Source organism: Halovenus halobia, assembly GCF_051414135.1.
In the GTDB taxonomy this organism is placed as follows: domain Archaea; phylum Halobacteriota; class Halobacteria; order Halobacteriales; family Haloarculaceae; genus Halovenus; species Halovenus halobia.
This window is the reverse complement of sequence record NZ_JBLKOA010000001.1, coordinates 386766-606764: the sequence shown is the minus strand read 5'-3', so window position 1 is coordinate 606764 and position 219999 is coordinate 386766. Positions and strand designations below refer to the sequence as shown.

The following is a 219999-nucleotide window of genomic DNA, read 5'->3' as shown; positions in this document are numbered from 1 at the left end:
CCAAGATGTGCCACAGGCCGTCAAATCGCTCACAGAGGGGAGCCGCGGCGTCGAGGTGTCTGTCGAGGCACTCGGCATCGCGGAGACGATACAGAACTCGGTCAACTGTCTCGCCCCTGGCGGACAGCACCTGCAGGCTGGTCTGACCACGTCTGAGGAGAAAGGTCAAGTGTCGCTCCCTGTCGACAACATCGTGCAGGACGAACGCGAGTTCCATGGTACCTACGGCATGCCACCACACGAGTACGAACAGATCTTCGATATGATGCGGACCGGAAAGATAGAGCCCGGAAAAATCGTCTCCGAAACCTGCGGACTCGGTGAGGTGCCCGACGTGATGGAGCGACTCGGTGACTTCGACACGCTGGGTATTCCAGTCTGCACTGAGTTTTAAGACGAGGAAGCACAACTGTCACGCACAGGCAACGAACCACACTGGCTGCAACTGATCAACATGTCATACAAACTTCCGAGCGAGGCTGACGAATGGGTGCAAGAGTATATGAAAAAACTGAACGAGTCCGACCAGTACACCCACGCTGGTGAAGGATGGGGTGTCGGGTTCAACGGCGACTTCCTGTTCGAGATTGAACCGGACGGGACCTACGACGGCGAGCCGGTTTACATGTATCTCGAACTGAAAGACGGCGGCTGTCTCGACGCCTTCGTGACGACGGACCCTGAAAGCGAAGATTACGGATTCGCGTTCCGGGGTGGCTACGAGAAGTGGAAACAGCTCACCAACGGTGAGATCGACCCTGTCGAAGGGATGATGGACGGGACGTTCGACCTCGACGGCGACATGCAAAAGGTGATGCAGTACAGTCAGGCAGCGATTGTGATGACTGAGACTGCGGGCCAGGTCGACACCGAGTTCGAGTACTGAGTCCACAGCGTTATTTTCTTCCCGGCCGGACGGTGGGACAATGAGAGCAGTCGAGTTGCAGCTGTTACCCGAGGGTGGCTCATTCCCCGGCATCGACACGACATTTTCCAGCCTTGGAGCTGTCTCTCGGGACGCCGTGATGAATCTCGGCTGGCACAGCGATGGCTCGTATACGCTGCTCTATCGACTCACGGCCCAATCACTGGACCCGTTGCGCGAAGCGATCGAATCCAACGAGGATGTCCAACAGTACGAACTGATCGTCGAAGACGAGACGAACGTCTACGCCTTTCTGCACGTCTCGGAGCACGAGGTACTGAGTGAACTACTCACGATTACCGAGGAACACGCGCTGTTGCTCGAACCGCCCTTTCGGTTCACCGAACGTGGCGTCCGCGTGACGGTTGCGGGCGAGCAAGCGTCGTTGCAGAGAGCCTTCGACGACGTGACCGACCGGATTGCAGTCGATGTCGAGTGGATGGGCGGCTACTCGCCCGACCGAGCAGATACGATCGGACGGCTCACTGAGCGCCAGCGCGAAGCGCTATCGACCGCGCACGAACTCGGCTATTACGAGACACCCCGGGAGGTCTCTTTCGAGGAAGTAGCAACCGAACTCGATTGTGCGTCGAGTACAGCGAACGAACTGCTCCGTCGAGCCGAGTCGAAAATCATCGACGCTGTGCTCGCCGAGTAACAGTCGTCGTAAATTCAGGACCCGACTGTTGTGAGTGGCGTAAACCAAACGGTCGGAAGTGATTACCAGAGTTGTTGATTCACTCACTGTAGCCGGTAGAATTTTACTCCGACCGCCAGAAGAAGTGTGTATGACAGACAGCGAACGGACAGGGGCGGAGTTGTTCGTCGAGACACTCGAACAGTATGGTGTCGAGCATATCTTTGGGAATCCGGGGACGACGGAACTACCGATAGTTCACGCCACCGAAGATACTGACCTCGAGTATATTCTCGGACTTCACGAGGACATCGTGACAGGGATGGCCGGGGGCTACGCCAGCACGCGGCGATATCACGCACACAACGCGGGGGGCGGGATGGGCAACAGCGACACGCTGCCACTGGGTGTTGCGAACCTCCATCTCTCCGCTGGGCTGGCACACGGCCTCGGCAATATCTACGCCGCAGCGGTTGCTGGCGCACCAGTACTGGTCACGGCTGGCATCCACAGCACAGATTTCCGCCACGAGGAACCCATCCTCTCTGGTGACCTCGTCGAGATGACAGACCAGTTCACGAAGTGGTCCGACGAGGTTCGCTCGGTCGAGGCGATGCCAACGATGCTCCGCCGAGCGGTCCGGACAGCGTTGACCCCGCCGACGGGACCGGTCTTTCTCGCACTTCCGCTCGACCAGATGCTCGCAGAAACAGACGCTGAACCGGAACGACTCGGAACAATTCCAGACGGCGGCCGCGGCGACCCAGAGCAGGTGGCACACGCGGCAGACCTGCTCTCTGAGGGCGAGGACATCGCGATGGTGCTCGGCGACGGCGTGGCCCGCTCCGGCCGCGACGCAGTCAATGACGCCATCGCGCTGGCGGAAGCGGTCGGCGCGCGTGTTCACGGCGAGATTCTGGCCTGTGAGGTCAACTTCCCGACCGACCACGACCAGTGGGTTTCCTACATCCCGCCCGAAGAAGGGCTGGCGCGAACGCTGATGAGTGCTGACGTGCTCCTGCAAGTCGGCTGTTCGACAAATACGACGCTCACCCGCCACGAGGGTGAGCTGATACCCTCGGAGACGACCTGTATCGACATCAGCGACGACGCGTGGCAAGTCGGGAAAAACCAGCCCGCCGACGCCGCCGTCATCGGCGACCCGGGCCGGGTGATGAGCGAACTGGCGGACATTCTCGCGAGAGATTTGCCTGACGAGACCAGAGCAAATCGCCTCGAATCCGTTGCTGCGCGCCGTGAGTTCGTCGGCGCGAAGATGGAGGCGATGGGTGAGGGCGACGCGACTGACGACCCCCGGCCCTCGAAGGCTGACCTGGTCGACGCAATGGAAGACGTTGCCGGTGATTCCTACATCGTCGACGAGGGCGTCACGGCAAAGTACGCGATGCTCACCCGCTGGAGCCTCGAACCGGACCAGTACATCTCGAACAAGGGGGGCGGACTGGGCTACGGCCTGCCCGCGTCTATCGGCGCGGCGATTGCTGAAGAGACACAGGACGAGCCCCGCGATGTGATTGGCTTCATCGGCGACGGTTCGTATCTCTACTATCCACAGTCGATTTACTCGGCGGTGCGCCACGACGTCGACCTGTCGGTTGTTATCCCCGACAACCGCAACTACCGGATTCTCAAGGACAACACGCTGGCCATCATGGGCGGCGAGGAAGACGACTACGAGTTCGTCGGGATGGACTTCGACCCACCTGTGGACATCGTGAAAAACGCCGAGAGCCACGGCGCAACGGGCCATCTCGTCGAGTCACCTGAAGAGATTGCCTCGACAATCGCCGAGGCAGTCGACAGCGACGGGACGGACGTGGTCGACGTGCTCGTTCACGACTGATTGGTCTGGGCGTTTGTTATTCGAGTCCGAAAGAAAAGCGAGTCTTCGAGAAGGCGAACAGCCGAATTAGCCGAACATCTTCCGCATCATCGGGTGCATCTCCATCAACTGCTCTTCTGCAATCTCCTCGTAGAGCTTGTAGGTGATGGAGACTGTCAGCAGCAGTCCCGTTCCGGTCACGCCACCAATCGTCCCGAGCATGTTCGCCATGACAGCGAGCAGGCCGACCAGTGCGCCGCCGATGATAGTCACCTGCGGGATGTACTGGTCGAGCACTCGCTCGATACTCCGGGTGTTCTGGCGGAAGCCAGGAATCTGCATCCCGGAGCCGTGAATCTGTTTGGCCGTCGCTTCCGGCCCCATATCGGTCGTCTTCACCCAGAAGATGGCGAAGACAGCACCGCCGACAATCATGATCGTCAGGTCGATGCTCACGCGTAGCAGAATCTCCCAGACTGCGTTCTGGCCACCGAAGCCAGCGAACCACATCCAGTCCTGGGGCGTCTGGATCGGCGACAGGAAGTAGAACAGCCCTGAGGTGGGCTGGCCAGCCCCGTCGTAGACGCCCAGCCAGGCGGGCATTCCGGCCCACTGGCCGTTCAGAATTCGGCCGAGGAACTGCACGTTCATCTGGAGTGCGCGAACGAGAATCATCGGCAGAACACTCGCGTAGATGAGTTTGACAGGGTAGCGACCCCGTGCGCCCTTGACGCGGGTGTTCGACAGTGGAATCTCGACACGGACGCTCTCGGCGTAGACGACGATTGCGAAGATTGCTACCGTCGTGAACACCGCAAGCAGCCCAACCTGCACTTCACCACCGGGACCGAGCAGGACATCCTGCAGGCCCGAGGGCGTGAGCAGGCTGCCAGAGAGTTCGCGTTCGCCGCGTGCGACGTTGATCCACGTCGCGATGATACCGTTTTCGCCGCCGAGTGTTCGCGAGCCAATCAGGCCGCCGACCATCCGCTGGCTGACGCCAGCGATAATGAACAGCCCAATCCCGGAGCCCACGCCCCATTTGCTCACGATCTCGTCCATGAACAGGATGAGAATCCCGCCGATAAACACCTGGACGAACATCAGCGCCTGCAGTGTTCCGTCGCCGACGCCGAGTGACGCCGCAACGTCTCCGGATGGTTGCAGGAACCCAGCATAGACCATTGGCAGTGCTGTCATCGCCGTCATGATGACGACAAGCAGTTTCTGCAGTCCTTGGTAGAGCACCTGGTCACGTGGGTTATTCTGCGTATCGAGTCCGAGCAGGTCGGCACCGCCGAGCAGTTGCAGGACAATGCTCGCCGTGACAATCGGGCCAATCCCGACGTGCATCAGCGACCCCTGCGAGCCGGCCAAAATTGACCGGAATCGACCGAACGCATCGGTCGATGTCCCGAGTCCGAACAACGACACGTTCGTCAGGAAAAAGTACAACACGAGAACCCCTGCGGTCCAGCCCAGTTTCCGGCGGAACGGCACGTGTCCCTCCGGACGGGCGACTGCAGGCATCCGCGTGAGTACCGGTTCGGCGGTGTCCTTCCAGCTCATATTATTCCTCGTCTGTGGATTCGTCGTCTTCGACCGGGTTTAGTGCTTCGGTCTCGCCACCTGCTGCCTCGATTTTCTCGACGGCACCCGCCGAGAAGTCGTCGGCTGTAACGGTGAGTTCGTTGCGGACCTGGCCTGCACCGAGCACCTTCACTCGGTCAGCGTCCTCTGCGTCGTCGACGATATCGCGGGCGTCGATTTCGTAGCCGCCGTCGGTCTCGTCGGCGAGTCCGTCAGCAGCCAGCAGTGGTGCGTCCTCGTCGAGTTCGCGCACGTCGATGGTGACGACCGTATCCTGTGCTTTCTCCGGCCGGGTAAAGCCCGAGCCTTCCTCGCCAAGTGGCGGGTAGTGGTGATACTCGTGTTTGTCACGTCCTGCCGCGCCGCGGCCACCACGGTGACCAGCACCGCGTCGGTTCTTCTGTGAACCGCCGCCGTGGGTCCGGGAGCCGCGCTGTCGTTTCTTTTTGTTCGTCATTATCGCATCGCCTCCAGTAGGTCGTCGAGGTGGTCTGTCTCGTGGACACCGATCTGTCCGCCGGTACTAATCGGGTTTTTCACACCATCGTGGCCACCACGAGGTGGGTGGAGCCGAAGCGTCGGGGACAGTCCAGCGTCCTGCAGTGTTGTTTCTTCCTCGACCAGTGCGGCGGCGAGGTCGGAGATATCGTCGAACTCCGTGTGCTCGCTCACCCACTCGTCGTCGATGTCAGCGTCGCCGCTTTCGGGTTCGCCGCGACGTTCGATGAGGAGTTCGACCGTCTCCTGGCTCGGTTGGCCGTGGGCGACGTAGTCGTTGACCTTCGCGATCATGCCTTCGTAGGCTGGTTCTTCGGGCACCAGTGTCGCGTGGTTGACCCGACCCAGGTTCAGCATGTCGAGCGTGTCGCGGGTGTCTTGGTTGACGTTCACTTCGCCACGGAGCTGGACGAGTGCTTTCATTCCTCGACCACCTCACGCTGCTGTTCGCGAACGCGCTGAGGCACGCGTGCCTCTGCGGCGTTTTCGAGCGCGTTGAACGTTGCCTTGGCCAGGTTCACCGTCGTCCGGGTGTTGCCGTGGCTTTTGGTCCAGGCGTCCTCGACGCCGGCCAGTTCGAGCACGTGGCCCGGCGTCTCTGCGGCCGCGAGGCCGAGTCCTTTCGGTGCTGGCTGAATCTCGACTTCGACGCTGCCGGCTTTGCCGGTCGATTTCCGAATCAGCGAGTGGTCGCCGCCGGGTTCGTCCTCCCAAGACCCGCTTCCAAGCGGAATCTTCACGAGGTTCAGCTTGCCGATGTCGATGGCTTTCTGGATTGCGCCGCCAACCTGGTCGTCACGACCCTCGGCGTAGCCGATGAGGCCGTCACGGTTGCCAACGACGACAACACAGCGGAATTTGACTCGTCGTCCCGAGTCAGTCATCCGCTGAACCATGTTGATGTCCAGTACTTCGTCTTCCAGGTCTGGAACGAGCTGGTCGACGAGCTCTGCTTCTTTCAGTGGCAGGCCCGAGTTCAGCGCCTCCTCCATCGTCTCGATTTCGCCTTCTGCCACCTTCTTGCCAAGTCGGGTCTGTGGGACCCAGCCGTCTTCAGCACTCATAGTTCAATATCCTCTTCGAGCAGTGTGTCGCGCAGTTCGTCGAAATGCTCCGGCAGCTCCGTCGCGTCGAACTCGCCGCTGTAGAGGCCGTCCTGCTGGTCGGCATACTCGGCGATGTGTTCGCCCCGGGTGCGCGGCCATTCGGCCAGCACGCTATCGTTGTGCGGGATTTCGAGTCCTGCGTCAATTGCGCCTTCCTGCACCGCGAAGACTTTGCTCCCCGGCGTCGGGGAGTTCAGGCCGATGTCGAGTACTGCTTCCTCGACACCAGCCTCGATCGCTCGCAGGCCTGCAAGCAGTCCGGTGAGGTAGGCCGCGGGCATGTTGCCCGTCGGGGCTTCCCAGCCGTACTCCGCAAGGTCCTGTGAGTGTGCGGCCGCAAGTGTGTTATCTCCCTGTGGTCCTGTCGTAACCAGCTGCGCCCTGACGTGTTTATTGCTCTTTCGAGCGACCAGTCGTGGCTTGCCGGATTTCAGCAGGCGCAACCGCTGATGGTAATCTGTTCGTGCCTCGCGGCGACGCCGCATCGGCACGGTGTATCGTGGTCCTGTTGCCATTAGATTTCACCTCTGAGTTCGTTTTCGAGATACCGCTGCATGTCCGCGACGCTGTCGAACTCGCCGCCACCGGCCTTGTTGTAGAGGTCTCGGTATGTCGAGCGGTCGATGTCGCCCTCGTCGCGGAGTTCGCGCAGGTGCTTTCGCATTGCGCGAATCTTCGATGTCCAGTCTTCTTTTTCGTTCTGTCGGGCACCCGCCGTCCCCTTCCGGGAACCGGGGCCGGTCTGGTGACCGTACGAGCGTTTCTGCTGGCGCTCGCGGGCCTGTCCACGAGAGTTGCCTGTCGGCTCTTCGGCGCGGATGGCTCCCTCGTCGACCAGTTCACGGATGTCTTCGCGGGTAATCGCTTCCGCGATGTCACCCTGCCGGTCCGGGTCGAGCCAGACTTTGTTCTTTCCAACATCGAGAACGTCCGATGCAAGTCGCTTCTGTGCGCTCAAGTCCGTCATTCTACTTCAACCTCCACGTACGTTGGGTTGAGGACGCGAATGCCCTCGTCTTCTGCAACCTCTTCGATTCGCTCGCGTTTCCGTCCACCAACTTTCGAGGCGATTCGGACTGCTTCGGTGTCACCGTCGACACCCTCCAGGTCGTCCACGTTGTGCACGCGAACTTCCTCGAAACCGGATGGATGGAGACCACGGACGGCTTTCGGCGTCCGGAAGCCAGCCTGCACGGTATCGCCTTTTCCTTTGATACCGCGGCGCTGTTTCGACAGCGTGCCTTTTGGCGAGCGCCAGGAGGTCGGCACCCGCTTTTTCTTGTGGTGGTCCTGTCGGTCGAACTGCGGTGTGCCAACACGGCGCCGTTGGCTGAGCAGTTCTTTCTCTCGGTCGTCCAACTCCGGCGTCTTGTCGGCAAGTCCCCGGGGCTGGAGTTCGGTCTCGACATCTTCGTCTTCGTCGGTTTCCTCGTCTTCGACTTCTGCGTCGACTTCGTCGCTCACGTCGAGGTCGCCAACGTCGGCTTTGATTCGGGCGGCAAGTGCCATTCCGACACCGTTGGTTTCTGCGAGCTCGTCCTGGCTCGCGCCGCGAATCTTGTCGACAGTGTCGAAACCGGCGTCTTCGAGTGCGTCGGCCTTCGAGGCACCGACGCCGCTGATGTCGGTGAGCTCTTCGATTTCGTCTTCGGTGTCGGCCTCGTCGTCGGACTCGGCTTCCGCCTCGTCGTCTTCAGGTTCGAGTTCGTCGATTTCGGCCTCGACGCCAACACTGACTTCGACCTCGTCGGTTTCTGCTTTCAGCCGGGCTGCAAGTGCCGTCGAGATTCCCTCGACGTCCTGCAGTTGGTCCTGGCTGGCCGCGGCGATGTGTTCGGGCGACTCGTAGCCCGACTCACGAAGCGCCCCGGCTTTCTCTTCGTCGATACCGCCGAGTTCAGTAAGTTCGTCTGCCATCAGGCGTCACCTCGGTTTGGTTTCTGTGTGATGTAGACGCCGTCTTGGAAGACGCGAACGTCCTTGTCCGTCACACGCGTTAGCTGCTCGATATCAGCTGCTGTCTGTCCGACTGCCTCGATATCCGGTCCGTTCAGCGTGACGAATTCGCCGTCGATTTCGACGTCGGTGTCACCGTGAATCGGAGCGGTTCGAGGCGCTTTCTCGCCGAGGAAGTTATCGATGACAACTTCGCCGTCTTGGACGGCGACGTCCATCGGGAAGTGAGAGTAGAAGACTTCCATCTCGTACTCCCAGCCCTCGGTCACGCCGTGGAACATATTCTGGACGTGACTCTCGAAGGTGCCCAGCGTCGACATCGTCTTGGCGTCATCTTCGTCGCTCGCGATGACCACTGCGCCGTCTTCGATACTGACGGTAATGTCTGGGTACCAGAGGCGTCGCGTGACGCTTCCGTTCTGGCCTTCGACAGTCAACTCGAGATGGTCCATCTCGGCGTCGACTTCGTCTGGAATCTGTAGTGTGGTTTCTGGCATTGTTCAGTATACGTATGCGATGACCTGTCCACCAATTCCCTGCTCTCGGGCCTCGTAGTGGCTCATGATGCCGTGTGAGGTGGTGACGATGAGTGTCCCGTAGTCACGGGCCGGGAGGAATCGCTTCTCCCATTTCTCGAACTCCTCGGCACCAGCCGAGTAGCGTGGTTTGATGGGGCCACATTCGTTGATTGCGCCTTTCAGTTCGACCTCGAATTTACCGGCTCGTCCATCGTCGATGCGCTGGAAGCCGTCGATATAACCACGGTCGTACAGCACTTCGAGCACGCTGCCGATTTCGTTCGAGGCGGGTGATACGTCCTGTGTGAGATGGCCAACGCTCCCGCCGTTATCGATTGCGGACAGCGCGTTGGCCAGTGGGTCGTTTCCTGTCATGAGTACTTCTTGAACCCCATAGACCGGGAGACTTCGCGGAAACACTGTCGACAGAGCCAGATGTCGTACTTGCCGACGAGGCCCTGTTTGCGGCCACAGCGCTGGCACTCCCGCAGCTGCTCAGTGCGTTTCGCGGCTTGCTCGCCGGTAGACTCTGCTTCCTGTTCGCTCTCGCTCATTGCTGGTCCTCCATCATTCGTTGACCTCCGCGTCGAATGTCGTCTCGACGTATGTGACGGCGTCGTCGATGCTGAGTCGGTGCGCCGACGGAATCGACCGCGAGCCTTTGTCGCGTTTCGCAACGCGGTAGCCCGGTCGGACGAGGTTGACCGTCACGTCCAGTCCGTAAATTCCGATTGTCGGGTCGTACTCCTGGCTCGGGAAGTCGGTGTGTTCCTCGATACCGTAGCTGAAGTTACCCGTATCGTCGAACTGAGCGCGGTCAATCTCGACCAGATCGAGCGATTTCTCGAGGAACTCCTCGGCACCGTCGTCACGCAGCGTGACCTTCGCGCCGATTGGGTCGCCCTCGCGGATGTTGAACTCCGGTTTGGTGGCCTTGGCGGTCGTTCGGACCGACTGCTGTCTGGTGATCTCTTCGAGGATCTCCTCAGCCTGTGCGAGTGGCTCACCACCCTGGCCGACGCCCATGTGAACGACGACTTTCTCGACACGCGGTTCGCGCATCGAGTGGAATTCGCTTTCAGTTTCGGAACTCATGCGTCATCACCCTGCTCGCGGTTGTCACCGCTCGCTTCCGAGTCGGAATCCGACTCGCTCACGAAGTTCTCGTCGATGACGACGATGTATTCCTCGACAGTCTCGAAGCGACCGTCGGCCGAGACTGGCGCGTCCTCTTGCTCGACGAGGACGTTGTTCTGTGAGCTTCCCGGCGTAACCTGAATCTCGTCAACTTCGCCAATCTGACCGGCGTGTGCCCCGTCGACAGCCGTCACGAGCGCCCCCTCTTCGTACTCGAAGTGGGCCACGATTTCATCGTCGTCGTTGGCGATGACAATCGAGTCTTTGACGTCGTAGTCGCTGCCTTCTTCGACCAGCAGCGTGTGGCCATCGTGCAGGGTCAGTTGAACGTCGCCGCCGGGTACGTTCGACTTCTGGGCGATTTTGCCGAGTTTGCTCTGTGCCGATTCCTCGTCGATAGGGGTCAGCGAGAGTCGTCCGCCTTCGTCGGGGAACACGCGGTAGTACTCCTCGCGTTCGTCGAAGGCGACGATGTCGAACATCCCGACTGGACGCTCCTCGTCGCTGATTTCTTTCCCGTTAATCTCGACGTTGCCTTCGTTCAGTGCGTACCGTGCTTCTTTGCGACTGTCGGCGTAGCCGAGTACGTCCCGCAAGATGATGAGCAGGGGAACCCCCGACTCACCGTGTGGCCCGGCGTCGGCCTTGACCGTGAAGGTCTCTTCCTTTCGCTCGACGGGCCAGCTATTTGGGACGGACAGTCGTTTCTGGTGTTTCGTCATTCGTTATCCTCCGTAGCTTCGAGACGCTCTTCGCGCAGGTCGTCAGAGAGGTCGAGGTCTGTCACGCGTAGATTGCTCGCGTCGAGCGGTCGCGGGACTTCCTCGCCGTCTGCGGTCTCGATGGTCACGTCTTCGACGTGGACCGCTGCGTCTTTGAGGTCGACGTTGACGACTTCGCCGTCTTCGCCAGCGTCGTCGCCGCGAAGCACCTCGACGGTGTCGCCGGTGTTGACCCGCACCGAGCGGGTGTCGTACTCCTCACGTAGGTCGTCGGACAGCGTCGCCATGACCTGGTCGTGACGCTCGTGCAGCGAAGCGCGTCGTGTTGCCGTTCGCTGTTTGTGTGGTTGTTCGCTCATATCTATACGATCATTGTCGCCGTCGAGGCAATCGACCCGAATCGCTCTGCGACTTCCCGGGCGATTGGCCCCTTGATTTCGGTTCCGCGTGGCTCTTCGTTGTCGTCGATGATGACGGCGGCATTGTCCTCGAACTGCACGCGTGTGCCGTCCGGCCGGCGGATCGATTTCCGCTGGCGGATGACAACTGCTTCGAGCACCTGCCGTCGCATCTCCGGGGTCCCTTTCGTGACCGAGACGGTGATCTTGTCACCGATGCCGGCCTTGGGATGTCGATTCAGCGTCCCCGAGTAGCCGTGGGTGCTGATAACTTTGAGTTCGCGTGCGCCTGTGTTGTCGGCGCAGTTGATCAGCGAGCCCTTTTCGAGACCCTGCGTAACGTCTGCTTTCAGGGCCTCCATCAGGCGTCACCCTCAGTTACTTCAACAACGACGTGTGATTTCGTCTTCGAGAGCGGGCGGGTTTCTGCAATTCTGACGGTCTCGCCTTCGGAAACAGGTCGCAGGACCTCCGGCACGTGGGCCGGGATCCGCGAACGCCGTTTCATGAGGCGGTCGTACTTGGGAACCTGCACGTCGTATTCCCGTTCGACGACGACCGTCTTCTCCATGTCCGTCGAGACGACTTCCCCTTTGAGGACTTGGCCTCGTACTGGAAGGTCGCCGAAGAACGGACATGTCTCGTATTCGTACTCCTCTGTGTTCTCCGGTTCTGGTGGTGTGTCTACGTCTAATCCTATCGCCATTTCGAGTCACCTCGATGTTCTGTGCGTCGTGGTGGTCGTGCGACAAGCCGACTGCCAGCCGTCGTGACCACATCGCCCGAAGGCAGTGTCCACGAGAAGTCCGCGCCCGCCTTCGGCACCTGCCGAACGCGGTCGCCGGATTCGATACCGAGCATCTGCGTCGTCTCGGTGACGCACTCGCCGCGAATCCCAACGAGGTCCGGATTCGACGCTGACCGGACCTCCACCGGGAGGCCAACGAGTTCGTGTCGTGGGAGTGTCTTCGGGTTGACTGGCATTATTCTGTGTCAGGCTGGTCGTCGTCTTCAAAATCGCCTTCCTCGGTCTGAATCGTCTTGATTCGGGCGATCGTTCGTCGCAGTTCCTTGATCCGACCGGGGTTTTCCGGCTGTGCGCCGGCCGCTTTCGCCGACACGGCGTTCAGAAGCTCTGTCTCCAGGTCTTCGAGTTCGCCCTGTCGTTCGGTCGGGGTCATGTCACGGATTTCTTCTGTGTACAGGACGCTCATTCGTCATCATCCTCCATTTCATCCATGAGCTCTTCTGCCTCTGCTTCGGTGTCTTCGTCGAGTTCCTCCTCGACGTCAGCTTCGAGGTCTTCGAGTTCCTCTTCGACATCTGCCTCGTCCGGCAGGTCTGGGTCCTCGAACTCCTCGGCAGCTTCTTCGACAACTTCCTCGTCAACCTCGGACTCGACGTCTTCCGACGCCGCGTCCGCGTCCTGCTCGTCGTCGTCGCTTTCTTCCTCGTCAGGTTCGCCGGCGAGGAGGTCTTCGACACCCTCGCCCTCGTCGACGATGTAATCCTCGACTTGCTGGTCCTCGTAGACCTCGAAGTCGTCGGGCAGTTCCGCGCCCGGTGGGATGATTTTGACCTGCACGCCGATGGTGCCGAGCTGGACAACGGCCGTTCCGATGCCGTGGTCGACAATCTCTTCGGCAGGTTCGCCGTTGTGTTTGATGTAGCCACGGTTGAACTTCTCAACGCGTGAGCGTGCACCAGTGACCTTTCCTGACAGGACGATTTCGGCACCGAGTGCGCCGGCTTCCATAATCCGGTCGATGGTCGTGTGACCGGCTTTGCGGAAGTACCAGCCGCGTTCGAGTGCGTTCGCAAGTCGGTCTGCGACAATTCGCGCGTTCAGGTCAGGTTCTTCGACTTCCTGAACGTCGACCTGCGGGTCTTCCAGCCCGAAGTCTTCTTCGAGCGTGGTGGTGATCTTGCGGATGTTCTTCCCGCCTTTGCCGATGACCATTCCTGGCTTCTCGGCTTTGAGCACGATCTGTGTGCCCATCGGCGTCTTCGCAATCTCCATCCCGCCGTAGCCGGCGCGACCGAGTTCGTCCTGGAAGAACTCGTCGATCTGGGTGCGCTGAAGTCCGTTCTCGATGAACTGGAGTTCGTCAGCCATTATTCGTCACCCTCCGTCTGTTCGAGGATCAGTTCGACGTCCACTTCCGGCGTGTTCCACGGACTCGCTCGCCCCATCGCTCGGGGTTTGCGACCCTGTGCCTCGCCGACCTTGTGGGCGGCAACGTGCTTGATTTCCATCTCTTCGCCCTCGAATCCCTGATGCTCGGCGTTACCGATTGCGTTGTTCAGGAGATCGCGGAAGGCACCGCTTGCCTTCTCGGGGAAGCGACCGGCGTCCCACCCGTCGATATCCTTGCGGTGGCCAACGCCCGAGTTGTGCTGTCGGAACGGCACCGACTGGGTGCCCTCGATGACAGCGTCGAGATACTCGACGGCGTCGCTTGCGGTCATCCCCTTGATCTCACGGGCGATGGCTTTGCTGTGCTTGTGGCTTATGTGCCGCTCCCGAAGCATCGCTTTCGCGGTTGTGTCCGGGTCGGCCTCGACTGAGTAGCTGATTCCCATGATTTATTTGAGGGGTACGAACTTCGAGGAGCGTGTCGCTCCGATGCCGGCCTGTCCGTGTTCGACCGACGTTCGGGTAAGCTGGAACTCACCCAGGTAGTGACCGAGCATCTCTGGCTCGACGTTCACTCGCTCGAAGGCCTGGCCGTTGTGGACGGCGAAGGTCAGCCCAATCATCTCCGGGACAATCGGCATGTCACGGAGGTGTGTGCGGATTGGGTTGTTGGCGGTTTCCTCCTCGCCAGCCTCGCGGGCCTCCTCGAGCAGTTGTTCTTTCTCGTAGGACAGACCACGGACAATACTTCGCCGCACGCGTGCGGGCAGCAGTTCCGCGACTTCCTCGATGCTCATCTCCTGCAGCTCCTCGACCGTGTGACCACGGTAGGTAAACTCGCCTTCGTGGCCGATTTGGTAATCTGAGCTCATTCGCTGTCACCTCTGGTGAGACTAATGAGGTCGTCGCGCGCTGTGCGTGCGACGGGACTCATCGTTCTCCACCTCGTCCGGTGCGTTTCGAGGCAATGTCCCCGACCTTTCGGCCTGGCGGGGCGTCACGCGAGATACTTTTCGGCTGTCCGGGGTGCTGGCGGCCACCGCCACCGAATGGGTGGTCGACGGCGTTCATCGCAACGCCACGCACTCGGGGCCAGACGGTCCCTCGCGATTTGACCTTGTGGTACTTCTTCCCGGCCTTGAGGACTGGTTTCTCCGTTCGACCGCCACCTGCGACAACCCCGATGGTTGCTCGGCACTGCGGGTCGAGTCGTTTGACTTCGTCGCTTGGCAACTGGACGACCGACACATTGCGGTCGTGGGTCATGAGTGTCGCGTTGACACCCGACGCGCGGGCGAATTTCCCGCCGTCGCCAGGGTTGGCCTCGACGTTACAGACCGGGACGCCCTCTGGAATCTCTGCCAGTGGGAGCGTGTTTCCGGGCTCGATAGCCGCCGAGACGCCAATCTGAATCTCGTCGCCAACTGCCACGCCTTCGGGAGCGAGGACGAGTCGACGGTCACCGTCGTCGAACTGCACGTCAGCGATGGGTGCACTGCGCGCGGGGTCGTGCTCGATGTCGAGCACTTCACCGGTGACGATGTCGGTGTCTTCGAGCTTTCGGTGGTCCATACTCGCTTTGTAACGGTGTGACGGGGCTCGGAACGTCGAGCCACCTCGGCCACGCCGTTGTCCACGAATTCGCTGTCCCATGGATTAGAACACCCCAATTCGGCTTGCGACTTCCTGGGCGTCGTGGTCATCGGAGAGCGTTACTTCGGCCTTCTTCTCACCTTTCGGCGTGATCATCGTGTTGATGTTGGTGATGGTCAGGTCGAACTGCTGTTCGACCTCCGCCTGAATCTCGTCTTTGGCCGCGTCTGTCTGGCAGATGAAGACCATCTTGTTGTCGAAGTCCATCTTGTCGACGGTCTTCTCAGTGACGTGGGGGTGTTTGATGGCGTCCATCATCTGTCAGCCACCTCCTCGACGGCACTTTCGGTCCACACGGTCAGTCGACCGGGGTGGGTACCGGGTGCCAGGTCCTCTGCGTTCAGTTCGGCGGCCGTGGTGACGTCTGCGCCAGCGAGATTTCGCGCTGCTCGCGATGGTTCCTCGCTGGTGACGAATAGGACGGATTTCGGTCGCGTGTACTTCCGGCCACGCGCCGAACCCTGTCCGGCCTTGATCTTCGTCTTGTCTGCACGCTCGATGTCGGCTTCGAGGCCGAGTGCGTCGAGCATTTCAGCCGCTTCTTTCGTCTTGTGGACGTCCTCGAAGTCGTCGGAGACGACCACTGGAAGTTCGACATCGTCGTCGAACTCGTGGCCTCGGTCTGCGACAACTTCGGCGTCGGTGGTTGCGGCGATGGCCGAGCGGACGGCCTTCTGTCGAGCCTTGTTGTTCATCGACAGCGACCGGTCCTTCTCGGGTTTCGGAGGGTGAGCTGGGCGGCCGCCCACAGTCTGTGGGACGCGCCGGCCTTTGCCACCCTCTCGTGGCACGTGGGCCTGTCCGCGGCCACTACCGAACGATTCCGCAGGCGTTCGCATCCCTGCGTACTCGTCGGCACCGTAGTCCTGTTTGCGATTCGCCTGTGCAGCGTGTACGGCCTTCTTGATAAGGTCAGGCCGGTACTCGCTTTCGAACACGTCAGGGAGATCAATCTCCCCGTCTGTGTCCCCGTCGGTTGTGCGTACTGGTACCTGCATAGTTTATCCCTGGTTCGATGCTGTCGACACGTACCGAACCTCTGGGTCGAGGCGCGGTTGGTCGTTCGGACGCACTGCGGGGCGCAGGCGGACCAGTCGTTTGTCCGGTCCGGGCACCGAGCCTTTCACAAGCGCGTACTCGTTGTCAACCTCGCCGTAGTCGATGAATCCGCCCTCGACGGTCGGGTCATCGTCTTCGCCAAGGTCGATGAGACGCTTGTTCAGTTCGGTGCGCTGGTGGTAACCCGTCTGTCCCTGCTGTGGGACCGTCGAGCGAACACGGCTTGGGTTCCACGGACCGAGGTTTCCGATCCGTCGTCGCCAGCCCTGCCGGGCGTGTTTGCCCTTTCGCTTCTGGACGCCCCAGCGTTTGACGGGACCCTGCGTCCCCTGCCCTTTCGTGATGGCAGCCACGTCGGAGTACTCTCCGGCGCGGAACACATCGTTGACGGAGTACTCGCCGTTGCCGAGTGCGTCGAGTCCGAACTCGACGCGGTCTTCGAGCGAGCCACCGCCGATGCGGTTCTCCATCACGTCAGGTTTCTTCTTGGGCACGCCGTCGACGTCGCCCGGGACGGTGTGCGTAATTGCACGTACGTCGCCGAGTCGTCCGTCTTCGAGTGCCTCGTGAATCTGTTCCTCCGAAGCGGCGCCGTTCTCAGGCACGTCGAGTGCCCGTTCGAGGTCCGAGTGAACGTCGTCGGTCCAGACCTCTGTCAGCGGTCGCTTCCCGTATGGTGTGTCTTCGTAGGCTCGGAGAGCAACAACGCGCATCGGTGGCGTCTCGACGACGGTCACCGGTACTGTCTCCTCCATCCCCTGTCGCGCAGAGTCAGGTTCGTCGTTAATCATCACGACGTGGGTCATGCCAGCTTTGTAGCCGGCGAACCCTTGGAGCGCAGGCTGGCCGTCGTCATCTGGCCAGCTATTGAAGCGAGGCGTCTCACTGGACGCTCGCTTACGCGGGCTGAAGCCCATCGAGCCTTTTCGTGGTCGTTCTGGTTGTGGCATGGTGTTAGTCCATGAGGTTCAGGCAGGCAAGTGTCCCAATCACCGCTTCTTCGGTGCGGACGACCTGACTGCCCTGGTTCGGAACCGTATTCAGCCAGAGGTCGAACCCTCCAGTCTCTTCGAAGCCCTCTTCGCGAATCTCTTCCGGCGAATTCCCGATGATTGCGGGTAGCCCCCGCTCGGGTGCGCCAAAGGCGACTGTGTACGAGTGCCCGTCCGCGTCGGCGGACTGGGCGGCGAGTTCGTCAATGCGGTCTGTCCCCAGTACCTCACCGTGCCGTGAAGCGGCGATGGTGAGTCCTGCGTCCGACCGCGACACTGCCGAATCGAGGTCCGGGGCGTCGACTGTGTAGCCAGATGGCCTGCCGACTATTTTTGCCCGGACCGGCTCTCGCGAAGAGACGTCGATGGTGACGCGCTCTCCCTCGGCCAGTTCCAGTCCGTCTGGAACGGCGAGCGAGATTGGGTGTTGCAGTCCGCAATTGACCCGGACGCGCCCATCGGATGCGGCCTTCGTCACGATTCCCTGTCTTAACGACCCCGAATCGTCGGATCCGGAGCCGGTCTGTGAGAGCGAGCGGAGCGGCGGCAAGACGCCCGCGTACGCTAGTTCGTCCCGCGTATCCCAGACCTCCTTTCGGAGTTCGGGGGGTGTTGCGGCGTACCGGAGTACGGTTTCGACGAACCCGTCGTCGTATTTCCGTTCGCCGTCGGGGTCCGGGTAGACCGACAATCGGTCGACCCTGAAGACGGTGGCCGCGCGGGCCACGTAGCCTATCTTGCGAGTTGCCTCGCGTTGGTCTTCGGCTTCCCGGGCGAGCGACGACGGCACGAGTACGCTGACGGTCATGCCGTAACGCTTCCACGTCGCGCCACTAGACTGTAGCGATCACTCTCGTACGCGAACTTAAAAAGACCCCGCTTCGTTTGCGGGCTGCGAGGCGTTCACACACGCTTTTCAGGGGGTCTGTCGCCAATTTTTCTCGGCTTACCCGTGGGAACGAGTACCGCAGCGTTTCCGGACGAGAATCGGTGAAAATAATTAATTGCCAGCGTATCGGAGTAACCAATATAGACGATGTTCTGGTTGCAGTGTTCAAAGCCGGGGAGGTGTCCCTTGATTTCGTCGGGGAGGCCTATCAGAAACTCCAATCTCGCGACGATGAGGCCGAGAACGAAGACAGGGAATCCAACTCTGTACAGTAATCACTCGTAGCCAATCTCGGCGTCCAGTTCGATGTTACTGCGGACGAATGTCGCCGTTGCCCGTGCGAGTTGGTTTCCGTCGTCGTCTTCGAGCACTGCCTCGGCGATATACTGGCCGGGATTGTCGTGGAGCACCTCGCCGCGGGCGAGCATCTGGCCTTCGGAGACCGGCCGAGTAAGGTAGAGGTTCATCTGCGTCGTGAGCAGAAAGACATCTTCGACGAGTGAATTCGCCGCGAAAAAAGCAGCGTCGTCGAGCGCCTTGAAGTAAGCCGTGCCATGCACCGCGTTGCCGGGGTGGTACAGTTTCTCCGAGACCGGTAATTCGAGCGTCGCCGCACCCTCCGAGATGTTCAGTTCGGGGTCGAAGAACTCGTTGATAGGCGCGTGGTCGTGGTACATCCGTTCCAGTTTGCGGTGGTGGTCTGTCATCGCTGGCCGTTCGACGGGGCCGGTAGTAAACACTGGGGGTACGGTGGGTGGAGACGTCGGTGCTGACACCAGCGGTGAGACGAAACTGAACGGGGTCGACCTCTCGACTGAATCTCAACTGCGTCTCTCGGATGAGTTCGACCCGTGTCCAGGCAGTATCGACGCCGGACCACGAGATATCGAGGGTGTGGTGTGAAGTCAGTTATCAGGAAAGACATCTACCCATCAGTCAGCCGGCTGTGGACGCTCTGAGGGGGACAAGTCGGGCAAATTCGGGACAGAGAGGTCTACCCGACGGAGGAGTTGTGCGTTGATGGCGACGATAACGGTACTCAGCGACATCAACAGCGCACCGACAGCAGGCGACAGCAGGACGCCGATTGGGGCGAGGACACCGGCAGCGAGCGGGAGGGCAAAGACGTTGTACCCGGCCGCCCAGACGATGTTCTCCTGCATCTTCCGGTAGCTGGCTTTGCTGAGTTTCACCAACCGAACCACATCCAGCGGGTTGTTCTGAACGAGGATGACATCCGCCGACTGGACAGCGACGTCAGTTCCACTACCGATTGCGATGCCCACATCCGCACGAGTGAGTGCGGGAGCGTCGTTGACGCCATCACCGACCATCGCAACGAGTTTGCCCTCGTCTTGCAGTTCCTGAACTTTCGTATCCTTGTCTTCGGGCAGTACTTCGGCGAAGACGGTCCCGATGCCAAGTTCCTCGGCGACAGCGTTGGCCACGCCCTCCGAATCGCCAGTCAGCATCGCCACCTCGATGTCGAGATTGTGAAGCGCCTCGACGACGCGATAGCTCTCGTCTCTGATGACATCAGCCATGGCAAAGGCCGCGACGAGTTCACCGTCTCGAACGAGGTAGACGACGGTCTGTGCGTTCTCGCCGGCCTCCTCGGCGAAGTTGGTGAGGGTCTTGGGAACCTCGCTATCCAGGTGGGTCAGCAGGTTCGGCCCGCCGACGTAGATTTCCTGACCGCCGACTGTCGCTCTGACGCCACGGCCTTTCATCGCCTCGAAGCCACTTGCGTCGGGAACGGTCACGCTGCGTTCACTGGCTGACTCGCGGATGGCACGAGCAATCATATGTTCGGAGTCGCTCTCGACAGCGGCAGCGAGTGCAAGCGCGTCATCCTCACCAACGCCGTCAACGGTCTCCATGCCCACGACGCCGTGTTCGCCCTCGGTGAGCGTCCCGGTCTTGTCGAAGATAATGGTGTCGAGATTGCGGGCCTGCTCCATAGCGATGCGGTCCCGGACGAGCATCCCGTTGCGCGCGGCCAGTGACGTGTTGATGGCCACGACGAGCGGGATGGCGAGTCCGAGCGCGTGTGGGCAGGCGATGACTAGTACCGTCACAACGCGTTCGATCACTGTCGCGTTGAACGACACCGCAACTGTCCACGCGATGGCGGTCACGACGGCCGCCCCGACGGCGACGTAGAACAACCACCCCGCCGCCCGGTCTGCGAGAACCTGCGTCTTGGACGTGCTCGACTGGGCCTCCTCGACCAGCCGCATAATCCCCGCCAGCGTCGTCTCGTCACCAGTCGCGCCGATGCGCACGCGGAGGCTGCCGTCGCCGTTGACAGTCCCGCCAATAACCTCGTCACCGGGTGCTTTCGAGACAGGTTTTGACTCGCCGGTGATCATTGCCTCGTTCACGTCCGAGTCGCCCTCTGCAACGACTCCATCCGCGGGAACACTCGCTCCCGGTCGTACAAGGACGAGGTCACCCTCTGTGAGGTCACTGACTGGGACTTCCTCGGTGTCACCGGACTGCGTCCGGTTGCCCGCGGGACTCTGTCCCGCGCTGCCGTCGTCGGTGATGCGCTCGGCGGTGTCGGGCATCAGTTTTGCCAGTTCGTCGAGTGCGCCCGAGGCGCGTCGAACCGAGCGCATCTCTATCCAGTGGCCCAGCAACATGATGTCAACGAGCGTCACCAGTTCCCAGAAAAAGGCCGAGGAGGCAGGAAAGAGGACACTCGCCAAACTGTAGACGAACGCGACGCTGATGGCCATCGAAATGAGCGTCATCATCCCCGGTGCCCGGTCTTTCAACTCCGGAACGGCCATCTGGAGGAACGGAACGCCACCGTAAGCGAAGACGACGACAGCGAAGACTGGGTTTATCCACTCGCTGCCGGGGAACGCAGGCACCGAAAAGCCCAGCCACGACTGGAGTGTTTCGCTGTAGAGGAGGACCGGGATCGAGAGCAGCGTCGAGACGAAAAAGCGACGGCGGAACAGCTGTTCGTGACCGACGTGCATACCGCCATGGTCGTCGTGGCCGCCGGTGTCACCCTGGGTGTCGTCGTGGCCGCTGTCGTGACCACTGTGTTCTCCGTTGTGAGCGTGGTCGTCGTCCACGAGTTACTCACCATCTTGCAGTTTACGGCGGCGTGCGTCGAACTCCTCCTCGTCGATTTCACCCTCGGCATAGCGACGCCGCAGGGCGGTCAGTGCGTCGTCGGTTGTCCCACCACTGGCATCGCGGCGGGTGAGAAACAGGTACCCGAGACCGAGCGGAATCCCAACTAGGACAACCATCCAGAGCGCCATCCACAGGAACCCGCCGGTCCCACCGTGGGATTCCATCCAGCCGTCATGATGATGAAGGCCGTCATCACCTGAGTGGGCGACAGCAGGGCTGCTGAAAGCAACCATGAGGACGACTACCAATGCTATCGTCACGAGGAGCCGTTTCCCACACTGCTGGCTGCGTGAGTGGTCCATACTAGTATATACATCACCCCCATTCACGTCGATTCCGGTTACAAATACGAAGTATGTGGCAGATTTAATTTTGTTTTCGAGACTGAGGGAGCCCATAGAGTTGCCAATCGAACTCGGCGGTGTCACCAACTTCGCCTATCGGTTAGCAACTGGAGAAACCGCCGTCGACGACCAGCGCCTCGCCGGTAATCCAGTCAGCCTCGTCCGAGGCCAGGAAGAGCATCGCATTGGCGATATCTTCGGGCTTACCCAGTCGTTTGAGGGGATACTCTTCGGACATCTCGTTTTTCGTGTACTCCCACTCTTCCTCGCTGAGACTGCGCCGGGGCATCGAGGTGTCGGTAATCCCCGGACAGACGGCGTTGACTCGGACGCCGTGTGGCCCAACCTCCGCGGCGACTGCTCGCGAGAAGTTGACGACTGCACCCTTCGTCAGCGAGTATGCCGAAAGCATCGGCGCGCCGATGACGCCAGCGAGCGAGGCAGTGTTGACGATGGCTCCGCTTCCCTGCTCTTTGAAGTGTGGCATCGCGGAGACCGTGCCGTTCCAGACACCCTTGATGTTCACGTCGATGAGCTGGTCGCGGTGGTCGTCGTCCATATCTTCGACGTGAATCCGCTCGTGGCTGATGCCTGCGTTGTTGAGCAGGATGTCGAGGCCATACTCCTCGACTGTGGCGTCGATGGACGATTTGAACGCGTCGCGGTCCCGCACGTCGAGTTCGTGGGCAACGCCCTCGCCGCCCAGTTCTTCGACCTGTTCGATTGTCTCCTCTGCACCGTCGAGGTCAACGTCGGCCGTCACGATGGTCGCCCCCTCTTTGGCGAACCGTGTCGCTGCTGCTCGTCCCAGTCCAGAGCCGCCGCCGGTGATGAACGCTGTCTTGTCTTCTAGTCGCATGAAACAGCCACCGCCCGGCAGTGATATAAAGTATCGGGACAACCGCCGGAGATGAACGAACCTTTTTGCGCACCACTCTAGGCAGTCATATGAGCGCTCGGTCGGCTCCGTGGCGAGTGTACGGCCTGCTCGTCGCGGGCACGCTGGTCTACACGTCGCTGATGTTTAGCTGGTTTTCGCTGCCAGCGTACCTGCCGACCATCATCGCCGACGTTGGACTCTCCGGGACACAGGCCGGGCTTCTCGCCGGCGCGGTGCCGCTCACCTACATCCCGCTTGCGCTGTTTTCCGGACTGGCAGTCGACCGAATCGGGCCCGGTCGGAGTCTGTTCGTCGCGCTGGTCTGTATTGGAGTGGCGCAACTCGCTCGCAGCGTTGCCCCCGGATTTCTCGGCTTACTCGCGACGACACTCACCCTGGGTGTCGGTGCGACACTGGTCACGTTCGGTCTCCCAAAACTCGTCTCTGTACTCTTTCCGCCCGAGTCCACGGGCCTCCCGTCGTCTGTCTATCTGGTCGGCGCGTCGGCCGGCACCGCCGCCGCGTTCAGTCTCGGCCGCCCACTCATCGGGCCAGCACTCGGCGGCTGGCGAAACCTCTTTTTCTGGACTGGCGTGGTGATTCTGTGCTACGCCGTCGTCTGGCTGCTGGTCGTGGTATTCTCTCGGCTTGGCAGCCAGGAGAGCACAGCGGGCGAGGAGATGCCGATGGTTGACGACCTCAAGACGGTCCTGGTTCATCCACAACTTCGGCTTGTGGTTGTCCTCGGCATCACCTACTTGCTTATCATTCACGGGTTGCAGGGCTGGCTACCGACGATTCTCGAATCCCGTGGACTCTCCGCTGGCAGGGCCGGGCAGACGACGACGTTACTCGTCGGTGCGAACGTGGTTGGCGTGCTGACGATTCCAGGGCTCGCTGACCGATTCGACGCGCGGCGAGGGGCAATTGTCGCCGCCAGCGCCGTCGCAGGGTTTGGGGTCGTCGGAATCATCGGCGGCGGCGCAACTGCGCTCGCCGTGGCAGGTATTGTCGGCGCAGGCCTCGGCGTCGGCGGCCTCTCACCGATGGTCCGAGCAATACCGCCCGCGCTGGAGGGAATTGGGCCGCGGCTGACCGGCACAGCAGTGGGACTCGTCTTCGCTGTCGGAGAGATAGGCGGCTTTGCCGGGCCGTTCTTGATTGGATTCCTCCGCGACAGTACGGGTTCGTTCGTGCCCGGACTGGCCGTGTTAGCTATCAGTGGACTCGCTGCGGTGCTTGCGGGTGCTCGGTTAGAGCGCGTCAGCTGACCGGGGGACACAACGCTCATTTCCCGCCGGTCCGTGGCACAGACATGAGCGGCGACGGCCGCGGTAAGCATGCTCGCAGACGAGCGAGTGCCGACTACCTCGTCGTCGCGGCGGCTGTTGTCGGTGGTTTGGTGCTGCTCGGTAGCCTCCTCGTCGCTGGCGGTGCAGACCCGCTCACGTTGGCTGCTGGCGACGGACAGGAAGCTGCGAATGACCGCGACCCGCTGAACACGACAGCAGTCGAGCGGGCTATCGCCGCGGCAGTCAACGACGAACGGACAGCCCGCGGCCGCAGCTCGGTCGAATACGAGCCCGGATTAGCGACGGTTGCTCGAAACCACAGCGTCGATATGATTGCTCGGGATTACTACGCTCACGTTTCGCCAGATGGGGACGCGGCATTCGAACGCGTCCAGTCGAGTTCTGTCTCGTGCTCGTCGGTCGGCGAGAACATCGCAGCGACGTGGTGGCAGACGACCTTCGAGACTACCGACGGCGAGCGTGAGCGACACACAACGAGGGAGGAGTTAGTCGACGAACTCCTCGAACAGTGGCTCAATTCCCCAGACCACCGCGAGAATATGCTCAGCACTCAGTGGGAACGAACCGGCGTCGGTGTCGCGGTGACGCAGGACGGCGAAGTGCTGGTGACGCAGAATTTCTGTGACTGACGGGGTTGGTCGAACCGTTCGTGTTGCTTCGGAACGCGTTACGGCTCATCGACGGACTCGGCGACTGGAGTGTCGCCGTCGTCGTCATTGTTGTCACTGGGAGCGGGAAGCGACTTGGTGATTTCGCCGGAGTGACGCTGGTCGTCCGGGCCGGTGAGGCTGGCCGCTGACGCAAGCCGTTTCTATCCTCGGCGGCTAAAGAGAGTAGTGACAGACGAGACGACTCAGGATGATGGTGAGTCGGTGCCCGAACCCGACCAGCACGCGGAGGGTGACGACCCAGACCTGTTCTACGACGCCCTCGAAGCGGTCGGACGACCGGTCCTGACCGCGACGCGGTACGCACAGTTGCGCGAGTGCACACACGACGAAGCCGTCGCAGAGTTAGACGAACTCACCGACTCCGGAACGGCAGAGCGACTCGACGTGACGAGCGACCCGGTTATCTGGTATCCCGTCGACTGGGCGCGGATGACCGACCGCGAGCGAGTGATTCTCTTTCCCGAGCGCCGCGAAATCGTCGTCGACCAGCCCGAGCAGTTCACCCGCGCACAGCTTTCGCAGTTCGCCCATCTCATCGACACGACCGGGGCTGGTGCGTACAAGTACGAACTTCGCCAGGAGGACATCTGGCAAGCACCCTACGAAACGCTGGACGACCTGCTCGGAACGGTTCGGTCGGTGTTGCCCGAACGCTCCGAAAGCCTGGAGTCGTGGATTCGCTCGCAGTACGAGCGAGCCAACAAGTTCGTGCTCGAGACGCACGAGGATGGGTATACCGTATTGACGGCGGAAACAACAGACCTGATGGGCAACGTTGCCCGCCAGAAACTCGACGACGGCCAACTTCGGGCTGCAATCTCCGACACGGAAAGCTGGGTCGCCGAGGAGTCGATTGCGGCGGTCAAGCGCATTCTCTACGAGGCAGGCTACCCAGTGCGAGACGAGCGCGACTTGGAGAGCGGCGACCGACTGCCAGTCGACCTCGAACTCGAACTGCGCTCGTATCAGAAGCAGTGGGTCTCGAACTTCCTCGAAACCTCTTCTGGTGTCCTCGTTGGCCCGCCAGGCAGCGGGAAGACTGTCGCGGCAATGGGTATTCTCAGCGAAATCGAGGGCGAGACGCTCATCCTCGTGCCGGGTCGTGAACTCGCCAGCCAGTGGCGCGACGAACTGCTGGCACATACGACGCTGACACCCGAGCAGGTCGGCGAGTACCACGGCGGACGGAAAGACATCCGACCGGTCACCATCGCGACCTACCGAACTGCCGGAATGGACCGACACAGACAGCTTTTCGACAGCCGCGAATGGGGGCTGATTATCTACGACGAGGTCCATCACATCTCTGCGCCGGTGTATCGACGGAGCGCAGACCTGCAGACGCGCCACCGCCTCGGACTCTCTTCGTCGCCAGTGCGGGAGGACGACAACGAGAGCGATATCTTCACGCTGATCGGTCCACCCATCGGCACTGACTGGGATGGACTGTTCGAGGCAGGCTACGTCGCCGAACCAGAAGTGCAAATCAGGTTCGTGCCGTGGGGTGACACCGACGCTCGCAACCAGTACGTGAGTGCCCAGGGCCACGAACGCCGACAGGTGGCCGCGACCAACCCGGCCAAATTGGCGGAAATCGAGGTCCTGCTGAGCCGCCATCCTGACGAGCAAGCGTTGATTTTCGTCGAATATCTCGACCAGGGACAGGCGTACTCGGACGCACTCGGCGCACCCTTTATCAGCGGCGAAATGCCCCACGCACGCCGCGAGCAGTATTTCGAGCAGTTCCGCAACGGGACGCTGTCGACGCTGATTGTCTCCCGCGTCGGCGACGAGGGAATTGACCTTCCGAGTGCTGCCCTCGCTATCGTCGCGTCCGGGCTGGGTGGGTCACGCCGGCAGGGAACCCAGCGTGCCGGTCGGACGATGCGACCGACGGGACGAGCCCGGATGTACGTCCTCGCGACGCAGGGCTCTCAGGAGGAGGACTTTGCCCGCCGGCGGATGCGCCACCTCGCCGAGAAAGGAATTCGAGTGACCGAAGAAACTGTCGAGATGGAACTCGAAGACGAGGATGAGGAGTCTGGCGAGGCTGCCGAATCTGAGGAGCGTTAGTCGCGAATCGCGAGCGACAGGGCGACAATCCCGACGCCGAGACAGGCCAGTGCGAGCGTTGTCGTTGGCGAGGGGGTGGTAGACGTTGGAGCGAGTTTGAACAGTCCAAAGGCGGCAACTGCGGCAAGGAAGCCGACAAACACCGTCGCGCTCGCGTGGAGTAATTCCAGACTTCGTGTTTCGCCGGTACCCACTTCCCGACCGAGTTTCGTGCCGAAGGTGCCGATATCCCAAACGACGAGGCTGGCAACCAGTGCGCCGAGTACGAGCCACGTCGGTGCCCCGCCGATAACGGCACCCACCGCAGCCAGGAAGAGCCCACCGCTGGCAAGCGAGAAGCCCGCCCCCTCGTCGGTAAGATACCCGAAAGACACCGCAAACCAGAACGTTGCGCCGATGAGGCCTGCCAGCGCGACAAAGACCCCCGCGAGCAACACGATGACTGCCGTCTCGCCGTACACCGAGATGACTGGCAGGACACGGCGTTGCACTTCGGCACCCAGCGACGTTGGCAGTCGGCCGGTGGCCTGTCGGAACACCAGATTGAACGCTCGTGTCGCGCTCAGTGCCGCCGTCACCGTCAGTAACCCGCCGGCGACAAATGGGCCAAACCACCGCTGGCGGTCCGACTCGCTCTGGAGAAACTGCGCCAACACTGAGTCGATTGCCACCCAGCCAAGTGTCACCGCGGTCAGGCCGAACAACAACACCCGCAGGAAGCCAGCGGTTGTGAGCGCCTGTATTGCGCCCACCAATCCTGGACCGAGTGACGCTTCGAGTTGTGCCGGTGAGACGACCGTTTCGAGGATGATTGCCGGAACGAACAACAGCGCTGTTGCGCTGACAACCACCTGGAGGAGTCGCTGGAGGCGCGAGGCAGACTCCGGCGTCAACCTGCGGCCACCGCCGGCAAGGAGGTCAGCCACGGGAATCTGCCGGAGAAAGAGCACCACAGACGCTCCGGCAACAGTCAGCACGAACAGGAACGAGCCAAGATGCAAGCGCGCAGGGGTTGGAGCGACGACGACCCGAACTGCCTGGTCGAGCAGTTGGCCGAACAAACTCTGGGTTGCGCCCGGTCGGCCGGCGAGGGCAACTCGCGCGAAGAGGCCAAGTCCGAGAAGAACTGGCGCGCTTGCAGTGACGAAGGCCGTCTTGGTGTACGTCTTGAGCGAGGATTCCGAAAGCGTGTTTCGCCGACCAAGCACCAGCCCGAACAGCGTAATCGTACAGCCGATGAGAATACTCAGGCCGCCGAGGATGCGGAGAATCGCGACGGAAATCATCGGCGAGGTTGGGACGGGGAACTGACTGCCGACGAGGACGATAGTGGTACCGAGGATGCCGCCGATGAAGCCGATACCGACGGGAATAGTCAGCACGCCGAGCAGAAAGCCACGCTGGGTGCTGGCTCCGCTGCGGGCTGCGAGTTCGAAACAGGCCGACAACGAGAGGATGCCGGTAACCCCAAGCGCGGCCGGTGTCCAGAGGTCGGTGGTTTGGCCAAAGAGCGCTCCAGCGGCCACCAGGCCAATCGCCGTGGCGAGGACAGTACTCGTCCGTGGCGGCGTTCGCTCGGCGTTCTGGTGTTGGTTGGCCGTGGTCATAGCTGGGAAAGTGTTCGTTCGAGCGCATATTCGACCGGATAGTTCGACGGCCAGTCTGTCACGTCGACGCCCAACCGCGCGAGAGCACGGAGTCGGAGGCGTCGTGAGAGACCATCGATTCGCTGCCCGGTCGAGGTACCGCCGGTGACATCAGGACTGACGACCAGCGTTTGATGGCCGTGTGCGCTGAGACTCTCAGCCAGCGTGACCGGCCAGTCGTCCAACAGCGGCGAGCAGACGATAACCTCTGCCTCGCCCGGAATCCGTGACCGAAGCCGTTCGACTCGCTCATCCTGCGTCGGGCCGCCATCCGCACTGACTCCCGTCCGCCCGCCGGTGTCCAGCGACGACACGGCACTCGACACAGGTGCATCGTTCGCTGGTGAGGTCGTGTCGGTAGCCACCTTGGTCGCCTGTTCGAACAGCGCTATCGACGCGCCGGAGGGCGCATCTGGACTGACCCACGGCAATCCATCCGGCCCAAGGAGTGGTTGGGCGTCGTCACTGTCGAGACCGACAGCGGTGAGCGTTCGCACGACGCCTGCAGCACCGAGTGCGTCGTACAGGCGTTCAGCAACGTAGACAGAGAGTGAACCAGCCGTCGGGTAGCCCTGATTGCGTCTGACACGGGTACAGGGTCGACAATCGACGACGAGCACCGTCCGGGCGGCCCGCTCCCGGCGGTACTGCACGGTGACGAATTCGCCGGTCTTTGCGACCTGGTGCCAGTTGATGCGGTTCATCGGGTCGCCAGGGTTGTACTGTCTGGTCGCGTAGAACTCCAGACCGCTGCCGGCAGTATCTGTCCCAACGCTGCCGGCATGCTGGAGTGTCGAGGCTGTCGCCGGTGGGTCGGCGATTGGCGCGCCACAGGTTATCGAACTGTCGCCCTCGACGGCAACCGCGCGGGTCTGGATATCAGTCCCAGCCAGCGAGCGGAGTCGACAGGTTGGCTGGTCAAACTCGAAGCGGCCCCGTTCGAGTACGATGGTATACTCGATTGAGACCGTTTCGCCGGGTGTCAGCGGCCCGCTCGACCGTGGCGACCCAGCCACGACAGTACAGGCGTCGGGGACACCGTCGGCGACGCGGAGGTCCGGAATAACCGACTCGCCCGTGTTCTCGACTTCGAGAGTGACCGTCAACTCGGAACCGGGTGTTGCGCCGCCGGTACCGAACGTTCTGGTTGCGGACAGAGACACGTCCGTCGGGACCATCGAAATGGTCCCATAGAGCGCAAACACGAGGCCGACAACAGCCCCCGAAACGAGAACGAGATTCGCTAGCAAGAGCCCGGTGCCGAGTGCAATGAGGGCGGCGACAAGCCCGGCGTCCCAGCGGTCGAGTCGGCTCATGCTGCCTCCAGCCGCTCGATTGCGGCAAGGCTTCGCTCGATTCGCCGTCGGCGCTCGCGGTTGGGCAACACGAATAGTCGGACCTGTGCACCAAACGAGACCGTTTGCTGTTCAGAGAGGACAGCCGCCGCAAGTGGGTCTGCACACCACTCGCCGCGCTCGATTGCGGCCCGCGCCTCCCGGGGCGGGCAGTCCATCCTGTCAGCATACACTGTTGCCGCCGTCTGGCCAAGGCGCGATTTGACCTGGAGCAACGACTCGCCGCCGTCGGTGACTGCAGACTGGACTAACTCGTCGAATTCGCCGCCGGCAATCTCGGTGGCACTCGCCTCCGGTGTGGTTGCTGGCGAGTTGAATGGGCTAGTATCGTCAGTGTCTGTCGGCGAGCGCAATCCAACCGCGAGATAGCCGATAAGTCCGAGCCCAGTCACCAGCAAGACGTTTGTCGTTCCGAGCGTATCGAGTGCTTCAATCACCCCCGCAATTGGGCCAACAGTAGCGAGGCCGGGTGCGAGAAGCAGCGCAATGCCAAGCGTCACCGCGGCGATACCAATCATTCCAAAAATGAAGCGTCTTCGTCGTGTCATTGGCCCTTTCGTTCGATTTCCTCGATGGCCTCTTGCACTCGCTGTAGTCGGTCTGACGGCGACCGAGAGCCGTACTCGACCTCTCGGAATGTATCACGGAGTTCGGTGACGGGCTGTTCGGGAAGGTTATCCTCCTCGATAGCGTGCGCTGCCAGTTCTCCCGGCGTTTGCGTCTCTGCTGATGACGCGCTCACGTCGTCGAGAAACCGGTTCCACGCCTCTCGCACTGTGACCTCTGCCTCTGGGTCACGGCGGTGGTTCGACTCTGAAGAGCCAATAGTCAGGACACGACCGATCCATCTCGTGAACCGTCGCCATATGCCGCTTGGCGTCGTTCGGCCGGTGAACAACCCTGCAAGCTGTCCACCGACGATACCGACGTAGCGGTCACCGTTAGTTACCGCTGCCACGAAGCCACGGCGAACGGTGCGGCCCAGCGCTCTCGCAGCGGCTCGAACTCGCTGCGCCGCCTCGCCCAGACTCACCCCACGACGGGCGAGCAATCCAGCCGTGGCCCCGAACACCGCCACCAGACCAACTCCGACCGCAGCAGGGACGTACAGCAGTCCTGTGAGCGTGGTTTGTTTGCGCTGGCCGCCAGCCTCGATTGCGATTGTCGCACTCGGCCGCACGGGCAGGTTCACCTGTGCCGTGCCGTTCGGACCGGTGACGGCTACCTCCTCGCCACCGAGGAGGACTGGCACGCCCGTCACCGGGTCACCGTCGAGACGGGCCGTAACTGTCGCGGTACCGGCGGCGCTGGCCCCCAGTAGACCGGTGTCGACAGCCATCGTCAACTCGGGAATCTGGATCGTTCGTTCACCACTGAGGGAGTCACGCTCGGCGCTGACGGTTATCTCACCTGGGCTGTCCGGCAACCCGATAGTTATCTGTCCGTTCTCGTCCGTGGTTCCGACCACCTCATCGTCGACGGAGACGGTTGCACCGTCGAGGACAACATCGCCGATGCGAACCGTGAGCAAGAGGTCACTGCCCGGTGCGGGTTCGCCGCTTACAACGATCGACGCCGTCCGCTCGATTGGATGGGAGTCCTCCGGCTCATCGGTCTGTGTTGCGGCGAGCGTCGCCTCGGCGGAGCCACTCCCGAGGCTCCGTCCAACCCCAGCGCCAGCCGTGGCGGGGCTTGAGCGACCTGCGGAAAGTATCCCGTCGGTGCCGTCCAGGTCTGGCGTGGAGACAGCCCCGCTGTCGGAGCCAAACAGCGCCTCCGCGATATCTTGCGGTGTCGTCCCGTCACCCTCCCTGATCGAGACGTTCAGTGTCTGCGCGTCCGGAACTATCCCGATAACTGTGCCGTCTCCTCTGGTAATCCCGACCGACTCACCGTTGAACAGCACCTCAACACCGGGAACATTTCGTCCGTCGTAGGTCACGGTGAGTTCGACAGCTGTTCCGGGGACCGCGGTTCGGTTAAGCGAGGTCTGCAACCCGTCGTCGGAATCGACGGTGTCGGTGGTTCCGCCGGGCTCGAACTGCTCGCCAGGGCTGCCGATTTCGCTCAGGTCGAACTCCTGGTTGAGCTCCTCGAGCGCCTGTTGCTGAGCCTCAAGACGCTCGCTCCCCGGCGTCGGGTCGAACCGAACCCAGCCAACGTCCTCGAAGTAGACTTCGACCCAGGCGTGGGCGTTCATTCCTCGAACTTCGTAGGTGTTGTCGCCCACTTTCTGGCCCGAGGAGTAGCCGACGACGTATCGCGTCGGAATATCCTGGGAGCGTAGCATCACAGCCATCGACGTTGCGAAGTACTCGCAGTAGCCGGCGTCCATCTCGAAAAGGAATGTATCTGCGATAGATTCACTGCGCTCGCCGACGTCGAGGCTGTACTCTTTTGTCGAGCGGAGATACTCCTGGACGGCGACTGCCTTCTCGTAGGGGTCTGTAGCGTCTGCCTCGTTGAATACCTCAGCTGTCCGCGAGGCAATGCGGTCGGGTGTGTCTTCCGGAAGTTGGGTGTATCGCTGTTCGACCGCTGATGGATAGGATTCGTCGGTCGACCGGAGCAAACCGACATCGTCGCGCGGCGCGTAGCTCACACCCTCGATTGTCGCCCCGGGGCTGAGTGTGGAGCCAGGCTGAATCGCGCCGTTGGCTGTCACTGCTGGATTTTCGAGTCCACGTATGAGCGCCGGTCGGTACGCCGTCGGTGCTGCCGACGCTCCCTTCTTTAGCGTAACCTCCCAGTCGATGCGTTGCCCGTCTGGGCCAGTGCGTTCGATTGCCCCGTCGACGGGCTGTGTCTCTGTCGAGCGTTCCCACCCAGAGCCGGTGTAGGTCCCGTAAGCGGCCGTCCGCCAGTACGTCCGCTGAGTGCTCGTGACGGTGAAGTGGATTTCGGTGTTCGTCGAGGCAAAGGTATCGCTGTTGAGGCCGATTTCACCGCCGACACCAGTGCCGGAACCGGGGTTCAGCGCGCCAAGTTGGCCACTTCCGGAGCCCCCAGATCCGGAACTGATGTCAGCGCTTTCTCCGGGCAACAGTCGTTCGAGAGGGCTACCGGCCAGTCCATCGACGGCAAAGGCTGGCATCACCAGCGTGAGGGTCACCGCGGCAACCAGCACACCCACTACGAGCCCGATGCGAGCCCAGTCTCGGCCGGCCGCATCTGTTGAGTCGTCCATAGGGCGGCGAATTGCCTGTCAGTTCGACTGCGACGAAGTTAGATGTATCGTTCGGTACAATGGTCTTTAGACGCTTGGCCATCTACGGCAGCTATGGAGGCACACCTCCGGGCCGGCATCGCGGTGTTCAACGCCGGCGGCTACCACACTGCCCACGACTGCTGGGAGGACTACTGGCTCGACCTGGAGAGCGGCAGTGACGACGAGCGCTTCCTCCACGGGTTAATCCAGTACACTGCGGCCGTCCATCACGCACGGAACCGGAACTGGGGCGGCGCGACTGGCCTCGCCGAAAGCGCAGGCGAGTACCTCGCTGTACTTCCGGACGAGTACCGCGGTATCGATATTGCTGCCGTCCGGGCGTATCTTGACACGCTCCTTAGCGACCCCGAAGTAATCGAGCGCCGTCGGCCACTGCAACTCACCCACCACGGGACCGTCGTTGGACCTGCCGCCCTCGATTTCGAGGCCACGGCTGTCGCCGCCGAAGCATTGGCAGAAGCGCGAGGTGAAGCGGAACTCTTGGAACAGGCAATCAAGTTCGCGCGGGCAGATGTCGACGGTACTGCCGAACCTGACCGCGGTGAGACGGACAGCAGAATCCTCCCGCTTGTCTTCGATTACGTGCGCGAACCAGCACAACAGGACATCGTCACACAGCGACTCGAACAGCACTGTGACCGACGGCAGGCCAAGGTTGACGATGTGTCTGGTCTGTTCGAGCCCTCGGAGTGAGTCAGTCGTCGCTGCTGTCAGCACCCGACAGCGTCTCGACGCGGTTGGATAGTTCGGTGACGACTTCTCGCTGCGTCTCCGTCTCCGTGGCAATATCTTCGACGGCCTCGGCCACGTCGACGGCGCGGTCACGGATGTCGTCGATTTCGGTCGCGACCTGTCCCATCGTCTCGGTCTGGTTCTCGTTGGCCGCCGAGACTTGGTTGATTCCGTCCGCGACGGTTTCGACCTGCGTCGAGAACTGTTCGAGGGCGTCGATAACTTCTTCGAGGCTCTTTGCCACCGTCTCCATCTGCTCGTCGGTCGACTCCGCAGCGGTTACCGTCGCTTCTGTCTGTGACTGAATCTCGGCAATACGGTCGGCAATTGCCTCGGTGTGGTCCTGTGTCTCCGTCGCCAGCGTCTTTACCTCGTCAGCGACGACAGCGAAGCCAGCGCCGCCGTCGCCGCCAGCACGGGCGGCCTCGATGTTCGCGTTCAGTGCGAGCATACTCGTCTGGTCGGCCACGTCGTCGATGACTTCCACGACGGTCTCGATATCGTCTGCGGAGTTCGCCAGTTCCTCGACAGTCTCGACCAGTTCAGCGCTCGTTTCGCGTACGTCGCTGGCGACCACTCGCGCGTCTTCACCGGCAGACAGTCCCTCTTCGACCGCTGTCAGCGCGGATTCCGCTGCCTCGGCAACGTCTCCGGCAGTCGAGGCCACGTCGTCGACGGCGGTCGAAATCTCGTTCATCTCCGCGGCCGCAGTATCGAGGGAGTTCGCCTGTTGTCCCGCACGTTCGTCGATACGGTCGGCCAGTGCGGCCGTCGTCTCCACTGACTTGGCCAGTTGTGTGGCTGTCTCCTCGACTTCCTCGGTGATGGCCTGGAAGCTCTCGGCCATCTCGTTAATTGCCGTCGTCAGCGCCAGTAACTCCTCGTCGACGACGTCGTGGTCGTCCGTGAACTCGGCTCTCGCGGCGAGGTCACCCTGGCCAATCCGGTCCAGCGTCTCGGTCACCTCGGTGATGAGATTCGCCATCGAGCGCTCGCGCAACACCTCCTCGCTCCGGTCCCAGACCAGTTCGAGCACGCCCGTCAGGTCGCCGCCGTCGAACAGCGGCATCGCCAGAAACTCGATGTGTGTCTCCGTCCCGCTCTGGTCTTTCGTGACGCTACGGTCGCGGTAGACGACGTTTGTCGTGTGGTCGTACTCGCTGTCGACGCGCTCGATATCCCAGTGTTCGTCGCCATCGTGGGGATTCTCGACCACCTTGTCGGCCAGACTGTAGTGGCGGCTGTCGTCGGTGTACGTCGCCGCGGCGATGGTCTCACGGTTGTCCTTGCCGACGAACTCCCGGTGGCCGTCGCCGAGGCTCAGCAGACTCCGAAGCCCGTCGTTGTATGTCACGACGGTCCCGTCACCGTCGAGCAGGAACGCTGGAAACGGAAGCGCCTCCAGCAGTCGTGTTGCCCCTCCTGTGCTGGTTTCCTCGGAATAAACAGTTGCGCCGGCCTGTGCGTCGGTCATAATCTGCTCAAATCCTGTCCGGAGCCGCTGTTTTGCGTCTCGGGCCTCGGGGCCAGACAGGTTCCCGAAAGCGTCGTCGAGCAACTCGTCGAACGCCGCCGTGTAGCTCCCGAGAAACTCGGTCACGGGAACCCCGGCAGTTTGCTGGTCGGCCGCAACCGCTCGGACGCGCTCGGTTCGTTGTGCACTCCCCTCGAAGACCGTCGAAAGCAACTCACACTGGCGTTCGCTGGCTTCTGGTGACCAGTCGTCGGCAATTGTTTCTGCCATCGCGTCCGCGCTCTGTTCCGAACTCGTCGCCCTGCTGGACTCCTCCCTCGTTCCGTTTCCTGTCGCCCCAAGAAGCGTCTGTAACGACTCTTTCATCGTCGTCCACCCCATGTCGCCGCGCGGCCCCAATCTTGACAATCCATGACTTCACATGGGTACTGACGGCATCGACCTACTACAATAGCGTGGTTAACGACGATAACCCCACACTCGATGTCGGCCCGGCAACGACACGCCTTTGCCCGGGATGCTCCAAACCCGTAGTATGGAACCAAAGCGGGAGCTCACCAGCGTCGACCTGGCCGCCCTGACAGGGGAGTTATCGGCCTACGAGGGGGCCAAGCTCGACAAGGCATATCTCTACGAGAACGGGCTGGTGCGGCTGAAGATGCGACATTTCGACCACGGACGCACAGAGTTACTCATCGACACCGGCGAGACGAAACATCTCCGCGTCGCCCCACCAGAACACGTCCCGCCAGCCCCGGAGCGCCCGCCGAATTTCGCGATGATGCTCCGGAACCGTCTCGAAGGCGCAGAACTCGCAAGTGTCGAACAGTTCGAGTTCGACCGTATTGTCGAGATTACCTTCGAGCGAGGCGATGGCTCGACGACACTGGTCGCCGAACTGTTCGGTGACGGTAACCTCGCGGTGCTCGACGAAACCGGTGAGGTCGTCGACTGTCTCAATACCATCCGGCTGAAGTCTCGCACCGTTGTCCCCGGCGGAACCTACGAGTTCCCGGACGCGCGGTTCAACCCCCTCCGTGTGGATTACGATACGTTCGAGGCGCGACTTGACCAGTCCGACACCGACGTTGTTCGGACACTGGCGACACAGTTGAACTTTGGTGGTATCTGGGGCGAAGAGCTCTGTACTCGCGCCGGTGTCGAGAAGACACTGGCTATCGGGGACGCCGAAGCGCGCCAGTACGAAGCGCTGTACGAGGAAGTTCGCAAACTCCGCGAACGAATCGACACCGCAGATTTCGACCCACGAGTCTACCGTGAGCGAACCGATGACGAGGACAAGTCGGGCCAGCGGATGGACGTGACTGCGGTCCCGATGGAGGAGTACGGCAACCTCGAACCCGAGCGCTTCGAGCAGTTCACCGACGCGCTGGACGATTACTTCACACACTTCGACGAGGATGAAGACGAAGAAGTTGCGACCGAGAACCACAACCGGCCGGATTTCGAGGCCGAGATCGAGAAACAACAGCGAATCATCGAACAGCAGCAGGGCGCAATCGAAGACTTCCAGCGCCAGGCCGATAGAGAGCGTGAGAAGGCTGAACTGCTGTACGCGAACTACGACCTCGCCAACGAAATCCTCTCAACGGTCCGGAACGCACGCGACGAAGGCACACCGTGGGCGGACATCGAGGAGCGCTTCGAGCAAGGCATAGAGCAGGGTATCGCCGCGGCGGAGGCTGTCAGGTCAGTCGACGGCAGCGAGGGAACGGTGACGATTACGATTGACGACGAGGACGTGACGCTTCGTGTCAGCGATGGCGTCGAGAAGAACGCAGACCGACTCTACACGGAGGCCAAGCGAATCGAAGGAAAAAAAGAGGGTGCACAGCAGGCCATCGAGAACACCCGCGAAGAACTCGAAGCGGTCAAAGAGCGCCGCGACCAGTGGGAGGCCGAAGACCAGAGCGAAGCAGACGAGGGCGAGGAAGAAGACGAGGACGAGGATATCGATTGGCTCTCGCGCTCGTCGGTGCCTGTACGCAAATCCGAAAACTGGTACGAGGACTTCCGGTGGTTCCACACGAGCGATGGCTTTCTCGTCATTGGCGGCCGGAATGCAGACGAAAACGAGGCAATCGTCAAGAAGTACCTCTCTCGCGGAGACCTGTTTTTCCACACGCAGGCCCACGGCGGTCCCGCAACAGTGTTGAAAGCGACCGGCCCGAGCGAGGCCTACGACGATTCCCTCGAGATTCCCGACCGCTCGAAGGAGCAAGCCGCCCAGTTCGCAGTCTCGTATTCATCTATCTGGAAGGACGGGCGCTTCTCGTCTGACGCGTACATGGTCGACCACGACCAGGTGTCGAAGACGCCCGAAAGCGGTGAATTCTTGGAGAAAGGAGGGTTCGCAATCCGTGGCGACCGCACCTACTTCGAGGATACGCCGGTGGGCGTCGCGGTTGGGATCACCTGCGAACCCGAGACGCGGGTCATCGGCGGCCCGCCGGAACCGATCCGTGAGCGCGCAGAGACGGTTATCGAGGTCGAACCGGGCAAATACGCCCAGAACGACATCGCAAAACGTCTCTACCGGGAGTTCCGAGAGCGGTTCGCAGACGATTCGTTCGTCCGGAAGGTTGCCAGCCCAGACCTCATTCAGGAGTTTCTGCCGCCGGGCGGTAGCGTGATGCGAGAGTAGCGGACATCGTTTTTGTGACCGGTTCCGACTCAGAACTCGAACTGTGACCGTTCGCCACCAGACATCCCTATCTTCATAGGACCCGAGAGAGTATGAGCCGCTATGTTCGAGAAGTCGACCTGGATTCGACTCCCGCGGAGCGTGGTGGTGGGCCACGGCGTCCTCGGCCAGACCGCAGATGTGGTCGCAGATACCCATCTGCCCGGCCAACCACTCATCGTGACCAGCCCAACTCCCCGGGAAGTCGCAGGTGAGCAGGTGATCGACGCGCTGTCGAGTGTCGGTCCAGAGCCCGAGATAATCATCGTCGAGGAGGCGAGTTTCGACGCCATCGAAGAAGTACTCGCGCGCGCTGAGGCAGTCGACCCCGGCTATCTGGTTGGACTCGGTGGCGGGAAAGCAATCGACATCGCAAAAATGGCCGCCGCAGACCGTGACCTCGGGTTCATCTCGATTCCGACAGCAGCGAGCCACGACGGTATCGTCTCTGGTCGCGGGTCGGTCCCCGACGGCGACACGAGACATAGCGTCGCCGCCGAACCACCGCTTGCAGTCATCGCTGACACCGAAATCATCGCTGACGCACCGTGGCGACTCACGACCGCAGGCTGTGCGGATATCATCTCGAATTACACTGCAGTCCGGGACTGGCAACTTGCACACCGCCTCAAGAATGTCGAGTACTCCGAATACGCGGGCGCACTCTCACAGATGACCGCCGAGATGCTCGTCGAGCAGTCAGACTCGATCAAGCGAGGACTCGAAGAATCTGCCTGGATTGTCGTCAAGGCACTGGTCTCTTCGGGTGTTGCAATGAGTATCGCAGGCTCGTCTCGCCCCGCCAGCGGGGCAGAACATCTGTTTAGCCACCAACTGGACCGACTGGCTCCGGGGACGGCGCTACACGGCCATCAGGTCGGCATCGGGTCGATCATCACCGCATACCTGCAGGGTGGTAACCGCGAAGAGTGGCACAACGTCCGCGACGCGCTGGATAGTATCGGCGCCCCGACGACAGCCACAGAAATTGGTATCGACGATGACACAGTGATCGAAGCGTTGACCACTGCCCACACGATTCGCGACCGCTACACCATTCTTGGCGATGGAATCAGTGAAGACGCAGCCCGTGAGGCCGCGAGCGTTACGGGCGTCATCTAGGTCAGGCGTACGCCGGGTGGTCCTCGGCGTCGAAAGACTTCCAGACAGCAGGGTCGTCAGGCGCCCCGTCTGTGTACTGCGCTTCAAACACGACAGCGAGTGTGTACACCGTCTCTCGGTCCGTATCGGTTGCGTCCTGTAAACCGAGTATCGTCACTGCGTCAACCCCATCAATTTGACAGGTGACACCCGCTTCAGTTTCGACTGTCTGGCGTGCCACCCGTTCGAGTTCCGCGTCGATAGTCGTCTCTGCAGAGGGCAGTACCGTCGGTCCCTCGCGCTCGACGTGCAACACCTCAGACTGTTCGTTGTGAACTTTCGCGTACAGGTCGATCTGCTGGCACCCATCCTCACCGCGCCGATTTTCGTACTGTGCCGTCGGAACCGTCACGGTGCGCTGGCTGACCGAAAACGAGCCATACGACTCCTCCAGCGCAGAGAGCTGCGACTCTACCGCGCCGCTTGTCTGCTCCACCACTCCCATACTTCACACTGAACACCCCACGCACCTAAACCCGGCTGGACGTTATCAGTCTCAAAAACATCACTTATAAACAACTGAGGGCCCCACTCGGGTCTCGACTTGCGTGTATAGTACGTTTTTTAGCACTGGGTAACCCACCGATGAGCAATGAGTGAATACGACTACGACGATCTCGGGTTAGTTGCGGGACTGGAGATCCACCAGCAACTCAATACCGAGACGAAGTTGTTCTGTAACTGTCCGACGCGCCTGCGCGAACCGGAGGCCGCGACCCGGACGTTCACGCGGTATCTCCATCCAACAAAAAGTGAACTCGGCGAACTGGACCAGGCCGCCGTCGAGGAGAGCCGCGTCGACCGAGAGTTCGAGTATCTCGCCTTCGACAGCACCTGTCTGGTCGAGGAAGACGACGAACCGCCGCGACGAGTCGACACCGAGGCGGTCACGACGACGCTCGAAATCGCCCAACTGCTCGATATGGAGCCAGTCGACCAGGCCCACGTGATGCGGAAAATTGTCGTCGACGGCTCGAACACGACGGGGTTCCAGCGAACGATGCTCACCGCAACCGACGGTGTGATCGAAACCGACGAAGGGACTGTTGGTATCGAGGACCTGATGCTCGAAGAGGAGAGCGCCCAGCGTGTGGAGGAAACAGACGCTGGCGTGCGCTACAGCCTCGACCGTCTGGGGATTCCGCTGGTCGAGATTGGAACGAGACCAGACATCTCCTCACCGGAGCAGGCCCGCGACGCCGCCGAACGGATCGGGATGCTTCTGCGCTCGACGGGGAAAGTCAAACGCGGACTCGGGACGATTCGACAGGACGTCAACGTCTCGATTGCGGAGGGTGCCCGCGTCGAAATCAAGGGCGTCCAGAGCCTCGACGACATTGACGACATCGTTCGCAACGAAGTCCGCCGGCAGGTCGAACTGCTCGATATTGCCGACGAACTCGCAGATAGAGACGGCAGTGTCGGTCAGGTACAGGATGTCTCGGATGTCTTCGCTGAGACCGACAGCGGCGTCATCGGCGGCGCGCTGTCCGGTGGCGGAAAGGCCTACGCTGTCTTGCTGACCGGCTTCGACGGACTCGTCGGCCGAGAGATTCTGCCAGACCGCCGCCTCGGGACAGAGTTCGCCGACCACGCCAAGCGCCACGGCGCGGGCGGTATCTTCCACACTGACGAACTACCTGCCTACGGCGTGACCGAAGCCGAAGTCGAAGAACTACGGGATGCGGTCGGTGCTGGCCCAGAGGACGCCGTTGCGCTGGTCGCCGACGACCCAGAGACAGCAGAACTCGCAATCGACGCCGTCGCGGACCGGGCCGAGCAGGCACTGGAGGGCGTTCCCGAGCAGACACGGGACGCGAACGAGGACGGGACGACGCGGTACCTTCGACCGCTGCCCGGCGCGGCGCGGATGTACCCCGAAACCGACGTACCACCGGTTGACCTCGACCCGACCGAAGTCGACACGCCGGAGCTGCTGACCGAGAAAGTGAACCGGTACGAATCAGAGATGGGTCTCGACCCCGCCCTCGCGGAGCAAGTGGCCTACGGCCGCCGAATGAAACTGTTCGAGCGCGCCGTCGAGATGGGCGTCGACCCGACCCAGGCCGCGGGCACTCTCGAATCGACGGTCACGGAACTCCGTCGTGACGATGTTCCCGTCGAGAATCTCACCGACGGCCACTTCGAGGAGCTGTTTACGCTGCTGGCTAAGGACGAACTTGCAAAAGAAGGTGTTCCGGAGCTTCTGACCGCGATGGCAGAGAACCCCGACTTGACGGCGTCCGAAGCCGCCGAGCAACTGGACCTCGGCAGTGCCGGCGAAGACGAGGTTCGAGAGGCTGTCGTCGAGGTGGTGTCGCGCCACGAAGACCAGATTGCCGATGAAGGAATGGGTGCGTTCTCCGCGCTGATGGGTGAGTGCATGGGCGCGCTCCGTGGGAAGGCAGACGGCGACGTGGTGAGCGACGTGCTCCGTGAAGAGATTCAGAAACGAGCCTGACCGGACTCACTCGTCATTCGCCAGCGTGAAGACGGGAACCGGAACGGAGCGAACTGTCTTCTCAGCGACACTGCCCAGCAGGATTCGCTCTGCGCCGCGCCGCCCGGCCGTCCCCATCACCACGGCGTCGATGTCGTTGGCGTCGACGGTGTCGAGTATCTCTTCCAGTGGCGTCCCGTGCTCGACGTGTTCGACTGCCGTAACTCCCTGGTCTGCTGCCTCGGAGACGACCCCTTCGACGGCTTCGGTCGCCGCCTGCTCCTGTCTAGCCAGCCCCGAGCGAACGTCCACGCCGAACGAGCCTTCGTCGACGACAGACAGCACGTGGACGGTCGCGTCAAGCGCCGCCGCCAGCGAGCAGCCGTACTCGCCGGCACGGACGGCACTTGGACTCCCATCCGTCGGAATGAGGATGTTCTCGTACGGAAACTGGAACTGTTCGTCGGGCTCCATTCGCGCCGTGAGCACCGGCAGCGAGGACAGGCGCACAACTTTTTCAGTGACACTGCCGAGCAGGTACCGCGACACCCCCTGACGACCGTGTGTCGGCATCGCAATCAGGTCGTAGTCGTACTCGTCACCGTACTCGACAATCGTCGGTGCTGGGTTACCCTGCACGACGTCAGAGTCGTACTCTACGCCGAGTGTGTCCAGTGTCTCTTCGGCCTCTTCGACGATACCCTCGCCTTTCTGGACGAGAGCGTCGACGACGTCCGTTTCGACGACTGTGACGCTGTCGCGGGTCGTATCGGCCACGAAGAGGAGGTGGATAGTGGCGTCGGCCCGGTGAGCGATTTCGGCCACATGATGCAGTGTCTCCGCTGCCCCGTCACTCCCGTCGAATGGGAGCAAGATGTCATCGTACACGTCTGTGGCTACGAGCACCACTATAAAAATGGTTTGGCACCCGTCCGCCGACGACCTAGCCGAACAGCCGCTGGCGCAGCGACCGCCGGTACGGTTTTTCCGCGAGCAACACCGAACAGTCGACAGTGTTGACCACGTCAAGATGCAGCGAGTTCGAGGCGAGTCGGGAGAGCAGTCCTCGTTCAGTCGCGCCCAGCAGCACCAGCGACCGCTGCTCGGCTTCGCGCTCGATTGCCCCCTCCACGTCCCCGGAGTCGTCGACGATGAGTCTCGCGTCGTCGAGGCCACGGTCGGCGGCCCACGAGGAAAGGAACCGTTCGCCGGCCTCGCGTTCCTCGGGGCTGTCGACGACGTGCAACAGCGAGACATCGACGCCAACTTCCGTCTGGAGCGCCCGAACGACTTCGGCACTCAGGTCCGAGTCCGGACCGCCGGCGGTGGCGAGCAGTACCTCGTCCAGTTCCAGCCCGCGGTCTTTGAGCACCAGAAATTCACAGGGAAGCGTGCCGGTGAGTTCGTCGATTTTGCTGGCAGACTTGATGGTTCCCCACGGCTTGTTGTCGTCCCACGCCATCACGACCTGGTCCGGCTGCTCGTCGGCCACCTGGTGGAAGATTTCTCTGAAGGCGTTGTAGGAGACAACTGTCGAACTCTCGACGGCGAGGTCGAAATCCTCCGCGCGGTCACGGAAATCACTGAGTTTCCGCTCGGATTCGCGGACAATCTGCGCCCGCTGTCCGGAGCCAGCACGCATCGTCATCCGGTTTGGTACCTCTACGATGTGGACCAGATGGACCGAGACGTTCTGGTGCTGGCTGGCGACAGTGTAGGCAAATTCGACGAGTCCCGACTCAGTTCGGGGATTCGAGATGGGGACCATGATTTGGTGGCCCTCACCCGGGCCGTCTGAGCCACCGTGGGTGTCCAGAAGCGGGACGTACTGGCGGCCGACCAGACTCCCCAGGGCCCACTCTTCGGGTGAGAGTCGGCTGAAGCTTCTGTCGTCGTCCATCGGACCGAGTCGTCCCTCGCTGGTCTGGTAGTAGTTGACGACCGTAACGAGGACGACGCCGCCGACCGTGTTACCGAGAAAGACCGGTATCACGAACTGGAGCATCCCCGTCGCGGCCCCGACCTGACCAAGCGAGAGCAGAAAGACCATCTCGGTGAACGAGACGACGACGTGATAGAGATTTCCGAGCGGGATACAGAGGAAGGCCAGATAGACGACGACGAGCCGAGAAATCGTATCACGGGAGGCGTACTCGACCCAGACGACGCCGGCGACAATCAGCCCCGCGAATGCGCCCTTGAAAAAGAGGTTCCAGACCGGTTCCTCGATCCCCTTTTGCCCGAGATATTTGACCATCCCGAAGGCCTCCGGCGTGAGCACGCCGGTTTGAGCGAGCACGAGTGCGCCAATAGCGCCGCCGGTGAAGTTACCGAGCGCGACGATTCCCCAGTTGCGAAAGAGTGCAGGGAAGGACGCAAGGCGTTCGAGCGTCAACGCGACCGGCGGCAGTGTGTTCTCCGTGTACAGTTGGTAGCCGCCGATGATGATGTAGATGAATCCAATGGGATACAGCATCGACGCGACCACACGGTTGGCGTCGGCGAACTCGTTGGTCGGTGACGTGGTTGCGAGCAGTGAGGCGTAGACGAGGACGGTAATCGTGATGGCGAACCCACCGGCGACGGCACTGAAAAACAGTTCGCGCCGGCCTTCGGTGATCTCCTCCTCTGCGGCGGCGATAATCCGCTGGAAGATTTCGTCCGAAGAGAACCGGTCCCGGACGACCGACCCCTCAGAGGGCGGCCCACCGCGCTGATCGGAACTCTGCTCGGGTTCGTCGTCACTGTGCGACATTCGACTGTGGCTTCCATAGCGGCGCTGGTAATAGTTTGGATTACGGGTCGAGGTTCGAGACTGTGCCGACACCTTTCGATTGGCCCTCTCGGAAGACGAACCGCTGGCCCTCTTCGATGAGGTACGGGCGGAACTTGAACCGGACCGTTGCAGTCCCGCTGTCGCCGGGGAGGAGTTGGCCATCGTCGGGATAGATTGCCGCCGCCTCGCTGACGGTTTCGAGATGGATGACCGGTTCGTACCCCTCGCCGATGGTCGTCGGATGGTTGAGCACCATCACCTCGGCCTCGAACTCCCTGACCGGGTCGGGGTTCGCGTCCCGCGGCAGAAGTGCCATTCCGCGCTCGATTTCTGCCTCGTCGACACCCTTGAGCGCGATGCCGACGATTCGCCCCGCGGTTGCTTCCTCGACGCGGTGGTAGTGCATCTCGATACTGCGGACTTCTACGTCGCGGAAGGTGCCGTCGGGCATCGGACCGAGCAGGAGTTCGTCGCCGGCCTCGACGCTGCCGGTTCTGATCGTCCCCGACGCGACTGCACCGACACCGGTGACATTGTACGTCCGGTCGACGTACATCTGAAACTCGTCGGCCTCGGTCGTGTCGCCGGTTTTGGGCAACTGCTCGAACAGCGTATCCAGGTCGTCGAGTCCCTCCTGCGTAACCGCACTCGTCGTAAGGACCGGGACGACAGTCTCACTGATCTCGTCGATAGCTGCCTCAACGCCGTGGCGCTGTACTCGCAGCGGCGAGCGGTCTGCGTCTCTGAGGAGTCGCTCAATTTCTCGTTCGACCTCGGTGAGACGCTCGTCATCGACCAAGTCAGCTTTTGTAATTGCGACGATGGTCGGTAACTCCGTAGCGAGCAAGATTCCCAGATGTTCTCGAGTGGTTTTCGTGGGGCCGTCGTCGGCAGCCACGGTCAGGAGTCCGTAATCGAGTTTCTGGCCCACCAGCCCACGAATGGTGGTTCGGAGCCACGGCTCGTGACCCACAGTGTCGACGAAGGAAACCAGACGGTCGGCCTCCTCGACGATACGAGCGCGGTCGCCCTTGCGGTGTGGGTTGTCCATTCGGACAGGACCGTCGGCGTCGAAGCCGTAGACACCGTAGGACAGGTCTGCCGAGAGACCGCGTTCGATTTCGTGAGGGCGGACATCCAGAAAGCCCCGAGTGCCACCCTGGCCATCGTCGGCCTCGCCGGTGACGAGAGAGCCGACGAGTGTCGATTTCCCGTGGTCGACGTGGCCGGCAGTCCCGATAACGATGTGTTCGTCGTCTTCCATCACCGGCCCTTCTTCGACGGTAGCGAGTCCAACCAGTCGTGTCTGTTCGTCGTTCGTCTCGCGCCAGTCGACGCCCCAAGTTTCCACGTCGGCGATGTGAGCGTCTGCCTTCTCGGCGAGCAAAGACAGCACATCCATCGACTCGGAGAACGTCTCCTGACCGATTCCCGAGATCGTCCCGTCGTCACTGACCCCGATTACGTAGGTTGCGGTCCCATCGCCCGAGAGTACCCGGTGTCGCAACTGGGCGACGAGACTATCTAAGCGGTCATCTGAGAGATGAAGGTCCTTCGTGAGCCGTTCTTTGAACTCCACGCTCCCGCCCTCGCGTTCACCGCGCTCGATGACGCGTTCGAGGGCGGCGGGTTGCGGGCCCATGGCGTGGGGTTACATGCCATTGTAAATAAGCCTTCCCCGGCGTTGCACCCCTTACACCGGCTAAACCAACCGACCTGCAGGCTCAGAAACGTGACTCAAGGATTCAAGTTCACGTCGACTAACTGTCAAAGTAGATGCGCATCTTCTCTTCACGGAGCGCGCGCTGGCGGGCAGTTGCAGGTGTGGCGCTGTTGCTCGTCGCTGTCGTGACACTGTCGTATCTCGTCCGGCAGTATGTGCCGTTCATCTTCGACGCCGAGCAGTTGCGAGACTGGCTCGACCAGTTCGGCGTCTTTGCGCCGCTGGCACTGATCCTCATCCAGGCGACACAAGTCATCGTCGCACCGATTCCTGGGCAGGTAATCGCACTCGTCTCCGGCTACGCATTTGGCCCAGTGGCGGGCACAGTGTACAGTCTTACGGGCGTACTACTGGGTAGTGCCGTCGCCTTTACCCTCGCCAAGCGGTTCGGGCGGCCGTTTGTCGAACGCTTGTTGCACGAGGACGTGGTGACACAGTTCGACGGGTTTGTCGACCGGGTCGGAATTCCGGGGCTGTTTCTGTTCGTTATCATTCCCGGACTACCCGACGACGCCATCTGTTTTCTCAGTGGTCTCACCAAGTGGCGGCTCAGAACATTTCTGGTTGTCATCATCGTTGGGCGGCTCCCAGCGTACGTACTCACAGTGTATGCTGGTGGCGAACTGGCCGCGGGAGACGTCAAACCAGCACTGGTGCTGTTGGGTGTACTCGCGGCTGTCTCTGTACTCGGCTATCACCAGCGCGAGCGAGTTCGCTCACTTATTGGGTCTCTCGGCTGGTAGGCGGCGCTACGTCTAAGGGGTGCAGACTATTCGAAGGGCGACCATCTGGAACACGTAGCAAACAGGTTTATGTTATCCACCGACTAAGCACAGTCAATGCGGTTTCTCTCGGACAGTAGGGCTCAATCTGTGCAGGTTGGAGCCGTGATACTGTTCGGGGTTCTTATCGTTCTGTTGTCGACGTGGCAGGCGTTCGTGATTCCGGACCAGAACGAGGGCATCGAATTCAACCACAACGGCGAGGTCCAACAGCAGATGACCGAACTGCGCAGCACGGTGCTCTCGATGCCCGGCGCAGACACGACACGCTCTGTGACGGTCACCCTCGGCCTACGGTATCCCTCCCGGACGGTGTTCATGAACCCACCGCCTGTCAGCGGGACATTGCAGACGCTGGATACGACAGACCCAGCGTACAATATTACGATTGCAAACGCCCAGCCGGGGAACGACGACCTGGCGCAGTTGTGGGCACAGCAAGGCTCACAGTACAACACTGGCGCGATCGAGTACAGCCCCTCGTACAACCAGTACCAGAGCGCGCCTCGAACAATCTACGCCCACTCGGTGCTGTACAACAAGTTCGACCGGGAAGACCAGCAGTTGCCGATCACAGGGCAGTCGCTTGTTCGCGATGATACGATTTCGATCGTGACGCTCAACGGAACGCTGACTGAAACCCGAGTCGATAGTACGTCCGTCGATTTCGAGCCAGTGAGTACACGAACTCGGGAAGTCGAAATTGCGCCAGATGGTGGCCCGATAACACTGGAGCTTCCGACACGGCTCAGCGAGAGTCGGTGGGAGACGCTGCTGGCCACCGAGCAAAACATCGAGAATGTGTCTGTAGACCAGTCAGCGATTCCAGACGAGGAACTCGGGCTACTGCGCGTCGAGCTTGCGGATGGAGCCAACGCCCCAGATTCGTACACGCTCCAACTCTCGAAGGTGGGGATTGGAACGAGCGTTACACAGGAGCAGAAGGCGTACGTGACTGACGTGGCCGGAAACGGCTCGGTGATTCAAACCAGTGAGACACAGGCGGTGACTATCGAGGTGCGAAACCGGTACAACAAACCCATTACTGGAGCAGATATTCAGGCCTCTGCTGAGGGCGGCGTCTTCGGAAACGAGAATCCAACAACGAGCGCGTCAACAGACAGTGACGGTCAGGCAACCCTCCAGTACACGGGAACGGTGACCGGCGACAACAGCATTAACGTAACTATCGAGTCATTCCAGCCCACTGCTGGGAACTCTTTTGACGCCACAACGCCGACAAACCTGACGACGACGGTTACTGTCAACCGCCAGCCGACAAGTGGTGGCGGCGGCGGTGGGAGCGGTGCGTACAACGTGACGTGGGTGAACCCAGAGACCGGCAACTCCGAGGTAACCTGTTCGCCATCTTCACCTGACCCTCCGGAGACCTGTACTATCGATGCCCAGGCTAGCTCGTACAGTCTGGACCTCACGATGGAGACTGACCCAGTCGCCGATGGCGCAGATGTGACATACAGCGTGAGCAACCAGACCGTTGGCACGGTAAGTCCACAATCCGGAACAACCGATTCGGCAGGCACAGATACCACGACACTCACAGTGACGGAGAATGGGACGGTGAATACGTACGTCAACAGTGGGTCGTCTGGAGACAGAATTGAGTTCACTGTTGAGAATATTATCGTTGACGAAACGACCGCTGACTTCACATTCTCGCCGACAAACCCAGGAGTCGGAGAATCTGTCGAGTTCAATGCCAGTACATCCTCGACCACAAACGGAAGTATTACTTCCTACGATTGGGACTTCGGAGATGGCACGACCGGAACAGGAGAGGTTGTTAATCATAACTACTCCAGCGCCGGCACTTACACAGTGACCTTGACGGTGACAGATAGTAACGGAACCACGGACAGTGTGTCGAAAGATGTGACTGTTAGAGCGCCGGCACTGTTCACGGCCGTTGGCCCGAACCCAGACGATAACAGCAACGATGATACGGAATTCGTCCGTGTGCAGTTCCCCGCCAATGAAGATACGAGCAGTTGGACAATCGAGACAGCCGACGGAGACACGGTGGCGGTCGGGAGTGATTTCGATGGTGAACAGTACTTCGCATACAACAAGGCGAAGTTCGTCGACCGGTGGGGAATCAGCGCCAGTCAGGTCACAGACATCACTACTCGAATTCTCGCAAACAGCGGTGACAACCTGCTCCTGAAGGACGGCTCTGGAACAGTCCGAGATGAGTTTGGATACAACGGTGAAACCACGTCGAACGGATGGGACCTCTCGTTGAATGAAGGAGACGTGGCTGTGCGGGAAACGGGCGGCAGTGGCAGTTACATCGACACAGACGCTGCCAGTGACTGGCGGATAGAGAGCGAAGACACGTTCTTCAGCGGTGAGGATACGCCCGCACTGACTGCAGTCACCGTCGAAAATGCACCATTGAATCAGAGTGACACCGGGGTCACTCACTCGGTGACGCTGCAGTTCAACCAGACAATGGATACCTCCGTCCAGCCAACAGTGGGACTCAGCGATCTTGGAAGTAGTGGAACGTACAACTCATCGCTTGCGAGCAATGGTGCCTGGGTTGACGACACGACTTGGCAGAGTGAGTTTACCTTAGCCGATGACGATGAGGATGTAACCTCGACAATTGACGTCGCCGACGCAAAGAACCAGTTCGGCGAGACGATGAACCGCGACACGTCGAACACGTTCGTCGTGGATACCCGAGAGCCGAACGACCCCGGCGAGGTCCGCATCAACACTGATCCGATCAACATCAACAACCAGGACTCCGTGTCGGTTGATGTGGATGTCGATAACCCTGACGACGATGGGGGCACAGTGTTCGTCCGAATCGCAGACAATGACGGCAATACCGTGACTGCGAGCGGCCCACTCCAGTCCGGGAGCGGGACTGTGACGACGACGATTACCGGCATCGACGTCACGCCGCTGAACGACGATAACAGCATAACTGCCAGGGCCCGGGTCGTCGACGACCTCGCCAACGAGAATCCGAGTGGGTTCACTGCCCAGAGCAACGGCGTCCTCAAGGACACGCAGCGACCGACGATTGAACGATTCAACTTCACAAATAACACTCCATCAACAGACGAACTAACTGTGGAGATAGACAGCAGCGAAAAGTTAGACACGATCTCAGTCGAGATTGAAGATAGCAGCGGGACAGTGGTGGCCACGCTGACAGAGGCTGATATCACTAATACCGATTCGACGAACAATGTCTACACACTGAAATACAACGCACCTGCCGAGGACACGTACACGGCCATCTTGAGGCAGGCTGAAGACCAAGCAGGCAATGATGGAGCAGGCAGTGAGACTGATACAGCAACATACGACACAACGTCGCCGACGTTCCAGAGTGCGTCGGCCGAGGGCCAAGACACCAATAATGACGACAAGAATATAGAACGAGTCGTGTTCACTTTCGATACCACGGACAATATAGAGGTTCAGAGGGTGACTGTGAGAGCATTTGACGGTGGGACTACGCTTGGGACAAACTCAACTACTTCACAGACAGACACGCTTACGATAGACAACTTCGGTAGTGCGAAGACCAACGGAAACGGTAATTTCGTCGACGTCGAACTTCAGGTGACCGATACTAGTGGCAACAGTCGAACATGCGAAGGAACAATTAACAGTGAAGGTGAAATCATCAGAAAGAGTCAGAACGACTTCACCTGTAGCAGCCCGTGACCATACACGAGACTCTCTCGATTGACCAAAATCAGACTTAGTTCGACAATCAACGAACTCAGCGTCGACAGACACTTATAGCTATTCGCCGACACTCCATCTATGACAGAAGTCGGAATCGACGGGATCGAAATCTGGGCAGGAAAACTCGAACTGGACCTCGCAGAAGTGTTCGCGCCGGCACAGGGCGATGACCCCGGCAAGTACACCAAGGGACTCGGCCTCTACTCGTCGTCACTGCCGGATGTCTACGAAGACATCGTGACGATGGCGGCGAACGCCTCGAAGCGGTTGCTCGAACGAAAAGGGCTGGAACCAGACGACATCGGCCGTATCGACGTGGCGACGGAGAGTTCCTTCGACAAGTCCAAGCCGATTTCGACGTACGTCGCAGGCTGTCTCGAACAGATTTACGAGGGGGACTTCCACCACGCGAACAAGGGCGAACGGAAATTTGCCTGCGTCTCGGGAACACAGGCGCTCGACGACGCCTACAACTGGATTCGGGCAGGTCGGAACCGCGGCCGGAAGGCGCTCGTTATCGCCACCGACACCGCGCTGTACGCACGGGACGACCCTGGCGAGGCGACACAGGGTGCCGGTGCAGTTGCGATGCTCATCGACGAAAATCCAGACGTGACGGCGCTTGGCGACGCGCAAGGGTTTGGCAGCGCAGACGAGACAGACTTCCTCAAGCCAAACCAGCAGTTCCCGAGCGTCGACGGCAAACGCTCGATGCAGGTCTATCTCGCACGCATGCGCGAAGCGATGATGGACTTCGAGCGCGCCGGCGGCGACACCCATCCCGACAACTTCGCGCTGATTCCGTTCCACACGCCGTTCCCGGGGATGGTCCGGAAGGCCGCGGTGCTTGGCTATCGCCACTGTATCCGCGGCACAGAAATCGAAGACGAACTCGCCGACCAAATCGGTCGCCAGCCGCGTCCGGAAGCCTTCGACGGCGAGGACGAATACCTCGAAGCAGTCAAGGAGTACACCGAAGCACTCGGAGAAACCCAGGAGTACAGCGACTGGTACGACCTGACGGTCAAGCCGACGCTCGCAATCTCAGAACAGGTCGGCAACTGGTACACCGGTTCGGTCCACATCGCCCGCGCGGCGGGACTGGCCGAGGCACTGAAAGAGGGCCGAGAAATCGAAGGTCGCCAGCTGCTGGTGGCGTCCTACGGCAGCGGCGCACAGGCAGAGATTCACGCTGAGACTGTCCAGCCGAACTGGAAAGACGAAGTTAGCCAACTCGACATCGACGAGCAGATCGAGAACCGCGAGGTGATCACCTTCGAGGAGTACGAAGCGATTCACGACGTGCACAACCACGACGCCGAAACCGATATGGAGCCGCTGACCACTCCAGACAACGAGTTCGTCTTCGACGGCTGGGGCCGGATGGGTGAGCGGAAGTACACCTACGTCGAATAGAGAGTTTGCGGGAGCTGAGTGACGGCGGTTCAGTTCACGCGAGAATGGCTCAGACAGACGAACTGTCGAGACAAGCAGCAGTCAGTGACGATGAGCCTCCCGTAAGTCAGTATTCCTCGATATCGATGACCTTCCGTGTCTCTTCGTGTGTAAGGTCGTCGTCCGCCGAAACAACTGGCGCACCCACCTCTCGTCCGACTGCAGCAATCAGCGCGTCCATCCCTGTAAGGAACGGCCCCGGAGGACCAATCTCGTCCGCGATTTCCCCGGCAACGGCTGCCGTCTGTTCGTCCGTTTCGTAGACCTCCCCCCACGCGAGGTCGGCTTTGGCTTCGGCAACATCGCCATCCGGGAGGTTTTCTTCACCAACGAGTACTTCGGCGTACGCTGGCACTGGGAGGACAAACTGCTCGGTATCGTTCGCGAGCAGATACTCCGCAGTCGCGTCCACACCATTCAAGTAGTCGATGAGAAACGTCGCGTCAAGGACCTTCATTCGTCTTCTTCCAACCGACGCATTCGCTCTTTTGACTCCGCTTTTTGTCCTTCGTGGCGCTCTCGAACACGATTTGCGTGCTCGTTCGACCACCGACCGAATCCAGCGAGAAGGTCGCGATTACTCTCCTCGTCCAGAATGCGTTCGAGAACGTCGTTGTAACTTTCCCCCTCTCGCCGCCGCCTGTCGAGCAGCTGTTTCACTCTGTCGCTGACTCGGATCTGGTCATCGGCCGCCGCCATTGCTATGTTGACATTCGCGTTGACACGGCTTAGTCCTTGGGCAGTACGCTACTGTCTGAGCCCAAAGCGCCACTATGGCAACTCGCGGTGGCGTTCGAGCATCGGTTCTAACTCCATTTTCGTCGTCGCGAGGGCGAATCCATCTGCACGGGCCAATTCTGGCGCGTGTTCCCAGACCGAGTTAGTCTCGAGGCCGTGCAAGACGACTGCGTGTGGCGTCGGCTTGACGACGCGAAGTGCGACCAGTGGGGATTCACCGCGGGTGACGTTCGTGAACACGAGGACGCGGTTCGTACTCTCGCCGTAGAGGTCGTAAAATTCGTCACTGGAGAGTCGCTTGATTGCTTCGATACTATCGATAATCGTATGTCCAGCGATGGTGTCGCGGGTCCCGCTGACCAGTTCTGTCGCGTCAACCGCGTCGTAATATCTGGATAGCGGGATTCGCGCGGGGTATTCCCGGAGGTCGAGCACTACTGAACTATCGAATCCAGCGGAGAGCACACGGGCGTACTGGCGTATGTGGTGGCCGCCGTTGCGGTCGTCGATGTCGAGTAGCGAGTCGACAGAGCGCCGCACAATCCCAATCCCAGGGTTATCACGCCGGCCGCTTTCGTAATCAGAGACGACAGAGGGCGAGACACCGAGTTCGCTGGCGAGATCAGTCTGGGCAATCTCGAAATCAGTGCGCCATTTGCGCAGCGTCGCACCGGGGTCGTCGCTCAGTGCAATCTCACCGGCCATCTTCTCGGCGAGTCGGTTTCGCTCCTCCCGAGCCATGTGTAGTCACCGGCTGGGGAACGAATAAGCGTACCGGGCTACAGGAATGTCGACGGCTCCGGGAGCTGTTCAGCGACCGCCGCTCCGTCGGTTGGGTCAGATAGCGTCGGGACAGTCCACACCGGGCAGCCACACATCCGTTCGATTTCACCGGGATTCGTGCGTTCGGCGACTGTGGCCCCGTCGTACTGGTTGAGGACGACACCAGCGACCGGAACGTCACGCCCTCGGAGGGCGTCGACGCTCAGCGTCGTGTGGTTTAACGTCCCCAGTCCAGAGCGAGCAACGACAATCGCCGGAATCGAAAGGTCAGAAACGAGGTCGATAATCTCTTGCGGTGGGTCGTTCGACAGCGGGACGCGGAGGCCGCCAGCGCCCTCGACGATGCCCACCTCCGAGTTAGCCACTGCCTCACGGGTGTCCGCGAGCAGTGAGTCGTACTCGATTGGGTCATCGCTCCGGCGGGCCGCGACGGCAGGGGCAAGCGGTTCTGCGCGCGTTCGGAGCCGGACTGCTGCCGACTCGTCGCCACAGACCTCGGCAACAAATTCAGCGTCGTCATCTTCAGGGAATCCAGTCTGGGCTGGCTTGATTGCACGAGCGGCCTGCCCTGCCGCGCGGAAGGCAGAGACCAGTCCCGCGGTGATGACAGTCTTGCCAATTCCGGTGTCCGTGCCGACGACAGCGAGACTCACAGCAACCCGACCTCCTCGCCAGCGGCCTCGAAGGCAGCGAGACAGGTGTCGATGTGGCGGTCGGTGTGTGTTGCCTGTGGCGCAACCCTGATTCTGCTCGTCCCCGCCGGCACTGTCGGCGGCCTGATCGCTGGCGCAACAATGCCAGCCTCCTCCAGACGCTCGTCGAGTGCAACGGCATCCTCGCGCGAGCCCACGAGCACGGGCAGGATGTGGGTTTCCCCCATCACGTCGTAGCCCATCGACTCCAGACCCTCTCTGAGTCGGTCGACGTTGTGCCAGAGTGCGTCACGTTGCTCCGGAGCAAGTTCGAGGGCCTGCTCGGCCGCGGCGGCCGCAGGCGGTGCCAGTCCCGTCGAGAAGATAAACGACCGGGCGGCGTTCAGAATCCACTCGATAAGTGGCTCCGAGCCAGCGATGAACCCGCCCTGTGCACCAAGTGCCTTCGAGAGCGTCCCGAGTTGAATCTGGACCCGGTCCTCCAGCCCGCGCTCGCCGACAACACCGCCGTCGTAGACGCCCGTCGCGTGCGCTTCGTCGGCCATCACCCACGCACCGTAGGATTCGGCGACCGAGCACAACTCAGCGAGTGGGGCGATGTCGCCGTCCATCGAGAAGACTGAGTCGGTGACGACCAGCCAAGATTGTTCGGCGCGGGTCTCTCCGGCCCGCTCGGCCATCGCTGCGGCGAGGGCGTCGGGGTCGCAGTGGTCGTACACTACAACGTCAGCCTCAGAGAGACGCGCGCCGTCGATAATACTCGCGTGATTCAGTTCGTCGGAGAAGATAACATCCGGAGAGAGGGCTGTGAGTGTGCCGACGTTGGCGGCATAGCCAGACGAAAACGCCAATGCTCGCTCTGTCCCCTTCGAGGCTGCCAGCGAGCGTTCGAGTGAGCGATGAGCAGGTGTGTCGCCGACGACCAGCCGAGAGGCTCCCGCGCCGGTCCCGACAGTGCGGGCAGTCTCCGCTGCGGCGGTTGCAACGCGTTCGTCTCCCGCCAGTCCGAGGTAGTTGTTCGCCGCGAAGATGGTCTGCTCGTCGCGGAAGGTTGGCTCGTTCCCACCGGGGTCCTCGGCAACAGCGCTGTTGGCGCTCACGGACTCGACTGGCGAGAGGTCACGCCGGAGTCCGTTAGCTTCTCGTTCGCGCAGTTTGGCTTCTATCTCGAAACCGAAATCGACCGTTTTGGACATCTCAGAAGCCGGGCATCAGGTCGGCCGGGCCGAAGACGCCGTACTCGCCGGCCCGGTTGCGCCGGACGCCAGCCTTCAGATAGCCCAGTGCTGGCCCGTTGACGTTCGCTTCCATACTGGTCGCGTCGTCGAGTTCGAAGGTGTTGGTCCCGACTTCGCCGTCGAAGGTCCGCCCCGTCACGCGGACGGTGGTCGTCGTCGGCTTCTCGTCTGAGCGAACGTCGAGGATGCCACCGACAGTCACGTCCTCGGCGTCACAGATGCCGGCGCGCTCCAGGAGTACATCGTCGGCGTGTTCCATGTCGTTGAACTCGATAACACCATCGTGTTCGTCGACAATCTCCTCAATCTCCTCGTCGGTGAGCGCGCGTGCGCTTTCGATATCGTAGCCATCGAGGTGGGCGATGTCCTCCCGAACTGTCCCGCGATTATCCTCGTAGCCGGATTTGAGGCCGACGCCCCACCAGATTTCGACCTCCTCGATTTCGACGAAAGACTGGGCGGCGAGTGCAGCCGCACCTGTGAGAAAGCCGGGTGTTGCGCCCGCGCCGCAGACGAATGTGATACCGCTGTCTTCGAGCATCTCGGCGCGGTCGTCGAGCATCCCAATCACTCGCGAGCGCTTGAGCACGTCTACGAGGACGCCCTCGTACTCTGCCTCGGCAAAGCGTTCGGCAATTCGTGGGATAAAGTCGTGTTCGAGATTCGGCAGCGCGATCAGTACGGCGTCGATGGTATCCGACTCGGCGATGATGTCGTCAATCGGTGTCTCGGTCGGCGAGGCCTGTGCCGAGGCCACGACACCCTGGTCCTGACCAGTCTGTTTGACTGCCGCGCCGCCGTCAGAAGCGATGTTACCCTCCGTTGCGGCGAGCAGTTCGTCCGCGTCGAGCCCGTCGTGGTCGATTGCGACGCCGTCGCGGTCACAGGCCGCCACTGGCGTGAGGTGCGCTTTCGAGTTCGAGTATTCGATTGCGCGTCGGCCGATACCTCCGGTCCCAAGTACTGCGAAATGTACGTCGTCCATTGTCAGTCGTCGATGTTGGTTGCGTTGCTCGTTGCTGTCCCCGCCGCACTGCTTGGGTCTGGCTCACGGTGTCGCTCCTTCACTGCCTCCGGGTCGAAGGCGTTCGACGAGCGGTTCGGTTCCAAGCCCGCTCGCTCGATAATCTCGATGTCGTCGCCGGGGTCCTGTCCCTCCGTCGTCAGGTAATCCCCGGTCAGCAGGCCATCGGCCCCAGCCTCGAACGGCAGGTGCTGGTCCTCCGGCGCGAGATTCGCTTCGCGGCCGCCCGTGAGTCGCACGCGTGCGTCTGGATGAAGGAACCGATAGACTGCGATTGTTTTCATAATCTCCGACTTCGTGATGTCAGCGTGGTCCTGGTCGCCAAGCGGCGTCCCGGCCACGGGGTTGAGGATGTTGACCGGCAGTGAGGAGACGCCAATCTCCTGCAACTCGATGGCTGCGTCCACCCGGTCGGCGGGCGACTCCCCCATCCCGAGGATGACGCCGGCACAGAGGTCCATCCCGACCTCTCGCGCGCGGCGCAGCGTCACGAGTCGGTCCTCGAAGTCGTGGCTGCCGACGATTTCGTCGAAGTATCGCCGAGACGTCTCGATGTTGTGATTGTAGTGATTGAGCCCGATATCGGCGAGTTCTTGGGCTTCCTCCTCGGTGAGCAGGCCCAGCGAGGCGTCGGCTTCCACGTCAGTTTCGTCGCGTATCAGCCGAATTGCCTCACAAATTTCTTCCCACTCCTCGGGGCGGTTCTCTTTCGAGACACCCTTCTCCGCGACGACGATGCCGAACCGCTGGGCACCGTCGGCCTCGGCGCGTTTCGCGGCGTCGAGGACCTTCTCCGGACCGAGAAAGTCGTACGTGTCGATACCAGTGTCGAAATGAACTGACTGGGCGCAGAAGCCACAGTCTTCGGCGCAGTTGCCGGCCTTCGCATTGACGATGCTACAGGCGTCAACGGTGCCGTCAGAGAACTCCCGCCGCAAGAGGTCGGCGGCGGCGGCAAGTTCCTCGACTGGCTGGGCCAGCAATGCCAGTCCATCGGTCCGGTCGAGTGTCTCCCCATCGAGGACTCGCCGGACCGCCTCATCTATCGTCTGATTTCCCGTTTCGTAAACCACGCTAACAGCAGCGGTTGACAGCGTCTTAAAGATGGGGGTCGTAGGAGTTCGCCGACGACACTATCGGCGCGGCAGCACCAACTACTAAGAGACGGACTCACCTACCCCTAGGTATGGATTTTGCGACCGACGAAACACACAATCTCATCCGGTCGACGGCGACGGAGATTGCGGGGGAGTACGGACCAGCATACTGGCGCGAGAAAGAGGAGAAAGGGGAGTTTGCCGAGGTGTTCTGGGACGAACTCGCCGCCGCTGATTTCCACGGCCTGCTGGTGCCCGAAGAGTACGAGGGCGCAGGGATGGGGATGCAGGAGATGGGCATCGCGATGGAGACGCTGTGTGCCGAAGGCTGTGGGATGGCCGGCACGTGGTATCTCGTGCTCACGGGAGGGATGGCCGCGCTCGGCATTCGTGATTACGGCACGCCAGAACAGCGCGAGAAATATCTGCCCGACATCGCTGCCGGCAACCGGAACTTCTCGATTGGCATCACCGAACCAGAGGCCGGGACGAACACGCTGAACGTCGCCACTCGTGCCGAACGCGATGGCGACGAGTTCGTCCTCAACGGCGAGAAAGCGTGGATCACCTTCTCAGATATTGCCGACAACATGGTCCTCGTCACGCGGACCACGCCGAAAGCAGAGGTGGAAAAGCCAACCGACGGCATCTCGCTGTTCGTCATCGACATGGACGACCCCGGCATCGAAACCTCACCGATTCCGAAACACGGAATTAACTACTCCAACTCCTGTGAGGTCTTTATCGACGATGTACGTGTGCCAGAGGAGAATATGCTTGGCGAGGAGGACGAGGGCTGGAAACCACTGGTTCACATGATTAACCCCGAGCGGATTGGGTTCGCCGCCGCTGGGACTGGTATCGGGAAACTCGCTGCCGACTCCGCTATCGAATACACCAACGACCGCGAGGTGTTCGGCCGCCCGGTCGGCGAGCACCAGGGTGTCTCTTTCCCTATCACAGAAGCGTACGCACAGATGGAGACCGCGTCGGTGATGCGCGAGAAAGCCGCCTGGAAGTTCGACAACGGCGAGGATTGTGCCTACGAGACCAACGTCGCCAAAGCAACCGCCGTGGAGGCCGGTATCGAGGCCGTCAGGGAGTCGATGCAGGCCTTCGGCGGATGGGGCTACGCCAAGGAATACGATGTCGAGCGCTGGTGGCGCGAAATTAATCTCACGCGACTTGCACCAGTGACTCAGCAGATGGCCTACAACCACATCAGCCAGCAGATTGGCTTCCCAAAATCCTACTGATGAAGATACGTGTCCACTCCGAGACGACCGAGCAGGACGCCCACGTTATCGCGAAGGCACTCGCAGAACATCTCGACGACGATATCGAGGTCTACACCCGCGACGGCGACACGCCACTCGCGACTGTCGAGCGGACGAATGGAACGGAGCCTGAGGAACCAGCAGACGACCTCGGCCCGACCGACCGCGAGCGCCGCCTGCAGGAAGAGATTGCCGAAATCAAGGAAGGCGGCCCGAAGAAGTACCGAGACCGTCTCGAAGAACAAGGAAAACTATTCGTCCGCGACCGCCTCGACCTGTGGTTCGGCGATGACGGCATCGCCTTCGAGGACGGCACCTTTGCGGAGTTCGACGCGGAGGGAGACCTGCCCGCAGACGGGCTCCTGACTGGAGCGGCAGAGTTCGAGGGCCGAGACCTCCATTTCATGGCGAACGACTTCTCGGTCAAGGCCGGGTCGATGGCCGAGAAGGGTGTCGAGAAGTTCCTCAGGATGCAACACCGGGCACTGAAAACTGGCCGCCCAGTGCTGTATCTGATGGACTCCTCTGGTGGCCGAATCGACCAGCAGACTGGCTTTTTCGCCAACCGTGAGGGTATCGGCAAGTACTACTACAACCACTCGATGCTTTCTGGCCGTGTGCCCCAGATTTGCGTGCTCTACGGGCCGTGTATCGCTGGCGCAGCCTACACGCCGGTGTTCGCTGATTTCACCATCATGGTCCGGGATGTGAGCGCGATGGCAATTGCCTCACCACGGATGGTGAAGATGGTGACCGGCGAGGAAATCGATATGCAGGACCTCGGTGGCGCGGAGATGCACACCTCCGTCTCGGGAAGTGCAGACCTGATCGCCGAAGACGAAGAACACGCCCGTGAGTTGGTGGCCCAGTTGATGCGCTATCTGCCGGCCAACAGCGACCAGGACCCACCGCAGAGTGAGTCGGTTGCCCCAGTGAAGTCACCGGAGGGAATCGACTCGGTGGTTCCACAGGAACCCAACAAGGGCTACGATATGCACGACGTGATCGACCGTGTTGTAGACAAGGGTTCTGTACTCGAACTTCGGCCGGAGTACGGGGGTGAGATAATTACTGCTTTTGCACGCATCGACGGCCGGCCGGTCGGCATTGTCGCCAATCAGCCAGCCAACCGCGCGGGGGCAATCTTCCCCGACGCTGCACAGAAGGCCGCACAGTTCATCTGGACCGCTGACGCCTACAACATCCCGCTGCTGTATCTCTGTGATACTCCCGGATTTATGGCCGGGTCACAGGTCGAGAAGGAGGGAATTCTCGAACAGGGCAAACGGATGATTTACGCCACGTCTTCGGCGACGGTACCGACACAGTCAGTCATCGTTCGGAAAGCCTACGGCGCGGGAATCTATGCGATGGCTGGACCGGCCTACCAGCCAGAGTCGACAATCGCGCTTCCCTCGGGAGAGATTGGGATCATGGGTCCCGAGGCAGCAGTCAACGCCGTCTACGCGAACAAGCTCGCAGACATCGACGACCCCGACGAGCGCGCACAGAAAGAGCAAGAACTCCGTGAGGAGTACCGCGAGGATATCGACGTACACCGGATGGCCAGCGAGGTCGTCATTGACGAGATTGTCCCGCCGAGTTCGCTCCGGACTGAACTGACCAACCGATTCGAGTTCTACGAGACTGTCGAGAAGGAACTCCCAGACAAGAAACACGGCACCGTTCTGTAAGGATTTTTTCGGGGAGTCCGAACTTCTCGAAAAATCCCTGTCCGTATTTTTGTTTCACCTAGTTAATACACTACTAACACATCATTCGATTCTGTTTTTGATTCTTTGGTGCTCGCCTTGGCAATTTCTGGGGATATCTCTACTTGTTTATCGGTTTATGACGTATGATAGTGTACGGATGCTCCGACAGATTATCATTGTAGGCGGCGGCCGGGTCGGCCGACACAGTGCAGCGAAGTTGACTGACGACGGGTTCATGGTAACAGTAGTTGAGAAAGATCCGGAGATGGTTGAGCAGTTCCCAGTCCCGCTGGCCGGACGAATTATCGAGGGAGACGGAACTGAGGTCGAGATTCTGCAGGAGGCAAACGTGGAGACTGCAGACATCGTGGCAGCGCTAACCGACGATGTCGAGACAAATCTGCATATCTGCGAACTGGCCGAGGAAATCGCGCCAGCGGCGGAGACCCACCTGCGCATTGACGACGACGGCCAAGAGGCGTACGCTCACCTCGACCACGTCAATCACATCGTCTACCCGGCGGCGCTGGCGGCAGAACAGACAGTCGAACAGATTTCCGAGCCACTCAACTGACAGTCTATTCCTCTTCGGCGATCAACACACGGGTTCCGTTCTGCTGTGCAAATACCGATGAGGTTCCGTCGACAGTCTCAGTCTCGAACTCGAGCGCGCCGACGCTCGCCGTCTCGTTTGTCGATGGAAGTTCGACGTTGCCGAGGATATCGCTGCCACGCGTCACGTTCAGTCGGAAGTGGTCGTCGACTGGTTCGACAGCGATGGTCTTGTTTGCAATCTGTGCGCGGGCCGCTGAGCCGGGAGACCGAAACACCCGAATCGTCTCGTCGTCGTGGCGCAGGTCGACAGCATATGCCGACCCGTTGCCGACTACATTCCAGCCGTGACGGGTTGCGGTGACAGTGTCGCGCCACCCTATCCCACCGACAGGGACAGTTGCCTCACCACTATCTGCCAAGTCACTCTTATCGACGGCGGAAATCCAGATGTCTCGCTTTTCGTTGACGACAATGAGACCACTCTCGTTGGTTCCAAGCCGGCCGTGGCGCGTCTCCTCAGCGTAGGTAATCTCGTACCCCTCGATAGTAATCGTCTCGCTGTCGGGGACCGGATTGTCACCCATCCGGACGTAGTTCGTGTAGAGGCTGGGCAGCAGGACAATTCCGATGATAAACGCGATAGCGAACAGAAACAGGTCCCGCCGAGAGAGCTGTGTCCCGATTCGCGCGGGCCGGTTTGCAGGAAAGAACGGATAGAGCAAGAGTAACAAGAGGACTGGAACAGTCCCGATGCCGAAAATTGGAATCGTCCCCCGGTCGATCGTGCCCGCCCAGACTGACCAGATGAGGACACCGACCGCCCCGAGCCAGACGATTGCGAGCGGTTTCATCGTCGGCGTCCAGGAGATGTTTGGAAGCCTCTCGGGCAATGGCGCGTCATCTGCGGCGACTGCTGCGGTCACGATAATCGCCAGTCCGAGCACGAAGATAACGCCCACACCGCGGAGTTGGAGGAACACGTCGTGCTCGGGCGAGTGTGTGAAAATATACAACCCACGGGAGAGGCCGACCAGCACTGTCGCAAAGAAGACTGCGCTGGGCCGTCGACTCTCGTTACGGCGACGGAGGAGAATCAACGCGAGCACGACCCCGATGAGAAACCCCAGCAGATGTGCCTGCACGTTCACGCCCCACCAGCCCGGCGGCCCCGAACTCGTGCTGGCGGTCGCTCGGACCACCGGACTGAGCAGCGAATTGAGCACGATTGCGGTTCCGGTGAATCCAACCATCGCAATTACGGCAGCAACTGGAAAGTACACCGTTGCGAACCCAACGAAGGCAAAGACGGTGCCCGAGAACCCGAGCGACCAGCCAAACGCGAGTACTGAGGTGAGAAGTGAGACGACTGCGACCGCGAACGGGAACACGACGAGCGCGCGAACCCACGGACGTGCCCACACCGAGTCTGGCGCACTCTCCGTTTCGGAACCAGAACCGTGTGCGCCCGGCGGCGGATACTCGTAGTCGCTAGTCGTGCCTTGGGGCGGATAATGGCCATACGCATACTCGACAATTGGCGCGAGGACGAGTGTCCCAATCATGTTGCCCGTCAGATGGCCCGGACCAGCGTGGGCGAATCCAGAGACAAGCAGTCCAATTGGTGAAAAGTACGACCAGCTCCGAAAAGGGAGCGTGACAGGTGCGTTCCAGTACGCAAGGCCACTCTGGGCGAAGAGATAAAAGCAGACAACGAACGTAATCGAGACGAGCGTCCCCCACGGGACACCGAGGACGAACCGCTCCGAGAGGCGGTCGTACCACCGCCCTCGCCCTGCCAGCAGCCAGATGTAGCCGAACGAAACGAGGAGGGCCGTGACGATACCGATCCGGACGGGGTCGATACCGAGAACCATACCCACACATTTGGGCCAGCCTTTGTGAGTGGTTCGGTCCCGGCGAGTGCGAGACGTTTTTTCGCCTGCGACGCGTTCGGTAATGTATGACACCTGAAGAAGTCAAAGCGGTCATCGAGTCGAATATCCCCGACGCGACTGCTGAGGTAGGGCAACCACGAGGTGTTGACGACGATGACCACCTCGCTGCAACTGTCGTCTCGCCAGCATTCGATGGTAAATCACTCGTCGAGCAGCACGATATGGTCTACGACGCACTTGATGACCACATGACGACGGACATCCACGCCGTCGAACTGACAACCCGAACACCAGACGAGTAACTGCCCCTTGAGCCCAGGCGGACGCGCAATTTGTCAGGCCAGAGTCGCTGACCTGTCTTCGGATTCCATCCCGGGACGGACCCCAAAGAGTTACGTGACGCGGTGTGAACACGTCACTTACGTATGAGTAACGACGGAGAACCGCCGGCTGGTGATCTGAAGCCTGGAGAGGAAGAGGCAGACTCAGAAGCCGACGTGGAGACCGAAGAGACAACAGCGGACGAACCGGACGAAAAAGCCGAGGCACCCGAAGCGGCCGTCGAGGCTGAGGAGCAACAGTCGGACTCCGAGAGCACCACCGACGGTGAGGGTGGGGACGACGCCGAAGCCGCCGAGGAGGCCGAGGAAGACGAAGACGTGGAAGAAGAGGAAGAACTGTCTCGCGCCGAAGAGTTGGCGATGGAGGAACGACGCCTCGACGAACGAGAGCGGGGTCTCGACCAGTTACGGGCCGAACTCGACCAGCGCGAGACCGAACTCAACGAGCAGCAGGCCGAACTCAAAGAGTTCGAGGGACAACTCCAGGGTCGGCAGGCTGACCTCGACGAGTGGGAGAGTGAACTTGAACAGCGTTCGACGGACCTCGACGAGCGCGAGGCAACGATCAAACAGGAGGAACAGCAACTCGAAGCACGAGCGAGCGAACTGGATGACAAGGAGCAAGTGCTCGACACCTACGTCGACGACAGGGTTGCCGAATCACTGGATGGGAGAGTCGACCGTATCGAGAACGTCGTCGGCGAACGGATCAAGGCGCTGGAAAACGACATCGGCGACACTATCGAAAATCAGGTCGGGGCGGCACTGCAGAAACAGGAGACCGGCGGCCGACTCGGTGTCGTCGGCGGCACTATTGTTGGTCTCGGTGGCGTGTTGTTCGTCACGCTTGGCGTACTCATCGCGCTTTCGGGTCAGGTCGACGCGTATCCGGTGGTCGTCTCCGAGACCACGAGCATCGCCCTCGGCGCGGTGCTGTTCGTCCTCGGCACAGCACTGAGTCTGGGTGCGGCCTCGGACCGAGTCTGAGCCGGGCAGTTACGAAGATAATAAGATTCTATTACTCTGACCCCGTTGAGTTAATACATGACAGTTGTCAGCGTCTCGATGCCGGACGAGTTGCTGGAGCGACTCGACACCTTCGCCGAAGAACACGGCTACACGGGTCGAAGCGAGGTTGTGAGAGAAGCTTCGCGCAATCTCCTGACGGAGTTTCAGGATAAACAGCTCGAAGAGCGGGAACTGATGGGCGTCGTTACGGTGCTGTTCGACTTCGAGTCGACTGACGTCGAACAGAAGATGATGCACTTGCGCCACGAATACGACCATCTTGTGACCTCACACGTCCACAACCACGTGGGCAATCACTACTGCATGGAACTGTTTATTCTGGAGGGAGATCTGGAGAATATCTCGACGTTCGTCGGGAAGATTCGAGCCACGCAAGACACGCTGTCCATTGATTACTCGGTGATGCCCGTCGACCGTATCGGTGGCGTGGTCTGAGCCAGCGGAACGATACCTAAAAACGTATTCGAGCCAAAGTGCCCCCAATGAGTTACGGACAACGAGTCCGACCACTGGTGCGCGCTCGCATCCCAACGACACCGACGGCCGCTGCCGTGGTGCTCGGTGACCTGCTCGTTCTGTTTGCTGTCTTCGCGTATGGACAGAGTCGACACGGGTACCTGTTCTGGGAGCGACCGGAGCGGACCGCACTGATAGTTGCGCCGTTCGCCCTCGGCTGGCTCGTCTGTGGACTGCTCGCTGGCCTCTTTGTCCCCGAACCAGTGAGACAACTGAGTATTGGACAACTCGTTGGGACCGTGTTTGCTGCGTGGATTGGGGCTGTCCTTATCGGCGGAGCGTTGCGGGCTACCGAGGCGCTGCCAGGGAACTCACCAGTTGTGTTCCTGGTGGTGCAGGTCGTCTTTGGCGCGCTGTTCTTGCTCCCGTGGCGGGTCGCTGTCCAGTGGCGGCTGTAAGAGCCTGCGGCGGACCGCATACGTTAAGTATAGACCTGCGAAATCACGTATATGGCAGAGACTAAGAGTTCTGACCTCGGCAAAGGGCTCGTCGTGACGTTCAGTGTACTCGGAGCGTTGGGTGCCCTCGCCATGGGTGGCAGTTCTTTTCTGGCCTTCGCGAACCACGACGACACGCTTCAACTGCTTTCGGGTGTCTTTCTGACTGTGGCACTGCTCGCCTCGGGCATCGCCGTCGCCGCAGTCCATCTGTATGACTGACCCGACAGACAACTGATTTAAGAACCTCGCACACGTAATTACGCATAATGACGGAACTAGGCGAGACAGATCGAGAGATTCTCGATTATTTGCGTGAGAGTGTCTCCCGGGGTGAACAGTATCTCCGCTCGAAGACTATCGCTAAACAGCTCGGACTCTCCTCGAAACAGGTCGGTGCGCGACTCCCGAAACTCGACGAGCAGTCCGACGATGTCGAAATCGAGAAGTGGGGTCGGGCACGCTCGACAACCTGGCGCGTCACACAGAGCTAAGCTTTTAGTTGCGTACCCGTAACGGGCGGTATGGTTGTTCGTGCCGAGCGAGTCGTAACGATCCCGGCCCCGCGTGAACGCGTCTGGGAGTTCATCGACGACGCCGAGAAACGAGCACGGCCGATTAGCGTCGTCAAAGATTTCGAGTTACTGTCCGACAGCGAAGCAGTCTGGCACGTCTCGCTCCCGATTCCGCTCAGCGACCGTACACTCCGGGTCGAGACCAGAGACCAGAACCGGACCCCGCCGGAGTACGTCGAATTTGTCGGTGACTCGAAAGCCTTCAGAGTAATCGGTGAGCACGAACTCACTGAGGTCGATGACCAGACAGAACTCCGACTGTCCTTTAGCGTCGACGGCCGAGTGCCCGGCGTCGAGCGATTTTTCAAGAAGAATATTGACAAAGAGCTGGAAAACCTGGAACAAGCGATTCTAGATGATTTAGGCCTTGATTCGGAGTAACAATACTGTAAACCACAGACTCAGAACTGATAATTAGCGGTAGTTACAAGCCGTCGGCGACGAAGGTTGTAGCATATGGGAGCTGCTGAGGATGACACGACCGTACTGGTCGTGGACGACGAAACAGCCGTCGCGGACGCCTACACCGCACAGTTACAGCGGGAATACGATGTCCGGACAGCATACGGAGGCGAAGAGGCACTCGAGGCAGTGGATGATACCGTAGACATCGTCTTACTCGACCGCCGAATGCCGGTCAAATCGGGTGACGAAGTGCTCGACGAGATTCACGAGCGCGACGTCGGCTGCCGGGTAATTATGGTAACGGCGGTCGACCCTGATTTCGATATCGTCGATATGCCCTTCGAGGACTATCTCCAGAAGCCAGTGGACAGAGAAGACCTCCACGGGGCGATTCAGGACCAACTCGCCGCCAGTGAGTACGACGAGCAGGTCGACGAGTATCTCGAACTCAACACGAAGATCGGGTTGCTCGAAGAAGAAAAGCCCACACAGGAACTCGAAGAGTCCGAGGACGTCCAAGAAATCAAAGAGCGCGCCGAGACGCTCAAAGACGACCTAGACGAAACGGTGATGGAGTTCGACGAACCCGCCGATGCGTTCCATAAACTAGTCTAGCTGTTCCACTCGCTGCGGTCGAAGACTATTGCGGAAAGCCTCGACGCTAGGTCTCGTGCCTGCTGTTCTGTCTCTGCGTGTAGTTCTCCCGACACAGCGCCAGCCTCGCCGCCAATCCCTTCTGTCTCCGAGATAGGGTCCGTGCCAGTCGGGAACGTCTCTGGCTCTCCGGTGGGATACGAGCGCTGTGCTCGGGTCCGCCGTCTGAGTTGACGCAACGCCTGGGATGTGAGTTCCGTGTCGAGATGCTGGAGGTCGTATCTCACGATGTAGCCACGGGTGGCGTTGCGGATACCGACAACCGGCCGCCCCTCCGACTGACAGCGCTCCCAGAGCGATTGCTGTTCAGCGTTCGTCTCGTAGACAGGAACGTGCTGGGGAGAGAGTTGATCCATACAGTCAGTTGGTCCCCAGCATATTCGGTTTGTCGGTTCTACTGGACCGCTTCGGTGGCTTCAGCCATGATGTCGAGCGCTTGCTCGATGGTCTCGATGTCGGTCGCATACGAGATACGCGCGTATCCCTCGCCGCCGTCGCCGAAGGCTGACCCGGGAACGACGACCACACCACGCTCGATTACTTCGTCGACCCAGCCCTCGGGGACCTTCGGCATGGCGTAGAACGCGCCTTCCGGTCGGGGGCAGTCAAGCCCCATCTCGGAGAGTCCTTCGAGAAGAATATCTCGGCGTTCCTCGAAGGATGTCCGCATCTCTTCGACAACATCTTGGGGCCCGTTCAGCGCGGCCTCGGCCGCGTACTGTGCCGGGGCGCTCGCACAGGCCTGTCCGTACTGGTGCACTCGCAGCATGCGCTCGATTCGGTCCGTCGAGGCGGTAATCCAGCCGAGTCGCCAGCCCGTCATCGAGTAGGCTTTCGAGCAGGCGTTGACGATTGCCACGTTGTCACTGTTTGCGAACTCGGCGGGCGAGCGGTGTTCGCCGTCGAAAATCTGGTACTCGTAGACCTCGTCAGAAATGCAGAGCACGTCGTGTTCGTCGGCGATACGGGCGAACTCGCGCATATCCTCGGGGGACTGCACTGCGCCGGTGGGGTTGGCGGGGCTGTTAACCACGAACGCGGCCGTGTCGTCGGTAATTGCCGCCTCGACAGCGGCCGGGTCCAGCGTCAGGTCATCGCGGAGTGTGACCGGCCGAGGAGTCCCGCCAGTGAGGTGTGTCAGCGCCTCGTAGGAGACAAATCCGGGGTCGGGAATAATGACTTCCTGGCCGGCGTCGACGTGAGCCTCCAGTGCGATATGCAGCGCCTCGCTGCCGCCAGCCGTGGCGATGATATCTTCGGGGTCGATATCGAGGCCGTTGTCCCGTGCGTGTTTGTCGGCGATTGCCTCGCGCAGCGACTCGGTACCCTTGTTGGACGTGTAGGCGTCAGCGTCGCCGGCGCGAATCGCGTCGACGGCGGCTTCGCGGGCGTGTTCGGGCGTCGGAAAGTCGGGCTGGCCGAGTCCGAGATTGATCGCGTCCTCGCCGGCAGCCTCGAATACTTCCCTGATGCCGCTGATAGAGACCTTCTCGACACGACTGGAGAATGTTGGCATATCCTACTAGGGCCGCGCCGTGCGCATAACTTTTGATGTCCACGACGGCGGGATTGATTATCCCCGCCCCCGGAGTGGCGATATGGTCGTGGCAACGCCAGTTGGCGGCACCATCCTGACAGTTGCATTCGCGTTTGCCGTCATCTGGGTCACAATTTTGGTCCACGAACTCGGTCACTACTACGCTGGCCGCAGCATCGTCGAGATTCCGGCCGACCGCATCAAACTCGTTGCCCCGTATTTTCCCCGTTACGTTGCCCTCTCTGACGGCGACGAGTGGGTGAGTCCGACTGACCTCTCGCGCTACCGGACCGTCTACGCGCAGTACGACTCGGAAAGTGACCACGAGCGGCGCTTCGCCGCTGCCGGTGAGGTTGTCCAGGCGGGCGTTATCGCGCCGGTTGGGTTCGCGCTTGGCCTCCTCGTGGGTCCAGCCCTCGGCGTCACCGTCTTAAGTGCGTCGCTACTCGTCAGCGTTGTCTACGCAGCTATCGACGCCGGTGCGACGCTCTATCGCGGCAAACCGTCGGGCGACTACTCGCTCCTGTGGCAGTCGAGCCCTGGACTCCCTGTTGGCCTGTTGCTCGGGTTCGGAAGTCTCCACGTAGGCCCAATTCTGCTGTTGACGTGACGGGTCGGCACACATTTCAGCACTGCAACCCAACGACGGGGTATGTCGGCACTCTCGGGGATTTCCGTGCGGGACCTGGCGGTTACGCTGGAGGACGTACTCGTCGTTGCCGACCTGCACGTTGGCCGCGGTGCCGCCTCGAACGTCGAACTGCCGGTCGGCGACGGCGACCAGATGGTCGAGCGCTTCGCCGACCTCTGTGTAGCGTGTGAACCCTCCGAAGTCGTCATCGCCGGTGACCTCCTGCACTCCTTCCAGACGGTTCCCGGCCCTGTCAGAAACACACTCGGTGGGCTGAAACAGGCCGCCCGCGACGTGGGCGCTCGAATCGTCGTCACGCCGGGCAATCACGATACGATGCTCGACACAGTCTGGGCTGGCCCAGTCGAAGCAGAGTACAGCCACGGTGAGACGGTGGTCTGTCACGGCCACGTCGAACCCGAGCGCGACGCCGAGCGCTACATCATCGGTCACGACCACCCGACCATTGAAATCGAAGGGCAGCGCCGTCCATGCGTGCTTGCTGGCGAGGACGTCTACAATGGTGCCGATGTCATCATGCTCCCATCGTTCAACGACTTCGTTCGGGGAGTCCGCGTCAACGACATGCGCGCCAGCGAGTTCATGTCGCCGCTCGTGACTGACGCCGACGCGTTCGCACCGATTGTACGGGACCGTGACGCGAGAGAGACACTCGAATTTCCGCCGCTTGGCGCGTTCAGACACCGCCTCTGAGTTCACTTTCACTTTCACCGCGCGGTTGGCTCGCCTTCATACTCCCACCCATGCAATAGTGGAATATGCTCGATGAACTTGCCTCGGCTTGCAACTGCACCGACTGTGACAGCACGTTGACTGACAGCCAGTGTCAAATAGTCTACGAAACTGCGGCCGGCCGTCGCCGTGTCTACGAGTGTTCCTGTGGCGCGGTGACCATTACGGTCAGCGAGTCGACTACCGAAGCCTGAACGCAACGACTAGCCACTCGCCATCCTCGCGCGCCGTGAGGTAGGAATTCTGGACAGACAGCCGGTCACTGGTTGCGCCAGCGCCGCCGTCTTCGACTGTCGGCGCGTCGATCTCGTACTCAGCCTCGACAACTGCGTTTTCGGCGTCGCCAATCGCTGTGGTTGCCTCGTCGGGCAGATTCATATTCAGTGAGCGAAGGCGTTCCGCGGAGAGGTCCCTTTCAGAGATTGTGACCGTGTTGATGTCGACAGAGCGGTTCGTCTCGGAGGACTCCGCTTCCGTCGGCTCGATTGGCGACTCGCTGTGAAGCAGGGCTGAGAGGGCGTCGGCGTCACCCTGCTGTTCGGTTTCGATGTACGCGCTCACGACAGCACGGGGGTTGTTGGTATCAGAATTTCCGAAACAGCCAGCAACGGCGAGCGTGCTGGCACCGACAACCGTCGTGAGGTATTCACGTCGCCGCATAGCAAGAGCCAGGAGTGATCGCTCAAAGAACCTGACGGTCACGACCGGCAAGCGTAAATCCCAGACGCCGATAGACGTGGTATGACCGACGGCGCATGGGTAAGTCTCTTTTCTGGCGGCAAAGACTCCTCGTGGGCGCTCTATCAGGCGCTCGAAGAAGGCCTCGACGTCCAGCGATTGCTCACTGTCCACCCGCCGGGCGATTCGTACATGTATCACGTCCCAGCGACAGAACTTGCCTCACTGGCAGCAGAAAGTATCGGCATCGAACTCGTCGATGTCCATCCAGACGACTTTGGTGCCGAGGAAACGACCGACGCCGGTGAGCAGGGCGACGCCGAACTGGCGGTGCTCGAGGAGGCGCTGACCAAACTGGACGACGAACGTCCGGACGGACTCGCCGGAGTGACCGTCGGCGCGGTGGAGAGTGAGTTCCAGAACAGCCGAGTCGAGGCGATGAGCGAGCGACTGGGCATCGAGACGTTTGCGCCGTTGTGGCAGCGCGACCCCAAACAGATTGCCGCCGATATGCTCGCGGCAGGCTTCGAGACCACCATCATTCGCGTTGCGGCGGGTGGCCTCGACGAGTCGTGGCTCGGCCGCCCATTGGATGCCGACGCGATTGCCGACCTCGCAGAGCTACAGGAAAGCCACGGTGTACATCCGCTGGGCGAAGGCGGAGAGTTCGAGACACTGGTCCGTGACGGGCCGCACATGGACCGGCGCATCGAACTGGAGTACGAGTCGGAGTTCGACGGGACACGCGGGCAGCTACAGATCGAGGATGCGTGGCTCGACTGACGTGTCATAACTAACTTAACCGCCCCAAGAGTACACCACGGTATGATATCGCTTGACGAAGCGGTGACCGCCCGGCTCGAATCTCACGGGGAGCGATTCGAGGTGCTGGTCGACCCAGACGCCGCGCTGGCAATGAAACGCGGCGAGTTCGACGGAGAGCTCGAAGACGTGATCGCAGCCGAAGATATTTTCGAGAACGCCTCTCGCGGAGACCGACCGCCAGAGAACGCCCTGGAGGAAGTCTTCGGCACGACTGACCCGATGGAGATTATTCCACAGGTCGTCAAAGAGGGTGAGATACAGATCACCGCAGAGCAGCGCAAGGAAATGAAAGAAAAAAAGCACAAACAACTCGTCAACCGCATTGCGCGCAATGCGGTCAACCCGCAGATGGACGACGCACCCCATCCGCCCGACCGGATCGAGTCTGCCCTCGAAGAGACAGATTTCCGAATCGACCCGATGGAGCCAGTCGGAACGCAGGTCGACGAGGCACTGGACGCGCTCCGGCCAGTGATTCCGATTCGGTTCGACACGATTACTGTCGCCGCGAATCTGCCAGCGGACTACGCCGGCAGCGGCCAGGCGAAAATCCGGGAGTTCGGTGACCTCCAGAGCGAGGAGTGGCAGCCTGACGGCTCGTGGATTGGCGTCGTCGAGTTCCCCGCCGGGATACAAAACGAGTTCTACGACCTCGTGAACGAGGTTTCGAGCGGGAACGCGGAAACACAGATCATCAAAGACGAGGACGACCTCGACACGCGCTGACGCGGACTTTGGGTTTATATGCGGTCACGCCATACGTGTGAGTGAGTGACAGGAGAGCCAGAGCGGACCGTCGTCGCAAAGCGTGTCGACGCCGGAGAAGCTGAGACCGACGAAATCATCGAACTAGCCCGAGCCGCGGGCTACACAGTCGAGGATATCGTCACCCAGACCAGAACCGAAGACCCTGCCTACCACTTTGGCGAGGGGAAGGTAGAGACAATTGCCCAGCGAGTCGTCGCCACCGACGCGACGGCGATACTCGTCGACAACGAATTAGGACCGTACCAGACCTACAACATCGGGAACAAGCTCCCGAAAGGAGTCCGCGTTATCGACCGCTTCAGGCTGATTCTCGAAATTTTCGGCCAGCGGGCACAGACCCGCAAAGCCCAGTTGCAGGTCGAACTCGCGGAGTTGCGCTACGAACTCCCACGAGCAGAAGCCAAGGCCAGCCTCGCCAAGCGCGACGAGCGGCCCGGGTTCATGGGGCTGGGTGAGTACGACGAGAGCCGCGAGCGTGACATCAAGTCCCAGATAGCTCGCATCAGCGAGGAACTCGAACAGATAGAACAGACCGACCAGCACCGCCGAGAGCAGCGCCGCGAGTCAGGCTTTGATCTGGTCGCGCTTGCCGGGTACACGAACGCCGGCAAGTCGACACTGTTGCGTCGACTGGCGTCTGACCTCGACGTGGACGAAAACAAGGACATCCATCCAGACCTGGACACCACCGCCGAGTCCGAGGACCGACTGTTCACCACGCTCGGAACGACCACCCGACAGGCCGACCTCGACCGTCGGGACGTGCTCGTGACCGATACAGTTGGATTTATCTCGGACCTGCCACACTGGCTGGTCGAGTCGTTCAAGTCGACGCTCGACGCTGTTTACCGGGCAGACCTCGTCTTGCTAGTGGTCGACGTCAGCGAACCAACCGAGGAGATCCGTGAAAAGATCGTGACGAGTCACGACACATTGTACGAGCGCAACGAAGCACCCATCGTAACCGTCCTGAACAAGTGCGACAAAGTCGACGACGCAGAAATTCGCGAAACGAAAGAAGCACTGTCCGCGCTGGCACCGAACCCCGTAGTCGTCAGCGCGAGGACGGGCGAACACATCGACAGTCTTCGCCAGCGGGTAGACGACGAGTTACCAGATCTGGAGCGCGAGCGACTTGTCTTACCGATGACCGACGATACGATGAGTGTCGTCTCGTGGATTCACGATAACGCATACGTCAACACTGTCGAGTACGGCGAGGAAGTGATCATGGAGTTTGAGGCCCGGCCTGCCATCGTCGAGCAGTCGCGCTCGAAGGCTCAGCGACTGGTCGACTCGGGCGCGTCGGCGTAACCCGCCTCGCTCTGGTCACGGTAGGACGCGTCAGCGATGCCGATTGTCTGTCCAATCCCGACGAGGGCAATGCCAGTGAGCAGAAGTTGCTCATCAGGAATAACGAGTCCACCAACAGCGACGGCTGCACCGCTTGCCGACAGTGCGGCCGTCCCGAGGTACAGCAGTCTCGCTGCCGGGAGTTCGCCGGCGGTGTAGGCAAGGCCAGCGGCAGGCAGCAGCATCCACCCGACGAGACTGATACTGAATAGCAGTTGGTTTGGGCCTGAAACGAAAAATCCAGCCAGCCCTGCGAGTGTGACTGGAAGGCCGATGACCATCACCGCTCGCCAGGCGCGGAACGCGCCTTCGGACATCGCCGACCAGCCGGTCACTGCGAAAACGGCGATGAACGTCGCCATCACAGCGTGTGCGATGAGCATCCCGTCGGTGCCGAGCAGTCCGCGAATGCTCGCCGCCGCCGCGAGCCACGCCGCCGGGACGAGTCCAACCGGACCCAGGTCTCGAATCTCTCGCAACATACCTCCGGCTTCACAAACCAGCCCCAAGAGTCTACCGTGAACAGCGCGCCGGGGTTTTTATATCAGGCGGCAGAACGACCGTATATGACAGTCCTTTCGACACAAGACGAAGGCAAGGTATTGATCGATATCGAAGCCGAGGAAATTGGTATCGTCACCGAAGTCGACCCGAAAGAACAGGTCGCCTTCGTCGACCCAGACCCAAGCGTCGCCAACTCAGTCATTCAGGGACTCGGGTTCGGTGACGCCGGCGGCGACGATATCGAGGTCCCTGCAGATAGTGTAGCGACGGTCACTGATACCGAACTTCGGGTCGCCCGAGACCTGTAGCCTAGTCCTGAGAGAAGTACCGCACATCGGTTTCGACACGGGAGCTAATCTCTCCCTCGTTGTCGAGGTGGGCGAGTGCGCTGTAGACCTCCGGGAGCACGTAGTGGAAATCACGGTCACCGGCCCGCTGTTGTGCGAGTTCGAGCACTGTTAGCTCTCCATCAGCGACGGCCGCTTTCGCACCCTTGAGCATCCGCTCGATACTATCTCGTGAGCGCTGGACAATCTCGTCCGGTCGGTCGTGGACCGGACCGTGGCCGGGCAGCACCTGTCGGGGGCCCAGGTCCTCAAGTCGGTCGAGTGCGCCGAGGAAGGCCGGAACCGCGTCCTCGACACCCGTATCGAGACCGGTATGAATCATCACAGAGCGGAACGGTTCGAGCAGGATATCGCCGGAGAACAGCGTCTGTTGGCCGTCGAAATCGACATCGTAGCAGAGGTGGTCTGCCTGATGGCCGGGGGTATGGATGGCCTCGAAGTCGTAGTCAGCGATAGTGACGACATCACGGTCACCGACCCAGACATCCACGGCGTCGGGGTCGAGCAGGCTCCGGTTTCGTTCGAGTGAGTTGACCGACTGGTCGACCACTGTGTCGAGCATGTCCCCGCGGATACCCGCCTGCCGGGCGTGTCGGCGAATCGTGTCGCCGAGGTCAGTCGCGTCGCGGTTGAGGCGCTCGCGCGCGCCAACAGGTGCGTAGACAGTCGGAGAGTTCGCGTCTAACAGTGCGTTCACCTGCCCAATGTGGTCGACGTGTGGGTGCGTGACGACGAGATGCTCGATATCCGACGGCGAACAGTCTGCCTCCGCGAGCCCAGATTCGAGGGCTGTAGCCGACTCCTCGCCGGCCATCCCCGCGTCGACGAGAATTGGCTCTGGGCCGTCAACGAGATAAGCGGCGACGTGGCCCGGCGGCCAGTCGACCTCGATTTCGATCCGGTGGACAGCTGCCTGTGACTGAACGGGCGTACTCGGAGACTCCATTTCCTCCCTCGTAATTCAACAACGAACATAAGACTTCAGAATCCGGCTTTCGGAGTTCCCCTGCCGTGGGACGGTCGTACCACAACAGAACCGCACGACTGCGGCAGCTTTTTTGAAATCAAACAGCCTGACAACCCATGCGAGAGATACTGTAACGAGATACCGTAAAATCGCAATCACTCATTAACGGCTGAAAATCCACCCCGAATTTATTTTACAATGGAAGTGCAAGGGTTGCGTATGTCGTTCGAGCTATCCGACGAACACCGAATGATCCGGAAAGCGGTGCGCGAGTTTGGTGAAGAGGAAATCAAGCCCGTTGCCCGCGAGTACGACGAGAATCACACATATCCGATCGAGATCCGTAAGAAAGCCGCGAAAAACGACTTCGTCGCGCCAAATATCCCGACAGAGTACGGCGGAGCAGGGATGAACACGCTGGCGTCGTCGATCGTCACCGAGGAACTGTGGCGGGCCGACCCAGGTATTGGCAGCGCAGTCGGCAGTGCTGGATTCGGCTCCAGCATGATCGCCAAGTACGGCAAAGAGTGGATGAAAGAGGAGTGGCTGCCGAAGATTGCCGGTGGTGAAACCGCGTCCTGTTCGATGATCTCAGAGCCAGCACACGGTTCGAATGTTGCTGGCATTGAAACCACTGCCGAGAAAGACGGCGACGAGTTCGTCATCAACGGCAACAAGATGTGGATCACCAACGGCACCGTCGCAGATGTCGGTGTCTGTATGACCAAAACCGACCCCGGCGCAGGTCACAAGGGGATCACTGCCTTCCTCGTCGAGATGGACAAAGACGGCGTCGATACTCAAAAAATCGACAACAAACTCGGGATTCGTGCCTCTGATCTGGCGGAGGTTATGCTCAACGACGTTCGAGTGTCCGAGGAGCACATCATCGGCGAGGAAGGCAAGGGCTTCTATCAGCTGATGGACTTCTTCGCCTCCGGCCGAACCAGCGTCGCAGCGCAGGCAGTTGGCTGTGCACAGGCCGCCATCGACGCCGCGCTCGATTACTCGAAAGAACGCGAGCAGGGTGGACAGAAAATCAGCGAGTATCAGGCGATTCGACACAAACTCGCCGACATGGCAGCGACGAACGAGGCTGCCCGGTCACTGACCTACCGCGCCGCCTCACAGGTCGAGGCCGGCAACGAGCAGACTGCGACGAAATTCGCCAGCATGGCGAAACTGTTCGCCAGTGAGAACGCGGTCGATATCGCCGACGAGGCGATTCAGGTCCACGGTGGTGCGGGCTACGTCAGCGACCACCCGGTCGAACGCTACTACCGGGACGCCCGGATCACCAAGATCTACGAGGGCACCAGCGAGATTCAAAAGAACATCATCTCCGACCAGATCATCTAACGATGGATCACGAGCAGTGGTCAGCGGGCCAAGACGAGTTGGCGGTCACCGTCGACGGGCACGACCTGACGGCGGCCTACCGCGAGTTCGAGGGGGGGTCAGGGCCACCCGTGGTCTTCGTCCACGGGATTCCGACGTGGTCGTATCTCTGGCGTGACATCGCGCCGGAGATCGGTTCCGACCACCACGTGATCGTTCCGGACCTGGTCGGCTACGGGAACTCCTCGATGCACGACGGCTTCGACCGGTCGATTCGCGCACAGGAGCAGGTTCTCGAACAGTTGATCGACGAACTGACAGCGGGAGAAGTGGTCCTCGCAGCCCACGACATCGGCGGTGGCGTGGCGCTGCGGTACACAGCGCACAACTCTGACCGTGTCGCAGGGCTTGTCATGTCGAACGCGGTCTGTTACGACTCCTGGCCGGTCGAGTTCATCAGCGACCTCGGCCTGCCGGAGACAGGCCACGCGCCGGTCGAACAGATCGAGAAGCAGGTCGGCGGCGCGTTCGAGGCCGGAGTCTACGACGAGGCCGACGACGAGTTCGTCGAGGGGATGGTCGCACCGTGGCTCAGCGAAGAGGGGGTAACATCGTTATCACGCTGTGCCGTCTCGACGAACACAAACCACACGACGGAACTCGATTACGATTCAATCGATACCGAGTTGCTCTGTCTGTGGGGCGGCGAGGACACGTTCCAGCCAATCGAATACGGTGAGCGCCTCGTCGATGACCTTGGCGGTGAGATGGTCGAACTGGCCGCCTACCACTGGCTGCCGTACGACAGATCTGAAGAGTACGTCGAACAGTTCCAGCAGTTCCTTACCGAAACGCTTGGGTAGGTTGACATAGATGGTGAAAGCATGAGCGACGACGACGCCCCTGAGTGGGACTTCAAAGAGCGGGACATCCTAATCCTGCGAGAGCTGTCACGTGACCCACAGCTTTCCTCGCGGGACCTGGCCCGTATTCTGGAAGACGAGCACGGAATCGACGTATCGCACGTAACAGTCAGCGAATCGATCCGGGGAATGCGCGAGCAGGGAGTCTTCCGAGAAGCAATCATCCCCAACGAGGAGTATTTCATCTTCGGAATGTTCGAGTTCAAACTCGACCCGACAGTGTTCGAGGATGGCTGGCGAGATGCGATGGAGTATATCCGTGACGACGAACACACCATCTTCTATTTCCTCTCGGACGGAGAGTACCAGTGGAAGTCGGTGATGATGTTCCCGGACCGAGAAGCAGAGTCGAAGTGGATTCACGACTTCTACAAGGAACACGGCGAAGTGATCCACAATATCCGCAACTCCGTGGTCCACAACGTTCTCAAGTTCCGGACTGACCCTGAAGTACTCGAAGACCTCTCAGCCTCGACTGGCGAGTAACTACCGCGATTCCCGGAACAACCGATAACTCGCGGAGCCTTTCACGACCGCTTTCTGTTCGCCGTCAGGAGCCTCACCGTAGACAGTTACGTCGGTGTATCCCATCGATTCGCCAGCGCGGATAACCTCTGCCTCGACAGTCAGGTCGCTCCGTGCAGGGCGGAGGTAGGTCACATCCAGGTCTGTCGTCGTCAGTGCCGGTGCAGTCGGGTCGTCGAAGGTGGTCCGAAGCGCGAACCCACTCGAGGTGTCGACCAGCGACGCAGTGACGCCGCCGTGGATGGTTCCACGCGACCCTTCGACGATGTTCGTGAGTTTCTCGTCGTGGGGCATCACCAGTTCGACACGGCCCGCCTCGAACGTCGCTACCTCGACACCCAGCCAAGAGAGAAACTCGTGGTCGTTGATAACCCGCTGGATTGAGTCTCGAACGTCGTCGTCCATCACACCCCACCCCGCACACGCCTATCTCGTATCATTCCTGCCGGATTGAGACTCCCTGGACTCTTAATTCCTCCCCTAAATGTTACCGATGTTAATCGAAATCCTGTTCGATAGTACGAAAGCAGATTAAATCTCGTGTCATTGCTATACTGTTAATTGGTTCTGGGCAGCGGCTCATAAGTCGGCGCTCGGTACCGACTGGAACCGGTTTGATTTTGAGGCTCGGTCTCTTCAGAGCAGGTAATGGAGCCGATACGCGTGGCCGTGCCCCGGAAAGGACGGCCCCTCGAGGCGGTTCTCGAACGAGTTGCCCGGACCGGGTTCGAGGAGACTGCCGACGAGATTATTTCGACATTGCGCTACGAGAAGGCGATAACGAAAGACAAGCGGTCAGACGAGCAGAGCGTCTACGACCGGCTGCAATCCTACAGCGGTATTTCGACGCCACAAAAGCCAGAGTACACGCTGTTCAGAGACGCCCGCTCGGGAATGCCCCGTCGGATTGTCTTCGACAGCGTCACGCTGGAGTTCGGTGACCACGAACTGCAGTTGGTCGGTCGCGAGGAGCCATTGCGCGCGCTCAGGAAACACGAATTCGCGCTCGGGTTCGACAGCGCCGACCTCGTGCTCGAAGAGATTGTCTCGCTCGCTGACGAGCCTCTACGGAGTTTGCAGGCAGTCAACGACCGCATCAGTCCTGCCGATACTGACGTTCGACTCGTGACCGGTCTCGGTGATACGGTCCATCACACGTTGTTGGCACGCCCAGATATCTTTGGCAGCGACCAACCACTCGATAGAGAGTTCGTTCGCGGATACTCTGGAAAACTCTGTGTTTCGCCGCGGTACGAGCGACTCGTTGAAGCGACGCTTGGCTCGACGGTTGTCCAGGGCTGTGAGTTTACGTATCCAACAGAGGGTGAAGAGGAAGAAGCCGCCATCGCCGAGTCTGGGCTCGGTGTCTACCTGACTGTCACCGGGTCGACGGCCCGAGAGCACGGACTCATCGTTGGAGAGAAACTGTTCCCGAGTGAAACTGTGCTCCTCTCGAACGTGTCCGAAACAAACAGCCCAACAGAACGGTTCGTCGAGGACTTTCTTGCGACGAGTGACCTCGAAACGGAACTCGCTGCGCCACAGTAACTCAGTCGGCGCCGGTGGCCGAGTACCGACGGGGCGAGTCTGTGTCTTCGAGTGTACTTTCTGACAGGGTTCCGTCGACCGCAGATAACGTTTGCTCGTATTCGTCCAGCGTCGTCTCAAGTTTCTGCAACTCCTCGTCAATCTGCATTTCAAGTTCGTCGAGTCGCTCCATACTGTTATTACGACGCCCCGACCATTGTCTGCTCGCCCTCTCACGTTAGGGGGAGTCAGCACAGAGATACCTAATTGAATAGGTGACAAGTTGAGCGGTTGTTGTATCCGTGAGAGATGCTGGAAAGTTAAATAATGTGGTAAAAAACAGCCAAACGTCCATCTCATAGAGATATTTGATTCCAGAACTATTGCTCCTCTCCGTGGAAATTTAATTTGTATTAATTCATTTCATTGGTTCCCAGTAACTGGCATAGTCACTACCGTATCCCATCCCTTACGTGTAGCAATATAATTTGTAGAAAAATCTTTTTTGTATGCACAGGTTTCAACTCAGTAGCGATGAAGTCCCTACGAATGTCCACGATTGGTCGGCAGATAAACAATAACGTACAATACTGTACGGAGGCCCACGATGAGTAGTCAAGCAATACTCGGTGGTGTGGCCTTCTTCATCGGCATCACAGTCATCATCGGGCTGTGGGCAGCTAGACAGATAGAGGGCGACAGCGTCAATTACATCGTGGCTGGGCGGACGTTGATTCTCCCACTCGCGGCGGCGACGTTGATGGCGCAGTCTCTCGACGCGAACGCGACGCTCGGGAACACTGACCTGACCTCTGCGTTCGGGTTCTGGGCTGGTGCGGCGCTGCCGGTCGGACTCGCGCTGTGTTTGGTCATCTGTGGCCTGTTTTTCGCCAAGCCACTGAACCAGATGCGACTGATTACAATGCCCGATTTCTTCCGGAAACGCTACGGTCGCGTGACCGAGATTCTGGCGTCGGTTGTGACGGTCATGAGCTTTGGACTGTTACTCGCAGGAAATCTTGTGGCTGGTGGCCTGCTCTTCCAGACGTTCCTCGGTGTTGATTACGTCGTCGGCGTCTTGCTCATCAGCGTCATCATTCTACTGTACACGCTCGCAGGTGGCCTGTTCGCCGTGGCCTACACCGACATTATTCAGGCAGGCATCGCACTCGTCGGCTCGATTGCCCTGCTTGCCTACGTCGGTATCAACTACGGATTCACGATTCCCGCCGGGGCCGGACCGACGAACTTCGGTCAGTTGTTCAACGTCACGGACCCGAGTTCTGGCGCGATGATCAACCTCGCAACGATTACCGCGCTGGCATTTGGTAATCTTGTTGCCCTGGACTTTAACGAGCGACTCTACGCCGCGAAGGACCCCGCAACTGCTCGGTTGGCCTGCTTTGCCGCGGCAGCCGGCACGCTCATTATCGGGATTCCGTTCTCGATTGTCGCGCTCGGTGCGAGCGATATTCTCGCCTCCGTCGGCGCTTCTGCCGGTGACGGCGCAATCCTCTACGCGCTCGTCCGAGACGCACTCCCGCCGGCGCTGGGGGTCGTCGTGATTGTCGGCATCGTCGGCGCGTCACTCTCGACTGGTGACGGTGCAATTCTCGCCACCTCCTCAGTTATCGCGCGCAACGTCATCGGCATCCGTCCAGAATCTGACACCGAGGGCGCTATCAAGCAGGATAAACTCCTGCTCGTGACGCGAATTGTCGCTGTCGGAATTGCGACGCTCGGCTCGCTCATCGCGGTGCGAGACCCACAGACTGGCATGCTGCTGGTGCTGGCTTTCGACCTCAGTCTCGCCGGCGTCGCCGTGCCGTTCATCTTCGGACTGTTCTGGTCGAAAGGGACGCGAGAAGCCGCACTCTCGGCAATTGTCGTTGGCGTTGGCTCGCGTCTGGTGTTCTTCGTCCTCTCACCAACCACCTACGGCCTGCCGAACAATCTGCTGTACATCGAGAACGGACTGATTACGGCAGCCTTCGATGGCTTCCCGACGTTCATCAGTCCGCTGCTGGCAATTGGAACGTTCGTTGCCGTCACGATGATTACCGCAGAGGCTGCGTCTGACACGAGCACTCCCGCCTCCCAGCCCGGTGCCTTCTCCGAGGCAAACGACTGACTGTACTGCGTCCGGGTCAGTTTTTCAGGAAGTATGCATAGGTCGTTACGGGGACCAGACAGAGACCGCCCGTTGCAGCCAGTCGAGCGGAGCGATTCTCAGCAATCGGCACGAATCCGTCGCCGAACTCGGTCGTGACCGTAAGAAGACCGGCACCGACGGAGAGTGTCAGAACCGCTGCCCACATCGCGACCACCGCGTACCCGACTGCATTCAGTTGTCCGGACCAGGCCGCGTGGGCGACGACCACTATTCCAGCCACCGCCGGGACCGGCGCGAGTGGGCTCGTCGGGTCGGGAATTGACACTGTTCCGGCTAATCCAATCGCACTCACGTAAAACAACGCTAGTAGCAGCTGCCGCGACCGGTCCATCAGTACGACAGGCGGTCAGACGAACAAAAAAAGTGCCGGTCAGTCGTCGCTCAGGGCCGGGGCCGTCTTCTGGAGGGCTTCTTTCGGTCGAATCGGACTTCCTTCTCCGAGGCAAACGACTAACTTCGGTAGCCGATGACGTCTTTTTTATTTATCAATCGTTGATGAGTCGGACTGTCGTTTCTGCTCACGTAAAGACACGGAGCTTGACGATTGGGTAAGTCTGTCGAGTAGCAGCACTCAGGCGGCGAGTGCAATATCTAAATACAACATGATGATGACGCCGGCCATGAGTCCGAGTGTCGCTACGCGTTCGTAGCCGCTCCGGTGTGTCTCGGGAATGATTTCGTCGGAGATGACGAACAACATCGCCCCCGCTGCAAAGCCCATCGCGTACGGGAGCAGCGGTTCAACCGCCGCAACCGCGACAGCCCCGAGTACGGCGAGCGGAATTTCGACAACGCCGGCTCGAATTCCGGCCACTGCGGCGTAGATGCGTCGGTCCAGCCCAGCGTTGATCGCCGCCACGGAGACAGCGAGTCCCTCTGGAATGTTCTGCAAGCCGATTGCAAACATGAGCGAGAGCGCGGAGCCAAGTTGGGCGGGGTCACCCGCAGCAGCGCCGAACCCGACACCGACAGCGAGTCCTTCGGGCATATTGTGCAAGGTAATCGCCAGGATGAACAACACAACACCCGTCAGTTTTTCTTCTGAGACTGCAAGCGATTCGCTCGGCCGCGCGGCGTCTGTTCGACGGTTGCCGGTCAGCAGATAGTGGGCATGTGGAACGAGTACGTCTGCCCGGTCGAGCGCCAGCGCACCGAGTCCCACACCAATCAGTGTCGGTACTGGATTACCGCCCGAGTATTCCTCAATGCCGGGGATGATGAGGCTGGTAAATGCCGCTGCGAGCATGACGCCAGCGGCAAATCCGAGCATCGCGTCAAGTGCGCGCTCGGAGGGGTTGCGCCAGACGAGCACCAGCGATGCACCGAAGAGGTTCATCGACGCGATGATTATGCCCCCGACAAACGCCTGGATTACCGGTGACGTGCCGGCAATCCGGACGAATGTCTCAGTCACTTCGACTGCCATAGGTCAGACCCGAAAACTGCCCGGATATAGCTATGGGTTCAGTGTAGACAGGGACCGCGGTTACGAACAAAAAGAAAGACAGCGAGTCGTTAGTCGTCGCTCGGAGCAGGCGTCTTGTCGAGGTCTTCTTTCGGTCGGATCGGGCTGCCCTCGTCGAGACCGCGGTGTGAGAGAGCCAGCCCTTCCATCACTTCGATGCAGAGGCGGTTCGCAAACCCGGAGGTAATTCCACCGTTGTAGGAACTGGTGTCACTGGCGTCGTACTGTGGCGCAACCTCCACAACGTCGAAGCCGAAGTTGTCGATGTCCATCTGCTTCACAATCTGTCGAATCATCGCGAAGGTCTCTCGTGGCATCAGCCCGCCCGGCTCCGGTTCGCCGGTCCCCGGACAGTAGGCCGGGTCCATCACGTCAACGTCGAAGGAGAGCCAGACTGCGTCCGTTCCGTCAGTTGCGCGGTCGACGGCGTCCTGGGCAATCGCCGAGAGGTCGCCGTCCATCACGTCGAAGGAGGTGTACCACTTCATGTCGGCCTCGCGCATATCCTCGTAGACGTCTGGGCCCGGCCAGTAGCCTCGTGGGCCAATCAGCGTGTAGTTCTCGCCCTCGAAGAGACCGTCATCGTAGGCTCGTTTTACCCATGCGCCGTGGTCGTACTCGAAGCCGGTCAGTCCATCGTCGCCAGTGTCGGCGTGACAGTCGAAGTGGATGAGTCCGACGTTGTCGTAATCGTTCGCCTCGGCCCAGCCCTTCATGTCTGGGTACGTAATCGAGTGGTCGCCACCGATGACCATCGGCATCATTCCCTTCTCGGAGATGTTCTTGACAGACTCCTGGATGTTGAGTTGACTCTTTCGCGTGTCGCCGGGAGAAATCGTCGCGTCACCAGTGTCGACGACACTGAAGGAGTCGAACGGGTCAACCCCAGTCTCGATGTTAAAATGCTGGTAGGGCGGTGATGGGACCGTCGAGGCGGCCCGTACCGCTCGTGGTCCGTATCGCGTCCCCGGACGGATGGTCGTCGCCGTGTCCAGCGGTGCCCCCAGTACACCGATATCTGCGTCACTGTCCTCAAGTTCTGCCTCCGTCGTCGCCGTGGGGAGTTTTAGAAAGGACGGAATTCCGCTGAAAATCGGTTCGTTTGCCTCTTTGTGCTTGTCGCCGTAGATGTCTTCGCCGTTTCTGTTGTCTTCCATAATTTTCCCTTGCGAGTGGCCAAACGTTTCGTATTCTTCCGACATCGGTTGTTGCTTGTCACATCGTATAAGCGCTTCTTAGAATGTGTAATACCGCATCGGACAGACACAGGGGTCGCTGTTGTTGCGGGTACTGCCATCCACTGTACAAGGAACCTAATACAAACAATCCAGAGAGGTGCGACAAATGAGAGGAAATGTGTGCTGGTAGCCAGCCAAAGTGGCCGAATGTAGGGCAATTCCCCGCGCGCGAAACTATTTTGCCCAATCAACTCGACTCACCGCGTAGAACCATCGAATGGGACCACACGATTGCTGTGCACGCAGGCGGAGGGCGACTGAGTGATGAGAGGTGGGAATCCAATTCGGTCGAACAGGAAACTCCAGCAGGTTGGTTCGTCGACACTAGCCGTGACGCTGCCGGTCGACTGGGTGGAAAAGCAGGGCCTCGAGAAGGGTGACGAAGTGGTCGTTCAGCGCGACGAGAGCGGCGGGTCGCTGCTGGTCGTTCCGAACGACCCCCACGAGAACGAGCAGACGGCAACCATCGACGCCGACGAGTTCAGCACCGAGCAGTTCAGACAGGTGCTGTTGACCCAGTATATTCTCGGCAGACATCAGCTAACGATCACCAGCGATTCGGGGCTGTCGAACGAGCAGTTCAACGTCATCATCGAACTCGAAGGGCAGTTGATGGGCTTTGGCGTCGTCGAACAGACACAGAAGCGAGTCGTAATTCGCTGTTCGGTCGCAGTCAAAGAGTTCGACGTAACAAATCTGCTCGAACGACTGGCGAGAACTGAGGGCGGCATCAGAGACGGCGCTGTCGAGACGGTGCTCGGTAACGGCGACGGTATTGCCGACCGACAGAGCCAGCAGCTCTGGCGACTGTTCTGTCTGTTCCTCCGGTTGATTTTCACCACCTACCGGAACCCGCGACTCAACGACGCTGTCGGCATCGACACCGGCTTTCCGCTGCTTGGCTATCGTTCTGTGGCGACAGACCTGGTGATGATGGCCGACAGCTCCAGCCAGCTCGTCGACTCCGGGTGGTCGGCGGGGGACGGCGTCGACAGCGAAGAACTCCAAACGCTCGCTGAGTCAGTCGACGAAGCTGTGGCGGCGACTGTGGCTGTTGTCGTGAATCCAACACACGACGATGTCGAATCAGCGCGGGAGTTGATCGCCGAGACGCGGTCTCGTATCGACTCGCTCGGGACAGCGGACGATGACCTACGGCGCCTGTTAACGTATTTCACGACGATTCTCGACCACGCGGGTCGAATTCAGTCGGTCGGGGCGCGGTTGGCGTACCGCCAGACTGATACCGACTCCCAAGACGAAATCGAAGAGCCGGACGCCTAGAAGAGCTCTTCGACGTGGTCGGCGACTTCGTTCGGCGTGTCTCCGACTGGGACACCAGCCGCTTCGAGGGCGTTGATTTTGCTCTCCGCGGTGCCAGTGCCGGAACTGGAGACGATTGCGCCAGCGTGGCCCATGCGTTTGCCCGGCGGTGCTGTCCGGCCTGCGATGAAGCCGACGACCGGCGTATCGACGTGGTCGTCAATGTAGGCCGCCGCGTCTTCTTCGTCTTCGCCGCCGATTTCGCCACACATCACGATGGCGTCGGTGTCGGGGTCGTCCTCGAACAGCGAGAGTGCGTCGATGAAGTCCGTCCCGATAATCGGGTCGCCGCCGATACCGATGGCCGTCGACTGGCCGAGGCCGCGCTCGGTCAGGTTGTCGACGACCTGGTAGGTGAGCGTGCCAGACCGGGAGACGAGGCCGACGTTGCCAGCCTCGAAGATGTTTCCGGGGAGAATACCCAGTTTCGCGACGCCCGGCGTGATGAGGCCCGGACAGTTCGGTCCAACGAGGTGGGTGTCAGTGTCCTGCAGTTGTCGGTAGACACGACTCATGTCCTGTGTCGGAATACCTTCGGTGATGGCGACAACGAGGTCGACCGGCGCGTCCAGTGCCTCGAACAGCGCGTCGCCAGCGAACGCCGGCGGGACGAAGACGACGGCCGCGTTTGCGTCTTCCGCGCGGGCCGCGCCCGCGACGGTGTCGTAGACTGGAACGCCAGCGACTTCCTGGCCGCCTCGGCCCGGCACTGCGCCGGCCACGACGTTCGTGCCGTACTCCATCATCTGGTTGGTGTGGAATTTTCCTTCGCCGCCGGTGATACCCTGCACGACGACGCGGGTGTCCTCGTCGACTAATACACTCATTGTTCCACCTCGTCAGCTGCCTTGACAGCAGCTTGCACGGCGTCTTCGAGTGTCGCTTCGACCTGAACGAGATCTGTATTGAGAATCTCCATACCTTCTTCTGCGTTCGTCCCCGCGAGGCGGACGATGACCTGTTTCGGGATATCGTCGAACTGTTCGAGTGCCTGATTGATACCGTTCGCAACCTCGTCGCCACGGGTAATCCCGCCGAAGATGTTGAACACAACCGCGTCGACGTTCTCGTCAGAGAAGACCATATCCAGGGCGTTGGCGACTCGTTCGGCTTTCGCACCGCCGCCGATGTCGAGGAAGTTGGCGGGCTTGCCGCCGTAGTAATCCACGAGGTCGAGTGTCGTCATCACCAGTCCCGCACCGTTGCCGATGATGCCGACGTTGCCGGAGAGGCGGACGTAATCGAAGCCGTACTCGTTTGCTTTGGCTTCGAGGTCGTCCTCAGCAGCCTCGTCTTCGAGTTCTGCGAGGTCCTGCTGGCGAAACAGCGCGTCCCCGTCGAGATTGAACACCGCGTCTGCGGCGATAACCTCGTCGTCGGCGGTGACCATCAGCGGATTAATCTCCGCGTCAGCGCCATCTCGCTCCTCCCAGAGGTCGTACAGCGTCGAGAGAATACTCGCAACATCCATCGCGATATCCTGGTCGACGCCGGCCTCGTAGACGACTTTTCGAGCCTCGTACTGGTGCATACCGAAGGCGGGGTCGATGTGTTCCCGCGCAATTGCGTCGGGGTCCTCCTCGGCGACCTCTTCGATGTTGACGCCGCCGCGGGTCGACACCATCGCGACTGGCTTGCCTTCGCCGCGGTCCATCGTCACGCCAACGTAGAGTTCGTTGACGAAATCGACCGCCTCTTCGACGAGTACGCGGTCGACGGTGTAGCCTTTGAGGTCCATGCCGAGAATCTCGTCGGCGGCCTCGCGTGCCTCGTCGTCGTTCTCGACGAGTTTGATTCCGCCAGCCTTGCCACGTCCACCGACGTGGACCTGAGCCTTGATCGCGACCGGATAGCCGATGTCACCGGCAGCCTCGACGGCCTCGTCTACTGTCCGCGCGAGCGCTGCGTCGGGTGTCGGGATCCCAGCGTCAGCAAATACCTCTTTTGCCTGATATTCGTGTAAGCGCATCCTAGGCGTTTATTCTGCCGTGGCCCTGTTAGTTGTACCGGAACGGGTCGCCCGTAGCCGGCCAATCGTAGCACTTCCGTCGGCCTTCCCCCGAATCTGTCCGGTATCGTGCCCAACAATCACAGAGATGACGTGTTTGTTGGTCAAAGAGTCGACGCCTCTGGTCCGTTTCGACCAGGCGCTCCCGTGTCTCAGCGTCTGGTCCACAGAGTCGTTGCTGGCTGCACACGAGGACGAACTGCCCGACGACTGGCTCTAGAACTCTGAGTACTACAAGCGAGCCACCGACAGTTCTCTGCTGCCGTGCGCTCCTGTTATAATTCTTCGGTGCGAGCGGCGGCGTTGAGCGATGTTTCTGCGATGTTACCGCCGTACTCTGCGGTGCGAGTGAGACTATCGAGGACGAGCGCAATCAGGTGGCTCTGTGGAATCTCCTCCTCGTGGAGCGTGCGCTCGATTTCGGCGATATCTTCGAGTAGTGCGTCCCGCCGGTCCAGTGCCGCGTGTGCTGCCTCAGTCTCGCCATCGGCCAACAGCGTTGCTGCGGCCTGAGTAGCAATATCACGAGAGCTGTCACCGACGTTTTTGATTTGGCGAGCGAGGTCTGGCGGCAGTGGCTGCTCGAAGCGCGGGCCGAGGCCGGCGAGTTTGACTGCGTGGTCTGCGATTCGCTCGAACTGTCTGGCAGTCGTCTGATAGTCGTACAGTTCCAGCCGTCCGAGGTCGAGTTCCTCGGCGTTGACTGGATTTTCTAGCGCGCGCTGGAAGTGCCGTGACACCATCGCGTACAGTCTATCGACCTGGTCGTCGCGCTCGGAGACGCGACTCGCTGCCTGCTGGTCTCCTTCGAGCAGTGCCATGACAGCGTCCTCGTGCATCGCCAGCGCCAGTTGTTGCATCTGTTCTGTCGACTGACCGACCGAGACCGTACTGGAGTTGAGGAGATTCTTCAGCGTGACCTCTGTCTCTGTGGCGTTGACAATCTCCAGTCCGATGAGCTTCCGCGTCGTGTCGGTGATGACGCGGCGAGTCTGGTCGAAGCCAGTCGGGTCAGTGAGCGTGACGCTGTTGAATCCACTCGTGTAGAAGGCAAGGATCATCCGGCGGACCTCCGTTTCCGTCGCTCCGGCGACAGCAACCGCTGTCTCCTTTGTGTCATCGTCCGCGTGTGCAGATTCGATAACAAGCCGTGTCCCGTCCGGAAAGAGTCTGAGTGTATCGCCTGCCTCCACATCAGCCTCCGTTGCCCACTCCTTCGGGAGCGACACTGTCAGCGTCGACCCACCGGTCAACTGCACCTTCCGTTCTTTCATCAGATACGCTAATTCGGAGGGGCTCATTATTAGTGATTAATATGATAGGTATACAGAACTCACTGCAGTACGTATTGCTATATATTCCTCTGTTTGAGAACAGTTAGTTCAGAATCGGACGTACAGATGTTTCAGGCCCGTACAACTCACACCCACTCGGTTCGGTCTATACTGGTCTGACGGGTTCGTATAAGTATTATAAACTGCTTTAATAACCGATAGGAAATGCACAGATGATGACGCAGGACTCAGAGCGTCTGTCTGACGACGCATCACGACGTAAATTCCTTGTTGGCGCCGGGACACTCGGCGCGACAGCACTCGCCGGCTGTACACTCGGCAGCGGCGACGATTCCGCTGGCCCCTCCTCGCTGACAGCTGATGGCTCCTCCACAGTGTATCCAATCACGAACGACGCCTCCGCCGTCTGGAACGGTAATCCACCAGCCTCTGACGAAGAGTACTGGGGGCCCGGCCAGTACGACATCGATACGGACATGAACCTCGCCGATTACTGGGGGCAGAAATACGGCTTCGAGCCGACCGAGGAACGGAGTGTGCCGCCCTTCCAGGTTCAGGTTGCACTGAGCCACTCCGGGACCGGTGTCGAAGCAGTCACCAGCGAACGCGTCGACATCGGTGACGCGAGTTCGACAGCAGAGTCGATTCTCGGCGCCGACTCCGACAAACTCGACAACATTGTCGACCACGTAGTCGCAGTCGACGGCCAGCCAATCGTCGTCAGCGAGGAAATCCGCGACGCAGGTGTCTCACAGATCACCGGTGACGAACTCCGGGGCATCTACAAGGGCGACATCGACAACTGGAGTGAGGTTGGCGGCCCAGACAAGGAGATTTACGCAATCGGTCGCGCAGAGAACTCCGGAACTGACACTGCATTCAGAAAGAATCTGTACGGCGACCCAGACGCACCGATTTCGCCGGACACTCGAAAGGGCCAGAATCAGCAGGTTGCCCAGTTGGTCAAACAGAACGACAACGCAATCGCTTACATCGCGCTGGCGTTCGTCGAACCCGACCAAGGCACCCCGCCAATCGGACTCGAGCTCGACGGGACGCTCTACGAGTTCGGCAAGAACCTCGGTGCCAAGGAGTACCCGCTGAGCCGTGACCTGCACTGTTACACCTGGGAAGACACCGACAACCGAGAGAGTGCCTTCATCAACATGATCCTCTCAGAGTTCGGCCAGCAGAACTTCGTCGAGCCGAACAACTACTTCAAACTCCCACCGGAGCGACGAGAGGAAGAGCGCGGAAAGCTGGCCGACCAGGCCTAACCGTCACTGGCCGCCGTTCGCTCGGCCGGCCGATACATATTCGTTTTTATACATGAACAAAATACAAGACTTGGCGGTACGAGTGCGGTCGTCGCTCCGGCAACAGATGGCGCCGACGGTCCGAACACTCGTGGAGATGGACCGAGTGAGCCTCCTGTTAGCAACGGCACAGGTGGTGTTGGTTGCCGGGGCGTTCGTGAGCTTTCTGCTGCAGTCGAACTGGCTACTGACACTGCTGTACGGCTTCCTGGTCGTGACAGGTGTGGGATGGGTCATTCGGCAGGAACTGACCGCGAAACTGCTCACGCTACAGATGACTGTTCTGACGCTGTCGACGCTCGGCCTGATTGCCTTTTTCCTCTTTCTGGAGGCAGTGCCAGTCTTCCGGGAGATGGGTGTCGGGCACGTTCTCTCGCCGTTCGGACCGAACAAGTGGTCCGTCGCGGGCGGGCAGTTCTCGCTTATCCCGATGCTCTTGGGCACGCTGATTACGACTGCGGTCGCGATGCTCGTCGCGGCACCGTTCGGCATCGCGGGCGCACTGTTTATCAGCGAAATTGCCCCTGACTGGCTTCGAGAGATAATCAAGCCAGCCGTCGAACTGCTCGCCGGGATACCCTCGATTGTCTACGGGTTCATCGGATTCACTGTGATCAACCCTTACATTGGAAATCTGTTTTCCATCACTCCCGCCGGCGCGATGTTCACGATTGGGCTGGTAATTGGCTTCATGGCGCTCCCGACAGTCGTCTCGGTGGCCGAAGACGCCCTGTCGGCTGTTCCGGACTCGATGAAAGACGGGTCGGTCGCGATGGGGGCGACAGACTGGCAGACGATCAAAAGCGTCTCGATCCCGACAGCGTTTTCAGGTATTTCAGCGGCTGTCTTGCTCGGCCTCGGCCGAGCCATCGGTGAGACGATGGCCGCGACGGTGATGATTGCACACAGGCGACAGATGGTGGGGCCGAAACCCTACAACTTCTTCGACAGCACCGAGACGCTGACCACACTCATCGCGTCAGGCTACGGTAACGCACCAGAAGGGTCGACCTTTCTGAGCGCGCTGTTCGCTGCTGGCGTGCTCTTGCTCGTCATCGTCACCGGGCTGGGAATCATCTCACAACTGATCCAACAGCGCATGCAACGAAAACTCAGAGGTGGACAATGAGCGAACGATACCAGACACGGCTTGTCGACGGCGACAGCAGTAGTTACGAACAGTTTTCCCTTGGCGTGACTGCGGGCTCGCTTGTCGTCTTCGCGCTCGCGGTTGGAACCTTCGCTGATGTGGTGCCACTGGCCGATGAAGTCGGTGGCCTCACGGCGGCGACGTATTTCGGTGTCGCCACGCTCGGTCTCGGGCTGGCAACCGCCGCGCTGGGAGTCTTCTCTCGGTGGGGCAGCGTCCGGACGACGCCTGACCGCTCAGCAGGGCTCGTTGTCGGGCTTATCCAGAGTTTGCTCTGGACGCTGCTTGTCGGGACATTCCTCGGTAATACACTCGGCGTCGGGCAGGTTGGCTGGCTCGGTGCCGTCGTGGTTGGTCTTGGCGTCGGGTACGCCACTATTGCGCTGCGAGAGGACCTCGGAGCGACAATACCTGCGAGCGTCCTCGTGTGCCTGATTGGCGCCGTGTTCACAACCGGCGTCATCTCGCCAGGGTGGACGTGGGAACCTTCGGGCTTTGGAGCCACGATCCCCGGAACACTCGTGATTCCGCTGTCGGTGATGTTCGTTGGGCTCGCGACTGGATGGGCGAGTGCGTCTGCCTCCGAAGGCTTTGGCACCCGCGGCAGACAGAACGGCGCATTCGTGCTGGTCTCACTTGTCGTGATGCTCACGCTGTCGGTGCTGGCCTTCCTGCTCCTGTTTGTCTTCCAGCGGGGAATCGGCGTCGTTGTCGAAAATCTCGTCGTCAGCGCCGGGACAGTGGTGCTACTCCTCGCAACCACGATGTTCGTTTTGCTCAGAGTGACGACAATCAGCCCAGCAGCCGCCAACGGGACAGACAAGATTATCGCCTTTGTCAGTCTCGCGGTTGTTGGGCTCGTTGGACTCGCGGCTGCTGCAGTCCTCGGAACGGTCGTAACGAACAGTACACTCTCGGGGTACGCGGTCACGGTCGAACCGACCGCCGCCGTCGGTGCAGCCCCCGGACTGCTTGCCGCGGCGGTCTTGCTCGCACTGACAGGGCGCTCGGGTGACTGGACGCCCGAGACAGCCCGTGGTCGCTGGATCAACCGTGGCCTCGGTGTGGCGCTGGTCGGTGCGATTGGTGTGACAGTCCTGGAACTCGCCATCAGCACCGAACTCGCCGTCGCTGGCGTCGCGGCTGTCACAGTGCTACTCGGCGGCGCAGGCCTCGGCGTCGTGGTGCTAGCCGCCACACGGCCGAGTCCCGGTCAATCTGGCGAGCCGTCGTCGCTCCCGCCGGTTTCTTGGTTGGGCTACGCCGGCCTCGCTATCGTCGCTGTCGCCTGTTTGCGCGCGTTCCTGACCGGCTATCCGGTCGGGACGAGTCAACTCGGTATCGTCGGGAACGGAACCGTCACCTGGCCGTTCATCATGAACCCGTCACAGGGACTCGGGATCCAGGCTGGCGTGATGCCAGCGATGTTCGGCACTATCTGGATTGTTCTCGGTGCGGTTGTGTTTGCCGTGCCGCTTGCGCTGGGTGCAGCCGTCTATCTGACAGAGTATGCCGAGGATAGCGTCTTCACCCGTGCAGTCGATGTCGCGACAAACGGCCTCTGGAGCACACCGAGTATCGTCTTTGGGCTGTTCGGCCTCGCGTTCATCGTCCCGCGGTTCGGCGACACCCCCTCGATTCTCGCCTCACAGCTCGTACTCGGGTTCATGCTGTTGCCACTCGTGCTCATCACCAGCCGGGAAGCGATGAAGAGTGTCCCCGACGAGTATCGTGACGCCAGTGCGGCGCTCGGCGTTACGAAGTGGCAGACCATCAGAAGCGTCGTCGTGCCCGCGTCGATTCCGGGCGTGATTACGGGCATCATCCTCGGCGTGGGCCGGATTGCCGGTGAGACGGCACCGCTACTGCTGGTATTGAACGGGCCGAACTTCCCGAACTCTGGGCCGAACGTGCTGAAAAATTTCGTCGTCCAGGTTGGCGCACAACCGCCGTTTATTCAGGTGTCGAATCCGGCGTTGCTCGAGCGAGCGAGCGCCCTTCCCTACCAGCTGTACGCGGTCATCACAGCCGGCGTCGGTGCCGGAGAGTCCTTCGGCTGGGGGACGGCACTGGTCTTACTCGGCGTTGTCCTGGGCTTCTTCGCGATGAGCATCGCAACCAGACGCTACTTCGAACGAAAACTCCACCAATGAGCAATTCAGCTACGACTACGACGGATGACCGAATCGACGACGAACAACCAGACCAGACGACGACCGGTGAGAGTGAGGAACGAGTACAGCCAGAGTGGCGGGAGTACTCCTTTGCTGGGGACCCGGTGCTCTCTGTCGAGGACCTCAACGTCTGGTACGGCGACGACCACGCCCTGACAGACATCTCCATCGACATCCCCGAACAGAGTGTCACGGCGTTAATCGGTCCATCTGGCTGTGGGAAGTCGACGTTTCTCCGCTGTCTCAACCGGATGAACGACCGGATAAAAGGCGCAGAAGTCGAGGGAACAGTCGAGTTCAACGACGCGGATGTCTACGACGACCGCGCGAATCTCGTCGAGTTGCGAAAGCGGGTCGGAATGGTGTTTCAGCACCCCAACCCGTTCCCAAAATCGGTCAGAGAGAACGTCGCATACGGCCCGCGCAAGCACGGAGATATCGAACGTGGCCTCGTCTCACGACTGCTCGGTCGCGACCAAAAAGCGCAGGAGGACGAACTCGTCGAGGAGTGTCTGCGTGACGCTGCGCTGTGGGAGGAGGTTTCGGACCGGCTCGATGACAACGCACTCGGACTCTCCGGCGGGCAACAACAGCGACTCTGTATTGCCCGCTGTCTGGCTGTCGACCCCGAAGTCATCCTGATGGACGAACCAGCGTCTGCGCTCGACCCGATTGCCACGTCGAAAATTGAGGACCTGATCGAGGACCTCGCCGAGGAGTATACTGTCGTCATCGTCACCCACAACATGCAGCAGGCAGCCCGGATTTCTGACCAGACAGCTGTCTTTCTGACCGGGGGCGAACTCGTCGAGTACGGCGACACAGAGCAGGTGTTCGAGGACCCACAGAGCCAGCGCGTCGAGGATTACATCACCGGGAAATTTGGATGACATGACGGGGAATGGGACTACGCTCGAGCTCGGAACGCTGCGGTCGGAGGTGGTGTCGATGGGGGGAGAGGCTGTCGACCAGCTCGACCAGGCCCTGACTGGGCTTTCAGCCAGTGACGAAACAATCGCCAGGGCCGTCATCGATGGGGACGAAAAGATCAACGAGACCTATCTCACGCTTGAAAACGAGTGTGCACGACTGTTGGGCAAAGGAGAGCCGCTTGCCGGGGACCTGCGGTTCGTCATCGCCTCGTTCAAGATTATCACCGACCTCGAACGGATTGCGGACCTGGCGATGAATCTCGCGGAGTATACCCTGGCTGCTCGGCGGGATATCGTGCCCGAACAGACGGTCACAGAGATTGGTCGGGCGGCACTTGACCTGGTCGAGCGCAGTCTCGCTGCCTACGAGCACGGCGATAGCGCGGCCGCGAGCGAAATCGTTGCTGAAGACGACCAGATCGACGAGCGGTGCCGGACCACGAGTGAGACTGTGACCCGAGAACTAATCGAACGTGAAGCAGGCGACGGGGGGTGGCTGCTGGAACAGCTCCTCGACGATGTGACACGCGTGTTGCTGACGATTCGAGACATCGAACGCGTCGGTGACCACGCCGTGAATATCGCCGCTCGGACCTACTACATGGTCGAAAACGACCCGAAATATATCTACTAACCTATGGAAACACGAAAAATCCAGTCCGTCGGGGGCGGCACGTACACCGTCTCGATTCCGAAAGATTGGGCCGACGCACAGGGTATCACCACAGGTGACGCCGTTCAGTTACACGAACACATCGACGGGATATTAGCGGTCCAGGCGCCAGAATCTGAACAGACGGCCCCCTCGCGGATTTCCGTCACACTCGCACCACAGGTGACCGACGCCATCGAGCGCGTGCTCCGAGCGGCCTACGCGGCGGGAAGCAAGACGATAATTCTCAAAAATCCGGAGTCGTTCACCAGCGAGCAACGACAGGTCCTCAGTCGGGTTGCACAGAATCTTACTGGTGTCTCCGTTGTCGAAGATACCCCGACAGAGATCACAGTGAAGACGCTGTTAGCTACCGACGAGGTGTCAGTCCGCCAGTCGGTCCGGCAACTGCGATTTGTGGTGCTCTCGATGCACAGAAATGCGACCGACGCGCTCGCTGAGTCCTCAGCTCCGGACCAGTTTGCCCAGCGAGATGACCAGGCTGACCGCCTGGAGGCGATGATCACTCGGTCGTTCTCTCGGGGCGTCCAACGGCTCGAAGAGGTAGACGCCCTCGGCGTGAGTCGCTCGGAGTTGTTCGAGCTATGGATGACAACCCGTGAACTCGAGCGCGTCGGTGACCACGCAAACGGAATCGCAAGCGCAGCACAGCGCGTCGACGACCCAGACGTAGTGCCAGAGCTACAGTCCATCGCGGAGACGACCCGAGAGATTGTCTCTGACGCAGTCGCTGCTATCATCGACGACGCCGGTGTCGGACAGGCTGAACAGGCACTTGCAACCCGCGAGACGGTTCGGGCCGAACTCGATACCGTCGCGGGGCCTGATGCGGTGCAAAATCGGATACGCCGCACTGCCGAGCACGGCGGTAATATCGCAGAGATTGCCCTCCAACAGGCAATCCGCAACGGAGAGTTGACGGCGGTGAGCGGGGGCGCCGACCAGTCTTAACTACTCGTCGATTGCCACGTCGACACCTCGCTCGGCGAGGTCCGCGGCAAACGCTTCCGAGTCTGTTTCCAGCGCCTCGAAGGTGTTGTAATGAATCGGCACGACCAGTTCCGGGTCGAGTGCCTCGGCCAACTCCGCCGCCTCGTGGCGGTCCATCGTGAACGCGCCGCCGATTGGTGGCAGGAAGATATCGACATCTAGCTGCGCGTGGCCGTCGAGGACATCCGTATCGCCAGGCCAGAATACGCGCGTGCCGTCGATACCGAGCAGGAAGCCACACCCTCGGCCCTCGGGGTGGAATGGTGAGCCATCCCCGCGCGTGTGCGGTCCATCTGGTTCGTTGTATGAGGGGACGGTCCAGATTGGCGTGTCGGCGAGTATCTGCTCGTCTTCTGTGCCAGTCTCCTGTACCGCGTGGTCGATGTCGACGAGTCGCGGCAGGTCGCGACTGCTCTGGCGAGGATTGATACCATCACAGGCCAGCACAGTCCCGTCGCTGTCGAGCACGCGGTCGATACCGTCCGGGTCGTAGTGATGGACGTGGCTCAGACAAACCACGTCGCCGTCCTGAGCCCGGTAATCTCTCGCGGCGGGGTGGGCGCGGCCACGTTCAGAGTCTGGTTCCCACTCGCCGGACAGGACGCCGTAGCGGCCGGGGTCGAGATAGATTGTTTGAGCGGAGCCGTCGATTCGGACGGTCGCGTATCCAAGCCACTCAATCGCAATATTGTCGTGCTGGACAGTCATGCGTGGCGCTTGGGCCGAGCGCCACCTACATCTTCGGACTGGCCCGGACGAAAGTCGTTTGTCTCCGACAGCCGAATCGAGCGGTATGAGTCTCGACGACCTGACCGAAGATATCGAAGATGAGTACACGGACCTCGGCGATACTGTCGACGCAGAACTCGACAGAGAGACACGCAACGAGCTGGCGATGCTCTCCGTGGCGCTCGAACCCGACGAAACGGACGAACTGCTCCGACGAGCGGTGCACATGCTCTTTCAGAGTGCAGTCGAGACAGGGAATCTCGATTTCCACCTCCGCAGCCAGTATGACGTAACATACGACGAGTATCTCTCAGGGATGACCTTCGAGCAGATGACCGGCGGCCAGTTCCCACAGCAACAGCAAAACGACGACCGACGCTATCAGTTCTAAACCGCCCGGACGCTCTCGGCGAACAGGTCCGCACCGAGGTCGATTTCTCGCTCGGTCACGTCGAGCGGCGGCAACAGCCGCATCGTTCGCTCGCCACAGCCCAGGATGAGAAAGCCCCGAGAGAAGGCTTCTTGCTGGACGGCGTCCCGGAGCTCTTTGCTCTCGAACTCGACGGCGAGCATCAGCCCTTTCCCCCGAACGTCGACAACCCCTGAAAGATTCTCGTCGCGGAGTCGCTCTTTCATCTGACGGCCACGGGCGGTCGCGTTTGCGAGCAAGTCGTTGTCCTCGATGGCGTCGATGGTGAACACGGCCTGTGCCGAGGAGACGATGTCGCCGGCACCCCACGTCGAGGAGAGGCGACTCGTCTCTTCCGGGAACATCTCAGTTCGGCCAATCGTCGCGCCGACGCGAGCTGCCTTCGCGCTGGCGATGACATCTGGTTCGAGGGCGTAGTGGTCCGACCCCCACCACTCGCCGGTGCGGCCCAGTCCGGCCTGTACCTCGTCGACTACCAGCGGAATATCGTACTCGTCGGTGACTGCCGCAATCTCTTCAGCGAACGACGCCGAGGGGAACCGATAGCCACCTTCGCCCTGAATCGGTTCCATAACGAGCGCGGCCACCTCATCCGGATTGACGTAGCCGCCCTTTCCGACCATCTGCCGCAAACTCGACGTCTCGTCGAAGAAGAAGCCGCAGTCACAGCTCTCCGGGTTGCAGGCCCGGTCCGTACAGTAGGGGATATCCTGAACGCTCGCGATTTCGGGGAACTTTCGGCGGTAGACTTCTTTCGAGCGATTGAGCGAGAGCGTCCCCAGCGTTCGGCCATGGAAGGCCCCCTCGCAGGTAATCGCGTACTTGCCGTCGGTGTGGTCGTAGCTCACTTTCAGCGCATTCTCGACTGCTTCCGCCCCGGAGTTCGAGAGAAAGACCGTCTCCATGCCATAGTGGTCGCTGATGTCGGTCAGCTTCGCCATCAGGTCGGCCGGACCGGGGATTCCTGCGTCATCGAGGACACTCGACGCGGGCAGGTAGAAGTCTTGGCCGGCGATTTTCAGCGGGTCGACGAGGTCGAACTCGTCGAACCGGTCAAGCACTTTCGGGTTGTTGTAGCCCAGTGGATTCGCGCCGACGTGGCTGGTGAAGTCCATGAGGACATTTCCGTCAACGTCCGTACAAAATGGCCCAACTGCGGGCGCTTCGTGGTCCCAGACAAACTCGTAGACGTACGTACTCGGTGCCGCGTGTTCGTGATGAAAATCGACGACCCGTCGGCCACGGTCACCGGGTAGTTCAGAGACCTCCGGTTCGGCGGACTCTCGCTGCATACCCCGACTTGCAGGGGTGTCTGTAAGTAAGTTGGTCCCTTCAGCCAAGAACGAAGTCTTTGAACGTGTTGAAATAGAGCCGTGGCGTCCGGGCGCGTGCGCCGGTGAGCGCGTCGTCGAGTATCGTCGGTGCGCCCTCGCTCACGCCGGCACCGTGACCGACGCGGATCCGTGTCGGGTCGAAATCCTCCAACCGATTCGGTGGGAACAGCCGCAACATCGGGTGGACGCCGAGTTGCCGCTCGTCGGTTCGGAAATAGCCCGTGCTTCCGACGGACTCGGGAACGACCAGCACACCAGTCTCCTCGTTGTACAGGGCCCCTTCTTGCCAGAACGAGTTGTCGACGAGTTTGTGCAGCGAGAAGCCAGAGTCGCCGAGCGTGTTGCCGAAGCGTTCGACCGGTGCGTCGATATCGTCCGCGACGCCGCTCATGAACGACGGAATCCAGACCGACACGTCGTGTCGGTTCGCCAGTTTCGCACAGTCACGTTTGTGTCTGTCCAGAAGAATCACCACACCAGCAACGTCGCCGAACTCCGCAAGCAGGTCGTCCAAACCGTCGACATCGATGGGGTCGACCAGCCAGACTCCGCCGTCGTCACCGACAATTGCGTGACAGGCCCGCTGCATCGTCTCGTCAGGGTGGGCAATCCAGCCGACGCCGTCCTCCGATCGGTCGATCTCACGCCACTCGCCGCCATCGCCGGAGCCTTTCATTGACATACTACCCAACAGTTGACACCGCGTGACAAAAAGACCACTCATCGCCAGTCGTTGACAGTACAGACCACCGAGACCGAGCGGCGGTAGGAACTGAGGGCGAGTTCAGACGTCGATGCTCGTCGAGTCGTCGAGTCGCTCGAAGGCAACTTCGAGGACGCCGTTGTTGTAGGTGGCGCTGGCGGAGTGTTCGTCGACGCGGCCAGGGAGTGAGACACGTTCGCTGTATCGTCGCTCGCCGCTGCCGGCCTCAAGCTGGAGGGTGTCGCCATCGCACTGGAGGTCGATTGCCGCCTTTTCGACACCCGGAATATCCGCGACGACGCGGATTTCGTCGTCGTGTTCGTGGATATCGATGTGTACGTCGTGGCCGCTGTCCTCGCGAGAACGCCGCTGGCCGGAGTTGTGCTCGAAGTGGAAATTGGCGTTCGGCCCCATCATCTCGTTCATCATCCGCTCGATCTCCTCGAAGAACTCGTCGAAGGGGTCGTCCCGGTCGTCATCTCTCATACAATTATCCTAGGCTCGGACTACTCAAAAGGCTTCGGCAGCGTTCGTCTGTGACACCGACGCCTTTTGTACCGCTGTATCCAAACGGATCGTATGACTGACCAAACGGAGCGCGTTGCTGTTGTCTGTCCGGCGTGTTCTCAACACACCGAGACAGTCCACGAGGTACTTTCACCCGGCGGCCAGGCGACACTCCGGTGCACCGAGTGCGACCACGTCCACAAAAAACAGCTTCCTGAAGAACAGACGATGACGAAAGATGTCGTTGTCTCTCAGGACGGCGAGTCCTTTAGCGCCTCGACAGAAGCGCCCATCGACGAAACCATCGCTGTCGGCGAGGAGTTCCTGCTGGAGACTGACGAAGCGATTCTCACAGTCCGAATTACCAGCCTCGAACTCGCAGAGGGTCGCACCGACGAAGCCGTTGTCGAGGACGTGAAGACCATCTGGACGCGAGCAGTCGGCAACGTCTCCGTCAACGTCACTGCCCACCCGAAATCCGGCGAGCACGACAAAACGCGGAGCTTTACGCTCCAGTTGCCCGGCGACTACGAGTTCACCGTCGACGAGACGGAGGAACTGAGCGAGGAGGAGTTTACAGTTGAGGGCATTCTGCTCCGTGACGACGCGACGGGCTACGAGCACGAGAAGCTGGATTTCGAGGGTGACATGGCCATTGCGAAAGATATCAAGCGGCTGTACGTGCGTGACGAGTCGACCACCGCGTGGTCGGCGTGGTAGGATGGACACCGAGCAGGCTCGCGACCAACTGGTCGACAGGCTCTGTGAGCGAGAGTCGCTGAGCGAGCAGACTGCCGCCGCGATGCGAGCCGTGCCGCGCCACGAATTCGTCCCACAGTCCCGTCGAACGGACGCCTACGCTGACCGGCCGCTTCCGATTGGAAACGGTCAGACGATCAGCGCGCCGCATATGGTGGCGATTATGATTGAGTTGCTTGACGCCGAACCAGGCGACCGACTGCTGGAAATCGGGACTGGCTGTGGCTATCACGCAGCAGTTGCCGCGGAGATAGTCGGTCCGGAGCACGTCTTCAGCGTCGAATATCACTCGGAACTGGCCGAGAAGGCCCGGAGTACATTCGCCGAACTTGGCTACGGGGATATCCAGATCAGAGCCGGCGACGGACGAGACGGGTGGCCAGACCACGCACCCTACGACGCAGCATATCTGACCTGCGCTGGAACTGAGTTTCCACCGGCACTGCTCGAACAGGTCAGGCCGGGGGGAGTCGTCCTCGGTCCGATTGGTGACGACCGACAGCACCTCGTTCGCGGCGTCGTCGACGAGGACGGACTCGAGAAACGAACGGAACACGGTGCCGTCCGGTTCGTCCCGCTGCAGTAACCGAGCGGACCATTCATTACGACTCGGGACAACGAGAATACATGGACCCAGCGGTACTGCGCGATGATATGGTCGATAGTCTGGTCCACCCCAGCAAGGGCTGTGTCCACAGCGACCACGTGGCTGGCGCAATGCGAACTGTCCCCCGCGATTCCTTTGTCGGTGACGAGCAGACGGCCTACGCAGACCGAACGCAGGAGCGACTCGGCACGCGCGTGCTGGCACCGAGCACGGCCGCTCGCCTGCTCGAAGCCCTCAACCCGGACGAAGACGACTCTGTGCTCGTCGTGGGCGCTGGCGTCGGCTACACGACAGCGGTGCTCGCAGAGATTGTCGGCGGACGAAACGTTCATGCAATCGACATCAACCGCCAACTCGTCTACGAAGCCCGGAAGAACCTCGCTGACGCCGGCTACGGCGAGGTGCTTGTCGATTGCCGAGACGGCGCCGATGGACTTCCGGAGTACGCCCCGTACGACCGAATCCTGCTCGAAGCCGCGGCCGTTCGCCCGCCTGCTGCGCTCGAGGAGCAACTCGCTGACGATGGACAGTTGGTCATGCCGCTCGGGACGGCAACACAGTCAATTTCTGTCGTCGAGAGCGATGGCGAGGTCGAACAACTCGGGGGGTGTGCGTTCAACCCGATGCTCGTCGAAGGCGAGCAGGCGAACACGCTCGAGCGAAATCGAACGCATCGTGAAGACCGAGAGTTCGCCGAACGCGACGCGCAGCGCCGCAAAGGCTGGGAACTCGACTGGATTGACTGGGACTAACGTTCGATGACCAGAATCCCCGTATTTTCCTGTTTATCGACGTACTCGCCCTGTGGCGGCTGAATCGAGAGTTCGATTTTTCCTTCGGCCTGATTTGGTCGCAGCGACGCGTCGACGGTGAGTTGTGCAACGCCGTTCGCGTTGGTTTCCGCACGCGCGAGTGAATCGAGTCGGGCCGTGTCGCCACGAGCGATAACCGTTGCCGCTTCGATTGGCTCGCCGTCGGTATCAACGACCGTAACGTTGACCGTGTGGTTGCCTTCTTCGACAAGGTCAGGTGTGGGCCGTGTCGATAGTTCGGTCTGTCCGAGTGAACTGAATCCACCGACGACACTCAACATCACGCCAAGACAGGCAACGCCAACGACAAGTGCGATGACGAGTCTGATCGGCAGCCCTTCGATTGCCCGTTCATCCTGCCAGAGTGTGTGGTCTGACATACGCTGGTTGGTCCAGCGTTCTTATATAAACGCTCGGTCAGTTCCCTTCGACGAGCCGGCGCAGTTGCTCAGGGGGGACTGCACCGCGGGCCGCGTGGCTGCCGTAGACGAAGGTCGGCACGCCAGTGATTCGTTCTTTCTGTGCAGACTCGAACGCTGCTTCGAGTTGTTCGGTCGTCTCCTCGTCAGCGAGAGCGTCTGCAACGACCTCAGTCGGAATATCCGCATCGTCGACGAGTTCCCGGAGCACGTCTTCGTCGCCGATGTCTCGGTTCTCCTCCCACAGCGCGTCGAAGACACTCCGGTGGAACTGCTGGAACTTGTCAGGATACTGCTCGCGAATGCGGTAGGCGACTCGCTGGGCGTCGTAGGAGTCGACATCTTTCAGGAGCGGTTCAGCCATTTCGACACCGTATTCCTCGGCGAGACGTTCGACGTTCTGTTTGGCCTGCTCGTAATATTCCTCGTCTTTGCCGTTGTCGACGGAATCGTCGATGGTTCCGTCAGGTCGGCGTTCTCGACTCCGAAGGTCGAACGGGTGCCAGTCTGTCTCGACTGGCTCATCGCGCTCGGCCTGGTACTGGTCGAGTGACTCGTAGCCGAGATAACAGAACGGACAGACGTAATCGGCGTACACGAGGACTGACTCAGCGGTTTGTTGACTCATACACCTTCTAGTCGGTCCAGCGGCAAAGACTCGTTGCTCGGCTAGTCGGCCCGCTGGAGTTCGAGTACGAAAACAGCCCCCGGCGCGTTCTCTCGGTCCTCGACCCAGACGTCCCCGCCGTAGCCAGTAACCAACTCCCGGACGAGGTATAACCCAATTCCAGTCCCCTCGCTGTCCAGTCCTTTCTCCTCTTTCCCGAAGATGACATCTTTCTGTTCGTCCGGTACACCGGGGCCGTTATCAGCGACTCTCACCGTCACGGTCTCCGCGTCGGCGCTGGCGTCGATACTCACTTTCGGTCGGTCCTTGTCGTTGTGCTGGACGGCGTTTTTGAGCAGATTCCGGAAGATTGTATCGAGCATATCGTCGGCGAGGACAGCGTGTCCGTCGATAGAATCGTCGATGTTGTACGCTGCCTCTGGGTGTGACGAGCGGAGTTCGGAGACCTGCCCGTCGATTGCTGGCGCCAGTGGCACACGTTCGAGGTCGCTGTCGGACCGCAGGATGACGTTCGTCAGGTCTCGGGCCGTAATGGTCAGTTCGACCGCCTGTTTGTTGCTCTCGGTGAGTCGCTGGAGATGGTCACGGCCCTCCTCGTCGACATGGTCTTCGAGTAGTTCGGCGTAGGTAGACACAACCTGCAGGTCGTTACGGATGTCGTGACGAACGACCTGATTGAGCAGTTCGAGGTCATCACGCTGTGATTTGAGTTTCTGTTCGGTTTCTTTTCGCTCGGTGATATTCCGGCTTGTCGTAATGATGCCGTCGATTGGGCTGTCCGGACCAGGGGCTTCCCCTGTTGTCGCCAGCCATATGTACTCGCCGTCCTCACGACGGAGTCGGTACTCGACCTCCTCGTCGAACTCTTTGCCGGCAGCGAGCGCCTCCAGTGCCTGCTGAACTCGCTTCTGGTCGTCGGGGTGGATGTACTCGAGGATGTTTTCGCCCATCATGGCAGTCCGTGACCAGCCTTTGATGTGGAATGAGCCCGGCGACTGATAGCGGATCGTCCCGTCCTCGTCGACTATCGAGACCACGTCAGACGTCTCTTCAATCAACGTCCGGTACTGTTCGGCGGTGAGTTCCTCGATGCCTTCAGCCCCTTCGTCCATCGCTATCTGTGTACACGTACGCACCGGGCAGTTAAGTATCCTCACAGTAGCGGCATAGCCTGCGAGTCCACACTCGCCATCGGCCGTCCAGCGTGAGAGGAGACGGCTAGCGCCGGTGGCAGTTTCTACCAACCCGTATACATGTTAACCTATGGTTTGATTGCACAGTGATTGTTAACTCTTGATATGCACAAGCCATTGCTTGTCACAGAGTTTCTCGATCGTGCGCGCAACCACTACGGGAAAGAAGAAGCAGTCGTCGCGACGACGGGGGAACGGTACAGCTACGAGGAACTGGGAGAGCGAGTTGATGGATTCTCGGCCGCACTCCAACAGCGGGGGATAGAAAAAGGCGACCGGGTCGCAGTGCTCGACCCAAATACACATTACCACCTCGAAGCGGCCTACGGGTCGATGCAGATCGGTGCCGTCCACACACCGTTGAACTACCGGCTGACGCCCGACGATTTCTCGTACGTCCTCGAAGACGCAGGCGTCGACGCCATCTACGCTGATTACGACTACGCCGAAAAGATCGAACCAATCAGAGACGAAGTGCCAACAGAGACCTTCATCACGAACGATGTCGACGCCGTCGAGGGTGAGTGGGAGTCCTTCGACGAAGTGATCGATAATACCGGCGAATACGACCGCCCAGAGATGGACGAAGACGAAATCATCACTATCAATTATACCTCCGGGACAACGGGCGACCCGAAAGGTGTCTGTCGGACCCACCGCGCCGAGACGCTTCATGCGTACATCACTACAGTCCATCAGGACATCAGCGACGACGACATCTATCTCTGGACGTTGCCGATGTTCCACGTCAACGGGTGGGGACACATCTACGCGATGACCGGCATCGGCGCGAAGCATATCTGTACGCGAGGTGTCGAGGCCGGAGACATCTTCGAGGCAGTTCAGACCGAAGATGTGTCGTACATGTGCGGTGCGCCGACGGTGCTGAACATGCTGATCGATTACTACGAGGAACACGGCCCGGAGACGACAGGAAACAACGAAGTCCGGATCGCAACCGCGGGCGCTGCGCCGCCAGAGGCCACGATTCGCACCGTCGAAGAGGAGTTTGGCTGGTATCTCAAACACGTCTACGGTGCGACAGAGACCGGCCCACTGATCAGCACCTCTGACGCTCGCCGGTACTTCGAGGACGACAGCAGCGACCGCTTCCGAATCAAGAAACGGCAGGGCTTTGGCTATCTCGGCACCGAAATCCGTGTGGTCGACGAGGACGGCAACGACGTGCCCCAAGACGACGAGACCATCGGCGAAGTTGTCGTCAAGGGTAACCAGGTGATGGAGAAGTACTGGAACAAGCCCGAGGCGACGGAAGAGGCGTTCAACGACCGCGCGGAAGGGTACTACCACCTCGGTGACCTGGCGACAGTTGACGAAACTGGAATGCTCTCGATTCAGGACCGCAAGAAAGACATCATCATCTCGGGCGGTGAGAACATCTCCAGCATCGAACTGGAGGATACGCTGTTCGAGCACGACGCCGTCAGCGATGTTGCGGTCATTCCCTCGCCAGACGACGAGTGGGGCGAGACGCCGAAGGCCTTCGTGGTTCCCTCGAACGATGACCCCGAGAACCCACCAGTGTCTGCGACGGAACTGACCGAGTTTACCCGCGAGAACCTGGCGAGTTACAAGACAGTCCGCCGGGTCGAGTACGTCGAGGAGTTACCCACGACAGCCACGGGAAAAGTCCAGAAATTCGAGTTGCGCGAACAGGAGTGGGAAGACGAAGACCGAATGGTTGGACAGGGATAGACTGCGGCCGGTTCGTCGGTGACCAGAGTTCCTCACCGCAGTGACGGTAATACGCCAACTGCTGTTGTGTAGCCAATGAGTTTAACATATTAACATCTCTGTTTTCATGGGTTGGTACAGTAGTATGATGTAGTCATGGGAACCAACCTTACCCGACGAAAGGTACTGGGAACGATGGGGACAACTGGTGCACTCGCACTTGCCGGCTGTGCAGTCGGCGAAGAGGAGAGCTCATCGGCAGAATTGAGTATCGGCGTCCTGCAGGACTTCTCGGGACCACTCCCGCAGTACGGCAAACAGGGGACTGCCGGATTTTACAGTGGACTCGCACACAAGGCAGACAGCGACCCACTTGGAGAGGACTCGGTCGACGCAGGCGAATACGAGTACACCGTCGGCGACGTTGATGTCGAGTTGCTCGTTCGGGACACGCAGTTCAACCCACAGGAGTCACAGTCACTCGCCGAGGATCTGGTGACCCAGCAGGACGTCGACGTGCTGTTCGGCGTCGGTAATTCGGGGGGCGCGCTGCGGGTCATCAACCAGGTCGTGTCGCGGTCGGACGTGCCGTTCATCATGGGACCAGCCGCCTCAGCGGGACTGACGGCGAACGCAGAAACCTGCAGTGAGCAGGTCTTCCGGGCCAACGAGAACACCGCAATGGACGCACGAAGCGGCGGTGTCTACATCGCCGAGTCCACCGACGTCGACAAGATGGCGCTGTTCGGGGCTGACGATACCTTCGGCCAATCCGTCGTCGACAACTACCGCACAGTGCTGGAAAACCGTGGTGTCGACATCGTACTCGAGCGGGCAGTCTCCAGCGGCCAGCAGGAGTGGCAGGGACTACTCGAACAGGCCGAAAGCAACGGCGCACAGGGAATGGTCGGCGGATTCACCGCACAGACGCTTCCGTTCTTCGCGTCAGAGTTCCTGTCCGGGAACTACGACCTCCAACTGTTCGGCGGCTTCGCGTCCCGGGTGACGCTGTCCATTGTCGGCAGTACGCTCAGTGATGTCCTCGGCGACAACTTCACGAACGAAGGTCTCGCGGACGCCGATTTCGGCCCGTTCACAACTCGCTATCACTGGAACCAGTACGACAACGACATCAACGACGCCTTCATCGACCGCCACACCAGCGCGTACGGAGTCGTTCCGGACCTGTTCACGAGCGGGGCGTTCACCGCCGCGTCGGCAGTGATTCAGGCTGTCGAGAAGGAAGGCGAAGGCTCGCGTGACGCGATTACCTCTGGCCTCCGTGGAATGACCGTCACCGACACGCCCAAAGGCGAGAACGCCTACACCTTCCAAGAGTACAACAACCAGGCTCGGTCGCCGATGACCGTCGCGAACGTGGAAGTGACGCCAGACGACCAAGACAACTGGCCGGCAGCCATTCAGCCGAGTGAGCCAATCGAGACTGTCGCGCCCGAGAACGTAACAATCCCGGCCAGCGAGATGAGCTGCGACCTGTCGTAACATGCTCCGCACGACCGGTCTCACGAAACGATTCGGCGGGATTACCGCCACCGACCACGTCGATTTCGAGCTCGGCGAGGAGCTGACGTCGCTGATCGGCCCGAATGGTGCCGGGAAAACGACGTTTTTCAACCTCCTGACAGGCCAGTTGACGCCCTCAGAGGGGACGGTCGAGTTCCAGCAGGACGGCGAGTGGGTCGACATCACCGAGGCAAAGCCACAGGAGACTGCACAGCTCGGGATTCATCGCTCGTTCCAGATTACGAACATCTTCCCGACGAGTACGGTGCTGGAAAACGTCCGCGTGGCTGCCCAGGCCCACGGGAGCAACTCGTTGAAGTTCTGGCGCAACGTCAACGCCTTCGAGGGCCACTACGAGGAGGCACAGCAAATCCTCGAACGAGTTGGGCTTGGCGGGCAGTCACAGCTCACTGCCGAAAATCTCAGTCACGGCGAAAAACGACAGCTCGAGGTTGCGCTCGCACTCGCAGGCGACCCAGACGTACTCCTGCTCGACGAGCCGAACGCCGGCGTTTCGACAGAGAACGTCGACGAGATCAAGGCACTGATCAGAGACGTTGCCTCCGACCACGCTGTTCTGCTTGTCGAACACAACATGGACATCGTGATGGACGTCTCCGAACGTGTCGTCGTGCTCAATCAGGGCGCAGTTATCGCCGACGATAGTCCCGAGAACGTCCGTGGCGACCCTGATGTCCAGGAGGCGTACCTCGGCGGCTACGAGGCCGGCGATCTTGAGCAAGCGACGACCGACGGAGGTGTGGTATGACGCTGCTCGAAGTTGATGACATTCACACCTACTACGGCGAGAGTCACATCCTCGAAGGGGTCTCGCTGGAGGTCGACGCCGGCGAAGTCGTCGCGTTGCTTGGCCGCAACGGTGTCGGCAAGACGACCACAATGCGGTCGATTCTCCAGCTGACGCCGCCGGTCGAGGGCTCGGTTACCTTCGACGGGCAGGAACTCGTGGGTCGCGATACCTACGAGGTTGCCGAGGCTGGCATCGGCTGGATTCCAGAAGAACGCCGAATGTTCGCACGGCTGAGCGTCGAAGAGAACATTCGGGCGGCGGTACCTGACGGCGACGGCGTGCCAGCGGCACTGGAGACGGCCTACGAGACGTTCCCGATTCTGCGCGACCGTGCCGACCAGCGCGCGGGTGACCTCTCGGGCGGCCAGCAACAGATGCTCGCTATCGCGCGCGGACTCGTCGGAAACAACGACCTGTTGCTGGTCGACGAACCGAGTGAGGGGCTTGCTCCACAGATCGTGACCGACGTGGGTCGAGCGCTGATGGACGCCGCAGAGGAGATTCCAATACTCCTCGTCGAGCAGAAACTCGGCCTGGCGCTGGACCTCGCCGACCGGTTTTACGTGATGGACCACGGCCAGATTATCGACGAAGGCGAGACGGACAACGTGTCCACAGAAGACGAGCGACTCAGGAGGTATCTCTCAGCATGATAGACCACCTCGCACTCGGTGCAATCGACCTGCTCACATCGCCCGGCGACTTCAGCAGCGTCATCGTCGAGGGACTGGCAAAAGCCAGCCTCTACCTGATGATTGCGAGCGGGCTGACGCTCATCTTTGGGCTGATGGACGTCATCAACTTCGCCCACGGCGCGTTCACGATGTACGGCGCGTACATCGCCGCCGGACTAATGCTTGCCCTCGTGACCGCCGGGATGGGCTTTGGGACGGTGATGTTCGTCTTCATCGTCGTGCTGGCACTCGTCTTCGGCCTGCTGGCCGGCCTCGGAACGATACTCGAGGTAACACTCGTCCGGCGACTCTACGAGTACCCACCGATATACCAGATTCTGCTCACGTTCGGGATTGCGATTACCCTGGAGCAGTTCATGCGGATGATCGTCGAGTTCCGGAATATCAACAACGGCCAGTGGAACTTCGACTGGGCGAGTCCACGCCGCCAGACACTGCCGTCGGAACTGGGTGACGCCGAGCTGTTCTTTATCCAGTTCACGAATCTTCAGTTGTTCGAGATTCTGCTGGGCGCGCTCACCGCTGTCGGTATCTGGGCGTTCCTGAACAAGACTCGATACGGACTGTTCGTCCGGGCTGGCGTCGAGGACGAAGAGATGGCGAAGGCTCTCGGAATCAACGTCCAGCGAACGTTTACCGTCGTCTTCGCCATCGGCTCGGGTATCGCCGGCGCTGCCGGCGTCATCCTGATGTGGGACCCGCTGTGGGGCGTGAGTGTCCCGCTGGCACTGGACGTGTTGTTGCCTGCGTTCGTCATCGTCATCGTCGGTGGCCTCGGGTCGTTCAAAGGGACCATCGTCGCCTCGCTGGTGGTGGGAATGATTGACGCCTTGGGAACGTGGGCGTTCACCACCGGAGTCATCCAGTTTACGGGTATCGACGAGCTGATGATATTCACCATCCTCGTGGTCACGCTCATCCTGCGGCCACGTGGACTGTTCGGTGTCGAAGGGATGGGTGATCACGGATGAGTACCGAAACCACAGATGTCGATATGGCGAACAGTTGGCCCGCACAGTACCTGCAGGACCATACGGTGCACATCGCCGTGGTGCTGTTGTTCGTCGCTTACCCGTTTGTGTACGACATCCTCGTCGACCTGTTCGCGCTGACCGCGGAGATGGTCCTGCCTGAACCGCGGACAATGTTGACCATACTCGCACTCGGGCTGTTCGCGATGTCGTTCGACTTCATCAGCGGCTACACGGGGTATCTCTCCTTCGGGCACGCCGCCTTCTTCGGCATCGGCGCGTACTTCGTCGTGCTCGGATACAACGGCCAGATACCGTTACTCCCAGCAGAATTGCCGTTTATGATACTCATGCTGATGGGTGGGCTCGCTGCCGCGCTGTTCGCGCTGGTCGTCGGACTGCTTGCCTTCCGGCTGAGCGGTGTCTACTTCGCGATGATTACCCTCGGCATCGCCGAGATAATGTACGTCATCTCCCAGCACTGGGATTACCTGACGGTGGACGACTCCGACCCCGCGACGGGCACCGCGGCCGGCTCTCCCCCGGACGTAGAGCTGTTCGAGCCGGTGGTTGGGATTCCGTTTATCGACCCGCTGAATGCTACGGTCCACCCAGCATTCGGCGAGACGACGTTCCTCGGTATCGACTTCGGCGACCCGGTCATCGTCACTTACCTCGCGATGGGCGTCATCGTCCTCATCTGCTATTTCCTGATGCAGCGGATCATCCACTCGCCGTTCGGCCGAGTGATGATTGCCATCAGAGAAAACGAGCAGCGAGCGAAGGCAATCGGATACAACGTCTTCTACTACAAGATCGGCGCGTTCATGATTAGCGCCTTCTTCGGCGCAATCGGCGGCGCGTTACTCATCGTGATCAATGGGACTGCCTCACCCGACACGACACTGTTTTTCCTCGTGACTGGCTTCGCGCTGGTTGCGACAATTATCGGCGGACTCGGGACGCTGGCTGGCCCGCTATTTGGCTACATCTTCCTCGAAGGCGTCGAGGAGTTCCTCGCCCGCAGAGCCAGCGGCGGCGGTCTCCAGCCGTGGTTGCAGGAGATTTTGCCGGGGTCAGTGCTGAACGCCTCAGTCAGCGGCGTCACCGTCGACGAAGGAATGAACGCCTTCATGACCGGTCACGGAGAGTTCTACACCGGGATTATCTTCGTCGTGTTCGTGTTGTTCGTCCCGATTGGGATGCTCGGGACGCTCCGGGCCCGCCTCGGTGCCGACAGCGTGGGTAGGTGGGCAACGACCCGAATCGAGAAATTCCGAACAGAGAGCGAGTCGGAGGCTGGTGTCGATCCGAATCCAACTGACACCGACGCTGACCCGGAGAGCGACTCGGACTAAGCGTCGGCCAAAAACTCCCGCAGGTAACCGTTTACTTCCTCGCTGTCTTCGACCATGAACAGGTGAGAGCCACTCTCGATTCGCTCGTACTGAGAGTGAGAAATGTTCTCAGCCAGCAGGTCGCCATTCTTGACGGGAAGTACCCTGTCGTCGGTGCCGTGCAAGATGAGCGTCGGTACGTCGATGTCCCCAACGCGGTCGCTGGCGTCGAAGTTCACTCCGGCCGCACCCTGTGACTCACGGGCCACCTCGCCAGCGTCCTGTTCGAGTCGCCAGTCGATAATCTGGTCCATCACATCGGGATTGTTCGACTCGAATTCGTCGCTAATCGCTGGTCCCATCCGGTGACGGATCGTCTCGCGCTGGTCTGCGCCCTCGGGAACATCGAACATCTGTTCGAGCGTATCGTCAGGGATAGGCACTGCCTCTTCGCCGCCGTGGGTCGTACAAAACAGCGACAGCGAGACGGCTCGGTCGTAATCGAGAGCATATTGCTGGGCAATCATTCCACCAAGGCTTGCACCGACGATATGCGCACGCTCGACGCCAGCATTCGCGAGTATTGCTTCGATGTCGGCGGCAAGTCCCTCGGTCGAATACCCCGCGAGTTTTGTGAACAACAGGAGCCGAAGCGCCCGTGGCAATCGTGGAACCAGGGGCGGGAGTCCCGCCTCAGAGTGTCCCGTGCCGCGGTTATCCGGCAGGAGGACGCCATACGTGTCGCTGAAAGCGTCACGTTGCCAGTGCCAGGACCACCGACCGACGCCAAGCCCCTGGATGAAGACAATCGGTGGTGTAGACTCGGCGTCGTCATACTCGTAGTACAACCTGAGCCCGTCGTGCTGGACAGTCGGCATACGAGCCACTGTCAGGGGATGCACTAAAATCCACCTCCCGGGCCGCTGCCCTGACGTTTCATCAAGAACCGGAAGGCAATGCTAGGATTTATCACGAGTACTAACAATGGTTTTCTCGGGGGGAACTACAGTGATAGATATCTCGATGGAGATGGAGCAGCAGGATTGCCCATTCATCGACACGACAGCAGACCACGACGTGTCGTTTTCGTCGTTCCAGTGGAATTTCGACGGTGGGGACCGGGAACTCGAAACGCGGATGGTCGTCGAGGGACAGAGCCGCAAAGCCCTCGATAACGCATTACAGGCCCTGCAGGACCACCGGAACATGTACAGTTGCACCCTGCGCAAGCGAATGGGTGAGACAGCACATATTCGAACAACGATCGATGAGACCGACGCGATGCAGACGATTCGGGCGAACGACGGCTACGTGACTGGGCCGTTCCATATCGAGGGGGGGTCCGAGACGTGGCACGTCGGCTTCGACTCGACAAATTCGGCCAACGACACGTTGGCTGACCTCGAGCGCAACAACGAGTTTTCAATCATTTCCCGGAAACAGACCGCACTCGCAGATATGCAAGAACTGATCGAAAAGCGTGACGCCGCAATCGAGTTGCTCCGGGGGAGTCAGCAACTGACAGCGACCGAACGCAAGACGATCACGACTGCCTTCGAGTCGGGATACTTCCAGTCGCCGCGGGAGATGACCCTGAGTGACCTCGCTGCCGAGTTCGACATTTCCAAACCGGGTGTGTCGAAAAATCTCCGGCGCGGACAGCGAAAGATCGCCAGGAGTGTCGCGGGGGCGCTCGAACATCTTGACGAGTCAAACAAACGACCCTGACCGAGGCTCAATGTCTGGTGGTTGTGGGGATAAATACAGCCCACTGCAGTCAAGTGAGTGGCGTCTAACAACGACGTATGCTCACCTGTCCACAGTGTGGCTATCTTCACGGCAGTACGGACGAACGCGGCCGGCCAGCAGGACAGTACGACGATTCAATCGACCAGACAGCGGCACAGGAAGAGGACGGCTCGTTTTACTGTCCGCGATGCAACGAGAAGGTCACGCCTGAGCAGTAGCTACACTTGGTCTTGGTCGTGTGAATCTTCGGGGTCCTTCGGGTCGGTTCCTTTGTTGATTTGCTCGGCGGCGTTGACTACCGGGGGATGTGGGTCCTGCTGGACCTGGAAGTCTGACAGCGAGTTGCCTTCCTCTGGAACCTTCGATTTGGTTCCGAGACCGACACCGCTGGTGACGATGGCCTGAATCCCCTGTTGGACGGACATGTCTACGTCAACGACGCGGTCGCGGTTGACGCTGATGACGAACCCGCCCATAACCGGGTTCGGTGCCATCGGCATGAACAACGTGACCATATCTTCGTGGCCGGCAGCGTCTTCGATGTACTCGGGCGTGTCGGCCGTCACGAACGCAAGTGCATAGGATTCATCGGTTGGGTATTCAACGAATTTCACGTCCTTGAAGCTCTGGCTCTGACTGTCCAGCAGGAGTTCGCTCATCTCGTTGAAACTCGAATAGATTGGACCAACACCGGGGATACTCGTCATTAGGTCATCAAAGGCGTTCTCGACCCGGTCGAAACTCTTCCACTCTATCGAAATGAGGCCGATAAACAGGATAAGCAAAATTAGAGAGATCAGCACAACGATCTCGACCACCCACGTCGGAATGTTTGGTATTCCGAACAGCTGTTCAGCAACGCTCACGAACGGATTGAGTCTGCTGAAGATGAAATTCGCGATAAACCCGAGGATAATGAGCGTCAGCGCCAACGGGACAGTGAGTATAACCCCGCGGATAAGCCCATCACGCAATCGGCGTCGGAGCCGCTCGCCACGTGCGCTCGGTCCGCCAGTTGTCAAAAGTACCATATCGGCACAACGAAACGGGGGCTCGAAAGGATTGCGGTACCCGCAATTGTACGGCCACAGTGACTGTCTGACGAGGCGTTCATACATGTCAGGTACTATTCTCGGACAGAGACCGAGTCCAGCCACAGCATACTACGATGTCGGACGCAGTAAGGTATCGAGACCCGATTTGGTGAGGTTGACCACGCGTTTGCGATATACTGGCCGCTATTCGGTGAGTCCTCCGATGAAAACCCGCCATTACGTCCGAACGATACCTGCAAAATCAGGAGTTTCGCTTTTAATATACCCAGTCAAAGTAGTAGATGTGAGCTTCATGGCCCACCCATGGAGGTAGCAAAGCGGTGAACGGGTACGTTGGGACGGTGCGACCCACAGCAGTGACACGGACTGTGTCCAGAGCGGAGCTGTAGTAGCTACAACTCCAAACTACCAAATAGACGAAACTACTGCTAAAGTACCAGAACTCTTTGAATACTACCAATATACCCAAGTTGCCCAATACTAACTGCTCAGGGGGTCTCCGTTAGCTGCAATTCCGTCAGAGAAACAGATGTTCCATCTTTGAGATGTTGACACCAACCAAACTATTATTACATATTACTCCTAAGATGCATATGCAATGGTAGGGTCAGTAGTCACAGCACTACAGAGAATCGTACTGTCAACTGGAGGGTTCGGTCTAGGCCACACTCCAGGAGACGAAGCAATCTTCCTGTGGATAGGTACTGCCGGGATGTTCCTCGGCATGTTGTACTTCATCGCTACAGGTTGGGGTGTCACGGATCGTAGGATGAAGAAGTTCTACATCGTCACGATCATGATCGCCGCCATCGCGTTCGTGAATTACCTGGCGATGGCCACAGGGTTCGGTGTCATCGACTTAGCACCGTTCTTCGGTGGCGAGGAGAAGGTCGTTTATTGGGCCCGGTACACAGACTGGATCCTGACGACGCCGCTGCTTCTGTATGACCTGGCACTACTAGCAGGTGCCGATTCAGAAGACATCGCGGCTCTCGTCGGCCTCGACGTGATGATGATCGTCACGGGTATCATCGCGACGCTGGCAATTATCCCACTCGACCCGCTCGCGACTGGCATCGATGGGATTGACGCTCACCGTGTCGTCTGGTGGGGCATCAGTACCGGCTTCATGGTGGTGCTGTTGTACTTCCTGTTCGGAGGCCTTTCAGACAAGGTCTCCCAGCTCAACAGTGACGCAAAAAGCACGTTCAATCTCCTTCGGATCCTGGTCGTCGTCCTCTGGTCGGCATACCCAGTCTGGTGGCTCATCGGGAGCGAAGGACTCGGTATCCTCAGCCTGACTATCGAGACTGCTGGGTTCGCAGCACTCGACCTGACTGCGAAGATCGGATTCGGTATCATCCTGCTGCGCAGCCACAGTATCCTCGAATCCGAACCTGCCGCGACGGGCGACGCCGCGACTGCCGACGACTGACGACAACGCGTTCCGCTGACGACGATTTCTTTTTTTTTGCGTGTGATCCCCACCCAGATGAATCTACGAGCGTACCTGAGGGGAGCCACTCAGTTGCTCGTGGGTCTGCTGGTCGATAAACAGGGAACTAAACAGCAATATCAGCATTCTCCACAATCAAGTGTGAATTGCTCTCCCTCAGTTGACACGGAGTCAAGTACCCGTGGTTCAGACACCGGGCTCGAACTCGTCAGCCTGCAAACCACGGCGCACTGGTTCGTGTTCTGCGTCTGTCGGTGGCGGGGCAGTCACAAGTACAGCCGCTAAGCGCTCGGCATTATCAGCACGGATGCCGCGGTCGTGTTCTGCGGGTACTGTTACTACTGAACCCGGAGAGACATTGTGAATCTCGTCGCCGTCCCGGACGATACCAGTTCCGGACTGCACGACAATGGTCACATCGCTATCCGGAGCGTGGACCGGAATGAACTGACCAGGCTCGAAATATCCACAGACCGTCTTCGAGTTTTCTGATTGGAATACCTCACGTGTATTGAATTGGTTATCGGTGTACGAGCGTTCGGCGGTGATATCTGTTGCTGGCATCGTCCATTACTGAGGGCTTCCCTCACCTTGGGGTTACCCCGAATACCTTTGTCACAGCCTCGGGGGTGAGGAATTTGCATAGTACTGGTTGCTGGTATAATGCTGTCTCCGAACATGTGTACGTAATTCCCAGACGGTGGGACGACGCAGCCCCCTCATATGACGGCTGTTCTTACGATCATACCTGTATGACCGACCAATATCCCTCCCCAGCAGATAGCCTCTCACGGCGGAAACTTCTTCTCTCAGCCGGAGCAACCGGGACTCTGGCACTGGCGGGCTGTGCGGACCAGGCTGACAGTACGGGTGACCCTGAGACTGGGAATAACAATGGCAGTTCGCCTGATGAGTCACTGCCGACCGGACATCGGTCACCAGAACTCAAGCGGTGGGTTGACGAAGTTCCGCGTCCCGCAACAGTCGAGCCAACGGGCACGAAAAACGGACAGCCATACTACGAAATCGAGATGCAGGAGACACAGCAGAAGTTACACCGTGACCTGGCTGAAACCACCGTGTGGGGATACGAAGGACTGGTCCCCGGCCCTACTATCGAAGCTGAGCAGGGTGAACCAATCTACGTCAGATGGAAAAACGACCTTCCCAGCGACCATCTTCTCCCAGTCGACACAACGATTCACGACGATATCATCCCCTACGACCTTGATGGCGTTCGAACGGTGACTCATCTCCACGGTGGGAACGTCGAAGACGCTAGTGACGGGAAAGCTCGCGGTTGGTTCACACAGGATTTCGCCGAGACGGGACCAAATTTCGAGAAGAAAGACTACTATTACGCGAACGACCAACCACCAGCGACGCTGTGGTACCACGACCACGCACTTGGAATTACGCGGCTGAACGTCTATGCCGGTCTTTCAGGGTTCTATCTGCTGCGTAACGACCACGAGCGCAGTCTTGACTTGCCGAACGGTGAGTACGAAATTCCGCTAGTTCTGCAGGACCGGAAGTTCACTGAAGACGGTGAAATGTACTATCCGGATGGGCCTGTCGACAGCGAAGACGGTCCCGACCCGAGTATCGTCCCGCAGTTCTACGGTGACGTGTCAACGGTCAACGGGAAGGCGTGGCCGCGGCTCTCTGTCGAACCACGGCAGTATCGGTTCCGACTGCTCAACGGGGCAAACAGTCGATATTACCGGTTGAAATTGTTGAGATACGACGAACAGTCTGGTGAGACAGGCGCAGACGGCCCAGAATTCGTCCAGATTGGAACCGACGGTGGGCTCTTTTCTTCACCGGTCGAACTGGATGGACGGCTCGAACTCGGTTCTGCGCAGCGAGCAGACGTGCTCGTCGACTTCAGCGAGTATGCGGGTGAGACACTGCTGGTCCACAACGACGCGCCGGCGATGTACCGGGGCCAAAGCAGGGCAGAAGCAGATAACGTCGAACCGCTTCCAGAAGTTATGCTGATTGACGTAGCGGAGTCAACTGAGGAACAGACCGATTCTCAGGTCCCCACATCGCTAACGCAAATTCCCAAACTGTCGCTGGATGACGTTGACAACGAGCGATATCTCCCGTTATTGCAGCTGGGCGATGATTACGGACGACCGCTATTCCAACTCGGTTCGGAAGATGGTCAATCCGGACACAAGCTCACCGACCCGGCAACCGAGACACCGACAGTCGGTGACACCGAACTCTGGAGCATTTCCAATTTAACCGGTATGTCTCACCCGATGCATCTCCACCTCGTCCACTTCCAAGTGTTAGGTCGGCAGTCAGCCGGCTATGATCCTGCTGACGAGATTAGGCCTGGATCTCTCAAACCGCCAAAGGAGTCCGAACAAGGCTGGAGTGACGTGGTCTCCGTCGACCCAGGAGAAGTGGTCCACATCCTCGTCCACTTCGGTGAGTACGAGGGGCTATTCAACGACCAAACTGGTGAGTATATGTGGCACTGTCACATGATCGAACACGAGGATCACGACATGATGCGCCCGTTAGATGTCAAACCGGATTCAGCAGACGAGTCAACGTAGCTGCATCCAGACAGTGCGCATCGCGTACCGTTCGACAGTCGCGCATTATATCCGATACACTTTCTTACTAAACGTACACACTGACAATGAAAGATGCTCGTACCCCCGAGGACGAGCAGCCGTCGGTACAGGACGTTCTCGATGCACTCAGTGACCCTGATTGCCGAGCTATCCTTCAACAGACAATCGAACCTATGACTGCAAACGAACTCATCGACGCCTGCGAGATCTCAAAATCGACGTTGTATCGAAAGCTCGACGTGCTTACTGCAGCCTCACTCTTGAAAAAACGTGAGACAATCAGTCTCAATGGAGGACGAGTCACGCGATACGAGTGTTCGTTCGGGGATGTGAATATCTCTCTGAACGAAGCCGGTGAGTTTTCGGTCGGAATCAAACGACCATCTCGGGCAACTGACGAACGACTCGCGGATATTTGGTCGATAATGGGAGACGAATTATGAGTGAGATTACGACCGCGATTGTCATCGTCAAATCAATCACTCTCCTGCTCGGCGGCGGAATCACCTACATCGCGATGAGAGCGTACCGCCGGACCGGCGAAAGGTCACTTCGGGAACTAAGCATTGGATTCGGGATTATTACGCTTGGTGCCGCACTCTCCGGCGCCGCCAACCAATTGTTTTCAGTATCGATAGAAACTGGCGTATTCGTTAATAGTACATTCCTTGCAGTTGGTCTTACCGTTATTCTCTACTCGCTGTATATTCAGTGAAGGCCTCTTGGACGAACGAGGAATCGGCACTGATGCCGAGAAGCGCTGCACCGTGGTCTTCAATTTTGTCGAGATGTTCCTGCAGTGCGACCATCTCGTTGGAACACGGCTCTGCGAATTGGGAGGAACAACGGCAGGTCGTCGCCGAACGACACGCTAAGCTCAAGCGACGAGACTTCCTTCACAAACTCTCGAACTACTACCCGCGAGAATACGACTTTGTGGCCGTGGAGAACTTGGACGCGAAGGGACTAGTCGAACTGCCGGGCAACTCTCGTAACCAGGCGGAAGCGGCTTAGGGGACGTTCCTGCGGATGCTCGAATACAACTGCAAGCGCGAGGGAACGCACTTCGTCGCGGTTGATCCGCTGCTTCTCGAAACGGGTGAATCGGTCCACCGAATCGTGAGTTGAGTGGACAGTAGAGAATTCGGAGATCAGTCGTCGGGATCTTCCATTTCGTCGATTGCGATGGCCGCGTGGGCGTACGCCCCGCCGGCTTGCATTTCGACGGCGACCCACATCGCCTCCATGAGTTCCTCGTCAGTAGCACCTGCGTCTCGAGCGTGGTCCGCCTGATCAACGAGACAGGACTCGCACTGGAGCGCGTGAGCGACGCTGACTGCCAGCAATCGCTTCGTCTGTTCCGACAGTGCGCCATCATCGAAGACACGGTCGGTGAACGTCCGGAAAGAATCCAATGTATCCGGTGTCATTGTGCCACGTTTTTCCTCCGATACCCCCTCAAAGGCATGGCTGCTATTGACACGAGTGCTGTCAGCGCGGACTGCTGCTGCGACCCAGATCGCCTCCATCACTTCTTCACGAGTAGCCCCTGCCTCCTGGACGATCCCCACGTGGCCGCGAATACAGTACGGGCACTGAGTCACGTGCCCGACGGCGACTGCCATCAACTGCTTCGTCTTTTCCGATAGCGATCCTTCTTCGAACACTTCTCCACTGAATTCACGGAACGCAGTATTTATCTCCGGTGCGAGTGAGGTCCGTTCCTGATACGTCTCGCGGGTCGCAGGTGGAAACATCTGGTCAGTCATAACTGCTAACAATAACAACAGCAATCCTAATATACGTTGTCGGCAATATATTCTTGTCTCTGAAAGTGAGATTTCCCCGAATGCTCGAACTCCCCAGCCCTGAGACAGTTCAGGGCATATTTTCAGACAGACCGTTCATCGATACCTCGTGTTCCTTCTTGGAGTGCAAATTCGATTGTTGATGTACCGAGCGTTTGCCATCTGGTTAACATCTCTGCCGGAACAACTTTCTGCGGAACGAAGTGACCGCGATAGAAGCGCACACGCGGTATTTAGCCAAACAAATTACGCACAATCTCGAAGCAACATATCGGCTCGAAATACACCCTTCCTTTGTGGGATGGTGTGCGTAATACCGAGATGATTGATCGTGAGCGCAATCGTGACGAACGGCACTGTTCCTAACCGATCGCTGCAACGAACGTTCTGCTACCCCCGAGTCGGTGACTGGTACGACACTACCGAGACCGTTACCAAGCAATTCACCTGCCGACTGTGACTGTTCAAGTACGAATCTCAGGAACCGGAGTCAGTACCCTCATCTGACGATGGTTTCATGGATTTCAACCTGGTTCGGACTGTCGAATGTCTGTTCGGGCGTGGACTCGTCAAGTGTCTGCTCAAACGAAGAACCCCGGCCACGGGACGAAGATATTCGCCCGCAGGGCTACGCCGGTGCCAGTGAAAGCCGTAACCAAGTCCAATCAGCCATGTCAGAGACGACTATCGACTTCAACCGAGCACTCGGTAACCTCGTTCGCGAACGGCCCGCGTACGCAAATGTACTCGAATCGTTCAACATTGACTATTGTTGTGGCGGCGACCAGAGCCTCGCAGACGCCTGCCGGGAACGAGACTTCACCGTCGAGGAACTCCGAGATGAACTCGAAGCGGCAGCCCAACGTGGCGCAAACGTAGAGGGTGACTGGGACGGGCTTGACGAACTCGCCGATCTAATCATCGAGACCCATCACGACTACCTCCGTGAGGAACTCCCCGAACTCCGGGATCTCGTCGAGACAGTCAGCCGTGTCCACGGCGAGAACCACCCGGAACTGCATACGATCGAGGAGGTGTTTCCGGCCCTAGCTGAGGAGATGCGAGACCACATCGAGGAGGAAGAAGAAGACGGGTTCCCGATCATCCGGAAACTGGCTCGTGGCGAGTCGCTGACGGAGTCGGAACGAGCACGATTACAGGATGAACTCAAACACTACGAGGACGACCACGAGGAGACAGCTGAGTATCTGGACCGCATCGCCGAGTTGACTAACGGTTACGAGGTACCGGCGGATGCTTGTCCAACCTACGAGGCCACGCTCTCGCGGCTCGAAGCCCTCGAAGAGGACACACATATGCACGTCCACCGGGAGAACAACGTACTCTTTGAGGAGGCCAAAACGCTGTTGAAAGCCCAAGGCTGAGACTGGTCCAGTAATTCTCGAAGGTGAAGATACGACAGCAACACACCTCGGCGTCTGGTGTGTCTATCATTCGATGAGTCAGAGGTGGGTGTCATTCGATGGGGACCTCGACGAGTGCCATATCACCGCCGACCGCAGATTGGAGTGCTTCTTTCAGAGCATTTTTTGAGTCGGGTCGGTATCCGTCGATACCGAAACTCTCTGCGAAAGTCATGAGGTCCGGGTTTGTCAGTCCAGTTCCGAATGTCTCGCCCGTGTGGTCGTGTTGTTTCTTCGATATGAGTCCGTAATCGTTGTCGTTGAATACGATAATTGTGTATCCACAGCCAGAGCGAGTTGCGGTCTCGATCTCAGCGGCATTCATAAGGAAGCCACCGTCACCGGTTGCCGCCACGACATTCGCGTCGACCGCCAGATCGGCTGCGAGCCCTCCCGGAACCGCGATTCCCATCGAAGCAAGACCGTTCGAGATTATGCAGGTATTCGGTTCGTACGTCGGGAAATTCTGCGCGATCGCCATCTTGTGGTTACCGACGTCGGAGATCAGAACGTCCTCAGAGGCCATCGCCTCGCGCAACACCGGCAGAACGCCCTCTACTGTAAACGGCGCTTCTGGCTGGGGATCACGGTCGACAGCAGTGACGATACGTTCCTGAAGGTCCGCGTACCACTCCGTATCAAACGTCACGGCAGCTGAGCGGTACCATTCTGTAAGTGAACTGAGCGCCCGGCCGATGTCTGCGACCACTTCCACATCTGGGTCGTAGGCTTCGTACACCTCGGCCGGTTCGCTGTCGATGTGAACAAGCGGGGCGGTCCCGTCGTTCCAGTCCGCTGGGTCGTGTTCGGCGATATCGTAGCCGACCGTGACGACTAAATCCGCCCGAGCGACGGCGGTCGCAGCCTCACCGTTTTCACCTGAATCCAGCGTCATGAGCGAGTGTACTCGGCTGTCGGAGACGGCGCCTTTTCCCATGTACGTGGAGACGACCGGGATTCCGGTCTCGTCGACGAACTCTCGAAGCTGGGAGGCGGCATGAGTCCGAACGGCGCCGTTGCCGGCGAGGATAATCGGTCGCTGGGCCGTCCGTAGACGCTCCTGTACACGGGCGAGGGCGTCGGGGTTCGGAGCTGCCGCGGCCACCCGGTCACGCACCGGAAGCGGCTGCGCGTCCGTCTCCTCGGCAGCCACATCTTCGGGAAGTTCGAGGTGAGTCGCGCCCGGTTTTTCGTATTCAGCGACCTTGAACGCCTTCCGGACAGATTCGTGGACAATTTCAGGGCTATCGAGTTGCGTATTCCACTTCGTCACTGGTTCAAACGTCCGTAACACATCGATAGCCTGATGGCTCTCCTGATGGAGCCGTTCAAGACCACCTTGTCCTGTGATTGCCACCAGCGGGCTCTTGTCTAGGTGTGCGTCTGCGACGCCAGTCAACAGATTCGTCGCGCCCGGACCGAGCGTTCCGAGACAGACGCCGGCCTCACCAGTCAGTCGGCCGTGGACGTCCGCCATGAACGCTGCACCCTGTTCGTGCCGGACGGGTACGAACGTCACCTTCGAGTCCCGAATCGAGAACAGGAGGTCCTCAAGCTCTTCTCCGGGGACACCGAAGACGTGTTCGACACCTTCGCGTTCGAGGCAAGCGACCAGTAGGTTTGAGGCCTTCATCACTCTACCCACACAGTTTTGCGGTTGACAAACTCCCGAATCCCTGGTCCGGCAAGCTCGCGGCCGTAGCCAGATTCACCGACGCCGCCGAACGGCACCCGCGGGTCAGACTTGACCAACTGGTTCACGTACGTACAGCCGGCGTCGATTCGACGGGCGACGGTTTCGCCGCGGTCACGGTCTTCGGTCCAGATGCTCGCTCCGAGGCCAAACTCGGTATCGTTTGCTTTGCGTACAGCTTCGGTTTCACTTTCGACCTCGTAGACGGTTGCGACGGGGCCGAACGTTTCCTCCCTGTCGACCGGACACCCATCGGGGATATCGGTTAGCACGGTTGGCGGATAGAACGCACCTTCCCGATCCAGGGGTTCGCCGCCGGTCAGTATCGTCGCGCCGGCTTCGGCGCTCTCAGCCACCTGCTCGTGCAACTCCGCCATGAGTCCCGTTCGAGCTTGTGGGCCCATATCGGTCTCCTCGTTCATTGGGTCCCCGACTGTGAGTGATTCGATCTCGGCAACGAACTGGTCGAGGAATTCTTCGTAGACATCGGTGTGGACAATAAAACGCTTGGCCGCGATACAGGACTGGCCGCCATTCTGGTTACGCGCCCACACGCCCGTTACGGCGGCCTCTTCGACAGCTGCATCGTCCAGCACGACAAACGGGTCGCTCCCGCCGAGTTCGAGGACGGTCTTTTTGAGGTGTTCACCGGCAGTCGAGGCGACGGCCCGGCCCGCGGGGCCGCTTCCCGTTATTGTCGCTGCGCGGACCCGGTCATCCGCGAGGATATCGTCTACCTGCTCGGAGGGAACCAGAAGCGATTGGAAGGCGCCCTCGGGGTAGCCGGCTTCGCGGAACACTTCTTCGATGGCAAGCGCACAACCGGGGACGTTCGAGGCGTGTTTTAGTAGCCCGACATTTCCAGCGGTGAGATACGGCGCGGCGAAGCGAAACACCTGCCAGAATGGAAAGTTCCACGGCATCACAGCCAACACCGGGCCGAGGGGCTCGTGGACCGTTTTGACTGTTGACCCCGGCGGACTTGCGTGGTGGTTCGCCGCGAGATATTCGCCCGCGTGCTCGGCGTAATGGTCACAGACCCAGGCACACTTTTCGACCTCTGAAACGGCCTGTCCGACCGGTTTTCCCATCTCTCGAACCATCGTCTCGGCGTACTCCCGGGTATTCTCCCGGAGTACATCTCCGGCGGCCGCGAGCAGTTGCTCACGTTCTCGTAACGGGCTGTCGCGCCACCCATCGAACGCCGTAATCGCCTGGTCCAGTGCGTTATCCACCTCGGTTTCGGTGTGTTCGTCGTACGTACTGACTCGCTCACCGGTAGAGGGGTCGACTACATCCATGTATGTTATGCCACGTGACAGTGAGGGATGAAGATTCAGACGAATTGATTCTCGAATGAATATAAATGTGGGCAGAACTGTCGTGGACTACCTAACGTGCGTGTGCCGGTGAGTTACTTCCGCCAGTTGTGTAACCATCTTTCGGTGCTCCATATCTCTCAGTGTAAGAAAGCTCCAATCCGGAGACCCGAACAGGTTCGGGACTGATATTTCCACGTTGTGTGCCGGAACGTTTCGTATGTCCTCACAGAGTCTTGGGGGGTCCGCTCCTAAACCAGACTTGCCGTCGCAGGCAGTTAACCGAACAGCAGCGAAGTACCTGTTCGCAATCTCAACCCTCTCGAAAGATGAATCCGGCCGTGTGGCGACTGGCGAAATTCAAGACTATCTCGACGTTTCACCCGCGAGTGTCACTCAAATGGTTACGAAGTTGGCAGAACGGGGTTTGGTTGATCACGAAAAATACGAAGGGGTGTACCTCACCGACGAGGGCAAAGTAATTGCGACTCATCTCACTCGTCAGTTCTGTGCGGTCACCAGCTTCTTTGATTCTGTGCTCGACACGGTACTCGACGAACAATCCGCGTTCGAGATCGGCTACCAACTCCCGGACGAAGCTATCGACCGATTACGCGAACTTACTACTGGCTCTTGTCTCGATGTCTGTCCGGAATCTTCCGGAGGGGCCAACTGCTGTCACGCCTGATGAGAGAATCGAAGTGTGGCCGACCGCACTCCGGAGTTTATAAAACATATAAATTACTCCCGAACATATTCACACCAAACTACTTTTAGGTCTGCCTAAAAGATGTAGATGGGAGCTGCCACCGATACAGGCGGCAACCAATACATGCCATACGCTAAACTCGAAGTTACGGTCCCAGAGAATATCTGGATCAGTGAACTGTCCCAAGACTATCCAGCCACGAGATTTCGGATTCTCGCAGCGACGGCCGACGATGAACGAGGGGTCGCCCGGTTGGAAATCATCGGTCCGGTTGCCGGACAGGTCTGTGAACAGATAGAGCAGTACGAAACCGTCACAGAACTCTCAGTGTTCGAGCAGGAGGCGAACCGGCGACGGGTCCAGGTAGAAACGACAGTTCCTGTCCTGTTGAACGCGATTCAGACTGCGGGGATTCCCCTCGATCTACCCGTCGAGGTTGATAACGGAACACTCACACTGGAAACGACGCTCTCTCAGAAGAAACTCTCGACGCTGGGTGAGACACTGGATAACTTTGGCATCAAATACACTGTTGAACGCATCCAACAGGAAACGGAGTCAGAATCGCTTTTAACAGAACGTCAGGAAGGCCTACTGCGGGAGGCAATTGAACGCGGTTACTACGACACCCCTCGTCGGATCACACTCGTCGAACTGGCCGAGGAAGTCGGTATCGCAAAGTCGACCTGCAGCGAAATCCTCCACCGCGCGGAGGGACAGGTCCTCAAGCAGTTCCTCGGCGGCGATTGTGAACACCAGCCCGACATCTCAATCACTGCTGATTGAGGCCAGATACCAAATCAGTCATAATCAAACGGCCCCGAAGGTATTCGCCAGGCTCTCTATCCGAATTCGACACGAAATTAGATTATGTCAGAAACAGATGTGGAAGAGGATATACTCGTTCAGTTTCACCCGCAGCAATGGGTCGAGACACCAGGAAAGGCGCATGAATCGGGGCGAAGACAGTTGACTGACGCCGAAGAGCGCGACCCAGTGACGTTCCCGGTCCCGCGCGAAGACGCGACTGACTCCGAGAGGAATGTCTATCCCGACGAATCCTACGAAGCCAACCGATTGCAGGACCATCCTGCGGCACCTGACTGGGTCAACGATTGGGATGGACCGTACTTCGTCCTGACTGCTGTCAACAGCGACGAGTCTTGAAGCCTGTTTCTCGGGGTGTGTGACGCACAGGGCCATAATCTTGCCGCTACTGTACCATCAACTGGACACAATTATCGACCGATAGCTCATCATCGCTCCTTATATGAAACCCACCCGAAGGTATTCGACACCGCGCTTTCGACTTCCGACAGGGACCGATTAATATGGCCCGGATTTGTGCCGAACTACGGCTGGAAGCCAACGTAAGTCCCCTTTCGACTTTGCCAGAGTCCGTCGGCCCGGTTACACCACTGGCGCTGGTCCTTCTCGATTTTATTCTGACAGGGTCAACGCCGCCCGGCGACTCCGGGTTGGCGAAACTTGTAGAGGAGAATAAATTCAGTCCCGGCCACCGTTCTGAAGAACCAACGGAAAATAACCACCAGGAACAGTACGAATGGCTCAGTGATGAGGTGCAGTCAGTAACCGAGGTGTACGCGGAAGACGGTGATCTCCACCTAACGCTCACAGTCGAAAACAGGGAACGACTCCGGGATCTTATTGCTGGGATCGAACGAAGACACGGGACCACATCTATCAAGCGCTTGACCGAAGTATCTGAGTACGACGGGCCCACGTCGGACCAAAGCAATCAGCATCGACAAACACCGGCACTACTCGAACAGGAGAACAAACGAGCAGGTCTCCCACAAGAACTTCGACAGCGACTGACTGAGCGACAGTACGAGGTTCTCACCGTCGCTTACGAGAACGGCTACTTCGAGTACCCACGGGATTCGAATGCCGAAGCTGTCGCCGAAGAGTTGGGAATCACCGCCTCGACGTTCACCGAACATCTCAGCACCGCACAGTCGAAACTAATGGGCGAACTGCTTGAGCCAGCTGAGCAGAGTTTCGATCAGTAGCACACGTCGAAGCCTCACTCACGAACGGCAAATTCGCCCGATTCGAACTGCGTGAGTGTCGGTTCACTGTTCGCGTTCGGGTCGAAAGCGGTGAACGCAAAGGCTTGCCAAAGGATTCGCTCTGGGTACGGTCGCTCAGTGACATCGATGCCGAACTCGGCGGCGAGAGCGTCGTGGTCGAGTTCCCCCATGTTCGTCGGCACATGAACACGTCTGGGAATGTCGTCGATATCGAGGCCAAACGACGGAAACAGGCAGTAGTTATCGCTCGGAGCCGGATGGTAAATTGCTCGCTCTCCCGGGAACCGAACCACCAGTTCAGGGGTTGTCGGAACGGCTGTCCCGTGTTCGGTTTCGACAGTCTGCTCAGAAAGTGAAAATCGCTGACGGCTCCCGGCCGGGATCAGTTTCTTCTCTCCCTCGATTTCGAGTTCCAGACCATCAGATGTGACGTGTTGAATATCGATTTGCGGAGGCGAATACGTCGAAACCAGCGCCGTCTTTGAGTCACCGACAATTGTTCCGTCCACGACGATTTCAAACTCGTCATCGAAGGACTGCAACAGCGTCGGTTCGTGGCGTGAGTCGTGAACGAGGGGTGCGAGGTCGTGTGTCGTCGCACAGACTCCCGTCCATCCCTCGCGTGGCGGCACCACAGTCGGGAGCCGATTGCGCCAATAAAACACCCTGTCGTTCTCTCCCGACCGGTACGGTACCGAATCTGGGAAAAACTGGTCACCGAGACAGGTCGGTTCGAGTTCCGAGTGTTCGAGTTTACATTCGACGTACGGCCCGTTCCAGACGAGTGGCGAGTCGAACGCAGTCGCGGGTGCCTCCTGCCAAGTCACTGGCGCGGACATCTGTGACGCAATCTGTCCATTCCTCATAACGGTTCTCTGTGGGCCTACCGTATCGATTCGTGTGCGAATATCTTCGACAGCAGTCACTTGCGAGACGTGTCCGAACGGAACGTTACAATGGGAGAGGTACGCCACGAAGCAACCGATGCCAGTTCCAACGAGCTTTTCGACAGGTACACGCTGCCAAAGATAGCGCTGACCATCATCCTGATTGCCTCGCTCGCCGGGACGTTCCTCACAGTTCGCCTCAGCGGAGTGGAGTCGCTTATTATTGTTGTCGCGAAGTGGGGATATCTGGTGAGTCTCGGCGTTCTGGTGGGTGGTTTGTGCTGGAAACACCTCTTCGTCCGCCCACAAGACCTCAATGACGGGACAGACGAGTACTGCAGTCAGATGTACAACCGATTCGACACCATCGCCCTATTGGCAACGATTGTACTCGCCGTGACGGGAGGGATTGTTCTCCCCAGATACTGGCGGTCCGCTCTTGGAACGATTGTTTCGGTGTCCGTGACGTTACTTTTTATTGGATTGCTCGCTGTGCTCGTCATCTCACAGTTCCGCACACAGTCAGTCGAGCAACAGTTCCGCGGCGCACTGGGCGTGAGCAGGTTCGCATTTGCGGTTGGTCTCCTCGCCGCAACCTCCGTCGCGGAAGTCGGGCTTCGGCACGGGACTGTCGGTCTGGCAGGGATTCGAACACTGCACCTGCTTGCGTTTGCCATCTGGCTCGGTGGTGCCGTCTGGAACATTTTCGTGGCTGTGCCAACAGGACAGCAATCCCCGACCATCCCAGTTGTCAGGGCGGCAGGGCAACAACTCGAACGATTCCGCTGGGTCGTCCGGTTCATCTTCCCGACGATATTTGTCACTGGCCTCTATCAGGCGTACTCCTCTTTCGGTAACAGTCTCACTGTCTACCTGGGGTCGTCGCTCGGACTAATCGTGGTGGCCAAACTGGGACTTATCGGTGCCCTCGTCGTCATATTCAAACTCTGCCCCATGTGGCGAGCCTGTTCTCCGATCGAGGGGGTCTGCGATCTGGAGGAGATGGGCCAGACGGATCAAATAAACACCACGGAGGGGACAACCGATGACTGAACAAGACACCATCCCCACGGAACCGCCGGACTGCGAGCCGAAACTGACCGTCGACAACCGGGGGACCGGGTGTGCGAACGGTATCGTACGTGTTCAGCGCGCTCTCGAAGACTTGGATGGTGGTGACGTACTCCGAATCCAAAGCACCGACCGTCGGGCAAAAATAGAGTACCCGAAACTCGCGGCCCAGACGCCCCACGAACTATTGGCTATCGAATCTGAGCGAAAGCGACTTATCCGCAAAGAGTACACGACATATCTCAGGGTTCGCCCTGAGTGACCGGACGTCGGTGAATTCGCAGTTTCCATGCCAAACTATCTGGAGTATATGTGGCTCGGCCCTGAACATATTTGGACGAGGTTGTGGCTCGGGTTCACGTCCCGGAGCAGTATCCAAATCTCTAATTGGTCCAGCCGACGAATTACCAGTGAGCGCTCTCGATGACAGTCACCCTCGAAATCTGGGCTGAGCGACTCGACAACGCACTTGACATCTACACCCGACTTGTCGAAGAGGAACTCGCTAACGCCGATTACGCGGAGCTGTCCGAAGAGAGCAAACAATATCTCGATGAGTGTTGCGAGCACAGACTCGATTCGGCGACGCGACCCGGCGAAGTCCTCGCGGCCAGAATAAACGAGCTGTACCTAGAGGCCCGCGAGAAAGAAGCGGTGTACATCGGACAAGCACGGGAGCAGGAACAGACGGATTGGGGTAACATCGTCACCGAGACAGCCTCGATACGGGAGGCCGCCCGGCGAGTCCACACTGCGGGATTTGAAGTCGGCCCAGACCACGACAACTCGGGTTATGTGCTTCCAGAGGAGATGTGCCCTGCATCCCTTGTTTCGATGAACGCCGGGTCGGCACCGTTCACTGTCGATGACAGGGTTACACAGTACGAAGCCTTTGCCCGCCATTTCGATGTCACCTCAGCGGTTGTCTATTACCCGGGTTCAGGTCACGACGTGAGTCCATCGGCTGCATTTCCAGGGAGTCGTGTCGTCTACGCGGATGTCGACGCGGCAGCGATGGACGATCTCGACAAGGCCGGCTACGAGACGGTCTGGGCGGACGCAACAGCGCACGAACTCGAGACGGGAGCCGATATAATTCTCTTCCAGAATGCCGGCCTCATGGAGGAGCCGATCGTCACGCGTAATCTGCGAGAAGGTGGGTGGGTGCTCGCGAACAATCATCTGGAGTCTGCCGAGCATGTCGCTGCGTTGGAGGCGGTTGAATTGGTAGGTGTGATTCCGGACGAAAACCGTAGAATTATCAACACGTCGAATCTGGACGGTTATTTGTCCCGTATTAGCACTGAACCAGAATCGGCCGTTGACCCGGATTCACAACCCCCGCTCACAAAGGGGTCATCGCTCGACACCTACGTGTTCAGAGCAAAATATCTGTGAGAAACGATAGGATCAGCCGGATTTAACAGGATACTTGAAATACCTCACACAATGTGCAGTTCGTATCCGTCGTCGACGAGCGCCCCCACATCGGGCTGATGAGCGTCTCCGGTAATCTCAAACCCCTCATCCTCGACAGTCTCGACAACGCCCTTGTGGGTCGCGCAATGATTGCAAACACCAGTAATTAGCCCGCGCTCTTTGGCCGCTCTGTAAGCGTCGAGTGCCGGTGCAGGGCGGTCCGACAGTTCCTCGAACCAAAAGGTCGAGCCACCGTCGAACCAGACGACGACCTCGTGGCCCGCGTCGTCGAGCTGTGTAGCGTATTCGAGTGGATTTGCAATCTTCCCCGGATTCCCCGGCGGCGACAACAGCAGGAATGCATGTTTCGACATGACTGTCTATTTGTGGGAGATACGAATATTGGTCGTTGCGAATATATTCCTCGCAGTAACTGAAAAGGCGATGTCACTGGGGTCCGGATTCTGCTGGCGAACCTGCGAGCCGGTCTTCGAGCCAATCGAACTGTGCCGAGAGTTCCCGTCGCCGCTGTCGTTTGATAACCGTCGCGTCGAGCAGTTCTCCGACCACCGCAACATCGAGTGCGAATTCAGTGACCGCAGTCACCTCGCTACCCGTCTCGGTTTCCGTTACGGTATAGATGGTCTGCATCGCCTCGAAGATGCCCTCACGCTGCTCGTAGGCGAGATCCGCTCCCTGATGGTCGGTCAGTTCGAGCGTCAGTTCTATCGTTGCGATCCCAACGCTGTTTGCGACTTCGATGATCTCACCGTCGATGGATACGTCGTCGAATCCGGCAGCCATCATGAACGGCTCAAGATCGGTCATAACCTCTCGGACGGTGGCGGGCGATTCGTCGAACCGCTGTGATACTGTGATTGAGTTCATGTGTTTCCCATCGTGTGTGTCGTGTCGACCAAACGGTATCAGTCCGCTTCGTCGGTTCTGACGCGGCACGGATATCCTTATTTGCGAAGAGCTTCCTCAGAGAAGCTCACAGTTCGACCGGATTAGTCGGCGCTCAGGTCCTCGAAGTACAGATCGACGTTCTCCCCAGACGTGCGAGTGGTCAAAAGCGAGACGCAGACAGTCACCACGAGGCCCAGGAGCATGCAGTAAAGCGAGATACCCCAGCCCAGGTAGGCTTCTTTGAAGAGAGAAACGTCCGCGACGCGCCAGACGTTTAGGAAACTGAAAGCTAGATAGACGAATTGTGGAGCGAGAATTCCGGCAATCATTCCCGTACGTGTCGTCCGCCGCCAGTACAATGCGAGGATGACCGGCAGTGTCAGCTGTGCGAACCCACCGAAGGCGAGGTCACCGATTCCAATGAGCACGGAGCCAACCGAACCGGCACCGAGTGCCCCAGCCTCCGCCCAGATGCTCGCGGCCAGTGCCGCCAGTGCGAAGACAGCCACGCCGAGCCGTCCCATCAAATCCTCTCGGCGCTCCGAGGGTGACCCGTCTACGAGCGGCTGGTAGACGTCACGAGTGAAATACGACGCGCCCGACAGGAGCATCGAGTCTGAGGATGACATCATCGCCGCGATTGCGCCCGCGATAACCAGCGCAGCGAACCACGCCGGAGTGTACGCGTCGAGAATGACCGGCAGGATACTCTGCCCCGACGCGATGTTGGCCTCCAACCCCAACCCCGCGGCCCACGTTCCGAGCAGGAACGCGGGAACGAAAAGCAACAACACGAGTACAGGCCACAGCGCGAACGACCGTTTGAGCACTGCCTCCGAGTTCGCTGCAAAAAACCGCTGGTTCACCTGCGGAAACATCGCGACGCCAAACGCGATGGAGATAGCGAATGTGAGCATCCGCGGTGGCGTGTAGTAGTCGCTACCCAGTTCGAGGAACGGACTCGCGTTTGATTCGAGTCCGCTGTTAATGGTCGCGATACCACCGTCGACGCCGAGCAGTACCCAAGCTAAAGCGGCCCACACCATAACGAGCATGAACAGCCCTTGGAGTGTGTCCGTCCAGGCGATACCACGCATACCGGCCAGCACCACGTAGAGTATCATGAACACTGTCACGAGCGTTGCACCACCCCAGAACGGGATGGTCCCGTCCGTGAGTGCCGCGAGTGCGCCGCCAGCGCCGATCTGTTGGAGCATCACGTACGGGAACAGCCAGAACAACGAGACTCCTGCAATAAGTGTGCGGAGTGCGCGCGAGCCAAACCGGTCGCCAAGCATCTCGCCAAGGGTTACGTACCCGTGTTGCTGGCCGAGTAGCCACTGTTTGAAACCGACAACGTACCACAGCAGCGCGAAAATAATCCCGTCCATCAGCCCCATGACGAGAATCCACTCTGGACCGAAGGCGTAGGCTGTGTCCGGACCGCCGAAGAAAGTAAATGCCGACAGCAGTGTCGCAAAGACCGTAAACAGTAATACGACCGTGCCGAAGGTCCGACCAGCCAAATAGAAATCCTCCGCAGTCCGCTCTGTCACGCGGTAGGCAACCAGCCCGACAGCCAGTGCGACCAGAAGATACCCGACAATAATTGCGGTCTGCAGTAGTTCAGTCATGATGTTCCCTCGGTTGTTTCAGCGGGGCTTTCACTCGTCTCCACGTGTGATTCCGCTCCGGACTCACCTGTGACGCCGAGTCCCCACGCTCGTTGCGTGAACGTCCAGAACGAAACCGCCGCAAGGAGCATCCAGCCGATATGCCACCATAACCAGATTGGAAGACCGAGGAGGACTCGCTCTACTCCCCACCAAAACCACGGTATTGCGAACGTGACAAGCACTCCGAACACACCGAACCAAGCGTACCGTTCGAACTGTGATACCGTCGAATCCATCCTGATAGCTACTGATTTACGACATGAAGTCAAATATCCATCGTTATTTGATTTCGAAAAGGTTTCCTCTCCAATCTCGTCCGGAAAGCTAGATTGAAACGACCTGTAATCGGTTTCACTTGAGAATGTGTCCTGCGACGATAGCGGTCTGTTGGGTGAAATGGAGTTCGTCGTTGCGCCAGAACGGACGGGTCCCGCTCAAGTCCTCATCGGCATCTTCCCGAATCATCGCTCTGGCGTCTGTCGCCTGTTGTTGGGGGGTTTCTGCGTTGGACAACCAATCTGTAACGTTCTGTACCACCGAACCCGTTTCGAGATGGTCTATTTCTATTCCCTGGTCTGTGACTATCTGTATTATCTCACTGAGCGGAAGAGCACGAGTATGGGACGGGTCGCGGAGACGCTCGAACCTATTTTGATATTCGCCTCGTTCAGTATGTTCGCTGACAACCAGATCTTCGACAGCGACAGTTCCGTTCGAGCGACAGACACGTGCCATCTCCTGAACGACGTGTCTGGGCTGTTCGACGTGATGGAGTGCTAACCGACAGACAACAAGGTCAAACGAGTTATCGGGACAGGGAATACTCTCGGCATCACCCACAATGAACTCGACGGCTTTTGTCTCGCGTTTTCGTTTCTCGTTTTGAGCGATTTCGAGCGGTGCCTTCGTCAGATCAACTCCGATCACTTCTGTACAGTGATCAGCGAAGCAAAATGCGACATGGCCCGGACCAGTAGCGACTTCGAGCACGCGGGCGTCCGAATCAACCTTTGTTGCTTCGACTAAACGACTGATCCGCTCCGTGTCTGCCACCGCCGCGTTCGCCGCGTACGCCTCAGCTTGCTCCGTGAACGCACGACGAACAGTGCGTTTATGCTCAGATGACTCGGGCATATGAGTTCACTACGGGGGAGTAATCAAAAAAAAAGCACTGCTAATAATTTTATATACTGCAAGAGTATCCATTCCGGAAACCTGCCCTTACTGTAGCTGCTACCGACGAGGAACAAACAACGCTATCGTTCTCAAACAGTATCTTACTAAACGACTTGACGGTTTCAGACGAGCCCTTGTGGGATCGGAGCGACCTGCAGGCCACCGTGTTTGACTTGGATGCCGAGCTTCAGAAGAAGCCTCGTGAGATTGAACCAAGCAAGCTATTTTTACGAGAATCTTCGGCCGGAAGGAAAAATTTGTGCTCAATATTGGATGGGTTGAACTTCTGGTCTGCAAGACAAGTATTATCGGCAGCCCCTCAGATTTGAGTCCATACAGCTCACGAACGGTCGTGAGGGAGTTTTTTCTCTCGGTTATTTACCCAGCCACCGCATCATATGCCCAGACTCCCGGACGGAAGCGACCCGCGTTATCTGACCGTATGGGTTACCGAAATATCACCGGCCCGAACCAAGCACTAAAAATGACGAATCTGCTGATAGATGAAGTAAGAGCCAAAAAAAGGGCTGTTAGAGTCCGTACGATTCAGGTATGGGTTGGGGCGGATTCGAACCTCGGTCACTTCGCTGCGCTTCGTTCCCTGCTTCGAATCCGCCGTCTCACGTCTCACTCACGTACGACTCGCTACCACTCGTCAGTACGTTCGGAAGAAGTGGGTTGGGGCGGATTCGAACCGCCGGCGTCCTCCGTGTGAAGGAGGTATCATAACCGGGCTAGATCACCAACCCGAACACCTCATCCTAACTCGGTTGGCGACTTAAGAATTGCCTTCGAACGCGAGGGCCTACTCCACGCCAGACAGCGTAAATTCGATCCGTTCGATGTCCTCACCTTTCGAGGTGCAGTCGAGAATCGACACCTCACCCAACTCACCGAGACTGTCGGCGTGGGTCCCTCCGCAGGGACACATGTCGAACTCCTCGATGGCGACGACGCGCAGTGGGTCAACGTGGTCCGGGATCATATCCAGCAGTGCCCGGCCCTCGTCGACGTTCGCTTCAACCTGTTCGCGTGGCCGCTGTTCTTTGACCACGGCGTGGTCGCTCTCGATAGCCTCGTTACTCAACGATTCGATTCTGTCGAGGTCATCTTCGTCGAAAGAGGCTGGCTCGAAATCGATTCGCGAGCGGTCAGCATAGACCTGATTTCCCGCTGTGGTCGCGTCGTACTCGTCGAGAACCACCCGCGAAACGACGTGCTGGGCCGTGTGCATCCGTGAGAGATTCCGTCTCCGTTGCTCGTCGACACGCCCCTCGACGGTCGTGCCCGCTGCTGGCAGGTCACCATCTATCGACGCAATACCGTGGCGTACGTCGCCGTGGTCTTTCCACACGTCGTCAATCTCGGCGCTCCCGTCCGCCCACTCGATACGACCGTGGTCCGGCGGCTGTCCACCACCCTCCGGGTAGAAGTACGTCCCATCGAGGATGATGTACTCCTCAGTCGCCTCTTCCACCGTTGCCTCGAATGTGGTCACGTCGTCTGCGTCAGGCAAGTACCGCAGTTCAGTCATTACTCGGAGTGAGAGTGGGCGATAAAAGAGCGTTATGTCGAACTTCTGTTGCGTTACTCGGCTGGCTGTTCGCGGTTGCGAACCTTGTCCAGCCGTTCCCGGGCTTCACCGAGGGCCTCCTTTGCCTCGCCTTCCGCGCGTCCCTGCAGTTCTTTGATGTCTTCACGGAGCTTCTCGACGCGGCCCGGCTCCGGCTCTTCCTCTTCGTCTCGGAGATTCTGGATCCGTTCCTGGAGCGGTTCGAGTTCCTCAGAGATGCCTTTCTTTGCCGTTTCGCCCGCGCGTTTGACGTAGTATTTCGTGTCTTCAAAGTGTTTGTTCATACACGAAAATAAGTCGTGGCCAGATATATCTCTTCTGGCAGCCTCAGTACGTCGGATTCTCTTCCGGAACGCCCTCACGTTGGTTGACGACCCGAGCCAGCGTGAACAGCGTGTCTGAGAGGCGGTTGAGGTAGACGACACCCGTACCGTTGACGCCAGACTCCTCAGAAGCAAACGTCACTGCACGCCGCTCTGCACGGCGACAGACCGCCCGTGCGTGGTGCAGACGCGCGCCGGGGTCAGAGCCACCTGGCAGAATGAACGACTCCAGCGGGTCGAGTTCGTCGTCGTACGCGTCGATCATCCCTTCGACAGCGTCGACGTGGCGCTGGCGGACCTGTGGGTCGTCCTCGTCCGGGTCGGGATTGGCGAAGTCGGCCTGCACGATGTGGAGGTGATTCTGGATTTCCCGGAGTTGCTCGTCCACATCGTCGTGACCCGTTGGTCGCACTTTCCCGACCAGTGCGTTCACTTCGTCGACGCTGCCGTAGGCCTCTATTCGAGCGCTGGACTTCGAGACCCGCTCCATGTTCCGCAGGTCAGTCAGCCCGTCATCACCACGGCCGGTGTAGATTTTCATACCATCTGGTCGGGCCGACAGCTTCTTAAAATTCCGGTCGAATCAGACCGACGTCTCGCACTGTACGCTGAAGCTATCGTCAGCGCGCTCAGTGAGTCGGTCGTAGAGTTGCCGAAGTCCCGTTGATTCCGTCTCTGGGAGGACGTGCAACCGGATTCGGCCGTCCCGAACAGACGCCCGAAAGACGTCGCCGGTGTGTTCATCTCGGACGAGATACAACGTCATCGGGAGATTATAGAAGTCACCATACTGGTACGGTCCCGCTGCCAGTGTCGTTCCTAACAGCTCTGAGAGAGAGTCGTTGGAGTGGTCGTCGCTCGGGACTAGTTGAAAAATCGTCTGGCCGTCGTACTCCACCCCGCCGCTATATGGATACTCTCGCTGTGGCCGGGCAGGAATTGTAAACGACGGCTCCGAAGCCATTATCAACGTATACGGCGCTACGATATTTAAGCAATCACCCAGACTGGGCGGTTACTGCTCTACTGTGACCGACTCCTCCCCGGAGTTCGTCACCGCTGCCCGGGCAAGCGAGGCCATCGCGCGCCGGAGTCGCTCCGACGCCGCCTGTTCGCTAATCGCGAGGTTGTCGGCGATATCACCGAGCGTCGACCCCCGCGGAACCTCAAAGTAGCCCCCTTCGATGGCTTCGAGCAACACGGCTTCCTGTTTTTCTGTGAGGTCGAACGCGCCGCCGGAGAGGAGGTACCGACCCGCACGAACGAGCGTCGGTTCGATCTCCATCCCCGCCTCGTCGATTCGCCGCTGGTAATCCTGAAACGAGTCCTGGTCCGGATAGTTCATCGTCGTGTACCAGCCGTCGCCGGCCCAGCGAGACTGCAGGTAGACACCACCGGAATCGACTGCCGCCTCGTATGCACGCTGGTCAACTGTCCCCAGAACAGCCTTCGCCCAGTACAGGCGCCGAAGGTCTCCATCTTCGAGCAGTTTTAGCTCCGCGATAGAGGGGTCTTCGGCCACCCGGTCGTGAAACGCACCACACCCATCTCCGGTGACAGCCGCGATGAGTCGAAGCGGCGTCTCCGGGCCGGTCGCCAGGTTCCTGACCACCACCTCAACTCCCTCCGTCTCCCGCAACGTCTGATGAAAAATTTCGCTCTGGTGGTGAAATTCGACGTACATGCCGTTTCCAGAATCGATGATGGCAACTTATAATTAGTTATCGGTCGGCGGAGAAAAAGGCCGACTTCAGTACGAGCGCTCTTTTGGCTCGTAGGTCTGCTCGTGACCTTCGAGGATCACGGGCTTGTAGTAGAGGTTCGGCGTCCCGTCGTTCCACGAGAGCATCGTGTGTTTGATCCACTCGTCGTCACGGCGTTCCTGGTACTCTGCGCGCCAGTGAGCACCACGGAACTCTTCGCGGGCGAGTGCGCCCAGCGCAATCGCTTCTGCGTTGTCGATGACGTTTCGCGTCTCGATTGTGTGGATGAGGTCCGTGTTGTAGGTCCGAGACTTGTCCGCGACACCGACGTGCTGGTACTGCTCACGGGCCTCGCGGATGACCTTCAGCGCCTCCTTGATGTTGGATTCCTCGCGGAAGACGTTGACATTCTCGGTCATCGTTTTCTGGACCTTCTCGCGGACTTCGGCGTGGTTGACGCCGTCGCGTTCGAGCATCGTCTCGACACGCTCCTGCTCTTTGCGGATGGCCTCTTCGAGAAGTTCCTCCGGCGACGCCACGGCACCACCGTCAGCGACGACTGGGTCGGAACTGTCGCCGACGCTGCCGGGTTCGACCGGCGTGTCGACGTCACCGTCCTCGCTCTGTGCGGACGGCCCAGTTGGGATATCTGATTCCTCGAGGTCACCACCAGCGGCATGCTGGCCAGCCCGAGAGCCGAAGACGAGCAGTTCGGGCAGGGCATTCCCACCAAGACGGTTCGAGCCGTGCATACTGACACAGGCACACTCGCCGGCCGCGTAGAGGCCGTCGATACAGGTCTTCCCGTTTTCGTCGACTTCGATACCGCCCATCTGGTAGTGCTGGCCGGGTTTGACCGGCATCGGGTCGTCAAGGCCGTCCGTGCCCTCGAAGTCCTCTGCGAGGTGGAGGATGTTCTCCAGTCGGTCGATGATACGCTCCTCGCCGAGGTGGCGCATGTCGAGGTGGACGTACTCGTCGTCGATTCCGCGGCCCTCGTTGACCTCTGTGAGTTCGGCGCGGGAAACCACGTCCCGAGAGGCGAGTTCGCCCTCGTTGTTCGCGTAGCCGTACTCGAACATGAACCGCTCTTCGTCGCCGTTGTAGAGAATTCCACCCTCACCACGGACACCCTCGGAGATCAGTACACCCGTCGAAGGCAGCGTCGTCGGGTGGAACTGGACGAACTCCATATCTTCCATCGGCGCGCCGGCGCGGTAGGCGAGTGCCTGGCCGTCGCCGGTGTTTGCGATGGCGTTGGTCGTGTGGTCGAAGGCCTGTCCATTTCCACCAGTTGCGAGGATGACGCCGTCGCTGGCGTAGAAGCCGTCGATTTCGCCCGTCTTGATGTCGTAGCCGACAGCACCGTAGCACTCTCGGTCCTCTGGACGGTCGTGGTCCGTGACAGCCAGTCGGGACACGTACCACTCGTCGTACACTTCGATACCTCGTTTGACAACCTGCTCGTACATCGTGTGCAGCAGGTGGTGCCCAGTCTCTGCACCGGCGTAGGTCGTTCGCGGGTGCGAGAGGCCACCGAACGGTCGCTGGGAGACGGTGCCGTCCTCCTCACGGGAGAATGGCATCCCCCAGTGTTCGAGTTGGATGACCTCGTCAGGTGCCTGCTTGGCGAAGGTGTCGATGGCAGGCGCGTCGCCGAGGTAGTCCGAGCCCTTCATCGTATCGTAGGCGTGGAGTTCCCAGGAGTCCTCGGGGTGGAGTGCAGCGTTGATGCCGCCCTCTGCTGCGCCGGTGTGACTTCGCACCGGGTGGAGTTTGCTCACGAGCGCAACGTCTGCGCCCTCTTCGTGTGCCGCGATTGCTGCCCTGAGGCCGGCGCCGCCCGCGCCGACCACGATGACGTCATGTTTGTACATTGGTTGGTGGAATCTATGGTATATTGGTCTACCAGAACTTCAAGTTGTTCTTGATCGATTCGCGTTTCAGTGCCTGAATATGTTCTGTCAGTGGAATGTCTTTGGGACACACCTCCGTGCAGGAGAACTGGGTCTGGCAGCGCCAGACGCCGTGTTCCTGCTCGATGATGCGCAGACGTTCCTGTTTGCGGTCGCTGCCCTCGCGTTCGTCCATCGCGAAGCGGTAGGCTTTGTTGATGGCTGCGGGCCCGAGATACTCGTTATCGCCCGCGGCGATGTTACAGGAAGACATACACGCACCACACCAGATACACCGCGTCGAGAGTTTGACTTTCTCGCGGTTTTCGGGGGTCTGGCGCTGTTCTTCGAGTTCCCCCTCGGGGAGGTCGTCGGGGTCGAAGAACGGTTCGACCGCTTCCATCTGGTCGTAGAAGTGCTCCATGTCGACGACCAGGTCTTTCACGACATCCTGATGCGGGAGCGGTTCGATTCGAACCGGGTGGTCGAGTTCGCCCATCTGGGTCTTACAGCCGAGGCGCTGTTGGCCGTTGACGAAGAGTGCGTCTGAACCACAGACTGCCTGTCGGCAGGAGTGTCGGAATGTCAGTGAGGAGTCGTACTTGTCACGCGCGTAGATGAGCGCGTCGAGGACCGTCATCCCGCGGTGGAATGGAACCGTAAACGAGTCGAACCGCGGTTCTTCTTTGCCCTCAATTTCAGGGTCGTACCGGAAGACCTTCAGCTGGATCGTCTTCTCGGCACTGTTGAGGTCCTCTTTGATCTGTTCACGGCGCTTCTCCGAGAGGTCTGCTGCGACCTCTTCACGGATCTGTTCAGCTGTCTGTTCGTCGGCAGTCTCAGTCTCTTGTTGAATTTCTGTACTCATTGTTAGAACAGTCCAGTCATAGCGGTCGCAACACGGAATCCTTGCAATACCAGTAGGGCCGTCGCAATGGTAAGGATTGCGGCGACAACCTTCTTCTGGGTGCCCTGCAGTCCCATGTTAACCAGTGCGTTGTACACGCCGTTGACCCCGTGGAACGCGGCGGTGACGAGGAAGGTGACCATCAGCGAGAAGTAGCCCCACTGGCTCATCCGTGCTTCAGTTCCGGCGAAGCTAATCTCTGCGGCGTGGTTGACGAAGTGCAGTGTGATGAAGTGAAAGGCAAGGACGCCGATGAGGAAGATGGCAGTAATGCGCTGGACGAACCACCGCCAGCCCTTGTGCTCGAACGAGGAGTAGTGTTGAGCCATTACAGTACACCTCCGAGGAAGGTTGGCAGGCTTGCCAGCGTGATCAGTGCGGTCATGACCAGTGACACGTAGAAGCTGACATCCTGTCGACCGAGTCCGAGTCCGAGGTCAACGAACAGCAGTCGAATCCCGTTCAGGATGTGGAACACAGCCACGGTGAGCAGTCCAATTTCGAGGAAGCGAACGATGAGTAGCTCTTCGAGTCCCTGCAGCGTCGTCGTGTAGATGTCGTTGCCCGCCGCGGCGGCCGCCGGGTCGACGCCGGTAGCCGTGCTCAACACGGCGATGTGCGTGAACAGGTAGCCGACGAGTATCCACCCGGTGAGTTTGTGGAGAATCCACGCCCACATTCCGGGTTTGAACTCCAGCCACCGTCCGAAACTTTCGACGGTGCCTCGATCGAACGATTGTGACATATACGCACCTTGGGGTGGGGATAAATAGTAGTTACTACACAGTGCCACGGGCACTCAAGTATCACTACGACCACTGCTCCGGTACAAACCGACGGCCGTGAGCGCCGATACATTGAAATAACTCGCTGTCGACTGCTGAGAAGACAGCTCATGTCAGCAGAAGATTACAAGCTCGTTACGGGGGAAATCGGGCTCGTGAGGGCAGTGGGGTTACTCGTCGGGACGGCGATCGGCATGTCGATTTTTATCGTCCCGACGCAGATGCTCGTCGCCGCCGGGCCGAGTATCTCGCCTTCTTCGTCGCCTCGTTCGCAGCACCGTTGCCGACCCTGCTGGTCGTCTGGGCGCTACTCGCAGGCTTTTTACTGTTAAATTACGTCGGCGTGCGACTCGTCGTCCGCGTCCAGTTGGCGATGGTCGCACTGTTAGTCGGGGGGTTGCTCACCTTCATCGTCGTCGGCGCAACGGGCGTCGATACCGGCAACTACCTGCCGCTGTTTCCCACCGAGGGCGAGGGCGCGCCGTTCGCCGGCGGCTACAGTCCGCTGCTCATCGCAATCGTGACGCTGTACATCCCGTTTCAGGGGTTCGGGATGATTGTCGAGATTGGTGAGGAACTCAAGAATCCAATCAAAAACATTCCCCGCGTGCTCGCCATCGGGATGGGCATCGTCGTCGCTATCTCGCTCGGCGTTGTCGTTGTTCTTGCCGGCGTCCTCCCGTGGCAAGAGGCTGCGCCCGTAATTGAGGCGGGCGGTGGGCTCGCCGCAGTCGCAGCAACGTTCACCTCGAGTGAAGTTGCCGCGCTGATTGCGATTGCCGCATTGATTGGCGCCGCGACGACCATCAACACGCTGTTTACCTCCTACTCGCGGACCATCATGCGCGCGGGCCGTGACGACGTGGTTCCCGGTTCTTTTGCGGGAGTCCACGACAGATTCGGGACGCCAACGACGGCGATTCTCGCGCTCGGTGTACCGCCACTGCTTCTCGCTCCGGTTGCCATCTACGCAAACTCGGTCTTTGCGGTCGATATGTTGGATTGGCTGGTGACGGTCACCGTGACGGGTATTTTCGTCGCCTTCGCCATGCTCGGGGTCGCGCTGTGGCGACTCCCCCACATATTCCCGGCGCGGTACGAACACTCCTTCTACAGGTTGCCGATGCCAGTGCTCAAGGTTGTTGCCGTCGGGAACACGGCTGTCTCCGGTATCTTCGGCGTGTTCGTCGTGCTGAGCCAGCCCTCGGCGTTTCTCGTGGTGCTCGGCTGGATTGGCGTCACAACAGTCGTCCACCGGTACCGTGTCCGGAAGTACCGCAACAAAGGTGTCGACATCACCGAACGGATGTCGTCATTGCACGGCCACGAGTAACACCGTTGACAACGAGGAACTAAGAGTTATATATGAGCAATCTGCTAGCGGCGGCATGGCCAAATATTCGACAGGTAGCGGTGGTGGCAGTTCTGGCGATAGCTGTGAACTCTGTGGGACAGGGGATGTCAAGACCCAAGAAGTGAACGTTGCCGGTGCGCAACTGGAGGTCTGCAGTGACTGCGCCCAGCACGACGACAACGCCACCACGAGTAAGAACTCCGGCGACGACGGGGAGAGTCGAGAGAAACGAGCCGCACAGAATACCGCGAAGATGCACGACGCCGCCAAGCCCGACAGTTCACACTGGGAGAGCGGGGCGGACTACGATGACGACCAGCTTCCGTATCTTGTCTCCGATTACGACGACGTTGTAACTGACGCGCGCCAGAAGGCCGGCTACCAACTCGGTGAACTCGCCGCTGAACTCGACGTCGACGAAGGTGACCTGCTCGCGCTCGAACAGGGCCGGGCCATTCAGGCCAACCTCGGCGGAAGCATTGTCGCCGCTGTCGAGGAGTTTCTGGACGTTGAACTCGTCGAGTCAGAGTAGCGTGGGGTAGGCTTATCTTAACCCGTCTGCTACTTCAGACAGATGGCTGATCAACTCCGGAGTCTCCTAGTTGGAGACTGGTGGCGGTACACGATCAGCCTGCTCGGAACGTTGATGCTCGCTGTTGGCGTCGCTGCAGTCTTTCTCGACGGCGAGTTGACCGACGAGGAACTCCTGCAGGCCGCCGGGCTGGTTGGAACCTGTCTCGTGTTGATCGCTGTCGGCGCCCGAATTGCGCTGACAATTCGGGAATTCAACGAGATGGGTCGCGTCCTTGGGTGGATGAGTCTCGATATTCTCGTCGTTGCCGCGATGAGCGCGTGGGGAGCAGTCGTCCTCCCTACGATTAACTCTGCGTTCGATTCGATGTTCCTCTTTCTCACCGTCCTCGCCGCAGGCACGCTATTTGGTGCGGTGATTGGCTATTACGACGTTCGCGTTCGAGAGCTAATCACGAAAGCCAGCCGCGAACAGGCCCGGCGAGAGTTCCTCGACGAACAGCAGGAAACGCTGTCTTCGCTCAATGGCATCCTCAGACACCAGATTCTCAACGACCTCTCCGCTATCGCCGGCCGGGCCGAGTTGATGGAGACAGGAAAGGTCGAAACCGACGACGGTACTGAGACGATTCTGGACCACTGTGAGCACATGGAACAGGTTGTCGACCGCGTCGAAACACTCGTCGACATCCAGACACACGCGGCGGACCCAGCGGCGTACAACCTCGTGACTGCGCTCCGCGACGGCCGAGATGTGGCGGCGGCCGCAGGTGAATTATCTGTCTCTGGCCTCGACGCCGTCGAGACGACGGTTCGTGCCGACGAGTTACTCCATCTCGCCTTTGCCGAACTGTTCGAGAACAGTGTCATCCATGGCGACGGCGATGTGTCCGTCACAGTAACTGAAACCGCAGAAACCGCACAGGTTGAGATTCACGACGGCGGCCCCGGTATCGAGGCTAACCGCCCGTTCGACCCCAACACCCGCGGCCACCACAGCAACGGCGACGGTCTCGGCCTCTATTTTGCGTCGCTCATTGTCGACCGGTACGGCGGCGATATCGAGATTACGCGGGCGGCAGACCCGACAATACTGGTCGTCGAGTTGCCCCTCGAGTAGCGTCGAGAAGACGGAATCTAGTCAGTCGTCTGCGCTGGAAGCGCTGTCGATTACCGGTCGAGTGACCTCACGGTCGGTCTGTTCGCCCTCGACATCGTAGGGGTACTCGCCAGTCACACAGCCCAGACAGAGGTCTTCGTGGTCCTGACCGAGCGCGTTCGTGATCGCCTCGATAGAGAGGTAAGAAAGGCTGTCTGCGCCGATTTCCTCACGGATCTCCTCGGTCGTCTTGTCGGCTGCGATCAGTTCGTCGCGGCTTGCCATGTCGATACCGAGATAACACGGGGCGACAATTTCCGGCGAGCCGATCCGCAGGTGAATCTCCTCGGCCCCAGCGTCACGAAGCAGTTCGATAAGCTGAGTCGAGGTCGTCCCGCGGACAATCGAGTCGTCGATTAGCGTCACGCTGCGGCCCTCGATTGTCGATTTGATTGGGTTGAGTTTCAGTCTGACAGCCCGTTCCCGCTCGTCCTGCGTGGGCATGATGAATGTCCGGCCAACGTAGCGGTTTTTCATCAGTCCCTCCGCGAACTCCGTCTCGGCCCCGTCTTCGGCCGCTGCTTCCGCGTATCCCGACGCGAACGAGCGGCCGGAGTCAGGGACGGGCATCACGACATCAGTTTCGACGCCGGATTCTGCCCAGAGCGCGCGGCCAAGGTCACGGCGCACCTCGTAGACGAGTTCCTCGTCGATGACTGAATCTGGTCGCGCGAAATAAACGTGCTCGAAAAAGCAGTGTGCGGTCTGTGGCTCGTCGGTGAGTTGATAACTGTCGAATCCAGTGCCGTCTGGTCGGAGGACGATAAGTTCACCCGGACGAACATCTCGAATGAGTTCGCCACCGAGGGTGTCGATGGCTGCGGACTCGGAGGCGAGGACGTAGCCATCTTCGAGTTCACCGATACACAGCGGTCGATTTCCTTGCGGGTCACGCACGCCAAGAACCGTCTCGTCGTGCATGATGGTGAGCGAATACGAACCGTGAATGCGGCCCATTGTGGACTTAACTGCACGCACGAGGTCCTCCTCGAGGAGATTTCGCGCCAGGTCGTGTGCGATGACCTCCGTATCACCGTCTGAAGTAAAGGCGTGACCCAGACCGGCCAGTTCGTCGCGGACTTCCGCCGCGTTGACCAGATTTCCGTTGTGTGCAAGGCCAAGTGAGCCACTCTTGAACGACACTGAGAACGGCTGTGCGCAGGAGCTATTCACGCCGCCGGCGGTCGGGTATCGAACGTGTCCGATACCGTTCGCGCCGTTGAGGTCGTCGAGGTCAGTCTGGTCGAAGGCGTCGCCGACCAGTCCCATCTCGACGTGTTCGTGCTGCTGGAAGCCGTCGTGAGTGACGATTCCGGCCGATTCTTGGCCGCGGTGCTGCAGGGCATACAAAGAGTAGTAGAGTGGACGCGCGGCCTCTCTCTCCGTCAGTGAGACACCAACAACGCCGCACTTTTCATGCATTTTATTCGCCAGCTTTCGTGTCCCAGGAGTAGTCACGGCGCTTTGCCGATTTGCCGAAGCCACACGACGAACAGACCTTCTTTTTCACGTGATAGGACTTCTCACCGCAACGTCGACATTTCACGTGTGTTGTCGTGTTCTTCTTTCCCTGGCTTGACGTTCCAGTCGTCATGGACGTATCGTTACGACGTTATCCCCGCGTATAATCGTTGTGTCTTCCTCCTCCTCGACGACGAGGTTCATATGCTGGTCGTAGCCAGCGAGCGTTCCCTGGTAGATTTCGCCGTCCTTGAGTTGGACGGTGACACTCTCTCCGACTGAGGTTTCCAGCACGTCAAGCGGCCGGTTCCCGTTCTCGCTCATACACGTACCCGGTGGCGAGATGTGCTTAAACGTACCGGCTCGGAAGCAACTCGTCGTATGCTGGCTTCTCACACGGTCACTCGGTTGTCGAACTTTCTTCGGCCAACCGCTCGATTCCATCAGCGATTTCCCCAGCAGTCTCAGGGTCGAGGGCGAGCTCAATTTCGTTCCCGCTGTCATCACTGCAGGCAATTTTGCGCTGGTCACCGAACTCTCGGACTTCGGCGTGTTCGATGTCGTAGAGTTTCACTGTCGCGTCCTTGTTCGACGCGCCGACGTGTTTCAGCGTTCCGTCTTTGAGTTCGAAGGTGAACTCATCGAGGTCGATCGTGAGCATACGTACTCTACGAGCGAAGTTACCATAAGAGCCGGCGGTTGGGAGAGCAACCAACCAGCCCAACCGGGAGCGTACTTCGACGGGCTTTTTATCCGGGATTGACTCCGTAGACGTATGGCCGAATTTACCGTCGCTGTTTCCGACCCGGAGACGGGACTCACACACCAGGTAGACGTTGCAGACCAGGACGCGAATCGCTTCATCGGACGAGAAATCGGAGAAGAGGTCGAGGGCAGTGCAGTTGGCCTCGATGGCTACACGCTCTCGATCACCGGTGGCTCCGACGACGCTGGCCGACCGATGCGAGAAGACGTCAAAGGAGCAAGTCTCAAAGCTGTGCTCCTGACCGGCGGCACCGGCTTCAAGCCGGAGAAAGACGGCGAGCGAAAGCGCGTGACCGTCCGTGGTCGCGAAATCAGCGACTCGACCCGACAGATTAACGCCAAGATTTCCGAGCAGGGCGACGGCGAGGTTGCGGACCTGCTGTCCGACGAGGAATAACGTAGTGGCCGACGCGATTCCGTCGGACCACCCGGCTGTCGACTCCTATCGCGTCGACCTCACGACCGTTGGGTCAACTGGTCGTCCACAGGTGCTCCTTCCTGACGAACTGGGCTGCGAACCGGACGACTTTGTTCGACTCGTCCTTGCTGACCGACAGACACACGCGCAGGTCACTTCCACGTTGTCGGGAGAGCCCACCATCCAGGGAGCCTACGCCAACAAACGGCTGGCGCGAACCGCTGATGGCGAGAACCTGCTGGCGGCGTGGCTGGACGACGTTGGACTGGACCCCGAGACAACGCTGGTACTGGACGTGCTCACCGACGGCTATGCCTACGGGCTCAGGGTGCCAGGCGAGCGCGTCGTGTACGACCCGGTGGAGAAACCTGATTCGTCACTGTCAGACATTGCTGATTCGCTGTAGTGAGGCGCTCCGTCAACCTTTTGATTGCTGACAGCGTTTGCTGGAATATCTCCGTGTTCCGCGCGGACAGTCTGAGCCATGTCGGAATCGATCATTGCAGACTTCGTCGCGCAGTTCGATTCTAGTGTCGCGACCCGCGCGGAGCCAGCAAAAGGTCGTGTTCTGTTGAGTAACAAACGCCTCGTCCTCGCAGTCAACAGCAACGACAGACTGACCATTCCGCTCCGCTCGATTGCCGATGTCGCCGTTGGCCACGTGCCCGACGAAATTCAGGGCTTTTTCGAGTCAACAGTGTCGGTCGCTTTCGAGTTAAAGGGCCGGCGGCACAAGGCCGTCGTCGAGGCAGAGGACTCGACAATCCAGAAATTTGCGACTGTACTGTTCAAGGCAATTCTCAACGGGACGCGGATGTCGGTCAAACACCCGGCGCGGGTCGGTGGTCGTGTGACCGACGAGTCGTTCGTCGACTGCCAGCTGTTCCTGCGACCAGGCTCTGTCCGGTTCAAGACAGAGACCGAACTGGTCGAGGTCGAACTCGCAACGGTGACGAAGTTCAGTCGGTCAAACCGCGAAATTAACGGCGGGGAACAGCCGGTGCTCGAACTCCAGCATATGCCCTCCGGCGAGGCGATGGTGACGATGGCAGCGATGAACACGCCGCGGAAAATGACGATTCTCGGCCGCTATCTGCGCCTCGAGTACACCGAGTTGATGAACGAACTGAAAAACGTGGAAATCTCAGCTGACGAAAAAGAGATTCTCACTGCAATTTACTCCGGCGGCGGGCAGGAAGGCGTCTCTCTCGCGGGGATTGTCGACCTCGACCCATCGAACGTAACGATGGTACTGAACCGACTCGAAGAGAAAGAACTAGTCATCGACACCGCAAGCGGTACCAGACTCACACCGAAGGGACAGATTGTCGTCAACCGTCACCTCGAAGAAGTCAACGTCTGATCACTCTTCGCCCATTGCCTCGCTTGCGACGTTGCGACCACGAGCTTTCAGTTCGACTTCACGGCGTTCTCGCTCGATTTCGAGAATGCCCTGCTCGATTAGTTGGTCGTAAATCTGTTCGACCGTCTCGACATCCATCCCGACGAACTGCGGAATCTGGAACGGTGAGACGCCCGAGTACAATGCCATGAGGACTTCCTGCTCGCGCTCGGAGAGGTCGACATCATCGGGGTCGGTCGCCTGATTACTCCCGAGCAGCCCCGCGAGGATGTTGACGTGGCGCTGGTTGCCGGAAATATGCGTCTCGACAGCTGTATTTCCAACCGTGTGCTCGACTTCGATGAACAATCGCTCCGTATCGAGCACATCGCCGCGGTTACGGGAGAGGTCACCCACATCGTCAACCTCTACTTCGACGAAGCTGCCGTCCGCCAGTGCAAGCCCAATCTGGTCCTCGTCGACTGCCATCCGGCCTTTCTGCCACTCGGCGTCCTGGATGACGCCACCCTTGACGGCGGGGTGTTTCGTGATGACTACCTCGCCGTCAAGGACTGCACTATAGAGTTCGTGCTCGAACTCTTCGTGGTCCTTCGGCGCGACGAGTGTCACGTCGTTACCGACCTGCAGTGAGAGATAACTCGTGACGTTGGCAAACGGCTGGCTGGCGTCGTCTTTGGTCTTGATCGTCGACACCTTCGACAGCGGGATAGTGCGTTTGCCCTGGTTGCTCGCCAGCACAATTCGCTTGTCCGACAGCAGGATTCGTCCGGGTATCCACTCAACATCCGGAACTTTGTTGCCGTCTTTGACAACCTGCGTGAACTTCCCTTGCTGGTCAGCAAGCGTGCTTTCGCCGTCACTCATCGCTGTCGGTCTTGTCCGTCAGTTGGGCACAGGCGGTCATTAATGATTCGGGCGCGGTACGGTCGGGTGCGGTCATCCTTGGCCAGTCTGTGCGTGTCCGCCGAGTTTCGACAGCGCCGAGAAGGCGCGCTGTCGGACCTGTTCGTCGTCCGTCCGGTCGAGTAGTCGCTCGATCTCTTCGGCAGTATCCTCGTTGCCAATCTTGCCGAGCGTAAACACCGCCTGCGCGCGGGCGTCACTATCCTGATTGTCGTCGGTCGCCAGTTCGAGCAGTTGCTCTTCAGTGTAGGTTCCGCCGACTTCGGCGAGACTGGTCGCCGCGAACTGTTTCGTCATCTTTCCGCCGGACTCGAGTGTCTCGACCAGTGCGTCGACGCCCTCACGGTGTTCGTCGCTTTCCATGACTCGGCCGAGCAGCCACGCTGTGTTCCGGCGCTGGGCCGCTTTCGTTCCGGCGTCGAGAATCTCGACCAGCGGGTCGATAACGGAGTTGTCCTCACTCTCAGAGAGTTCTTCGACGACCGTCTCGCGAATCTGGTGGCTCTGCTCGGTCGGCACGTTCGAGAGTAATTCGATAAGCGAGAACACAGCAGTCCGACGAACCGGTGCGGACTCGTCGGTCAATGCTTCGGCGAGATACGTGACCGGGTTGTCGTTGCGGAACTGGCCGAAGCCACGGACTGCGATCCGGCGAACCCGCTCGTCGCCGTCGTCGTACAACTGGAGAAGTGCTTGCAGCGCCTGTCGGTTGCCGATTCGGCCCAGCGCTTCGGCAGCCTCGACGCGGACGGCAGCTTTCGGGTCGCCCAGCAGTCCAGTCAGCGGCTCGGTCGCCCGGGCGTCGCCAATCTGTCGGCAGGCACGGGCCGCACGGGCGCGTACTCGGGGGTCCGGGTCGTCGAAACGCTCGACGACCTTCGGAACCGCGTCCGGCACTTCGAGTTCGCCAATAGCGTTCGCCGCAGCCATGCGGAGTTCCGGCAGGTCGGCATTCAGTGCACGGACGAACGCCTTGGCCTTGGCCCAGTCGGCCGCGTCATCGCCGATATCGAGGTCGGCCATGCTCGTGATGAGTTCTTCCAGTGCCTCCTGGCCGAGTTCGTCCAGCGCATCGACGGCCGTGGCAACAACAGTATCAGATTCGTCTTCCTGTACGGCCCGGACCAGCGCGGTGATGATATCGCCGCGGTCCTCGTGTTCGTCCATCCGGCCGAGAATCTCTGCGGCCCGTTTCCGGACCTCTGCACTGTCAGAATTGTGCAGCGCCTGGATGATCTGTTGTGCGTTGCCGTCACGCTCGTGCTGGAACAGCGACATTAGCTCCGTCGATAGATTCGTTGTTGTTTGTGCACCGGTTCGAAGTCGTCACGACACTCTGTCGGTAGCGTCTCTGTCATCCCGATCATCAAGTAGCCATCGGCCCGCAGTGACCCCCGAATCGTCTGGAAAATTGGCACTTTGAACGATGAATCGATGTAGATGAGGAGGTTGCGACAGAGCACCAGGTCGAAGTCAGTCTTCTCGTCGCCTCTGATGAGGTCGTGTTGCTCGAAAGTAACGATGTCTTTGACGCGGTCTCTGACCGTGAACCGGTTTTCGTCTTGGTCGACGTATGGTTGGTAGTCATCCAGTGGTTCGAGTTCTTCTGCAATATCGCTCGTCTGGGAGGTTTCGTAGACACCCGCCCGGGCGTCCGCAAGCGTGTCGTGGTTGATATCCGTCGCCGTGATTTCGATTCGGTGGTCAGCTATCTCGTCGTCGTCGAGCGCCAGCATCGCAATCGAGTACGGCTCTCTCCCATCGGCACACGGGGCCGACCAGATTCGGACTCGCCGATTGTTGTCGGTCAACTCCCTGAGCACCAGCCGGAGTTTCTCCCACGCGTCGGGATTTCGGAAGAAGCCAGTCACGTTGATCGACAGCGAGTCCAGTAGTGCGTCCTTTTCTTCGTCGTCGCGGTCGAGGAGTCGCTGGTAGGCGCCGTACTCCTCGATATCGGTGCGACGCATACGGGCGGTGATTCGGCGGTCTAGATACGAGTCGTTGTAGAAGTCCGTCTCGAAATCAAGTTCGCGGCCGATGTACGAGAGCAGATCATCGAAGCGGTCGTCCTGCGTGCTCATAGCGTCACCACGTCGAGGATGTGCACGATGTTTCCGTCACCGAGCACTGCCGTCCCGGAGAGTCCGGGCGTCCCGCTGAGAATCCCTTCGAGTGGTTTGACCACGACTTCTTCCTGTGCGTTGACCGCGTCACAGCGCAACGCAATCTGTCGCTCGGATTCGCGGATCCGGACGAGCATCTCGCCGCCCTCCGTCCCGCCATCGGTTGCCGTCTGGCCCGGCACGTCGAAGGTATCTCCGAGGTCGACAATCGGATAGATCTCGTTGTTGTGTTTGATGACCTCACGGCCGTTGACCTGCTGGATATCGTCGGTCCTGGTGATCTCGTCGACATTCTTGATCGGAATCCCGTACTCCTCGTTGCCGACCTGGACGAACAGCACCTTCACGATGGCCATCGTCACCGGCAGCCGCAACGAGACTGTCGTCCCCTCGCCGGGCGTGCTGTCGACATCCACAGAGCCATCGAGGCGCGTGACGGTGTCGTGGACAACATCCATCCCAACACCGCGACCACTCGTATCGGTTACCTCGTCCGTCGTCGAGAAGCCGGGGTGGAAGACGAGGTCGTAGATCTCGGAGTTGTCCATCATTTCCAGTTCGTCAGGTGACCGAACGTCGTTCTCGATTGCCGTCTTCTTGATGCCGTCAACGTCGAGTCCTGCGCCGTCGTCCTCAACCTGAATGACGACGTGGTCGCGCTCGCGGGAGGCTCTGAGGGTCACGTTCCCCTGCCGGGGTTTGCCGTTCTCGACACGCGTTTCCGGAGCCTCGACACCGTGGTCCAGCGAGTTTCGGATGATATGCATCAGCGGGTCCGAAATTTCGGTCAGGATTGTTCGGTCCAGCTCGATTTCCTCGCCCTCGATCTCGAAGTCGACCTCTTTGCCGAGTTCTCGTGAGAGGTCCCGGACCATCCGTGGGAACTTCCCGACGACTTTTTTCAGCGGAATGAGCCGCATATCCATCACCGTGTTCTGGAGACTGCCGGTGATCTTGTCGAGTTCGTTCAGCGTCTCCTCGGCCGAATCCATATTCTCGTCTTCGACCGCTCGCCGCAACTTGATCCGTGAGGTGACCAGCTGTTCGACAAGTCCGTGTAGGTCATCGAGCTGGTCGACATCGACACGGACGGATTTGATCTCGTCGACCGAGTGCTCGTCCTCAGCCGCTGCGTCTGAGCTCTCGTCACTGTCGGAATCCGAGAGGATGTCGTCGGTGACATCCTCGACAGCAGTGGCCGCAATCTGTCCGACAGAGTCGAGTTCTGCGTCGACTCGGCCGAGGTCGGCAGCGTCCAGATATAGCCCGAAGGTGTCCTCGTACTCGCCATCCTCGATGTCAGTTCGGTCTGGGTCGGTCGCGAGGATATCGAACATTTCCTCGACGGACTCCATCGCGAACATCGCGTCAACGCCCGGCATGTCTGTGTCGCCCAGATCAACGTCGACGTAGGCAACCCGGTCCACATCGTCGGCGTCGATCTCGACACTACGGAGGTCAGCGTCGGCACTGAACTCCGGCCCGCTGGAGGCGTCCGCAGAGTCGGCCTCGGCCACGTCACCGTCGGCGGCGGACCCACCTGCGGCCTCGGGGCCGTCTTCGAGGACGTTTCGGAGTTGGGTGACCGTCTCACTGGTATCCGTATTCGCCTGCCCCTCAGACTCAATTTGGCCGACGATAGCCTCGATTTCGTCGACTCCCTGGAAGATGAGGTCCATCACCTCTGGCGTGACGGACATGTTGCCGTCGCGCATCTCGTCCAGTAAGTCTTCCATCGCGTGCGCGAGATTCGAGGCGTCCTCGAAGCCCATCGCCCCGAAGTTCCCTTTCAGCGTGTGTGCTGTCCGGAAAATCTGATCCATCGCCTCGCGGTTTTCCGGATCAGACTCCAGTTCTAACAGGGAGTTGTTTAGTTTCGTAATTTCTTCCTCACTTTCGCGAATGAATGCATCCAGGTACTGGTCGTCCATTGTTAGCTCACCTCTTGTCTGTCGCGCTCGATAGCATCGAGAATTCCGTCTGGAATCCCACTGATTGGTAGCACCGTGTCGACGTATCCCGTCTCGATTGCCCGCTTGGGCATGCCGAACACGGCTGATGTCTCCTCGTCCTGTGCGATCGTCTTTCCGCCGACTGCTTTGACCGATTTGATCCCGGCAGCACCGTCTTCACCCATTCCGGTGAGGATAACGCCGACCATCGGGTCGTCGACGACCTCTGCCGCACTCGACATGGTCATATCGACGGCCGGTCGGACGCTGTTGACTGGCGGGTCGTCGGTCAGTTTGACTCGAAGTCGCCCGGCGTGGTAGTTCGAGACCACCATGTGGCTGTCCCCCGGCGCAACCAGCGCTTCTCCAGCGCCGATGCGGTCACCGTCGGACCCTTCTTTGACGTCGTAATCACTCCGGGAGTCGATTCGGTCGGCGAACCGACCGGTAAATCCCTCTGGCATATGCTGGACGATCAGCACTCGGAACTCCGCGTTGAGCGGGAGTTCTGACATGACCTGCTCGACCATCTTTGGGCCGCCGGTCGAGGAGCCAATCAGTAGCGTCGGATTCTCCACGTACTCCGCCGCGGTCCGCTCGGACGTACGGGACGACGCAGCCGTCGACTCGACGGAGTCCGGACTCTCCGTGCTCTCGTGACTCGGCCCAACGCTCGCCTCGGCGACCGAAGAGACGATGTCGACTAACTGGTCTTCCAGTCGAGACATCTCCATCGACACTTCGCCGCCGGGTTTGGTGAAAAAGTCCACTGCACCCTTATCCAGCGCTTGGAAGGTCACATCGTCGTTTTCCCCGGTGTGGGCCGACAACATCAAAATTGGTGTCGGCACCTCGTCCATAATCTGCGCAACGGCCTCTATCCCGTTCATTTCGGGCATTTCGACATCCATCGTCACGACATCGGGCCGGTGTTCGCGAACCGCTTCGACAGCTTCGACGCCGTTGCGGGCCTGTGCCACCACCTCAATCCCACCGTCGTCGAGGATATCGGAGATGACACTCCGCATAAAGTGTGAGTCGTCGGCAACGACGGCTCGAGTCATCGCCCACTCACCCGCCACCGGCTCGGCTGCTGTCCGAGACTCGTCAGCATTCTCGATTCCTACTCCGCCCAGTTATCAAATAAAGACTCCGCCCGCGTAATCAAATGTGATAGTCCAGTGGGCAGATTTAAGTTACATCGAGAGGTTCTTACGGATAGACAACCAGACGACGGTACCGGATTCCGCCGTCAAACCTGCACTGCGCAGGAGGGTTCCGCGATGACAGAAACAAATGGACAAGTCCTCGAATTCGAGCTAGGGGAAGAGACGTACTGTGTGAGTATCGACTACGTGACTGAAATCGTTGACGTCGGCGACCTGACGAAGGTTCCGAACTCGCCGGCACACGTCGAAGGCGTGATGGACCTGCGCGGGCGGACAACATCGATTGTCAACCCCAAAACCGTCTTCAACATCGACGACGCTGGTCAGGAGGCAGAGCGGATCATCGTCTACGACCCAGAGATAACTGAAAACGCAGGCGCTGCAGGCTGGCTCGTCGACGAAGTTAAGCAGGTTGTACAGGTGGATTACAGCGACGTCGACCAATCTCCCGCCGAAGACAAGGAAGCGATCAAAGGAGTTATCAAACAGGGAGAAGGTGATTTCGTTATCTGGGTCGATCCCCAGAGGGTGCACTCGTAGGTATGATTGAACTAACAGAAACTGGAATTGACGGTCTGGACGATATCTTGAACGGCGGGATCGTAAACAACTCGACGACTCTGGTCAGTGGGAATCCGGGGGCAGGAAAGAGTATTCTCGGGCTACAGTATATTTACAACGGCGTCGAGAAGTTCGGCGAGAAGGGAATTTTCCTCTCCTTCGAAGAAAACGCGAAAGACCTCCAGGAAGCCGCCGAGTCCATTGGCCTCGACAACTGGGGCCAACACGTCGAAGACGGCAACATTACAGTCTACGACAAACAGGTGTTGCTCCGAGAGAACGACTTTAGCTCCTCACTCGAATTGCTTCTGAGCGAACTCGACAACGACAACTACGAGCGACTTGTTCTGGATTCGCTGACGATGTTCAAACTCTTCTTCGAGACTGAGCGCGAACAGCGAACCTACCTGCTGAAGTTCACAGACATCCTCGCGGAGAACGACCTGACGACGCTGATGACTAACGAGCAGGGCACCGTCTTCCCTGAGACAGATATCAGCCTCGAGAACTTCTTGACTGACGGGAATATCTACCTCCTGCAGACGCCGACGGACTCTGGGGTCAACCGGTACGTCTGGGTTGCGAAGATGCGCAAGAAAAACATCAATACTGACATCTTTCCGATGGAGATCTCAGAAGGGGGGATCACCGTCCACCAGAACGCCAGTGCGTTCTCGATGATGAGCGAAGACGAGTCACCTATCTAACCGTTTACCCCATTATTTTAAACTGAAACAGTCGTCTCAGCGGTTGAGAACACACACAGCGTATTTTCTGGGGACGGTGTTTTCACAGCCAGAAAACGCCGGTCTCGGCCGATACCTTTATTGATAATAGCAATTTAATTCGTGATAACCAATGTCTTCAGTGGACCTCCTACAGACGCTGGGGAATAAGTACAGCGCAGAGATCCTGGACGCGACCGACGAGCCTCGCTCGGCCCAGGAGCTGAGTGACGAACTCGAAATTCCCATCGCAACCTGTTATCGCCGAATCGACGAACTGACCGAACACAACTTGCTCGAACTGCACGACAATATCCTCTCGGATGACCGGCGACGGATCAAGGTCTACCGACGCAACGTCGACGAAGTCACCATCGACTTCGATGAAGAGCTAACGGTCAGTATCGAGGAACGCACCGAAGTGACCAACACGCTGGACGAAGCGTGGCGAACACTATCGGAAAGTTGAGTGTCCACGCTCGATTGACAGGTATTCTCTGAACGGAAACTGGGAGGATTCCAGCTGGGACTCAGCAGGCCACATTGTTTCAGATACTGAGACCACGCCAGCTAGTAGTATCAACGCATAGACTGAGAGGGGTGAATTTAAATTCCTCCCCAATCTACGCACCGCTATTGTGTCCCTCGTAATCGAATCTGTCTACGCCCTGAGTTCGGTGGTGTTCATCGCGGTCGGGTTGGCCATGGCCGGAATGGGATTGCGCGCGTACGTACAAACATCACAAAATTCGATGCTCCATCTCTCGTTGGGCTTCTCTCTGGCAGTTGCGGGAGCCGCGGCGACGCTAATTTCAGCATTCTTGTACGGCTTTGAGAATCCGCGCTGGCTGCTGATGGCCAACAGCGGCCTCTTTACGCTCGGGATGCTGTTCATCATCTTCAGTATCGTTACCTACGATCAGTAGGAGGGCGATAAGGTCTCATTGAACGTGAGCGAGTACCACGGCCTGATTTTGGATTTTGAGAATTCGAGATCATCTGTTTTCACCATCGATAATTGAGGGGTATCGCTTATTAGTAGTAATAGCAAATCTGGTAGTAAGTCTGCCTCAGACAGAGCAGACGATACAATTATGAAAGAACACATGACAAACGACCGAGGTCAGGTTGGAATCGGAACCCTGATCGTGTTCATCGCACTCGTCCTCGTCGCAGCCATTGCGGCAGGCGTGCTGATTAACACGGCAGGTTTCCTTCAGACTCAGGCAGAAGCAACGGGACAGCAGAGCACGGACCAAGTCTCAGACAACATCAACGTCATTGGGCAGGTTGGTCAGATCAATGTCACCACCAGCGACAGTGAAACCGTCATTAACGAAACACGGTTGACCGTTCAGCGAGCAGCAGGGTCGGGAGACATTAATCTGGAGAGTCTCTCCATCCAATATGTCGGAGACAATGGCTTTGCCCAACTGACCCACGGGGTTAACGAAAGCGATGATGCAACTTCGTCCAATGTTCCTAATGAGGACCCGGGCTACCTCATCGATGTAATTACCGCCGCCAGTGAAGAGGACGGCGTGATAACCGATGATGGTGATCGCTACGAAATCGTTATTCCGTTTGACGCTGATGGTAACGGAACTCGATACTCCGATACTGACGATGTTGTAGCGGATGGCAGTACCGCGTTCCTTTCCTTCGATAATAATGATCTTGAAGATCTCGACGAGGGAGAGCAGGCAGAACTCGAGCTTACCACGGATAATGGTGCGACTCGTGACGTTGTAATCACTGCACCAGATACGCTTGTTGACCAAGAAAACGGCGACACTGTCACGCTGTAACTGACAGGCAGCCGTCAGGTCCGTCGCGTGGTCGGGACTACCCGGCCCGCGACGACAGACCCGCACGGTTCCTTGCGTAATCGTTCCACCATTTCCACAACCAACAACACATCCGTCGCTTCCGCCTTTCATTACTGAGAGGCGGGCCACAAGAGTTTATTACACTGATAAAGTAAATCTGATAAATGACCACCCGACGGAAGCTCCTTGCAGGGATCGCCGGAACGACAGCAGCGATAGGACTTGCTGGCTGTTCACTCTTTGGCGGCAACAGCAACGATGACAACGGCCAGGTCCCCAACGACGGCCTCGACACAGATGACGAATTGCTCCTTTCGATGGGCGACCCATCCGCGCAGGTGCCACCGTCCTTCTTCACGGGCTACCAGTACCGCGTGCAGGAAATTGCGGACGCTGTCGATCTGAGCGAGACGGTCCCCCGCCTCGGCGGCCAACTCGTCACCTTTCTTGAAGAGAACATAGGGAGTCTCGACCCAGCGTCGCTCGACCGCGTCACCGGCAGTAACTACCACGCCAGCGCGAGTCAGGGGGCGCTTCAGGTCCGCCCGCTTCCGAGCGGTCAGACAGTTCATCTGACCGGCGAGTTTGATGCCGACCCGTGGGTCGAATTCTTCGAGGGCAACGATGGATACGAGTCGCTTGACTCGATGGACGGATACGAGCGATTCTTCGCTGAGACGCAGGACGGACAGGGCTACGAGACCTGGGGCGTACAGGACGGGCGAGCCATCGTCGTCAGCCGGACCGATATCGTCACGCGAAACGAGCGGTACGACTCGAATCAGACGGCTGCAGAAGAGGCACTGACCGTCGAATTCGACCAAGTTGACCGTGACAACGCTCCCATCGCAAACAGCGCTCCCGCGTTCGCCGAGACGGTCCAGCAATTGGATGATGAGCCGATTCGCGGAGGAACTGGCTATGCCCTGATTCCGCTGGGTGCGGATACGGGAACCACCGCGTTCGACGATGTTGTCGAGGGGGTCGTCGGCGGCGGGCTGAGCGCGAGCGTCGGGACGGACTCGAGTCTACAGCGGACGCTCTCCTACCTGGAACCCGAGATGGTGTCAGAAGAGCGTCTCACCGCGGCATTCGAGCGCTCAGAAACAGATTCGATCCCCGCCGATTCGTGGGATATGTCAACGACGGAGGCCACGATCAGCGCCCGCACGACGGTCGCAGAGACGCCCGAAACAGCGATGTTGCAGACTGCACTGCCAATTCCCGGATACGACAATCTCTTCGTCCGTATCAATCCGAGCGACTTGGGACGCGAGGTCACACCCCGAGTCTTCTTCAGGCCGGAGCTCAACGACGGAAGACTGACTATCAGTCACCAAGGCGGTGGTGCAGTCGAGAACCTACAAGTTCGGTACGTCCACGCGGGCGAGACACAGACCGAATCTTGGAGTGGACCTGTCGAACAAGGCGATGAATTCACGAGTTCGGAGACGGTCGACAGCGGGACGCAGGCGTGGGTCACATGGCGGCCAGATACAAAAGACGCCGCAGTCTTGATCAGATTTCGTCCGGAGTAAGCCGAACGCTGGGCGTGTGTTCTTACTGGGGCTGGCAGCCAAATTGCTCAACCGATTCGGAACCGAGGCCATTGAGCAAGCCGGCAGTTGGATTTACAGTCACTCTGAATTGACCCCCACCGGTGCGTGCTCCAAACAGCCATCACGGCCTGGGTAAATAGTTACTCTTGAGGAAGCCAACCATGATTATCAAAAACGGCAATGGCCGTCGGCAAGTGAAGAACAATACTGCCGCAGTGTTCCGATTGTCAAGTTAGGGACTCGATATTGGGAAGAGAGTAAGACAGATAGGTTTTTTGTCCGGTACACCGAAGCGGAGTCTGTGTCGAGTCCCGAGCGCGATATCGAAGCAGTCCTCGACGAATCTGGCCCGGATTACGATTCGTTCTCCTACGAGCGGCCAACTGCTGGCCATCAGGGAGAGGTGTTCATGGTCACGCTCCAGGTTGGTGGCGATAACTACGAGGTCGTGATCAAGTTTCAGGCCGGCGACCCAGATTTCGCACTCGAACCTTTTTTGCACAACTACGTCGCGGACCGGACGGACGTGCCAGTCCCGCGAATTCTTGTCTTCGAGCAGACGCCGGACCTCGATATCGACCCGTACTTCGTAACGGAACGAATTCGCGGAGACAATCTCGCGGAGTCGATGGGACAGATTACCGAGGAGACGCGTGAGCGAGTCATCGAACACGCTGGTCAGACGCTCGGAGACATGCACTCGAATGTCGGTTTCGAGGGATTTGGCCGCCTCGCTCTGAACGATGCCGACGAACGGCTGGTCGTCGATGAGTTCTCCTGGGATTGGCAGGCCTTCTTTACTGACCTCGTCGAGTCGTACATCGACAGGCTCGATGATACACCGTTTGCAGACTTACAAGAAACTGCCAGAGAGTATCTCCACCAGTCGGCAGGCTGTATCGAGAGCACGGGACCACCACGGCTCGTTCATGACGATTTCCGGCCGGCGAATATGTTGTTCGACGCCGACGAGGAGAATCCAATCACTGCTGTCCTGGACTGGCAGTTCGCACTTGCGGCTGACGCGGAGTATCACGTCGCCCGGACAGAGTTTCTGTTCATCGACCCCGCGTTTCAGGACGCCGGAACCCGTGAGCGACTCCGGCAGAAACTCTACGACGGCTACCGGAAGTACCTGGAGTTCGAGCCCGACGACGCGTTCGCTGACCGGCGTGCAGTGTATTACTTCGCGACGCTGCTCTGGCGAATGCTCGGGTTCGACGCCGCGTTCGCGGACGCGGGAGAACTCGCACAGGGTCGGGCAGAGGTCAGATTCCGCCAGCAGTTCGACCAACTTGCCGCCCAGTTGCCGGAGTGTTGACTGCGGTGTCGGCTCACTGGCCAGGGCTGTCGGAACACCAAAGAGTTACATTCTCGATTTCCAAATAAGGGGTAACAGGCCATGCCGAGCGAAACTTACGAGGTAATCGTCGTTGGTGGCGGTGTTGCAGGGTGCTTTGCGGCGGCGGCCGCGGCGGCCGACGGGGCAGACGTCGTGCAACTCGAACGGAAGCCCCGCGAGCAGGGCGGCCACATCGCCTGTGGCGACGCGATGAAAGCGCCGCGGGACCCGAAAAAGTACCCAGGTCCGCTGGACATGGACGCAATCGCCGACGACGAGTCGGTATTGATCGACGGCAATATCGACCAGATTGAGTGGCGTGACGAAGAGCTCGGCGTCCGGAAAGTGCTCCCGTACGAGGACAACAGCAACGTCATCGACCGCTACGAGTTCGGCCAGCGCATCCTCGAGCAGACTGCTGACCTCGGCGTCGACCAGCACTACGATACAGTCGTCAACGAGGTGACACAGAACGGGCGGGTCACCGGTGTCAAGGCGATTCGCAAGGGTGACCCAGTCACCTACGAGAGCGACGTGCTCATCGACACCGCTGGGGCACAGTCGTTCATTCAGGAGTTAGTCGACTTCGAGCAGCTGAATACGCCCGGCGCAGCCACCTTCGAGGAGCCACACTACACGCACTTTGGCTCGGCATACCGCGAGATTATCGAGACACCCGAACCTGTCGAGTACGAGAACGCAATCGTCGGCAAGCCACTGGAAGAGATGGGCTACATCTGGTACTTCCCGCGCACGCCAACGCAGATTAACGTTGGACTCGGCTTCCAGATGAACAAAGAGCCGATTCCGCTCACCGACCGACTCAAACGTGACATCGAGAACCGCCCGGAGTACCAGGGCGCAAACGTGGCCGAGAAGTTCGACAAGAAAGACAAACTCGGTGCCGCAATCGCGTTACGTCGGCCGCTCGACTCGATGGTTGCACCGGGATATCTCGCTGCTGGCGGCGCTGCCGGGACAACCCACCCAATCACGGGTAAGGGCATTCGGGGAGCTGCCTTTTCGGGCTACTCCGCAGGCCGGGCTGCCGCAGAGGCTGTCGAAGACGGTGACCTGACGGAGTACGGCCTCTGGGAGCACAACCGCTGGCTCTACCGAGAACACGGCGAAGCGGCGATGCTCGCCTCTCGCGACGCCTACAACGTTGCCGGCAGTACCATCGATGTCAACATTCTCCGGGCTGTCGCTGCGCTGCTCCCTGAAGACGAAATCCGGGATATCGTCGGGACTGAGACGAACGTCTCCGACCTCACCTCGAAAGCGCTCGTCGGTGCCGGGGTCCTGAAAAATCTCGTGACTGAGTATCGCTCCGGGACGTTCGAGGCACTTGGCGTCACTGCCGGGGAACTGTATGAGTCGATTATGGGCGTCATCGAGACGCGAAACTACGTGCGAGACTACGAAGACGTGTACAAGGCCTACCCAGAGGACCGTGGAACGTACGAAAACTGGCTCTCCCAGCGCAACCGTGTCGACGAGTCGTTCTACGACGCGCTTGACCTCTCTGCCGACGAGCGAAAATACTGAGTCAGGCGGGGTGCTCGCGCAGTTCTGTGAGTGAGTCGATACGGTGGTCACCGCGCACACATTGTCCGACGCGGTTCGGGCTTCGCCGCTGGATGTGAATGCCGGTCAGTCCAGCGTTCCAGGCGGCCCCCACATCGCTCGGGTCGTCGCCGATGAGGACACCACTGCTTCCTGTTGGGACGTCGAGTTGCTCTATCGCGAGTTCGACCGGCCCAGGGTCGGGTTTCCAGCCGGTCTGGTCAGAGCAACAGACGATAGTGTCGAACCACTCGGTAATGCCGAGGCGGTCGAGTACCGGCCCGGTTAGATACTGCTGGCAGTGTGTCACGAGGCCAACAGGGGCGTCGACTGCCTGGACGAAGGGTTCTGTGTCGGGATAGAGATGTGAGGCGGCGGCCCGGCGGTCTGGCGTCTCGATTTCGTGGAACGCGTCCCAGAAGGGTTCGGGGTCGATTCCGTGGCGGTCCATCACAGTAGCCCGGGAGTGACTCGGGCCGTACCACAACTGCTCGGCTTCCCACTCGCTGAAACCGACGCCAAACCGCGTGCCGACTGTGTTCATCACGTCGTAGATGTACTGCTGTTCGACGTCGATAAGCGTGCCGTCGAGGTCCAGCAGCCAGAAGTCGTAGTCACCGCTGTTCATCGGATGTCTGGTACGTTCTGGTATCATATGAGCATTCTGGGTAAAACTGGTATTCGGGAGATTGAAGAGGGTCCGGGTCCCCAATCCGACCGATGCGTCACGACCACATTACCAGTGCCAAACAGCTCTCGCGTGGCGATATCGAGGCGGTGCTGGACCGCGCGGGCGAAATCGCCGGAAACCCCGCGGCCTACGCTGACCGCCACGAGGGAGCGTTACTCGGGCTCATGTTTTTCGAGCCGAGTACGCGGACCAAGATGAGTTTCTCCGCGGCCATCAAACGACTCGGCGGCGACATCGTCGACATGGGGCCAGTAGACTCCTCCAGCGTTCAGAAAGGCGAGAGTCTGGCCGATACTGTCCGCGTCGTCGAAGGATACGCCGACGCAGTCGTGCTGCGCCACCCGAAGGAGGGGTCGGCACAGATGGCCAGCGAGTTCGTCGACGTTCCGCTGATCAACGGCGGCGACGGGGCCGGCCAGCACCCCACGCAGACGCTGTTGGACCTGTACACGATTCGAGAGAACGCAGGACTCGACGACCTGACAATCGGAATCATGGGTGACCTGAAGTACGGTCGGACAGTCCACTCGCTGGCGTACGCGTTGACGAACTTCGACACGCGCCAGCATTTCATCAGCCCAGAGAGCCTGAAACTGCCCCGCAACGTCCGATACGACCTGCACGAGCAGGGCTCGTCGATCAAAGAACACACTGACCTCGAAGAGATTCTTCCCTCGCTGGACGTGCTGTACGTGACGCGTATTCAAAAAGAGCGGTTCCCCGACGAGAGCGAGTACCGCAAGGTTGCTGGTGAGTACCAGATTGACGCCGAGACCCTCGAACTGGCAAAGGACTCGTTGACCGTGATGCACCCGCTGCCACGAGTGGACGAGATCGCCCACGATATCGACGATACCGAGTACGCGACCTACTTCGAGCAGGCCCACAACGGGGTACCGGTACGGATGGCGCTGCTTGACCTACTCCTAGGTGGTGACCAATGACCGACCAACAACTCCGAGTGAGCAAGATCGAAAACGGCACCGTAATCGACCACATCGCCGGCGGACAGGCACTCAACGTCCTCGCAATCCTCGGTATCGACGGCAGTCGCGGCGAGACTGTCTCTGTTGGAATGAACGTCCCCTCGGACCGACTGGGCCGGAAAGACGTGGTCAAGGTCGAAGACCGAGAACTGAGCCAGTCTGAACTCGACGTCCTTTCGCTGATTGCGCCGGCGGCGACAATCAACATCATCCGCGGGTACGACGTAGTCGAGAAAAACCTCGTCGAGCGCCCGAGTTCAGTGACTGGCGTGCTCGAATGTCCGAACCAGCACTGCATCACGGCTGAAGACGAACCCATCGACACACACTTCGAGGTGCTCGATGACGGCGTCCGCTGTGTCTACTGTGATACGATTATTCGGGAGAGTATCGCCGAGCAGATCAAAGTCTGAGCCCCGAGGTTTTTCTGCGAACACGAGGCAGTGCTGCCCGTGAGTTTCGTCATTGGTCGTGGACGGGACGAAATAGACAGGAAACCGACCGGAAGACTCGGAAGCTATCGCGCACTCGATGGCAGCGCGGGCGCACCACTGTATCTCGACGTTGACCGGCCACACGCAGTGCTCGTCGTCGGCAAGCGAGGCTACGGCAAATCCTACACGATGGGGGTCATTGCCGAAGAATTGGCCCAAACAGAGGCCATCGCACCGATTATCGTGGACCCGATGGGCGCCTTCGACACGCTCGGAGACCAAATCCACGACGATATCTCCGCAACGGTGTTCTCTCAGCCCGCAGTGACGCCAAACTCACTGGAACCACGCTCGTGGTGTACACTGCTCGGACTCTCGCCGGAGAGCAGCGCGGGTGCACTGCTCTGGCAGTCCGCCCAGCGAGCAAATTCACTCGACGGGATGCAAACGGAAATCCGTGAGTCCGACGCAACACAGGCCGACAAGCGTGCAGCAATCAACCACGTAGAAATGGCTCATTCGTGGGCGGTGTTCGACGCGGCGGAGGGGCTCAACGCGTCAACGTTGTCTTGTTCAGAAATCACAGTTCTCGACCTCTCGGGACTCGATGATGGACCGATGAATGCCGTCGTGCGAGGCGTGGCCGAATCAGTCTATCGGGCCAGAGTCCGGGACGATATCGGGCGATTGCCGTGGCTCTTGGTCGACGAGGCACACACGTTCTTTCAGGGTGTGGCTCAGCCCGCCCTGGAGCGAATACTCACCCGCGGCCGGGCACCCGGCGTGAGTACGGTACTGGTCACTCAGCGTCCCAGCGCAGTCCCCGCGGTGGGAATCTCACAGTCGGATATTCTCATCTCGCATCGACTGACCGCACAGTCGGATGTCGACGCGTTGCAGGCCGCGCAACCGACCTACATGAACGGCTCACTCGAAGAGAAGATGCCGACAGCGACGGGAGAGGTGCTCATCGTCGACGATGCGACCGAGACGGTCCACGCTGCACAGATTCGAGACCGAGAGACCGAGCACGGCGGAGACAGTGTAACAGCAACCGAGGCAACGCCGGTCAACGGAGCGCAGGACTGACTGCCAGCGGTAGGGCGGAACCCGAGCGCGAAGATGTCCGGGGGAACGCTGAACAGGCAGGCGGCTGTCACCCATCATATGACAGCCGCCGAAGTGATATCTCGCTGGTCACGGCGGTTCGTTCTTGCTGGTGCCGGGTGGCTGGTCATCTGGCAAGCTGGCGTTGTTCTCGGGGTTTCTCACCGGGCGGCGGTCGTACTCGGACTGTTTGGTTTCGTCTTTCAGACTATCTTTGGGAAAGCGTATTCGCTGGTCCCAAGTTATTTCGACCGCTCGCTCGTCACGACCCGGTTACTGCCCGTTCACTTCCTGCTGGGAAATCTTGCGACAGCACTGCTCGCGGTTGGTATGCAGACAGCAACGCCAGCGCTACGCCGCTTGGGTGCAATGGCGTGGGCGGTGACAATTTGTCTTTTTGTCGGGACGCTTGGCCTCACAATCCGGACCAATCTCGTCGGCTCGGAGACGGGCACCGGCGACGCCTCCAGCCACCGCGAACCGCTCGACCGCACCGCAAACCGCTTTCTCCCTGTTGTTCTTGGCTACGTGTTGGTGGGCTCCTACGGCCTGCTCGCCGCGGACACAGCGCTGCCGACGCTGCTCGACGGCTACCCACCGCGAGCCGCTCATTTGCTGGCCGCAGGCGGCGGCGTATTGCTGCTGTTTACCGTTGGTTTTCGGCTCCTTCCACGGTTTTTCGTCGCAACTGTCGACCGCCGACTCGCGCTGGTCGTGCTGACTGCAGGTGCGCTCGGACCGGCGATTATTGCTCTCTCTCTTCCTGCCGGCCAGTTATTTGCTGTCGGGGCCGTCCTTCAGGCGACAGCAGTCACCGGCTACGCTGTTGCAATTGGTGTGTTGTTTACGCGGTCTGAGCGACGTCGAGTCGGACTGTATGGGGTCTTGCTTGGCGCTGGCGCTGGAGTGGTGGGCGTCGGACTTGGATTGCTGTTCGCCGTAGATGGCGTGACAGCCCCACGGATTGCGGCACACGCGCGACTCAATCTGCTCGGGCTACTGGGAATGACAATCGTCGGCGTTACATATCAGTTCTACCCGCCTGGCGTGAGTTCCGTTTCCCTGGTCGATGACCGGACAGCACAGCTCACCCTCGCCCTGCTCGGCGGGGGGTTGCTCATCGAAGTTGCTGGGATACTCTCGGGGATGGACCTGGTGACGACGCTCGGCAGAACAGTCGGGACAGCGGGTGCAGTCGGCCACCTACTCATCGTGGGGTCGGTGGTTGCAGAGCGGTAGCCGGATAGCAGTTGTTAGCGTGCGTTTGTGACACAACACCTATATGCGTCAGAACAAACAGGGGGGTATGGAGTTTGGACTCACCGAAGAACAGAAGCAGATTCGTGAGGAAGTACGGAAGTTCGCCGAGAACGAAATCAAGCCAGTCGCTGGCGAATACGACCGTGAGGAGAAGTATCCCCACGATGTCGTCGACGAAGCAGCCAAGATGGGCCTGACCGGCTCCGGAATTCCTATCGAGTACGGCGGTGCGGGCTACTCGACAGTGGAGAATATGGTCATCGCCGAGGAACTGTTCGCCGCCGACCCTGGCATTGCACTCTGTGTGATGTCGACATCCTTCGGGACAGAGAACATCGTCGAGTTCGGAACCGACGAGCAAAAAGAGGAGTATCTGGAACCAGTTGCGCGCGGTGAGAAGATTTCTGGCGCAGCGATCAGTGAGCCCCACGCTGGCTCCGACGTCTCCTCCATCTCGACCACCGCCGAGAAAGACGGCGACGAGTTCGTCATCAACGGCAACAAGATGTGGATTACGAACGGGACGGTCGCCGACTTCGTCGTTGCTCTCTGTGAGACTGACCCTGACGCCGCTGGCCGATACAACGGCTTCTCGCAGATCATCATCGAAACCGACCGCGACGGCTTCGACGCCGACAAGATCACCGGCAAGATGGGGATTCGGTCCTCGGATACAGCCGAACTCATCTTCGACGACGTGCGCGTCCCCGAGGAGAACCTCGTTGGCACGCGCGGCGCTGGCTTCCTCCAGCAGATGCAGTTCTTCGACGAGACCCGAACCGGCGTCGCTGCGCAGGGTGTTGGTATCGCCCGCGGTGCTGCCGAGCGCGCGCTCGAGTACGCCGAAGAGCGCGAGCAGTTTGGTCAGCCTATCGGTGAGTTCCAGGCCATTCAGCACAAGCTCTCGGACATGTTCACCAAAATCGAGGCTGCACGCCTGCTGACGCTCAAGTCTGCGTGGGCCGTCGAGAACGACGCTGACGCAAACCTGACGATGCTTGCCTCCATGGCCAAAGAATACGGCTCCCGTGTCGCTGTTGATGTGGCTAACGAGGCGCTGCAGATTCACGGCGGTGCTGGCTACGTGGACGACTTCGATGTTGAGCGGTTCTACCGCGACGCGAAGATTACCCAGATCTACGAGGGTACCACCGAAATCCAGAAGAACATCATCGCCCGCGAACTGCAAGAGAAGGGCATGGCCTAACTCACGGCCAGCTACCTGCTTTTCCGATCTTTTTACCCGGTCAGTAGCTGCTGGTGTTGCAACGTAGCCCTTTTTGTGACGTGGTGAGAAAGAGAGGGTATGTTTGGAGGAGGCGGTGGCGGACTCGACTCGCGCAAGATGCAACAGATGATGAAGCAGATGGGCATCGACATCGACGAACTCGATGCCGAGGAAGTGATCATCAAAACAGCAGACAAGGAACTCGTCTTCGACAATCCTGATGTCCAGCGGATGGACGCACAGGGCCAGGAGACCTACAACGTCGTCGGCAGCCCTGAGACACGAGAGGCAGGCGAACTTCCGGCCGGGAGTGACTCGGACGAGTCAGAGGATGGTGGAGACGACGAGATTCCCCAAGAAGACATCGAGACAGTTGCCGACCGGGCCGGCGTCAGCGAAGACGCGGCACGAGAAGCACTCGAGGAGACAGACGGGATGCCACTGGACGCAATCGAGCACCTCTCGGAGTGACAGTGGCGTATCTGTTCGTCGGAGAGGGACGAGAGTACCTGCTGGAAGCAGGCGAGCGACTGGAAACTGACCTCGGCATTCTGCAGGTGCCAGACGATGTCGACGCCGGCGAGACTGTCGAGACACATCTCGGCACGGAGTTCGTCGCACGAGCGCTTCGCGGACCGGACCTGTTTCATCACTTCGAGCGCACTGGCGCGCCGATGATGCCCCGAGATATCGGTCTCGTGATGGGCCATACTGGCGTCAAGCAGGGCGACCGTGTGCTCGACGCCGGGACCGGAACGGGCGTCCTCGCCGCGTCGCTGGGTCGCGCCGGCGCGACAGTGGTCACCTACGAACAGGACCCCGAGTTCGCCGAGGTTGCCCGTGAGAATATGGAACTAGCTGGTATCGCGGACACTGTCGACGTAACGGCGGGCGACGTGACCGAGGAAATTGACGAGTTAGCTGGCGAATTCGACCTGATTACACTCGACACCGCGGACGCGCCTGCGGTCGTCGAGCACGCCCCAGAACTGCTCACACCTGGTGGCTTTCTGGCTGTCTACTCACCGTTCGTTGAGGCGACGAGCGAGGTGGTCAAGACAGCCCGAGACGCCGGTCTCGAAGAGGTCGAGAGTCTGGAGACGATTCAGCGAGAGATGGATGTCGGCGAGCGCGGTACACGGCCGTCGACTGCCGGCGTGGGCCACACCGGCTATCTCACCTTCGCGCGGAATCCAGTCTAGGCCGTGAGTTCTTCGTAGACGCCGCCGAGAAACGTCTCGAACGTGGCCTGGTATTCCGCAGCACTCTGCGTGAGCATCGCTTGAGGGTCTGTCAGGTCGAACTGTTCAGCGACCGAACTGGCTGGAAACCCAGCAGTAACGACAATTGCTGTTCCGCGGTGCGTAAGCACCGAGAGACGGAACGACAGTGAGAATGAGCGGCCGTCACCCTCTCCAAGCAGGTCTTCTGCTGAAAACTCCCGGACGCGAACGCGAGAGCCATCGAAACGGAGCTTCTGAGAGGAGCCCCGTTCGACATTACCTAATCCGCGGTCTTCGAGTTGTGCAGCGAACGAGGACCGTGCTTCACGGCGAAGCGTCGAGGTAAACATCGACAGCGACACGCCGAACGGGAGCGAGGGCTGAAAGACCAATCGCGTCACGGCAAAGAATCGTATCGGATGGTCGAGCGCGCCGTCAGTCGCGTCTCGGGCTGCTTCGCTCGAGCGGTTGTCTTCGTATCGGTGTGTGATACCCTCGATCCGCACCGCCCCCACCTCGAAGAGTGTCTCCGTGCGACGCTCGACGGGTTCGAAGCCCGCCTCGGTGAGCATCGCCTCGGGCACGGGTGGGTCCGGCGGGTCAGTGGTCATTTAGTGGTCGTCTTCACGCCATTTGTGCTCGCACTCGGTACAGACGAAAAACCGCGTCTCGCTCTCGTCAGCCGCTCGGATCTGTTGCATGTACCAGTACGCCTGGTCGTTGTCACACTCCGGACACTGCGCAGTCGTCGTCGGTCGGCCCTGGTCCTCGACATCACTCACGTCGACAACTTCAGACTCCTCCTGTCCCGATGTCGTCACCATTCCCTCCTCTGTGTTCTCGTCGCGGACTTTCTCGTAGCCGCAGCTATTGCAAATCCACGAACCGTTCTCCGTTTTCATCATAGAGCCGCACTCGTCACAGAATTCCATGTCACCGGATATGCCGGGCCTGTAATAAAAAGGGCGGGTTTCTCAGTAACTAAGCGTTTTCTTCCCACTGCTCGCAGGCGTCCATATCGTCCATCAGGTCCTCGTGAAGGCCACAGTACGGAACGAGGTCATCGTCGAGTCGGACGTACTTGAAGTGGTCGCAGTTCCCACAGTATTCGTCTGGTTTCCCGCGTTCCTGCGTCGCAGTGAAGATTTCGTCGTCGACGAGCGCGTCGTTTTTCACGGCACCGCTGCCGTCGCTTGCTGGCGTCGGTTCGGATTGACCGGCGTTCGTTTGCGTCGGGACCGAGCCGTCTGGCTCGCGACCGAAGAGGCCGACACTGCCCGACCCACCATCTGGCCCGTTTGAGATAACCTTCACCTCGCCGGTTTCAGTGATTGCAATCCGAGCCGTCCCGCCTGGGTCGATGCGGCGGTTGAAGGTTGCGATGCTGATGAACAGCGCCCACAGAGTCAACAGCATCCCAGCAGTGTAGACGACAGTGGTTATCAGCGCAACCTGTGGGTCGTTCGCGAGCCAGCGGTACGGGTAGGCCTGTCTGAAAAGCAACACGCCGAGGATAGCCAGACTTGCACCCATCGTGGCCGCAGCGCGGGTTCTGTTGCTCGCCGGCACCACGACGAAGAGGCCGACAAACGCGGCGGGGATTCCAAGCCCCGCGAGCGTCCCGGCAACTTCCCGGGCGGCAAAGACATCCAGTCCAAGTAGCGTCGACAGGTCCGTCGTCGCGATGGAGATCGAACCGACAACCATCGCCGCGCCGACAGCGAACAGCGCCATCCCGAGACGGCGCTGGCGGGGGTCTGCGACCGTGTTGATGCCGCCCTCGTAAACGTCCGAGAGGCTAGTCATGTCCCCTAGTCTCTCGAACACGTACAAAATTACCCGTCAGACGACCGTCAGACGAGTGCGAGCCGAAAACCATAATCACGGGCCACCTGAACTGGAAGTATGGCAGACGACGAGGACAGCGAGGAGCCCACGGTGACCCTGGGAGCCAAACAGGCCGTCGAGGGAGCACCGCTCGCACGCGTCTCGGCACGGCTAATGTGGGGTATCGAGAAGAGTGCAATCATCGAGCGCGAAGGCGAGACAGTGGTTCGAACACCGGACGGACCACAGGAACTGGCCGACCTGCTCGGGGCCGTCGACCACACATACTTCGCCACCCGTCAGGAGTTTGAGGACGCAGTTACGGAGGTGCTCGGTGACGGACCGATTCCAGCCGAGTCCGGCGACCAAGAAGCGGAGCAGGAGACGGACAGTGACGACGAATCGTCTGAGGCAGATGACGCAGCCGAGCCAGAGGCTTCAGAGAACGACGAAGCGGAAGACGCGGACGACGCGGAGCCTGAGGCTGCTGAAGACGACGCAGCCGACGAAGACAAAAGCGAAGTAGAGGGCGAGGATGCCGCTGGCGACGAGACGGAATCCGAAGAAGCAGACGCTGAGGAGGGCAGCGAAGACGAACCCGACGAGACAGCGCCAGATGACGACACAGAAGCGGACAACACTGCGGAAGACGAGGAGTAACTCGTTTGTTCAGAGTAGGCGATACCCCGTGCTGGTTTTTTGTACGCCGAGAGAGTACAGGGACCAATGAGTCCCCGAGTGAGTTCGCAGCGAGCGTGCCGCCGAGAGATACTCGCGACGGCGACGGGACTGGTCGGTACTGGACTTGCAGGCTGTCTTGGACTCGGCGGAGAGTCCGTCCGTGTGCTCTCCGCTGGGAGTCTGGCGACAACATTCGAGGAGTACATCGGTCCAGCCTTCGAGTCCGAGCACGGAATCGACCTCCGCGGCCAGTATTTTGGCACCAACACTATCGTTCGACTGGTCGAGGACCGCACCAAACAGCCGGACGTAATCGTCGGCGCGGACGCAACACTCCTCCGTAGCCAACTCGACGGCGTTGTCGACTGGGATGTCGTGTTTGCGAGCAACGCACTGGGTATCGGCTACAACCCCGAGACGGAACTTGGCGCTGCGCTGGACGGGCCTGACCCGTGGTACGAGGTAGTCGCCGAGAGCGAGGGGCTGGCAATTAGCGACCCGGACCTGGACCCGCTCGGCTATCGGGCGGTGCAGGCATTCGAGTTGGCCCAACAGGAGCACGAGCTCGAAGGATTCAAACGAGATATGCTCGAAAGCGTCACCGTCGAGCCAGAGGAGCCACAGCTGATGGCCGAGGTCGAGACGGGGTCGGTCGCTGCTGCGGTCGTATATCGGAATATGGCAGTCGACCACGACCTTCCGTTCGTCGAGTTTCCGGCGGCGTACAACTTCGCCGAGCCATCACGGGCCGAGCGGTACGCCTCAGCCACCTACACCACCGACGAAGGGACGACTGTGGAGGGGCGTCCGATTCTGTACAATGCCACAGTCCACGAATCAGCAGACTCGCCCGACGCTGGTCGGGAACTCGTGCAGTTTCTCGTCGACAGCACGGATATACTGACTGACGCAGGACTTTCAGTAAGAGATGGGCTTCCGACAGCGCACGGGAGGCTGCCGGAGGGGATTACACTATGAGCTACGCCGAAAAACTCGTCGGGAGTTCCGACCGAGGCCTACTCATCCCAGCGCTGTTGGGGAGTCTTCTCTTCGTGTATTTCGTGCTCCCGCTGGTGGCGTTTCTCAGTCGGACTGGGGCGGTAAACGTCGTCCAGGGGCTGTCGGAACCAGCCGCACAGGACGCGATTCGAAACTCGTTGATTACCGCACCCATTTCGACAGCCATCGCAACGCTGTTCGGGGTGCCGCTGGCGTACGTGCTCGCGCGACGCTCGTTCCCGGGCAAACGCCTCGTCGAAGCAGTGGTCGTCTTGCCGCTGGTGCTCCCGCCGGTCGTCGGTGGCGTAATGTTGCTGACCGCAGTCGGGCGATTTACGCCGCTCGGTTCCGCGGCCCACGGGGTTGGCCTCCCCCTGACGAACAGCCTGCTCGGTGTGATTCTCGCACAGGTGTTCGTCGCCGCACCCTTCCTGGTGGTTACTGCCCGTGCTGGATTCGGTGCCGTCGACGAGCGACTCGAACAGGCCTCGCGGTCGCTTGGCTGGGGGCCGCTTGGCACCTTCTGGCACGTCTCGCTGCCGATGGCTCGCGGTGCAATTGTCGCCGGGATTGTGCTGACGTTTGCGCGGGCAATCGGTGAGTTCGGCGCGACGCTGATGGTCGCGTACAACCCGCGGACGATGCCGACACAGATTTGGGTTGCCTTCTTCAACGGCGGCATCGACGGAATCGTCCCGTTAGCACTAACATTGCTTGCGATTACAGTTGCCGTGGTGGCGGCCATCCAGCACCTCGGTCGCGTCCAGACGGTGATAGAGCAATGATGCTCGAACTCGACGGACTGACCCACTGTTACGACGACGAGCCAGCAGTCGAGAACGTCTCGTTCGGCGTCAGAGAAGGCGAGTTGGTCGCGGTGCTCGGGCCCAGTGGCTGTGGAAAGACCACGCTCGTGCGGGCCATCGCCGGCCATCTCGACCCCACAGCGGGTCGAGTCTCTCTCAGGGGAACTGACGTGACTGGCGACCCACCAGAGTCCAGAGCCGTTGGGCTTGTCTTTCAGGAACCCACCCTGTTCCCCCACATGAGCGTCCGCGAGAACGTCGCACACGGACTCAAAGCCGGAAATCTCGACGCCAAAAAAGTAGACGCAAAAGTCTCGTCCTATCTCGACCTCGTTGCGCTGTCAGAGTACGCCGACGCTGGGACGGACAAGTTGAGTGGCGGACAGCGACGGCGTGTCGAACTTGCGCGAGCGCTTGCGCCCGAACCAGATTTGCTCGTCCTCGACGAACCGCTGTCGGCACTCGACAGACAGCTTCGCGCACAACTACAGGAGGAAATTGCAACAATCCAGGACGAGACGGGCGTGAGTACGTTGTTCGTTACCCACGACCAGGAAGAGGCGATGGCGTTGGCTGACCGACTCGTTGTGATGGAGGCTGGGAGTGTTTCTGCTGTTGGCCCGCCGCGGGAACTCTACGAGCGGCCACCCAACCGGTTTGTCGCCTCGTTTCTCGGCCGGTCGAACACGCTTGTGCTGCCAGTGAGCGGTCGGCACACGCCGGTGGTCGAACTCGGTGGCCAACTCCTCAGAGTACGGACCGACCAGCCGGGGACAACCCCAGACCGTGCGGTTGCACACCTGCGCCCGCGGGACCTCAGCGTCGGACCGGCGACAGAGAGGGAAATCGTGCTCGCCGGGACTGTCACGTCAGTCACCGACCGCGGCCGCCGGTACGAGGTGTCCGTCGCGCTTGACAGCGACGAAGAAGTCGATATCGAACAGACCGACTCGCCACCATCAGTCGGCGAGAACGTCCAGCTACACTGTGAACTCGGAGCGCTGTCGCTGTTCGCTGAACGTGGTGAGCGACTCGAATGTAGTCCGGTCGAGCGCTCGTTGCAGTCAAAGCCGGAACTCCGGCTGGACTAGTTATTCGCCCTGGAATTCGGGGTCACGACCCTCCATGAAGGCTTCGACGCCCTCGTGGTGGTCGTCAGTCTGGAAGACGATTCCCTGCGCAACTGCTTCGTCGGTCATCGCCTGTTCGATGGACTTCTCGAAGGCTTCGTTGAGCAGGCGTTTGGTGTGTCGGAAGGCCACGTCTGGCCCGGAGGCGATGTTCGCGGCGAGTTCGTGAACCTGTTCGTCGAACTCGTCGGCGTCGTAGACGTGGTTGACGAGGCCGATTTCCTTGGCGCGGTCGGCACCGAAGATGTCGCCGGTGAACACGAGTTCTTTCGCGACATTCGAGCCCACGAGTCGCGGCAGCAGGAACGACGTGCCGGCGTCGACGCTCAGGCCGACCTGTCGGAAGACGAAGCCGAAACTGGCCTCGGGGCTGGCGACCTGAATGTCACAGGCAATAGCGAGGTTGGCACCCGCGCCGACGGCCGGTCCGTCGATTTTGGCGATGGTCGGCAGGTGGTAGTTGTAGATTCGGGTCAGCGTTTCCGGCGTTCCATCTTCGAGTTCTTTTGCGCGCTCGTCGAGTGGAACGTCCCCTGTGAGTCCTTCGAGCATCCGGTCGATATCGCCCCCTGCGGAGAACGAGCCACCGCTGCCTTCGATAACGACGACGCTTGCGTCGCTGTCGTCGATGTCGTCCAGCGCGTCGAGCATCCCCGACTCGATAGTTTGGGAGAGGGCGTTGCGCCGGTCTGGTTCGTTGAGCGTGATGGTTGCGATGCCGTCGTCGATGTCGAGTAGAACCGATTCGTCACTCATACGCTTGTCACAGTCACGGGCCAGATAGGTAACAGTTTCCCATCTTCGCGGGGGAGTAGTTTTCCATCGTTTACTCAATTCGCCGTAATTCCACCAGCATCACTTCTCAGCTGTGAGAATCCGACACACAAACTCAAGTGGTTCCAGCGCAGTTATTAGCATGATGGGACAGACACAAGCCCTCCTCCAAGACGCCCATCGGTTTGGCCCCGCAGCTCCTGACGAGGAGCATGTTTACGGCTCCTGTGCCCCCGGCTGGCACGCCGCAGCAGACCACGAGACCTGCGTTCGCGAGTGGGTCGAAGACATGCAACACGCAGGCGTCGAGCGAGTCTGTAGTGTGCTCGCCGAGAGCTCAGACGAGGCCGCCGATTCGAGTTTTGGACTCTGTGCCGACGCCTTCGGTCCCGACCGAACCCTCCACGCCCCGGTCCCGACGGGCGGAATCGTCGACGCAAAGCTACTCGAAGAAGAAATCCTGCCGTTTCTCGACGAGGCAAAAGATTCCGACGAAGCAGTCGTTGTCTACGGATTGTCGGGACTGGACCGGACGGGACAGGTACTGGCGGCGTGGCTGACCTACGACCGCAGATATCGACCCGAGCGAGCGGTGAGTACCGTCCATTCGGTCGGTCGAGACCCACTCGGACAGAGTGACGACGAGGCGACCGCAGAGTCCGAACTGTTCGAGGTTCTCCAGCAGGTCCGTGCCACGCCCGGCGAGTACTGAGTCTTTTCACCCAGGGGGAATTACCCCCGGTATGGCGACGATTAAGGATAGTGTCCACGACCACATCGAGATTCACGGTGTGGCCGAGGCGTTGCTCGACACGCCGCAGGTCCAGCGGCTTCGGCGTATCAGCCAACTCGGCACAGTCGGTCTCGTCTATCCCTCTGCGAACCACTCACGCTTCGAGCACAGCCTCGGCGTGTATCACCTCGCCGACCGAGCACTGGACCACCTCGGCATCGAGGGCAACCAGGCCGAACGGGTGCGCGGTGCCGCCCTGTTGCACGACATCGGACACTGTCCGTACAGCCACAACATCGAGAGTATCATCTACCAACACACCGGGAAGTACCACGACGAAGTTCACGACCTGGTCGACTCTGGCCCGGTCGCCCAGATACTGTCTGAACACGGCCTCAATCCAGACCGAATCGCCGACCTCATTTCCGGGACGGGTGAACTCGGGCAGCTGGTTTCGGGCGAACTCGACGTCGACCGGATGGATTACCTGGTCAGAGACGCCCACCACACGGGCGTTCCGTACGGCACCATCGACCACGAACGCCTCGTGCGCGAACTCCGGCTTGTCGACGGCGAACTCGTCCTCGACGAGAACAACGTCCAGACTGCCGAGAGTCTCTTGCTCGCCCGGGCACTGATGAACCCAACCGTCTACGCCCACCACGTCGCCCGGATTGCCAAGGCAATGCTGCGTCGCGGTGTCAAGCAACTGCTCGCGTCCGGGAAGACAAACGCCGAGAAACTCCGCCGGATGGACGATTATGACCTGCGGGTGACGCTCAGAGGCTGTGAGGAAACCGAACAGATTGCCCGACGACTCGACGACCGAGAACTGTTCAAGCGAGCGCTCTGGACAGAACTGGATTCAGTGCCGGGAGAACTACTCGGCGCAGAACACGCCGAAATCGAACGGTACGAGCACGAAATTGCCGAAACAGCCAACGTCGACCATTCGGAGGTGATTCTCGACGTTCCCGACAAACCCGAGATGGAGGAGTCCTCGTCGCGCGTGCTCGTCAACGGCGAGGTTCGAACCCTGGCCGAACAGTCCACGCTCGTCACAGCATTGCAGCAGGCCCAGCGCGACCAGTGGCGGATGGGTGTCTACGCGCCACCGCGGGTCAGCGAGCGAGTGGGCACAGCGGCAGTCAAGGTGCTCGGACTCGACCTCGACGGAACCCGAATCCGAGACGTGCGATCAGGAATCAACGCCCGCCTCGACGAGTTCGACTAGGAGACGTCGATAACGTCGATCTCGAATTCCAGCGTTTCGCCGGACAGTTCGTGGTTGTAGTCGACAACGACCACGTCGTCGCGTATCTCGGTCACTTCGCCGGGCAACCCGGACTCTTTGCCCTCGACCTCAAAGCCGATTTCGAGGTCGCCGTCCATGTCGTGGTCACTCAGCATCTTCTCGAATGCGTCGCGGTCGTATTCGGCCACGCGGGACTGTTTGTAGGGTCCGTATGCCTTCTCTGGTGGGATTTTGACAGCCGTCGATTCACCCTCAGAGAGTCCACGGAGTGCCTCTTCGAGTCCTTCGATCACTTTGCCCTCGCCGACGTTGACCGTCAGTGGTTCGTAGGCCCGGTCGGGATGCTCTGCAGCCAGTCCACTCTCCTCGGCGAGGCCGCGGTCCGAGGTGTCGAACAGCGTTCCATCTTCGAGTCGGCCAGTGTATTCGATCTCAACGACGTCTCCATCCGAGATTGTCATACCCGTAGATGTGCCATCCACGCCCAAAAGCCCCGCTGTTCGGGACCGATAGTCGGCAGTCTGAAGTCCGTTGCCCCCCGATTCAGGCTAACAGCGGATATGAACCAGGAGATAACCGAACTCGACGCCCAGACTGTCGATCGAATTGCGGCCGGCGAAGTGGTCGAGCGCCCCGCGTCGGCGGTCAAGGAACTGCTGGAAAACGCCATCGACGCCGACGCCTCCCGGGTGACTGTGGCTGTCGAGGGCAGCGGCGCAGAGTACCTCCGGGTCAGCGACGACGGCATCGGGATGTCCGAGCAGACGGTTCGCCAGGCCGTCGAGGAGCACACGACCAGCAAAATCGGCGACATCGACGATCTCGAGTCTGGCGTCGGGACGCTCGGCTTCCGCGGGGAGGCGCTGCACGCAATCGGTGCCGTGTCGCGGCTGACGATAACGACTCGCCCGCGAGGCGAGGCCACCGGAACAGAACTCACCGTCGAAGGCGGTGAGGTGACAAGCGTCTCGCCAGCAGGGTGTCCCGAAGGAACGACGGTCGAAGTCGAAGACCTGTTTTACAACGTGCCGGCACGGCGGAAGTATCTGAAACAGGAGTCGACGGAGTTCGACCACATCAATCGGATTGTGACGAATTACGCGCTGGCGAACCCCGGCGTCGGGGTTACACTCGAACACGACGACCGTGAGACGTTCGCAACCAACGGCACTGGCGACCTGCGCGAAACTGTGCTTTCGGTCTACGGCCGCGAAGTCGCAGAATCGATGATCGAAATTGAAGCTGATTCTGAGGGGCCGCTCGAAAGCGTCTCCGGACTGGTAAGCCATCCGGAAACGAATCGAGCGAGTCGCGCATACTGCTCGACGTTCGTCAACGGCCGGTACGTTACCGCAAACACCGTCAGAGACGCCGTCTTCGACGCCTACGGTGGCCAGTTGGCGTCGGACCGATACCCATTCGCCGTCGTCTTTCTCGAACTCGACCCTGCGAGCGTCGACGTAAACGTACATCCCAGAAAGCTCGAAGTTCGCTTCGCTGCCGAGGAGGCCGTCAGCGAGCAGATTTCGGAGGCTGTCGAGTCCGCACTCCTTCGAGAGGGACTGGTACGAAGTTCCGCACCGCGGGGCGTCTCCGCAGCTGAGCAGGCGACAATCGAGCCCCAGACCAGCGAGAGTCAGCCAGAAGAGACAGCTGAGACGCAGACAGCTTCTGTCGAGGATGACTCATCGGAGAGCAGAACGAAGACAACAGGAAGCGAACCCCCAGCCAGGAAAAGTGAAGAGCAGGCTTCGAGTGGGGACAGCGGGTCCGAGAGCGGTGCTCCGGGAGCGAGCGAACAGCCAGCAACGGCCGACAGCGGCCGAGGCGGTGGAGACACGAACGAGCGTGAGAAGGAAGCTGAACCAATAACTCCAGACAGGGGGCTCGCCACCTCGCAAGACGAGCGCGAGACAACCACTGGCCCCAGTTTCGAGGCTGGCGAACAGCGCCGCCTCATCGAGAGTTCACCAAGCGACCAAGAGTTCGACTCCCTGCCGTCGATGCGGATTCTCGGGCAGATACAAGACACCTATATCGTCGCCGAAACAGCTGACGGGATGGTGTTGGTCGACCAGCACGCCGCCGACGAGCGGATCAACTACGAACGACTCCGGGAATCACTGACCGGCGAGGTGACTACACAGGCGCTTGCCACTCCTGTCGAGATGGAACTGACAGCGGGGGAGCGAGAGCTGTTCGTATCTCACAAGGAGGCTCTGGCAACGCTTGGCTTCCGTGCGACGCTCGTGGATGACCGGACTATCGAACTGACGACCGTTCCCTCGCTGGTTGCCGAGGCGGCCGACCCAGACCTCCTCCGTGACGTGCTCGGAGAGTTCGTGAGTGGTGACGCGGCCGCGGCGGCAACAGTTGAGGCCGCCGCTGACGAACTGCTCGCAGACCTGGCTTGTTATCCCTCGATCACGGGTAACACTTCCCTCACCGACGGCTCGATAGTCGACCTACTGGACGCGCTCGAAGAGTGTGCGAACCCCTACGCCTGCCCACACGGTCGTCCTGTCATCGTCGAATTCGACACCGACGAACTCGAAGGGCGCTTCGAGCGAGACTACCCCGGCCACGGTGGCTGAAGTCCCCGGAACCACGCTGACGCCGACCATTTATGTAGTAGTGTTAGCAAGGAACAGGTAGTCTGCGGTTGGCCCCAGAGAGATGAGTTCAGACCCAGCGACCTGTCGGCTCTGTCAGGAACCACTCGGCGCAACGGCGACGGCCGACGGCCACTACTGCTCGCCTGGCTGTCAGCAGGTCGACCGAACGCTCGACGGAGAGCCATCCGCGGCCGAGAGCCAGCCAGCAGAGACCCTGGACGACGGACTCGAAGAGGTGTATCTCCACATCGACGGGATGCACTGCTCGACCTGTGAGAGTTTTCTCGAACGGCGCGCGACGAACCAGGATGGCGTCGTCGGTGCTGCCGCAAGTTACGTGACTGAAACGATTAGAATCGAATACGCTCCCGAAGAGGTCTCAATTGAAGAGCTCGAAACTGCGCTGACAACTGTCGGCTACAGTGTCGTCCCACGAGAGGAACTCGTTACGGTGGCAGATGTCCATGACCGACGGTGGGATGACCGTCAGTTAGACGATATGCTCGGCTACCGCTACGCCGCTGGAATTCTCTTTGGCATTACGATGATGCTGCCCTACATCGCCGTCGTCTACCCGGTCCACCTCATGGACCTCCTCGGCACCGGTGATCTTGCCTTTTTCTCCGGCGGGGCCGGCCCTGGTGACGCGTTGATCATCCTGCCGCTGTTCGTCATTCTCACCAGCGTCGTGCTATTTTTTACCGGATTACCGTTGCTCAGGGGGGCGTACGTGAGTATCGTCATGCGCCAGCCGAATCTCGACCTGCTGGCTGCACTGACGATCACCAGCGCGTACGTCTACGGAACAATCGCCTTCCTGTCCAGCAATCTCAACATTTTCTACGACTTGACCATCTTGATTGCCGGCGTCGTCGTTGCGATGATTTTCTACGAATCACTGACCAAACAACGGGCGGTCGACCTGCTCACGGAACTGACCGTTTCACAGGTCACAGACGCCCACCGCTACGGCGCAGACGGTACCACCGAGGAAGTCGATGTCGAAGCCCTCGAACCGAACGACCGTGTGCTGGTCAAAGAGGGCGAGCGTGTGCCAGTCGATGGCACGCTCGAATCTGGCAGCTGTACCGTCGACGAGGCCGTCGTGACTGGGGAATCGTTACCCGTGCGCAAAGAGCAGGGCGAAAAATTGATCGGCGGGTCGATTGTCACCGACGACAGTGCGACAATCCGCGTTGGTGACCCGCCGACGAGCAGTCTCGACGCGCTCACGACCTCGGTCTGGGACCTGCAGAGTTCGACCCACGGGATTCAGCGCTGGAGCGACCGGCTCTCGGAGCGGGTGATTCCGGTGGTGCTCGTTGTTGCGCTGGCGGTCAGTGCTGTGACGCTGGCGCTCGGTGGCGGCGTGATTACGACCGTGCTCGCGGGACTGGCAGTGCTGTTTGTCGTCAATCCGTGGGGCATCGCGCTGTCGACCCCGCTGTCGGTGGCCCGAAGCATCGAGGCAGCGATCAGCCACGGGATCATCGTCTTCGACGAGACGGTGTTCGAGCGTCTCCGCGAGACCGACACGATTGTCTTCGATAAAACCGGGACGCTGACGACCGGCGAGATGAACCTCCTCGGTGCGGAGGTACCTGCCGACGCGCTGTCGAAAGCGGCCGAACTCGAACAACACGCTGCCCACCCGGCAGGCAAGGCTATCGCCTCGGCCGTCGAGTTCGGCGCGCAAGCGCGACCTGACGGCGGTGCTACGCCCACACCAGATACCACGGGGCGGGTGACCGATGTCCAGAGCCACGACACGGGTATCGAGGGCACGGTTGGCGGTGACCGGATGCTCGTGGGCAATCTGGCGCTGTTCGCACAGGAGGACTGGGCAGTCTCGAAGGAAATCGAGCGAGAAGCCCGCACACACCGCAAGCGCGGCGATATGCCTGTCGTCGTGGGCCGGGATGGGAAAGCCGAAGGCGTCGTCGTCCTCGGGGACAACCCTCGCGAGGAGTGGGAGCAGATCCTCGATAGCCTCGCAGCCCGAGATATCCAGACTGTCGTGTTGACCGGCGACGACGAGGCCGCAGCCTCGCTGTTTGCCGACCACGACGCCGTCACGCACGTCTTCGCGGGCGTTTCGCCCGCGGGCAAGACCGCGACAATTCGCCGCCTCCAGCAAACAGGCCACGTCACGATGGTCGGCGACGGGACCAACGATGGACCGGCGTTGGCCGCGGCTGATTTGGGTATCTCACTGGGCAGTGGGACCGCCCTCGCCTCAGAAGCCGCCGACATCACCGTTCTCGATGACGACCTCTCGAGCGTCGAGAAAGCCTTCGAGCTCGCCGCCGGTGCGCGCAAGCGACTCCGAACCAACACTGGTCTGGCGCTTATGTTCAACGTGATTATGATTCCACTCGCCGTGGCGGGTTTTCTGAACCCGCTGTTCGTGATGGGCGCGGCCGTACTGACCATCTGTGCGGTGAGCCTGAACGCGACACGACCGCTGATCGAGGGGTAATCACGAATCTGTGATGGAAACCACGAATGGAATTCCTGTTGCTTTATACGTCTCAAGCCTAAGAATCGGTCGTGACGAGTAACCACGAGCAGGTCCAGTTGTCCCTGGTACAACTGGACAACTACGGTCCGTGGACGGTGACGCCGTCGCCACGGCGAGAAACTGATCTGCAGTCTCTCCAGGCCCGCCTCTACGCTGATTTTGCCGACTTCGTGGGCCGAGATGACGGCTATGCCTTCTTCGACCGATTCGACAACATCATTGGTGTGACAAACGGCATCGACCGCCGGACACACGAACGATTTCAGGAACACGTTCGCAACCAGTATCCGGTGACCGCGAGCATCGGCGTCGGTGCCGCAGAAACGCCACTGTCGGCCCTCGGAAAGGCCACTCGGCAGCTACAAGACGCCGGGAGCGCACAGGACCCGGACCGAACAGAAATTCTGTCGACCGACGGCACCGTCGACCCAGGCGATGGTGAAGTGACGATTGCTCACTTCGATATTGTCGACGTGACCGGCACTTACACCGACGCCCAGAACGCCGCACGGACGACGCTCGACGTGCGCCGCGGAACGCTCGAACTCGCGGAGTATATGCAGACCGAACACGACAGCGTCGCGCGGTTCGTCGGCGGTGACAACATCATCGCGGTCTGTCCGCGTCTGCCCGAGTCTGCCTTCAATGACGCACAAGCGGCCGTCCGACAACGTGCCGACATCGAGATGCAGGTCGGCGTCGGTCGGGGTCGCACTGCCCACGACGCCGGCTACCGCGCGAAACTCGCACTGGAGGAGTGCCGCGAGAACGGTCACCGCGTCCACCAGATTACGACAACAGCCGCAACCGACTGATCTATCCGAACGGTTTTGGACAGCCGCGTCTTCTGCCCGCTATGGTCGAGGTGCCCTACGGTGAGACCACACTCCAGGTTTCACTCCCATCCTGTACGGTTACGACTGCCGCGCCCGACGGTGGCGAGGCAGTCGACGTATCGGCAGCGGCCCAGGCCGCGATGGCCGACCCGATTGGCCCCACACTTGCCAACCGTGTCGACCCGGACGACCAGGTCGCAATCGTCGTTACCGACGTAACACGGGCAACGCCAGACGATGTGTTGCTCGATGCGTTGCTCGCAGAACTCGACAGAGCAGGCGTTGCCCGCGAGCAGGTGATTGTCGTTATCGGACTCGGGCTCCACCGACCGATGACCGACGAGGAAATCGAGGCGGCGCTGGGTGACCACGCGGAGTTGGCGGTCAACCACGACCCCGACAACACGCGAACAGTGGGAACCGTCGAGGGCTGTCAGATCGATATTTTCGAACAGGTCGCCGACGCCGACGTCGTCTGCTCGACGGGAATGGTCGAACCCCACCAGTACGCGGGCTTTTCCGGCGGTGCGAAGACGGCAGTTATCGGGGCTGGCGGCGAGTCACAGATTCGGTACAGCCACGGCCCGGAGATGCTCGCTCGCGATGGCGTGCGACTCGGCCGGGTCGAGGACAACCCCTTCAGAGAGTTTATCGACGACGCTGGTGACGCGGCTGGCGTCGGTTTCTGCCTGAACGTCACCCACGGCCCTGCGGGGATTACAGGCGTCGCCGCAGGCGACCCACGCCGAGTTGTCGATACACTCGCGGAGACAGCCAGAGAAGGACTAGCCGTCGAGGTGGACGGCACCTACGATGCGGTACTCGCAGGCATCGGCGCGCCGAAGGACGCAAATCTCTATCAGGCGAGTCGGGCAGCAACGTACGTCGTTCTCGGTGCGAACAACCCACTGCGAGCGGGCGGGCGAGTAGTCCTGCCGGCCAGGCTCCCGGAGGGTGCTGGGTCTGGTCGTGGCGAGCAGCGGTTTGTCGACCGGCTCTCGACTGCCGACGACGCAGCGACGCTGTACGAGCAACTCCGAGCGGGGTACGAACCGGGGACCCAGCGCGCGTTCGTGCTGGCCCGAGCGCTCCGCGAGCACGATATCTGGGTAACAAACAGCGAGTGTCCGGACCTCGTTGAGGACTGTCTCATGCACGCTAGCGAGAGCAGTGAGGAAGCAATCGAACCGGGCAGTGACGTGCTCGTCGTGCCCGACGCGCTGAATACCTTGCTGGTGTAACTCACTCGGCGCGGAGTTTCTCGTGCCAGCGTCCGGGTGCGCGGAGGGCCAAGACCGCACCAATTGCGGCGGCAACAACTGCAACGCCGAGTGCCACCCCTACCGACTGGACTGGTGCGGTGCCGTAGGCGAGCGCGGCGACCAGAAGGGGCACCGAAACCACCGCGAGGCCAACGCCGTAGAGCCCAAACAGTGCCGTATCGAACAGCAGTTCGTTCGCCGAAAAGCCGGTGATGTAGGCCGTCAGCCCGAAGACGTACAGTCCCACCAACGGGAACACGATAATCCCAAGCGCGAGGTCAGTTAGCGGGTAGCGAAGCGCACCGAGCGCGAGATACGCAAATCCAAACGGCAGCGAGCAGGCGTAAAAAGCCCGGAGTTTGCCACGGAAGACAGCCCCGAGAGCGTCTGGATATCGCAGATACTCGTCGGGGTCATCGACCTGTGTTACCCAGTTGTAGGTTGTGAAGGTGCCAAGACCGAGCAGCGTTCCGAAGGCAATCCCACCGGAGGGAGAGATAGCTGTCGCCTCGGCCAAGCGTTCGAGCAAGAGCACAGCAACGCCGAACAACACACCCAGCGAGACACCCACCTTCCAGACCGAGCCACTGGACCGGCTGACTTCGAGCAACGAGCGAGCCGTGTAGACGTCAGTGACCGAGCGCAGCCAGCGAAAGCGCCCCGCGTCGGTTCGGCGGAGCGAGCGGCTGGCGCTTGGCTCGAACAGCAGTGGCCCGGCAACAAGCGCGCCAGCGAGGACGATGACGCTCGTCAGGGCAGTGGTCGGCGTTGGCTGGAGATAGAGCGCGTACGGCGTGAATCCAACCAGTGTCGCCGGTTCGCGAATGATGCCGACGATGAGCAGCGCAACGATACCGATCAGAGCGAGCTTGCTTCGCGTTCCGACGCCGGCAAGCGCGAGGCTTCCCGCGGTTCCGAGTGCAAAGGTTGCGGCGACGGTGACCCACAGCAACGCAAGCGAGGTGAGTGAGAGCCCGCCAGTCAATCCGATAGGGAGAAAGCCGAGAACCAGCGGCGTCAGGAAAAAGAACAGGTAGTAAACGATATCTTTCCAGATGAACACGCCGAGTAGCCGTCGCCGCGAGACCGGTAGCGTCCGGGCGGAAAAGACCAAAAGCGTCACATCACCGAGCACGTTCCGGAGAGCGTCCCGGCCAACGAGGCCGATAGTCCCGACCTGCAACCCGAAAAAGAAGACGAGCGCGTGGACTCCGGCGATGATGGTTGCGACGGAACTGCCGGTCAGCGAGAACAGGTACAGTCCGCCGCCGGTCAGCAGCGCCGTCAGCACGGGAAAGAGCAGGAAGCGGTCGCGACCGAACAGTTCGGCGTGCAGACGGTACTCTTCGAGGAACATCCGCGAGAACAGGCGCGTCGTCAGGCTCATTGTGGCGGTTCCTCCCCCACGTTCGCCTCGTAGGTATCGAGCAGGCCCGACTCCATCTCTCCGGGCACACCGTGGAGTCTGAGGCGGCCGCCAGCGATGATTCCGACCTCGGTGCAGAGCTGTTCGGCCACCTCGACGAAATGTGTCGACAGAAAGAGCGTATTCCCCTCCGCGCAGTACTCTTCGAGATATGATTTCACTTCGGCCTGCATCAGCGGGTCGAGGTTGACCAGCGGTTCGTCGATGAACGCGAGATCAGGGTCGTGGATGAACACCTGCGCGAGCATCACGCGCTGGCGTTCCCCCTCGGAGAGGTCCGAACTCAGTGTGTCGAGCACACCCCGAAAGTCGAACGTGTCTGCGAGTCGCTCGATCCGGTCCTCGATATCCGACAGCGAACGCACGTCACCGACGAATTCGAGATACTCTCGCGGCGTGAGAAAACTCGGCGGGTCCTCTCGTTCGGGGAGGATACCGATAGAGCGACGGACCTCGATTGGGTCGGCAACGGGGTCAGTTCCGAGGACGCGTGCGCTCCCGGCGGTCGGTTTGCGCTGGCCGGTGAGAATCTCGATAGTCGTCGTCTTGCCTGAGCCGTTGGGGCCGAGCAGGCCGTAGAGGTTCCCAGTTTCGACGGTAAGGTCGAGTCCATCCAGCGCCACGACATCACCGTACTCCTTGCGCAACCCATCGACCTCGATTGCAGCCATACACTCCGATTGCGCGAGGAGTGCAATTAAATCCCGCCCTGAATACGGGTGCAGTCTGTCAGTTGACACGACACGGAACGAACACGAGTCAGTATGATTTTTACTGGCTCACTGCAAAATATACGGTGTGAAGGTTGGGAGCTTTCGCGGCCGGCCGTCGAAGGCACATATGCTGTGGACTCGCGAGACAGACAGCGGCAAGCCGATGAAACGGTTCGACGACACCCACTTCAAGCGGTGGGTCAATCACTGTGGCTTCGACTTCGACACGCGCAAACGGATCGACCACGACCGGGCCGATAGCTCTCGGACCCAGTACCGCTGTGTCTTCCGGTGGGGCAAGACCCAGCAAAAGGAGGTCGAAATCGCGGACAAGGAGGTCACACTGGGCAGCCAGAAAGCGCCGCTTGCGTTCATCGAACTCGACGAAGAAGGATACGCCCGAGTGAAAGTTGGTGATACCGAGGAGATCTACAACCTCGTCGAGATGCGCTACGACGGCCCAGCACTGCTGATCAAAGCGGCCAGCGGCGCAAAGAAGAAACTCGACGGGAAGAAACTCTCGCGATGAGCGAGTCGTGACGCTCAAGACGGTGCTCCGGTAACTGTCGGCTATGACGACAGATCGACAGCCATCCAGACGTGAGTTCCTCGCGGGTGTCGCCGCGGGGGCCACCGCGCTCGCCGGGTGCAGCGGGGGCGAGGATACCGAGGCGGATGACGGCCCGGAAAAACTCGAATCACCACCGGACGGGCCGCCGGTACTCGGTGATCCGGACGCCGACATCACGCTCGAAGTCTTCGAGGATTTCAACTGCCCGCACTGTCAGGACTACAACGCCAATGGCTTTCCCGAGATTCGCTCGGAGTATCTCGAATCTGAGCAGATTCGGTACGTCCACCGTGACCTGCCGTTTATCGACCCCACCTCGTGGCAGGCCGCAAGCGCCGCACGCGAGGTGTATCGCTCCTACGGCACACCCTTCTGGTCGTACAAATCTTCGCTGATGAGCAAGGGCGAACAGATTCATAGTGATGCGCCCGACGTATTCGGCGACGTTGCGGAGGCTGAGAACCTCGACCGTGAACTGGTCCAGCAGGCTGGTGCGAACCGGAAACACGACCAGCGTCTCTCCGAGGACCGAGCCAGAGCTGAAGAAATCGGCGTCAACGCAACGCCCGGGTTCGTCGTTAATGGTGAAATACTGGATGGCCTCGCCGACGCCCGCGAGACACTCGACGCCAAACTCTCAGAGTAACTCATGCAGGACACCCAAGAGGTCGCCGTGTTGCGCCTAGGCCACCGTCCCGGCCGCGACGAGCGAATGACGACACACGTTGGCCTCACAGCGCGAGCACTCGGTGCAGACCGCGCTATCCTCGCCAAGGACGGCGCGAGCCAGCAGGGCACTATCGAAGACATTACCGACCGGTTCGGCGGTCCCTTCGCCGTCGAGACGACTGACAACCCGATAGGATTCATCGAAGACTGGGACGGCACGATTGTCCACCTGACGATGTACGGCCTCCCGGTGCAGGATGTCGAAACAGAGATTCGCACAGACCACGAGGATGGTCCGCTGCTGGTCGTCGTCGGCGCAGAGAAAGTGCCGTGGGACGTGTACGAGAACGCCGATTACAACGTCGCCGTGACGAACCAGCCACACTCTGAGATTGCCTCGCTTGCGGTTTTTCTCGACCACCTGTTCGAGGGTGCAGAACTTGACCGAGAGTGGGAGGACGCCGACCGCAACGTCGTGCCGCAAGCTGCTGGCAAGCGCGTCGACGAGGCGTAGTTACTGTTCTGGTGGGGATTCTGCCCGCGGAATGTCGACCGAGGTGAGATTCGATTCGATCTGTTCACGCTTTGCCTCGAATTTTCCAGGCAGCACGAGTCGCTCACCAAGTTCAGCGAGCGGTTCGTCGCTGTCGTATCCGGGGCCGTTGGTCGCCAACTCGAAGAGGATGCCCGCGTGCTCGCGGAAGTACACCGAGCGGAACCAGTGGCGGTTGATCTGTGCTGTCGGATTGAGTCCGTCCTTGCGGACAGCAGTTCGCATCGACTCCTGGTCGTCGTCGGTCGGCGTCTGGAAGGCAACGTGATGGACCGTGCCGTGGCCCTGCCGGGCGCCTTCGATCGTCGGCAACACGTCGACGTATTTGCCGACTGGACCCTCCGCGGCGAAGCGTGTTCGCTCGTCGCCGGGTGTGTCGCCCTGTGCCTGTTCGGTGCCGACGTTCTCTAGTCCCATCGTTCCGAGCAGTTCCTGGGTTGGCTGCGGGTCGGCGACCCACAACGTCACCGAGTGGAACCCACGAATCGCGTTCGACTCTGGGACAAACTCCGTCCACGGCTCTGTGGGGTCGTCCTCGGGAATCTCCGTCTCGACCAGTTCGACCGGCAGACCGTCCGGGTCGCGGAACGGCAGGACGGTTTCGCCGAAGCGTTCGATTCGGTCGTCGTACTCGACGCCGTAGTCATCGAAGCGAGATTCCCAGTAATCGAGACTATCTTCGGGGACGCGAAACGCCGTCCGTGAGACCTGCCCAGAGCCGACTTTGCCAGCATTCATCTCTTCCCACGGGAAGAAGGTCATACTCGTCCCGGGGGTGCCCTCGCTGTCGGCGTAGAAGAAGTGATACGTGCCGGGGTCGTCCTGGTTGACCGACCGTTTGACCAGTCTGAGTCCGAGTGTCTCCACCCAGAAATCGAGATTCTGCTGGGGGTCGCCCGCGATACAGGTGACGTGATGAATACCGGGTGTCGGTGTTGGTTCTGTCATACTCTCAGATAGGGGTCGGACTCACTTCAATTCGCGCTGACACCGGTGTTACCGGGATCGACACCGTGTTCGGCGTGAAGTGTGTAAATTAAGCTAGCAAATACCAGTTAAGTAAGCAAAGTGTAGCTGTGGGTAGATTCCCGCCAGCACGTCTGGCGGCGTAGTGGACGGCCAACGCGACCAAGAGATGAACGAAGAGCATTCCACGACCGAAGACGCAGTGCTCCGGCAGGCACTCGACCAGGCCGAAGACGCACTGTATGTCTCGGAAGACGGGGCGTTCGAGACAGTCAATCAGCCACTGCTTGCGTTGACTGGCTACCAGCGCGAGGAACTGCTCGGCGAACCGGTCACGAGGGTGTATCATCCCGACGCAGTTGCGGAGCGCAAGCGCCACGCGCAGTTTCTGGACGAGTCCGAGGAGGACTCAGTCGAGTGGTTCTGCCGGTTCGTCTCGAAGAGCGGGACGGAACTGCCGGTCCGGGTGGAACAGACGGCCGTCACAACCGACGACTCCACCGCTATTGTCGGCCGGGTGGAGGACATCCGTCAGGAGTCCCAGCAGGAACAGAAACTAAACATCCTGACGCGAGCGTTGCGGCACAACATTCGCAACCAGATGAACCTCGTCGTCGGTCATGCAGCGACCCTTCAGGAAATCGAGGACCCCAGCTACCGGACCGCTGCTGAGAAAGTCGAAGAGGTTGGAAAGCGGGTGATCAACCTCGCCGACAAAGCCCGGAAAGCACACGAACACCTCGACGTTCCGCCCGAGGAGGACTGTCGCGTCGAACTGGTCGAGATGTCGACACTGGTCGTCGAGAAGTTCGGTATCAAGCAGCCGGCGTCGAGGGTCACCACGGAGTTCCCTGACCGTGCACCGGCACTTGCGCCGCCGTCGGTCGATGTGGCACTGATGGAACTGATGGAGAACGCCGCCGTCCATCATCCAAGTTCCAGCGGTCCAGTGACAGTGCGTATCGAGCGGACCCCGGAGAAGACAGCTATCCACGTCGAGGATGAGTGCGAACCCATCCCGGAGGAAGTTGTCGAGATTGTCGACCGTGGCGAAGAACAGCCACTCAGACACAACGAAGGGCTGGGCCTCTGGATTGCACGCTGGATTACCGATATCGTCAACGGCGACCTGACGTTTGCCCGCCGCGAAGACGACATCGGCAACAGAGTTTCTCTGGAGTTCGAGACACTGGACTCACTTTAGCCGGGCATCGGACAGAGACTCGCCGTGAATACCGCCCGCTCGTCGGTGTCATTTCGCGCGCCGTGAGCGACGCCGCGGTCGTGGTGGACGACGCCCGGCGCGTCGATTTCTTCTTCGTCGCCATCCTGAATGACTGTTACCGTTCCCTCGACGATGTGAAAGACATTCGTCGAGTCGGGGTGGTCGTGTGCGTCCAGTTCTGCGCCCGGACCGAGCGCGAAGGCCTTGACGAGAACGTCGTCGGAGACGACCAGTTCTGTGTCGCTGACCTCTCCTGGGTCGGGGTCGGGTACGTCGTACCTGTTCATTGTACAGCACAGTTGTCGCGCCGGGCACTTGTAGCCCACTCCTAGCCCCGGGACAATACTTAACAGGCCGTTGTGTGAGGAACCCACATGGACATTAGTGACATTTCCGAGGAGGCAAAGTCAGGCAACGCCGCGAAGTTACACGACGAAACCGCCCGCCACCACGGGGAGGCACTGGCCGTCGAATATCACGGGACGACGCTGACACACGACGAGTTGCGGACGGAGAGTGCCGAGTTTGCCGGGGCACTGGCAGAGCGCGGCGTCGAGGCGGGTGAGGTGATGTTACAGTATTTGCCGAACTGTCCGGCATACCTGATTGGTGGGCTTGGCGCGTTCAAAGCCGGCGTCGCCGTCTCGCCGGTAAATCCACAGTACCGCAGGCGCGAACTCGTCCACCAACTCGAAGACACCGAGGCGGCGGTGGTGCTGACGCATACGGCACTGCTGGAACACCTGCGGCCAGCACTCGAGGAGATCGACTGGGACCCGCTCGTTGTCGCCGTCGCCAGCACGGACGAGGATGTCGAGATGTTCTCCGAGTGTCGGGGCGAACCGCTACTGCGCGAACAGGACGACGAAGACATCGCGCTGTTGCCCTACACCTCCGGGACGACGGGCAAACCAAAGGGCGTGGAGTTGACTCACGCGAACTTCCGCGCACAGATGTATCAGGTGCTCGGACAATCGAACTCGATTCCTGACGAGGAGGTCAAGAGTCTCGTCTGGCTCCCGTTGTATCATATCACAGGGTTCACTCACACTGCGTGGCAACCGCTGTTGCGCGGCGGCAGTGTCTATCTCCGCAGCGCGGCCAACTGGGACGGCGAATCAGGACTGTCGCTCATCGAAGACGAGGGAATCACACACTTCGTCGGGGTCACCGCGATGTACGTCGATATGGTCGAACGTGATGACTTCGAGAGCTACGACCTGACGAGTCTGGAGATGGCCGCAGAGGGTGGCGCGAAACTCCCCGAAGCCGTACAGGAACGGTTCCAGACCACCACCGGCGTCGAGATGGACGAAGGCTACGGATTGACCGAAACTCATGGCGCGACCCACACACAGGTTAACTCCACGTACGGAACCAAACACGGCTCTGTCGGCCAGCCAATGCGGATGACCGACTGCAAGATTGTCGACGCGTCGGGCGAAGAGGTTGGCCCCGGCGAGGAGGGTGAGCTGCTCGTCCGTGGCCCGCAGGTGATGGCGGGCTATCACGGACTGCCCGAGGCGACCGAGAGAGCCTTTACCGAGCGCGGGTACTTCCGGACAGGCGACATCGCCCGACGCGACGAGCAGAACTACTACGCGATTGTTGACCGGAAAAAACACGTTATCAACACGGCGGGGTACAACGTCTACCCCAGCGAAGTCGAGGAGCTACTCGTCGAGCACGACGCAATCGCCGAGGGTGCAGTGGTCGCAACTCCAGACGAACGCCGTAACGAGGTCCCGAAAGCGTTTGTCGTCCCCTCGGAGGGCGTCACACCCGGCGAGGATGTGACTGCAGAAGAGATTCAAGAGTTCGTCCTCGACCGCATTGCAGCGTACAAACACCCGCGTGAGGTGGAGTTTATCGACGAACTCCCACGGACAGCCAGCGGAAAAATACAGAAGTACAAGCTCCGCGACGAGTAAGTGAGGGTTGCCTGACCGTGAGGGATTTTCTTATGGGCGGCTCTGCAACGAAGTGTATGGACAGCGAACTCGGACCGAAGGGGGTCGAAACGGTTTGTGAGGTGTGTCAGGTCGAACTTGACCGTATTTCGGAAGTCGCTCAGTTGACCGAGCAGGATATCGAACTGCTTCGGCAACCGCGGCGTCGAATCAACGCCAACATTCCAGTCCGGATGGACGACGGCTCTATCGACGTCTTCCCGTCGTTCCGAATCCAGTACAACGGCGCACGCGGGCCAACAAAGGGTGGCATTCGGTTTCATCCGGGCGTCGACGAGGAGGAAGTCGACGAACTGGCGTTTCTGATGACGCTGAAATGCGCCGTGGTCGACATTCCGTTCGGTGGCGCCAAAGGTGGGGTGCAGGTCGACCGCAAGGAGCTCTCGGTGGGCGAACTGGAACGACTCGCGCGGGCCTACATTCGAGAGTATCACGATGTGGTTGGCCCACAGAGTGATATTCCTGCGCCGGACATGAACACCGACGCCCAGATTATGGCGTGGATGCGCGACGAGTACGAGCAGGTGGCCGGCCATCAGGCCCCCGGCGTAATCACCGGGAAACCGCCAGCGCTCGGGGGCAGCGAAGGCCGAAATTCCGCAACGTCACTCGGCGGCGCGGAGATTCTCGACGCCTTTGTCAGGCATGAGGGACTCGACAAGAGTCTCGATATCGCAGTGCAAGGGTTCGGCAACGTTGGCTCACATCTTGCACTCTTTTTGCACGAACGTGGCTACAATATCGTCGCTGTCAGCAACGCTGCTGGCGGGATTTACGATGAGACAGGACTCCCGATACCCGACCTGTTCGAGGGCTACGAGAACGAACAGGACCTCTTTGACGTCGATGCGGCCGAACTCTCGAACGACGAACTGCTAACGCTCGATGTCGATGTCCTGGTCCCCGCAGCAATCGAAGACCAGATTACGGACGCGAACATGGCAGACATCCGGGCTGATGTGGTGTTAGAGATGGCAAACGGGCCGACGACACCACAGGCAGACCAGTACCTTGCCGACAACGGCGTCCAGATTATCCCCGATATTCTCGCGAACGCAGGCGGCGTAACGGTGTCGTACTTCGAGTGGGTCCAGAACACGACCAACGAATACTGGACAGAAGAGACTGTCCAAGAGAAACTACGAACACAGATGCAAACGGCTTTCGAGGACGTTGCGGCCCGTAAGACCGAAGCTGACCGCGAGAAGAGTTGGCGCGAGGCAGCCTATGCCAAGTCGGTCGATGCTGTGCTGACTGCAGAAGGCTACCGGAGCAATATGCCAACGGAGTGACCGAGTTCAGTCGATAGAGATGTGGTCGGACTCCTCGTTGAGCGCGAGGTTGGTCGCAATTTCGGCGTTCCGAACGGCGTACTGTGCGGTCTGGTCGAGACTGACCAGCACTTCACGCACTTGCAGGAGTTGTTCGTTTTCCATCTCCGGCAGGTCAGCGAGGATCTCCTGTTCGCGTGAGCTAATCTCCTCGAAGCGCTGTTTCACTTCGATGGCAGCGTCGTAGTCGCGGTTGACTGCCGACTCGACGGCCAGTTTCGTCAGTTCGTTCACTTCGTCGGTGAACTCCCGGATGCGTCGCATCGTATCCTGTTCGATGTTTAGCGAGTGGCCCTCCGCTTCGAGGGCAATCTCGGCGATATCCTCAGCGTTGTCCGCGGTGAGTTCGAGGTTTTTCGCGATAGAGCGGTAGCCAATCAGTGGGAAGCCATCGGTCAGGCCGACTGCCCGCGCGAGGTTCGGGTTCTGGTAGGAGGTGAAAATCAGGCGCAGCAACAGGACAAAAATCTTGTTGGCCTGTCGCTCTCGGTTGAGCGCGCGCTGTGCGAGGTCAGGGTTGCTGTGGGCAAGCGATTTTACTGCCTCGTTGCGCATCGTCGACCCGGTCGATTCCAGTCGTTCGAGGAGATTGTCGAGCGTGAAATCCTCGGGGTCGACTGAACACCGGATAGCGATGTTTTCTGGCGTCTCCTCGATAACGCCCAGCCCCATCAACTGCGTTTCGGCGTTGTAGACGGCATTGATATGCTCGCTGTCGAGCGTTTCACCTTCGTCGGCGCGGACGTGGATAACTCGCCGGCCGAGAACGTACTGTGCGACAATTGCCCGCTCGACGGCGTCGGCATTGAGGCCACTGGCGTTGATGATTGCTTCACTTTCTTCAGACTGGACGGACTCAGGCATCACCGTCAGCGTGCCCTTTCCGCCGAGTCGCAGTGAAACCTCGTCACCTTTCTCGACATTGTACTCCTGTGCCCACTCTGCGGGCAGCGTCATCGCAAGCGTCGACGGACCCAGCCGCTGAACTTTCCGGGTTTCCATATCTCCTTTACGTTGCCGCGAGTACCTTAATCTTATCAATACGTCCTTGGTCACACCAAGGAGGTGGTAATATGAATGTCAGACAACTTCCACAAGTCGTGTCTCGTACCGCCCAACCCGGACTCGCTGCCAGCCACGAAGCGACTCGTCCAGTTCTGCGTCACCGGTATCGACCCGCAAGGCACCGATGCCGTCCAGTTTCTGCCGGGTTGCAACCACTTCGAGGTCGCACTGGCGGATCACGTCCGGCGAAATCTGTTGGTTGCCACGGCCGAAAATGAATCCCTGTCCTCCGATAGGAGAGATGACGACCGTATTGTTCTCGCCAAGTGCGTCCAAAATATCGTCGGCCGCGCCGTCGGCGACTAGTACTTCGCCGTCACGGTACACATCCACGCCGAGGGCTGTGCCATCGATGCCGAGTCGGTCTTTGATCGTGTTGAGCGTGCCGCCGGGGCCAAGCACGTAGGTGCGGCTTGGGTCGAGTTCGTCGACAAATCCCTCGACAAGCCCTTCGACAGTGCCGCCGGAGAGCTGTTTGCTGCTCTGGCGTTGAGGGGCAACCGGAACAGACGCCAGCGCGCGGAGTTCGGTGTGGACCTCCCCTTCACGGTACTGGTCCTCGTCGATATCGTTGACTTCGGCGCGTTCGGTCGACTCGAACGAAGCAGCGACGTGAGCAGCCGCCTCTGGCGAAACTGCAAACACAGCCGAATACACCTTCACACCTGCGGGAACACCCAGAATTGGAAGTTCCGAGTCGGCGTCAGCGATAGTTTCGGCAACGTCAGCGGCGGTGCCGTCACCGCCGACAAACAGTACCAAATCGAGGTCGGCAGACAGGAAAGCCTCGACTGCACGGCATGTGTCCTCGGCAGTTGTTTCCTCCCCTTCTGGGTGGCCGAGGACTTCTGGCTCGAAGCCGGCGGCTTTGGCGGCCGTTTCGCCCATCTCACCCCCCCAACTAACTAACTGTACATCTGCGCCAATGTCGGCCAGTTCCGTCAGCATCTCCCGCGCTCTGTCGGGAGCGCGTTGCTCTGCGCCGCGTTCCCGTGCCTCCGCGACTTTGCCATCAGTTCCTTTCAGTCCCACGCGGCCACCCATGCCTGCAATTGGGTTGACCACAACCCCGAGTCGTCGCATCAACCGTGTTAGGAACGAGGTAGACAAAAGCGAACCGGAACGCCTTACTACGACCACCTGCCACCATCCTACATGACAGTACTGAACGCGACACAGGTTGGTGTCGGCGCCGGGCCGGTCAACATCGCCGCCGCCGTCGTTCTCATCGGTGGTATCGTTCTCGCCGCGATGTGGGTTCGCTCGCTAACGACGTGAGTCAGTCGTCGGGAGACTCGACTCGCTGCTCAAGCCATGCAGCGGCGGCTTCGACAGCTTCTTCGTCCGTACTCTGAATCCGCAGTCTGACGTACTCACCGGGATAGCTCCCGACTTTCACCCCGAACTGTTCCTGGACGTCTCGAATCCGGTCGAGCAGTTGACTCTCCGGTTCTGCCGCCTTGACGACGGCGCGATGCTGTTGTCGGCCACCAAACTGGTCGGCCACGAGCTCGAACATCGCGCGCATCTCTCGGGGCACGCCCGGGAGGACGTAGACGTTCTCGATGACACAGCCAGGTGCGACACCTTCGGGATTGCGCAGCATCTTCGCACGCTCTGGAATGTGCGTCGTCCCGGGAGCCAGGTCGTCGCCAGAGTAGCCGCCGCCCTCGGTGAGCCAGCGCTCAACCTCCTGGTCGGCGGCCAACTCCGTCCCGAACGCCGCAGCGACCGCTTCCATCGTCATATCGTCGTGTGTCGGCCCGAGTCCGCCGGTAACGATGACTGCCTCGTAGGCTGCCCGGTATTCGTTGACGACCCGGGCAACTTCGCTCACGTCGTCAGGGACGACAGTTATTCGAGCAACAGTCGCGCCGGCCGCTGACAGCCGCTCGGCCAGCCACGACCCGTTGGTGTTGACTGTATCCCCCGACAGAATCTCGTCGCCGACGGCGATCAGCGCAACTCGCATACCCTCTATAGGTGGGCGACAGTACAAAGGAGCACTGACTGCCGACTTACCGCATCCCCGGTGGCGGTCCGTCGTCGCCGATATCGTCGTCTTCCATGTCGACATCGAGGCCGACATCCTCGCGTTTGCGCTGTGCGCGACGAACCTGCCGGTAATAGTAGGTGACGCCGCCAATACCCAGCGAGACGACCAGCGCGAGCAGGCCACCGAAGATGTACGCGTCCGTCATCAGATAATACCGAATGGAAATCGGATCACCCTGCTCGACGTTGTCCCAGCCGAGGATCGTCCGGTCGTTTTCGATGGTGTTCCGGTCTGGATTGGGGTTCGCACGGGACAGCCCCCAGAGTCCGACACGAGTCCCTTCAGGGAGTTGCATCTCGACAGAACCAGAGACCAGCATCGGACCGGTCCAGCCCTTGCCGCTGCGTGGGGCCGTGTAGCCAACCGACCCGTTTTCTGCTGGCAGTTCGACCAGCGTCTCGTCGCGGTTTTTGACTGCCCGAAGCTGTGGGTGCGTTGCGTCCACCACAGTTCCGTTCGTGAAGCGGAATTTCAGCGCCTCGATGGGAACGGACGTCTCACCCCGGAAGGTGTCTTCCTGGTAAATCTCCAGTTCAGATTGCTCTTCGAGTGTGATGACAGCCCCATAGCTGTTTTTCGAGACGCTCAAGTTGATGGTCGTCGTCGCGTTCGAGTCCCAGTCATACTCCTGCTCGCTGGTCAACTGGTCTTCGTTGATTTCGCCGCCGCCAAACAGCGTACAGCCTGACAAGAAGATGACCGCGAGCAGCGCGAGTACCGCACGATGTTTGTTGTTCATTATGATGGCACGACACAGAGCAGTTCAGCCGGGAGATACTGGCCAATGCCGGCGAGTAGTCCCGGCGGGTCGGTATCCTCCGTACAGATGATACTCTGCTCGAGCAGGCCAACCCGTTCGACGGTGACGATATCCTGTGCGTGGCCGGCTCGGTTGACTGTGGCTCGGACCTCTGCCCGGGTTGCGCTGTTGACGTTGACGCGGCCAGTGCCGCGCTGCCAGTCGTACAGTTGGTCCTGCTGGCTCTCGGCCAGCCGTGGCGGGTCGTCGTAGACGAACCGCAACGGCATGTGCTGGACGAGTCCGAATCGCGTTCGAATGGATTCGGGGTCGCCTGGGCCGAGTCCGAGTTGGTCCCGACCAATCCGAACAGGTCGGCCGGCATCAAGCACCAGCGCCTCGTCGTCCCACGAATCGAGCGTCCCAACGTAGGTTTCGCCAGTCTCGAAGTGCTCCGGAATGAGTCCCCACTGCTCGCCGAGCAGGTTCTCCGCGGCCGTGGCGTCTGGCCCCTCTAGCGAACAGTTGATGAAGTCATCATCCTGAATCTCGACGTCGACACTGACATCCAGCTCTCCGACAGCGTTGTCGATCAACGAGCGAAACGACTGTAGCGAGCGCTCGCGGGCGTCACCCTCAACGTAGCACTTCGTCGCGAGGACGACCATCAGGCCTCGAGTTCGGCGCTCTCGACGCCGAGTTCGTCACGCAGTTGTTCGATTCGTTCTTCCATCGCCTCGATGAGGCGGGTGTTTTCCATCGGCTGGAGTTCCGCGCCCGTCTCGGGACACTGGAACCCAAACTCCATCGCCTCGCCGAACTCGAAGCGAATGCCCGCTTCCTCGGAGAGATAGAACTCGTTGTCCATCTCGTACTGGTATCGGTCTTCGAGCGCGGCCAGCAGGCGGTGCATCTCCGTTTCGAGTTGTTCTGGAATCTCTTCGTACTCGAACGTCCAGAGATAGGTGAGCCACCCGGAGTCCTCGTCGCGGAGTCGTCGGTAGCTCGCCAGATCGTTTTCGTAGAGAATAAAGAGCGCTCGACGGACGTCGTTCAGTTCAAGCCCGAGTTCCTCGGCCAACTCTTCGTCAGTGACCTCACCATCTGGCGGTGCCGCCGCGACTGGCATCCCTTTCGGCCCGACGAGTTCGTGGAGGTACTTCTGGATGACCGGATCTTCGAGCAGTTCCTCAAAAGCCATTAGACAAACATCGGAGTGTCATCCGGTTAAAAGCATCGGACCCCACCGGTACTAACCGGACTCAGCCGAACCGCTCGGACAGAATCGTCCCGAATCCAAGCGCACCAAGAATAATCGAGATGATTGCACCGACGCCGCTCAACGCGAGGGCTGCGTTAATCCCAGCAGCAATCAACAGCGGGACGAGCCACCCGTCCTCGTGGCCGACCAACCGGTCTGCAATCGCGAGCGAGACCAGCGACACACCTGCTGCCCAGACCAGCCACGCAGCGATGACCAGCGGGATAACAAAGAGAATCCCGATAATAGTGCTGAAACTAACTCAGAAGTTCGCCACGACAGGCCGGTCGTGGAACGGGGCTCGACAGAGAGGGGTGGCGTCGCCTATTCGTCAGTTTTGTCGAGTTCGGGGTCGAACTGAATGATATTTTCGAGGTCCTCGTCGTTGACATCCTCGAAGGCCTCTCGTGCGATGGTCCGACGGTGGACCTCGTCGGTCCCGTCGACGATACGGAACGGTCGGATTGACTCGTAGAAGTACGCAATCGGGAGGTCCTTGCCAATCCCGTTGCCACCGCAGGCCTGCAAGGCAAGGTCGACTGCATCGGTGGTCACGTTGGCAGTGAACGTCTTGGCCATCGCCACCTCGACGCGGGCCTCACTGCGGTCGAGTTCGCGGGCTGCGTGGCGCACCATCGTCCGCGCGGCGTGCAGGTCCGTCTCGGCGTCGGCGATCCGGTGTCGAAGTGCCTGTTTCTCGGAGATGGTTCCGCCGAAGCCTTCGCGGTGCTGGATGTACGCTTTCGCGATGTTGAGCGAGCGCATCGCCATCCCAGTGTAGCGCATACAGTGGGTCAGTCGACCGCCACCGAGTCGCATCTGTGCGATGGCGAAGCCAGCGCCCTCCGCGCCGACGGTGTTCTCGACTGGGACGCGAACGTTGTGGAACTTGAACTCGGCGTGGCCGCGCTGAATGTCCATCAGGTCGTCGAAGTGCCCAAGGTGTGGAATATCTCGGACGGGTTCGACACCGTCTGCGTCGGTCGGAACGAGAATTATCGACGTCCCCTCGTATGGGTGTTTGTCGAGGTCTGTCCGAGCCATCACCAGCAGGAAGTCGGCGTCGTAGCCGTCGGAGGTCCACCACTTGTGGCCGTTGATGACCCACTCGTCGCCGTCCTTCTTGGCGGTGGTTTTCAGCATCTTCGGGTCCGACCCGGCACCTTGCTGTGGCTCGGTCATCGCGAAGCCTGAGGAGATGTCCCCCTGGACGAGCGGCCGAAGCCACTCCTCTTTCTGTTCCTCAGAGCCGACTGCTTCGAGCGTGTGCATGTTCCCCTCCTGTGGCGCGTGGGCGCGAATCGACATCGCGCCGAGCATCGTGCGCCCGACCTGCTCGAAGGAGGGCAGCATGTCGCTGAATCCGAGGCCCTGTCCGCCGTATTCTTCGGGGACCTGCGGCGCGAACAGGTCTCGGTCCTTGGCTTGCTCCCAGAAATCCTGCATCTCGTCGATTGTCACTGGGTCGCGGTTCTGCAGCGCCTGGCGCTCGCGCGGGATGACCTCCTCGTCCATGAAGGCCTCAACCCGGCTCGCAACCTCTTTCGCTTTTTCAGAGTCGTGATACTCCATACCAGATAGGGTTGGTACAACAACTTAAACCTAGGAGGTTTCTCTCGGCGCGGCTGTTCACGAAACCATCCGTCGTAGTTTCCAGCAGTAGGAATCGTTCTCTGTTGCAGGATTATGCTCGAAGACCCAGCGGCGCACAGTGCAGGTGAGTCAGTGATTGATCTGATGGACGTTCTATCAGGAATTTGGCAAGATTACCGTACAAGATAGAGAGGGTGTAGTCAGCATCAAAAACATCCGTGTTTCTGAACGTAAAACCATGACCTGAATTTTTCACGAATCAGTAGCTAAAATGGATGTGATACCAATGGAGGAACGCTATTGTTCGGATTGTGACGTCCAGATGGAGAAAACAAACGTGACTGCAGAAGGAATCGGAGACCTATATGTTGAAACTGAGAGAGAAGGTGGTGTGCTTGACCGCCTTGGTGTCGGGTATCAAACTCCGCTTCATGCGTTCCTTTGCCCGGAGTGTGGAGTGACACAGCTATATGCCGACCTTTCCCAGTGAACTACCCTACCCTACTCACTCGCCGCTGACGCGGCTCGTTCCTTGAGGGTAGGGCTTCCTGCTTCTAGGACGCGCTTTGCAGGAACCGTACTGGTTCCCGTAGGGAGCGCAGTCTCCACAGGCGTTCGAAAATCGCCACGCGATTTTCGCAGCCCATCAGAATCGCTCTGCGATTCTGAGGACGTTGATTCGGAGTGACCCACTCCTACTTCTTCAAGACCGCGAGAAAGAATGTTCCACGCCGTCGCAAAATCGCGAAGCGATTTTGCTGCCCGTCAGACGTAGTCTGACGACCGCGTTCGCGTCCCTATCCGCCTCGAAACCACAGGCAGGACAGGAGTGTTCACGAACCCACAGCGGCTTGTCCGTCTTGACGCCACAGGACGCGCACTCCTTCGTCGTTCCTGCTGGTTCGACGGCGACGAAGTGCGTTCCCTCACGTTCGCACTTGTATTCGAGCATCCGGAGGAACGTCCCCCACGCCGCGCCTGCTCGATTCCGTGAGGTGCCCGGTAGTTCGACCAAACCTTTCGCGTCCAAGTCCTCCACGGCTACCAAGTCGTACTCGGTAGCGTAGTAGTTCGACAATTTGTGGAGGAAGTCGCGGCGCTTGTGCTTCAGGTCGGCGTGGCGTTCGGCCACGATTTTCCGCTGTTCTTCCCAATTCGCAGAGCCGTGTTCCTTCCGCGAGAGGTCACGCTGTGCGCGTTCTAACCGCTCTCGCTCGTCGGACAGGTCAGATGATTCGACAGCAGTTCTATCTGTATCGTGGGTGTACTTGAGAATTCCCACGTCGATTCCGACGCACTGCTTGGGATTCGCCGGTTTCCCCGGCGGGTCCTCCGGGGTTTCGACACCGAAGATAGCATACCACTTGCCAGTCGGTTCCTGTTTGACCGTCACAGTCTTGATTTCGGCGTCGTCGGGGAGGTCGCGGTGGAAAGTGAGCGGAATTTCTCCGAGTTTCGAGAGCCACAGTTTTGTCCGACCGCTCGTGTTTTTGAGCTTGAAGCCGTCATCAGAAATCTGTGATTTCTGATTGCCCATCAGACGTAGTCTGATGACCGGATTGACTGTAGGTGAAACTGCGATACTCGCCCGGTGCCTTCCAGGTGAGCGTCCCGACATGGTAGCCGTTCTTCTTGCGACCCCGGAGCGTCGAAAGATTGTCGTACAGTCGTTGGACGACTTTCTGGAGAACCTTCGAGTGAACTTGTTTCAGGTCGTTCCACCACTTCTTGAGGCTCGGCAGGCGTTTCTGTTCGCTGTATGCCGAGGTGTCGTCGGTACGGTTGAGTCGGTGGAGGAAGTGGTTGTAGACCTGTCTACAGGTATCGACAGTCCACGCTAACTGTTCTGCGAGAGCGTCGGACGGCCGGAGACGATACCTGTAGTTGTAGTTCATTTACGAGCGTTCTTCGATGTGTTCGTCAAGTTTCTCTTGGACGAACGAAGACAGACTCAGATGGTTCTCCTGAATCCACTCCTCTTGGTCGTCGCGGATAGAGATGGTCTTACGCGTTGCCATACCAGAAGTTATGCAAAATACGTACTAAATGGTTGCGATTGCGTGGGCCTGTGGGCCGAGCGAAGAACGTGTGTTTGAGAACCGTGCGGGCGTTGCCAGAATCGAAGATTCTGGCTGCCAACCAGAAGCCGCAGGCTTCTGGTGACGGCTGTATCCCCTCCCTACTCACTCCCTTCGGTCGCTCGTTGAGGAAGGGGCCTTAGCGCCTCAATTCAGGTAATTCAGTGAAGTAGCCTCGGCCTCGTACAACAACTCCGTTTTGTATCTTGCACAGTACTTGGGACAACTATCAAAATTGTCGGGATAGCGGCGGTCAATACTCAGAGCCACGTATCGACAGCACACGAGAGAAGACAGAACGTCAGTACGACTCAACAGAAACACCAGGAAACTGCTCGAAATCGTCAGTATTCCGCGTGACGACCGGTGCATTCTCTGCCTTCGCAACGGCTGCGATGAGGAGGTCCCCGGTAAGTGAGTTGTTTTTGTCCCGGTTGATACCATCGTCTCGGCGGAGACCCGCCTCCATCTCGGCAGCGTGAAACGCGTGTTCGCTCTCGAACGGCACGGTGGTTACCCAATCAAACGTAGCGAGAAGTTCCTGCGGGTCAAACGCCTCTTGGAGTTTTCGACCCACGGCAATCTCCTTGATGTTCAGCGTCGTCGTCACAAATTCGTGGCCCTCGTTCGATTCGAGATACGAACCGACAGCGTCGACGCCGCCCCAGTAGTGGATGAGCGCAGTTGTGTCAAGCAGTCTCATCGCGTTCACCGTCCGTAACCGACGATAATTCTTCGAGAGCCTCCTGCTGTCTCGTGGCAGTGCCCTCGCTGGCTCGGTCGCGAGATGTAGCGGCGAACCGTTCGAGTTCTGTGGCGTCCTCCTCTGGGAGCGTCCCGAACCCATCGCGCCAGTCCGCAGTCGACTCCTCGAGCAACCGCTCGACGAGGTCTGTAAAGCTCTCGTCCTCTCGTTTGCGAGCCTTCAGCTTCTCGTAGGCGTCCTCCCGGAGGCCGATTGTCTTCGTCCCCATGTGTTGTGTTTGTGTACACAAGCACAAACCTATTTCGCCGAGGACGGGTCACTCGGCCGGAATCGTCGCCGTCGCCTCGCCGCTCAGCACTTCCTCGCCGTCCTGGTTTGTCACCGACAGTTCCGTCTCGACGGTGGCCCCCTCGCCGTCAACGTCGATATCGACAATCTCAGCCACCGCAGTCACGGTATCCTCGGGCCAGACCTGTGACTCGAAGCGAACGCCGTAGGATTCGATATTTTCGATGCCGAACCAGTCTGTCACCGCCTGCACGGCGAAGCCAGCGGTGAGCATCCCTTGCGCGAAGACGCCGTCGTAGCCAGCCATGTTGGCGAGTCGCTGGTCGTAATGAATCGGATTGAAGTCGCCGCTCGACCCGGCATACTTGACGAAATCTCGTCGTTCGACCTCTTCGATCTGTGGCTCTGGCCCCGTGTCGCCTACGTCGAGGTCTGCGGCCGTTGGGATCTCCTTACTCATCGTCATCACCTGCCTGAATCGCGCCGGCGGTCTCGATCGCCGTCGACCGCGCCGTCAGGACGAGGTCGCCGTCCTCGTCGGTGTACTCGGTTTCCAGCACGGCGAAGGTCATCGTCCCGCCGCGTTTGCCGTCACGTTCGTAAATTTCTGCGAGGGTCGTCTCGCCGGTGAGCACGTCCCCGACGAGAAGTGGTCGTTCGTACTCGTAGGCCTGCTCGCCGTGGATGGTGTACTCCTCCTGGAAGCCGAGGTCGATACCGTACTTTTCGACCGTCCGATACCGGGGAAACATCGAGACGCGCTCGAAGGTCAGCGGCGCGGGAATCGCGTCGAACCCGCGTTCTTCAGCGACCGCCTCGTCCCGGTAGACCGGGTCGTCGTCCTTGACTGAGCGAGCGAACTCCTCGACTTTGCCGGCCTCGATCTCGAAATCCTCGACCGTCACGACCGAGGTGCCGACTAGCTCCTGTAGTTCGTCCATCGACTTGGTTGGCATACCACCACCTGTACGCCCCACCCTGTTTATTCTATTGTTCCGCAAGCGAGATATCTGAGCAATGTAAGCAGCTTCGGACCGATGTTTTAATATTGGTTTCGTGAGAACCCAACAGACGTGACAATAGACAGTATCGACACCGTCACGGTGTTAGGCGCAGGGAGTATGGGACACGGAATCACGGAGGTCGTCGCCCTCGCGGGGTACGACGTAACGATGCGGGACATCGAAGAGGATATCGTTCAGGATGGCTACGACGACATCGAGTGGTCGCTGAACAAACTCAGCGAGAAGAGTCTGATCGACCAGGACCCTGACGACGTTCTCGACCGCGTCTCGACGATGGTCGACCTCGAGTCGGCCGTCGAAGGAGCAGATATGGTCATCGAGGCTGCGCCGGAGCAGATGGACCTCAAGAAGGACATCTTCGGCGACCTCGACGAGATGGCCGACGAGGACGCACTGCTGGCCTCGAACACCTCGTCGCTCTCGATTACAGAAATTGCGTCGGCGACGGACCGACCCGAGAGCGTCGTTGGACTGCACTTCTTCAACCCGCCAGTCCAGATGGACCTCGTGGAAGTGATTTACGGTGCGGAGACCAGCGACGACACCGCCGAGGAAGCCTACGAGTTCATCGAATCAATCGACAAGACGCCAATCTACGTCCGGAAGGACGTGCAAGGCTTCGTCGTCAACACCGTCCTCGGTCCCTTCGGCGGCGAGGCCGCCTGGATGGTCTCCGAGGGTGCGGCGACAATCAAGGAAGCCGACGCGTCGATGGCCCAGCGCGGCTATCCGATGGGGCCGTTCGAGCTCGGTGACATGACCGGCATCGACATCGGCTACCACGTCCGCAAAGAAGCGGGCATGCCGATTCCGCCAATCGTCCAGGAGAAAGTCGACGCCGAGGACCTCGGCCAGAAGACCGGCAAGGGCTACTACGACTACGAGGACGGTGACGGCGCAGAGTACGAGCCAACCGACGCCACCGACGACTTCGACTGGCTACGCATCGAGTCCGTCATCGTCAACCGCGCCGCCGAACTCATCGAGAACGACGTGGCCACGGCTGATGCCATCGATACAGGATTGCGCCTCGGTGCAGGCTTCCCAGAAGGGCCGTGCCGTCGCGCCGACAAGACTGGCCTCGACACCATCGTCGAGAAACTCGAAGAGCTCCACGAAGAGTACGGCGACGACCACGGCGAGGGTCGCTACGAGCCATCGGATTATCTCGTCGACCTCGTCGAGGACGGCCACACCGGACGCGACTCCGGCAAAGGCTTCTTCGAGTACGACTCCGACGACGGCCTCGGTGACTACCACACCATCAACTACGACCTGCACGACGACGGCCTGCTCGAAATCGAACTCGACCGACCAGCCCAGCTCAACTCGCTGTCGCCGGACCTGATGGGCGCAATCGTCGACCTGCTCGATTCCGTCGACGACGAAGAGGTTCGAGCAGTTACCTTCGAGGGCGCTGGCGACCGAGCGTTCTGTGCCGGTGCCGACATCACCGCCTTCAGCAACTCTGACCCCGCAAAAGATTCCGAGCCGACGGAAGTGTTCTCGGCAGTTGCCGAGTACCCACGACCGACGCTGGCGAAAATCGACGGTTACTGCCTCGGCGGTGGCCTCGAACTCGCACTCGCCTGCGACCTCCGGGTCGCAACCGAGTCCTCGAGTTTCGGCTTCCCGGAGATCGACCTCGGTCTGCTGCCGGGCGGCGGTGGCACCCAGCGAACCATCCGCAACCTCTCGGACGCCCGCGCGAAAGAACTCGTCTTCCGCGGCGAGCACATCTCCGCAGACCGCGCACAGAACTGGGGACTCATCAACCGCTCGGCCTCCGGCGAGGAGTACGAAGAAACTGTCGACGAGTTCGTCGACGACCTCGTGACTGGCCCGCCGATTGCGCTGCGCAAGGCCAAACGAGTCATGAACAAGGGAGCAGACGAGAACCTCGACGCTGGCCTCGAAATGGAGAGCCAGGCCTTCGGTCTGCTGCTGACGACCGACGACATGATGGAAGGCGTCGCCGCCTTCTCCGCGGACCGCGACCCCGAGTTCGAGGGCGAGTAAGCACTTCCGACTGTCGCCGATTTTTTGCCTGACGCGGAGCTACGGTCCCTATGATTGAGCGCCACTGGCACGGCTGGACAGCACCCGAAGACGCAGACGCCTACGAGCAACTGCTCCGGGAGGAGGTGTTCGCGGACCTCACCGAGGAAATCGACGGCTACCATGGGGTGCGAGTGCTCCGGCGCGAGGATGGCGACGAAGTGGAGTTCTGCACGATGCTACGCTTCGAGGCTATCGAGGCCGTCGAAGAGTTTGCCGGCCAGCCAGCCGAGCGAGCGCACGTCCCGCCGGCCGCTCAAAAGTTGCTGACGCGGTACGACGACTACGCGACACACTACGAGCTGCGAGTCGACCGCGAGTCCTGACACAATCCCTTTGACCGGCAACCGACTAACAGGACGTGTGAACTCGCGACTGCTCACCGCCGCCGTAGGGCTGGTCGCCAGCCTCGCGCTCACCGCCGCACTGTGGCTGTATTTCGACACGTTCCTGTTTTTCCTGTTTCTCCCGTTTGTGCCGTTTCTGTTCCGGGGAGGGGGCGATGGTGAGCAACCTGAACAGACCGTCCACGAGTGTCCACAGTGTGATTTCGAGACACTGAATGACGAGTATGATTACTGCCCACGCGACGGTCGACGGTTGCAGCAGTCCCGCCAGACCCAGGCACGAGACGACGGCTGGTCGGAGCTATAAGATGACGAACCAGATGACGGCGACGAGAAGGGCCAATACGACGGCGTATATGACGAGGCTGACGACGAACGAGACGATTTTGAACGGGAGCATAATCAGCCGGATTGGGAGCATAAGCAACCACCAGAGCAGACTGAGGGTCTCTTTGATCATGGCTGATAGTTCTCACAGGAACGTATGAAGTTGCTGGCTTGGGACTGACGCACGGTCACCGCCGAAGTCGGACCACGGTCTCTGGGCCGCTTTCGTCGAGTTCGACGAGGTCGTCGTCGGCCAAATCGGTGAGAATACCGCGTAGCCAGTCGCGGCCGTACTGCCCGTCGGGAGCGTAATCGACCCTGATTCGGGGGCCGAGTGTGTCCAGTGCCAGTTCGTCGTGTTCGCCGAGCGTGTTGACAATACGGCCGCGGAACTGGCGGCGACTGCCCTCGAAATCCGGTTGTTCGGGGACATCCGGCGCGGTGAAATCCCCAGAGTGATACGCGTCGCAGTGTTCGCGCCACGGACAGGACTGCGCATCACAGGCTGGTGTCTGCCCGCAGGCAACGCCGCCGAGTTCCATGATGGCGTTGTTCCAGTCCCGCGATTCACCCTCGGGCATCAGTTCGTTTGCTGCTTGCTCGAAGGCTGTGTCGTCGTCTGGGCAGCCAAAAGCCCGATACAGTACCCGTTTGACGTTGGTATCCACGACCGCGTTGCCGTTGTTGAATGCGAAGGAGGCGACGGCGTTGGCGGTGTATGGACCAACGCCCATCAGTTCGGAGAGTTCGTCAGGCGTCTCGGGAAAGGAGCCGTTGTAATCGTCCTCGACTTGCTGGGCGGCCTCGTGGAGATACTTCGCGCGGTTGTTGTAGCCCAGACTGTGGTCGCTCCAGAACGCAACCACAGCAGCGCGGTCAGCCGCCGCAAGGTCGGCAGTTGTCGGCCAGCGGTCAAGGAAGTCGTCCCACGCCTCGACAACTCGCCCGAGTTGGGTCTGCTGGCTCATCACTTCTGAGACCAGAATCTCGTAGGGGTCAGTTGTCTCCCGCCAGGGGAACGACCGGTGGTCCTCGCGATACCACGAAAGCAGTGCGGATTGGACCGCGTCGGTGTCGACTCCCTCAAGGCACTCTGGGGCCGCCTCGCTCATAGATACTCCTTGGGACCGACTGATTTGTGTGTGGTGGTCCTGACCGACCGTCGAGTCCCAGCCGTGAGACGCGGCAATTTCTGTGCGTCTGTGAAGCTAGTTGCAAGCCCAGAAAGTTTGATACCACAACCGAGAGAACAGCGCCGTATGCAGATTGGAATCGTCTCTGATACACACGACAATCAGGACGTCATTGAGTCGGCTGTCGAACTGTTCACTGATGAAGTCGAAGCGGTGGTCCACTGTGGCGACATCGTCGCGCCTTTTTCAGCCGCAAAATTCGACCAGGAGTTCGACTTCTATGCGGTTCGGGGAAACAATGACGGCGAGTGGGCACTCGGTGACGCAGTCCGAGGGTTCGGTGCCTATCTCGGCGAGATGGGCGAACTCTCACTCGGTGGCCAGCGCATTGCTGTCTATCACGGGACCAGCAACCCAATCATCGAGGCACTGGTCGACTCTGGGAGTTACGATTACGTCTTGCACGGCCACACGCACGCTCGGGCCCACGAAGAGCAGGACGGAACTGTCCGAATCAACCCCGGTGGCATCGGCACCGGCACCGAAGAGTCCGAACCACCCGCAGGCGTCGTACTCGATACGGAAACTGACGAGGTGGAGTTTCACGACCTCCGGTAGTTACACTGGGGTTCCGGCGACAGCCTGTTTCCGAACGTACGTATCAACCCGAGAGGGGCCGGCCCGCGAGAGACCTCGCACGGCAACTCCGTTCAAGCAGAGTACTCTGTCTTCGCGGGAATATGTGGCTGGTAACAATACGGATCCGGGACCGATAGGAAACATGTCCAGCACTGGTGCATCAGTCGTGAACGGGTCGGTGACCCACCTTCAGCAGTATCCGTTACAGTCAGGAAATTTCATCAAGTTAGCAATCCTCTTTTTCATCCTCGCTCTCGTCACCGCAGCGGTCGGAGCAAGCGGCGTCGCAGGGGTTAGCATGACCATTGCGAAGTGGTTCGTAATCATCTTTCTAGTGTTGGCAATCCTGTCGTTCGTGCTCTGACGGCGGGCACCGACGGTTCGGTACGAGGACGACTGACCCAGAGGCGTTCGAAGGGGACGTGTTCTCGTCGCTACGTTTCGGCGGTGTCGAGCGAGACGAACGCGTATGCGACTCCGATAGCACCAACGCCGGCCGGGACACCGAGAGCGAATACGAGAAGCGTCTCGCCGACCGAGCCGAACAGTCCCGTCGAGGCAGTCAGCCCCGTGAGCCCGCCGGCCCCGCCGACCAGTACCACGAACAACAGGTAGCCGAAAACAGAGCCAAAAAAGAGTCCCGCCGGCGACGGAACACGGCGATTGGCAACGAGAGCAAGCGTTCCCACAAGTGCGAGCACCGGGCCGACGAGTACGAGCCCGCCCGCGAGCACCGTCGCCATGGGACCAGTAGCGGTGCCGGAGACTCCAAGCGCCCCAACGATGAGCCCGTATAGCAGTCCGGAGACAAGATAGAGCGCCAGAAGCGAGCCGAAGCTGTGGCGGAATCGGTCGGGTCCGAGCGCGAGGAATCCGGCGCCCGACGCGGCCGCCTGCTCGAAGGTGTCCGGCTCCGGTTCGACCTCGAAGCCGTCGATGAAGGCGTCGTCGATAGTTTCTGGGTCGATAACATCGATGCCGTGCTCGGCAAGGAGGTCTTCAGTCCCGTCTTCGAAGCCGCCACGGGTCGTGGCCAGAAGTTGGTCGACATCGTGGTCGGCCGCCGCGTCGACGAGATACTGCACGTGTGTCTGGCCGAACGTCGTCTCCGGGCCGAGTCCGACCATCGCCATCATCCGGTCGTAGTAGGTGTCGCTCTGTCGTGTGCCCGTGACGATGTAGACAGATTCGTTGACCTGTGTCGTCGAGGTGTTCCAACCCTTCGTCTCGAAAAATCGAATGACGCGCTCGAAGTATTCTTCTGAATCCATGCTCCGCAGGCTTGGCTCACCCAACACCGGCCGCTTACATCAACATTATGCCAGCTAGAATGTATAAGCCATCATCACTTCGTCCACGAGTTCGTCCCCAATCGTGTAGTGGTCACGCCGGATTCCCTCAGTTTCCCACCCGTGGTCTTCGAGGAACGACAACGCTTCGTCGTTCGTCATTGGGACGCTGTTGTACACCTTCTGGTAGCCGTTGGCCTCTGCCCAGTCGAGTCCCCGACCGAGCAGTTGGCTGCCAACACCCTGTTGTCTGAAGTCCCCCCGAACCCCGACGGTCAACTGGGCAGTGCTCTGGAGTTTGTCTGACTGGGGCAAGTCGAGATGAATCCAGCCGATGACATCGCCGTCGTGTGCCGCGACGAAAAAGACCCGAGACTCGACAGTATTGTGGCGCTGGACCGTATCTTCGTACAGCAATCGGTCTGCGATACTCTCGGCAACAACGTAGGTATCCTCGGACGTCACATCACGAATCGTATCGACCAGTCCCTCGAAATCCTCCTGTCTGGCCGGACGAATCGTGTAGGTGAGGTCCGCACCGACGTGTTCCTCGACAGACCCCGCGTTGAGGCCGATACGCAGTGTTCCCCCCTCGTCTTCGAGATAGCCTTTCGTGATGAGCCATTCGAGTTCGTCCTCGAACTCCTCGGAAGACAGTCCAACTGCGCTCCGTGTCTGGTGACGCGCCGCAGTCCCGTGGCGCTCGACGTACTGGTATATCTGTTTGCTCGCGTCTGTCCGGAAGGTCGGACGTTCGAGTGGTTTCATACACCCCATTCGTAAGCCGGCCTCTTTGCTATACTGCAAAACATCATATTTATTATACACACTTATGCTCCGTCGAGTGTCGTACAACCCTGTTGCCTGCCCGTAAAATGCACGGGTGACTACACCGACGAGCCAGTGGCTGATAGACACTCAGCGCACGTGTGGAGCCGCAAAAAGTAGGCTCGGCCGCGGGCCGAGCGAGTGAATCGCTTACTCTTCGTCGGTTTCGTCAGAGTCGTCGGCTTCCTCAGCCTCCTCTTGCTCGCTCGCGAGCAGTCCGAACCCGTCGAGATACGCCTCACGCTCGCTGAGGTCGTGTTCGTGGAACTGCTGGTCGTCGACGCTGATCGTCGCAAGACCGAGCCCTTCCGGTGAGAGGGAGTCGTCGTTGACCGACGCCAGCGCCGACAGCGCGAGTTCGACGCCAGTGTCGAGGTCCATTCCCTCTTCGTAGTGCTCTTCGAGGTAATCACGAATGTCGCCACGGTCAGCACCGACCGCGAGCGCCTTCCACTCGTATGGCGTCCCAGATGGGTCAGTCTCGTAGAGTTTGGGTTCGCCGTCGGCGATTCCGGCGATGATCAGGGCCACACCAAATGGGCGGGCACCGCCGACCTGCGTGTACTGCTGGATGTAATCCGTGACTTCCTTGGTCAGTGTCTCGACAGCAATCGGTTCGCCGTAGCGGAGTTCGTTGACCTGCGCGCGTCGGCGTGCGAAGTCAATCAGCTGGCGCGCGTCGGCGACGTGGCCGGCACTTGCAATGCCGATGTGGTCGTCCGCCTTGTGGATTTTCTCGACGCTGTCCCGTTCCATCAGCGGCGAGCGGATGCGTTTGTCCACCGCAAGGACAACGCCGTCCTCAGTTCGAATGCCGATGCTCGCAGTCCCGCGTTTGACCGCTTCGCGGGCATACTCTACCTGATACAGCCGACCGTCTGGGGAGAAGATGGTGATCCCGCGGTCGTACGCTTGTTGTTGGTTTTGTCCCTGCATAGTTACTCACAATCGAGGTTCGTCGCGCCGGTAAACGCCGTTGCAGTTGGGACGTCGATCCGCGACCCGCGAACCACCCCCCGGTCGGCGTCGCCGAACGTGACCTGTCTCTGCTCTGGGTCTTCCCGTCCCCGCCCCATATACTTTTCTTCACAGGCACGAATCGTCCCGCCGACGCCCGTGATTCGCACGCCAACTGGTGTGTCCTCAACGCTGTCGAGACAGGCGATTGCGGCCCGTGCCCGGGACTGCTCACCCCGACGTGTCCGGACCAGTGCCTCGCCGTCACCGCCCTCGTACGAGAACCTGACCACGGACAGGTCCAGCTCGCTACTGCCAGTGTCACCCAGCAGGTTCTGGGCACTGTACCACAACTGGCGCTGGAACTCCTTGCGGTCGAGTTCGGTGTCGGGCCAGCTTTCGATAGCGACGGCGAGATACCGCCAGCGAGGCTGGAGATGTTTTGGGAGATGCTTCATTACTGGTACTCAGGCCTCATCTGTAATCAGCGTGCCGACCCATCGAGTAACGAGACAACCTCGGTGAGTGACGTTGCCTCGTAGGTTGGCTCGGCCTCTACCGGAATAGTGGCATTGTGCTCACGCCGGAGCAGGACTGTGTCCATGCCTGCGGCCTGTCCCGCCCGGATGTCAGTCTCCTTGTCGCCGACAAACAGCGCCGTCTCGACGCCCAATTCGCGAGCCGTGTCGTGCAGAAAGGTCGGTTCTGGTTTCTTGTCGTGGAGACTGTTCGGGTGTGGCTCGCGTGCCCGAATCGTCTCGAACTGCGGTGTCAGGTCGAACCGGTCGCTGAGCGACTCCACGACGCGGTGTTGATTGTTGCTCACCACACCAATCGGGTGTGTAACCGTCGAGAGTGCGTGCACATCCTCGAAAGGCGCTTTTTTACCTTCGGCGCCAGCCCGGTCAAGAACGGTGGCCAGTGCGTCATCGCGGGCTTGCCAGAGCGTCTCCGCCGGAACTCCGGTCCGGTCACTCAGTTGCTCCAGTCGCTCGGGTGTGACGCTGTGAGAGAGTTCAGTGACGACGTCCGCGTCAATGGTCCCATGTTCGGCCACTTGCTCTGCAATCTGCTCACGGAACGCTGGTACTCGCTGGTCATCTGGGAGGACGTTCACAACAACGCCGTCAAAATCGAGCAGCAGTGCGTCGTAACTCATGAGAATGGACCGTCATCAAACTCGTCGTCCGCGGAGTCGTCAACGTCACCGAGGTCGGCGTCATCTGGGGCGTCGTGGTCCTCGAAGGCGTCTGGCGGTCGGCCAGCCTCGTCGACGACGTCGTCGCTGACAATGAGCGGGCAATCAACTCGAAGCGCGAGAGCAATGCCGTCGGAGGGGCGAGCGTCGAAGACGGCCTGTTTGCGCTCACCCCCGCTGTACTGTTCAGTGTCGATTTTCGCGTAGAACGTGCCATCGGCCAGGTCGTCGATTCGGACGCGGTCGATAGCAGCGCCGAATTCCGCGACCATCTCGACGAACAGGTCGTGGGTCAAGGGACGCTCGAACGGTTCGCCGTCAAGCGCCAGCTGCATCGACTGCGCCTGGTCGGCGCTGACGAAGATTGGAATCAACTCCTCGCGCGCGCTGAGGAGAACGACCGGCGCGCCAGGACCTTCGTCGCTCATACCGACGCCCACACCCTCGACTGTGGCCTCGTGTTCCATATCTCGATATACGCGCCGACGCTCAAAAGGTTATGCCAGCAGTTCGTCGACCGCGTTGCGGGCCGCCAATACCGCGTCATCGGCGACCACTTCTGGGTCTTGCTGGCTGTCGTCGGCGTCGAGATAGACGTCGAGTTCGAGTTGGTCGTCCTCGAAACTGACAGTCACGTCAAAGTCACGCACATCCGACCGCGAATAGCGGGCGAAGATTACGTCTTCGGCCGCTTCCGCTGCGGTCTGAACAACTTCTTGGTCGTCCGGGCGCTCCCCCGTCGTCATTTATGCGCCGCCGGCACCGCCCATGGCGCCACCGGGACCGCCGCCGAGCATCTCCTGCAGTTCTTCCTGCAGTTCCTCGAACTGCTCCTGCACGCGGTCTTCTTGCTTGTTGAGAGTGTCGACGCGGACTTCGAGGCTGCTGACCTTCTCTTCGAGGTCCTCTTTTGCCTCGTCGTACTCTGTCTCGACGAGGAGTTCGCCGAGCTGCTGGTACATTTTCGTGTCACCCTCGATTTCGTCGAGTGCGTCGAGTGCTGTCTCGGACTCGCGGAGCTGGTTTTCGGCTTCCTGCTTCTGGGCCGCGACCTCCTGTGCGGTCTCCTGCAGGTCCTGAAGTTCTTCGAGCTTGTCCTGTGCTTCCGGTGGTAGATTTCCTTGCATATCCATCACGTCGTGACCCGGAGTGTTAAACCCACGCTTTCGCGGTCAGTCGGTCTGTGATTCCTCGACACCGCCGGCCGATTCGGCGACGCTGACCAGCGAACACCACGTGTTGATTGCGGCACGCAGTGCACTTGGGTCACGCGCCTGAACGGTGAGTTCGAGTTCAGCACCCTCACAGCTGTGTCGAACCTGACTGCGCTCGTCGTCGATAGCACCGATTTCCGGCCCGATAGCGTCGGTGACCTGTCGCGCCGCTGCCGGAGAGTTGTACGTAAAGGAAAGAACAGCCTCGTGGTTCACGTTACTGGACGGAAACTTCCTTGATGTCCCTGCTGCGTTCTTTGAGCAGGACGCGGTGACCGCAGTAGGGACACCGGACGCCGCCGTACTCATCGAGCGTCACGTCACGCTTGCAGCGGGAACACTTGTAGCTCATTCGTCGTCCTCAGCCAGCGCGGCACGAATCGAGCGTTTGACCGTCTTTCCTGCCGGGGTCTGTGGCTTGTAGGCCCCGCCGGTGAACTTCTCGCCTGTCTCTTTGTTGACCCAGATGCCGGTGCCGACTCGCTTCACGTCGTCGCCGTCGACGGTAGCATTCTCCATCTCTCGTTCGATCTGTGCGACACGCCGTCGGGCAACCCGCCCGTAGCGTGCGCCGAATCGACCGGCACTTCCGGTCCGGTTCTGGTCGTTACTCATAGTAGCACAATCTCCGCCCAGCGAGTACAAAAACCCTGCGAGTTCGGGACGGTGACCATCGAACCCAGCCCACTGGGTGATCGACAGCGCTGGGTGACTCTTTCACAGAGCGTGGACCTGGTATTAATTGGTAGTATTTTTTTGTACTAGCTCGTCAAATCGAGTCTATGGAATTCGACCAGTTTGGCGACGGAGATGACCCGTCGCTTTTGTTCGTGCTCGGCTGGGGGAATCGAACCACACACGAGCCAGTCCGCTGGCTCATCGACAACCTGACCGCCGCTGACTGGCACGTCCACACTGCAACCCTGCCGGTTCACGTCACCAACATTCCCGAGGAGTGGGTGCGCCCAGTCGAGCGCTACGCCGCTGACCTGGACGAGCCTGCGGTGCTTGCACACAGCGCGGGCAGCCTCACGGCTGCTCACGCTGACATCGACGCGAAAACAGTAACCTATCTCAGCCCGTTCTGGGGTGAACCGCCGAGTCGACAGAATCCCGTCGTGGGTCTCATAGCGCAACTTCCGACCAACCGAAAGTTCCTGCCCGGTGGTATCGACGACCCAGATATGCTCGGCGAGTACGCAACGGCCCAGCAGGTTGCCGACGTGCCAGACAACGTTTCGCCAGCACTGCTTGGTACGATGCGAGACGCGCACGCGACACTGCCGCCGGCTCGCCACGACGCTGTCTGTTTCTGCTCGCTCTGTGACAAAATTGTTTCCACGCGAGCAATCGGGCAGCAACTCCCCAGCGAGCGAATCGTGCTCTACGACGGGGGTCACGAGCTGTTCTCCTCGCGTTCGCGCGAGGACCACCTCGAGACGCTGCTTGCTGTTCTCGACGATGGGCCTGACGGCCTGCCAGCGAGATAGAGAGACTACTCTTTGAACTCAGATTCGACCAGCGCCTGATTGATGTCGTCGCGGACGCGTTCACCCATGTTGCGTTCGTCAGCCGTCGTCACCACTCGGTTTTCCTGAACGCTGGAGCCGTCACGAACGAGCAGTCGAACGTTGCCAGTGTTGTCTGCCCGAGTGACCTTCGCCCGGAGGCCGCCGTCGCTGCTGGAGCCGCTGGCGTCGATCGGGCCAGGAATGATCTTCTTCACGTGTGGGTGTTCGGCAACGACCTCCAGCGCTTTCCGTCCCGTCCGGCCGCCGATAAGCGTCGAATGAGTTCCGCCGAGTTTCTCTGCGACTGAGGCTTCGACGACTTCCAGTTCGGCCTCACCCTGTCGTTCGAGCGCGTGTTCGATTGGGTCGTCCGCCTCGATGCGATAAAACGAGTAATGCACCTGTGCCCGGACCGCACGAAGCACCTCGCGGTCGCCCGTAGCGTAGACCTCTTCGGGGCGTTTGCGTCGGATTTCGTCGGCAATCTGCCCAGCAAACGAGCGCAACTCTGAACTCACTTGCTCTTCGTCCGTCTCGGCAGTGGTCGTAACCGTCCGTGCGCTCACAACGTCTCCGTCGTGGACAGCCGTCACCGTCGCACGTTCGCGGTCGAGTTCGAGAACGAGTGTGTCGGCGTTGGCCGTGCGACAGACCAGACAGTAATCGCCGGGCCGGTCAAGTGGACTCGCACACTGCCGACACTCCATACAACAACTAACCCGAGGAGCCGAATAAGCGTCGCGTTTCGACTCACGGCACCCATTGGCGGCCACATGAGAGCGAAATTGTTTTCGTTGCAACCCACACATGGGCAACTAAGAGCGTAGTGATGGAACTGAGCGCATCCGTCCGTCGACAACGGAGCAAATATGTCCGCTAACAAGCTGCTCGTCCCTATCTCAGAGACCGAGACGCTCCGGCAGACAGTCGAGTACGCCGTTTCAGAGGCGTTAGCAGACGGCTCAGGAACTGTCCGGTTCGTGGTCGTCCACGCGCCAGACGTGGCGAGTGGCGACGTGCCGACGACAGAACTCCGTCGAGATACCGAGGCGGCCGATGACCTGCTCAGCCGCGCGGAAATCTGGGCGGAAGAAGACGCGGGCGACGATAGTAACGCGCTGACCATCGAAACGAACCACGTCGGACTGGAGGAGTATCTGTTCAGCCCAGAGGACGTGGCGCGGGCACTGGACAGGGAACTACAGGCTCGAGAGCTCGACACGATCGTCCTCGACCCCGAGTACGACCCTGGTGTCGGGTCGCCGTTGCTCCGGCCGCTGGCAAACGAACTCGACGACCTCGGGATTAGCTACGAGATTGCGTCAGTGACCAGACAGACACGGCGGGGCCCGCTACTGACAGGCAGTTCGCCGCTCCGATTCGGTGCTACCTTCGTTGCCTCGCTGTTTTTCTACATGCTGCTTGCAGCCAACCCGTTCTACTGGTTCGAGTGGGTAACGGGCGTCATGGCGGCAACTATCGTCGCGGTGAGTATGTCTCGACTCACGTTCAGCAGCGACCCCGATAGCTCGACGCTGCTGGTCGTGCTCAGACATTTCGTCTACGTGCCGTACCTGCTCTGGGAAATCATCAAGTCAAACATCATCGTTTCGGCGGTGATTCTTCGTCCGAGTATGCCCATCGACCCACGGCTCACGAAGGTCAGGCCGGCCGTCTGGGGCAGCCTTCCGGTGACAGTGCTCGCAAATAGTATCACCCTCACACCGGGGACACTGACGGTCCGCGTCCGTGGTGACCATCTCTACGTCCACACACTGTTGCCCTCTGTCCGTGAGGACCTGTTCGAGGGCGGACTGGAGCGAGCGGTCAGGTTCGTGTTCTACGGACGCGACGCAATGGCAATCCCGACGCCACAGGAGCGCGGCGACACCGAAAATCTCCAGCCGGAAGCTGAAAACGAGGATGAGAGCGACGAGACGGAGGGGGACCAATGAGCGCCGTCACGCCGTTCATAGAAGACGTGTTTCTCGGCGCAGCAGCGCTGTTTATGGTGCTGGCGATTGCGCTAACGTACCGCGCTATCAAGGGGCCGACGACACAGGACCGAGTGCTGGCGGTCAACGTGCTCGGGACGAACACGGTGGTCGTGCTTGCGCTGCTGGCGGCCGCCCTCGGTGAGACCGCACTGCTCGACATCGCGCTCATCTACGCACTGTTGAACTTCCTGATGGCCATGGCAATCTCGAAGTTCACCGTCGAGCGGGGTGGTGTGCTGTGATCGAAACCGTCAGGACCGGCGGAGCAGTGGGCCTGGTCGCGATAGGGCTGTTTTTTACCCTCATCTCGACGGTCGGCGTGTTGCGGCTTCCAGACATCTACGCACGCTCGCACACGGCCTCACAGGCAGATACGCTCGGTGCTGGCTTCACGCTCGCGGGCGTGGTGCTGGCCCTCGGAGTCAACGCAACGACGATCAAGGCCGTGTTGCTGTTGTTTTTCATCTTCGTGACGAACCCCACCGCGGCCCACGCTGTTGCTCGCGCGGCCCACGAGCAGGGGATCGAACCGTGGACGACAGACGACGACCAGACAGACCGCGACCTGTTCGCCGCCGCTGACCATACCCGGTCCGTCGAGCGAAAGGGCCCGGAGGAACCGACGGCGGCGACAGCCGACGCCGACGAGTCCGCTCCAGACGACCCGGACCCGAGCGAGGGAGGTGAGCCAGCATGATTTCGGCGTTCGGCGCTGTCCTGTTCGTGTTTATCCTCGTGACGGCGCTCGCGGCAGCCGTACTTCGGGACATCCTGGCGGTAATCATCATCTCCGGAGCGTACAGCCTCGGAATGGCGCTGTTCTACGCCTTCTTGCTCGCGCCGGACGTGGCGATGACCGAGGCGGCAATTGGTGCCGGCGTGACGACGTTGCTGTTGTTGTTGACAGTTACCCGTACCGTTCGCCAGGACCACAACCGGGCCATCGAGCGGCCAAACGTCCCGGCACTGCTCGTCTGTACCGGTCTGTTCGCCGTCCTGTTGCTGACGATTACCGAGTTCCCCGTCGTCGGTGACCCAGCCATTGCGTGGGACAATCCCGCAATCACGCAGTATTACATCGACAACGCATACGACGACACCGGCGTCAAAAACGCTGTGACGGCCGTGCTCGCCGGCTACCGTGGGTTCGATACCTTCGGCGAGGCGATGGTCGTCTTCCTGGCCGGCATGGCTGCTCTTTTGGTGCTGAAACGGGAGGTGTTTACCAATGAGTAACGCCGAGGGCGACCGCGACGTGTCCGCCTACGTCGAGAGCCAGATTATCATGACGACCGTCCGACTGGTCGCGCCGTTCTCGCTCACCTACGGTCTCTTTTTGATGTTTCACAGCGCCGACTCCTCGGGCGGTGGCTTCCAGGGTGGCGCTATCGCCGGGGCAACCATCCTGATGATTGCCTTCGCGTTCGGTATCGAGCCGACCCGAGACTGGGTACAAAACCAGACGCTGGTCCTGCTGACCGCCGGCGGGGTCGCGATGTTCGCACTCATCGGCCTGATTCCGATGCTGTACGGCGACGCCTTCCTCGCACATCCGGTGTTCAAGAAGGAACTCGGAATCAAGACCAAGTACGCCCTCGAGGGCGTCGAAATCCTCAGCATTGCACCCATCGTCGCCGGTATCGTCACCGGTCTATTTTTCGCCATCGCCTCGGGATTCACAGCCGAGGACGAAGAGGTGAATACCGATGATTGAGACGTTCGCAAACC

General features: G+C 59.8%; 250 protein-coding genes, 1 tRNA gene and 6 pseudogenes (2 of these 257 running past the window's edge). 121 read left to right on the top strand and 136 right to left on the bottom strand.

Going from position 1 to position 219999, the window contains the following annotated elements; genetic code table 11:
• The 4 genes from ACMGFM_RS03375 to ACMGFM_RS03360 all read left to right on the top strand — a co-directional run.
• Nucleotides 1-394, top strand: partial view of a zinc-dependent alcohol dehydrogenase family protein gene (locus ACMGFM_RS03375; RefSeq protein ID WP_436900978.1) — the 3' portion only. Its footprint begins 674 nt before the window's first position; the window shows 394 of its 1068 coding nt (coding positions 675-1068); the start codon falls outside the window, past its left edge; its stop codon occupies nt 392-394.
• 60 nt (nt 395-454) lie between these two features.
• A complete protein-coding gene (locus tag ACMGFM_RS03370; RefSeq protein WP_436900976.1) occupies nt 455-886 on the top strand; it encodes an SCP2 sterol-binding domain-containing protein in 432 nt (143 codons plus the stop codon).
• 40 nt (nt 887-926) lie between these two features.
• Entirely contained in the window at nt 927-1583 is a 657-nt protein-coding gene (locus ACMGFM_RS03365; protein WP_436900975.1) for a helix-turn-helix domain-containing protein, read from the top strand.
• A 130-nt stretch (nt 1584-1713) separates the two neighbouring features.
• The gene (locus ACMGFM_RS03360) at nt 1714-3426 is read left to right on the top strand and encodes a thiamine pyrophosphate-binding protein (protein WP_436900973.1); all 1713 of its coding nucleotides are present in this window, start codon (nt 1714-1716) and stop codon (nt 3424-3426) included.
• A gap of 66 nt (nt 3427-3492) precedes the next feature.
• Here the strand turns inward: ACMGFM_RS03360 and secY are convergent, their stop codons facing one another.
• From secY to ACMGFM_RS03230, 26 genes and pseudogenes are all read right to left on the bottom strand, one after another.
• On the bottom strand, nt 3493-4974 hold the full coding sequence (secY, locus tag ACMGFM_RS03355) for a preprotein translocase subunit SecY (protein ID WP_436900971.1): 1482 nt from the start codon (nt 4972-4974) through the stop codon (nt 3493-3495).
• A 1-nt stretch (nt 4975) separates the two neighbouring features.
• Nucleotides 4976-5452 (bottom strand): uL15m family ribosomal protein, encoded by a 477-nt coding sequence (locus tag ACMGFM_RS03350; protein WP_436900970.1) that lies wholly within the window; start codon nt 5450-5452, stop codon nt 4976-4978.
• Nucleotides 5452-5916, bottom strand: coding sequence for a 50S ribosomal protein L30 (locus tag ACMGFM_RS03345; protein ID WP_436900969.1), 465 nt, complete (start codon nt 5914-5916; stop codon nt 5452-5454). Before ACMGFM_RS03345 ends, ACMGFM_RS03350 begins: the two co-directional genes overlap by 1 nt.
• Nucleotides 5913-6557: a 30S ribosomal protein S5 gene (locus tag ACMGFM_RS03340; protein WP_436900968.1), complete on the bottom strand. Its 645-nt coding sequence runs from the start codon at nt 6555-6557 to the stop codon at nt 5913-5915. Before ACMGFM_RS03340 ends, ACMGFM_RS03345 begins: the two co-directional genes overlap by 4 nt.
• Entirely contained in the window at nt 6554-7114 is a 561-nt protein-coding gene (locus ACMGFM_RS03335) for a 50S ribosomal protein L18 (RefSeq protein WP_436900967.1), read from the bottom strand. Before ACMGFM_RS03335 ends, ACMGFM_RS03340 begins: the two co-directional genes overlap by 4 nt.
• Nucleotides 7114-7566: a 50S ribosomal protein L19e gene (locus tag ACMGFM_RS03330; RefSeq protein WP_436900966.1), complete on the bottom strand. Its 453-nt coding sequence runs from the start codon at nt 7564-7566 to the stop codon at nt 7114-7116. The genes ACMGFM_RS03335 and ACMGFM_RS03330 overlap by 1 nt, the downstream gene beginning before the upstream one ends.
• A complete protein-coding gene (locus tag ACMGFM_RS03325) occupies nt 7563-8516 on the bottom strand; it encodes a 50S ribosomal protein L32e (protein ID WP_436900965.1) in 954 nt (317 codons plus the stop codon). The genes ACMGFM_RS03330 and ACMGFM_RS03325 overlap by 4 nt, the downstream gene beginning before the upstream one ends.
• Nucleotides 8516-9052 (bottom strand): 50S ribosomal protein L6, encoded by a 537-nt coding sequence (locus tag ACMGFM_RS03320; RefSeq protein WP_436900964.1) that lies wholly within the window; start codon nt 9050-9052, stop codon nt 8516-8518. Before ACMGFM_RS03320 ends, ACMGFM_RS03325 begins: the two co-directional genes overlap by 1 nt.
• A 3-nt stretch (nt 9053-9055) precedes the next feature.
• A complete protein-coding gene (locus ACMGFM_RS03315; protein ID WP_436900962.1) occupies nt 9056-9448 on the bottom strand; it encodes a 30S ribosomal protein S8 in 393 nt (130 codons plus the stop codon).
• The gene (locus tag ACMGFM_RS03310; protein WP_436900960.1) at nt 9445-9627 is read right to left on the bottom strand and encodes a 30S ribosomal protein S14; all 183 of its coding nucleotides are present in this window, start codon (nt 9625-9627) and stop codon (nt 9445-9447) included. Before ACMGFM_RS03310 ends, ACMGFM_RS03315 begins: the two co-directional genes overlap by 4 nt.
• Nucleotides 9628-9640: 13 nt before the next feature.
• Nucleotides 9641-10168: a 50S ribosomal protein L5 gene (locus tag ACMGFM_RS03305; RefSeq protein WP_436900959.1), complete on the bottom strand. Its 528-nt coding sequence runs from the start codon at nt 10166-10168 to the stop codon at nt 9641-9643.
• On the bottom strand, nt 10165-10932 hold the full coding sequence (locus ACMGFM_RS03300) for a 30S ribosomal protein S4e (RefSeq protein ID WP_436900958.1): 768 nt from the start codon (nt 10930-10932) through the stop codon (nt 10165-10167). Before ACMGFM_RS03300 ends, ACMGFM_RS03305 begins: the two co-directional genes overlap by 4 nt.
• Nucleotides 10929-11291, bottom strand: a complete 363-nt coding sequence (rplX, locus tag ACMGFM_RS03295; RefSeq protein ID WP_436900957.1) for a 50S ribosomal protein L24 — start codon at nt 11289-11291, stop codon at nt 10929-10931. Before rplX ends, ACMGFM_RS03300 begins: the two co-directional genes overlap by 4 nt.
• 2 nt (nt 11292-11293) lie before the next feature.
• Nucleotides 11294-11692: a 50S ribosomal protein L14 gene (locus tag ACMGFM_RS03290; protein ID WP_436900956.1), complete on the bottom strand. Its 399-nt coding sequence runs from the start codon at nt 11690-11692 to the stop codon at nt 11294-11296.
• 11 nt (nt 11693-11703) lie between these two features.
• A pseudogene (locus ACMGFM_RS03285) lies at nt 11704-12036 on the bottom strand (30S ribosomal protein S17); the annotation flags it as partial.
• The gene (locus ACMGFM_RS03280) at nt 12027-12314 is read right to left on the bottom strand and encodes a ribonuclease P protein component 1 (protein WP_436900954.1); all 288 of its coding nucleotides are present in this window, start codon (nt 12312-12314) and stop codon (nt 12027-12029) included. The pseudogene ACMGFM_RS03285 and the gene ACMGFM_RS03280, both read right to left, overlap by 10 nt.
• Nucleotides 12314-12544 carry a 50S ribosomal protein L29 gene (rpmC, locus tag ACMGFM_RS03275; protein ID WP_436900953.1) on the bottom strand — a complete coding sequence of 77 codons (231 nt, stop codon included), beginning with the start codon at nt 12542-12544 and terminating at the stop codon, nt 12314-12316. Before rpmC ends, ACMGFM_RS03280 begins: the two co-directional genes overlap by 1 nt.
• A complete protein-coding gene (locus ACMGFM_RS03270; RefSeq protein WP_436900952.1) occupies nt 12541-13446 on the bottom strand; it encodes a 30S ribosomal protein S3 in 906 nt (301 codons plus the stop codon). Before ACMGFM_RS03270 ends, rpmC begins: the two co-directional genes overlap by 4 nt.
• On the bottom strand, nt 13446-13913 hold the full coding sequence (locus ACMGFM_RS03265; protein ID WP_436900951.1) for a 50S ribosomal protein L22: 468 nt from the start codon (nt 13911-13913) through the stop codon (nt 13446-13448). The genes ACMGFM_RS03270 and ACMGFM_RS03265 overlap by 1 nt, the downstream gene beginning before the upstream one ends.
• 3 nt (nt 13914-13916) lie before the next feature.
• Entirely contained in the window at nt 13917-14339 is a 423-nt protein-coding gene (locus tag ACMGFM_RS03260; RefSeq protein WP_299273475.1) for a 30S ribosomal protein S19, read from the bottom strand.
• A 58-nt stretch (nt 14340-14397) separates the two neighbouring features.
• Entirely contained in the window at nt 14398-15120 is a 723-nt protein-coding gene (locus tag ACMGFM_RS03255; protein ID WP_436900950.1) for a 50S ribosomal protein L2, read from the bottom strand.
• 3 nt (nt 15121-15123) lie between these two features.
• Complete coding sequence (locus ACMGFM_RS03250) at nt 15124-15375, bottom strand: 50S ribosomal protein L23 (RefSeq protein ID WP_436901733.1); 252 nt, start codon at nt 15373-15375, stop codon at nt 15124-15126.
• Complete coding sequence (rpl4p, locus tag ACMGFM_RS03245; protein ID WP_436900948.1) at nt 15375-16118, bottom strand: 50S ribosomal protein L4; 744 nt, start codon at nt 16116-16118, stop codon at nt 15375-15377. Before rpl4p ends, ACMGFM_RS03250 begins: the two co-directional genes overlap by 1 nt.
• Before the next feature lie 3 nt (nt 16119-16121).
• The gene (locus ACMGFM_RS03240) at nt 16122-17129 is read right to left on the bottom strand and encodes a 50S ribosomal protein L3 (protein WP_436900945.1); all 1008 of its coding nucleotides are present in this window, start codon (nt 17127-17129) and stop codon (nt 16122-16124) included.
• A gap of 4 nt (nt 17130-17133) precedes the next feature.
• Nucleotides 17134-17979, bottom strand: coding sequence for a putative RNA uridine N3 methyltransferase (locus tag ACMGFM_RS03235; RefSeq protein ID WP_436900942.1), 846 nt, complete (start codon nt 17977-17979; stop codon nt 17134-17136).
• A gap of 356 nt (nt 17980-18335) precedes the next feature.
• Entirely contained in the window at nt 18336-18767 is a 432-nt protein-coding gene (locus ACMGFM_RS03230; RefSeq protein ID WP_436900941.1) for a PaaI family thioesterase, read from the bottom strand.
• A gap of 43 nt (nt 18768-18810) precedes the next feature.
• Here ACMGFM_RS03230 and ACMGFM_RS03225 point away from each other — a divergent pair, with 43 nt between their 5' ends.
• Complete coding sequence (locus tag ACMGFM_RS03225; RefSeq protein ID WP_436900940.1) at nt 18811-18963, top strand: hypothetical protein; 153 nt, start codon at nt 18811-18813, stop codon at nt 18961-18963.
• A gap of 29 nt (nt 18964-18992) precedes the next feature.
• On the opposite strand, the gene ACMGFM_RS03220 is transcribed toward ACMGFM_RS03225, so the two are convergent.
• The 3 genes from ACMGFM_RS03220 to ACMGFM_RS03210 all read right to left on the bottom strand — a co-directional run bounded on the left by ACMGFM_RS03220 (nt 18993) and on the right by ACMGFM_RS03210 (nt 22416).
• Entirely contained in the window at nt 18993-21050 is a 2058-nt protein-coding gene (locus ACMGFM_RS03220) for a heavy metal translocating P-type ATPase (RefSeq protein ID WP_436901732.1), read from the bottom strand.
• 102 nt (nt 21051-21152) lie between these two features.
• The gene (locus ACMGFM_RS03215; protein WP_436900938.1) at nt 21153-21515 is read right to left on the bottom strand and encodes an SHOCT domain-containing protein; all 363 of its coding nucleotides are present in this window, start codon (nt 21513-21515) and stop codon (nt 21153-21155) included.
• 142 nt (nt 21516-21657) lie between these two features.
• On the bottom strand, nt 21658-22416 hold the full coding sequence (locus tag ACMGFM_RS03210) for an SDR family NAD(P)-dependent oxidoreductase (protein ID WP_436900935.1): 759 nt from the start codon (nt 22414-22416) through the stop codon (nt 21658-21660).
• Nucleotides 22417-22505: 89 nt separating this feature from the next.
• Between ACMGFM_RS03210 and ACMGFM_RS03205 the strand changes: the two genes are divergently transcribed.
• From ACMGFM_RS03205 to ACMGFM_RS03190, 4 genes are read left to right on the top strand one after another with little or no spacing between them, the layout of a single operon-like run.
• The gene (locus ACMGFM_RS03205; RefSeq protein ID WP_436900934.1) at nt 22506-23708 is read left to right on the top strand and encodes an MFS transporter; all 1203 of its coding nucleotides are present in this window, start codon (nt 22506-22508) and stop codon (nt 23706-23708) included.
• A 44-nt stretch (nt 23709-23752) separates the two neighbouring features.
• The gene (locus tag ACMGFM_RS03200; RefSeq protein WP_436900933.1) at nt 23753-24379 is read left to right on the top strand and encodes a CAP domain-containing protein; all 627 of its coding nucleotides are present in this window, start codon (nt 23753-23755) and stop codon (nt 24377-24379) included.
• 20 nt (nt 24380-24399) lie between these two features.
• Nucleotides 24400-24549 carry a hypothetical protein gene (locus ACMGFM_RS03195; protein ID WP_436900932.1) on the top strand — a complete coding sequence of 50 codons (150 nt, stop codon included), beginning with the start codon at nt 24400-24402 and terminating at the stop codon, nt 24547-24549.
• Between the two features lie 37 nt (nt 24550-24586).
• Nucleotides 24587-26494 (top strand): DEAD/DEAH box helicase family protein, encoded by a 1908-nt coding sequence (locus ACMGFM_RS03190; RefSeq protein WP_436900930.1) that lies wholly within the window; start codon nt 24587-24589, stop codon nt 26492-26494.
• On the opposite strand, the gene ACMGFM_RS03185 is transcribed toward ACMGFM_RS03190, so the two are convergent.
• From ACMGFM_RS03185 to ACMGFM_RS03170, 4 genes are read right to left on the bottom strand one after another with little or no spacing between them, the layout of a single operon-like run.
• Nucleotides 26491-28101 carry a DUF7519 family protein gene (locus ACMGFM_RS03185; protein ID WP_436900929.1) on the bottom strand — a complete coding sequence of 537 codons (1611 nt, stop codon included), beginning with the start codon at nt 28099-28101 and terminating at the stop codon, nt 26491-26493. The two genes, ACMGFM_RS03190 and ACMGFM_RS03185, sit on opposite strands and share 4 nt — an antisense overlap.
• The gene (locus ACMGFM_RS03180) at nt 28098-29456 is read right to left on the bottom strand and encodes a DUF58 domain-containing protein (RefSeq protein ID WP_436900928.1); all 1359 of its coding nucleotides are present in this window, start codon (nt 29454-29456) and stop codon (nt 28098-28100) included. The genes ACMGFM_RS03185 and ACMGFM_RS03180 overlap by 4 nt, the downstream gene beginning before the upstream one ends.
• Nucleotides 29453-30043 (bottom strand): DUF7269 family protein, encoded by a 591-nt coding sequence (locus ACMGFM_RS03175; protein ID WP_436900927.1) that lies wholly within the window; start codon nt 30041-30043, stop codon nt 29453-29455. Before ACMGFM_RS03175 ends, ACMGFM_RS03180 begins: the two co-directional genes overlap by 4 nt.
• Nucleotides 30040-32682 carry a transglutaminase TgpA family protein gene (locus tag ACMGFM_RS03170; RefSeq protein WP_436900926.1) on the bottom strand — a complete coding sequence of 881 codons (2643 nt, stop codon included), beginning with the start codon at nt 32680-32682 and terminating at the stop codon, nt 30040-30042. The genes ACMGFM_RS03175 and ACMGFM_RS03170 overlap by 4 nt, the downstream gene beginning before the upstream one ends.
• Nucleotides 32683-32775: 93 nt before the next feature.
• Here ACMGFM_RS03170 and ACMGFM_RS03165 point away from each other — a divergent pair, with 93 nt between their 5' ends.
• On the top strand, nt 32776-33417 hold the full coding sequence (locus ACMGFM_RS03165) for a DUF309 domain-containing protein (protein ID WP_436900925.1): 642 nt from the start codon (nt 32776-32778) through the stop codon (nt 33415-33417).
• Nucleotide 33418: 1 nt separating this feature from the next.
• Here ACMGFM_RS03165 and ACMGFM_RS03160 read toward each other — a convergent pair whose 3' ends face one another.
• Entirely contained in the window at nt 33419-35296 is a 1878-nt protein-coding gene (locus ACMGFM_RS03160; protein WP_436900924.1) for a methyl-accepting chemotaxis protein, read from the bottom strand.
• Between the two features lie 169 nt (nt 35297-35465).
• Between ACMGFM_RS03160 and rqcH the strand changes: the two genes are divergently transcribed.
• Together rqcH and ACMGFM_RS03150 are read left to right on the top strand one after the other, a co-directional pair.
• Nucleotides 35466-37595, top strand: coding sequence for a ribosome rescue protein RqcH (gene rqcH, locus ACMGFM_RS03155; RefSeq protein ID WP_436900923.1), 2130 nt, complete (start codon nt 35466-35468; stop codon nt 37593-37595).
• A gap of 102 nt (nt 37596-37697) precedes the next feature.
• Nucleotides 37698-38756 carry an NAD(P)-dependent glycerol-1-phosphate dehydrogenase gene (locus ACMGFM_RS03150; protein WP_436900922.1) on the top strand — a complete coding sequence of 353 codons (1059 nt, stop codon included), beginning with the start codon at nt 37698-37700 and terminating at the stop codon, nt 38754-38756.
• Between the two features lies 1 nt (nt 38757).
• Here the strand turns inward: ACMGFM_RS03150 and ACMGFM_RS03145 are convergent, their stop codons facing one another.
• Entirely contained in the window at nt 38758-39240 is a 483-nt protein-coding gene (locus ACMGFM_RS03145) for a hypothetical protein (protein ID WP_436900921.1), read from the bottom strand.
• Nucleotides 39241-39387: 147 nt separating this feature from the next.
• Here ACMGFM_RS03145 and gatE point away from each other — a divergent pair, with 147 nt between their 5' ends.
• Nucleotides 39388-41256 carry a Glu-tRNA(Gln) amidotransferase subunit GatE gene (gene gatE, locus ACMGFM_RS03140; RefSeq protein ID WP_436900920.1) on the top strand — a complete coding sequence of 623 codons (1869 nt, stop codon included), beginning with the start codon at nt 39388-39390 and terminating at the stop codon, nt 41254-41256.
• Between the two features lie 6 nt (nt 41257-41262).
• On the opposite strand, the gene ACMGFM_RS03135 is transcribed toward gatE, so the two are convergent.
• The 3 genes from ACMGFM_RS03135 to ACMGFM_RS03125 are packed head-to-tail and all read right to left on the bottom strand — an operon-like array spanning nt 41263 to nt 45653.
• The gene (locus ACMGFM_RS03135; RefSeq protein WP_436900919.1) at nt 41263-42123 is read right to left on the bottom strand and encodes a universal stress protein; all 861 of its coding nucleotides are present in this window, start codon (nt 42121-42123) and stop codon (nt 41263-41265) included.
• A 55-nt stretch (nt 42124-42178) separates the two neighbouring features.
• Nucleotides 42179-43990 (bottom strand): formate/nitrite transporter family protein, encoded by a 1812-nt coding sequence (locus ACMGFM_RS03130; protein WP_436900918.1) that lies wholly within the window; start codon nt 43988-43990, stop codon nt 42179-42181.
• Between the two features lie 40 nt (nt 43991-44030).
• Nucleotides 44031-45653 carry a GTPBP1 family GTP-binding protein gene (locus ACMGFM_RS03125; protein WP_436900917.1) on the bottom strand — a complete coding sequence of 541 codons (1623 nt, stop codon included), beginning with the start codon at nt 45651-45653 and terminating at the stop codon, nt 44031-44033.
• 134 nt (nt 45654-45787) lie between these two features.
• Between ACMGFM_RS03125 and ACMGFM_RS03120 the strand changes: the two genes are divergently transcribed.
• The 3 genes from ACMGFM_RS03120 (at nt 45788) to hmgB (ending at nt 51664) form a co-directional block, all read left to right on the top strand.
• Nucleotides 45788-46477, top strand: coding sequence for a TVP38/TMEM64 family protein (locus ACMGFM_RS03120; RefSeq protein ID WP_436900915.1), 690 nt, complete (start codon nt 45788-45790; stop codon nt 46475-46477).
• A 96-nt stretch (nt 46478-46573) separates the two neighbouring features.
• On the top strand, nt 46574-50224 hold the full coding sequence (locus ACMGFM_RS03115; RefSeq protein WP_436900913.1) for a PKD domain-containing protein: 3651 nt from the start codon (nt 46574-46576) through the stop codon (nt 50222-50224).
• Nucleotides 50225-50326: 102 nt separating this feature from the next.
• The gene (hmgB, locus tag ACMGFM_RS03110) at nt 50327-51664 is read left to right on the top strand and encodes a hydroxymethylglutaryl-CoA synthase (protein WP_436900912.1); all 1338 of its coding nucleotides are present in this window, start codon (nt 50327-50329) and stop codon (nt 51662-51664) included.
• 106 nt (nt 51665-51770) lie between these two features.
• Here hmgB and ACMGFM_RS03105 read toward each other — a convergent pair whose 3' ends face one another.
• The 7 genes from ACMGFM_RS03105 to bioB all read right to left on the bottom strand — a co-directional run bounded on the left by ACMGFM_RS03105 (nt 51771) and on the right by bioB (nt 57212).
• Nucleotides 51771-52160, bottom strand: coding sequence for a PIN domain-containing protein (locus ACMGFM_RS03105; protein WP_436900911.1), 390 nt, complete (start codon nt 52158-52160; stop codon nt 51771-51773).
• Nucleotides 52157-52402, bottom strand: a complete 246-nt coding sequence (locus ACMGFM_RS03100; RefSeq protein ID WP_436900910.1) for an antitoxin VapB family protein — start codon at nt 52400-52402, stop codon at nt 52157-52159. The genes ACMGFM_RS03105 and ACMGFM_RS03100 overlap by 4 nt, the downstream gene beginning before the upstream one ends.
• Nucleotides 52403-52474: 72 nt before the next feature.
• Entirely contained in the window at nt 52475-53182 is a 708-nt protein-coding gene (locus ACMGFM_RS03095) for a helix-turn-helix domain-containing protein (RefSeq protein ID WP_436900909.1), read from the bottom strand.
• Nucleotides 53183-53220: 38 nt separating this feature from the next.
• Nucleotides 53221-53877: a dethiobiotin synthase gene (gene bioD / locus ACMGFM_RS03090; protein ID WP_436900908.1), complete on the bottom strand. Its 657-nt coding sequence runs from the start codon at nt 53875-53877 to the stop codon at nt 53221-53223.
• Entirely contained in the window at nt 53874-55073 is a 1200-nt protein-coding gene (locus ACMGFM_RS03085; protein ID WP_436900906.1) for an aminotransferase class I/II-fold pyridoxal phosphate-dependent enzyme, read from the bottom strand. Before ACMGFM_RS03085 ends, bioD begins: the two co-directional genes overlap by 4 nt.
• Before the next feature lies 1 nt (nt 55074).
• On the bottom strand, nt 55075-56100 hold the full coding sequence (gene bioU / locus ACMGFM_RS03080; protein WP_436900904.1) for a (S)-8-amino-7-oxononanoate synthase BioU: 1026 nt from the start codon (nt 56098-56100) through the stop codon (nt 55075-55077).
• Nucleotides 56101-56102: 2 nt separating this feature from the next.
• Nucleotides 56103-57212: a biotin synthase BioB gene (gene bioB, locus ACMGFM_RS03075; RefSeq protein ID WP_436900903.1), complete on the bottom strand. Its 1110-nt coding sequence runs from the start codon at nt 57210-57212 to the stop codon at nt 56103-56105.
• A 113-nt stretch (nt 57213-57325) separates the two neighbouring features.
• Here bioB and ACMGFM_RS03070 point away from each other — a divergent pair, with 113 nt between their 5' ends.
• The 3 genes from ACMGFM_RS03070 (at nt 57326) to ACMGFM_RS03060 (ending at nt 60802) form a co-directional block, all read left to right on the top strand.
• Nucleotides 57326-58492, top strand: a complete 1167-nt coding sequence (locus ACMGFM_RS03070; RefSeq protein WP_436900902.1) for an acyl-CoA dehydrogenase family protein — start codon at nt 57326-57328, stop codon at nt 58490-58492.
• Nucleotides 58492-60207, top strand: coding sequence for an acyl-CoA carboxylase subunit beta (locus ACMGFM_RS03065; RefSeq protein ID WP_436900900.1), 1716 nt, complete (start codon nt 58492-58494; stop codon nt 60205-60207). Before ACMGFM_RS03070 ends, ACMGFM_RS03065 begins: the two co-directional genes overlap by 1 nt.
• A gap of 157 nt (nt 60208-60364) precedes the next feature.
• Entirely contained in the window at nt 60365-60802 is a 438-nt protein-coding gene (locus tag ACMGFM_RS03060) for a potassium channel family protein (RefSeq protein WP_436900898.1), read from the top strand.
• Between the two features lie 4 nt (nt 60803-60806).
• On the opposite strand, the gene ACMGFM_RS03055 is transcribed toward ACMGFM_RS03060, so the two are convergent.
• Nucleotides 60807-62657, bottom strand: a complete 1851-nt coding sequence (locus ACMGFM_RS03055) for a rhomboid family intramembrane serine protease (protein ID WP_436900897.1) — start codon at nt 62655-62657, stop codon at nt 60807-60809.
• A gap of 86 nt (nt 62658-62743) precedes the next feature.
• Between ACMGFM_RS03055 and ACMGFM_RS03050 the strand changes: the two genes are divergently transcribed.
• The 8 genes from ACMGFM_RS03050 to ACMGFM_RS03015 all read left to right on the top strand — a co-directional run bounded on the left by ACMGFM_RS03050 (nt 62744) and on the right by ACMGFM_RS03015 (nt 66596).
• Entirely contained in the window at nt 62744-62980 is a 237-nt protein-coding gene (locus ACMGFM_RS03050; RefSeq protein WP_436900895.1) for a BolA family protein, read from the top strand.
• Nucleotides 62981-63103: 123 nt separating this feature from the next.
• A complete protein-coding gene (locus ACMGFM_RS03045) occupies nt 63104-64006 on the top strand; it encodes an AAA family ATPase (protein WP_436900894.1) in 903 nt (300 codons plus the stop codon).
• A 57-nt stretch (nt 64007-64063) separates the two neighbouring features.
• On the top strand, nt 64064-64483 hold the full coding sequence (locus ACMGFM_RS03040) for a CopG family ribbon-helix-helix protein (RefSeq protein ID WP_436900893.1): 420 nt from the start codon (nt 64064-64066) through the stop codon (nt 64481-64483).
• A 47-nt stretch (nt 64484-64530) separates the two neighbouring features.
• Nucleotides 64531-64962 carry a DUF3054 domain-containing protein gene (locus tag ACMGFM_RS03035; RefSeq protein ID WP_436900892.1) on the top strand — a complete coding sequence of 144 codons (432 nt, stop codon included), beginning with the start codon at nt 64531-64533 and terminating at the stop codon, nt 64960-64962.
• Nucleotides 64963-65013: 51 nt separating this feature from the next.
• Nucleotides 65014-65223 carry a hypothetical protein gene (locus tag ACMGFM_RS03030; RefSeq protein WP_436900889.1) on the top strand — a complete coding sequence of 70 codons (210 nt, stop codon included), beginning with the start codon at nt 65014-65016 and terminating at the stop codon, nt 65221-65223.
• A gap of 47 nt (nt 65224-65270) precedes the next feature.
• A complete protein-coding gene (locus ACMGFM_RS03025) occupies nt 65271-65495 on the top strand; it encodes a DUF7123 family protein (protein ID WP_299274453.1) in 225 nt (74 codons plus the stop codon).
• A gap of 30 nt (nt 65496-65525) precedes the next feature.
• On the top strand, nt 65526-65957 hold the full coding sequence (locus ACMGFM_RS03020) for an SRPBCC family protein (protein ID WP_436900887.1): 432 nt from the start codon (nt 65526-65528) through the stop codon (nt 65955-65957).
• Between the two features lie 75 nt (nt 65958-66032).
• Nucleotides 66033-66596 (top strand): response regulator, encoded by a 564-nt coding sequence (locus ACMGFM_RS03015; RefSeq protein WP_436900886.1) that lies wholly within the window; start codon nt 66033-66035, stop codon nt 66594-66596.
• Here the strand turns inward: ACMGFM_RS03015 and ACMGFM_RS03010 are convergent.
• Together ACMGFM_RS03010 and ACMGFM_RS03005 are read right to left on the bottom strand one after the other, a co-directional pair.
• Nucleotides 66593-66991: a hypothetical protein gene (locus ACMGFM_RS03010; RefSeq protein WP_436900885.1), complete on the bottom strand. Its 399-nt coding sequence runs from the start codon at nt 66989-66991 to the stop codon at nt 66593-66595. The genes ACMGFM_RS03015 and ACMGFM_RS03010 overlap by 4 nt on opposite strands.
• A gap of 38 nt (nt 66992-67029) precedes the next feature.
• Nucleotides 67030-68151, bottom strand: a complete 1122-nt coding sequence (locus ACMGFM_RS03005) for a pyridoxal phosphate-dependent aminotransferase (RefSeq protein WP_436900884.1) — start codon at nt 68149-68151, stop codon at nt 67030-67032.
• 82 nt (nt 68152-68233) lie between these two features.
• On the opposite strand from ACMGFM_RS03005, the gene ACMGFM_RS03000 reads away from it, so the two are divergent.
• The 3 genes from ACMGFM_RS03000 to ACMGFM_RS02990 all read left to right on the top strand — a co-directional run bounded on the left by ACMGFM_RS03000 (nt 68234) and on the right by ACMGFM_RS02990 (nt 69750).
• Nucleotides 68234-68782, top strand: coding sequence for a hypothetical protein (locus ACMGFM_RS03000; RefSeq protein ID WP_436900883.1), 549 nt, complete (start codon nt 68234-68236; stop codon nt 68780-68782).
• A gap of 42 nt (nt 68783-68824) precedes the next feature.
• Complete coding sequence (locus ACMGFM_RS02995) at nt 68825-69517, top strand: metallophosphoesterase (protein WP_436900882.1); 693 nt, start codon at nt 68825-68827, stop codon at nt 69515-69517.
• 65 nt (nt 69518-69582) lie between these two features.
• Complete coding sequence (locus tag ACMGFM_RS02990; RefSeq protein WP_436900881.1) at nt 69583-69750, top strand: hypothetical protein; 168 nt, start codon at nt 69583-69585, stop codon at nt 69748-69750.
• Here the strand turns inward: ACMGFM_RS02990 and ACMGFM_RS02985 are convergent.
• Nucleotides 69737-70216, bottom strand: a complete 480-nt coding sequence (locus tag ACMGFM_RS02985; RefSeq protein WP_436900879.1) for a hypothetical protein — start codon at nt 70214-70216, stop codon at nt 69737-69739. The two genes, ACMGFM_RS02990 and ACMGFM_RS02985, sit on opposite strands and share 14 nt — an antisense overlap.
• Nucleotides 70217-70297: 81 nt before the next feature.
• Between ACMGFM_RS02985 and ACMGFM_RS02980 the strand changes: the two genes are divergently transcribed.
• The 3 genes from ACMGFM_RS02980 to hflX are packed head-to-tail and all read left to right on the top strand — an operon-like array spanning nt 70298 to nt 73141.
• Nucleotides 70298-71017, top strand: coding sequence for a diphthine--ammonia ligase (locus ACMGFM_RS02980; RefSeq protein ID WP_436900877.1), 720 nt, complete (start codon nt 70298-70300; stop codon nt 71015-71017).
• A 42-nt stretch (nt 71018-71059) separates the two neighbouring features.
• Complete coding sequence (locus tag ACMGFM_RS02975) at nt 71060-71785, top strand: ribosome assembly factor SBDS (RefSeq protein ID WP_436900876.1); 726 nt, start codon at nt 71060-71062, stop codon at nt 71783-71785.
• A 45-nt stretch (nt 71786-71830) separates the two neighbouring features.
• On the top strand, nt 71831-73141 hold the full coding sequence (hflX, locus tag ACMGFM_RS02970) for a GTPase HflX (RefSeq protein ID WP_436900875.1): 1311 nt from the start codon (nt 71831-71833) through the stop codon (nt 73139-73141).
• On the opposite strand, the gene ACMGFM_RS02965 is transcribed toward hflX, so the two are convergent.
• Entirely contained in the window at nt 73108-73662 is a 555-nt protein-coding gene (locus tag ACMGFM_RS02965) for a hypothetical protein (RefSeq protein WP_436900874.1), read from the bottom strand. The two genes, hflX and ACMGFM_RS02965, sit on opposite strands and share 34 nt — an antisense overlap.
• Before the next feature lie 84 nt (nt 73663-73746).
• On the opposite strand from ACMGFM_RS02965, the gene ACMGFM_RS02960 reads away from it, so the two are divergent.
• Nucleotides 73747-73992 (top strand): DUF8593 domain-containing protein, encoded by a 246-nt coding sequence (locus ACMGFM_RS02960; protein WP_436900872.1) that lies wholly within the window; start codon nt 73747-73749, stop codon nt 73990-73992.
• Nucleotide 73993: 1 nt separating this feature from the next.
• Here the strand turns inward: ACMGFM_RS02960 and ACMGFM_RS02955 are convergent, their stop codons facing one another.
• On the bottom strand, nt 73994-74977 hold the full coding sequence (locus ACMGFM_RS02955) for an MBL fold metallo-hydrolase (protein ID WP_436900871.1): 984 nt from the start codon (nt 74975-74977) through the stop codon (nt 73994-73996).
• 240 nt (nt 74978-75217) lie between these two features.
• Here ACMGFM_RS02955 and ACMGFM_RS02950 point away from each other — a divergent pair, with 240 nt between their 5' ends.
• Genes ACMGFM_RS02950 through ACMGFM_RS02940 form a run of 3 tightly spaced genes read left to right on the top strand, consistent with a single transcriptional unit; the run spans nt 75218 to nt 77745 of the window.
• Nucleotides 75218-76357 carry an acyl-CoA dehydrogenase family protein gene (locus ACMGFM_RS02950; RefSeq protein ID WP_436900869.1) on the top strand — a complete coding sequence of 380 codons (1140 nt, stop codon included), beginning with the start codon at nt 75218-75220 and terminating at the stop codon, nt 76355-76357.
• A 2-nt stretch (nt 76358-76359) separates the two neighbouring features.
• Nucleotides 76360-77199, top strand: a complete 840-nt coding sequence (locus tag ACMGFM_RS02945; RefSeq protein ID WP_436900868.1) for an alpha/beta fold hydrolase — start codon at nt 76360-76362, stop codon at nt 77197-77199.
• 21 nt (nt 77200-77220) lie between these two features.
• Entirely contained in the window at nt 77221-77745 is a 525-nt protein-coding gene (locus tag ACMGFM_RS02940; protein ID WP_436900867.1) for an Lrp/AsnC family transcriptional regulator, read from the top strand.
• Here the strand turns inward: ACMGFM_RS02940 and ACMGFM_RS02935 are convergent, their stop codons facing one another.
• Complete coding sequence (locus ACMGFM_RS02935; protein ID WP_436900864.1) at nt 77746-78189, bottom strand: PaaI family thioesterase; 444 nt, start codon at nt 78187-78189, stop codon at nt 77746-77748.
• A gap of 243 nt (nt 78190-78432) precedes the next feature.
• Here ACMGFM_RS02935 and ACMGFM_RS02930 point away from each other — a divergent pair, with 243 nt between their 5' ends.
• A complete protein-coding gene (locus ACMGFM_RS02930; protein ID WP_436900862.1) occupies nt 78433-79332 on the top strand; it encodes a phosphoribosyltransferase HisG-related protein in 900 nt (299 codons plus the stop codon).
• Between the two features lies 1 nt (nt 79333).
• Here the strand turns inward: ACMGFM_RS02930 and ACMGFM_RS02925 are convergent, their stop codons facing one another.
• Complete coding sequence (locus ACMGFM_RS02925) at nt 79334-79504, bottom strand: hypothetical protein (RefSeq protein ID WP_436900861.1); 171 nt, start codon at nt 79502-79504, stop codon at nt 79334-79336.
• A gap of 414 nt (nt 79505-79918) precedes the next feature.
• Here ACMGFM_RS02925 and ACMGFM_RS02920 point away from each other — a divergent pair, with 414 nt between their 5' ends.
• Nucleotides 79919-81442 carry a high affinity choline transporter 1 gene (locus tag ACMGFM_RS02920; RefSeq protein ID WP_436900860.1) on the top strand — a complete coding sequence of 508 codons (1524 nt, stop codon included), beginning with the start codon at nt 79919-79921 and terminating at the stop codon, nt 81440-81442.
• Nucleotides 81443-81458: 16 nt separating this feature from the next.
• On the opposite strand, the gene ACMGFM_RS02915 is transcribed toward ACMGFM_RS02920, so the two are convergent.
• From ACMGFM_RS02915 to ACMGFM_RS02905, 3 genes are all read right to left on the bottom strand, one after another.
• Nucleotides 81459-81815 (bottom strand): hypothetical protein, encoded by a 357-nt coding sequence (locus ACMGFM_RS02915; protein ID WP_436900859.1) that lies wholly within the window; start codon nt 81813-81815, stop codon nt 81459-81461.
• 240 nt (nt 81816-82055) lie between these two features.
• Nucleotides 82056-82910, bottom strand: coding sequence for a ZIP family metal transporter (locus tag ACMGFM_RS02910; RefSeq protein WP_436900858.1), 855 nt, complete (start codon nt 82908-82910; stop codon nt 82056-82058).
• Between the two features lie 89 nt (nt 82911-82999).
• Nucleotides 83000-84106 carry an agmatinase family protein gene (locus ACMGFM_RS02905; RefSeq protein WP_436901731.1) on the bottom strand — a complete coding sequence of 369 codons (1107 nt, stop codon included), beginning with the start codon at nt 84104-84106 and terminating at the stop codon, nt 83000-83002.
• Nucleotides 84107-84451: 345 nt separating this feature from the next.
• Here ACMGFM_RS02905 and ACMGFM_RS02900 point away from each other — a divergent pair, with 345 nt between their 5' ends.
• On the top strand, nt 84452-85471 hold the full coding sequence (locus ACMGFM_RS02900; protein ID WP_436900857.1) for an AbrB/MazE/SpoVT family DNA-binding domain-containing protein: 1020 nt from the start codon (nt 84452-84454) through the stop codon (nt 85469-85471).
• On the opposite strand, the gene sucD is transcribed toward ACMGFM_RS02900, so the two are convergent.
• The 3 genes from sucD to ACMGFM_RS02885 form a co-directional block, all read right to left on the bottom strand.
• Nucleotides 85468-86337 carry a succinate--CoA ligase subunit alpha gene (gene sucD, locus ACMGFM_RS02895; protein WP_436900856.1) on the bottom strand — a complete coding sequence of 290 codons (870 nt, stop codon included), beginning with the start codon at nt 86335-86337 and terminating at the stop codon, nt 85468-85470. The genes ACMGFM_RS02900 and sucD overlap by 4 nt on opposite strands.
• Entirely contained in the window at nt 86334-87479 is a 1146-nt protein-coding gene (gene sucC / locus ACMGFM_RS02890; protein WP_436900855.1) for an ADP-forming succinate--CoA ligase subunit beta, read from the bottom strand. Before sucC ends, sucD begins: the two co-directional genes overlap by 4 nt.
• 314 nt (nt 87480-87793) lie before the next feature.
• Entirely contained in the window at nt 87794-88819 is a 1026-nt protein-coding gene (locus ACMGFM_RS02885) for a PhoU domain-containing protein (protein ID WP_436900854.1), read from the bottom strand.
• Nucleotides 88820-89028: 209 nt separating this feature from the next.
• Between ACMGFM_RS02885 and ACMGFM_RS02880 the strand changes: the two genes are divergently transcribed.
• The 6 genes and pseudogenes from ACMGFM_RS02880 to ACMGFM_RS02855 all read left to right on the top strand — a co-directional run bounded on the left by ACMGFM_RS02880 (nt 89029) and on the right by ACMGFM_RS02855 (nt 96009).
• The gene (locus ACMGFM_RS02880) at nt 89029-90090 is read left to right on the top strand and encodes a PstS family phosphate ABC transporter substrate-binding protein (protein WP_436900852.1); all 1062 of its coding nucleotides are present in this window, start codon (nt 89029-89031) and stop codon (nt 90088-90090) included.
• 106 nt (nt 90091-90196) lie between these two features.
• The gene (pstC, locus tag ACMGFM_RS02875; protein ID WP_436900849.1) at nt 90197-91258 is read left to right on the top strand and encodes a phosphate ABC transporter permease subunit PstC; all 1062 of its coding nucleotides are present in this window, start codon (nt 90197-90199) and stop codon (nt 91256-91258) included.
• 1319 nt (nt 91259-92577) lie between these two features.
• A pseudogene (gene pstA, locus ACMGFM_RS02870) lies at nt 92578-93432 on the top strand (phosphate ABC transporter permease PstA); the annotation flags it as partial.
• Nucleotides 93429-94343, top strand: coding sequence for a phosphate ABC transporter ATP-binding protein PstB (gene pstB / locus ACMGFM_RS02865; RefSeq protein WP_436900848.1), 915 nt, complete (start codon nt 93429-93431; stop codon nt 94341-94343). The pseudogene pstA and the gene pstB, both read left to right, overlap by 4 nt.
• 1 nt (nt 94344) lies before the next feature.
• Nucleotides 94345-95019: a phosphate signaling complex protein PhoU gene (gene phoU / locus ACMGFM_RS02860; protein WP_436900847.1), complete on the top strand. Its 675-nt coding sequence runs from the start codon at nt 94345-94347 to the stop codon at nt 95017-95019.
• 3 nt (nt 95020-95022) lie between these two features.
• Nucleotides 95023-96009 (top strand): PhoU domain-containing protein, encoded by a 987-nt coding sequence (locus ACMGFM_RS02855; RefSeq protein WP_436900846.1) that lies wholly within the window; start codon nt 95023-95025, stop codon nt 96007-96009.
• Here ACMGFM_RS02855 and ACMGFM_RS02850 read toward each other — a convergent pair whose 3' ends face one another.
• Nucleotides 96010-96756, bottom strand: coding sequence for an MBL fold metallo-hydrolase (locus tag ACMGFM_RS02850; RefSeq protein ID WP_436900843.1), 747 nt, complete (start codon nt 96754-96756; stop codon nt 96010-96012). It lies immediately after the preceding gene.
• A gap of 85 nt (nt 96757-96841) precedes the next feature.
• Between ACMGFM_RS02850 and ACMGFM_RS02845 the strand changes: the two genes are divergently transcribed.
• Nucleotides 96842-97168 (top strand): ribbon-helix-helix protein, encoded by a 327-nt coding sequence (locus ACMGFM_RS02845; protein ID WP_436900842.1) that lies wholly within the window; start codon nt 96842-96844, stop codon nt 97166-97168.
• On the opposite strand, the gene ACMGFM_RS02840 is transcribed toward ACMGFM_RS02845, so the two are convergent.
• The 3 genes from ACMGFM_RS02840 to ACMGFM_RS02830 all read right to left on the bottom strand — a co-directional run bounded on the left by ACMGFM_RS02840 (nt 97165) and on the right by ACMGFM_RS02830 (nt 99730).
• Nucleotides 97165-98499 carry an aminotransferase class III-fold pyridoxal phosphate-dependent enzyme gene (locus tag ACMGFM_RS02840; protein WP_436900841.1) on the bottom strand — a complete coding sequence of 445 codons (1335 nt, stop codon included), beginning with the start codon at nt 98497-98499 and terminating at the stop codon, nt 97165-97167. The two genes, ACMGFM_RS02845 and ACMGFM_RS02840, sit on opposite strands and share 4 nt — an antisense overlap.
• Before the next feature lie 40 nt (nt 98500-98539).
• The gene (locus tag ACMGFM_RS02835; RefSeq protein ID WP_436900840.1) at nt 98540-99223 is read right to left on the bottom strand and encodes a hypothetical protein; all 684 of its coding nucleotides are present in this window, start codon (nt 99221-99223) and stop codon (nt 98540-98542) included.
• Between the two features lie 102 nt (nt 99224-99325).
• Nucleotides 99326-99730 (bottom strand): Hsp20/alpha crystallin family protein, encoded by a 405-nt coding sequence (locus ACMGFM_RS02830; RefSeq protein WP_436900839.1) that lies wholly within the window; start codon nt 99728-99730, stop codon nt 99326-99328.
• A gap of 93 nt (nt 99731-99823) precedes the next feature.
• Between ACMGFM_RS02830 and ACMGFM_RS02825 the strand changes: the two genes are divergently transcribed.
• The 3 genes from ACMGFM_RS02825 to ACMGFM_RS02815 are packed head-to-tail and all read left to right on the top strand — an operon-like array spanning nt 99824 to nt 101869.
• Nucleotides 99824-100471, top strand: a complete 648-nt coding sequence (locus ACMGFM_RS02825) for an HVO_0476 family zinc finger protein (RefSeq protein ID WP_436900838.1) — start codon at nt 99824-99826, stop codon at nt 100469-100471.
• Between the two features lies 1 nt (nt 100472).
• On the top strand, nt 100473-101096 hold the full coding sequence (locus ACMGFM_RS02820; RefSeq protein ID WP_436900837.1) for a protein-L-isoaspartate(D-aspartate) O-methyltransferase: 624 nt from the start codon (nt 100473-100475) through the stop codon (nt 101094-101096).
• Nucleotides 101097-101137: 41 nt separating this feature from the next.
• Nucleotides 101138-101869: a protein-L-isoaspartate O-methyltransferase family protein gene (locus ACMGFM_RS02815; RefSeq protein ID WP_436900836.1), complete on the top strand. Its 732-nt coding sequence runs from the start codon at nt 101138-101140 to the stop codon at nt 101867-101869.
• On the opposite strand, the gene ACMGFM_RS02810 is transcribed toward ACMGFM_RS02815, so the two are convergent.
• The 3 genes from ACMGFM_RS02810 to ACMGFM_RS02800 are packed head-to-tail and all read right to left on the bottom strand — an operon-like array spanning nt 101866 to nt 104088.
• On the bottom strand, nt 101866-102309 hold the full coding sequence (locus tag ACMGFM_RS02810; RefSeq protein WP_436900835.1) for a DUF7382 domain-containing protein: 444 nt from the start codon (nt 102307-102309) through the stop codon (nt 101866-101868). The genes ACMGFM_RS02815 and ACMGFM_RS02810 overlap by 4 nt on opposite strands.
• Nucleotides 102310-102346: 37 nt before the next feature.
• Nucleotides 102347-102976, bottom strand: a complete 630-nt coding sequence (locus ACMGFM_RS02805; protein WP_436900834.1) for a DsbA family oxidoreductase — start codon at nt 102974-102976, stop codon at nt 102347-102349.
• A 41-nt stretch (nt 102977-103017) separates the two neighbouring features.
• The gene (locus tag ACMGFM_RS02800) at nt 103018-104088 is read right to left on the bottom strand and encodes a PAS domain-containing sensor histidine kinase (protein WP_436900832.1); all 1071 of its coding nucleotides are present in this window, start codon (nt 104086-104088) and stop codon (nt 103018-103020) included.
• Between the two features lie 186 nt (nt 104089-104274).
• Between ACMGFM_RS02800 and ACMGFM_RS02795 the strand changes: the two genes are divergently transcribed.
• The 6 genes from ACMGFM_RS02795 to ACMGFM_RS02770 all read left to right on the top strand — a co-directional run bounded on the left by ACMGFM_RS02795 (nt 104275) and on the right by ACMGFM_RS02770 (nt 111223).
• Complete coding sequence (locus ACMGFM_RS02795) at nt 104275-105885, top strand: long-chain-fatty-acid--CoA ligase (RefSeq protein WP_436900831.1); 1611 nt, start codon at nt 104275-104277, stop codon at nt 105883-105885.
• Between the two features lie 135 nt (nt 105886-106020).
• Complete coding sequence (locus ACMGFM_RS02790; protein WP_436900830.1) at nt 106021-107367, top strand: ABC transporter substrate-binding protein; 1347 nt, start codon at nt 106021-106023, stop codon at nt 107365-107367.
• Nucleotide 107368: 1 nt separating this feature from the next.
• Nucleotides 107369-108157 carry an ABC transporter ATP-binding protein gene (locus ACMGFM_RS02785; RefSeq protein ID WP_436900829.1) on the top strand — a complete coding sequence of 263 codons (789 nt, stop codon included), beginning with the start codon at nt 107369-107371 and terminating at the stop codon, nt 108155-108157.
• Complete coding sequence (locus tag ACMGFM_RS02780) at nt 108154-108852, top strand: ABC transporter ATP-binding protein (protein WP_436900828.1); 699 nt, start codon at nt 108154-108156, stop codon at nt 108850-108852. The genes ACMGFM_RS02785 and ACMGFM_RS02780 overlap by 4 nt, the downstream gene beginning before the upstream one ends.
• Nucleotides 108849-109865 carry a branched-chain amino acid ABC transporter permease gene (locus ACMGFM_RS02775; RefSeq protein WP_436900827.1) on the top strand — a complete coding sequence of 339 codons (1017 nt, stop codon included), beginning with the start codon at nt 108849-108851 and terminating at the stop codon, nt 109863-109865. Before ACMGFM_RS02780 ends, ACMGFM_RS02775 begins: the two co-directional genes overlap by 4 nt.
• Nucleotides 109862-111223, top strand: a complete 1362-nt coding sequence (locus ACMGFM_RS02770; RefSeq protein ID WP_436900826.1) for a branched-chain amino acid ABC transporter permease — start codon at nt 109862-109864, stop codon at nt 111221-111223. Before ACMGFM_RS02775 ends, ACMGFM_RS02770 begins: the two co-directional genes overlap by 4 nt.
• Here the strand turns inward: ACMGFM_RS02770 and ACMGFM_RS02765 are convergent.
• On the bottom strand, nt 111220-112080 hold the full coding sequence (locus ACMGFM_RS02765) for an alpha/beta fold hydrolase (protein ID WP_436900825.1): 861 nt from the start codon (nt 112078-112080) through the stop codon (nt 111220-111222). The genes ACMGFM_RS02770 and ACMGFM_RS02765 overlap by 4 nt on opposite strands.
• A gap of 130 nt (nt 112081-112210) precedes the next feature.
• Here ACMGFM_RS02765 and ACMGFM_RS02760 point away from each other — a divergent pair, with 130 nt between their 5' ends.
• Together ACMGFM_RS02760 and ACMGFM_RS02755 are read left to right on the top strand one after the other, a co-directional pair.
• Nucleotides 112211-112930 carry a helix-turn-helix domain-containing protein gene (locus ACMGFM_RS02760; RefSeq protein WP_436901730.1) on the top strand — a complete coding sequence of 240 codons (720 nt, stop codon included), beginning with the start codon at nt 112211-112213 and terminating at the stop codon, nt 112928-112930.
• Between the two features lie 77 nt (nt 112931-113007).
• Nucleotides 113008-113169: a hypothetical protein gene (locus ACMGFM_RS02755; RefSeq protein WP_436900824.1), complete on the top strand. Its 162-nt coding sequence runs from the start codon at nt 113008-113010 to the stop codon at nt 113167-113169.
• Here ACMGFM_RS02755 and ACMGFM_RS02750 read toward each other — a convergent pair whose 3' ends face one another.
• Complete coding sequence (locus tag ACMGFM_RS02750) at nt 113170-113982, bottom strand: DUF502 domain-containing protein (protein WP_436900823.1); 813 nt, start codon at nt 113980-113982, stop codon at nt 113170-113172.
• 709 nt (nt 113983-114691) lie between these two features.
• On the opposite strand from ACMGFM_RS02750, the gene ACMGFM_RS02745 reads away from it, so the two are divergent.
• The gene (locus ACMGFM_RS02745; RefSeq protein WP_436901729.1) at nt 114692-115441 is read left to right on the top strand and encodes a bacteriorhodopsin; all 750 of its coding nucleotides are present in this window, start codon (nt 114692-114694) and stop codon (nt 115439-115441) included.
• A gap of 207 nt (nt 115442-115648) precedes the next feature.
• On the opposite strand, the gene ACMGFM_RS02740 is transcribed toward ACMGFM_RS02745, so the two are convergent.
• Nucleotides 115649-116026, bottom strand: coding sequence for a cupin domain-containing protein (locus tag ACMGFM_RS02740; RefSeq protein ID WP_436900822.1), 378 nt, complete (start codon nt 116024-116026; stop codon nt 115649-115651).
• A gap of 188 nt (nt 116027-116214) precedes the next feature.
• Here ACMGFM_RS02740 and ACMGFM_RS02735 point away from each other — a divergent pair, with 188 nt between their 5' ends.
• The 3 genes from ACMGFM_RS02735 (at nt 116215) to ACMGFM_RS02725 (ending at nt 118771) form a co-directional block, all read left to right on the top strand.
• Nucleotides 116215-118035: a multicopper oxidase family protein gene (locus ACMGFM_RS02735; protein WP_436900820.1), complete on the top strand. Its 1821-nt coding sequence runs from the start codon at nt 116215-116217 to the stop codon at nt 118033-118035.
• Between the two features lie 86 nt (nt 118036-118121).
• On the top strand, nt 118122-118499 hold the full coding sequence (locus ACMGFM_RS02730) for a helix-turn-helix domain-containing protein (RefSeq protein ID WP_436900819.1): 378 nt from the start codon (nt 118122-118124) through the stop codon (nt 118497-118499).
• The gene (locus ACMGFM_RS02725; protein ID WP_436900818.1) at nt 118496-118771 is read left to right on the top strand and encodes a DUF7521 family protein; all 276 of its coding nucleotides are present in this window, start codon (nt 118496-118498) and stop codon (nt 118769-118771) included. The genes ACMGFM_RS02730 and ACMGFM_RS02725 overlap by 4 nt, the downstream gene beginning before the upstream one ends.
• On the opposite strand, the gene ACMGFM_RS02720 is transcribed toward ACMGFM_RS02725, so the two are convergent.
• The gene (locus tag ACMGFM_RS02720) at nt 118743-118865 is read right to left on the bottom strand and encodes a thioredoxin domain-containing protein (RefSeq protein ID WP_436900817.1); all 123 of its coding nucleotides are present in this window, start codon (nt 118863-118865) and stop codon (nt 118743-118745) included. The genes ACMGFM_RS02725 and ACMGFM_RS02720 overlap by 29 nt on opposite strands.
• Before the next feature lie 7 nt (nt 118866-118872).
• Between ACMGFM_RS02720 and ACMGFM_RS02715 the strand changes: the two are divergent.
• Nucleotides 118873-119139: pseudogene (locus ACMGFM_RS02715) on the top strand (RNA-guided endonuclease TnpB family protein); the annotation flags it as partial.
• Between the two features lie 68 nt (nt 119140-119207).
• On the opposite strand, the gene ACMGFM_RS02710 reads toward ACMGFM_RS02715, so the two are convergent.
• The gene (locus ACMGFM_RS02710) at nt 119208-119825 is read right to left on the bottom strand and encodes a carboxymuconolactone decarboxylase family protein (RefSeq protein ID WP_436900816.1); all 618 of its coding nucleotides are present in this window, start codon (nt 119823-119825) and stop codon (nt 119208-119210) included.
• A gap of 710 nt (nt 119826-120535) precedes the next feature.
• On the opposite strand from ACMGFM_RS02710, the gene ric reads away from it, so the two are divergent.
• A complete protein-coding gene (ric, locus tag ACMGFM_RS02705) occupies nt 120536-121249 on the top strand; it encodes an iron-sulfur cluster repair di-iron protein (RefSeq protein WP_436900815.1) in 714 nt (237 codons plus the stop codon).
• Nucleotides 121250-121340: 91 nt separating this feature from the next.
• Here the strand turns inward: ric and ACMGFM_RS02700 are convergent, their stop codons facing one another.
• Both ACMGFM_RS02700 and ACMGFM_RS02695 read right to left on the bottom strand, forming a co-directional pair.
• Entirely contained in the window at nt 121341-122921 is a 1581-nt protein-coding gene (locus ACMGFM_RS02700) for an acetolactate synthase large subunit (RefSeq protein ID WP_436900814.1), read from the bottom strand.
• A complete protein-coding gene (locus ACMGFM_RS02695; protein ID WP_436900813.1) occupies nt 122921-124282 on the bottom strand; it encodes an NAD-dependent succinate-semialdehyde dehydrogenase in 1362 nt (453 codons plus the stop codon). Before ACMGFM_RS02695 ends, ACMGFM_RS02700 begins: the two co-directional genes overlap by 1 nt.
• Before the next feature lie 238 nt (nt 124283-124520).
• Between ACMGFM_RS02695 and ACMGFM_RS02690 the strand changes: the two genes are divergently transcribed.
• From ACMGFM_RS02690 to ACMGFM_RS02675, 4 genes are all read left to right on the top strand, one after another.
• On the top strand, nt 124521-124988 hold the full coding sequence (locus ACMGFM_RS02690; protein WP_436900812.1) for a metal-dependent transcriptional regulator: 468 nt from the start codon (nt 124521-124523) through the stop codon (nt 124986-124988).
• A 144-nt stretch (nt 124989-125132) separates the two neighbouring features.
• Nucleotides 125133-125795: a helix-turn-helix domain-containing protein gene (locus ACMGFM_RS02685; RefSeq protein WP_436900811.1), complete on the top strand. Its 663-nt coding sequence runs from the start codon at nt 125133-125135 to the stop codon at nt 125793-125795.
• An 84-nt stretch (nt 125796-125879) separates the two neighbouring features.
• Nucleotides 125880-126176: a hypothetical protein gene (locus ACMGFM_RS02680; RefSeq protein ID WP_436900810.1), complete on the top strand. Its 297-nt coding sequence runs from the start codon at nt 125880-125882 to the stop codon at nt 126174-126176.
• A gap of 164 nt (nt 126177-126340) precedes the next feature.
• Nucleotides 126341-127042, top strand: coding sequence for a helix-turn-helix domain-containing protein (locus ACMGFM_RS02675; RefSeq protein WP_436900809.1), 702 nt, complete (start codon nt 126341-126343; stop codon nt 127040-127042).
• Nucleotides 127043-127056: 14 nt separating this feature from the next.
• Here ACMGFM_RS02675 and ACMGFM_RS02670 read toward each other — a convergent pair whose 3' ends face one another.
• Nucleotides 127057-127902, bottom strand: a complete 846-nt coding sequence (locus ACMGFM_RS02670) for a hypothetical protein (RefSeq protein WP_436900808.1) — start codon at nt 127900-127902, stop codon at nt 127057-127059.
• A gap of 117 nt (nt 127903-128019) precedes the next feature.
• On the opposite strand from ACMGFM_RS02670, the gene ACMGFM_RS02665 reads away from it, so the two are divergent.
• The 3 genes from ACMGFM_RS02665 to ACMGFM_RS02655 all read left to right on the top strand — a co-directional run bounded on the left by ACMGFM_RS02665 (nt 128020) and on the right by ACMGFM_RS02655 (nt 130419).
• Nucleotides 128020-129003: a hypothetical protein gene (locus ACMGFM_RS02665; RefSeq protein ID WP_436900807.1), complete on the top strand. Its 984-nt coding sequence runs from the start codon at nt 128020-128022 to the stop codon at nt 129001-129003.
• A complete protein-coding gene (locus ACMGFM_RS02660; protein WP_436900806.1) occupies nt 128996-129283 on the top strand; it encodes a sulfurtransferase TusA family protein in 288 nt (95 codons plus the stop codon). The genes ACMGFM_RS02665 and ACMGFM_RS02660 overlap by 8 nt, the downstream gene beginning before the upstream one ends.
• 161 nt (nt 129284-129444) lie before the next feature.
• Nucleotides 129445-130419 (top strand): hypothetical protein, encoded by a 975-nt coding sequence (locus tag ACMGFM_RS02655; protein WP_436900805.1) that lies wholly within the window; start codon nt 129445-129447, stop codon nt 130417-130419.
• A 44-nt stretch (nt 130420-130463) separates the two neighbouring features.
• On the opposite strand, the gene ACMGFM_RS02650 is transcribed toward ACMGFM_RS02655, so the two are convergent.
• The 15 genes from ACMGFM_RS02650 to sdhC form a co-directional block, all read right to left on the bottom strand.
• Nucleotides 130464-130814, bottom strand: a complete 351-nt coding sequence (locus tag ACMGFM_RS02650) for a DsrE family protein (RefSeq protein WP_436900804.1) — start codon at nt 130812-130814, stop codon at nt 130464-130466.
• 73 nt (nt 130815-130887) lie between these two features.
• Nucleotides 130888-131268: an SRPBCC family protein gene (locus ACMGFM_RS02645; protein ID WP_436900802.1), complete on the bottom strand. Its 381-nt coding sequence runs from the start codon at nt 131266-131268 to the stop codon at nt 130888-130890.
• Between the two features lie 182 nt (nt 131269-131450).
• Nucleotides 131451-132983, bottom strand: coding sequence for a sodium:solute symporter family protein (locus tag ACMGFM_RS02640; protein ID WP_436900801.1), 1533 nt, complete (start codon nt 132981-132983; stop codon nt 131451-131453).
• Entirely contained in the window at nt 132980-133261 is a 282-nt protein-coding gene (locus tag ACMGFM_RS02635) for a DUF3311 domain-containing protein (protein WP_436900800.1), read from the bottom strand. Before ACMGFM_RS02635 ends, ACMGFM_RS02640 begins: the two co-directional genes overlap by 4 nt.
• A 115-nt stretch (nt 133262-133376) precedes the next feature.
• Complete coding sequence (locus ACMGFM_RS02630; RefSeq protein WP_436900799.1) at nt 133377-134159, bottom strand: class I SAM-dependent methyltransferase; 783 nt, start codon at nt 134157-134159, stop codon at nt 133377-133379.
• A 716-nt stretch (nt 134160-134875) separates the two neighbouring features.
• Nucleotides 134876-134950, bottom strand: a tRNA-Val gene (locus ACMGFM_RS02625).
• 56 nt (nt 134951-135006) lie between these two features.
• Nucleotides 135007-135735, bottom strand: a complete 729-nt coding sequence (locus tag ACMGFM_RS02620; protein WP_436900797.1) for an alanyl-tRNA editing protein — start codon at nt 135733-135735, stop codon at nt 135007-135009.
• Between the two features lie 53 nt (nt 135736-135788).
• Complete coding sequence (locus ACMGFM_RS02615; RefSeq protein WP_436900796.1) at nt 135789-136058, bottom strand: DUF7553 family protein; 270 nt, start codon at nt 136056-136058, stop codon at nt 135789-135791.
• Nucleotides 136059-136101: 43 nt separating this feature from the next.
• Nucleotides 136102-136638, bottom strand: a complete 537-nt coding sequence (locus ACMGFM_RS02610) for a cob(I)yrinic acid a,c-diamide adenosyltransferase (protein ID WP_436900795.1) — start codon at nt 136636-136638, stop codon at nt 136102-136104.
• 42 nt (nt 136639-136680) lie between these two features.
• Nucleotides 136681-137061 (bottom strand): hypothetical protein, encoded by a 381-nt coding sequence (locus ACMGFM_RS02605; protein WP_436900794.1) that lies wholly within the window; start codon nt 137059-137061, stop codon nt 136681-136683.
• Nucleotides 137062-137112: 51 nt separating this feature from the next.
• Nucleotides 137113-137781, bottom strand: coding sequence for a helix-turn-helix domain-containing protein (locus tag ACMGFM_RS02600; RefSeq protein ID WP_436900793.1), 669 nt, complete (start codon nt 137779-137781; stop codon nt 137113-137115).
• Nucleotides 137782-137847: 66 nt separating this feature from the next.
• A complete protein-coding gene (locus ACMGFM_RS02595) occupies nt 137848-139677 on the bottom strand; it encodes an FAD-binding protein (RefSeq protein ID WP_436900792.1) in 1830 nt (609 codons plus the stop codon).
• Between the two features lie 28 nt (nt 139678-139705).
• A complete protein-coding gene (locus tag ACMGFM_RS02590; protein ID WP_436900791.1) occupies nt 139706-140563 on the bottom strand; it encodes a succinate dehydrogenase/fumarate reductase iron-sulfur subunit in 858 nt (285 codons plus the stop codon).
• A gap of 2 nt (nt 140564-140565) precedes the next feature.
• Nucleotides 140566-140931 (bottom strand): succinate dehydrogenase/fumarate reductase transmembrane subunit, encoded by a 366-nt coding sequence (locus ACMGFM_RS02585; protein ID WP_436900790.1) that lies wholly within the window; start codon nt 140929-140931, stop codon nt 140566-140568.
• On the bottom strand, nt 140931-141347 hold the full coding sequence (gene sdhC, locus ACMGFM_RS02580) for a succinate dehydrogenase, cytochrome b556 subunit (protein ID WP_436900789.1): 417 nt from the start codon (nt 141345-141347) through the stop codon (nt 140931-140933). Before sdhC ends, ACMGFM_RS02585 begins: the two co-directional genes overlap by 1 nt.
• Nucleotides 141348-141667: 320 nt before the next feature.
• Here sdhC and ACMGFM_RS02575 point away from each other — a divergent pair, with 320 nt between their 5' ends.
• Genes ACMGFM_RS02575 through ACMGFM_RS02565 form a run of 3 tightly spaced genes read left to right on the top strand, consistent with a single transcriptional unit; the run spans nt 141668 to nt 144392 of the window.
• Nucleotides 141668-142720, top strand: a complete 1053-nt coding sequence (locus ACMGFM_RS02575; protein ID WP_436900788.1) for an APC family permease — start codon at nt 141668-141670, stop codon at nt 142718-142720.
• A gap of 55 nt (nt 142721-142775) precedes the next feature.
• On the top strand, nt 142776-143273 hold the full coding sequence (locus tag ACMGFM_RS02570) for a helix-turn-helix domain-containing protein (protein WP_436900785.1): 498 nt from the start codon (nt 142776-142778) through the stop codon (nt 143271-143273).
• A gap of 42 nt (nt 143274-143315) precedes the next feature.
• Nucleotides 143316-144392, top strand: a complete 1077-nt coding sequence (locus ACMGFM_RS02565; protein WP_436900784.1) for a sensor histidine kinase — start codon at nt 143316-143318, stop codon at nt 144390-144392.
• Nucleotides 144393-144413: 21 nt separating this feature from the next.
• On the opposite strand, the gene purF is transcribed toward ACMGFM_RS02565, so the two are convergent.
• From purF to ACMGFM_RS02545, 4 genes are all read right to left on the bottom strand, one after another.
• A complete protein-coding gene (purF, locus tag ACMGFM_RS02560; RefSeq protein ID WP_436900783.1) occupies nt 144414-145853 on the bottom strand; it encodes an amidophosphoribosyltransferase in 1440 nt (479 codons plus the stop codon).
• Between the two features lies 1 nt (nt 145854).
• Nucleotides 145855-146025 (bottom strand): 50S ribosomal protein L37e, encoded by a 171-nt coding sequence (locus ACMGFM_RS02555; RefSeq protein WP_436900782.1) that lies wholly within the window; start codon nt 146023-146025, stop codon nt 145855-145857.
• The gene (locus ACMGFM_RS02550; protein ID WP_436900781.1) at nt 146022-146216 is read right to left on the bottom strand and encodes an LSM domain-containing protein; all 195 of its coding nucleotides are present in this window, start codon (nt 146214-146216) and stop codon (nt 146022-146024) included. The genes ACMGFM_RS02555 and ACMGFM_RS02550 overlap by 4 nt, the downstream gene beginning before the upstream one ends.
• Before the next feature lie 76 nt (nt 146217-146292).
• The gene (locus tag ACMGFM_RS02545) at nt 146293-146553 is read right to left on the bottom strand and encodes a hypothetical protein (protein ID WP_436900780.1); all 261 of its coding nucleotides are present in this window, start codon (nt 146551-146553) and stop codon (nt 146293-146295) included.
• Between the two features lie 114 nt (nt 146554-146667).
• Between ACMGFM_RS02545 and ACMGFM_RS02540 the strand changes: the two genes are divergently transcribed.
• The 3 genes from ACMGFM_RS02540 to ACMGFM_RS02530 all read left to right on the top strand — a co-directional run bounded on the left by ACMGFM_RS02540 (nt 146668) and on the right by ACMGFM_RS02530 (nt 148438).
• Nucleotides 146668-147054, top strand: coding sequence for a 30S ribosomal protein S6e (locus ACMGFM_RS02540; RefSeq protein WP_436900779.1), 387 nt, complete (start codon nt 146668-146670; stop codon nt 147052-147054).
• A 4-nt stretch (nt 147055-147058) separates the two neighbouring features.
• Nucleotides 147059-147481 (top strand): DUF7112 family protein, encoded by a 423-nt coding sequence (locus tag ACMGFM_RS02535; protein ID WP_436900778.1) that lies wholly within the window; start codon nt 147059-147061, stop codon nt 147479-147481.
• A 78-nt stretch (nt 147482-147559) separates the two neighbouring features.
• Entirely contained in the window at nt 147560-148438 is an 879-nt protein-coding gene (locus ACMGFM_RS02530) for a CheF family chemotaxis protein (RefSeq protein ID WP_436900777.1), read from the top strand.
• Here ACMGFM_RS02530 and ACMGFM_RS02525 read toward each other — a convergent pair whose 3' ends face one another.
• The 5 genes from ACMGFM_RS02525 to ACMGFM_RS02505 form a co-directional block, all read right to left on the bottom strand.
• Nucleotides 148439-149302: a CheF family chemotaxis protein gene (locus tag ACMGFM_RS02525; protein ID WP_436900775.1), complete on the bottom strand. Its 864-nt coding sequence runs from the start codon at nt 149300-149302 to the stop codon at nt 148439-148441.
• Between the two features lie 72 nt (nt 149303-149374).
• Nucleotides 149375-150619, bottom strand: coding sequence for a HEAT repeat domain-containing protein (locus ACMGFM_RS02520; protein ID WP_436900774.1), 1245 nt, complete (start codon nt 150617-150619; stop codon nt 149375-149377).
• Nucleotides 150619-151425 carry a CheR family methyltransferase gene (locus tag ACMGFM_RS02515; RefSeq protein ID WP_436900772.1) on the bottom strand — a complete coding sequence of 269 codons (807 nt, stop codon included), beginning with the start codon at nt 151423-151425 and terminating at the stop codon, nt 150619-150621. The genes ACMGFM_RS02520 and ACMGFM_RS02515 overlap by 1 nt, the downstream gene beginning before the upstream one ends.
• Nucleotides 151422-153398, bottom strand: coding sequence for a chemotaxis protein CheA (gene cheA / locus ACMGFM_RS02510; protein WP_436900771.1), 1977 nt, complete (start codon nt 153396-153398; stop codon nt 151422-151424). Before cheA ends, ACMGFM_RS02515 begins: the two co-directional genes overlap by 4 nt.
• Nucleotides 153399-153400: 2 nt before the next feature.
• Nucleotides 153401-154483, bottom strand: a complete 1083-nt coding sequence (locus tag ACMGFM_RS02505) for a protein-glutamate methylesterase/protein-glutamine glutaminase (RefSeq protein ID WP_436900770.1) — start codon at nt 154481-154483, stop codon at nt 153401-153403.
• A 219-nt stretch (nt 154484-154702) separates the two neighbouring features.
• On the opposite strand from ACMGFM_RS02505, the gene ACMGFM_RS02500 reads away from it, so the two are divergent.
• From ACMGFM_RS02500 to ACMGFM_RS02465, 8 genes are all read left to right on the top strand, one after another.
• Complete coding sequence (locus ACMGFM_RS02500) at nt 154703-155128, top strand: chemotaxis protein CheW (protein ID WP_436900768.1); 426 nt, start codon at nt 154703-154705, stop codon at nt 155126-155128.
• 2 nt (nt 155129-155130) lie between these two features.
• A complete protein-coding gene (locus ACMGFM_RS02495; RefSeq protein ID WP_436900766.1) occupies nt 155131-155856 on the top strand; it encodes an RAD55 family ATPase in 726 nt (241 codons plus the stop codon).
• Between the two features lie 151 nt (nt 155857-156007).
• Nucleotides 156008-156343, top strand: coding sequence for a helix-turn-helix domain-containing protein (locus ACMGFM_RS02490; RefSeq protein ID WP_436900765.1), 336 nt, complete (start codon nt 156008-156010; stop codon nt 156341-156343).
• A 169-nt stretch (nt 156344-156512) separates the two neighbouring features.
• Complete coding sequence (locus tag ACMGFM_RS02485; protein WP_436900764.1) at nt 156513-156800, top strand: DUF7521 family protein; 288 nt, start codon at nt 156513-156515, stop codon at nt 156798-156800.
• Nucleotides 156801-156980: 180 nt separating this feature from the next.
• Nucleotides 156981-157682: a flagellin gene (locus ACMGFM_RS02480; RefSeq protein ID WP_436900763.1), complete on the top strand. Its 702-nt coding sequence runs from the start codon at nt 156981-156983 to the stop codon at nt 157680-157682.
• Between the two features lie 185 nt (nt 157683-157867).
• Entirely contained in the window at nt 157868-159241 is a 1374-nt protein-coding gene (locus tag ACMGFM_RS02475) for a hypothetical protein (RefSeq protein ID WP_436900762.1), read from the top strand.
• A gap of 322 nt (nt 159242-159563) precedes the next feature.
• Nucleotides 159564-160583: a phosphotransferase family protein gene (locus tag ACMGFM_RS02470; protein ID WP_436900761.1), complete on the top strand. Its 1020-nt coding sequence runs from the start codon at nt 159564-159566 to the stop codon at nt 160581-160583.
• An 81-nt stretch (nt 160584-160664) separates the two neighbouring features.
• Entirely contained in the window at nt 160665-162152 is a 1488-nt protein-coding gene (locus ACMGFM_RS02465; RefSeq protein ID WP_436900760.1) for an FAD-binding protein, read from the top strand.
• Between the two features lies 1 nt (nt 162153).
• On the opposite strand, the gene ACMGFM_RS02460 is transcribed toward ACMGFM_RS02465, so the two are convergent.
• Nucleotides 162154-162798 carry an HAD family hydrolase gene (locus tag ACMGFM_RS02460; protein ID WP_436900758.1) on the bottom strand — a complete coding sequence of 215 codons (645 nt, stop codon included), beginning with the start codon at nt 162796-162798 and terminating at the stop codon, nt 162154-162156.
• A gap of 92 nt (nt 162799-162890) precedes the next feature.
• Between ACMGFM_RS02460 and pyrB the strand changes: the two genes are divergently transcribed.
• The 7 genes from pyrB (at nt 162891) to ACMGFM_RS02425 (ending at nt 169078) form a co-directional block, all read left to right on the top strand.
• Nucleotides 162891-163805 (top strand): aspartate carbamoyltransferase, encoded by a 915-nt coding sequence (gene pyrB, locus ACMGFM_RS02455; protein ID WP_436900756.1) that lies wholly within the window; start codon nt 162891-162893, stop codon nt 163803-163805.
• A complete protein-coding gene (gene pyrI, locus ACMGFM_RS02450; protein WP_436900755.1) occupies nt 163802-164260 on the top strand; it encodes an aspartate carbamoyltransferase regulatory subunit in 459 nt (152 codons plus the stop codon). Before pyrB ends, pyrI begins: the two co-directional genes overlap by 4 nt.
• Before the next feature lie 39 nt (nt 164261-164299).
• Nucleotides 164300-165370, top strand: a complete 1071-nt coding sequence (locus tag ACMGFM_RS02445; protein WP_436900754.1) for an ATP-binding protein — start codon at nt 164300-164302, stop codon at nt 165368-165370.
• A gap of 78 nt (nt 165371-165448) precedes the next feature.
• Complete coding sequence (locus ACMGFM_RS02440; RefSeq protein WP_436900753.1) at nt 165449-166627, top strand: hypothetical protein; 1179 nt, start codon at nt 165449-165451, stop codon at nt 166625-166627.
• Between the two features lie 67 nt (nt 166628-166694).
• On the top strand, nt 166695-167855 hold the full coding sequence (locus ACMGFM_RS02435) for an acyl-CoA dehydrogenase family protein (protein WP_436900752.1): 1161 nt from the start codon (nt 166695-166697) through the stop codon (nt 167853-167855).
• A 99-nt stretch (nt 167856-167954) separates the two neighbouring features.
• Complete coding sequence (locus ACMGFM_RS02430; protein ID WP_436900751.1) at nt 167955-168347, top strand: nascent polypeptide-associated complex protein; 393 nt, start codon at nt 167955-167957, stop codon at nt 168345-168347.
• A 2-nt stretch (nt 168348-168349) separates the two neighbouring features.
• On the top strand, nt 168350-169078 hold the full coding sequence (locus ACMGFM_RS02425; protein WP_436900750.1) for a tRNA (adenine-N1)-methyltransferase: 729 nt from the start codon (nt 168350-168352) through the stop codon (nt 169076-169078).
• Here ACMGFM_RS02425 and ACMGFM_RS02420 read toward each other — a convergent pair.
• From ACMGFM_RS02420 to ACMGFM_RS02410, 3 genes are read right to left on the bottom strand one after another with little or no spacing between them, the layout of a single operon-like run.
• A complete protein-coding gene (locus ACMGFM_RS02420; protein ID WP_436900749.1) occupies nt 169075-169710 on the bottom strand; it encodes a DUF6517 family protein in 636 nt (211 codons plus the stop codon). The two genes, ACMGFM_RS02425 and ACMGFM_RS02420, sit on opposite strands and share 4 nt — an antisense overlap.
• Nucleotides 169711-170031, bottom strand: coding sequence for a transcription factor S (locus ACMGFM_RS02415; RefSeq protein WP_436900748.1), 321 nt, complete (start codon nt 170029-170031; stop codon nt 169711-169713).
• Nucleotides 170032-170080: 49 nt separating this feature from the next.
• The gene (locus tag ACMGFM_RS02410) at nt 170081-170905 is read right to left on the bottom strand and encodes a cell division protein CdpA domain-containing protein (RefSeq protein ID WP_436900747.1); all 825 of its coding nucleotides are present in this window, start codon (nt 170903-170905) and stop codon (nt 170081-170083) included.
• Nucleotides 170906-171004: 99 nt separating this feature from the next.
• Between ACMGFM_RS02410 and ACMGFM_RS02405 the strand changes: the two are divergent.
• The 4 genes and pseudogenes from ACMGFM_RS02405 to ACMGFM_RS02390 all read left to right on the top strand — a co-directional run.
• Nucleotides 171005-171283, top strand: a pseudogene (locus ACMGFM_RS02405) (DUF5789 family protein); the annotation flags it as partial.
• 369 nt (nt 171284-171652) lie between these two features.
• Nucleotides 171653-172585 (top strand): extracellular solute-binding protein, encoded by a 933-nt coding sequence (locus tag ACMGFM_RS02400; RefSeq protein WP_436900746.1) that lies wholly within the window; start codon nt 171653-171655, stop codon nt 172583-172585.
• Complete coding sequence (locus ACMGFM_RS02395) at nt 172582-173391, top strand: ABC transporter permease (protein WP_436900745.1); 810 nt, start codon at nt 172582-172584, stop codon at nt 173389-173391. Before ACMGFM_RS02400 ends, ACMGFM_RS02395 begins: the two co-directional genes overlap by 4 nt.
• Nucleotides 173388-174503: an ABC transporter ATP-binding protein gene (locus ACMGFM_RS02390; RefSeq protein ID WP_436900744.1), complete on the top strand. Its 1116-nt coding sequence runs from the start codon at nt 173388-173390 to the stop codon at nt 174501-174503. The genes ACMGFM_RS02395 and ACMGFM_RS02390 overlap by 4 nt, the downstream gene beginning before the upstream one ends.
• On the opposite strand, the gene ACMGFM_RS02385 is transcribed toward ACMGFM_RS02390, so the two are convergent.
• Nucleotides 174504-175298 carry an enoyl-CoA hydratase-related protein gene (locus tag ACMGFM_RS02385; protein WP_436900743.1) on the bottom strand — a complete coding sequence of 265 codons (795 nt, stop codon included), beginning with the start codon at nt 175296-175298 and terminating at the stop codon, nt 174504-174506. It abuts the gene before it with no gap.
• Between the two features lie 163 nt (nt 175299-175461).
• On the opposite strand from ACMGFM_RS02385, the gene ACMGFM_RS02380 reads away from it, so the two are divergent.
• Both ACMGFM_RS02380 and ACMGFM_RS02375 read left to right on the top strand, forming a co-directional pair.
• A complete protein-coding gene (locus ACMGFM_RS02380) occupies nt 175462-176028 on the top strand; it encodes a protein-tyrosine phosphatase family protein (protein WP_436900741.1) in 567 nt (188 codons plus the stop codon).
• 31 nt (nt 176029-176059) lie between these two features.
• Complete coding sequence (locus ACMGFM_RS02375; protein WP_436900740.1) at nt 176060-177283, top strand: HD domain-containing protein; 1224 nt, start codon at nt 176060-176062, stop codon at nt 177281-177283.
• Here the strand turns inward: ACMGFM_RS02375 and ACMGFM_RS02370 are convergent.
• A complete protein-coding gene (locus tag ACMGFM_RS02370) occupies nt 177280-177765 on the bottom strand; it encodes an FKBP-type peptidyl-prolyl cis-trans isomerase (RefSeq protein ID WP_436900739.1) in 486 nt (161 codons plus the stop codon). The genes ACMGFM_RS02375 and ACMGFM_RS02370 overlap by 4 nt on opposite strands.
• 99 nt (nt 177766-177864) lie before the next feature.
• Here ACMGFM_RS02370 and mutL point away from each other — a divergent pair, with 99 nt between their 5' ends.
• The 4 genes from mutL (at nt 177865) to ACMGFM_RS02350 (ending at nt 184517) form a co-directional block, all read left to right on the top strand.
• On the top strand, nt 177865-179898 hold the full coding sequence (gene mutL, locus ACMGFM_RS02365; RefSeq protein ID WP_436900737.1) for a DNA mismatch repair endonuclease MutL: 2034 nt from the start codon (nt 177865-177867) through the stop codon (nt 179896-179898).
• A gap of 82 nt (nt 179899-179980) precedes the next feature.
• On the top strand, nt 179981-182398 hold the full coding sequence (locus ACMGFM_RS02360) for a heavy metal translocating P-type ATPase (protein WP_436900736.1): 2418 nt from the start codon (nt 179981-179983) through the stop codon (nt 182396-182398).
• A gap of 71 nt (nt 182399-182469) precedes the next feature.
• Complete coding sequence (locus ACMGFM_RS02355) at nt 182470-183255, top strand: GTP cyclohydrolase IIa (protein ID WP_436900735.1); 786 nt, start codon at nt 182470-182472, stop codon at nt 183253-183255.
• A gap of 41 nt (nt 183256-183296) precedes the next feature.
• On the top strand, nt 183297-184517 hold the full coding sequence (locus ACMGFM_RS02350; RefSeq protein WP_436900734.1) for a lactate racemase domain-containing protein: 1221 nt from the start codon (nt 183297-183299) through the stop codon (nt 184515-184517).
• Between the two features lies 1 nt (nt 184518).
• On the opposite strand, the gene ACMGFM_RS02345 is transcribed toward ACMGFM_RS02350, so the two are convergent.
• Both ACMGFM_RS02345 and ACMGFM_RS02340 read right to left on the bottom strand, forming a co-directional pair.
• Nucleotides 184519-185925, bottom strand: a complete 1407-nt coding sequence (locus ACMGFM_RS02345) for a hypothetical protein (protein WP_436900733.1) — start codon at nt 185923-185925, stop codon at nt 184519-184521.
• Nucleotides 185922-186635 (bottom strand): ABC transporter ATP-binding protein, encoded by a 714-nt coding sequence (locus tag ACMGFM_RS02340; RefSeq protein WP_436900732.1) that lies wholly within the window; start codon nt 186633-186635, stop codon nt 185922-185924. The genes ACMGFM_RS02345 and ACMGFM_RS02340 overlap by 4 nt, the downstream gene beginning before the upstream one ends.
• Nucleotides 186636-186762: 127 nt before the next feature.
• Here ACMGFM_RS02340 and ACMGFM_RS02335 point away from each other — a divergent pair, with 127 nt between their 5' ends.
• Genes ACMGFM_RS02335 through ACMGFM_RS02325 form a run of 3 tightly spaced genes read left to right on the top strand, consistent with a single transcriptional unit; the run spans nt 186763 to nt 188431 of the window.
• Nucleotides 186763-187206 carry a hypothetical protein gene (locus tag ACMGFM_RS02335; protein WP_436900731.1) on the top strand — a complete coding sequence of 148 codons (444 nt, stop codon included), beginning with the start codon at nt 186763-186765 and terminating at the stop codon, nt 187204-187206.
• 43 nt (nt 187207-187249) lie between these two features.
• Entirely contained in the window at nt 187250-187894 is a 645-nt protein-coding gene (locus ACMGFM_RS02330; protein ID WP_436900730.1) for a thioredoxin domain-containing protein, read from the top strand.
• 3 nt (nt 187895-187897) lie between these two features.
• Entirely contained in the window at nt 187898-188431 is a 534-nt protein-coding gene (locus ACMGFM_RS02325; protein ID WP_436900729.1) for a tRNA (cytidine(56)-2'-O)-methyltransferase, read from the top strand.
• Here the strand turns inward: ACMGFM_RS02325 and ACMGFM_RS02320 are convergent, their stop codons facing one another.
• Nucleotides 188432-189418, bottom strand: coding sequence for a VOC family protein (locus ACMGFM_RS02320; protein ID WP_436900727.1), 987 nt, complete (start codon nt 189416-189418; stop codon nt 188432-188434).
• Between the two features lie 163 nt (nt 189419-189581).
• On the opposite strand from ACMGFM_RS02320, the gene ACMGFM_RS02315 reads away from it, so the two are divergent.
• Nucleotides 189582-190640 carry a PAS domain S-box protein gene (locus ACMGFM_RS02315; protein WP_436900726.1) on the top strand — a complete coding sequence of 353 codons (1059 nt, stop codon included), beginning with the start codon at nt 189582-189584 and terminating at the stop codon, nt 190638-190640.
• On the opposite strand, the gene ACMGFM_RS02310 is transcribed toward ACMGFM_RS02315, so the two are convergent.
• Nucleotides 190637-190948 (bottom strand): cupin domain-containing protein, encoded by a 312-nt coding sequence (locus ACMGFM_RS02310; RefSeq protein ID WP_436900724.1) that lies wholly within the window; start codon nt 190946-190948, stop codon nt 190637-190639. The genes ACMGFM_RS02315 and ACMGFM_RS02310 overlap by 4 nt on opposite strands.
• An 87-nt stretch (nt 190949-191035) precedes the next feature.
• On the opposite strand from ACMGFM_RS02310, the gene ACMGFM_RS02305 reads away from it, so the two are divergent.
• Together ACMGFM_RS02305 and ACMGFM_RS02300 are read left to right on the top strand one after the other, a co-directional pair.
• Nucleotides 191036-192592, top strand: coding sequence for a class I adenylate-forming enzyme family protein (locus ACMGFM_RS02305; protein ID WP_436900723.1), 1557 nt, complete (start codon nt 191036-191038; stop codon nt 192590-192592).
• Nucleotides 192593-192648: 56 nt separating this feature from the next.
• Entirely contained in the window at nt 192649-193923 is a 1275-nt protein-coding gene (locus ACMGFM_RS02300; RefSeq protein ID WP_436900722.1) for a Glu/Leu/Phe/Val family dehydrogenase, read from the top strand.
• Between the two features lie 6 nt (nt 193924-193929).
• Here the strand turns inward: ACMGFM_RS02300 and ACMGFM_RS02295 are convergent, their stop codons facing one another.
• Nucleotides 193930-194964 carry a PhoU domain-containing protein gene (locus tag ACMGFM_RS02295; protein ID WP_436900721.1) on the bottom strand — a complete coding sequence of 345 codons (1035 nt, stop codon included), beginning with the start codon at nt 194962-194964 and terminating at the stop codon, nt 193930-193932.
• Between the two features lie 78 nt (nt 194965-195042).
• Nucleotides 195043-196110, bottom strand: a complete 1068-nt coding sequence (locus ACMGFM_RS02290) for an ATP-NAD kinase family protein (protein ID WP_436900720.1) — start codon at nt 196108-196110, stop codon at nt 195043-195045.
• A 72-nt stretch (nt 196111-196182) separates the two neighbouring features.
• Here ACMGFM_RS02290 and ACMGFM_RS02285 point away from each other — a divergent pair, with 72 nt between their 5' ends.
• Nucleotides 196183-196305: a hypothetical protein gene (locus ACMGFM_RS02285; RefSeq protein WP_436900718.1), complete on the top strand. Its 123-nt coding sequence runs from the start codon at nt 196183-196185 to the stop codon at nt 196303-196305.
• A 1-nt stretch (nt 196306) separates the two neighbouring features.
• Here ACMGFM_RS02285 and ACMGFM_RS02280 read toward each other — a convergent pair whose 3' ends face one another.
• The 12 genes and pseudogenes from ACMGFM_RS02280 to ACMGFM_RS02225 all read right to left on the bottom strand — a co-directional run bounded on the left by ACMGFM_RS02280 (nt 196307) and on the right by ACMGFM_RS02225 (nt 204704).
• Nucleotides 196307-196999 (bottom strand): competence/damage-inducible protein A, encoded by a 693-nt coding sequence (locus ACMGFM_RS02280; protein WP_436900717.1) that lies wholly within the window; start codon nt 196997-196999, stop codon nt 196307-196309.
• A gap of 46 nt (nt 197000-197045) precedes the next feature.
• Nucleotides 197046-197822, bottom strand: coding sequence for a DUF5803 family protein (locus ACMGFM_RS02275; protein WP_436900714.1), 777 nt, complete (start codon nt 197820-197822; stop codon nt 197046-197048).
• Nucleotides 197822-198490, bottom strand: a complete 669-nt coding sequence (locus ACMGFM_RS02270) for a DUF2110 family protein (protein ID WP_436900711.1) — start codon at nt 198488-198490, stop codon at nt 197822-197824. Before ACMGFM_RS02270 ends, ACMGFM_RS02275 begins: the two co-directional genes overlap by 1 nt.
• On the bottom strand, nt 198490-199023 hold the full coding sequence (locus ACMGFM_RS02265) for a transcription factor (RefSeq protein ID WP_436900710.1): 534 nt from the start codon (nt 199021-199023) through the stop codon (nt 198490-198492). Before ACMGFM_RS02265 ends, ACMGFM_RS02270 begins: the two co-directional genes overlap by 1 nt.
• A gap of 61 nt (nt 199024-199084) precedes the next feature.
• Nucleotides 199085-199267, bottom strand: a complete 183-nt coding sequence (locus ACMGFM_RS02260; protein ID WP_436900709.1) for a hypothetical protein — start codon at nt 199265-199267, stop codon at nt 199085-199087.
• Between the two features lie 140 nt (nt 199268-199407).
• Nucleotides 199408-200655, bottom strand: coding sequence for an acyl-CoA dehydrogenase family protein (locus ACMGFM_RS02255; protein ID WP_436900708.1), 1248 nt, complete (start codon nt 200653-200655; stop codon nt 199408-199410).
• Nucleotides 200656-201177: 522 nt separating this feature from the next.
• A pseudogene (locus ACMGFM_RS02250) lies at nt 201178-202571 on the bottom strand (RNA-guided endonuclease InsQ/TnpB family protein).
• Nucleotides 202572-202694 carry a hypothetical protein gene (locus ACMGFM_RS02245; protein ID WP_006166698.1) on the bottom strand — a complete coding sequence of 41 codons (123 nt, stop codon included), beginning with the start codon at nt 202692-202694 and terminating at the stop codon, nt 202572-202574.
• A 361-nt stretch (nt 202695-203055) separates the two neighbouring features.
• Nucleotides 203056-203457 (bottom strand): type II toxin-antitoxin system VapC family toxin, encoded by a 402-nt coding sequence (locus ACMGFM_RS02240; protein WP_436900707.1) that lies wholly within the window; start codon nt 203455-203457, stop codon nt 203056-203058.
• The gene (locus ACMGFM_RS02235) at nt 203444-203728 is read right to left on the bottom strand and encodes an antitoxin VapB family protein (protein WP_436900706.1); all 285 of its coding nucleotides are present in this window, start codon (nt 203726-203728) and stop codon (nt 203444-203446) included. The genes ACMGFM_RS02240 and ACMGFM_RS02235 overlap by 14 nt, the downstream gene beginning before the upstream one ends.
• A 48-nt stretch (nt 203729-203776) precedes the next feature.
• Complete coding sequence (locus ACMGFM_RS02230) at nt 203777-204208, bottom strand: MaoC family dehydratase (RefSeq protein ID WP_436900705.1); 432 nt, start codon at nt 204206-204208, stop codon at nt 203777-203779.
• Nucleotides 204201-204704, bottom strand: coding sequence for an FAS1-like dehydratase domain-containing protein (locus tag ACMGFM_RS02225; protein WP_436900704.1), 504 nt, complete (start codon nt 204702-204704; stop codon nt 204201-204203). Before ACMGFM_RS02225 ends, ACMGFM_RS02230 begins: the two co-directional genes overlap by 8 nt.
• Nucleotides 204705-204821: 117 nt before the next feature.
• Between ACMGFM_RS02225 and ACMGFM_RS02220 the strand changes: the two genes are divergently transcribed.
• The 3 genes from ACMGFM_RS02220 to ACMGFM_RS02210 are packed head-to-tail and all read left to right on the top strand — an operon-like array spanning nt 204822 to nt 207485.
• On the top strand, nt 204822-206792 hold the full coding sequence (locus ACMGFM_RS02220) for a 3-hydroxyacyl-CoA dehydrogenase/enoyl-CoA hydratase family protein (protein WP_436900703.1): 1971 nt from the start codon (nt 204822-204824) through the stop codon (nt 206790-206792).
• 50 nt (nt 206793-206842) lie between these two features.
• Nucleotides 206843-207157, top strand: a complete 315-nt coding sequence (locus tag ACMGFM_RS02215) for an antibiotic biosynthesis monooxygenase (protein ID WP_436900702.1) — start codon at nt 206843-206845, stop codon at nt 207155-207157.
• 37 nt (nt 207158-207194) lie between these two features.
• Nucleotides 207195-207485 carry a hypothetical protein gene (locus ACMGFM_RS02210; RefSeq protein WP_436900701.1) on the top strand — a complete coding sequence of 97 codons (291 nt, stop codon included), beginning with the start codon at nt 207195-207197 and terminating at the stop codon, nt 207483-207485.
• On the opposite strand, the gene ACMGFM_RS02205 is transcribed toward ACMGFM_RS02210, so the two are convergent.
• Both ACMGFM_RS02205 and ACMGFM_RS02200 read right to left on the bottom strand, forming a co-directional pair.
• On the bottom strand, nt 207480-207638 hold the full coding sequence (locus ACMGFM_RS02205; protein WP_436900700.1) for a hypothetical protein: 159 nt from the start codon (nt 207636-207638) through the stop codon (nt 207480-207482). The genes ACMGFM_RS02210 and ACMGFM_RS02205 overlap by 6 nt on opposite strands.
• Before the next feature lie 55 nt (nt 207639-207693).
• Nucleotides 207694-208617 (bottom strand): HhH-GPD family protein, encoded by a 924-nt coding sequence (locus tag ACMGFM_RS02200; RefSeq protein ID WP_436900698.1) that lies wholly within the window; start codon nt 208615-208617, stop codon nt 207694-207696.
• Nucleotides 208618-208764: 147 nt separating this feature from the next.
• Between ACMGFM_RS02200 and ACMGFM_RS02195 the strand changes: the two genes are divergently transcribed.
• Complete coding sequence (locus ACMGFM_RS02195; protein ID WP_436900697.1) at nt 208765-209256, top strand: metallophosphoesterase; 492 nt, start codon at nt 208765-208767, stop codon at nt 209254-209256.
• Nucleotides 209257-209419: 163 nt separating this feature from the next.
• Nucleotides 209420-209641: a DUF1328 domain-containing protein gene (locus ACMGFM_RS02190; RefSeq protein ID WP_436900695.1), complete on the top strand. Its 222-nt coding sequence runs from the start codon at nt 209420-209422 to the stop codon at nt 209639-209641.
• A gap of 70 nt (nt 209642-209711) precedes the next feature.
• On the opposite strand, the gene ACMGFM_RS02185 is transcribed toward ACMGFM_RS02190, so the two are convergent.
• From ACMGFM_RS02185 to ACMGFM_RS02135, 11 genes are all read right to left on the bottom strand, one after another.
• Nucleotides 209712-210548, bottom strand: coding sequence for a hypothetical protein (locus tag ACMGFM_RS02185; RefSeq protein WP_436900694.1), 837 nt, complete (start codon nt 210546-210548; stop codon nt 209712-209714).
• Nucleotides 210549-210602: 54 nt separating this feature from the next.
• On the bottom strand, nt 210603-211334 hold the full coding sequence (locus ACMGFM_RS02180) for a GNAT family N-acetyltransferase (protein ID WP_436900693.1): 732 nt from the start codon (nt 211332-211334) through the stop codon (nt 210603-210605).
• A 210-nt stretch (nt 211335-211544) separates the two neighbouring features.
• Nucleotides 211545-212330: an archaeal proteasome endopeptidase complex subunit alpha gene (psmA, locus tag ACMGFM_RS02175; RefSeq protein ID WP_436900692.1), complete on the bottom strand. Its 786-nt coding sequence runs from the start codon at nt 212328-212330 to the stop codon at nt 211545-211547.
• Nucleotides 212331-212332: 2 nt separating this feature from the next.
• Nucleotides 212333-212809 (bottom strand): Rpp14/Pop5 family protein, encoded by a 477-nt coding sequence (locus ACMGFM_RS02170; protein WP_436900691.1) that lies wholly within the window; start codon nt 212807-212809, stop codon nt 212333-212335.
• A 26-nt stretch (nt 212810-212835) separates the two neighbouring features.
• Nucleotides 212836-213510 (bottom strand): HAD family hydrolase, encoded by a 675-nt coding sequence (locus tag ACMGFM_RS02165; RefSeq protein WP_436900690.1) that lies wholly within the window; start codon nt 213508-213510, stop codon nt 212836-212838.
• Nucleotides 213507-214016, bottom strand: coding sequence for a bifunctional nuclease family protein (locus ACMGFM_RS02160; protein ID WP_436900689.1), 510 nt, complete (start codon nt 214014-214016; stop codon nt 213507-213509). Before ACMGFM_RS02160 ends, ACMGFM_RS02165 begins: the two co-directional genes overlap by 4 nt.
• Nucleotides 214017-214046: 30 nt before the next feature.
• Nucleotides 214047-214295, bottom strand: a complete 249-nt coding sequence (locus tag ACMGFM_RS02155) for a DUF3194 domain-containing protein (protein WP_436900687.1) — start codon at nt 214293-214295, stop codon at nt 214047-214049.
• Nucleotides 214296-214676 carry a prefoldin subunit beta gene (locus tag ACMGFM_RS02150; protein ID WP_436900686.1) on the bottom strand — a complete coding sequence of 127 codons (381 nt, stop codon included), beginning with the start codon at nt 214674-214676 and terminating at the stop codon, nt 214296-214298.
• 45 nt (nt 214677-214721) lie between these two features.
• Nucleotides 214722-214979, bottom strand: coding sequence for a KEOPS complex subunit Pcc1 (locus ACMGFM_RS02145; protein WP_436900685.1), 258 nt, complete (start codon nt 214977-214979; stop codon nt 214722-214724).
• 1 nt (nt 214980) lies between these two features.
• On the bottom strand, nt 214981-215115 hold the full coding sequence (locus ACMGFM_RS02140; RefSeq protein ID WP_299272477.1) for a DNA-directed RNA polymerase subunit P: 135 nt from the start codon (nt 215113-215115) through the stop codon (nt 214981-214983).
• Nucleotides 215112-215378, bottom strand: a complete 267-nt coding sequence (locus ACMGFM_RS02135; RefSeq protein WP_436900684.1) for a 50S ribosomal protein L37ae — start codon at nt 215376-215378, stop codon at nt 215112-215114. Before ACMGFM_RS02135 ends, ACMGFM_RS02140 begins: the two co-directional genes overlap by 4 nt.
• Nucleotides 215379-215545: 167 nt before the next feature.
• Here ACMGFM_RS02135 and ACMGFM_RS02130 point away from each other — a divergent pair, with 167 nt between their 5' ends.
• Nucleotides 215546-216253 (top strand): alpha/beta fold hydrolase, encoded by a 708-nt coding sequence (locus ACMGFM_RS02130; RefSeq protein WP_436900683.1) that lies wholly within the window; start codon nt 215546-215548, stop codon nt 216251-216253.
• 5 nt (nt 216254-216258) lie between these two features.
• Here ACMGFM_RS02130 and ACMGFM_RS02125 read toward each other — a convergent pair whose 3' ends face one another.
• Nucleotides 216259-216981 carry a DUF2103 domain-containing protein gene (locus ACMGFM_RS02125; RefSeq protein ID WP_436900682.1) on the bottom strand — a complete coding sequence of 241 codons (723 nt, stop codon included), beginning with the start codon at nt 216979-216981 and terminating at the stop codon, nt 216259-216261.
• Nucleotides 216982-217143: 162 nt separating this feature from the next.
• Between ACMGFM_RS02125 and ACMGFM_RS02120 the strand changes: the two genes are divergently transcribed.
• From ACMGFM_RS02120 to ACMGFM_RS02095, 6 genes and pseudogenes are all read left to right on the top strand, one after another.
• Nucleotides 217144-218229, top strand: a complete 1086-nt coding sequence (locus tag ACMGFM_RS02120; protein WP_436900680.1) for a monovalent cation/H+ antiporter subunit E — start codon at nt 217144-217146, stop codon at nt 218227-218229.
• Nucleotides 218226-218513, top strand: a complete 288-nt coding sequence (locus tag ACMGFM_RS02115; protein WP_436900679.1) for a cation:proton antiporter — start codon at nt 218226-218228, stop codon at nt 218511-218513. The genes ACMGFM_RS02120 and ACMGFM_RS02115 overlap by 4 nt, the downstream gene beginning before the upstream one ends.
• Nucleotides 218510-218824, top strand: a pseudogene (mnhG, locus tag ACMGFM_RS02110) (monovalent cation/H(+) antiporter subunit G); the annotation flags it as partial. The gene ACMGFM_RS02115 and the pseudogene mnhG, both read left to right, overlap by 4 nt.
• Nucleotides 218825-218967: 143 nt before the next feature.
• Entirely contained in the window at nt 218968-219507 is a 540-nt protein-coding gene (locus ACMGFM_RS02105) for a DUF4040 domain-containing protein (RefSeq protein WP_436901728.1), read from the top strand.
• Nucleotides 219500-219985 (top strand): MnhB domain-containing protein, encoded by a 486-nt coding sequence (locus ACMGFM_RS02100; protein ID WP_436900678.1) that lies wholly within the window; start codon nt 219500-219502, stop codon nt 219983-219985. The genes ACMGFM_RS02105 and ACMGFM_RS02100 overlap by 8 nt, the downstream gene beginning before the upstream one ends.
• Nucleotides 219978-219999, top strand: partial view of a cation:proton antiporter subunit C gene (locus tag ACMGFM_RS02095; RefSeq protein WP_436900677.1) — the 5' portion only. Its footprint extends 335 nt past the window's final position; the window shows 22 of its 357 coding nt (coding positions 1-22); it begins with the start codon at nt 219978-219980; its stop codon lies off the right edge, out of view. Before ACMGFM_RS02100 ends, ACMGFM_RS02095 begins: the two co-directional genes overlap by 8 nt.

Coding starts and splice junctions, on each gene's coding strand:
- ACMGFM_RS03370 (WP_436900976.1), top strand. CDS start 455: ATGTCATACAAACTTCCGAGCGAGGCTGACGAATGGGTGCAAGAGTAT.
- ACMGFM_RS03365 (WP_436900975.1), top strand. CDS start 927: ATGAGAGCAGTCGAGTTGCAGCTGTTACCCGAGGGTGGCTCATTCCCC.
- ACMGFM_RS03360 (WP_436900973.1), top strand. CDS start 1,714: ATGACAGACAGCGAACGGACAGGGGCGGAGTTGTTCGTCGAGACACTC.
- secY (WP_436900971.1), bottom strand. CDS start 4,974: ATGAGCTGGAAGGACACCGCCGAACCGGTACTCACGCGGATGCCTGCA.
- ACMGFM_RS03350 (WP_436900970.1), bottom strand. CDS start 5,452: ATGACGAACAAAAAGAAACGACAGCGCGGCTCCCGGACCCACGGCGGC.
- ACMGFM_RS03345 (WP_436900969.1), bottom strand. CDS start 5,916: ATGAAAGCACTCGTCCAGCTCCGTGGCGAAGTGAACGTCAACCAAGAC.
- ACMGFM_RS03340 (WP_436900968.1), bottom strand. CDS start 6,557: ATGAGTGCTGAAGACGGCTGGGTCCCACAGACCCGACTTGGCAAGAAG.
- ACMGFM_RS03335 (WP_436900967.1), bottom strand. CDS start 7,114: ATGGCAACAGGACCACGATACACCGTGCCGATGCGGCGTCGCCGCGAG.
- ACMGFM_RS03330 (WP_436900966.1), bottom strand. CDS start 7,566: ATGACGGACTTGAGCGCACAGAAGCGACTTGCATCGGACGTTCTCGAT.
- ACMGFM_RS03325 (WP_436900965.1), bottom strand. CDS start 8,516: ATGGCAGACGAACTTACTGAACTCGGCGGTATCGACGAAGAGAAAGCC.
- ACMGFM_RS03320 (WP_436900964.1), bottom strand. CDS start 9,052: ATGCCAGAAACCACACTACAGATTCCAGACGAAGTCGACGCCGAGATG.
- ACMGFM_RS03315 (WP_436900962.1), bottom strand. CDS start 9,448: ATGACAGGAAACGACCCACTGGCCAACGCGCTGTCCGCAATCGATAAC.
- ACMGFM_RS03310 (WP_436900960.1), bottom strand. CDS start 9,627: ATGAGCGAGAGCGAACAGGAAGCAGAGTCTACCGGCGAGCAAGCCGCG.
- ACMGFM_RS03305 (WP_436900959.1), bottom strand. CDS start 10,168: ATGAGTTCCGAAACTGAAAGCGAATTCCACTCGATGCGCGAACCGCGT.
- ACMGFM_RS03300 (WP_436900958.1), bottom strand. CDS start 10,932: ATGACGAAACACCAGAAACGACTGTCCGTCCCAAATAGCTGGCCCGTC.
- rplX (WP_436900957.1), bottom strand. CDS start 11,291: ATGAGCGAACAACCACACAAACAGCGAACGGCAACACGACGCGCTTCG.
- ACMGFM_RS03290 (WP_436900956.1), bottom strand. CDS start 11,692: ATGGAGGCCCTGAAAGCAGACGTTACGCAGGGTCTCGAAAAGGGCTCG.
- ACMGFM_RS03280 (WP_436900954.1), bottom strand. CDS start 12,314: ATGCCAGTCAACCCGAAGACACTCCCACGACACGAACTCGTTGGCCTC.
- rpmC (WP_436900953.1), bottom strand. CDS start 12,544: ATGAGCGTCCTGTACACAGAAGAAATCCGTGACATGACCCCGACCGAA.
- ACMGFM_RS03270 (WP_436900952.1), bottom strand. CDS start 13,446: ATGGCTGACGAACTCCAGTTCATCGAGAACGGACTTCAGCGCACCCAG.
- ACMGFM_RS03265 (WP_436900951.1), bottom strand. CDS start 13,913: ATGGGAATCAGCTACTCAGTCGAGGCCGACCCGGACACAACCGCGAAA.
- ACMGFM_RS03260 (WP_299273475.1), bottom strand. CDS start 14,339: ATGAGCTCAGATTACCAAATCGGCCACGAAGGCGAGTTTACCTACCGT.
- ACMGFM_RS03255 (WP_436900950.1), bottom strand. CDS start 15,120: ATGGGACAGCGAATTCGTGGACAACGGCGTGGCCGAGGTGGCTCGACG.
- ACMGFM_RS03250 (WP_436901733.1), bottom strand. CDS start 15,375: ATGGACGCCATCAAACACCCCCACGTCACTGAGAAGACCGTCGACAAG.
- rpl4p (WP_436900948.1), bottom strand. CDS start 16,118: ATGCAGGTACCAGTACGCACAACCGACGGGGACACAGACGGGGAGATT.
- ACMGFM_RS03240 (WP_436900945.1), bottom strand. CDS start 17,129: ATGCCACAACCAGAACGACCACGAAAAGGCTCGATGGGCTTCAGCCCG.
- ACMGFM_RS03235 (WP_436900942.1), bottom strand. CDS start 17,979: ATGACCGTCAGCGTACTCGTGCCGTCGTCGCTCGCCCGGGAAGCCGAA.
- ACMGFM_RS03230 (WP_436900941.1), bottom strand. CDS start 18,767: ATGACAGACCACCACCGCAAACTGGAACGGATGTACCACGACCACGCG.
- ACMGFM_RS03220 (WP_436901732.1), bottom strand. CDS start 21,050: ATGCACGTCGGTCACGAACAGCTGTTCCGCCGTCGCTTTTTCGTCTCG.
- ACMGFM_RS03215 (WP_436900938.1), bottom strand. CDS start 21,515: ATGGACCACTCACGCAGCCAGCAGTGTGGGAAACGGCTCCTCGTGACG.
- ACMGFM_RS03210 (WP_436900935.1), bottom strand. CDS start 22,416: ATGCGACTAGAAGACAAGACAGCGTTCATCACCGGCGGCGGCTCTGGA.
- ACMGFM_RS03205 (WP_436900934.1), top strand. CDS start 22,506: ATGAGCGCTCGGTCGGCTCCGTGGCGAGTGTACGGCCTGCTCGTCGCG.
- ACMGFM_RS03200 (WP_436900933.1), top strand. CDS start 23,753: ATGAGCGGCGACGGCCGCGGTAAGCATGCTCGCAGACGAGCGAGTGCC.
- ACMGFM_RS03185 (WP_436900929.1), bottom strand. CDS start 28,101: ATGACCACGGCCAACCAACACCAGAACGCCGAGCGAACGCCGCCACGG.
- ACMGFM_RS03180 (WP_436900928.1), bottom strand. CDS start 29,456: ATGAGCCGACTCGACCGCTGGGACGCCGGGCTTGTCGCCGCCCTCATT.
- ACMGFM_RS03175 (WP_436900927.1), bottom strand. CDS start 30,043: ATGACACGACGAAGACGCTTCATTTTTGGAATGATTGGTATCGCCGCG.
- ACMGFM_RS03170 (WP_436900926.1), bottom strand. CDS start 32,682: ATGGACGACTCAACAGATGCGGCCGGCCGAGACTGGGCTCGCATCGGG.
- ACMGFM_RS03165 (WP_436900925.1), top strand. CDS start 32,776: ATGGAGGCACACCTCCGGGCCGGCATCGCGGTGTTCAACGCCGGCGGC.
- ACMGFM_RS03160 (WP_436900924.1), bottom strand. CDS start 35,296: ATGAAAGAGTCGTTACAGACGCTTCTTGGGGCGACAGGAAACGGAACG.
- rqcH (WP_436900923.1), top strand. CDS start 35,466: ATGGAACCAAAGCGGGAGCTCACCAGCGTCGACCTGGCCGCCCTGACA.
- ACMGFM_RS03150 (WP_436900922.1), top strand. CDS start 37,698: ATGTTCGAGAAGTCGACCTGGATTCGACTCCCGCGGAGCGTGGTGGTG.
- ACMGFM_RS03145 (WP_436900921.1), bottom strand. CDS start 39,240: ATGGGAGTGGTGGAGCAGACAAGCGGCGCGGTAGAGTCGCAGCTCTCT.
- gatE (WP_436900920.1), top strand. CDS start 39,388: ATGAGTGAATACGACTACGACGATCTCGGGTTAGTTGCGGGACTGGAG.
- ACMGFM_RS03130 (WP_436900918.1), bottom strand. CDS start 43,990: ATGTCGCACAGTGACGACGAACCCGAGCAGAGTTCCGATCAGCGCGGT.
- ACMGFM_RS03125 (WP_436900917.1), bottom strand. CDS start 45,653: ATGGGCCCGCAACCCGCCGCCCTCGAACGCGTCATCGAGCGCGGTGAA.
- ACMGFM_RS03120 (WP_436900915.1), top strand. CDS start 45,788: ATGCGCATCTTCTCTTCACGGAGCGCGCGCTGGCGGGCAGTTGCAGGT.
- ACMGFM_RS03115 (WP_436900913.1), top strand. CDS start 46,574: ATGCGGTTTCTCTCGGACAGTAGGGCTCAATCTGTGCAGGTTGGAGCC.
- hmgB (WP_436900912.1), top strand. CDS start 50,327: ATGACAGAAGTCGGAATCGACGGGATCGAAATCTGGGCAGGAAAACTC.
- ACMGFM_RS03105 (WP_436900911.1), bottom strand. CDS start 52,160: ATGAAGGTCCTTGACGCGACGTTTCTCATCGACTACTTGAATGGTGTG.
- ACMGFM_RS03100 (WP_436900910.1), bottom strand. CDS start 52,402: ATGGCGGCGGCCGATGACCAGATCCGAGTCAGCGACAGAGTGAAACAG.
- ACMGFM_RS03095 (WP_436900909.1), bottom strand. CDS start 53,182: ATGGCTCGGGAGGAGCGAAACCGACTCGCCGAGAAGATGGCCGGTGAG.
- ACMGFM_RS03085 (WP_436900906.1), bottom strand. CDS start 55,073: ATGTCCAAAACGGTCGATTTCGGTTTCGAGATAGAAGCCAAACTGCGC.
- bioU (WP_436900904.1), bottom strand. CDS start 56,100: ATGGACGACGTACATTTCGCAGTACTTGGGACCGGAGGTATCGGCCGA.
- ACMGFM_RS03070 (WP_436900902.1), top strand. CDS start 57,326: ATGGATTTTGCGACCGACGAAACACACAATCTCATCCGGTCGACGGCG.
- ACMGFM_RS03065 (WP_436900900.1), top strand. CDS start 58,492: ATGAAGATACGTGTCCACTCCGAGACGACCGAGCAGGACGCCCACGTT.
- ACMGFM_RS03060 (WP_436900898.1), top strand. CDS start 60,365: ATGACGTATGATAGTGTACGGATGCTCCGACAGATTATCATTGTAGGC.
- ACMGFM_RS03055 (WP_436900897.1), bottom strand. CDS start 62,657: ATGGTTCTCGGTATCGACCCCGTCCGGATCGGTATCGTCACGGCCCTC.
- ACMGFM_RS03050 (WP_436900895.1), top strand. CDS start 62,744: ATGACACCTGAAGAAGTCAAAGCGGTCATCGAGTCGAATATCCCCGAC.
- ACMGFM_RS03045 (WP_436900894.1), top strand. CDS start 63,104: ATGAGTAACGACGGAGAACCGCCGGCTGGTGATCTGAAGCCTGGAGAG.
- ACMGFM_RS03040 (WP_436900893.1), top strand. CDS start 64,064: ATGACAGTTGTCAGCGTCTCGATGCCGGACGAGTTGCTGGAGCGACTC.
- ACMGFM_RS03035 (WP_436900892.1), top strand. CDS start 64,531: ATGAGTTACGGACAACGAGTCCGACCACTGGTGCGCGCTCGCATCCCA.
- ACMGFM_RS03030 (WP_436900889.1), top strand. CDS start 65,014: ATGGCAGAGACTAAGAGTTCTGACCTCGGCAAAGGGCTCGTCGTGACG.
- ACMGFM_RS03025 (WP_299274453.1), top strand. CDS start 65,271: ATGACGGAACTAGGCGAGACAGATCGAGAGATTCTCGATTATTTGCGT.
- ACMGFM_RS03020 (WP_436900887.1), top strand. CDS start 65,526: ATGGTTGTTCGTGCCGAGCGAGTCGTAACGATCCCGGCCCCGCGTGAA.
- ACMGFM_RS03015 (WP_436900886.1), top strand. CDS start 66,033: ATGGGAGCTGCTGAGGATGACACGACCGTACTGGTCGTGGACGACGAA.
- ACMGFM_RS03010 (WP_436900885.1), bottom strand. CDS start 66,991: ATGGATCAACTCTCTCCCCAGCACGTTCCTGTCTACGAGACGAACGCT.
- ACMGFM_RS03005 (WP_436900884.1), bottom strand. CDS start 68,151: ATGCCAACATTCTCCAGTCGTGTCGAGAAGGTCTCTATCAGCGGCATC.
- ACMGFM_RS03000 (WP_436900883.1), top strand. CDS start 68,234: ATGGTCGTGGCAACGCCAGTTGGCGGCACCATCCTGACAGTTGCATTC.
- ACMGFM_RS02995 (WP_436900882.1), top strand. CDS start 68,825: ATGTCGGCACTCTCGGGGATTTCCGTGCGGGACCTGGCGGTTACGCTG.
- ACMGFM_RS02990 (WP_436900881.1), top strand. CDS start 69,583: ATGCTCGATGAACTTGCCTCGGCTTGCAACTGCACCGACTGTGACAGC.
- ACMGFM_RS02985 (WP_436900879.1), bottom strand. CDS start 70,216: ATGCGGCGACGTGAATACCTCACGACGGTTGTCGGTGCCAGCACGCTC.
- ACMGFM_RS02980 (WP_436900877.1), top strand. CDS start 70,298: ATGACCGACGGCGCATGGGTAAGTCTCTTTTCTGGCGGCAAAGACTCC.
- ACMGFM_RS02975 (WP_436900876.1), top strand. CDS start 71,060: ATGATATCGCTTGACGAAGCGGTGACCGCCCGGCTCGAATCTCACGGG.
- ACMGFM_RS02965 (WP_436900874.1), bottom strand. CDS start 73,662: ATGTTGCGAGAGATTCGAGACCTGGGTCCGGTTGGACTCGTCCCGGCG.
- ACMGFM_RS02960 (WP_436900872.1), top strand. CDS start 73,747: ATGACAGTCCTTTCGACACAAGACGAAGGCAAGGTATTGATCGATATC.
- ACMGFM_RS02955 (WP_436900871.1), bottom strand. CDS start 74,977: ATGGAGTCTCCGAGTACGCCCGTTCAGTCACAGGCAGCTGTCCACCGG.
- ACMGFM_RS02950 (WP_436900869.1), top strand. CDS start 75,218: ATGTCGTTCGAGCTATCCGACGAACACCGAATGATCCGGAAAGCGGTG.
- ACMGFM_RS02945 (WP_436900868.1), top strand. CDS start 76,360: ATGGATCACGAGCAGTGGTCAGCGGGCCAAGACGAGTTGGCGGTCACC.
- ACMGFM_RS02940 (WP_436900867.1), top strand. CDS start 77,221: ATGAGCGACGACGACGCCCCTGAGTGGGACTTCAAAGAGCGGGACATC.
- ACMGFM_RS02935 (WP_436900864.1), bottom strand. CDS start 78,189: ATGGACGACGACGTTCGAGACTCAATCCAGCGGGTTATCAACGACCAC.
- ACMGFM_RS02930 (WP_436900862.1), top strand. CDS start 78,433: ATGGAGCCGATACGCGTGGCCGTGCCCCGGAAAGGACGGCCCCTCGAG.
- ACMGFM_RS02925 (WP_436900861.1), bottom strand. CDS start 79,504: ATGGAGCGACTCGACGAACTTGAAATGCAGATTGACGAGGAGTTGCAG.
- ACMGFM_RS02920 (WP_436900860.1), top strand. CDS start 79,919: ATGAGTAGTCAAGCAATACTCGGTGGTGTGGCCTTCTTCATCGGCATC.
- ACMGFM_RS02915 (WP_436900859.1), bottom strand. CDS start 81,815: ATGGACCGGTCGCGGCAGCTGCTACTAGCGTTGTTTTACGTGAGTGCG.
- ACMGFM_RS02910 (WP_436900858.1), bottom strand. CDS start 82,910: ATGGCAGTCGAAGTGACTGAGACATTCGTCCGGATTGCCGGCACGTCA.
- ACMGFM_RS02905 (WP_436901731.1), bottom strand. CDS start 84,106: ATGGAAGACAACAGAAACGGCGAAGACATCTACGGCGACAAGCACAAA.
- ACMGFM_RS02900 (WP_436900857.1), top strand. CDS start 84,452: ATGAGAGGTGGGAATCCAATTCGGTCGAACAGGAAACTCCAGCAGGTT.
- sucD (WP_436900856.1), bottom strand. CDS start 86,337: ATGAGTGTATTAGTCGACGAGGACACCCGCGTCGTCGTGCAGGGTATC.
- sucC (WP_436900855.1), bottom strand. CDS start 87,479: ATGCGCTTACACGAATATCAGGCAAAAGAGGTATTTGCTGACGCTGGG.
- ACMGFM_RS02885 (WP_436900854.1), bottom strand. CDS start 88,819: ATGAGCCCCTCCGAATTAGCGTATCTGATGAAAGAACGGAAGGTGCAG.
- ACMGFM_RS02880 (WP_436900852.1), top strand. CDS start 89,029: ATGACGCAGGACTCAGAGCGTCTGTCTGACGACGCATCACGACGTAAA.
- pstC (WP_436900849.1), top strand. CDS start 90,197: ATGGCGCCGACGGTCCGAACACTCGTGGAGATGGACCGAGTGAGCCTC.
- pstB (WP_436900848.1), top strand. CDS start 93,429: ATGAGCAATTCAGCTACGACTACGACGGATGACCGAATCGACGACGAA.
- phoU (WP_436900847.1), top strand. CDS start 94,345: ATGACGGGGAATGGGACTACGCTCGAGCTCGGAACGCTGCGGTCGGAG.
- ACMGFM_RS02855 (WP_436900846.1), top strand. CDS start 95,023: ATGGAAACACGAAAAATCCAGTCCGTCGGGGGCGGCACGTACACCGTC.
- ACMGFM_RS02850 (WP_436900843.1), bottom strand. CDS start 96,756: ATGACTGTCCAGCACGACAATATTGCGATTGAGTGGCTTGGATACGCG.
- ACMGFM_RS02845 (WP_436900842.1), top strand. CDS start 96,842: ATGAGTCTCGACGACCTGACCGAAGATATCGAAGATGAGTACACGGAC.
- ACMGFM_RS02840 (WP_436900841.1), bottom strand. CDS start 98,499: ATGCAGCGAGAGTCCGCCGAACCGGAGGTCTCTGAACTACCCGGTGAC.
- ACMGFM_RS02835 (WP_436900840.1), bottom strand. CDS start 99,223: ATGTCAATGAAAGGCTCCGGCGATGGCGGCGAGTGGCGTGAGATCGAC.
- ACMGFM_RS02830 (WP_436900839.1), bottom strand. CDS start 99,730: ATGAGAGATGACGACCGGGACGACCCCTTCGACGAGTTCTTCGAGGAG.
- ACMGFM_RS02825 (WP_436900838.1), top strand. CDS start 99,824: ATGACTGACCAAACGGAGCGCGTTGCTGTTGTCTGTCCGGCGTGTTCT.
- ACMGFM_RS02820 (WP_436900837.1), top strand. CDS start 100,473: ATGGACACCGAGCAGGCTCGCGACCAACTGGTCGACAGGCTCTGTGAG.
- ACMGFM_RS02815 (WP_436900836.1), top strand. CDS start 101,138: ATGGACCCAGCGGTACTGCGCGATGATATGGTCGATAGTCTGGTCCAC.
- ACMGFM_RS02810 (WP_436900835.1), bottom strand. CDS start 102,309: ATGTCAGACCACACACTCTGGCAGGATGAACGGGCAATCGAAGGGCTG.
- ACMGFM_RS02805 (WP_436900834.1), bottom strand. CDS start 102,976: ATGAGTCAACAAACCGCTGAGTCAGTCCTCGTGTACGCCGATTACGTC.
- ACMGFM_RS02800 (WP_436900832.1), bottom strand. CDS start 104,088: ATGGACGAAGGGGCTGAAGGCATCGAGGAACTCACCGCCGAACAGTAC.
- ACMGFM_RS02795 (WP_436900831.1), top strand. CDS start 104,275: ATGCACAAGCCATTGCTTGTCACAGAGTTTCTCGATCGTGCGCGCAAC.
- ACMGFM_RS02790 (WP_436900830.1), top strand. CDS start 106,021: ATGGGAACCAACCTTACCCGACGAAAGGTACTGGGAACGATGGGGACA.
- ACMGFM_RS02785 (WP_436900829.1), top strand. CDS start 107,369: ATGCTCCGCACGACCGGTCTCACGAAACGATTCGGCGGGATTACCGCC.
- ACMGFM_RS02780 (WP_436900828.1), top strand. CDS start 108,154: ATGACGCTGCTCGAAGTTGATGACATTCACACCTACTACGGCGAGAGT.
- ACMGFM_RS02775 (WP_436900827.1), top strand. CDS start 108,849: ATGATAGACCACCTCGCACTCGGTGCAATCGACCTGCTCACATCGCCC.
- ACMGFM_RS02770 (WP_436900826.1), top strand. CDS start 109,862: ATGAGTACCGAAACCACAGATGTCGATATGGCGAACAGTTGGCCCGCA.
- ACMGFM_RS02765 (WP_436900825.1), bottom strand. CDS start 112,080: ATGCCGACTGTCCAGCACGACGGGCTCAGGTTGTACTACGAGTATGAC.
- ACMGFM_RS02755 (WP_436900824.1), top strand. CDS start 113,008: ATGCTCACCTGTCCACAGTGTGGCTATCTTCACGGCAGTACGGACGAA.
- ACMGFM_RS02750 (WP_436900823.1), bottom strand. CDS start 113,982: ATGGTACTTTTGACAACTGGCGGACCGAGCGCACGTGGCGAGCGGCTC.
- ACMGFM_RS02740 (WP_436900822.1), bottom strand. CDS start 116,026: ATGCCAGCAACAGATATCACCGCCGAACGCTCGTACACCGATAACCAA.
- ACMGFM_RS02735 (WP_436900820.1), top strand. CDS start 116,215: ATGACCGACCAATATCCCTCCCCAGCAGATAGCCTCTCACGGCGGAAA.
- ACMGFM_RS02730 (WP_436900819.1), top strand. CDS start 118,122: ATGAAAGATGCTCGTACCCCCGAGGACGAGCAGCCGTCGGTACAGGAC.
- ACMGFM_RS02725 (WP_436900818.1), top strand. CDS start 118,496: ATGAGTGAGATTACGACCGCGATTGTCATCGTCAAATCAATCACTCTC.
- ACMGFM_RS02720 (WP_436900817.1), bottom strand. CDS start 118,865: ATGGTCGCACTGCAGGAACATCTCGACAAAATTGAAGACCACGGTGCA.
- ACMGFM_RS02710 (WP_436900816.1), bottom strand. CDS start 119,825: ATGACTGACCAGATGTTTCCACCTGCGACCCGCGAGACGTATCAGGAA.
- ric (WP_436900815.1), top strand. CDS start 120,536: ATGTCAGAGACGACTATCGACTTCAACCGAGCACTCGGTAACCTCGTT.
- ACMGFM_RS02700 (WP_436900814.1), bottom strand. CDS start 122,921: ATGAAGGCCTCAAACCTACTGGTCGCTTGCCTCGAACGCGAAGGTGTC.
- ACMGFM_RS02695 (WP_436900813.1), bottom strand. CDS start 124,282: ATGGATGTAGTCGACCCCTCTACCGGTGAGCGAGTCAGTACGTACGAC.
- ACMGFM_RS02690 (WP_436900812.1), top strand. CDS start 124,521: ATGTCCTCACAGAGTCTTGGGGGGTCCGCTCCTAAACCAGACTTGCCG.
- ACMGFM_RS02685 (WP_436900811.1), top strand. CDS start 125,133: ATGCCATACGCTAAACTCGAAGTTACGGTCCCAGAGAATATCTGGATC.
- ACMGFM_RS02680 (WP_436900810.1), top strand. CDS start 125,880: ATGTCAGAAACAGATGTGGAAGAGGATATACTCGTTCAGTTTCACCCG.
- ACMGFM_RS02675 (WP_436900809.1), top strand. CDS start 126,341: ATGGCCCGGATTTGTGCCGAACTACGGCTGGAAGCCAACGTAAGTCCC.
- ACMGFM_RS02670 (WP_436900808.1), bottom strand. CDS start 127,902: ATGTCCGCGCCAGTGACTTGGCAGGAGGCACCCGCGACTGCGTTCGAC.
- ACMGFM_RS02665 (WP_436900807.1), top strand. CDS start 128,020: ATGGGAGAGGTACGCCACGAAGCAACCGATGCCAGTTCCAACGAGCTT.
- ACMGFM_RS02660 (WP_436900806.1), top strand. CDS start 128,996: ATGACTGAACAAGACACCATCCCCACGGAACCGCCGGACTGCGAGCCG.
- ACMGFM_RS02655 (WP_436900805.1), top strand. CDS start 129,445: ATGACAGTCACCCTCGAAATCTGGGCTGAGCGACTCGACAACGCACTT.
- ACMGFM_RS02650 (WP_436900804.1), bottom strand. CDS start 130,814: ATGTCGAAACATGCATTCCTGCTGTTGTCGCCGCCGGGGAATCCGGGG.
- ACMGFM_RS02645 (WP_436900802.1), bottom strand. CDS start 131,268: ATGACCGATCTTGAGCCGTTCATGATGGCTGCCGGATTCGACGACGTA.
- ACMGFM_RS02640 (WP_436900801.1), bottom strand. CDS start 132,983: ATGACTGAACTACTGCAGACCGCAATTATTGTCGGGTATCTTCTGGTC.
- ACMGFM_RS02635 (WP_436900800.1), bottom strand. CDS start 133,261: ATGGATTCGACGGTATCACAGTTCGAACGGTACGCTTGGTTCGGTGTG.
- ACMGFM_RS02630 (WP_436900799.1), bottom strand. CDS start 134,159: ATGCCCGAGTCATCTGAGCATAAACGCACTGTTCGTCGTGCGTTCACG.
- ACMGFM_RS02620 (WP_436900797.1), bottom strand. CDS start 135,735: ATGACTGAACTGCGGTACTTGCCTGACGCAGACGACGTGACCACATTC.
- ACMGFM_RS02615 (WP_436900796.1), bottom strand. CDS start 136,058: ATGAACAAACACTTTGAAGACACGAAATACTACGTCAAACGCGCGGGC.
- ACMGFM_RS02610 (WP_436900795.1), bottom strand. CDS start 136,638: ATGAAAATCTACACCGGCCGTGGTGATGACGGGCTGACTGACCTGCGG.
- ACMGFM_RS02605 (WP_436900794.1), bottom strand. CDS start 137,061: ATGGCTTCGGAGCCGTCGTTTACAATTCCTGCCCGGCCACAGCGAGAG.
- ACMGFM_RS02600 (WP_436900793.1), bottom strand. CDS start 137,781: ATGTACGTCGAATTTCACCACCAGAGCGAAATTTTTCATCAGACGTTG.
- ACMGFM_RS02595 (WP_436900792.1), bottom strand. CDS start 139,677: ATGTACAAACATGACGTCATCGTGGTCGGCGCGGGCGGCGCCGGCCTC.
- ACMGFM_RS02590 (WP_436900791.1), bottom strand. CDS start 140,563: ATGAGTACAGAAATTCAACAAGAGACTGAGACTGCCGACGAACAGACA.
- ACMGFM_RS02585 (WP_436900790.1), bottom strand. CDS start 140,931: ATGGCTCAACACTACTCCTCGTTCGAGCACAAGGGCTGGCGGTGGTTC.
- sdhC (WP_436900789.1), bottom strand. CDS start 141,347: ATGTCACAATCGTTCGATCGAGGCACCGTCGAAAGTTTCGGACGGTGG.
- ACMGFM_RS02570 (WP_436900785.1), top strand. CDS start 142,776: ATGGCCAAATATTCGACAGGTAGCGGTGGTGGCAGTTCTGGCGATAGC.
- ACMGFM_RS02565 (WP_436900784.1), top strand. CDS start 143,316: ATGGCTGATCAACTCCGGAGTCTCCTAGTTGGAGACTGGTGGCGGTAC.
- purF (WP_436900783.1), bottom strand. CDS start 145,853: ATGCATGAAAAGTGCGGCGTTGTTGGTGTCTCACTGACGGAGAGAGAG.
- ACMGFM_RS02555 (WP_436900782.1), bottom strand. CDS start 146,025: ATGACGACTGGAACGTCAAGCCAGGGAAAGAAGAACACGACAACACAC.
- ACMGFM_RS02550 (WP_436900781.1), bottom strand. CDS start 146,216: ATGAGCGAGAACGGGAACCGGCCGCTTGACGTGCTGGAAACCTCAGTC.
- ACMGFM_RS02545 (WP_436900780.1), bottom strand. CDS start 146,553: ATGCTCACGATCGACCTCGATGAGTTCACCTTCGAACTCAAAGACGGA.
- ACMGFM_RS02540 (WP_436900779.1), top strand. CDS start 146,668: ATGGCCGAATTTACCGTCGCTGTTTCCGACCCGGAGACGGGACTCACA.
- ACMGFM_RS02530 (WP_436900777.1), top strand. CDS start 147,560: ATGTCGGAATCGATCATTGCAGACTTCGTCGCGCAGTTCGATTCTAGT.
- ACMGFM_RS02525 (WP_436900775.1), bottom strand. CDS start 149,302: ATGAGTGACGGCGAAAGCACGCTTGCTGACCAGCAAGGGAAGTTCACG.
- ACMGFM_RS02520 (WP_436900774.1), bottom strand. CDS start 150,619: ATGTCGCTGTTCCAGCACGAGCGTGACGGCAACGCACAACAGATCATC.
- ACMGFM_RS02515 (WP_436900772.1), bottom strand. CDS start 151,425: ATGAGCACGCAGGACGACCGCTTCGATGATCTGCTCTCGTACATCGGC.
- cheA (WP_436900771.1), bottom strand. CDS start 153,398: ATGGACGACCAGTACCTGGATGCATTCATTCGCGAAAGTGAGGAAGAA.
- ACMGFM_RS02505 (WP_436900770.1), bottom strand. CDS start 154,483: ATGACTCGAGCCGTCGTTGCCGACGACTCACACTTTATGCGGAGTGTC.
- ACMGFM_RS02500 (WP_436900768.1), top strand. CDS start 154,703: ATGACAGAAACAAATGGACAAGTCCTCGAATTCGAGCTAGGGGAAGAG.
- ACMGFM_RS02495 (WP_436900766.1), top strand. CDS start 155,131: ATGATTGAACTAACAGAAACTGGAATTGACGGTCTGGACGATATCTTG.
- ACMGFM_RS02490 (WP_436900765.1), top strand. CDS start 156,008: ATGTCTTCAGTGGACCTCCTACAGACGCTGGGGAATAAGTACAGCGCA.
- ACMGFM_RS02480 (WP_436900763.1), top strand. CDS start 156,981: ATGACAAACGACCGAGGTCAGGTTGGAATCGGAACCCTGATCGTGTTC.
- ACMGFM_RS02475 (WP_436900762.1), top strand. CDS start 157,868: ATGACCACCCGACGGAAGCTCCTTGCAGGGATCGCCGGAACGACAGCA.
- ACMGFM_RS02465 (WP_436900760.1), top strand. CDS start 160,665: ATGCCGAGCGAAACTTACGAGGTAATCGTCGTTGGTGGCGGTGTTGCA.
- ACMGFM_RS02460 (WP_436900758.1), bottom strand. CDS start 162,798: ATGAACAGCGGTGACTACGACTTCTGGCTGCTGGACCTCGACGGCACG.
- pyrB (WP_436900756.1), top strand. CDS start 162,891: ATGCGTCACGACCACATTACCAGTGCCAAACAGCTCTCGCGTGGCGAT.
- pyrI (WP_436900755.1), top strand. CDS start 163,802: ATGACCGACCAACAACTCCGAGTGAGCAAGATCGAAAACGGCACCGTA.
- ACMGFM_RS02440 (WP_436900753.1), top strand. CDS start 165,449: ATGACAGCCGCCGAAGTGATATCTCGCTGGTCACGGCGGTTCGTTCTT.
- ACMGFM_RS02435 (WP_436900752.1), top strand. CDS start 166,695: ATGGAGTTTGGACTCACCGAAGAACAGAAGCAGATTCGTGAGGAAGTA.
- ACMGFM_RS02430 (WP_436900751.1), top strand. CDS start 167,955: ATGTTTGGAGGAGGCGGTGGCGGACTCGACTCGCGCAAGATGCAACAG.
- ACMGFM_RS02420 (WP_436900749.1), bottom strand. CDS start 169,710: ATGACCACTGACCCGCCGGACCCACCCGTGCCCGAGGCGATGCTCACC.
- ACMGFM_RS02415 (WP_436900748.1), bottom strand. CDS start 170,031: ATGGAATTCTGTGACGAGTGCGGCTCTATGATGAAAACGGAGAACGGT.
- ACMGFM_RS02410 (WP_436900747.1), bottom strand. CDS start 170,905: ATGACTAGCCTCTCGGACGTTTACGAGGGCGGCATCAACACGGTCGCA.
- ACMGFM_RS02400 (WP_436900746.1), top strand. CDS start 171,653: ATGAGTCCCCGAGTGAGTTCGCAGCGAGCGTGCCGCCGAGAGATACTC.
- ACMGFM_RS02395 (WP_436900745.1), top strand. CDS start 172,582: ATGAGCTACGCCGAAAAACTCGTCGGGAGTTCCGACCGAGGCCTACTC.
- ACMGFM_RS02390 (WP_436900744.1), top strand. CDS start 173,388: ATGATGCTCGAACTCGACGGACTGACCCACTGTTACGACGACGAGCCA.
- ACMGFM_RS02385 (WP_436900743.1), bottom strand. CDS start 175,298: ATGAGTGACGAATCGGTTCTACTCGACATCGACGACGGCATCGCAACC.
- ACMGFM_RS02380 (WP_436900741.1), top strand. CDS start 175,462: ATGGGACAGACACAAGCCCTCCTCCAAGACGCCCATCGGTTTGGCCCC.
- ACMGFM_RS02375 (WP_436900740.1), top strand. CDS start 176,060: ATGGCGACGATTAAGGATAGTGTCCACGACCACATCGAGATTCACGGT.
- ACMGFM_RS02370 (WP_436900739.1), bottom strand. CDS start 177,765: ATGACAATCTCGGATGGAGACGTCGTTGAGATCGAATACACTGGCCGA.
- mutL (WP_436900737.1), top strand. CDS start 177,865: ATGAACCAGGAGATAACCGAACTCGACGCCCAGACTGTCGATCGAATT.
- ACMGFM_RS02360 (WP_436900736.1), top strand. CDS start 179,981: ATGAGTTCAGACCCAGCGACCTGTCGGCTCTGTCAGGAACCACTCGGC.
- ACMGFM_RS02350 (WP_436900734.1), top strand. CDS start 183,297: ATGGTCGAGGTGCCCTACGGTGAGACCACACTCCAGGTTTCACTCCCA.
- ACMGFM_RS02345 (WP_436900733.1), bottom strand. CDS start 185,925: ATGAGCCTGACGACGCGCCTGTTCTCGCGGATGTTCCTCGAAGAGTAC.
- ACMGFM_RS02340 (WP_436900732.1), bottom strand. CDS start 186,635: ATGGCTGCAATCGAGGTCGATGGGTTGCGCAAGGAGTACGGTGATGTC.
- ACMGFM_RS02330 (WP_436900730.1), top strand. CDS start 187,250: ATGACGACAGATCGACAGCCATCCAGACGTGAGTTCCTCGCGGGTGTC.
- ACMGFM_RS02325 (WP_436900729.1), top strand. CDS start 187,898: ATGCAGGACACCCAAGAGGTCGCCGTGTTGCGCCTAGGCCACCGTCCC.
- ACMGFM_RS02320 (WP_436900727.1), bottom strand. CDS start 189,418: ATGACAGAACCAACACCGACACCCGGTATTCATCACGTCACCTGTATC.
- ACMGFM_RS02310 (WP_436900724.1), bottom strand. CDS start 190,948: ATGAACAGGTACGACGTACCCGACCCCGACCCAGGAGAGGTCAGCGAC.
- ACMGFM_RS02305 (WP_436900723.1), top strand. CDS start 191,036: ATGGACATTAGTGACATTTCCGAGGAGGCAAAGTCAGGCAACGCCGCG.
- ACMGFM_RS02300 (WP_436900722.1), top strand. CDS start 192,649: ATGGACAGCGAACTCGGACCGAAGGGGGTCGAAACGGTTTGTGAGGTG.
- ACMGFM_RS02295 (WP_436900721.1), bottom strand. CDS start 194,964: ATGGAAACCCGGAAAGTTCAGCGGCTGGGTCCGTCGACGCTTGCGATG.
- ACMGFM_RS02290 (WP_436900720.1), bottom strand. CDS start 196,110: ATGCGACGACTCGGGGTTGTGGTCAACCCAATTGCAGGCATGGGTGGC.
- ACMGFM_RS02285 (WP_436900718.1), top strand. CDS start 196,183: ATGACAGTACTGAACGCGACACAGGTTGGTGTCGGCGCCGGGCCGGTC.
- ACMGFM_RS02280 (WP_436900717.1), bottom strand. CDS start 196,999: ATGCGAGTTGCGCTGATCGCCGTCGGCGACGAGATTCTGTCGGGGGAT.
- ACMGFM_RS02275 (WP_436900714.1), bottom strand. CDS start 197,822: ATGAACAACAAACATCGTGCGGTACTCGCGCTGCTCGCGGTCATCTTC.
- ACMGFM_RS02270 (WP_436900711.1), bottom strand. CDS start 198,490: ATGGTCGTCCTCGCGACGAAGTGCTACGTTGAGGGTGACGCCCGCGAG.
- ACMGFM_RS02265 (WP_436900710.1), bottom strand. CDS start 199,023: ATGGCTTTTGAGGAACTGCTCGAAGATCCGGTCATCCAGAAGTACCTC.
- ACMGFM_RS02255 (WP_436900708.1), bottom strand. CDS start 200,655: ATGGAGTATCACGACTCTGAAAAAGCGAAAGAGGTTGCGAGCCGGGTT.
- ACMGFM_RS02245 (WP_006166698.1), bottom strand. CDS start 202,694: ATGGCAACGCGTAAGACCATCTCTATCCGCGACGACCAAGAGGAGTGG.
- ACMGFM_RS02240 (WP_436900707.1), bottom strand. CDS start 203,457: ATGAGACTGCTTGACACAACTGCGCTCATCCACTACTGGGGCGGCGTC.
- ACMGFM_RS02235 (WP_436900706.1), bottom strand. CDS start 203,728: ATGGGGACGAAGACAATCGGCCTCCGGGAGGACGCCTACGAGAAGCTG.
- ACMGFM_RS02230 (WP_436900705.1), bottom strand. CDS start 204,208: ATGAGTAAGGAGATCCCAACGGCCGCAGACCTCGACGTAGGCGACACG.
- ACMGFM_RS02225 (WP_436900704.1), bottom strand. CDS start 204,704: ATGCCAACCAAGTCGATGGACGAACTACAGGAGCTAGTCGGCACCTCG.
- ACMGFM_RS02215 (WP_436900702.1), top strand. CDS start 206,843: ATGATTGAGCGCCACTGGCACGGCTGGACAGCACCCGAAGACGCAGAC.
- ACMGFM_RS02205 (WP_436900700.1), bottom strand. CDS start 207,638: ATGATCAAAGAGACCCTCAGTCTGCTCTGGTGGTTGCTTATGCTCCCA.
- ACMGFM_RS02200 (WP_436900698.1), bottom strand. CDS start 208,617: ATGAGCGAGGCGGCCCCAGAGTGCCTTGAGGGAGTCGACACCGACGCG.
- ACMGFM_RS02195 (WP_436900697.1), top strand. CDS start 208,765: ATGCAGATTGGAATCGTCTCTGATACACACGACAATCAGGACGTCATT.
- ACMGFM_RS02190 (WP_436900695.1), top strand. CDS start 209,420: ATGTCCAGCACTGGTGCATCAGTCGTGAACGGGTCGGTGACCCACCTT.
- ACMGFM_RS02185 (WP_436900694.1), bottom strand. CDS start 210,548: ATGGATTCAGAAGAATACTTCGAGCGCGTCATTCGATTTTTCGAGACG.
- ACMGFM_RS02180 (WP_436900693.1), bottom strand. CDS start 211,334: ATGAAACCACTCGAACGTCCGACCTTCCGGACAGACGCGAGCAAACAG.
- psmA (WP_436900692.1), bottom strand. CDS start 212,330: ATGCAGGGACAAAACCAACAACAAGCGTACGACCGCGGGATCACCATC.
- ACMGFM_RS02170 (WP_436900691.1), bottom strand. CDS start 212,809: ATGAAGCATCTCCCAAAACATCTCCAGCCTCGCTGGCGGTATCTCGCC.
- ACMGFM_RS02165 (WP_436900690.1), bottom strand. CDS start 213,510: ATGAGTTACGACGCACTGCTGCTCGATTTTGACGGCGTTGTTGTGAAC.
- ACMGFM_RS02160 (WP_436900689.1), bottom strand. CDS start 214,016: ATGGAACACGAGGCCACAGTCGAGGGTGTGGGCGTCGGTATGAGCGAC.
- ACMGFM_RS02155 (WP_436900687.1), bottom strand. CDS start 214,295: ATGACGACGGGGGAGCGCCCGGACGACCAAGAAGTTGTTCAGACCGCA.
- ACMGFM_RS02150 (WP_436900686.1), bottom strand. CDS start 214,676: ATGCAAGGAAATCTACCACCGGAAGCACAGGACAAGCTCGAAGAACTT.
- ACMGFM_RS02140 (WP_299272477.1), bottom strand. CDS start 215,115: ATGAGCTACAAGTGTTCCCGCTGCAAGCGTGACGTGACGCTCGATGAG.
- ACMGFM_RS02135 (WP_436900684.1), bottom strand. CDS start 215,378: ATGAGTAACGACCAGAACCGGACCGGAAGTGCCGGTCGATTCGGCGCA.
- ACMGFM_RS02130 (WP_436900683.1), top strand. CDS start 215,546: ATGGAATTCGACCAGTTTGGCGACGGAGATGACCCGTCGCTTTTGTTC.
- ACMGFM_RS02125 (WP_436900682.1), bottom strand. CDS start 216,981: ATGGAGTGTCGGCAGTGTGCGAGTCCACTTGACCGGCCCGGCGATTAC.
- ACMGFM_RS02120 (WP_436900680.1), top strand. CDS start 217,144: ATGTCCGCTAACAAGCTGCTCGTCCCTATCTCAGAGACCGAGACGCTC.
- ACMGFM_RS02115 (WP_436900679.1), top strand. CDS start 218,226: ATGAGCGCCGTCACGCCGTTCATAGAAGACGTGTTTCTCGGCGCAGCA.
- ACMGFM_RS02100 (WP_436900678.1), top strand. CDS start 219,500: ATGAGTAACGCCGAGGGCGACCGCGACGTGTCCGCCTACGTCGAGAGC.